The sequence below is a fragment of the Mycobacterium toneyamaense genome (assembly GCF_055384815.1).
Window position 1 is genome coordinate 3,616,242 of sequence record NZ_AP040333.1, and the last position, 230,686, is coordinate 3,846,927.

Annotated in this window: 196 protein-coding genes, 2 tRNA genes and 1 pseudogene (2 of these 199 only partly in view); 59 read left to right on the plus strand and 140 right to left on the minus strand. The window is 66.7% G+C overall.

Going from position 1 to position 230,686, the window contains the following annotated elements:
* The 4 genes from ACZ5IQ_RS17460 to infC all read right to left on the minus strand — a co-directional run.
* Window positions 1-723 carry the 5' portion of a TrmH family RNA methyltransferase gene (locus ACZ5IQ_RS17460; RefSeq protein WP_212814108.1) on the minus strand. 18 nt of this gene lie to the left of the window's left edge, so 723 of the gene's 741 nt are visible here — the first part of the coding sequence; the start codon lies at window positions 721-723; its stop codon lies beyond the left edge, outside the window.
* Between the two features lie 41 nt (window positions 724-764).
* Window positions 765-1,154: a 50S ribosomal protein L20 gene (rplT, locus tag ACZ5IQ_RS17465; protein ID WP_029121325.1), complete on the minus strand. Its 390-nt coding sequence runs from the start codon at window positions 1,152-1,154 to the stop codon at window positions 765-767.
* Window positions 1,155-1,196: 42 nt separating this feature from the next.
* Entirely contained in the window at window positions 1,197-1,391 is a 195-nt protein-coding gene (gene rpmI, locus ACZ5IQ_RS17470; RefSeq protein ID WP_020103309.1) for a 50S ribosomal protein L35, read from the minus strand.
* A gap of 69 nt (window positions 1,392-1,460) precedes the next feature.
* Complete coding sequence (gene infC, locus ACZ5IQ_RS17475; protein WP_082981636.1) at window positions 1,461-2,060, minus strand: translation initiation factor IF-3; 600 nt, start codon at window positions 2,058-2,060, stop codon at window positions 1,461-1,463.
* Between the two features lie 260 nt (window positions 2,061-2,320).
* Between infC and ACZ5IQ_RS17480 the strand changes: the two genes are divergently transcribed.
* Genes ACZ5IQ_RS17480 through ACZ5IQ_RS17490 form a run of 3 tightly spaced genes read left to right on the plus strand, consistent with a single transcriptional unit; the run spans window position 2,321 to window position 7,480 of the window.
* Entirely contained in the window at window positions 2,321-2,680 is a 360-nt protein-coding gene (locus ACZ5IQ_RS17480; RefSeq protein WP_212814105.1) for a DUF1844 domain-containing protein, read from the plus strand.
* Window positions 2,681-2,731: 51 nt separating this feature from the next.
* A complete protein-coding gene (gene lysX / locus ACZ5IQ_RS17485; protein WP_212814103.1) occupies window positions 2,732-6,064 on the plus strand; it encodes a bifunctional lysylphosphatidylglycerol synthetase/lysine--tRNA ligase LysX in 3,333 nt (1,110 codons plus the stop codon).
* Between the two features lie 39 nt (window positions 6,065-6,103).
* Window positions 6,104-7,480: an alpha/beta hydrolase-fold protein gene (locus ACZ5IQ_RS17490; protein WP_212814100.1), complete on the plus strand. Its 1,377-nt coding sequence runs from the start codon at window positions 6,104-6,106 to the stop codon at window positions 7,478-7,480.
* A gap of 1 nt (window position 7,481) precedes the next feature.
* Here the strand turns inward: ACZ5IQ_RS17490 and ACZ5IQ_RS17495 are convergent, their stop codons facing one another.
* The 5 genes from ACZ5IQ_RS17495 to ACZ5IQ_RS17515 form a co-directional block, all read right to left on the minus strand.
* The gene (locus ACZ5IQ_RS17495; RefSeq protein WP_212814098.1) at window positions 7,482-8,522 is read right to left on the minus strand and encodes a hypothetical protein; all 1,041 of its coding nucleotides are present in this window, start codon (window positions 8,520-8,522) and stop codon (window positions 7,482-7,484) included.
* The gene (locus ACZ5IQ_RS17500; protein WP_212814095.1) at window positions 8,519-9,811 is read right to left on the minus strand and encodes a hypothetical protein; all 1,293 of its coding nucleotides are present in this window, start codon (window positions 9,809-9,811) and stop codon (window positions 8,519-8,521) included. Before ACZ5IQ_RS17500 ends, ACZ5IQ_RS17495 begins: the two co-directional genes overlap by 4 nt.
* Window positions 9,811-11,013, minus strand: coding sequence for a CHAT domain-containing protein (locus tag ACZ5IQ_RS17505; RefSeq protein WP_371824552.1), 1,203 nt, complete (start codon window positions 11,011-11,013; stop codon window positions 9,811-9,813). The genes ACZ5IQ_RS17500 and ACZ5IQ_RS17505 overlap by 1 nt, the downstream gene beginning before the upstream one ends.
* The gene (locus ACZ5IQ_RS17510) at window positions 10,995-12,719 is read right to left on the minus strand and encodes a hypothetical protein (RefSeq protein WP_212814089.1); all 1,725 of its coding nucleotides are present in this window, start codon (window positions 12,717-12,719) and stop codon (window positions 10,995-10,997) included. Before ACZ5IQ_RS17510 ends, ACZ5IQ_RS17505 begins: the two co-directional genes overlap by 19 nt.
* Window positions 12,720-12,785: 66 nt before the next feature.
* Window positions 12,786-13,274 (minus strand): lipoprotein LpqH, encoded by a 489-nt coding sequence (locus ACZ5IQ_RS17515; protein ID WP_371824553.1) that lies wholly within the window; start codon window positions 13,272-13,274, stop codon window positions 12,786-12,788.
* Between the two features lie 112 nt (window positions 13,275-13,386).
* Here ACZ5IQ_RS17515 and ACZ5IQ_RS17520 point away from each other — a divergent pair, with 112 nt between their 5' ends.
* Both ACZ5IQ_RS17520 and ACZ5IQ_RS17525 read left to right on the plus strand, forming a co-directional pair.
* Entirely contained in the window at window positions 13,387-13,674 is a 288-nt protein-coding gene (locus tag ACZ5IQ_RS17520) for a hypothetical protein (RefSeq protein ID WP_212814087.1), read from the plus strand.
* 1 nt (window position 13,675) lies between these two features.
* Entirely contained in the window at window positions 13,676-14,854 is a 1,179-nt protein-coding gene (locus ACZ5IQ_RS17525) for a winged helix DNA-binding domain-containing protein (RefSeq protein ID WP_212814085.1), read from the plus strand.
* On the opposite strand, the gene ACZ5IQ_RS17530 is transcribed toward ACZ5IQ_RS17525, so the two are convergent.
* Together ACZ5IQ_RS17530 and uvrA are read right to left on the minus strand one after the other, a co-directional pair.
* Window positions 14,851-15,345, minus strand: coding sequence for a hypothetical protein (locus ACZ5IQ_RS17530; RefSeq protein ID WP_212814083.1), 495 nt, complete (start codon window positions 15,343-15,345; stop codon window positions 14,851-14,853). The genes ACZ5IQ_RS17525 and ACZ5IQ_RS17530 overlap by 4 nt on opposite strands.
* A 74-nt stretch (window positions 15,346-15,419) precedes the next feature.
* Window positions 15,420-18,320, minus strand: a complete 2,901-nt coding sequence (uvrA, locus tag ACZ5IQ_RS17535) for an excinuclease ABC subunit UvrA (protein WP_212814080.1) — start codon at window positions 18,318-18,320, stop codon at window positions 15,420-15,422.
* Between the two features lie 86 nt (window positions 18,321-18,406).
* Between uvrA and ACZ5IQ_RS17540 the strand changes: the two genes are divergently transcribed.
* Window positions 18,407-19,081 (plus strand): MBL fold metallo-hydrolase, encoded by a 675-nt coding sequence (locus ACZ5IQ_RS17540; RefSeq protein ID WP_212814078.1) that lies wholly within the window; start codon window positions 18,407-18,409, stop codon window positions 19,079-19,081.
* A 12-nt stretch (window positions 19,082-19,093) separates the two neighbouring features.
* On the opposite strand, the gene ACZ5IQ_RS17545 is transcribed toward ACZ5IQ_RS17540, so the two are convergent.
* The 3 genes from ACZ5IQ_RS17545 to ACZ5IQ_RS17555 form a co-directional block, all read right to left on the minus strand.
* The gene (locus ACZ5IQ_RS17545; RefSeq protein WP_256445387.1) at window positions 19,094-19,882 is read right to left on the minus strand and encodes a MarP family serine protease; all 789 of its coding nucleotides are present in this window, start codon (window positions 19,880-19,882) and stop codon (window positions 19,094-19,096) included.
* A gap of 72 nt (window positions 19,883-19,954) precedes the next feature.
* Complete coding sequence (locus ACZ5IQ_RS17550) at window positions 19,955-20,398, minus strand: universal stress protein (protein ID WP_020103294.1); 444 nt, start codon at window positions 20,396-20,398, stop codon at window positions 19,955-19,957.
* Between the two features lie 240 nt (window positions 20,399-20,638).
* Window positions 20,639-21,499 (minus strand): acyl-CoA thioesterase, encoded by an 861-nt coding sequence (locus ACZ5IQ_RS17555; RefSeq protein WP_212814076.1) that lies wholly within the window; start codon window positions 21,497-21,499, stop codon window positions 20,639-20,641.
* A gap of 103 nt (window positions 21,500-21,602) precedes the next feature.
* Here ACZ5IQ_RS17555 and ACZ5IQ_RS17560 point away from each other — a divergent pair, with 103 nt between their 5' ends.
* Window positions 21,603-23,459, plus strand: a complete 1,857-nt coding sequence (locus ACZ5IQ_RS17560) for a DUF222 domain-containing protein (RefSeq protein ID WP_212814074.1) — start codon at window positions 21,603-21,605, stop codon at window positions 23,457-23,459.
* Window positions 23,460-23,804: 345 nt separating this feature from the next.
* A complete protein-coding gene (locus tag ACZ5IQ_RS17565) occupies window positions 23,805-24,443 on the plus strand; it encodes a GAF and ANTAR domain-containing protein (RefSeq protein ID WP_138249702.1) in 639 nt (212 codons plus the stop codon).
* A gap of 39 nt (window positions 24,444-24,482) precedes the next feature.
* On the opposite strand, the gene ACZ5IQ_RS17570 is transcribed toward ACZ5IQ_RS17565, so the two are convergent.
* Both ACZ5IQ_RS17570 and ACZ5IQ_RS17575 read right to left on the minus strand, forming a co-directional pair.
* Window positions 24,483-24,556: transfer RNA gene (locus ACZ5IQ_RS17570), tRNA-Cys, on the minus strand.
* 60 nt (window positions 24,557-24,616) lie between these two features.
* Complete coding sequence (locus ACZ5IQ_RS17575; RefSeq protein ID WP_464480045.1) at window positions 24,617-25,387, minus strand: DUF899 domain-containing protein; 771 nt, start codon at window positions 25,385-25,387, stop codon at window positions 24,617-24,619.
* 82 nt (window positions 25,388-25,469) lie between these two features.
* On the opposite strand from ACZ5IQ_RS17575, the gene ACZ5IQ_RS17580 reads away from it, so the two are divergent.
* Window positions 25,470-26,201, plus strand: coding sequence for an MgtC/SapB family protein (locus ACZ5IQ_RS17580; protein ID WP_061006759.1), 732 nt, complete (start codon window positions 25,470-25,472; stop codon window positions 26,199-26,201).
* Here ACZ5IQ_RS17580 and ACZ5IQ_RS17585 read toward each other — a convergent pair.
* The 3 genes from ACZ5IQ_RS17585 to uvrB are packed head-to-tail and all read right to left on the minus strand — an operon-like array spanning window position 26,198 to window position 30,762.
* Entirely contained in the window at window positions 26,198-27,100 is a 903-nt protein-coding gene (locus ACZ5IQ_RS17585; protein WP_464480046.1) for an alpha/beta hydrolase, read from the minus strand. The two genes, ACZ5IQ_RS17580 and ACZ5IQ_RS17585, sit on opposite strands and share 4 nt — an antisense overlap.
* A gap of 44 nt (window positions 27,101-27,144) precedes the next feature.
* Window positions 27,145-28,545, minus strand: a complete 1,401-nt coding sequence (locus tag ACZ5IQ_RS17590; RefSeq protein WP_409431540.1) for an MFS transporter — start codon at window positions 28,543-28,545, stop codon at window positions 27,145-27,147.
* Window positions 28,546-28,590: 45 nt separating this feature from the next.
* Window positions 28,591-30,762 carry an excinuclease ABC subunit UvrB gene (gene uvrB, locus ACZ5IQ_RS17595; RefSeq protein WP_138249705.1) on the minus strand — a complete coding sequence of 724 codons (2,172 nt, stop codon included), beginning with the start codon at window positions 30,760-30,762 and terminating at the stop codon, window positions 28,591-28,593.
* Between the two features lie 259 nt (window positions 30,763-31,021).
* Here uvrB and ACZ5IQ_RS17600 point away from each other — a divergent pair, with 259 nt between their 5' ends.
* From ACZ5IQ_RS17600 to ACZ5IQ_RS17610, 3 genes are read left to right on the plus strand one after another with little or no spacing between them, the layout of a single operon-like run.
* Window positions 31,022-32,221 (plus strand): IS110 family RNA-guided transposase, encoded by a 1,200-nt coding sequence (locus ACZ5IQ_RS17600; RefSeq protein WP_133426027.1) that lies wholly within the window; start codon window positions 31,022-31,024, stop codon window positions 32,219-32,221.
* A 56-nt stretch (window positions 32,222-32,277) separates the two neighbouring features.
* Entirely contained in the window at window positions 32,278-32,784 is a 507-nt protein-coding gene (locus ACZ5IQ_RS17605) for a ribonuclease FAU-1 family protein (protein ID WP_082762149.1), read from the plus strand.
* 11 nt (window positions 32,785-32,795) lie between these two features.
* Window positions 32,796-33,377, plus strand: a complete 582-nt coding sequence (locus ACZ5IQ_RS17610) for a hypothetical protein (RefSeq protein WP_406784322.1) — start codon at window positions 32,796-32,798, stop codon at window positions 33,375-33,377.
* Here ACZ5IQ_RS17610 and coaE read toward each other — a convergent pair.
* Together coaE and rpsA are read right to left on the minus strand one after the other, a co-directional pair.
* Window positions 33,374-34,552, minus strand: a complete 1,179-nt coding sequence (gene coaE / locus ACZ5IQ_RS17615; protein ID WP_464480047.1) for a dephospho-CoA kinase — start codon at window positions 34,550-34,552, stop codon at window positions 33,374-33,376. The two genes, ACZ5IQ_RS17610 and coaE, sit on opposite strands and share 4 nt — an antisense overlap.
* Before the next feature lie 76 nt (window positions 34,553-34,628).
* Window positions 34,629-36,068, minus strand: coding sequence for a 30S ribosomal protein S1 (gene rpsA / locus ACZ5IQ_RS17620; protein ID WP_061006315.1), 1,440 nt, complete (start codon window positions 36,066-36,068; stop codon window positions 34,629-34,631).
* A gap of 259 nt (window positions 36,069-36,327) precedes the next feature.
* Between rpsA and ACZ5IQ_RS17625 the strand changes: the two genes are divergently transcribed.
* Window positions 36,328-37,425, plus strand: a complete 1,098-nt coding sequence (locus ACZ5IQ_RS17625) for a PrsW family intramembrane metalloprotease (RefSeq protein WP_135357902.1) — start codon at window positions 36,328-36,330, stop codon at window positions 37,423-37,425.
* A 35-nt stretch (window positions 37,426-37,460) separates the two neighbouring features.
* Window positions 37,461-38,093 (plus strand): LysE family translocator, encoded by a 633-nt coding sequence (locus ACZ5IQ_RS17630; protein WP_135357891.1) that lies wholly within the window; start codon window positions 37,461-37,463, stop codon window positions 38,091-38,093.
* A gap of 2 nt (window positions 38,094-38,095) precedes the next feature.
* Here ACZ5IQ_RS17630 and polA read toward each other — a convergent pair whose 3' ends face one another.
* Entirely contained in the window at window positions 38,096-40,756 is a 2,661-nt protein-coding gene (polA, locus tag ACZ5IQ_RS17635) for a DNA polymerase I (protein WP_464481481.1), read from the minus strand.
* 58 nt (window positions 40,757-40,814) lie between these two features.
* Window positions 40,815-41,702: a LysR family transcriptional regulator gene (locus tag ACZ5IQ_RS17640; protein WP_133427714.1), complete on the minus strand. Its 888-nt coding sequence runs from the start codon at window positions 41,700-41,702 to the stop codon at window positions 40,815-40,817.
* A gap of 70 nt (window positions 41,703-41,772) precedes the next feature.
* On the opposite strand from ACZ5IQ_RS17640, the gene ACZ5IQ_RS17645 reads away from it, so the two are divergent.
* Complete coding sequence (locus ACZ5IQ_RS17645; protein WP_133427715.1) at window positions 41,773-42,912, plus strand: FAD-dependent monooxygenase; 1,140 nt, start codon at window positions 41,773-41,775, stop codon at window positions 42,910-42,912.
* Here ACZ5IQ_RS17645 and ACZ5IQ_RS17650 read toward each other — a convergent pair.
* Window positions 42,907-44,346, minus strand: coding sequence for an FAD-dependent monooxygenase (locus ACZ5IQ_RS17650; protein ID WP_133427716.1), 1,440 nt, complete (start codon window positions 44,344-44,346; stop codon window positions 42,907-42,909). The two genes, ACZ5IQ_RS17645 and ACZ5IQ_RS17650, sit on opposite strands and share 6 nt — an antisense overlap.
* The gene (locus ACZ5IQ_RS17655) at window positions 44,343-44,909 is read right to left on the minus strand and encodes a TetR/AcrR family transcriptional regulator (protein ID WP_133427717.1); all 567 of its coding nucleotides are present in this window, start codon (window positions 44,907-44,909) and stop codon (window positions 44,343-44,345) included. The genes ACZ5IQ_RS17650 and ACZ5IQ_RS17655 overlap by 4 nt, the downstream gene beginning before the upstream one ends.
* Window positions 44,910-45,027: 118 nt before the next feature.
* Between ACZ5IQ_RS17655 and ACZ5IQ_RS17660 the strand changes: the two genes are divergently transcribed.
* Genes ACZ5IQ_RS17660 through ACZ5IQ_RS17675 form a run of 4 tightly spaced genes read left to right on the plus strand, consistent with a single transcriptional unit; the run spans window position 45,028 to window position 47,439 of the window.
* Entirely contained in the window at window positions 45,028-45,468 is a 441-nt protein-coding gene (locus ACZ5IQ_RS17660) for a Zn-ribbon domain-containing OB-fold protein (RefSeq protein WP_406784329.1), read from the plus strand.
* Entirely contained in the window at window positions 45,465-46,667 is a 1,203-nt protein-coding gene (locus ACZ5IQ_RS17665) for a lipid-transfer protein (RefSeq protein ID WP_020103273.1), read from the plus strand. The genes ACZ5IQ_RS17660 and ACZ5IQ_RS17665 overlap by 4 nt, the downstream gene beginning before the upstream one ends.
* A gap of 36 nt (window positions 46,668-46,703) precedes the next feature.
* The gene (locus tag ACZ5IQ_RS17670) at window positions 46,704-46,925 is read left to right on the plus strand and encodes a DUF167 domain-containing protein (protein ID WP_133427747.1); all 222 of its coding nucleotides are present in this window, start codon (window positions 46,704-46,706) and stop codon (window positions 46,923-46,925) included.
* Window positions 46,926-46,941: 16 nt separating this feature from the next.
* The gene (locus tag ACZ5IQ_RS17675; protein ID WP_464480048.1) at window positions 46,942-47,439 is read left to right on the plus strand and encodes an O-acetyl-ADP-ribose deacetylase; all 498 of its coding nucleotides are present in this window, start codon (window positions 46,942-46,944) and stop codon (window positions 47,437-47,439) included.
* 9 nt (window positions 47,440-47,448) lie between these two features.
* Here the strand turns inward: ACZ5IQ_RS17675 and ACZ5IQ_RS17680 are convergent, their stop codons facing one another.
* The 6 genes from ACZ5IQ_RS17680 to ACZ5IQ_RS17705 all read right to left on the minus strand — a co-directional run bounded on the left by ACZ5IQ_RS17680 (window position 47,449) and on the right by ACZ5IQ_RS17705 (window position 53,405).
* Complete coding sequence (locus tag ACZ5IQ_RS17680) at window positions 47,449-48,204, minus strand: ABC transporter ATP-binding protein (protein ID WP_464480049.1); 756 nt, start codon at window positions 48,202-48,204, stop codon at window positions 47,449-47,451.
* Window positions 48,191-49,036, minus strand: a complete 846-nt coding sequence (locus ACZ5IQ_RS17685; protein WP_061006305.1) for an ABC transporter ATP-binding protein — start codon at window positions 49,034-49,036, stop codon at window positions 48,191-48,193. The genes ACZ5IQ_RS17680 and ACZ5IQ_RS17685 overlap by 14 nt, the downstream gene beginning before the upstream one ends.
* On the minus strand, window positions 49,033-50,226 hold the full coding sequence (locus tag ACZ5IQ_RS17690; RefSeq protein ID WP_064860625.1) for a branched-chain amino acid ABC transporter permease: 1,194 nt from the start codon (window positions 50,224-50,226) through the stop codon (window positions 49,033-49,035). Before ACZ5IQ_RS17690 ends, ACZ5IQ_RS17685 begins: the two co-directional genes overlap by 4 nt.
* Entirely contained in the window at window positions 50,223-51,260 is a 1,038-nt protein-coding gene (locus ACZ5IQ_RS17695) for a branched-chain amino acid ABC transporter permease (protein WP_464480050.1), read from the minus strand. The genes ACZ5IQ_RS17690 and ACZ5IQ_RS17695 overlap by 4 nt, the downstream gene beginning before the upstream one ends.
* Before the next feature lie 93 nt (window positions 51,261-51,353).
* A complete protein-coding gene (locus ACZ5IQ_RS17700) occupies window positions 51,354-52,568 on the minus strand; it encodes a branched-chain amino acid ABC transporter substrate-binding protein (protein ID WP_212814028.1) in 1,215 nt (404 codons plus the stop codon).
* A 207-nt stretch (window positions 52,569-52,775) separates the two neighbouring features.
* On the minus strand, window positions 52,776-53,405 hold the full coding sequence (locus ACZ5IQ_RS17705; RefSeq protein WP_212814026.1) for an ANTAR domain-containing response regulator: 630 nt from the start codon (window positions 53,403-53,405) through the stop codon (window positions 52,776-52,778).
* Window positions 53,406-53,512: 107 nt separating this feature from the next.
* On the opposite strand from ACZ5IQ_RS17705, the gene ACZ5IQ_RS17710 reads away from it, so the two are divergent.
* The 3 genes from ACZ5IQ_RS17710 to ACZ5IQ_RS17720 all read left to right on the plus strand — a co-directional run bounded on the left by ACZ5IQ_RS17710 (window position 53,513) and on the right by ACZ5IQ_RS17720 (window position 54,427).
* Window positions 53,513-53,589: transfer RNA gene (locus ACZ5IQ_RS17710), tRNA-Leu, on the plus strand.
* A gap of 23 nt (window positions 53,590-53,612) precedes the next feature.
* Window positions 53,613-53,885: a hypothetical protein gene (locus tag ACZ5IQ_RS17715; protein ID WP_212814024.1), complete on the plus strand. Its 273-nt coding sequence runs from the start codon at window positions 53,613-53,615 to the stop codon at window positions 53,883-53,885.
* A 2-nt stretch (window positions 53,886-53,887) separates the two neighbouring features.
* Window positions 53,888-54,427, plus strand: coding sequence for a hypothetical protein (locus ACZ5IQ_RS17720; protein ID WP_212814022.1), 540 nt, complete (start codon window positions 53,888-53,890; stop codon window positions 54,425-54,427).
* A gap of 63 nt (window positions 54,428-54,490) precedes the next feature.
* On the opposite strand, the gene ACZ5IQ_RS17725 is transcribed toward ACZ5IQ_RS17720, so the two are convergent.
* Window positions 54,491-56,455 carry a cellulase family glycosylhydrolase gene (locus tag ACZ5IQ_RS17725; RefSeq protein WP_212814020.1) on the minus strand — a complete coding sequence of 655 codons (1,965 nt, stop codon included), beginning with the start codon at window positions 56,453-56,455 and terminating at the stop codon, window positions 54,491-54,493.
* Window positions 56,456-57,035: 580 nt separating this feature from the next.
* Between ACZ5IQ_RS17725 and ACZ5IQ_RS17730 the strand changes: the two genes are divergently transcribed.
* Entirely contained in the window at window positions 57,036-58,400 is a 1,365-nt protein-coding gene (locus ACZ5IQ_RS17730; protein ID WP_212814018.1) for an adenylate/guanylate cyclase domain-containing protein, read from the plus strand.
* Here ACZ5IQ_RS17730 and ACZ5IQ_RS17735 read toward each other — a convergent pair.
* Genes ACZ5IQ_RS17735 through ACZ5IQ_RS17755 form a run of 5 tightly spaced genes read right to left on the minus strand, consistent with a single transcriptional unit; the run spans window position 58,373 to window position 62,776 of the window.
* Entirely contained in the window at window positions 58,373-59,020 is a 648-nt protein-coding gene (locus tag ACZ5IQ_RS17735; RefSeq protein ID WP_212814015.1) for a response regulator, read from the minus strand. The two genes, ACZ5IQ_RS17730 and ACZ5IQ_RS17735, sit on opposite strands and share 28 nt — an antisense overlap.
* Entirely contained in the window at window positions 59,013-60,170 is a 1,158-nt protein-coding gene (macS, locus tag ACZ5IQ_RS17740; protein ID WP_212814013.1) for a MacS family sensor histidine kinase, read from the minus strand. Before macS ends, ACZ5IQ_RS17735 begins: the two co-directional genes overlap by 8 nt.
* Window positions 60,170-60,922, minus strand: a complete 753-nt coding sequence (locus ACZ5IQ_RS17745) for an amino acid ABC transporter ATP-binding protein (RefSeq protein ID WP_212814758.1) — start codon at window positions 60,920-60,922, stop codon at window positions 60,170-60,172. Before ACZ5IQ_RS17745 ends, macS begins: the two co-directional genes overlap by 1 nt.
* Before the next feature lie 5 nt (window positions 60,923-60,927).
* Window positions 60,928-61,881, minus strand: coding sequence for an amino acid ABC transporter permease (locus ACZ5IQ_RS17750; protein ID WP_212814012.1), 954 nt, complete (start codon window positions 61,879-61,881; stop codon window positions 60,928-60,930).
* Window positions 61,865-62,776 (minus strand): ABC transporter substrate-binding protein, encoded by a 912-nt coding sequence (locus ACZ5IQ_RS17755; protein ID WP_212814010.1) that lies wholly within the window; start codon window positions 62,774-62,776, stop codon window positions 61,865-61,867. The genes ACZ5IQ_RS17750 and ACZ5IQ_RS17755 overlap by 17 nt, the downstream gene beginning before the upstream one ends.
* A 203-nt stretch (window positions 62,777-62,979) precedes the next feature.
* Between ACZ5IQ_RS17755 and ACZ5IQ_RS17760 the strand changes: the two genes are divergently transcribed.
* The 6 genes from ACZ5IQ_RS17760 (at window position 62,980) to ACZ5IQ_RS17785 (ending at window position 69,837) form a co-directional block, all read left to right on the plus strand.
* A complete protein-coding gene (locus tag ACZ5IQ_RS17760; protein ID WP_406776217.1) occupies window positions 62,980-63,585 on the plus strand; it encodes an HdeD family acid-resistance protein in 606 nt (201 codons plus the stop codon).
* Window positions 63,586-63,716: 131 nt separating this feature from the next.
* Complete coding sequence (locus ACZ5IQ_RS17765; protein WP_406804781.1) at window positions 63,717-65,165, plus strand: cytochrome ubiquinol oxidase subunit I; 1,449 nt, start codon at window positions 63,717-63,719, stop codon at window positions 65,163-65,165.
* Between the two features lie 11 nt (window positions 65,166-65,176).
* Window positions 65,177-66,232, plus strand: coding sequence for a cytochrome d ubiquinol oxidase subunit II (gene cydB, locus ACZ5IQ_RS17770; RefSeq protein WP_406804780.1), 1,056 nt, complete (start codon window positions 65,177-65,179; stop codon window positions 66,230-66,232).
* 35 nt (window positions 66,233-66,267) lie between these two features.
* Window positions 66,268-67,875: a thiol reductant ABC exporter subunit CydD gene (gene cydD, locus ACZ5IQ_RS17775; protein ID WP_464481482.1), complete on the plus strand. Its 1,608-nt coding sequence runs from the start codon at window positions 66,268-66,270 to the stop codon at window positions 67,873-67,875.
* Window positions 67,832-69,388, plus strand: coding sequence for an ATP-binding cassette domain-containing protein (locus tag ACZ5IQ_RS17780; protein WP_138249719.1), 1,557 nt, complete (start codon window positions 67,832-67,834; stop codon window positions 69,386-69,388). The genes cydD and ACZ5IQ_RS17780 overlap by 44 nt, the downstream gene beginning before the upstream one ends.
* On the plus strand, window positions 69,385-69,837 hold the full coding sequence (locus ACZ5IQ_RS17785; protein ID WP_133427728.1) for a DUF4190 domain-containing protein: 453 nt from the start codon (window positions 69,385-69,387) through the stop codon (window positions 69,835-69,837). Before ACZ5IQ_RS17780 ends, ACZ5IQ_RS17785 begins: the two co-directional genes overlap by 4 nt.
* 16 nt (window positions 69,838-69,853) lie before the next feature.
* Here the strand turns inward: ACZ5IQ_RS17785 and ACZ5IQ_RS17790 are convergent, their stop codons facing one another.
* The 4 genes from ACZ5IQ_RS17790 to ACZ5IQ_RS17805 all read right to left on the minus strand — a co-directional run bounded on the left by ACZ5IQ_RS17790 (window position 69,854) and on the right by ACZ5IQ_RS17805 (window position 73,821).
* Window positions 69,854-70,714 (minus strand): acyl-CoA thioesterase II, encoded by an 861-nt coding sequence (locus ACZ5IQ_RS17790; RefSeq protein WP_020103249.1) that lies wholly within the window; start codon window positions 70,712-70,714, stop codon window positions 69,854-69,856.
* Between the two features lie 14 nt (window positions 70,715-70,728).
* Entirely contained in the window at window positions 70,729-72,147 is a 1,419-nt protein-coding gene (gene pyk, locus ACZ5IQ_RS17795) for a pyruvate kinase (protein ID WP_061007346.1), read from the minus strand.
* A gap of 124 nt (window positions 72,148-72,271) precedes the next feature.
* Complete coding sequence (locus tag ACZ5IQ_RS17800; protein ID WP_163693180.1) at window positions 72,272-73,336, minus strand: IS630 family transposase; 1,065 nt, start codon at window positions 73,334-73,336, stop codon at window positions 72,272-72,274.
* A gap of 77 nt (window positions 73,337-73,413) precedes the next feature.
* Window positions 73,414-73,821: a DUF2752 domain-containing protein gene (locus tag ACZ5IQ_RS17805; RefSeq protein ID WP_464480051.1), complete on the minus strand. Its 408-nt coding sequence runs from the start codon at window positions 73,819-73,821 to the stop codon at window positions 73,414-73,416.
* Between the two features lie 115 nt (window positions 73,822-73,936).
* On the opposite strand from ACZ5IQ_RS17805, the gene ACZ5IQ_RS17810 reads away from it, so the two are divergent.
* Window positions 73,937-75,091, plus strand: a complete 1,155-nt coding sequence (locus ACZ5IQ_RS17810; protein WP_464480052.1) for an LLM class flavin-dependent oxidoreductase — start codon at window positions 73,937-73,939, stop codon at window positions 75,089-75,091.
* A 97-nt stretch (window positions 75,092-75,188) separates the two neighbouring features.
* Here the strand turns inward: ACZ5IQ_RS17810 and ACZ5IQ_RS17815 are convergent, their stop codons facing one another.
* From ACZ5IQ_RS17815 to ACZ5IQ_RS17845, 7 genes are all read right to left on the minus strand, one after another.
* A complete protein-coding gene (locus ACZ5IQ_RS17815) occupies window positions 75,189-75,809 on the minus strand; it encodes a TetR/AcrR family transcriptional regulator (protein WP_267323411.1) in 621 nt (206 codons plus the stop codon).
* 567 nt (window positions 75,810-76,376) lie between these two features.
* Window positions 76,377-78,332: a prolipoprotein diacylglyceryl transferase gene (lgt, locus tag ACZ5IQ_RS17820; RefSeq protein ID WP_464480053.1), complete on the minus strand. Its 1,956-nt coding sequence runs from the start codon at window positions 78,330-78,332 to the stop codon at window positions 76,377-76,379.
* Window positions 78,329-79,120, minus strand: coding sequence for a tryptophan synthase subunit alpha (trpA, locus tag ACZ5IQ_RS17825; RefSeq protein ID WP_267323413.1), 792 nt, complete (start codon window positions 79,118-79,120; stop codon window positions 78,329-78,331). Before trpA ends, lgt begins: the two co-directional genes overlap by 4 nt.
* Window positions 79,117-80,388, minus strand: a complete 1,272-nt coding sequence (trpB, locus tag ACZ5IQ_RS17830; protein WP_138249723.1) for a tryptophan synthase subunit beta — start codon at window positions 80,386-80,388, stop codon at window positions 79,117-79,119. Before trpB ends, trpA begins: the two co-directional genes overlap by 4 nt.
* A 38-nt stretch (window positions 80,389-80,426) precedes the next feature.
* Window positions 80,427-81,245: an indole-3-glycerol phosphate synthase TrpC gene (gene trpC, locus ACZ5IQ_RS17835; protein ID WP_267323414.1), complete on the minus strand. Its 819-nt coding sequence runs from the start codon at window positions 81,243-81,245 to the stop codon at window positions 80,427-80,429.
* A gap of 94 nt (window positions 81,246-81,339) precedes the next feature.
* Window positions 81,340-81,894: a TIGR02234 family membrane protein gene (locus ACZ5IQ_RS17840; RefSeq protein WP_464481483.1), complete on the minus strand. Its 555-nt coding sequence runs from the start codon at window positions 81,892-81,894 to the stop codon at window positions 81,340-81,342.
* 44 nt (window positions 81,895-81,938) lie between these two features.
* Window positions 81,939-83,474, minus strand: coding sequence for an anthranilate synthase component I (locus tag ACZ5IQ_RS17845; protein ID WP_205848897.1), 1,536 nt, complete (start codon window positions 83,472-83,474; stop codon window positions 81,939-81,941).
* Between the two features lie 2 nt (window positions 83,475-83,476).
* Between ACZ5IQ_RS17845 and ACZ5IQ_RS17850 the strand changes: the two genes are divergently transcribed.
* Window positions 83,477-83,932: a peroxiredoxin gene (locus ACZ5IQ_RS17850; RefSeq protein WP_064859553.1), complete on the plus strand. Its 456-nt coding sequence runs from the start codon at window positions 83,477-83,479 to the stop codon at window positions 83,930-83,932.
* Here the strand turns inward: ACZ5IQ_RS17850 and ACZ5IQ_RS17855 are convergent.
* A complete protein-coding gene (locus ACZ5IQ_RS17855) occupies window positions 83,919-85,592 on the minus strand; it encodes a 2-isopropylmalate synthase (protein ID WP_371824556.1) in 1,674 nt (557 codons plus the stop codon). The genes ACZ5IQ_RS17850 and ACZ5IQ_RS17855 overlap by 14 nt on opposite strands.
* Before the next feature lie 159 nt (window positions 85,593-85,751).
* On the opposite strand from ACZ5IQ_RS17855, the gene ACZ5IQ_RS17860 reads away from it, so the two are divergent.
* Both ACZ5IQ_RS17860 and ACZ5IQ_RS17865 read left to right on the plus strand, forming a co-directional pair.
* Complete coding sequence (locus ACZ5IQ_RS17860; protein WP_212813982.1) at window positions 85,752-86,423, plus strand: FadR/GntR family transcriptional regulator; 672 nt, start codon at window positions 85,752-85,754, stop codon at window positions 86,421-86,423.
* A complete protein-coding gene (locus tag ACZ5IQ_RS17865; protein ID WP_406776214.1) occupies window positions 86,420-87,217 on the plus strand; it encodes an ABC transporter ATP-binding protein in 798 nt (265 codons plus the stop codon). The genes ACZ5IQ_RS17860 and ACZ5IQ_RS17865 overlap by 4 nt, the downstream gene beginning before the upstream one ends.
* A gap of 204 nt (window positions 87,218-87,421) precedes the next feature.
* Here ACZ5IQ_RS17865 and ACZ5IQ_RS17870 read toward each other — a convergent pair whose 3' ends face one another.
* Entirely contained in the window at window positions 87,422-88,081 is a 660-nt protein-coding gene (locus tag ACZ5IQ_RS17870; protein WP_406776215.1) for a TetR/AcrR family transcriptional regulator, read from the minus strand.
* Window positions 88,082-88,142: 61 nt separating this feature from the next.
* Here ACZ5IQ_RS17870 and ACZ5IQ_RS17875 point away from each other — a divergent pair, with 61 nt between their 5' ends.
* Together ACZ5IQ_RS17875 and ACZ5IQ_RS17880 are read left to right on the plus strand one after the other, a co-directional pair.
* Window positions 88,143-89,312, plus strand: a complete 1,170-nt coding sequence (locus tag ACZ5IQ_RS17875) for an acyl-CoA dehydrogenase family protein (RefSeq protein ID WP_406804778.1) — start codon at window positions 88,143-88,145, stop codon at window positions 89,310-89,312.
* A 599-nt stretch (window positions 89,313-89,911) separates the two neighbouring features.
* Window positions 89,912-91,507, plus strand: coding sequence for a PucR family transcriptional regulator (locus ACZ5IQ_RS17880; protein WP_406776236.1), 1,596 nt, complete (start codon window positions 89,912-89,914; stop codon window positions 91,505-91,507).
* A gap of 603 nt (window positions 91,508-92,110) precedes the next feature.
* Here the strand turns inward: ACZ5IQ_RS17880 and acs are convergent.
* From acs to ACZ5IQ_RS18030, 30 genes and pseudogenes are all read right to left on the minus strand, one after another.
* Entirely contained in the window at window positions 92,111-94,060 is a 1,950-nt protein-coding gene (gene acs / locus ACZ5IQ_RS17885; protein WP_406776237.1) for an acetate--CoA ligase, read from the minus strand.
* A 547-nt stretch (window positions 94,061-94,607) separates the two neighbouring features.
* A pseudogene (locus ACZ5IQ_RS17890) lies at window positions 94,608-94,718 on the minus strand (CAP domain-containing protein); the annotation flags it as partial.
* Window positions 94,719-94,951: 233 nt separating this feature from the next.
* Window positions 94,952-95,215 (minus strand): hypothetical protein, encoded by a 264-nt coding sequence (locus ACZ5IQ_RS17895; protein ID WP_406776238.1) that lies wholly within the window; start codon window positions 95,213-95,215, stop codon window positions 94,952-94,954.
* 38 nt (window positions 95,216-95,253) lie between these two features.
* The gene (locus tag ACZ5IQ_RS17900) at window positions 95,254-95,766 is read right to left on the minus strand and encodes a flavin reductase family protein (RefSeq protein ID WP_406776239.1); all 513 of its coding nucleotides are present in this window, start codon (window positions 95,764-95,766) and stop codon (window positions 95,254-95,256) included.
* Between the two features lie 1,076 nt (window positions 95,767-96,842).
* Complete coding sequence (locus ACZ5IQ_RS17905; protein ID WP_406776240.1) at window positions 96,843-97,913, minus strand: LLM class flavin-dependent oxidoreductase; 1,071 nt, start codon at window positions 97,911-97,913, stop codon at window positions 96,843-96,845.
* Complete coding sequence (locus ACZ5IQ_RS17910) at window positions 97,910-98,920, minus strand: alpha/beta hydrolase (protein ID WP_406776241.1); 1,011 nt, start codon at window positions 98,918-98,920, stop codon at window positions 97,910-97,912. The genes ACZ5IQ_RS17905 and ACZ5IQ_RS17910 overlap by 4 nt, the downstream gene beginning before the upstream one ends.
* Entirely contained in the window at window positions 98,917-100,200 is a 1,284-nt protein-coding gene (locus ACZ5IQ_RS17915; RefSeq protein ID WP_406776242.1) for a YlbE family protein, read from the minus strand. The genes ACZ5IQ_RS17910 and ACZ5IQ_RS17915 overlap by 4 nt, the downstream gene beginning before the upstream one ends.
* Before the next feature lie 13 nt (window positions 100,201-100,213).
* The gene (locus tag ACZ5IQ_RS17920; protein WP_406776243.1) at window positions 100,214-101,629 is read right to left on the minus strand and encodes a glutamine synthetase family protein; all 1,416 of its coding nucleotides are present in this window, start codon (window positions 101,627-101,629) and stop codon (window positions 100,214-100,216) included.
* 29 nt (window positions 101,630-101,658) lie between these two features.
* Window positions 101,659-102,390 (minus strand): SDR family NAD(P)-dependent oxidoreductase, encoded by a 732-nt coding sequence (locus ACZ5IQ_RS17925; protein ID WP_406776244.1) that lies wholly within the window; start codon window positions 102,388-102,390, stop codon window positions 101,659-101,661.
* Window positions 102,391-102,686: 296 nt separating this feature from the next.
* The gene (locus ACZ5IQ_RS17930) at window positions 102,687-103,994 is read right to left on the minus strand and encodes an ArgE/DapE family deacylase (protein ID WP_406776245.1); all 1,308 of its coding nucleotides are present in this window, start codon (window positions 103,992-103,994) and stop codon (window positions 102,687-102,689) included.
* Window positions 103,984-105,450 (minus strand): amidase, encoded by a 1,467-nt coding sequence (locus ACZ5IQ_RS17935; protein WP_406776246.1) that lies wholly within the window; start codon window positions 105,448-105,450, stop codon window positions 103,984-103,986. The genes ACZ5IQ_RS17930 and ACZ5IQ_RS17935 overlap by 11 nt, the downstream gene beginning before the upstream one ends.
* Window positions 105,407-105,820 carry a YybH family protein gene (locus ACZ5IQ_RS17940; protein ID WP_406776247.1) on the minus strand — a complete coding sequence of 138 codons (414 nt, stop codon included), beginning with the start codon at window positions 105,818-105,820 and terminating at the stop codon, window positions 105,407-105,409. Before ACZ5IQ_RS17940 ends, ACZ5IQ_RS17935 begins: the two co-directional genes overlap by 44 nt.
* Before the next feature lie 2 nt (window positions 105,821-105,822).
* Window positions 105,823-106,965 (minus strand): LLM class flavin-dependent oxidoreductase, encoded by a 1,143-nt coding sequence (locus tag ACZ5IQ_RS17945; RefSeq protein WP_464481484.1) that lies wholly within the window; start codon window positions 106,963-106,965, stop codon window positions 105,823-105,825.
* A gap of 201 nt (window positions 106,966-107,166) precedes the next feature.
* Window positions 107,167-107,922: an IS21-like element helper ATPase IstB gene (gene istB / locus ACZ5IQ_RS17950; RefSeq protein WP_074360265.1), complete on the minus strand. Its 756-nt coding sequence runs from the start codon at window positions 107,920-107,922 to the stop codon at window positions 107,167-107,169.
* Between the two features lie 54 nt (window positions 107,923-107,976).
* Window positions 107,977-109,521, minus strand: coding sequence for an IS21 family transposase (istA, locus tag ACZ5IQ_RS17955; protein WP_109558051.1), 1,545 nt, complete (start codon window positions 109,519-109,521; stop codon window positions 107,977-107,979).
* A 197-nt stretch (window positions 109,522-109,718) separates the two neighbouring features.
* On the minus strand, window positions 109,719-110,186 hold the full coding sequence (locus ACZ5IQ_RS17960) for a hypothetical protein (protein ID WP_406776249.1): 468 nt from the start codon (window positions 110,184-110,186) through the stop codon (window positions 109,719-109,721).
* A gap of 41 nt (window positions 110,187-110,227) precedes the next feature.
* Window positions 110,228-112,609, minus strand: coding sequence for a LuxR C-terminal-related transcriptional regulator (locus ACZ5IQ_RS17965; RefSeq protein ID WP_406776250.1), 2,382 nt, complete (start codon window positions 112,607-112,609; stop codon window positions 110,228-110,230).
* 148 nt (window positions 112,610-112,757) lie between these two features.
* Entirely contained in the window at window positions 112,758-113,231 is a 474-nt protein-coding gene (locus ACZ5IQ_RS17970; protein WP_406776258.1) for a CAP domain-containing protein, read from the minus strand.
* The gene (locus ACZ5IQ_RS17975; protein WP_406776251.1) at window positions 113,231-113,569 is read right to left on the minus strand and encodes a DUF732 domain-containing protein; all 339 of its coding nucleotides are present in this window, start codon (window positions 113,567-113,569) and stop codon (window positions 113,231-113,233) included. Before ACZ5IQ_RS17975 ends, ACZ5IQ_RS17970 begins: the two co-directional genes overlap by 1 nt.
* Window positions 113,570-113,595: 26 nt before the next feature.
* The gene (locus ACZ5IQ_RS17980) at window positions 113,596-114,174 is read right to left on the minus strand and encodes a hypothetical protein (protein WP_406776252.1); all 579 of its coding nucleotides are present in this window, start codon (window positions 114,172-114,174) and stop codon (window positions 113,596-113,598) included.
* 31 nt (window positions 114,175-114,205) lie between these two features.
* A complete protein-coding gene (locus ACZ5IQ_RS17985; protein WP_406776253.1) occupies window positions 114,206-114,679 on the minus strand; it encodes a mammalian cell entry protein in 474 nt (157 codons plus the stop codon).
* A 77-nt stretch (window positions 114,680-114,756) separates the two neighbouring features.
* Window positions 114,757-116,199 (minus strand): MCE family protein, encoded by a 1,443-nt coding sequence (locus ACZ5IQ_RS17990; protein WP_406776254.1) that lies wholly within the window; start codon window positions 116,197-116,199, stop codon window positions 114,757-114,759.
* 1 nt (window position 116,200) lies between these two features.
* Complete coding sequence (locus ACZ5IQ_RS17995; protein WP_406776255.1) at window positions 116,201-117,322, minus strand: MCE family protein; 1,122 nt, start codon at window positions 117,320-117,322, stop codon at window positions 116,201-116,203.
* Entirely contained in the window at window positions 117,319-118,632 is a 1,314-nt protein-coding gene (locus ACZ5IQ_RS18000) for an MCE family protein (RefSeq protein WP_406776256.1), read from the minus strand. Before ACZ5IQ_RS18000 ends, ACZ5IQ_RS17995 begins: the two co-directional genes overlap by 4 nt.
* Window positions 118,632-119,942: an MCE family protein gene (locus ACZ5IQ_RS18005; protein ID WP_406804862.1), complete on the minus strand. Its 1,311-nt coding sequence runs from the start codon at window positions 119,940-119,942 to the stop codon at window positions 118,632-118,634. Before ACZ5IQ_RS18005 ends, ACZ5IQ_RS18000 begins: the two co-directional genes overlap by 1 nt.
* A complete protein-coding gene (locus tag ACZ5IQ_RS18010) occupies window positions 119,939-120,967 on the minus strand; it encodes an MCE family protein (RefSeq protein WP_406775218.1) in 1,029 nt (342 codons plus the stop codon). The genes ACZ5IQ_RS18005 and ACZ5IQ_RS18010 overlap by 4 nt, the downstream gene beginning before the upstream one ends.
* A 44-nt stretch (window positions 120,968-121,011) precedes the next feature.
* Window positions 121,012-122,478: an MCE family protein gene (locus tag ACZ5IQ_RS18015; protein ID WP_406775224.1), complete on the minus strand. Its 1,467-nt coding sequence runs from the start codon at window positions 122,476-122,478 to the stop codon at window positions 121,012-121,014.
* A 4-nt stretch (window positions 122,479-122,482) separates the two neighbouring features.
* A complete protein-coding gene (locus tag ACZ5IQ_RS18020) occupies window positions 122,483-123,301 on the minus strand; it encodes an ABC transporter permease (protein WP_406775223.1) in 819 nt (272 codons plus the stop codon).
* 32 nt (window positions 123,302-123,333) lie between these two features.
* Complete coding sequence (locus tag ACZ5IQ_RS18025) at window positions 123,334-124,101, minus strand: MlaE family ABC transporter permease (RefSeq protein ID WP_406775217.1); 768 nt, start codon at window positions 124,099-124,101, stop codon at window positions 123,334-123,336.
* Window positions 124,102-124,798: 697 nt separating this feature from the next.
* On the minus strand, window positions 124,799-125,797 hold the full coding sequence (locus ACZ5IQ_RS18030) for an IS481 family transposase (RefSeq protein WP_212814951.1): 999 nt from the start codon (window positions 125,795-125,797) through the stop codon (window positions 124,799-124,801).
* Window positions 125,798-126,487: 690 nt separating this feature from the next.
* Here ACZ5IQ_RS18030 and ACZ5IQ_RS18035 point away from each other — a divergent pair.
* Window positions 126,488-127,801, plus strand: a complete 1,314-nt coding sequence (locus ACZ5IQ_RS18035; RefSeq protein WP_052536990.1) for an IS256 family transposase — start codon at window positions 126,488-126,490, stop codon at window positions 127,799-127,801.
* 312 nt (window positions 127,802-128,113) lie between these two features.
* On the opposite strand, the gene atzF is transcribed toward ACZ5IQ_RS18035, so the two are convergent.
* Genes atzF through ACZ5IQ_RS18060 form a run of 5 tightly spaced genes read right to left on the minus strand, consistent with a single transcriptional unit; the run spans window position 128,114 to window position 134,913 of the window.
* Window positions 128,114-129,793 (minus strand): allophanate hydrolase, encoded by a 1,680-nt coding sequence (atzF, locus tag ACZ5IQ_RS18040; protein ID WP_464480054.1) that lies wholly within the window; start codon window positions 129,791-129,793, stop codon window positions 128,114-128,116.
* Window positions 129,790-131,811, minus strand: a complete 2,022-nt coding sequence (locus ACZ5IQ_RS18045; protein WP_464480055.1) for a 5-oxoprolinase/urea amidolyase family protein — start codon at window positions 131,809-131,811, stop codon at window positions 129,790-129,792. The genes atzF and ACZ5IQ_RS18045 overlap by 4 nt, the downstream gene beginning before the upstream one ends.
* A 45-nt stretch (window positions 131,812-131,856) precedes the next feature.
* Window positions 131,857-132,504, minus strand: a complete 648-nt coding sequence (locus ACZ5IQ_RS18050; RefSeq protein ID WP_135357820.1) for an urea amidolyase associated protein UAAP2 — start codon at window positions 132,502-132,504, stop codon at window positions 131,857-131,859.
* Entirely contained in the window at window positions 132,501-133,370 is an 870-nt protein-coding gene (locus ACZ5IQ_RS18055) for an urea amidolyase associated protein UAAP1 (protein ID WP_135357819.1), read from the minus strand. Before ACZ5IQ_RS18055 ends, ACZ5IQ_RS18050 begins: the two co-directional genes overlap by 4 nt.
* 34 nt (window positions 133,371-133,404) lie before the next feature.
* A complete protein-coding gene (locus tag ACZ5IQ_RS18060; RefSeq protein WP_061003039.1) occupies window positions 133,405-134,913 on the minus strand; it encodes an amino acid permease in 1,509 nt (502 codons plus the stop codon).
* A 162-nt stretch (window positions 134,914-135,075) separates the two neighbouring features.
* Between ACZ5IQ_RS18060 and ACZ5IQ_RS18065 the strand changes: the two genes are divergently transcribed.
* Window positions 135,076-135,726, plus strand: coding sequence for a TetR/AcrR family transcriptional regulator (locus tag ACZ5IQ_RS18065; RefSeq protein WP_064859542.1), 651 nt, complete (start codon window positions 135,076-135,078; stop codon window positions 135,724-135,726).
* Here the strand turns inward: ACZ5IQ_RS18065 and hisI are convergent.
* From hisI to hisD, 8 genes are read right to left on the minus strand one after another with little or no spacing between them, the layout of a single operon-like run.
* Window positions 135,723-136,070, minus strand: coding sequence for a phosphoribosyl-AMP cyclohydrolase (gene hisI / locus ACZ5IQ_RS18070; protein WP_064981726.1), 348 nt, complete (start codon window positions 136,068-136,070; stop codon window positions 135,723-135,725). The two genes, ACZ5IQ_RS18065 and hisI, sit on opposite strands and share 4 nt — an antisense overlap.
* Window positions 136,067-136,867: an imidazole glycerol phosphate synthase subunit HisF gene (gene hisF, locus ACZ5IQ_RS18075; protein WP_406775222.1), complete on the minus strand. Its 801-nt coding sequence runs from the start codon at window positions 136,865-136,867 to the stop codon at window positions 136,067-136,069. Before hisF ends, hisI begins: the two co-directional genes overlap by 4 nt.
* On the minus strand, window positions 136,837-137,649 hold the full coding sequence (locus ACZ5IQ_RS18080; protein ID WP_212814754.1) for an inositol monophosphatase family protein: 813 nt from the start codon (window positions 137,647-137,649) through the stop codon (window positions 136,837-136,839). Before ACZ5IQ_RS18080 ends, hisF begins: the two co-directional genes overlap by 31 nt.
* The gene (gene priA, locus ACZ5IQ_RS18085; protein WP_212813960.1) at window positions 137,649-138,380 is read right to left on the minus strand and encodes a bifunctional 1-(5-phosphoribosyl)-5-((5-phosphoribosylamino)methylideneamino)imidazole-4-carboxamide isomerase/phosphoribosylanthranilate isomerase PriA; all 732 of its coding nucleotides are present in this window, start codon (window positions 138,378-138,380) and stop codon (window positions 137,649-137,651) included. Before priA ends, ACZ5IQ_RS18080 begins: the two co-directional genes overlap by 1 nt.
* Entirely contained in the window at window positions 138,377-138,994 is a 618-nt protein-coding gene (gene hisH, locus ACZ5IQ_RS18090) for an imidazole glycerol phosphate synthase subunit HisH (RefSeq protein ID WP_212813958.1), read from the minus strand. Before hisH ends, priA begins: the two co-directional genes overlap by 4 nt.
* Window positions 138,991-139,599 carry an imidazoleglycerol-phosphate dehydratase HisB gene (hisB, locus tag ACZ5IQ_RS18095; RefSeq protein WP_020103224.1) on the minus strand — a complete coding sequence of 203 codons (609 nt, stop codon included), beginning with the start codon at window positions 139,597-139,599 and terminating at the stop codon, window positions 138,991-138,993. The genes hisH and hisB overlap by 4 nt, the downstream gene beginning before the upstream one ends.
* Entirely contained in the window at window positions 139,596-140,717 is a 1,122-nt protein-coding gene (locus ACZ5IQ_RS18100) for a histidinol-phosphate transaminase (protein ID WP_212813956.1), read from the minus strand. The genes hisB and ACZ5IQ_RS18100 overlap by 4 nt, the downstream gene beginning before the upstream one ends.
* Window positions 140,717-142,036, minus strand: a complete 1,320-nt coding sequence (hisD, locus tag ACZ5IQ_RS18105) for a histidinol dehydrogenase (RefSeq protein WP_406775221.1) — start codon at window positions 142,034-142,036, stop codon at window positions 140,717-140,719. Before hisD ends, ACZ5IQ_RS18100 begins: the two co-directional genes overlap by 1 nt.
* Window positions 142,037-142,092: 56 nt before the next feature.
* On the opposite strand from hisD, the gene ACZ5IQ_RS18110 reads away from it, so the two are divergent.
* Window positions 142,093-142,509 (plus strand): nitroreductase family deazaflavin-dependent oxidoreductase, encoded by a 417-nt coding sequence (locus tag ACZ5IQ_RS18110; protein ID WP_212813952.1) that lies wholly within the window; start codon window positions 142,093-142,095, stop codon window positions 142,507-142,509.
* 50 nt (window positions 142,510-142,559) lie between these two features.
* Here ACZ5IQ_RS18110 and ACZ5IQ_RS18115 read toward each other — a convergent pair whose 3' ends face one another.
* From ACZ5IQ_RS18115 to ACZ5IQ_RS18135, 5 genes are all read right to left on the minus strand, one after another.
* A complete protein-coding gene (locus ACZ5IQ_RS18115) occupies window positions 142,560-143,108 on the minus strand; it encodes a hypothetical protein (RefSeq protein ID WP_212813950.1) in 549 nt (182 codons plus the stop codon).
* Window positions 143,109-143,130: 22 nt separating this feature from the next.
* Complete coding sequence (gene nadC, locus ACZ5IQ_RS18120) at window positions 143,131-143,988, minus strand: carboxylating nicotinate-nucleotide diphosphorylase (RefSeq protein WP_212813948.1); 858 nt, start codon at window positions 143,986-143,988, stop codon at window positions 143,131-143,133.
* The gene (locus ACZ5IQ_RS18125; protein WP_212813946.1) at window positions 143,988-145,583 is read right to left on the minus strand and encodes an L-aspartate oxidase; all 1,596 of its coding nucleotides are present in this window, start codon (window positions 145,581-145,583) and stop codon (window positions 143,988-143,990) included. Before ACZ5IQ_RS18125 ends, nadC begins: the two co-directional genes overlap by 1 nt.
* 1 nt (window position 145,584) lies before the next feature.
* Window positions 145,585-146,598: a quinolinate synthase NadA gene (gene nadA, locus ACZ5IQ_RS18130; protein ID WP_212813944.1), complete on the minus strand. Its 1,014-nt coding sequence runs from the start codon at window positions 146,596-146,598 to the stop codon at window positions 145,585-145,587.
* A gap of 167 nt (window positions 146,599-146,765) precedes the next feature.
* Window positions 146,766-147,449 carry a hypothetical protein gene (locus ACZ5IQ_RS18135; protein WP_244872864.1) on the minus strand — a complete coding sequence of 228 codons (684 nt, stop codon included), beginning with the start codon at window positions 147,447-147,449 and terminating at the stop codon, window positions 146,766-146,768.
* A gap of 364 nt (window positions 147,450-147,813) precedes the next feature.
* Between ACZ5IQ_RS18135 and ACZ5IQ_RS18140 the strand changes: the two genes are divergently transcribed.
* Both ACZ5IQ_RS18140 and ACZ5IQ_RS18145 read left to right on the plus strand, forming a co-directional pair.
* Window positions 147,814-148,506, plus strand: a complete 693-nt coding sequence (locus ACZ5IQ_RS18140) for an NUDIX hydrolase (protein ID WP_305798837.1) — start codon at window positions 147,814-147,816, stop codon at window positions 148,504-148,506.
* 91 nt (window positions 148,507-148,597) lie between these two features.
* Window positions 148,598-149,926 (plus strand): lipase family protein, encoded by a 1,329-nt coding sequence (locus ACZ5IQ_RS18145; RefSeq protein ID WP_212813940.1) that lies wholly within the window; start codon window positions 148,598-148,600, stop codon window positions 149,924-149,926.
* On the opposite strand, the gene ACZ5IQ_RS18150 is transcribed toward ACZ5IQ_RS18145, so the two are convergent.
* The 3 genes from ACZ5IQ_RS18150 to bioB are packed head-to-tail and all read right to left on the minus strand — an operon-like array spanning window position 149,883 to window position 151,809.
* On the minus strand, window positions 149,883-150,554 hold the full coding sequence (locus ACZ5IQ_RS18150) for a DUF2567 domain-containing protein (protein ID WP_212813938.1): 672 nt from the start codon (window positions 150,552-150,554) through the stop codon (window positions 149,883-149,885). The genes ACZ5IQ_RS18145 and ACZ5IQ_RS18150 overlap by 44 nt on opposite strands.
* Window positions 150,551-150,790, minus strand: a complete 240-nt coding sequence (gene bsaP / locus ACZ5IQ_RS18155) for a biotin synthase auxiliary protein BsaP (protein WP_212813937.1) — start codon at window positions 150,788-150,790, stop codon at window positions 150,551-150,553. The genes ACZ5IQ_RS18150 and bsaP overlap by 4 nt, the downstream gene beginning before the upstream one ends.
* Window positions 150,791-150,801: 11 nt before the next feature.
* Window positions 150,802-151,809, minus strand: coding sequence for a biotin synthase BioB (bioB, locus tag ACZ5IQ_RS18160; protein ID WP_020103207.1), 1,008 nt, complete (start codon window positions 151,807-151,809; stop codon window positions 150,802-150,804).
* 61 nt (window positions 151,810-151,870) lie between these two features.
* On the opposite strand from bioB, the gene ACZ5IQ_RS18165 reads away from it, so the two are divergent.
* A complete protein-coding gene (locus tag ACZ5IQ_RS18165; protein WP_212813934.1) occupies window positions 151,871-152,458 on the plus strand; it encodes a TetR family transcriptional regulator in 588 nt (195 codons plus the stop codon).
* Window positions 152,459-152,659: 201 nt separating this feature from the next.
* Here ACZ5IQ_RS18165 and ACZ5IQ_RS18170 read toward each other — a convergent pair whose 3' ends face one another.
* Genes ACZ5IQ_RS18170 through ACZ5IQ_RS18185 form a run of 4 tightly spaced genes read right to left on the minus strand, consistent with a single transcriptional unit; the run spans window position 152,660 to window position 156,333 of the window.
* On the minus strand, window positions 152,660-153,169 hold the full coding sequence (locus tag ACZ5IQ_RS18170; protein WP_212813932.1) for a 2'-5' RNA ligase family protein: 510 nt from the start codon (window positions 153,167-153,169) through the stop codon (window positions 152,660-152,662).
* Between the two features lies 1 nt (window position 153,170).
* A complete protein-coding gene (bioD, locus tag ACZ5IQ_RS18175) occupies window positions 153,171-153,863 on the minus strand; it encodes a dethiobiotin synthase (RefSeq protein ID WP_212813930.1) in 693 nt (230 codons plus the stop codon).
* Entirely contained in the window at window positions 153,860-155,002 is a 1,143-nt protein-coding gene (locus ACZ5IQ_RS18180; protein ID WP_212813928.1) for an 8-amino-7-oxononanoate synthase, read from the minus strand. The genes bioD and ACZ5IQ_RS18180 overlap by 4 nt, the downstream gene beginning before the upstream one ends.
* Window positions 155,003-155,040: 38 nt before the next feature.
* A complete protein-coding gene (locus ACZ5IQ_RS18185) occupies window positions 155,041-156,333 on the minus strand; it encodes an adenosylmethionine--8-amino-7-oxononanoate transaminase (RefSeq protein ID WP_212813926.1) in 1,293 nt (430 codons plus the stop codon).
* A 112-nt stretch (window positions 156,334-156,445) separates the two neighbouring features.
* Here ACZ5IQ_RS18185 and ACZ5IQ_RS18190 point away from each other — a divergent pair, with 112 nt between their 5' ends.
* From ACZ5IQ_RS18190 to treZ, 4 genes are read left to right on the plus strand one after another with little or no spacing between them, the layout of a single operon-like run.
* Entirely contained in the window at window positions 156,446-158,599 is a 2,154-nt protein-coding gene (locus ACZ5IQ_RS18190; RefSeq protein ID WP_212813924.1) for an acyltransferase family protein, read from the plus strand.
* Between the two features lie 9 nt (window positions 158,600-158,608).
* On the plus strand, window positions 158,609-160,732 hold the full coding sequence (gene glgX, locus ACZ5IQ_RS18195; protein ID WP_212813922.1) for a glycogen debranching protein GlgX: 2,124 nt from the start codon (window positions 158,609-158,611) through the stop codon (window positions 160,730-160,732).
* Window positions 160,732-163,005: a malto-oligosyltrehalose synthase gene (gene treY, locus ACZ5IQ_RS18200; RefSeq protein ID WP_212813920.1), complete on the plus strand. Its 2,274-nt coding sequence runs from the start codon at window positions 160,732-160,734 to the stop codon at window positions 163,003-163,005. The genes glgX and treY overlap by 1 nt, the downstream gene beginning before the upstream one ends.
* The gene (treZ, locus tag ACZ5IQ_RS18205; protein ID WP_212813918.1) at window positions 162,998-164,716 is read left to right on the plus strand and encodes a malto-oligosyltrehalose trehalohydrolase; all 1,719 of its coding nucleotides are present in this window, start codon (window positions 162,998-163,000) and stop codon (window positions 164,714-164,716) included. Before treY ends, treZ begins: the two co-directional genes overlap by 8 nt.
* Here the strand turns inward: treZ and ilvA are convergent.
* Window positions 164,713-165,996, minus strand: coding sequence for a threonine ammonia-lyase IlvA (gene ilvA / locus ACZ5IQ_RS18210; RefSeq protein ID WP_212813916.1), 1,284 nt, complete (start codon window positions 165,994-165,996; stop codon window positions 164,713-164,715). The genes treZ and ilvA overlap by 4 nt on opposite strands.
* 36 nt (window positions 165,997-166,032) lie before the next feature.
* On the opposite strand from ilvA, the gene ACZ5IQ_RS18215 reads away from it, so the two are divergent.
* A complete protein-coding gene (locus ACZ5IQ_RS18215; protein WP_244872863.1) occupies window positions 166,033-166,776 on the plus strand; it encodes a hypothetical protein in 744 nt (247 codons plus the stop codon).
* 18 nt (window positions 166,777-166,794) lie between these two features.
* Here the strand turns inward: ACZ5IQ_RS18215 and ACZ5IQ_RS18220 are convergent, their stop codons facing one another.
* From ACZ5IQ_RS18220 to ACZ5IQ_RS18235, 4 genes are all read right to left on the minus strand, one after another.
* Window positions 166,795-167,646 carry a patatin-like phospholipase family protein gene (locus ACZ5IQ_RS18220; protein ID WP_318986296.1) on the minus strand — a complete coding sequence of 284 codons (852 nt, stop codon included), beginning with the start codon at window positions 167,644-167,646 and terminating at the stop codon, window positions 166,795-166,797.
* Window positions 167,643-169,103 (minus strand): ATP-binding protein, encoded by a 1,461-nt coding sequence (locus ACZ5IQ_RS18225; RefSeq protein ID WP_464480056.1) that lies wholly within the window; start codon window positions 169,101-169,103, stop codon window positions 167,643-167,645. Before ACZ5IQ_RS18225 ends, ACZ5IQ_RS18220 begins: the two co-directional genes overlap by 4 nt.
* Window positions 169,104-169,378: 275 nt before the next feature.
* Window positions 169,379-170,017, minus strand: coding sequence for a DNA-directed RNA polymerase subunit beta (locus tag ACZ5IQ_RS18230; protein WP_318986294.1), 639 nt, complete (start codon window positions 170,015-170,017; stop codon window positions 169,379-169,381).
* A 32-nt stretch (window positions 170,018-170,049) separates the two neighbouring features.
* Window positions 170,050-170,376 carry a hypothetical protein gene (locus ACZ5IQ_RS18235; RefSeq protein ID WP_029119937.1) on the minus strand — a complete coding sequence of 109 codons (327 nt, stop codon included), beginning with the start codon at window positions 170,374-170,376 and terminating at the stop codon, window positions 170,050-170,052.
* Window positions 170,377-170,504: 128 nt separating this feature from the next.
* Between ACZ5IQ_RS18235 and rbpA the strand changes: the two genes are divergently transcribed.
* Window positions 170,505-170,840, plus strand: a complete 336-nt coding sequence (rbpA, locus tag ACZ5IQ_RS18240; protein WP_155898818.1) for an RNA polymerase-binding protein RbpA — start codon at window positions 170,505-170,507, stop codon at window positions 170,838-170,840.
* 53 nt (window positions 170,841-170,893) lie between these two features.
* Here the strand turns inward: rbpA and ACZ5IQ_RS18245 are convergent, their stop codons facing one another.
* From ACZ5IQ_RS18245 to ACZ5IQ_RS18280, 8 genes are all read right to left on the minus strand, one after another.
* Window positions 170,894-171,655 carry a polyprenol monophosphomannose synthase gene (locus ACZ5IQ_RS18245; protein ID WP_020103190.1) on the minus strand — a complete coding sequence of 254 codons (762 nt, stop codon included), beginning with the start codon at window positions 171,653-171,655 and terminating at the stop codon, window positions 170,894-170,896.
* The gene (lnt, locus tag ACZ5IQ_RS18250) at window positions 171,655-173,463 is read right to left on the minus strand and encodes an apolipoprotein N-acyltransferase (protein ID WP_464480057.1); all 1,809 of its coding nucleotides are present in this window, start codon (window positions 173,461-173,463) and stop codon (window positions 171,655-171,657) included. The genes ACZ5IQ_RS18245 and lnt overlap by 1 nt, the downstream gene beginning before the upstream one ends.
* The gene (locus ACZ5IQ_RS18255; protein WP_464480058.1) at window positions 173,456-175,072 is read right to left on the minus strand and encodes an amidohydrolase; all 1,617 of its coding nucleotides are present in this window, start codon (window positions 175,070-175,072) and stop codon (window positions 173,456-173,458) included. The genes lnt and ACZ5IQ_RS18255 overlap by 8 nt, the downstream gene beginning before the upstream one ends.
* A 21-nt stretch (window positions 175,073-175,093) precedes the next feature.
* Entirely contained in the window at window positions 175,094-175,582 is a 489-nt protein-coding gene (locus tag ACZ5IQ_RS18260; protein ID WP_133427186.1) for an FxsA family protein, read from the minus strand.
* Between the two features lie 34 nt (window positions 175,583-175,616).
* Complete coding sequence (locus ACZ5IQ_RS18265) at window positions 175,617-176,009, minus strand: PPOX class F420-dependent oxidoreductase (RefSeq protein ID WP_061002374.1); 393 nt, start codon at window positions 176,007-176,009, stop codon at window positions 175,617-175,619.
* Window positions 176,010-176,013: 4 nt separating this feature from the next.
* A complete protein-coding gene (gene purU / locus ACZ5IQ_RS18270; protein ID WP_205848870.1) occupies window positions 176,014-176,904 on the minus strand; it encodes a formyltetrahydrofolate deformylase in 891 nt (296 codons plus the stop codon).
* On the minus strand, window positions 176,901-177,281 hold the full coding sequence (locus ACZ5IQ_RS18275; protein ID WP_133427185.1) for a PPOX class F420-dependent oxidoreductase: 381 nt from the start codon (window positions 177,279-177,281) through the stop codon (window positions 176,901-176,903). Before ACZ5IQ_RS18275 ends, purU begins: the two co-directional genes overlap by 4 nt.
* 251 nt (window positions 177,282-177,532) lie before the next feature.
* Complete coding sequence (locus ACZ5IQ_RS18280; RefSeq protein WP_135357805.1) at window positions 177,533-179,080, minus strand: IS1182 family transposase; 1,548 nt, start codon at window positions 179,078-179,080, stop codon at window positions 177,533-177,535.
* Between the two features lie 112 nt (window positions 179,081-179,192).
* Here ACZ5IQ_RS18280 and ACZ5IQ_RS18285 point away from each other — a divergent pair, with 112 nt between their 5' ends.
* Window positions 179,193-180,284 (plus strand): IS630 family transposase, encoded by a 1,092-nt coding sequence (locus ACZ5IQ_RS18285; RefSeq protein ID WP_036429724.1) that lies wholly within the window; start codon window positions 179,193-179,195, stop codon window positions 180,282-180,284.
* 21 nt (window positions 180,285-180,305) lie between these two features.
* Here the strand turns inward: ACZ5IQ_RS18285 and ACZ5IQ_RS18290 are convergent, their stop codons facing one another.
* Both ACZ5IQ_RS18290 and ACZ5IQ_RS18295 read right to left on the minus strand, forming a co-directional pair.
* On the minus strand, window positions 180,306-181,502 hold the full coding sequence (locus ACZ5IQ_RS18290; RefSeq protein WP_135357029.1) for an IS30 family transposase: 1,197 nt from the start codon (window positions 181,500-181,502) through the stop codon (window positions 180,306-180,308).
* Between the two features lie 557 nt (window positions 181,503-182,059).
* Entirely contained in the window at window positions 182,060-182,701 is a 642-nt protein-coding gene (locus tag ACZ5IQ_RS18295; protein WP_244602324.1) for an HNH endonuclease, read from the minus strand.
* Between the two features lie 583 nt (window positions 182,702-183,284).
* On the opposite strand from ACZ5IQ_RS18295, the gene ACZ5IQ_RS18300 reads away from it, so the two are divergent.
* Window positions 183,285-185,381, plus strand: coding sequence for a 3'-5' exonuclease (locus ACZ5IQ_RS18300; RefSeq protein ID WP_464480059.1), 2,097 nt, complete (start codon window positions 183,285-183,287; stop codon window positions 185,379-185,381).
* Between the two features lie 80 nt (window positions 185,382-185,461).
* On the opposite strand, the gene ACZ5IQ_RS18305 is transcribed toward ACZ5IQ_RS18300, so the two are convergent.
* The 7 genes from ACZ5IQ_RS18305 to ACZ5IQ_RS18335 all read right to left on the minus strand — a co-directional run bounded on the left by ACZ5IQ_RS18305 (window position 185,462) and on the right by ACZ5IQ_RS18335 (window position 206,299).
* Entirely contained in the window at window positions 185,462-187,648 is a 2,187-nt protein-coding gene (locus ACZ5IQ_RS18305; protein WP_135356561.1) for a hypothetical protein, read from the minus strand.
* A gap of 164 nt (window positions 187,649-187,812) precedes the next feature.
* Window positions 187,813-188,538, minus strand: coding sequence for a hypothetical protein (locus ACZ5IQ_RS18310; RefSeq protein WP_135356562.1), 726 nt, complete (start codon window positions 188,536-188,538; stop codon window positions 187,813-187,815).
* Window positions 188,535-192,383: an Eco57I restriction-modification methylase domain-containing protein gene (locus ACZ5IQ_RS18315; RefSeq protein ID WP_464480060.1), complete on the minus strand. Its 3,849-nt coding sequence runs from the start codon at window positions 192,381-192,383 to the stop codon at window positions 188,535-188,537. Before ACZ5IQ_RS18315 ends, ACZ5IQ_RS18310 begins: the two co-directional genes overlap by 4 nt.
* Window positions 192,380-195,184, minus strand: coding sequence for a helicase-related protein (locus tag ACZ5IQ_RS18320; protein WP_135356563.1), 2,805 nt, complete (start codon window positions 195,182-195,184; stop codon window positions 192,380-192,382). Before ACZ5IQ_RS18320 ends, ACZ5IQ_RS18315 begins: the two co-directional genes overlap by 4 nt.
* Window positions 195,181-200,271: a DEAD/DEAH box helicase gene (locus tag ACZ5IQ_RS18325; protein ID WP_135356564.1), complete on the minus strand. Its 5,091-nt coding sequence runs from the start codon at window positions 200,269-200,271 to the stop codon at window positions 195,181-195,183. The genes ACZ5IQ_RS18320 and ACZ5IQ_RS18325 overlap by 4 nt, the downstream gene beginning before the upstream one ends.
* A 97-nt stretch (window positions 200,272-200,368) precedes the next feature.
* Window positions 200,369-203,932: a cobaltochelatase subunit CobN gene (cobN, locus tag ACZ5IQ_RS18330; protein WP_464480061.1), complete on the minus strand. Its 3,564-nt coding sequence runs from the start codon at window positions 203,930-203,932 to the stop codon at window positions 200,369-200,371.
* 3 nt (window positions 203,933-203,935) lie between these two features.
* Window positions 203,936-206,299, minus strand: a complete 2,364-nt coding sequence (locus ACZ5IQ_RS18335) for a GGDEF domain-containing protein (RefSeq protein ID WP_135356566.1) — start codon at window positions 206,297-206,299, stop codon at window positions 203,936-203,938.
* A gap of 392 nt (window positions 206,300-206,691) precedes the next feature.
* Here ACZ5IQ_RS18335 and cobG point away from each other — a divergent pair, with 392 nt between their 5' ends.
* From cobG to ACZ5IQ_RS18355, 4 genes are read left to right on the plus strand one after another with little or no spacing between them, the layout of a single operon-like run.
* Window positions 206,692-207,813 (plus strand): precorrin-3B synthase, encoded by a 1,122-nt coding sequence (gene cobG / locus ACZ5IQ_RS18340; RefSeq protein ID WP_167837997.1) that lies wholly within the window; start codon window positions 206,692-206,694, stop codon window positions 207,811-207,813.
* 9 nt (window positions 207,814-207,822) lie between these two features.
* Complete coding sequence (locus ACZ5IQ_RS18345) at window positions 207,823-208,449, plus strand: precorrin-8X methylmutase (protein WP_064859099.1); 627 nt, start codon at window positions 207,823-207,825, stop codon at window positions 208,447-208,449.
* A 28-nt stretch (window positions 208,450-208,477) separates the two neighbouring features.
* Window positions 208,478-209,947: a precorrin-2 C(20)-methyltransferase gene (locus ACZ5IQ_RS18350; protein ID WP_064859098.1), complete on the plus strand. Its 1,470-nt coding sequence runs from the start codon at window positions 208,478-208,480 to the stop codon at window positions 209,945-209,947.
* A gap of 28 nt (window positions 209,948-209,975) precedes the next feature.
* Complete coding sequence (locus tag ACZ5IQ_RS18355; protein ID WP_464480062.1) at window positions 209,976-211,853, plus strand: hypothetical protein; 1,878 nt, start codon at window positions 209,976-209,978, stop codon at window positions 211,851-211,853.
* On the opposite strand, the gene ACZ5IQ_RS18360 is transcribed toward ACZ5IQ_RS18355, so the two are convergent.
* The 4 genes from ACZ5IQ_RS18360 to ACZ5IQ_RS18375 all read right to left on the minus strand — a co-directional run bounded on the left by ACZ5IQ_RS18360 (window position 211,837) and on the right by ACZ5IQ_RS18375 (window position 215,395).
* Window positions 211,837-212,562 carry a cobalt-precorrin-6A reductase gene (locus ACZ5IQ_RS18360; protein ID WP_464480063.1) on the minus strand — a complete coding sequence of 242 codons (726 nt, stop codon included), beginning with the start codon at window positions 212,560-212,562 and terminating at the stop codon, window positions 211,837-211,839. The two genes, ACZ5IQ_RS18355 and ACZ5IQ_RS18360, sit on opposite strands and share 17 nt — an antisense overlap.
* A 106-nt stretch (window positions 212,563-212,668) precedes the next feature.
* Window positions 212,669-213,424: a precorrin-4 C(11)-methyltransferase gene (cobM, locus tag ACZ5IQ_RS18365; protein WP_346416743.1), complete on the minus strand. Its 756-nt coding sequence runs from the start codon at window positions 213,422-213,424 to the stop codon at window positions 212,669-212,671.
* A complete protein-coding gene (gene cbiE, locus ACZ5IQ_RS18370) occupies window positions 213,421-214,608 on the minus strand; it encodes a precorrin-6y C5,15-methyltransferase (decarboxylating) subunit CbiE (RefSeq protein WP_464480064.1) in 1,188 nt (395 codons plus the stop codon). The genes cobM and cbiE overlap by 4 nt, the downstream gene beginning before the upstream one ends.
* A gap of 28 nt (window positions 214,609-214,636) precedes the next feature.
* Complete coding sequence (locus ACZ5IQ_RS18375) at window positions 214,637-215,395, minus strand: SDR family NAD(P)-dependent oxidoreductase (RefSeq protein WP_464480065.1); 759 nt, start codon at window positions 215,393-215,395, stop codon at window positions 214,637-214,639.
* Between the two features lie 32 nt (window positions 215,396-215,427).
* Between ACZ5IQ_RS18375 and ACZ5IQ_RS18380 the strand changes: the two genes are divergently transcribed.
* Complete coding sequence (locus ACZ5IQ_RS18380) at window positions 215,428-215,844, plus strand: F420-dependent biliverdin reductase (protein ID WP_020103170.1); 417 nt, start codon at window positions 215,428-215,430, stop codon at window positions 215,842-215,844.
* 171 nt (window positions 215,845-216,015) lie between these two features.
* Here ACZ5IQ_RS18380 and ACZ5IQ_RS18385 read toward each other — a convergent pair whose 3' ends face one another.
* The gene (locus tag ACZ5IQ_RS18385; protein WP_464480066.1) at window positions 216,016-217,419 is read right to left on the minus strand and encodes an HNH endonuclease signature motif containing protein; all 1,404 of its coding nucleotides are present in this window, start codon (window positions 217,417-217,419) and stop codon (window positions 216,016-216,018) included.
* 282 nt (window positions 217,420-217,701) lie between these two features.
* Here ACZ5IQ_RS18385 and ACZ5IQ_RS18390 point away from each other — a divergent pair, with 282 nt between their 5' ends.
* From ACZ5IQ_RS18390 to ACZ5IQ_RS18410, 5 genes are all read left to right on the plus strand, one after another.
* Window positions 217,702-218,598: an IclR family transcriptional regulator gene (locus tag ACZ5IQ_RS18390; protein ID WP_464480067.1), complete on the plus strand. Its 897-nt coding sequence runs from the start codon at window positions 217,702-217,704 to the stop codon at window positions 218,596-218,598.
* Window positions 218,599-218,761: 163 nt separating this feature from the next.
* On the plus strand, window positions 218,762-221,245 hold the full coding sequence (locus ACZ5IQ_RS18395; RefSeq protein ID WP_464480068.1) for an Ig-like domain-containing protein: 2,484 nt from the start codon (window positions 218,762-218,764) through the stop codon (window positions 221,243-221,245).
* The gene (locus ACZ5IQ_RS18400) at window positions 221,242-222,453 is read left to right on the plus strand and encodes a cytochrome P450 (protein ID WP_464480069.1); all 1,212 of its coding nucleotides are present in this window, start codon (window positions 221,242-221,244) and stop codon (window positions 222,451-222,453) included. The genes ACZ5IQ_RS18395 and ACZ5IQ_RS18400 overlap by 4 nt, the downstream gene beginning before the upstream one ends.
* The gene (locus ACZ5IQ_RS18405) at window positions 222,450-222,641 is read left to right on the plus strand and encodes a ferredoxin (protein ID WP_464480070.1); all 192 of its coding nucleotides are present in this window, start codon (window positions 222,450-222,452) and stop codon (window positions 222,639-222,641) included. The genes ACZ5IQ_RS18400 and ACZ5IQ_RS18405 overlap by 4 nt, the downstream gene beginning before the upstream one ends.
* 80 nt (window positions 222,642-222,721) lie before the next feature.
* Entirely contained in the window at window positions 222,722-224,341 is a 1,620-nt protein-coding gene (locus ACZ5IQ_RS18410) for an AMP-binding protein (RefSeq protein ID WP_212813873.1), read from the plus strand.
* Here ACZ5IQ_RS18410 and ACZ5IQ_RS18415 read toward each other — a convergent pair.
* The 8 genes from ACZ5IQ_RS18415 to ACZ5IQ_RS18450 form a co-directional block, all read right to left on the minus strand.
* The gene (locus tag ACZ5IQ_RS18415; RefSeq protein WP_318986168.1) at window positions 224,338-225,015 is read right to left on the minus strand and encodes a hypothetical protein; all 678 of its coding nucleotides are present in this window, start codon (window positions 225,013-225,015) and stop codon (window positions 224,338-224,340) included. The genes ACZ5IQ_RS18410 and ACZ5IQ_RS18415 overlap by 4 nt on opposite strands.
* Window positions 225,016-225,128: 113 nt before the next feature.
* Window positions 225,129-226,139, minus strand: a complete 1,011-nt coding sequence (locus tag ACZ5IQ_RS18420; RefSeq protein ID WP_464480071.1) for a methionine synthase — start codon at window positions 226,137-226,139, stop codon at window positions 225,129-225,131.
* A 10-nt stretch (window positions 226,140-226,149) separates the two neighbouring features.
* Window positions 226,150-226,494, minus strand: a complete 345-nt coding sequence (locus ACZ5IQ_RS18425) for an ArsR/SmtB family transcription factor (protein WP_020103162.1) — start codon at window positions 226,492-226,494, stop codon at window positions 226,150-226,152.
* Window positions 226,491-226,979 (minus strand): SRPBCC family protein, encoded by a 489-nt coding sequence (locus ACZ5IQ_RS18430; RefSeq protein ID WP_464480072.1) that lies wholly within the window; start codon window positions 226,977-226,979, stop codon window positions 226,491-226,493. The genes ACZ5IQ_RS18425 and ACZ5IQ_RS18430 overlap by 4 nt, the downstream gene beginning before the upstream one ends.
* 76 nt (window positions 226,980-227,055) lie before the next feature.
* Window positions 227,056-228,123, minus strand: coding sequence for a tRNA 2-thiouridine(34) synthase MnmA (gene mnmA, locus ACZ5IQ_RS18435; protein WP_029105619.1), 1,068 nt, complete (start codon window positions 228,121-228,123; stop codon window positions 227,056-227,058).
* Window positions 228,124-228,125: 2 nt separating this feature from the next.
* Entirely contained in the window at window positions 228,126-229,313 is a 1,188-nt protein-coding gene (locus ACZ5IQ_RS18440) for a cysteine desulfurase family protein (protein WP_464480073.1), read from the minus strand.
* 33 nt (window positions 229,314-229,346) lie between these two features.
* Window positions 229,347-230,213: a lysophospholipid acyltransferase family protein gene (locus tag ACZ5IQ_RS18445; protein ID WP_464480074.1), complete on the minus strand. Its 867-nt coding sequence runs from the start codon at window positions 230,211-230,213 to the stop codon at window positions 229,347-229,349.
* Window positions 230,210-230,686: the 3' portion of a GNAT family N-acetyltransferase gene (locus ACZ5IQ_RS18450; protein ID WP_464480075.1), read on the minus strand. It continues 357 nt past the right edge of the window; the window shows 477 of its 834 coding nt (coding positions 358-834); the start codon falls outside the window, past its right edge; it ends in the stop codon at window positions 230,210-230,212. Before ACZ5IQ_RS18450 ends, ACZ5IQ_RS18445 begins: the two co-directional genes overlap by 4 nt.

A 230,686-nucleotide genomic window follows, 5' to 3' on the forward strand; every position in this document is an offset into this window, starting at 1 on the left:
GCTCTCGTACAGGCAGATCGACGCTGCGGCTGCCACGTTGAGGCTCTCGGCGCTCCCCCGCATCGGGATGTGCACCCGCTGCGATGCCAGCGCCATGACCTCGTCGGGCAGGCCGTGCGCCTCGGGTCCGAACAGCCACGCGGTACGTGCCGACAGGTCGGCGGAGCGGATGTCGACGGAGGCGTCCAGCGCCGTCGCGAGCACCTCGATGCCGCCGGCCCGAATCGCTGAAACCACCGCGGCCGCATCGGGATCCACCACGACCGGCAGCGAGAAGATACTGCCCGCCGAGGACCGCAGGCATTTCCCGTTGTAGGGGTCGACGCTGTGTCCGGCGAACACCACGGCGTCGGCACCCATGGCGTCGGCGATGCGGATCAGGGTGCCGGCGTTGCCGGGCTCCGACATGCCGACCGGCACCGCCAACAAGCGCGGCCCGGACGCCAGCACATCGTCGAGCGTCACCGAAGGCAGCGCGCACACCGCGATGAGCCCGACGGGAGTGACGGTCTCCGACAACGCCTTTGCAGCCTTGTCGGTGATCACCGAGACCGGGGCGCCGTCGAGCAGCGCGCCGAAGCGTTCCAGCGCGGCCGCGGTCGCGAAGACCTCGGAAACAAGACCGCGCCGAAGCGCCGCCTCGACGAGGTTGGGTCCCTCGGCAAGGAAGCGCCCGGCGCGTTTGCGCCCGACGTGGCGCTGCAGCTTGGCCGCAGCGACCACCCGGGCAGATCGCTCGGTGAGCGCTGAGTCTGTAGTCAGACTCAGGCAGCCTCTCCGGACGGGGCGTTGACGTCGGCGGGCAGAGCGGCCTTGGCCACCTCAACCAGCGCGGTGAACGCGGCGGGGTCGCTGATCGCGATCTCCGACAGGTTCTTACGGTCGACCTCGACGCCGGCCAGCTTCAAGCCCTGGATCAGGCGGTTGTAGGTGACGCCGTTCTCGCGAGCGGCGGCGTTGATACGCGTGATCCACAGCTTCCGGAAGTCACCCTTGCGGGCACGACGGTCGCGGTAGGCGTAGGTCAACGAGTGGAGCTGCTGCTCCTTGGCCTTGCGGTAGAGCCGCGAGCGCTGCCCGCGGTAACCCTTCGAGGCCTTCAGTACTGTGCGCCGCTTCTTCTGAGCGTTCAGTGCGCGCTTCACGCGTGCCATGAGATTTCCTATCCTTCGGTGTTCAGAGGGGAGCGGGCGGTACTAGCCGGCCAGCATCTTGGCGACACGCGCGGTGTCGTTGGCAGCAACCACGGCGCGACCGTCGAGACGACGGGTGCGCTTGGTGGCCTTGTGCTCCATCAGGTGGCGGCGGTTGGCCTTCTGGCGCACGATCTTGCCGGTTCCGGTCTTGCGGAACCGCTTCGATGCGCCACTGTGGGTCTTGGCCTTGGGCATGTGTCCTCAGTTTCTTTCCATGCGGTTGCTCGCGGCGGCTGGAACCGCTGCGGGCAATCGCGACTGCTGTTACGCGGTTGCGTCAGATTCAGGTGCCGCGGGGGCCGGCCGTCCGGCCGGCGCGTCGGCGTCGTGCGCCGCCTTGGCGCGAGTCTTCGCGCCGCGGTGCGGAGCCAGCACCATCGTCATGTTGCGGCCGTCCTGCTTGGCGGACGTCTCGATGAAGCCGTATTCGGCGACGTCGGCGCCCAGCCGCTGCAGGAGTCGGTAGCCCAGTTCGGGCCGCGACTGCTCACGTCCGCGGAACATGATGGTCACCTTGACCTTCGACCCTGCTTCGAGGAAGCGGACGACGTGACCCTTCTTGGTCTCGTAGTCGTGGTCGTCGATCTTGGGACGCAGCTTCTGTTCCTTGACGACGGTCTGCTGCTGGTTCTTGCGAGACTCACGTGCCTTCTGAGCCGTCTCGTACTTGTACTTGCCGTAGTCCATGATCTTGCAGACCGGCGGCTTTGCGCCTGGCGCAACTTCGACAAGGTCGAGATCGGCGTCCTGGGCGACGCGGAGGGCATCTTCGATGCGCACGATCCCTACCTGCTCGCCGTTCGGTCCGATCAACCGAACTTCAGGTACTCGAATGCGCTCGTTGACGCGTGTCTCAGTGCTGATGGGGCCTCCCGGGTTGTTCCATTACTTGTTCAGTAGAGGTCACACCCGGCTCAGCCATCTGTTCGCATGAACAGAAAAGCCCTGCACATAGCAGGGCCCATTGCCGACCGATCACGGCTCACGCCGCCTGCGCACAACGCAGAACAGGCACAATGTGCCTGTGACCGGACCGCCAAGCCGTGAGGCCGACGGTGGGAGGTGGGACTCCACTTGCTGTCCTGACGTAAGCCAGGACGGTCGCGCATGACACTCTAGCAGTCATGACCGACCCGAACATAATGCGTGACGCCGACGAAGCCCAGGTACGGGAGCTGGCCGAGATCCCCGCCGTCGAGGTGATCACCCGCGCCGCCGTCATGCTCATGAGCGCGGCCGCCGAGAAGCTCGGGCTGGCCGACGCCGACCCCGACGAGAGCCCGCACCGCGACCTCGACGAGGCCCGGCGCCTGATCACCGCGCTGGCCGGCCTGGTGCAGGCCTCGGCCGAGTATCTGGGACTGCACGCCGGCCCGGTCCGGGACGGCCTCAAGAGCCTGCAGCTGGCGTTCCGGGAGGCGAGCGCGGCGCCCGACGAGCCCGGCCACGGTCCGGGCGAGAAGTACACCGGCCCGGTCTGGTAGCTCAGGGGCCCTGCAGACACTTCCCGGTTTCACCGCATATTGTCCGAACTTATGACGTTGACGCCGAGCAGACAGCAGCAGCGCCCGACGACATTGGGGTGGGTTCCGGCCGCGGCCGGCTGGGCCGTCGGTGTCGTCGCGACGCTGTCGCTGTTCGCCAGTCTGTCGCCGCTGATCCGGTGGATGATCCACATCCCCCGCGAGTTCGTCAACGACTACCTGTTCAACTTCCCGGACACCAGCTTCGCCTGGTCGTTCGTGCTGATCCTGCTGGCCGCGGCACTCGCCGCACGTAAGCGGATCGCCTGGTGGGTCCTGCTGATCTACATGGTCGGCCACATCGGCTGGAACGTCTACGGACTGCTGTCCGACAACTTCCCCGACGGCGACCTGACCTTCGTGGAGGACTTCGGCGAGGCGCTGGGTCTCGTGTTCCACATCGGCGTCATCGTCGTCCTGCTGCTGTCGCGGAATCAGTTCTGGGCCAAGGTCCGCCGCGGGGCGCTGCTCAAGGCGGCCCTGACCCTGGTCGCCGGCATGGCTGTCGGCATCCTGGCGGCCTGGGGACTGCTGGAGATGTTCCCCGGCCGGCCGCCGCTGGACCCCGACTACCGACTGGCGTACGCGGTGAACCGGGTCAGCGGTTTCGCCGCGGTCGGCAAGGAGGCGTTCGAGGGCGGCCATCCGCACGCGTTCCTCAACGCGCTGTTCGGCCTGTTCGGCGCCGTGGCGCTGATCGTGGCGGCGATCGTGCTGTTCCAGTCCCAGCGCGCCGAGAACGCCCTCACCGGCGAGGACGAGTCCGCGATCCGCGGCCTGCTCGAGCTGTGGGGCAAGAACGACTCGCTGGGTTACTTCGCCACCCGCCGCGACAAGGCCGTGGTCTTCGCACCCAATGGCCGTGCGGCCATCACCTATCGGGTCGAGGTGGGCGTGTGCCTCGCCAGCGGTGATCCCGTCGGCGACCCGCGGGCCTGGCCGGCGGCCATCGACGCGTGGCTGGCGCTGTGCCAGACCTACGGTTGGGCACCGGGCGTCATGGGCGCCAGCTCGACCGGCGCGGAGGCTTACCGTCAGGGTGGTTTGAACGCCCTGCAACTCGGCGACGAGGCCATCCTGCATCCGCAGAACTTCCGGCTGTCGGGCCCCGACATGCGGGCCGTCCGCCAGGCCGTCACCCGCGCCCGCCGCGCCGGGCTGACGGTACGGATGCGTCGGCACCGCGACATCAGCGCCGACGAGATGGCTCAGGTGATCGCGCATGCCGACGCCTGGCGCGACACCGAGACCGAACGCGGCTTCTCGATGGCGCTGGGCCGGCTCGGCGACGCCGCCGACGGGGACTGCCTGCTGGTGGAGGCCGTGCAGGGTGACGGCCAGGTGGTGGCGATGCTGTCGCTGGTGCCGTGGGGCAACAACGGGGTGTCGCTGGACCTGATGCGCCGCTCCCCCGCCTCCCCCAACGGCACCATCGAGTTGATGGTCAGCGAGTTGTGCCAGCGCTCGGAAGAGATTGGCGTGACCCGGATTTCGCTGAACTTCGCGATGTTCCGCTCGGCGTTCGAGCAGGGTTCGCAGCTGGGCGCGGGCCCGATCCTGCGGCTGTGGCGCGCGCTGCTGATCTTCTTCTCGCGGTGGTGGCAGCTGGAGACGCTGTACCGCTCCAACATGAAGTACCTGCCCGAGTGGGTACCGCGCTATGCCTGCTACGAAGACGCGCGCCTGATCCCGCGTGTGGGCGTCGCGTCGGTGATCGCCGAGGGCTTCCTCGTGCTGCCGTTCTCCCGCCGCGACGAACAGCCCCACACCGGCCACCACACCGCGGCCCCCAAGAACCTGATCGATTCGGGACGGCTGCATCCCGACGGCAGCGCACCCGATGTCGCTGATCTGGCGGCCGGCGCATCCGACACCGCCGAGGCCCGGCGCCTGCCCGACCAGGTCCGGGTCCGGATGGCCAAGCTGCAGGCGTTGCAGGCGGAAGGCATCGACGCCTACCCGGTGGGACAGGCGCCCAGCCACACGGTCGCCGAGGCGCTGGGGTCGGCCGCCGACACCGCGGTCTGCGTCGCGGGCCGCGTGCTGCGGTTGCGCGACTACGGCGGCGTGCTGTTCGCCCAACTGCGCGACTGGTCCGGCGAAGTCCAACTGCTACTGGACAATTCGCTGCTGACCGGCAGTACCGTGGCCGAATTCACCGGCGCCATCGACCTGGGTGACCTGATCGAGGTCTCCGGCGTCATGGGCACCAGCCGCAACGGCACGGTGTCGGTGCTGGTGCACAACTGGCGCCTGATCGGCAAGTGCCTGCGCCCGCTACCCGACAAGTGGAAGGGCCTGACCGACCCCGAGGCCCGCGTCCGCACCAGGTACCTGGACCTGGCGATCAACACCGAGTCGCGGGAGTTGATCACCGCGCGCAGCCGGGTGCTGCACGCCATCCGGGAAACGTTGGTGGGCAAGGGTTTCCTGGAAGTCGAGACCCCCATCCTGCAGCAGATTCACGGCGGCGCGAACGCGCGGCCGTTCGAGACCCACATCAACGCCTACGACCTTGACCTGTACCTGCGCATCGCGCCCGAGCTGTACCTGAAGCGGCTGTGCGTGGGCGGTGTCGAGCGCGTCTTCGAGCTGGGCCGCGCGTTCCGCAACGAGGGTGTGGACTTCAGCCACAACCCCGAGTTCACCCTGCTGGAGGCGTACCAGGCGCACGCCGACTACAACGTCTGGATCGACGGCTGCCGCGAGATCATCCAGAACGCCGCGGCGGCCGCCAACGGCGCGCAGGTGGTCATGCGCCCCGGACCCGACGGCAGCCTTACGCCCGTTGACATCTCGGGCCACTGGCCCGTCAAGACGGTGCACGACGCGGTGTCCGAGGCGCTGGGCGAGCACGTCACCCCGGAGACCGATGTGGCGACGCTGCGCAAGCTGTGCGACGGCGCGACGATCCCGTACCGGACCCACTGGGACGCCGGCGCGATCGTGCTGGAGCTGTACGAGCACCTCGTCGAAGACCGCACCGAGGCACCGACGTTCTACAAGGACTTCCCGACCTCCGTGTCGCCGCTGACCCGGCCGCACCGCAGCATCCCCGGCGTTGCCGAACGGTGGGACCTGGTGGCCTGGGGTGTCGAGCTCGGCACCGCCTACAGCGAGCTGACCGATCCGGTGGAACAGCGCCGGCGGCTCGAGGAACAGTCGCTACTGGCCTCCGGCGGCGATCCCGAGGCCATGGAGCTGGACGAGGACTTCCTGCAGGCGATGGAATACGCCATGCCGCCGACCGGCGGTCTCGGCATGGGCGTCGACCGCGTGGTCATGCTGATCACCGGGCGCAGCATCCGCGAGACGCTGCCATTCCCGCTCGCGAAGCCGCGGTAAGCACAGGAGCCTCCCAGCTTCGCGCGGCACCCTGACGTCGTGACGATCGGGGCGACGAACGCCGGGCTCTATGGCGAGCAACATGTTTCGTTGACGCACGGCTGGCTGCCCGGCACCGTCCAGGCCCTCGCGGTGACAGTGCTGATCTTCGCGGTCGGCTGGCGTAACAGCCGGTGGCGCGCCGTCTGGCTGCCCGTCGCCGCCGCGTCCGGCTTGCTGGTGACGGCCACCGCCCGCTGGATCGTGGCATCGCAGGGCTGGTCCGACGAACCCGCGCCGACCCGGCTGTGGGTCTGGACCGCGGTGACCGGCGCCGCGGTGGTTCTGCTGATCGTCGGCTGGCAGGCCACCCGCTGGTGGCGCCGCGGGCTGGCGATGCTGGCGGTACCGCTGTGCGTGCTGTCCACGGGGCTGACGCTCAACGCCTGGGTCGGATACTTCCCGAATCTCGACACCGCGTGGGAACAGGTCAACTCGGCGCCGCTGCCCAACCAGACGCGACCCGAGACCGTGGTCGCGATGCAGAAGGCACGGCAGATACCGAGCAAGGGCAGTGTCGTGGAGATCCAAACCGGCTCGGCCGCATCGGGATTCAAGCACCGCGACGAATACGTGTACCTGCCGCCGGCCTGGTTCGCCAGCAACCCGCCGCCGCGACTGCCGATGGTGATGATGATCGGCGGCGAATTCAACACGCCCGCCGACTGGCTGCGGGCGGGTAACGCGATCACGACGGTCGACGCCTTCGCCGCCGCTCATCAGGGCAACGCCCCGGTGCTGGTGTTCGTCGACCCCGGCGGTTCTTTCAACAACGACACCGAGTGCGTCAACGGGCCGCGCGGCAACTCCGCCGACCATCTGATCAAGGACGTGCTGCCATTCATGACCGCCAACTACGGCGTGAGCACCGACCGCCGGCACCGCGGCATCGTCGGCTGGTCCATGGGCGGCACCTGCGCGGTGGACCTGACGGTGATGCATCCGGATCTGTTCAGCGCGTTCCAGGACATCGCCGGGGACATCGCGCCGAACGCCGGTGACCGGCCGCAGACCGTGCAACGACTGTTCGGTGGCAGCACCGCCAAATACGCCGACTGGGACCCCATGACGGTGATGTCCCGTCACACCTACGACGACATCGCGGCCTGGTACGACATCAACGGACCGGAGCTCTCGCGCGGCCCGCTGCCCGCGCAAACCGTTGCGGCGCACTCGCTCTGCGGCGTCGGCAGCACCCGTGGCATCCGGTGCGCGGTCGTCGAACGGCCGGGCAAGCACGACTGGCCGTTCGCGGCGCAGGCGTTCAGCGCGGCGCTGCCGTGGCTGGCCGGCCAGCTCGGGACACCGGGCGTGCCGCGGCTGCCCTTGCCCGCCGCGACGGCACCCGCCATGCCGGTCGAAGCCGCTCGCCGGTGACCTAGTAGTCGGCTTCGGCGGCCAGGATCTCGGCGAGGAACGCGTCGGCACCGGGCGCCGCCAGCCGGGCCCGCACGTAGCGCCGGACCCGGTCCCGAACCGCTGCCGTCTCGCCGGTCCCGGCACCCACCGTCACGGCGGTGTCCGTCCAATCGTGGCCCCACGCTTGGTTTTCGGTGGCCGACAGCGGCACGGTCGCGTTTCCGTCGATGTCGAGCGTGCCGCCGCCGCCGATCGAACCCGAGTCCAGCCGCACCGGGATGCCGTCCGCGGGACCGATGGTGGCCACGCGGATGTCGGCGACCACCGCACCGTCACGGGCCCACACGGACCAGTCGATGGTGTGCTCGGCAGCGTCGAACGTCCGCGGTGGCACTGCGGTCCACGAGACCGACGCGATGCCGTCGGCGATGGCCCCGTCGCCGACGGCACCGGGTTGCCCGGCGGCGAGCGCATAGTCGTCCTGCCGCGGTGGCCCCTGGGCCGCAAGGACTTCCGACCAGTCCCCCAGTCCGGCATCGTCGGCGAGGTCGACACAGCTGCGGACGAGGCCGAGAATCCGGGGGTCCCCGGATGCCGCCGTACTCGCCAACGCCTGTCGGTGCGGCGCCAGCAGCCCGGCGATGTCCGAATCCAGGGTGTCCTCGGTGAAGTAGTCCTGCAGCGCCGCCGTCGACAGCGCCACCTCGGCGTCCAGCACCGCGGGGTCCAGTGGGTTGATGCCGTCGCGGGCGCTGGCCGGCCACCACCGCCGTAGCCAGTGCCCGACGGCCAGACGGCGAAGTGCGGCAAGGGGTTCGGGTAGCAGCAGCACGTCGGCAGTCTCGGCGGCGGCGACCACCGCGACGTGTCCGGCCTCGCCGACCAGCCGCCACAACCAGTCGGCCGCGGACAGATCGGTGAACGTGATCCGGACCGCCTGCGCCGGATCGTGGATCGTCCAGGCGAGGACCGCACCGCTCACCTCGAGCACCGCCACCTCCGGCGGTGCCGCAACCTCGGATCCCAAAGCCCACAATCCGGAATCGACAGTGAGTTTCATCCTGCCGCCTCCAATTCCAGCATCGCCTTGATGCGCTGGCGATGATCGAGACTGACCGACCGGGCGACCCCGTCCAGCAGTCCGCGCACCTCGCCGGCGTCGTCACAGGGTTCCTGCCAGACGTCACGTCCGTGCAGGCGGGCCCACAGCCGCGAGACATAGGGACGGACGAACGCGCCGAGGTCGTCCACCACCTGCTGCTGCCGCGGGTGCACCGGTCCGCCGTCGGTCAAATAGCGACGGGCGTGCAGCACGTACGCCTCTTTGCGGAGCCGCGCCTGAATCTGGCCCGAAAGGTGGTAGCGCGTCCGGTGATTCACCTCGAGCGGCGCCAGGTCCACCCCGATCTCGATGCCGGCGACGAGCGTGGCCTGGTTGTCCTCGGCCAGTAGCCCCCACGGCGAGGCCGCACGGTCGGCCTCTTCGGCGCACAGGGTCGGCAGGTCGGGCAACTCGTCGCGGTCGAGGGCACGGCGCAGCGTCGCCCGGACCCGGTCGACGATGCTGCGGTCGAGGGGACGTTCGGCGGCGCGGGAGCCGGCGACCGTCGGCTTGGCTTGCGGTGCGGCACCGCACAAACCGATCTGGTCGACCGACCACGGCGCGGCCGGCGCGGCGTCCCGCATCCGGGCGCCGAAGTTGTACGGGGTGCTGTCGGCGATCAGCGTGGTCCAGACCCGTTGCCGCGCAGCATCGGCGTTGTGACCACCGTCCGGGCCGAGCACCGTCGTCAGGCCGGCGAGAAACGGTTCGTACGGCGCGTCACCCGCCCTGACATCGTCCCAGCCGGCATCGAGCTGACGTGACAACGTCTCCAGCACCGCAGGATCGGCGAGGTACTCGTGCAGCCGCTCGACCGCGGTGCGGTCCCGATCGCCGTGCACGTCGCGCAGCGCCTCCACGACGATGCGCGAATCATCCTGTCCTGGAGCGCCTCTGGTCGCGGCCAGTTCGAAACACACCGGGAAGTAGAGCTCTTGGGCATTGCCGGTGGTGATCCGGTCGCGCCGGCGCTGCGCCTTCAACAACGCGAACCACTGTGCCGCGGCCCGCAACTGAACCGCGTGGTCGACGATCACCCGGCGCATCTCGTCGGCGACGTCGGCGGCGACGACGGGCGCGGAGTATTCGGGGTGCGCCCGCAGCCGGAGCACCAACGGATCGATGATGCGCTTCACCGCGCGGCTCAGCGGACCGCCGTCGGGACTGCTCAGCAGTTCGAGACCGGGCCCGATCTCGCGCCACGCGGCGTCAATGACGGCACGACGTGGTTGTGGCCCAACGGTCATCAGCGTGCCCCGTCGACGGAGAAGGTCATCAGCGCGGCCCAGTACACGGGGCTGAGTGTGGCGTCTCCGGTTCGCCAGCGCTGCAGGCAGTCTCGTTGCCAGCGGTTCACGGCACGAGCCGGTGTCGTCGCCTGGTGCGCGGCGTCGACGGCGATGATCGCCTCCGCCATCGGGTCGGCGGCGCCGGCCGTGGCCGTCCGGTATCCGGCGGTGGTGGGCAGCGACCAGAGAGTCGCGGTGACCACCTGTGCGCCACCGAGGATCATCGCCGCGACCAGTCCGGTGGCCTCGTCGAACCGGTAGTCGGCGCCGGATGCGCAGGCCAGCAGCGCGACCCGGGGCGGGATCGGCAATCCCATCACCATGATGTCGGCGGCCGTCAGTGGCTCGGGCTCCGCCAGATGCAGCGCCGCCTGGTCGGCCGAGCCGTCGCGGTCGGGAGCGGCACTGGCATGCCCGACGTACACGAGCCGTGCCGGGCGCAGCGCCAGCTGCTCCGCCAGCCAGTGCCGGTCGGCGTCGCCGCGGCGGAAGAGCTCCACGGGGGTGCTGACCGCCGGGAGGGCCGGCCGCTCGCCGAAGTGCCGGGCCAGCACGGTGTCCGGCGCGGGCCGGCCGAGCACCGAGCCGAGCGCTGAATCCGGCCGCTGGCCGGGCACTTTCGGGTCCAGCACCAGCAGCGGCGGCCCGTCCGCTGGTTGGAGCTGCCTGCGTGGCGCGTTCGCGATGTTGGGCGGCACCGCCAGCAGGAGGTCGGCGACTTCGATCAGGCGCTCGTCGCCAGTTCCGCCGGACTGCGCGAGCAGGCCCCACGGCACCCGGCTCAGGCGGGCGCTCGGCGAGACAAAGAGCACCGGCAGCTCCGGGTCAGCGGTGCACTGCCGCAGCAGATCCCACGCTTCGTCAGGGAGCAGGGCCCCGAGCAGCCGGGCGAGCTCCCGCTCGCGTGCCACAGCAGCGAACGGACCGGTCACCAATGACCGGGTCAATGCCTCGGAAAGTTGTTCCCCGTCAAGCGGATCCGGCAAGGCCTCGGCCAGTGCGGAGGTCACCGCCAGCAGAACATCCTCGGCCACCACCCAGGTGACCAGCCGCTCCGGTGCGCCGACGACCCGGAGGCTGACGTACGTCGCGATACCGATGTCGGCGAAGCGGAGCACCAACGTCGTTGCGGTGTCCTGGGTTACGGGCATGTCGACCACGCCTCCTGGTCCGCGGTGACGGCGCGGCCATAGCGCGTCTGGGCCAGCTCGCGGTAGCGCGCCAGCACCGGCGCACCGTCGGGCTCCATCTGCAGCGGCGGCAGCGGCCCGAGCCGAATGAGACCGGCGGCGCCGACGGCGACCGGGCCCGACGCGACCGACGCCAGTTCGTCGACGTCGAGAACCGGTGCGGCTGTCGTGGTGGCGCGGGCCCACTCCATCGTGGCGCCCGTCGCGGCGTCGACGCTGAATGCCCCTCGGGCGCTGTGGTATTCGATCAGTTCGCCGACCAGCGCCGGATCCTGCGATTCCCAGGCGACCGCGAACGCACCGGCAAGGAGGGGTGCCGCCACCCCGGCAGCCCATCGCGACCGGGCATCGGCGTCGGTGATCGAATAGCGCACCGAGTCGACAGCCAGCGCCGCGGGCAACTTCAGGTCGGCAGCAGCGGCCAGTTTGTCCATGCCGGAACGGTATTGGTCGGTGCCGGGTTCGGTGGACCACGTCCCGAGCCCACCGCGGTAGCGGGCTTCGGCCTGTGCCCAGGTGTCGGCGGGATCACCCGCGGCATCGAAGCCGAGATCCGCCAGTCCCTCGGCACGCCAGACGGTGCCGAGTTGGTCATCCAGCCGGGCGTACTGCAACCAGCTGCTGCGCGGTGAGGAATCCAGGCAGGTCCGGGCCTGATCGATCAGAGCCCGGGCGTCGTCGTAGCGGCCCCGGAAGATGGCGATCCAGCTGCGTTGCAACAAGATGCGGTGCACGTGCAGCGGCTTGCCCAGCTCGCGCCAGTGCCGTTCGGCGTGTCCCCAGCATTCGTCGGCGGCCTGCAGGGCACCGGCGGCCAGTCGGGTGAGTCCGAAGTACAGCCAGCAGCGCGACACCTCGTGGGCCCGCGCCTGGCGAGCGATCTCCGGATACGCGGCGGTGAGCAGCGCCTCCGTACCCTCCTGGTCGCCGGCCAGCCAGCTCACCGCCGCCCGCTCCAATTTCGCTCGGGCCGCGGCCAATTCCCAGCCCCGAGCCTGCGCCCGGGCCTCGGCGCGGCGCAGCCACGGCAACGCCTCGTCCACCTTGCCGGTGTCGATGCAGAACCGTGCGTAGCCGAGCGCCCCGGCGAGCCAGAGGTATTCCCGCTCCGGGGTGGTGGCCGGCGGAGCGATCGCGGCGAGCACGTCCTCCCACAGCGGCACCGAACGGACGTGCAGATCGTCGTCGCAGAGCGCGAGCGCGCACAGGATGCGGGCGTGGGTCAGCAGATAGGTGTGTTCGTCGTCCAGATCGGAGTATGGGGACGGGCCGTCCAGCGCGGTCAGGGACGCGGCCGCCCCTTCGTGGTCGCCGATCGCGGCGGACAGGCCGGTCCGCAGGAAGGTGGCCCGGCGGCGGTAGCGGCTGAGCATGTGATCCGCGTCCTCCGGGGTCATGGTCATCTGCGCCACGATCTCGGCCGGCGCGCGGCCGGCCAGGATCGATGCGTAGATGTCGAGGCAGTCGTCGATACGACGGATGCATTCGCGCACCCCGTCCAGGGCGCTGCGGATCAGATAGATCTCGCCGAGTTGGGCGAAGACCTCGAGCATCTGGTCATCGCGGTCGGCGGCTTCGATGGCGGGCATCAGCGACAGCAGCAGTTCTTTGGCTGTCTGCTCGTCGGCGGCGAACATCAGCGCGCGGGCGCGGGCGAGTTCGCCGGTGATCGACACGGCCGAATCATAGGTCGAGCGGCGGATGCATGGTCTGCACCCGCCGCTCGGGCAGCCCCGGGCATGTCAGCCGCAGGACACCTTGATCTCGAAGTTCTTCGAGATCATCCCCGCCATGGGGTTCTTCATGTCGGCACCGGCGGCCTGCCCGGTGATGGTGTACGTGCTGCCGTCGACCTTGACGTCAGCCGAGCCGGTCTTCATGCCGCCCATCTCCGACACCGCGAGCGCGTTGCCGTCGACCACCAGGCCCAGGGACTGCACCTTCGGCGGCGAAGCGTCCGTCATGACGACGCCGAGGCCCTGCGCGCCACCACCGATGGGTGCGCTGGCAATGTTGATGCTGCCGCCCTGCTTCACGCAGGTCACCGACTTCAGGTCCAGGCCGGCCAGGTCCTGGCCCTCGACCTTGACGACCGTGTTGCCGCCGCCGTTGCTCACCGAACCCGGACCGGACGCCTTCGGGCCGTCCGCCTTGTCGGTGGAGCAGCCGATGAGGGTGGCGCCCACGGCCAGCATGCCGATACCAGCGGCCAGAGTGCGATTGATGTTCATGTCAGAGGGTTTCCCTTCTTCGTTACGCCGCCCCAGTGGCGTCGTCGTGCGGTAAGTACACGCGGGCGCCGCGGCTACCGATCCCAACTTTGTGGCGCGGTACGGTGAAGCCATGGCCGACGAAACCGAGCCCATCGACGCCGAGATCGTGCCATTGGATGCGGCGCCCGCCCCGGTGCCGGTGTCCCCGCCTGTCGATCCGGGCTACACCCCCGACGGTGTCCCGACCTTCGAGTCGGTGCGCGAGAAGATCGAGAACCGGTACGGCACCGCGATCGGCTCGGCCGAGCTGGCCGCGGACACCCCCGAGGGCCGTTCGGTCGAGGAACAGTACGAAGCGCGCCAGAAAGCTGCCGCGGAACGCCTCGAGCAGATCCGTCGCTCGATGCACGACGGCTGACTTGCGTACCTTCACCATCGCCGAGCGCCGCAAACGCTTGGCGCAACGCCATTTCCTGAGCGATTCGGCCTCGAGCCCCGCCGAGGTGACCCGGGCGCTGGTCGGCCTGCACGGCACCGATCCGGCAACTCCGTACCTCTCCCTGTGGGCCCGACTGCCCGGTTTCGTCGTGGACGATCTCGATGCGGCGTTGTACCGGGACCGGCAGTTGGTCAAGCACATGGCCATGCGCCGGACGCTGTGGGTCGTGCACACCGCGGACCTGCCTGCGGTCCAGGCGGCGGCCAGCGACCGCGTGGCCACCACCGAGCGCAAGCGGCTGATCGGTGACATCGAGAAGTCCGGTATCGCGGCCGACGGCGCGGCGTGGCTCGAGCTGGCATCGGCTGCGGTGCGTCAGCACCTGGAAGCGGGTTTGACGGCCGGCACTGCCGCGCTGCGGGCCGCGCTGCCCGAGTTGGCGGGCAGCTGGGATCCGGCGCCCGGAAAGACCTGGGGCGGAAGCACTCCCGTCGCCCCGCGGGTGATGACGGTGCTGTCCGCGCAGGGGCACATCCTGCGCGGCCCCAACGACGGCATGTGGACGACATCGCGGCCGCTGTGGGCCGCGGCGTCGCACTGGCTGGCTGAACCCGTCGTGGCGATGGAGCCTGATGCGGCACGCGACACCTTGCTGCGGACCTGGCTCCGCACGTTCGGGCCGGCCACGGCCACTGACATCAAGTGGTGGTTCGGTCACACACTGACGTGGGCGCGTGACGGACTGCGCTCGATCGACGCGGTGCAGGTCGCCCTCGAGGGTTGCGATGACGCCGGATTCGTCCTACCCGACGATCTCGACGACACTCCCCCGGTTGCACCCAGGGGCGCACTGCTGCCCGGGTTGGACCCGACCGTCATGGGCTGGCAGGTGCGTTCCTGGTATCTCGGCCCGCACGCGGGCCAGTTGTTCGACCGCTCGGGCAACGCCGGTCCCACAGTGTGGTGGGACGGCCGTGTCGTCGGCGCCTGGGGTCAGGACGTCGACGGCCGGGTGCAGCTGCAATACGTCGAAGACGTCGGAGCCGCAGCACGGAAAACGCTGCAGCGCAAGGCATCCGAACTGACAGACTGGCTCGACGGCGTGCGTGTCAAGCCGCGCTTCCCGTCACCGCTGAGCCAGACCTGCGGGACCGGCTAGCGACGAACACATCCGAAGCCCGCTGGGTCGGATATGGTCCATCGGTTGGAGACGCCGCTGTCGTTGACCGTGATTCCGCTCGCGCTCGAGTTCGAATCGATAGTGCCCGTGTAGTGATTCGTCGGTGAATGAGGATTGGGGCGGTCGTAGCGTCCGGCGGTCTGTTCGAAGGCCACCGTGAAGTCCAGCTTGTTGGTTCCGTTGACAATTCCGCCTCGGATGGGCCCTGCCCAATCGAACCCCTGAGAGCTATAGCTGGCGGTGCCGCCGCCATCTTTACCCGCCCAGACGACGTGGATCTGGATGCCGTTGTCCTGCTCGATCACGGAGTCGTGGCCGAAGATCGAATATTGACAGTCGGCGGGGGCGAGCGGCGGCGACGGCGCTGTCGGCGCGAAAGGGGTTGCGGCGGCTGGGCCGGCACCGGCGAGCCAGCCCGCCGCAGCACCGATCATCGTGGCCGTTAGTGCAGCGTGCGTTGACATGGACATCGCGTCTCCTGTCCGATTCGACGCTAGACCGGTCGCAGTCCCGCGGATATAAGGGAAACCCCTATTCCTCCGGGTCAGACACTCACCTTGCGCCGCTTGGCCTTCGGCGGATCCGGCACCACGGCGGGCAACAACTCGGCGAGGAACTGACCGGTGTAGCTGTCCGGAGTCGCCGCGACGTCCTCCGGCGTGCCGGACACCACGACGGTGCCGCCGCCGGCGCCGCCTTCGGGACCCATGTCCACGATCCAGTCCGAGGTCTTGATCACGTCGAGGTTGTGCTCGATGACGATGACCGTGTTGCCCTTGTCGACCAGGCCGTTGATGACCTTGAGCAGCTTGCGGATGTCCTCGAAATGCAGGCCGGTGGTGGGCTCGTCGAGGATGTAGACGGTGCGCCCGGTGGACCGCTTCTGCAGCTCGGCGGCCAGCTTCACGCGCTGCGCCTCACCACCGGACAGCGTCGGGGCCGGCTGGCCCAACCGCACGTAGCCCAGGCCGACGTCGACGAGCGTCTTGAGGTACCGGTGGATCGAGCTGATGGGCTCGAAGAACTCGGTGGCCTCCTCGATGGGCATGTCGAGGACCTCGGAGATGGTCTTGCCCTTGTAGTGCACCTCCAGGGTCTCCCGGTTGTAGCGAGCGCCCTGGCACACCTCGCACGGCACGTACACGTCCGGCAGGAAGTTCATCTCGATCTTGATGGTGCCGTCACCTGAACATGCTTCGCAGCGGCCACCTTTCACGTTGAACGAGAACCGGCCGGGCTGGTAGCCGCGGACCTTCGCCTCGGTGGTCGCCGCGAACAAGGTGCGGATCTTGTCGAACACACCGGTGTAGGTGGCCGGGTTGGACCGCGGCGTGCGGCCGATCGGCGACTGGTCGACCCGCACCAGCTTGTCCAGCTGGTCGAGGCCGTTGATCCGGGTGTGCCGGCCCGGCACCTGGCGGGCGCCGTTGAGCTTGTTGGCCATGACGGTCGCGAGAATGTCGTTGACCAACGTCGACTTGCCGGAGCCCGAGACGCCGGTGACCGACGTGAGCACGCCCAGCGGGAAGGCCACGTCGACCTCTTTGAGGTTGTGCTCGCGTGCGCCGACGACGGTGATCTGCCGCTTGCGGTCGACGGGCCGGCGGATGGCCGGCACCTCGATCTGCTCCCGGCCCGAAAGATACGCGCCGGTAAGCGATTTGGTGTTCTTCAACAGCTCCTTGTAGGTGCCGCTGTGCACGATCTGTCCACCGTGCTCACCGGCCGCGGGACCGATGTCGACGACCCAGTCGGCGTGCGCGATGGTGTCGAGGTCGTGCTCGACGACGATCAGCGTGTTGCCGAGGTCGCGCAGCCGGACCAGGGTGTCGATGAGCCGGCGGTTGTCGCGCTGGTGCAGGCCGATGGACGGCTCGTCGAGCACGTAGAGGACACCGACCAGACCGGAGCCGATCTGCGTGGCCAGCCGGATGCGCTGTGCCTCACCACCGGACAGCGTGCCTGCCGCGCGGGACAGGGTCAGGTAGTCGAGGCCGACGTCGAGCAGGAAGCCCAGCCGCGATTGCACTTCTTTGAGCACCTGGCCGGCGATGGCCTGCTCGCGGGGACCGAGGGTGAGCGCGTTGAGGAACGCCGAGCAGTCCGAGATGGACAGATCACACACCTGCGCAATGGATTTCGCGTCATCGTCCGCGGACAGCGTGACGGCCAGAATCTCGGGCTTGAGGCGGGTGCCGGCGCACTCGGGGCACGGGATGTCCCGCATGAAGCCCTCGTAGCGTTCCTTCATCTGCTCGGATTCGGTCTGCTCCATGCGGCGCTGCAGGAACGCCAGCACGCCTTCGAAGTCGGCATAGTAGGAGCGCGTGCGGCCGTACCGGTTCTTGTACCGGACGTGCACCTGGTGGTCGGAGCCTTCCAGAATGGCCTTGCGCGCCTTGGCCGGAAGCTTCTTCCACGGGGTGTCGATGTCGAAGCCCAGCTCCTCGCCGAGGCCGGCCATCATGCGCGTGAAGTAGTCGGAGTTGTGGCCCATGGACCACGGCGCCACCGCGCCCTCGGCGAGCGTCAGCTCCGGGTCCGGCACGACGAGCTCGGGGTCGACTTCCTTCTTGATGCCCAGACCGGTGCACTCCGGGCAGGCACCGTACGGCGAGTTGAACGAGAACGACCGTGGCTCGAGGTCGTCGACGGCCAGCGGATGCGCGTTGGGGCAGGCCAGCTTCTCCGAGAAGCGCTGCTCACGCTGCGGGTGGTTGTCGTCACGGTCGACGAACTCGAGGACGACGATGCCGTCCGCGAGACCCAGCGCGGTCTCGACCGAATCGGTCAGACGTTGTTTGGCGCTGGCCTTGACGGTGAGCCGGTCGACGACCACCTCGATGTCGTGCTTCTCCTGCTTCTTGAGCTTCGGCGGGTCGGTCAGCGAGTGCACGACGCCGTCGACCCGGACCCGGCTGTAGCCCTGGCCGTTGAGCTTGTCGAAGAGGTCGACGAACTCGCCCTTGCGGGTGCGGACCACGGGCGCGAGCACCTGGAACCGGATGCCCTCGTCCATGGCGAGCACCTGGTCGACGATCTGCTGCGGCGTCTGCCGCGCGATGCGCTCACCACACACCGGGCAGTGCGGGGTACCGGCGCGCGCGTACAGCAGACGCAGGTAGTCGTAGACCTCGGTGATGGTGCCGACGGTTGAACGCGGGTTCCGGTTGGTCGACTTCTGGTCGATGGACACCGCGGGCGACAGGCCCTCGATGAAGTCCACGTCCGGCTTGTCCATCTGGCCCAGGAACTGGCGGGCGTATGCCGACAGCGACTCGACGTAGCGACGCTGCCCCTCGGCGAAGATGGTGTCGAACGCCAGCGAGCTCTTGCCCGAACCCGACAGGCCCGTGAATACGATCAGCGAGTCTCTGGGCAGGTCAAGGTCGATTCCCCGCAGGTTGTGCTCGCGCGCACCTTTGACGATCAGACGGTCCGACACACGTATCCCTTCACCGGTCTGGGCAATCCAGACACCACATCGCCATGCTAGGTGTCCCCACCGACAAGTCCGGATACGGTGGCGTCATGACAGTCGTCAATGACACGTACACCGGCCATGTCGATGCGGGCACCGCGGCCCGTCGCACCCTTCCCGCCGCGACGATCGTCAAGGCGTCGGTCGGACCGATGGACAACAACGCGTACCTCATCACGTGTTCCGCAACCGGAAAAACGCTGCTCATCGACGCCGCGAACGACGGACCGGCGCTCGTCGAGCTGATCAGGTCGCAGGCGCCGGACATCGAACTCATCGTCACCAGCCACCAGCACTTCGACCACTGGCAGGCCCTGGCGGAAGTGGCCGAGGCCACAGGTGCGCCCACCGCCGCGCACGCGCTGGACGCCGAGCCGCTGCCGGTGAAGCCCGACCGCATCCTCACCGACGGCGACACCATCACCATCGGTGACCTGACCTTCGACGTCATCCACCTACAGGGTCACACCGAGGGTTCGGTGGCGCTGGCGCTGCGCGGCGCCGACGGTGAGGTCACCCACCTGTTCACCGGCGACTGCCTGTTTCCCGGCGGCGTCGGCAAGACCTGGCAGGACGGCGACTTCGAGCGGCTGCTCGGCGACGTCACCCGCAAGGTGTTCGACGTCTACCCCGATTCGACGGTCATCTACCCCGGCCACGGCGACGACACCACGCTCGGCACCGAGCGGCCGCATCTCGAGGAGTGGCGGGCGCGCGGCTGGTAGACGCTGGGCTGGTCAGCCCAGGCACTGGCCCGTGGGGACGGGTTGGGTGTTGCCGACCAGTGCCAGCTGGGGGCCGACTTCCTTCGCGGTCAATGCGAAGCTGGTGTCGGGGTCGTCCTGCGCGGCCCCGAAGACGACACCGCGCACCCGGCCGTCCAGGTCGATGAGCGGACCACCCGAATTCCCTTGCTGCACAGCGCCTCTGAGGGCGTACACCTCGCGCGTCACCGTGCCGGTGCGGAAGATGTCCGGTCCCTGGAGCTTGATGACCTCACGGACCCGCACCGGTTTGGCCTCGTACGGGCCGCCGTGCGGGAAGCCGAGCGCGGCGGCGTCGGCACCGCTGACGGCAGGCGCCTCGGAGAACATCAACGGCGCGGTCGGCAGGTCCGGCACTGCGAGGATCGAGATGTCCATGTTCGGGTCGAACGACACCACCTGGCCGTTGTACTTGGTGCCGCCGACCTCGACCGACACTTCGTCGGTCCCCGCGACGCCGTGCGCCGTCGTCATCACGCGCTTGGGTCCCACCACAAACCCGGTGCCCTCCAACCGCTTTCGGCAGCTGTGGGCGATGCCGTGCACTCGCACCACACTCGCCTGCGCGGCAGTCACCGCGGGGTTGTTGGCCACGTTGGGGTCGGGAGGCGCGACGGTCGGGATCGTCGATTCGGTCTCCGACGCGATCGCGGATGTCGTCGCAGGTGTGACGGCGGGGTTCTTGCCCGCGCAGCCGGCGATGAGTGTGGCGGCCAATGACAACGTCACCCATGACGCACGGACGAGACTTCTTCGAGCCATGACCCGAACTTTACGGGCACGAAAAAAACTGAGGCCCCCGGCAGTACGCCGAGGGCCCCAGACAATCGAACTTTACGAGGTGTGGACGATCAGCACGTCGACCTTGGCGCGCCGGGCCACGTTGGCGGGCACCGAGCCCAGCAGGCGGCCGGCGATGGTGCTCAGACCGACGTTGCCGACAACCAGCAGGTCAGCGTTGGAATTCTCGGCCAGGTCGACGAGCGCGTCGACGGGAGCGCCGACGATGGCCTTTTCTTCCACCTGAGTCGCGCCTGCCGCCTCGGCACGGTCGCGCGCCTCACGCAGGATCGCGTAGATCGGCGCGTCGCCGTGGACCTTGTAACCCTCGTCCTTCAGGACATCGGCCGCACGCTGATCATCGGCGTGCGGGAAATAGGCGGTTGCCACGACCAACTTCGCATTGGCCCCCGCGGCGATCTGGGCAGCGCGCTCCACAGCGCGCAGTGACGAATCCGATCCGTCCGTACCGACGACCACGGTCTGGTAGCCGCTCATCAATGGCCTCCCGTTATCCAGGTTTGTGTATCCGGCGTTCTGTCCGGCATCCCCGCAGACAGTAGCCGCTGAATCGCGGCCATTGGTGCGGTTTCACCACACAAGTTCGCCGGGGACACCGTGAAAAATGTGCTTTACCGGCACCGATGTTAGCGGCAGCGACCCGAGAGGGCTTGCCAATGGTGACGAAACGACCGCGCGTTTCGCCCGGTGAGCGGGACCGCTCCGGGCCCCGGATTGTTAGCCACGACCGAAATACAGCTCCTGCGTGGCAACGCACACCAATTGCCCCGCGCGGTTGTACATCGTGCCGCTCGCCAGTCCGCGGCCCCCGATGCCGCTCGGCGAGGTCTGGTCGGACAACACCCAGTCATTCAGATCCACCGGCCGGTGGAACCACAGCGCATGGTCGATCAGCGCGGAGAAGGTGTGCGCCGGCAGCGCGCCCCGCGGGATCATCGCCGCCTCCAGCATCGTGGTGCCGGTCAGGTACGTCAGTAGCCCGGCGTGCAGGGCCGGGTCCTCGGGGATGGTGTCGGTCGGGCGCCACCACATCCGCAGATGCGGCGCCGAATCCGGCGAATCCTTGGCCAGCCGCGGGTGTGGATCGATGTACCGCAGCTCGAACGGTTGGTCGCGAACCCAGAAGCCGCCTGATTCATCGGCGTAGTCGGCAAGCTGTTCGGCCATGGTCGGTACCGAAAGCGGTTCTGGCACATCAGGAATGGTCGCCTGGTAGTCGAGCGCGTCGACCGGGGTGCTGAACGACGCCAGCGCCTCGAGCAGGATCTCGCCGTCCTGAAGGGCCGTGATGCGGCGCGTCGCGAGCGTGCCGCCGTCACGTGCGGCGTCGACCTGGACCTCGACCGGCTTACGGGCATCGCCGGCACGCAGGTAATAGACGTGCAGACTGTGCGCGCTGCGTCCCGGCGCGGTCCGGCTCGCGGCCACCAGCACCTGGCCGGCGAGATGACCGCCGGCGATGTGGTGGCTGGGATTGTCGAGCTGCGTGGCCACGAAGTGGTGGTCATCGGTCTGATCCACCAGCAGCGTGCTCACGAGATCAGACAAAGTCGGCGAACTGTACGTCACCTGAGGCATCTTGCCTGAGGGGTTCGGACGCCCATTGGCGCCCTCGACGAGTTATCCACAGGCTGAGCGAATTGTGTTGCGGTGCCGCAGATGCGTAGGTAGACTCGAACACGTGTTCGAACACTCTGGTATCGGGGCCGGCGGTGTGCTGCTCCACGATGCCGGCGTGGTCGACTTGATGATCCATTTTGCGCGGGTGGAGAACCAGAGCGCTGCGGGCCGGCTGACGGCCATCGCTGATCTGGCGATGTTGCGTGTCGATGACCAGGATGGCCGGCAGTGGTGGGCGTGCGATGGCTGGGACGCCGCGGTCGCTGAAGTCGGGGCCGCACTCGGTCTCGGGAAGCGCGAGGCGTCGGGGCAGTTGTCGATCGCCGTCGCGTTGCGGTTCCGGTTGCCGAAGGTGGCGGCGGTGTTCGCCGATGGTGGGGTCTCGGCGCGCACGGTCGGCACGATCTGCTGGCGCACCCGCCTGGTGGAGGACCCCAACACCCTCGCCGTCATCGACGCCGCGCTGGCGGGAGCACTGTGCGAGTGGGCGGGGTTGTCCCGCAAGAAGATCGAGAAGAAGATCGATGGCTGGGTGCAGAAGTTCGACCCGGCCGCGGTCCTGAAGGTCCGCTCGGCGGCGCGCCGGCGCGGGGTCGGGATCGGCAAGCCCGATGACGAGACCGGGGTGGCCTCCATCTGGGGTGCCCTGCTCGCCACCGATGCCGAACTGCTGGATCGGGTGCTGACCGAGATGGCCAGGCAAGTCTGCGACCAGGATCCCCGAACCTTTGGGCAGCGGCGTGCCGACGCGCTGGGGGTATTAGCGGCCCGCGGGGATCGGTTGGCCTGCCAATGCGGTGACCCGGACTGCCCGGCCGCCGGCCCGGATGCCCGGGCGACGGCGGTGATGATTCATGTACTCACCGATGGCCTGCCCGTGCCGGTGGCCGATCCGCTGCTGAATGGGGATCCGGCTGCGCCTGCGACTCCGGCATCGACCCGGTCAGCGTCTGAGCCGGTGTTCACGCCCGAGCCTGCGCCCGAGCATTTCTTCACCGCCGAACCCGAGCCCGTGCGCGAGCCCGCGCCTGCACTGGCGGCCGACTCGCGGCCCGCCGACACCCCGACCCCTGCTGCGGCCGCTCCGGCCAGCGACCCTGCGCCCACGCCGGCAGCTCCCGCGGCGCCCGTTCCCGCTTCCGTCCCCGCCGCTGCGAAGCCTCCGGCGCCGGTGCGCACGCCGGTCGGTTATGTCCTCGGCGGCGGTGTCGTCCCTCCGGCGGTGCTGGCGGATCTGGTGGCGCGCGGCGCGAAGGTCCGCACCGTCGCCTCCGCCGCCGATTTGGATGAAGTGCCGCGGTACCGGCCCTCGGCCGCGATGGATGAATTCGTGCGGATGCGGGCGATGACGTGCATGTTCCCCGGCTGCGACCACCCGGCCACGGCCTCCGATATCGACCACACCGTGCCGTGGCCGGCCGGGCCGACTCATCCAGGGAACCTGAGCCCGAAATGCCGCAAACACCACCTGTTGAAAACGTTCTACGGTGGGCCTGATGGCTGGCGGGACCGTCAACAACCCGACGGCAGCATTGTGTGGACCGCCCCGACCGGCCACACCTACATCAGCGTGCCCGAGAGCCGAATCTTGTTCCCCCGCACGGTCACCGACACACCGCTGCCGAATCCGCCACCAGATGCCATCGACCTGGACACCACCGCACCGGCCCCCGGCCGGGACATCATGATGCCCCTCCGCCGCCGCACCCGCGCGCAAGATCAAGCCCAGCAGATCGCCTACGAACGCGCCCTCAACCAAGCCGACATCGACGCTCAAGAGGCCGCCCAAGAAGCCTTCGACCGCCAACGCAAAGAACGCCAAGAACGAGAAGCCGCCCGGCAGGCCGAAGAACAACAGCAATCGCACGAGACGACCGAGCGCCCGCCTGCAGACACTGACATCCCACCGCCACTCTGAGCAACACGTGAATGCCCCTGGGAAAGCGAGACTTTCGGGGGTGGCCACGCGTGAGCCAGAACGGGGATCAGCGGCTCCATGCTGGCTTCTCAACACCGAAGTTGCCACCGCTGACCACCTCGCGCGGAAGAATGCAGACAACCTTGCCTCCTCCATCGCTAGCGGGAGCGTACCCCTGTTACTGGTAGCTACACTGCACGTCAGGACCTTGTTGAGCGCAGTTGATTTTGACGCTGAACCGGCACAGGACTTGGAGGCGGTGTCATGGAAGCCGAAGCTGAAGTCGCAGGCGGAATTTCGTCCGAATTAGCGCGGTTGGCGCGCACCTTGCAGAGTCAGCAGGTCATGGACCTTGATACCGAGCGGCTGTTGCTCGAAGTCACCGAGACAGCCACCCAGCTGCTACCCAAGGTCACCCATGGTGGCGTGACGCTGGTTGTCAATCGTCGCCGGCGAACAGTGGAGTCGGTCGCGGCCACCGGCGAGATTCCCAGAGCCCTCGACAGGTTGCAGGACGAACTTGGCGAAGGACCCTGCCTGGAGTCGATCTGGAACCTGTACACCGTGCGGGTCTCGGACTACGCGGCCGAAACACGCTGGCCGGCCTTCGTGGCCGCGTTGCTCACGCAGACGCCGGTGCGCTCGAGTTTGTCCATTCAGCTGTACACCAACGAAAACGAGCTCGGGACGCTCAACCTGTACTCCGAAGAGGCCAACGTCTTCACCCATGACGTCGAGGAGACCGCCCTGACGCTGGCCGCTCACGCCGCTATCGGGCTCGCCAACGCACGCCGCGGCGACGAACTCCAAAGTGCGTTGGCGTCGCGGGACATCATCGGCCAGGCCAAGGGCATCCTCATGGAACGGTTCAGCGTCCCCGCGGGTGCGGCCTTCACGATGCTGACGAAGCTGTCGCAGGAATTGAACATTCCCTTGTATGAGGTCGCACGCAAACTCATCTCCGAGGAACACCCGCCAAAATAGAAGCTCGGCAGGCGATGACACCTACCGAGCTTCTATCAGTGGAGCGAGTGACGGGATTCGAACCCGTGTGAACGGCTTTGCAGGCCGGTGCCTAGCCACTCAGCCACACCCGCACTGATGACCACAGTGCCAGCCGAGCCGCCGCGCGCCCAGGGTTGAGATCGCGGTGATTGCTACCCCTCGCAGCAATCCCCCACCGGCCGACCGACAGCCGGGCCACCCTGCGGCCAGCCGGCCGGTGAGTCCTCCCACGGTTCCTGACGGCCGTACGGGGTCAGGTCCAGGAACGGATATCCGACTGCCGAATGGTCGAGGCCGCGCGCGTATGCCGAATACGTGTGGAACACCTCGTCGCCGCGGCGCAGAAAAACGCTTGCGCCGGGCCAGTCTCCGCGCAGGTCGTCATCGGTCCAGCCGTCGGCGTGCAGTTCGTCGAGGGACTTGTAGTTGTATTCGACCGGCGCTCGCGCCGGGTCGAGTGTCACGTGGAAGTCGTAGGTGAAGTCGCCGTCGCGCGACGAGTACCACGGGAAAGTCCAGCCGTGCTGGTCGCGGTACCGGGCGATGCTCTCGTACGGCGCCCGGGACACGCATGCGAACGTGACATCCTTGCCGTGCAAGAGCTTTCGGTCGCCTTCTGTGAAGGTCAGGTCGGCAGCGGCGGTACAACTCGGGCAGCCGGCATCGATCGCGTCGATCCACATGAAGTGGTGGATGTAGAGCTGACTGCGACCTTCGAACATGTCCGGCAGGCGGACGGCGCCATCGGGTCCGTCGAAGACGTAGTCCTTCTCGATCTTCACCATCGGGAGCCGGCGGCGTTCGGCGTTGACGGCGTCGCGCAGGTGTGTCGCTTCCCGTTCCCGGGCCAGCAGCTTCGTGCGAGCCCCGGCCCATTCCTCCCGCGTGACGACATCGGGATAGGCGGTTGGTTGCGCGGACATGGCATCACTCCTCAAATCGGCCTATACGAATACAGACTTCGACTGCCGCCAAAAGTCATCGGCGCGCGTTAGTTTGTCCCTCATGGAGTGGCTGGCAGATCCTGCCTTTTTCGGCGGGCCCGGGCAGGGCTCGCGACAGATCATCGAACTCGTGGTCGCGTTCGGCCTGACCGCGTTGATCGGACTGGAACGAGAAATTCAGGGCAAGAGTGCCGGCCTGCGCACGCAGACGATCGTCGGCACCGCGGCCGCACTGATCATGCTGGTGAGCAAGTACGGGTTCGGCGACGTGCTGACCCCCGGGCTCGTCGTCGTCGACCCATCACGTGTGGCGGCCCAGATCGTCTCGGGCATCGGCTTCCTCGGTGCGGGCATCATCATCGTGCGCCGGGGCTCGGTGCACGGCCTGACCACCGCCGCGTCGGTGTGGGAGTCGGCGGCGATCGGCATGGCGGCCGGCGCCGGACTGTTGCTGCTCGCGTCGGTGATGACCGCCATGCACCTGCTGATCATCGTGGGCTTCATGCCGCTGGCACGACGGCTGGCTTCGCGACTGGGCGGGTCGGTCCGCCTGCACATCACCTACGCCGACGACCGCGGCGTCCTACGGGATGTGTTGCAGGCGTGTGGCCGACGCGATTGGCAGATCACCGACCTCGAAACCGATCCGCCCGGGGAACCGCTCGGCGCACCGCCCGGCCATGTCGGGGTGCAGCTGACGCTCGGCGGCGCCGGCGTCCTACGGGCCGCGTCTGTGCTGGCTCTGATCGATGGCGTGGCGGGTATCCGCCAACTGCAGGAAGACCCCGATTAACCGATCGCCCGGCTGACGTGTCCGGCGATCAGCTCGTACACGCCGCGCGTGACGTCCGTCGCGCCACTCATGATGTTGTAGCCGTGGTCGACGCCGGGCACCTCGTGGTACTCCGCCAGGGCACCGACGGCGTCCAGCTTCTGGGCATACCGCCATGCCTCATCGCGCAGCCGGTCGTACTCAGCGGTGACGATCAACGCGGGGGCGATACCGTCGATGCCGTCGGCGTTGTTGCCCAATGCCGGCGAGGCCAGCCGATCGCAGCGCTGCGCGGAGTCCGGGATGTACGCGGTGTCGAACACTTCGCTCATCCACGGCCGCATGATTGCCTTGGCGCCCAACGGAGAATGTTTGTCCTTGCTCGCCGTCACCAGATCCAGTGGCGCATAGTGCAACATCTGCAGCTTGAGCTCGGGTCCGCCCTGCTCAGATGCGAGTCGAGCCGCAGCCGCCGACAGACTGCCGCCGGCGCTCTGACCTCCTACACAGAGCTTGCTGCCGTCCCATTCGCGTTCGGCAGCCGATGCCCAGACCAGTACGTCGTACACCTGCTCGACGGGCGCCGGAAACCGGTGTCCCGGCGCCAGCACGTAATCCGTATTCACCACAACCACATTCGCGTGCGCGGCAAGGAAACGGCACCAGGGATCGTCCTGTTCACGGTGGCCGACTACGAAGCCACCACCATGGACGTTCACGTAGACGCCTGCCGCCTGGCCACTCGGCTCTGGCCAGTACACCGTTGCCGCCGTGTCGCCGTGCCGGGTCGGAATCACCACCGGCGTTGTGTTGCCGGGGATTTCAGGAAATCGAACGCCCGGCTTCGGCGCGGGATTGATGGTCGACGAGAACAGCCGTGCGACAGCATCGGCAACGACGGGCCTGGCGAGGATTGACACGCAGCCGACTGTACCGACGCCGGAAGCGGAGCCGTCGAACGCGACTAACCCACGCCCTTACCGGCCCGGAACGACGCCACGCCACCGAGTGCCGCGAGCCCGGCGAAGACGGCGAACAACCAACTGGCCCCGACGGCATCGGGCCGATCGACCGTGTTGACGACGATGCCGGCCAGGCCGGCGCCGAACGCCCCACAGATCAGCTGCACCGTGTTGATCGCCGCCGCGGCCACCGTGCCCTGCGCGGGATCGTCGACCCGGCCCATCGCCCACACCGACAGGTGGGGCCACGCCATGCCGACGCCGATGCCGGTGACCAGAAGCGAGAACGCCCAGACCGCGACCACCGCCGGCGACGCCCCGTCGACCTGGCTCAGCGCCGCGGCGGCCAGTCCGATCGCCATCACCAGCGGTGCCGCCGCCACGATGCGCACGGTCCGGCCGGGTGTGGTGACCGAGGCACTGACGATCTCACTCACCGTCCAGCCCACGCTCAGCGCCACCGCGAGAAAGCCCGCCGCCAACGGCACCAGACCGGCCAGCCGCTGCCCGTACAGCGGCACGTACATGTCTGCCATGGTGGCCGCCATCAATACGCCCAGGGTCACGTAGATCCACTTGAACGGGCCGGGCCCGTAGGCGGTCTGCGGCAGCACGCTCACCGGCATCCGGCGATCCACGACGATGAAGACTCCGACCAGCGCCACGCCGGCAGCCAGCAGCACGACCATCACCGGCACGCTGCGCTGGATGCCCGCGACGCTGATCGCCATGGCCGCGAAGCCGAGAATCATCAACGACCACACCGGAATCCGGAACGGCTCGCGTTCGCGATCAGCGGACCTGCCCGGCAGGCTCAACGGCACCAGGACCATCACCGCGACGGTGAGGATCGCCAGCGCGCCGAACGCCCAGCGCCACACGCCCAATTGCGCGAACAAGCCACCGGACGAGGGCCCGAGCAGCGTCCCGACGCCCCACATCGCCGACACCAGGGCCGACGCCTTGGGCCAAAGCGATTGCGGCAGAGCCGTATTGATCACGGCATACCCCAGCCCGGCCAGCATGCCACCGGCGGCGCCCTGCACCACTCGGCCGGCGAGCATCACCTCCATGGTCGGCGCCAGCGCGCACATGAAGCTGCCGAGCGCGAAAACGCTGAACCCCAACAGATATGAACGCCGCGGGCCGAACCGGGCCACCATGCCGCTGACGGTCGTTGCCGCCATCACCGATGCCACCAGGTACACCGTCGTGACCCACGCGTACAGCCGCCCGCCGCCGATGTCGTTGACGGCACTGGGCAGCAGGCTGATGGTCAAGAACTCGTTGGTCGCGTACAGCGCGACGCCGCCGGCCAGCACCGTCGACGCACCCAGATACCTGGGACCCAGCAGTTCCCGCCAGCTGCCGATCGTCACGGTCTCGGCGCGCATGTCGGTCACGTCCGCGACGCTAGGGGCTCAACCGCGGTTGAGGTCAAGGACCGCTCATTTCAACCCGGCCGCATCCATCCCGCGCAGCTCCTTCTTCAAGTCGGCCACCTCGTCACGAATGCGGGCGGCGAGCTCGAACTGCAGGTCCCGGGCCGCGTTCATCATCTGCGCGGTGAGGTCCTTGATCAGGTCCGCCAACTCGGCACGCGGCATGTTCGCCGTGTCGCGGCCCTCGACGATGCCGGCGCTGACCGCGCGCCCCGGCTCGCCCTGTGCCCGGCGACCGCGGGAGGCATTGCGGCCCGAACCGCCAACCGGAACGGACTCGGTGGCATCCTCCGTATCAGCGGCCTCGCGGTACACCTGGTCGAGGATGTCGGCGATCTTCTTCCGCAGCGGCTGCGGGTCGATCCCATTCTCCTCGTTGTAGGCGATCTGCTTGGCGCGGCGACGCTCGGTCTCCTCGATGGCCGCCTGCATGGAGTCGGTGATCTTGTCGGCGTACATGTGCACCTCGCCGGACACGTTGCGCGCCGCGCGACCGATGGTCTGGATCAGGCTTCGCGTCGAGCGCAGGAAGCCCTCTTTGTCGGCGTCGAGGATCGCCACCAGCGACACCTCGGGCAGGTCCAGGCCCTCACGCAGCAGGTTGATGCCGACCAGGACGTCGTAGTCACCGAGCCGCAACTGGCGTAGCAGCTCCACGCGGCGCAGCGTGTCGACCTCGGAGTGCAGGTAGCGCACCCTGATGCCGGTTTCCAGCAGATAGTCGGTGAGGTCCTCGGCCATCTTCTTGGTCAGCGTGGTGACCAGCACGCGCTCGTCGCGCTCGGTGCGTTTGCGGATTTCCCCGATGAGGTCGTCGATCTGGCCCTTGGTCGGTTTGACGACGATCTGGGGGTCGACCAGGCCCGTGGGCCGGATGACCTGCTCGACGAACTCGCCGCCGGACTGCGCCATCTCGTAGGAACCGGGCGTCGCCGACAGGTAGACCGTCTGACCGATGCGGTCGGCGAACTCCTCCCAGGTCAGCGGCCGGTTGTCGACTGCCGACGGCAACCGGAACCCGAAGTCGACGAGGTTGCGCTTGCGGGACATGTCGCCCTCGTACATGGCGCCGATCTGCGGCACCGTCACGTGGGATTCGTCGATGACCAGCAGGAAGTCCTCGGGGAAGTAGTCCAGCAGCGTCGCCGGTGCCGAACCGGCGGCACGGCCGTCGATGTGCCGCGAGTAGTTCTCGATGCCCGAGCAGAACCCGACCTGCTTCATCATCTCGACGTCGTAGTTGGTGCGCATCCGCAGCCGCTGCGCCTCCAGCAGCTTGCCCTGGCCTTCCAGCTGGGCGAGCCGCTCCTCCAGCTCCTGCTCGATGGTCGAGATGGCCATGGCCATGCGCTCGGGACCCGCCACATAGTGGGTGGCCGGGAAGATGCGCAACGAGTCGACCTTGCGCACCACGTCGCCGGTCAGCGGGTGCAGGTAGTAGAGCGCCTCGACCTCGTCACCGAAGAACTCGATGCGCACCGCCAGTTCCTCGTAGGACGGGATGATCTCGACGGTGTCGCCGCGCACCCGGAACGAGCCGCGGGTGAACGCCACGTCGTTGCGGTTGTACTGGATGTCGACCAGCAGGCGCAGCAGCCCGTCGCGCGGCACGTCGTCGCCGACCTTGAGCTCGACGGAGCGGTCCATGTACGACTGCGGGGTACCCAGGCCGTAGATGCAGGACACCGAGGCCACCACCACGACGTCGCGGCGTGACAGCAGGCTCGACGTCGCCGAGTGCCGCAGCCGCTCGACGTCGTCGTTGATCGAGCTGTCCTTCTCGATGTAGGTGTCGGTCTGGGCGATGTACGCCTCGGGCTGGTAGTAGTCGTAGTACGAGACGAAGTACTCGACGGCGTTGTGCGGCAACATCTCCCGCAGCTCGTTGGCGAGCTGGGCGGCCAGCGTCTTGTTGGGCGCCATCACCAGGGTGGGGCGCTGCAGCCGCTCGATGAGCCAGGCGGTGGTCGCGGACTTGCCGGTGCCGGTGGCACCGAGCAGCACCACGTCGCGCTCGCCGGCGGAGATCCGGCGCTCGAGTTCGTCGATGGCTGCCGGCTGGTCACCCGCCGGTTCGTACTGACTGACCACTTCGAAGCGCCCGCCGGCCCGCACCATGGCGTCGACCGGCCGGTATTCCGAGTGCGCGAGGACGGGGTATTCGGTCGCGAAGGCCATGAGTACCAGGGTAGAGGCGGGCACCGACATTGATGATGGAAGAGCGTTACCGCGCGGGTCGTGGCTCTGGCACTGACTGACGCCCTACTGGGTTGTCTTTAACCTGATTTGCCCGGCCCGTGTGGTGCGCGTCTTGTTCACACCGGACAGGACGGACATGACTTAATCAGGAGCCTGGCCGTTCCTCATCAATGTCTTGTCTGCCCGCCCTGGCCGGTGTGTGCCCCGCCCAACGCTGGTCAGAAGGGACACCATCATCTTGACAGAATCTGCGCTCATCGTCGCCGGTGCGGACACCCACCTCGACACCATCCACGTCGCCGCGATCACCACGACCGGCGCCACCCTCGGCGACAAGGAGTTCCCCACCACCGGCGCCGGGTACGCCGCGGCGATCGCATTCCTCATGACACTGGGCCACATTGTGCGCATCGGTGTGGAAGGCACCGCCAGCTACGGCGCCGGGTTCACCCGGGCCTTAACCGCCGCGGGGATCGAGGTGGTGGAGGTGACGAGAGCGGTCAAGTCCACCCGCCGACTCAAAGGAAAATCCGACCCGCTCGACGCGTACAGCGCCGCCCGCACCGTGTTGGCCGGCGAGGGCCTGGCCACCCCCAAAGACGATGCCACCACCGGATTGCGTGCCCTGCACATCGCTCGTCGTTCGGCGGTCAAGCACCGCACCGCGGTGATCAACCAGATCAAAGCCATGCTGATATCGGCGCCGGATGCGGTGCGTGAAAAGTACCGTGGCTTAACAACATTGAAGTTGATCGAGGCCATCGCCCGCTGCCGCCCCGACACTGTGGCCGACACGTGGGCACAGTCGCTGCTCACCGCGGCCAAGATGCTCGCCCAACGCGTGCAATTCCTCGAAACCCAAGCCGAAACCCTGCAAACGCAGATCGATGCCCTTGTCGCCAAGGCCAACCCCGGCCTGCGCGCTGCCTACGGTGTCGGCCCGGACACCGCCGCCCAGCTATTGATCACCGCCGGAGCCAACCCGCACCGGCTGCACAGTGAAGCCGCGTTCGCCGCTCTGTGCGGCACCGCGCCAGTGCCGGCGTCCTCGGGTAAGACCAACCGGCACCGCCTATCGCGCGGCGGTGACCGCGCCGCCAACAACGCGCTGCACCGCATCGCCCTGGTGCGCATGTCCAGTCACCAGTCGACCAAGGACTACGTGCAACGACAGCTCGCCAAGGGCCACAACAAAATGGAGATCCTGCGCAAACTCAAACGGGCCATCGCCCGCGAAGTCTTCAAACTCCTGACCCGCCAGATCGCAGTACCTGAATACAACGACCTACGGCCAGCCCGGCAATCCAAAAACATCACCGTCACCGCCGCTGCGAACCACTTCGGCGTCTGGCCCACCGTCATCTCCCGCATCGAACGCGGACTACAACGCGACGACGCCCTGGCTGATCAATACAGATCATGGCTCCAAGCTGCTTGACACCAATAGGAGCATCAGGCGCTGCCGGTCGCCGGACGAGCGCGTACGCTGGCGCCATCCACGCACCCAAGCACGAGACGTTCGACCTGGCCGCCCGCACGAACACCGATCCCAAAGGCATCGTGCGGGCTGTCGACGTGTACCGGGTCGAGCCGTGGGGCCTGTACATGGCGCGCCCCACCCCCGGCCGCCCACAGTTCCACTACCTGGAGTCGTGGCTGCTGCCGTCGATCGGCCTGCGGGCCAGCGTCTTCCATTTCAATCCGGGACATGAACGCGACCAGGACTTCTATCTCGATGTCGGCCGGTTCACCGCCGGCGAGCAGGCCTGGACATCCGAGGACCACTACCTCGACCTGGTCGTCCGGTCGGGCAAGAGTGTCGAACTGGAGGACGTCGACGAACTTCTCGACGCGGTGCGTCACCACCTGTTGAGCACCGACGACGGTGAACGCGCCATCACGACGGCGACGGCCGCCATCGAAGGGCTGGCTCAGCACAATTACCAGCTGAACAATTGGCTAGCCAGTCTCGGTATGTCACTGACCTGGCGCGACGGGTAATGTCAACAACCATGACATCGATCGGGCGCGGACGACTGGCCGCGGCATCGCTGGCGTGCGCCACCGCAGTGGCCACGAGCGCCTCCCTGTTTCTCGCCACGACGGCAGCTGCCGACCCGGCTCCCCCGGCCCCGCCCGCACCGCCGGCGGTTCCGGCCGGCGACAGCGCACCGCCCAGCGCGGGACCGCACAACGTCACCTACCGGGCCCGGATCGACGGGGTGTCCCGCGGGACGCTGATCACCTATCGGCTCACCGATACGCAGCTCAATTCGGCGACGCCCTCGTTGCTCCCCGGCGAATCGTTCGAAGCCTCGGCCGTGCTGAACAACGCGGCGAACGCCGGCATGCAGGTGTCGATCCAATGGCCGTACTCGGCCAGCCTGCACTGCGAGATCCTGGTCGACGACGAGATCGTCGCCCAGGCCGACCAGTTCGTCGCCCCGCGCCTGACGCCGCAGCGCCAGGACCCCGGCTACGGCGTGCTCAGCTGCGGTTCGGTGACCGACTTCGATCCCAGCCAGCAGTACAGCGCTGAGCTACCGGGCACCCCGGCCACCCCGGCCGCGCCCGCGACGCCGGTCGCACACTAAGGGCGCCAACCGGTTTGGTCGGCCCAGGCCCAGGCCCGTCGGTACGCACCGGCGAGCCAGGGCTCCTTGGCGTCGGCGTACTCGCCGCTGGTAGCTGGCGCGGCAGCCATCGCATCGTGCTTGAGCGCCAGGTACTCGACCCGCTCGTCGGGGTTGGCGGCGAGCCACACCGGGAACAGCAGGGCGAACTGCTGGCCCGGCCAGCCGTCGACCCGGATGTGCACGTTGGTCGGCCGGCCGGGATCGGCGGACGCGTGAAAGCGCTTCTGCCACAACGTCTTGTCGTCGGTGTGGGCCACGTCTGCGGTGATGTCCGCGACCCGGGGGTAGCCGGCGGCCAGCAGCAGATCGGTGAGCTCGTCGGCCACGTCGAGCGACTTCACCGTCACCTGGATGTCGATGACGTCCTTGGCGTCCAGGCCCGGCACCGCCGTCGACCCGATGTGGTCGACCCGCACCGCCCGGTGGCCGCATGCGGTGTTCAGCCGGGCCACGATGCGGCGGGCCTGTTCGGGCCACGTCTCGTCGTACGACACCACGGCCGGTACGACACTGGCCGGCACGCCGGCCTGCACGTTGCGCGCGAACGGGACGATGCGCTGCTCCCACAGCTCGCGGGCCGCGGCCGCCAGTTCGTCGGCGCTGCCGTGGTTGTCCAGCCAGACGTCCGCGACGGCCTGTCGCTGTTCGACGGTCGCCTGCGCCGCGATGCGGGCGCGGGCGTCCGCCTCCGAGAAGCCGCGGTGTTCGACCAGCCGCGCGACCCGCACGTCCTCGTCGGCGTGCACCATGACGACCAACGGGAACAGCGGCGCCATCTGCGACTCGACGAGCAGCGGAATATCTTCCACCACAACCGAACCCACCGGCGCGGCGTCGATGAGCTCGGCACGGCGCTTGCCGACCAGCGGGTGCACGATGCCGTTGAGGGTCTTGCGCTTCTCCTCGTCGCTGAACGCCACCGCGGCCAGCGCCGGCCGGTTGAGCGAACCGTCGGGCAGCAGGATGTCCGCGCCGAAGGCCGCCACCAGGGCGGCCAGCCCTTCGGTGCCGGGTTCCACCACCTCGCGGGCGATCACATCACCGTCGACGATGATGCCGCCTTCCGCCGCGAAGGTCGATGACACAGTGGATTTTCCGGCGCCGATGCCGCCGCTCAGTCCGATACGAAGCACGCTCGACACCATATCGGGGGCCCACCAACGACAAATGCCCCGACCCAATGGGCCGGGGCATTTGTCGTTGAACTACTTAGGCGTTGCCGGCGAGCTTCTCGCGCAGCGCCGCCAGCTGGGCGTCGCTGGCGAGGGTGCCACCGGTCGACTCCTCGGAACGCGAGGAACCGCTGGTCGCCGGGCGGGCAGCTGCCTCGGCGTCGGCCGCGGCGAACTTCTCCATCTGGGCGGTGTGCATCTTGTGGCGGCGCTCGGCCTCGGCGTACCGGGCCTCCCACTCGTCACGCTGCTTCTCGAAGCCTTCCAGCCATTCGTTGCTGTCGGCGTCGAAGCCCTCGGGGAAGATGTAGTTGCCCTGCTCGTCGTAGCTGTCGGCCATGCCGTACTTCGACGGGTCGAACTCCTCGGTGTAGTCCTCGTTGGCCTGCTTGAGGCTCAGCGAGATGCGGCGACGCTCCAGGTCGATGTCGATGACCTTGACCATCGCGTCGTCGCCGACCTGGACCACCTGGTCCGGGACCTCGACGTGGCGCTCGGACAGCTCCGAGATGTGCACCAGGCCCTCGATGCCCTCTTCGACGCGGACGAACGCACCGAACGGAACCAGCTTGGTGACCTTGCCCGGGACGATCTGACCGATCGCGTGGGTACGGGCGAAGTGGCGCCACGGGTCTTCCTGAGTCGCCTTGAGCGACAGCGAAACCCGCTCGCGGTCCATGTCGACGTCCAGCACCTCGACGGTGACCTCGTCGCCCACCTGAACCACCTCGGACGGGTGATCGATGTGCTTCCAGGACAGCTCCGAGACGTGCACCAGGCCGTCCACGCCACCCAGGTCGACGAACGCGCCGAAGTTGACGATCGAGGACACGACACCCTTGCGGATGGCGCCCTTGGTGAGCTGGTTGAGGAACTCGCTGCGGACCTCGGACTGGGTCTGCTCGAGCCATGCGCGACGCGACAGGACCACGTTGTTGCGGTTCTTGTCGAGCTCGATGATCTTGGCCTCGATCTCCTTGCCGATGTACGGCTGCAGATCGCGGACCCGGCGCATCTCGACGAGCGACGCGGGCAGGAAGCCGCGCAGGCCGATGTCGAGGATCAAGCCGCCCTTGACGACCTCGATGACGGTGCCCTTGACGGCCTCGTCCTTCTCCTTGAGCTCCTCGATGGTGCCCCAGGCGCGCTCGTACTGAGCCCGCTTCTTGGAGAGGATCAGGCGGCCTTCCTTGTCCTCCTTGGTGAGAACGAGGGCTTCGACCTCATCGCCCACGGAAACGACCTCGTTGGGGTCGACGTCGTGCTTGATGGAAAGTTCGCGAGAAGGAATGACACCTTCGGTCTTGTAGCCGATGTCGAGCAGGACCTCGTCACGGTCCACCTTGACGATGGTCCCTTCGACGATGTCGCCATCGTTGAAGTACTTGATGGTCTTGTCGATAGCGGCGAGAAAGTCCTCGGCCGAGCCAATGTCGTTGATGGCTACTTGCGGCGAGGTGATGGAGGGACTTGGCATGTGGTGGGATGCTCCGGACAGGTTGAATCGTAGGGACAAATGGTTTGTGTTTCTCGTGATGCGTCGCGGCGTTGCCGCCTGAAGCTCCACGCGCACCCATAGCCCATGTGGACACAGGTACTTGTCGAGGGTACTAGACCCGTAGACGCAGGCCAAACGCGGTCTGCTCCACTGCACGGGAATGCCGTTCCGCCGATAGTCTCGTGTCGTGTATCCCGCTCCGTCGCCCGTGCCTCCGCCATATCCGTATCTGGCGCCGATGCCGCGGCGAATCCGCAAGGTTGGTGCGCCCCTCGGCGTGATCATCGGCCTGGGCGTGCTGATCGGCTGCGTCCTGATCCTGACCACGCTGACCAACCCGATCGGGATGACCATCGGTTTCGTGCTGGCCAGCATCGCGACAGCGGTGGTGCTGCTGACCTACCTGTGGTTCGACCGCTGGGAGCCCGAGCCACCGCGGCTGCTGATCTTCGCGTTCATCTGGGGTTCCTCCATCAGCGTCGTCATCTCGGTGGTCCTGGAAACCATGTCGACGCCACTGCTCGGCAAGGACGGCTTCGCCGCGATGGCCATCGGCGCCCCGGTGATCGAAGAGGCCGCCAAGGGCGCGTTCCTGCTGCTGATGATGACCGGCCGGCGCCGCAACGAACTCAATTCGCTGACGGACTGCCTGGTCTACGCCGGTTTCGTCGCCGCGGGCTTCGCGTGGCTGGAGAACATCTTCTATATCGCCATGGGCGAGACCATCGCGCACTCCCTGCTCACCGCCGCGCTGCGGCTGATCATGGGCCCCTTCGCACATCCGCTGTTCACCAGCATGACCGGCATCGGCGTGTACCTCGCGCTGCAGCATCGCAGCGCCGGCGCCAAGGTGCTCTACATCGGACTCGGCTACATCGCCGCGGTGGTCATGCACATGTTGTGGAACGGCTCGACCGTCGTCGGCGCCGGCGCCTACTTCGCCGTCTACCTGTTCTGGATGGTGCCGATCTTCACCCTCGCCATCGTCACCGGTGTGCTGGGCCGCCGCCGCGAGCAGCGGGTGGTCGCCGAGAAGCTGCCCGGGCTCATCGCCTCCGGCCTGATCTCCCCGAACGAGGCGACGTGGCTCGGATCGATGCGGACCCGTAAGGCGGCGATCGCGACGGCGACGCGGATCGGCGGCGCACCGGCCGGGAAATCGGTGAAGGAATTCGCCGTGCAGGTCGTCGAGTTGGCATTCGTCCGGGACCGCATCGACCGGGGCCTGGCCGACCAGCGGACCTATCAGCTGCACGCCGAGGAGGCGTACTGGCTGACCGCCACACGGGCGCAGGCGCCGGTGCTTCAGTGGCTGACCAACTACCGCGCGGTCTGACTTAACGATTTGCCCGGGTCAGCGATACTTCTTGCATGCTCGCGCACCTTCTCGACGTCCTGCCGGCGTTCCTGGTCGCGTCGGTGATCCTGGCCGCACTGCCCGGACCGGCGACGGCACTGTTCCTGCACCGCTCGGTGCGCGACGGCCGCAAGGCCGGCCTGGCAGCTGTCGTCGGCAATGAGATCGGCGTCTGCGGGTGGACGCTGGCCGGCGGCGGCGGGCTGTCGATCCTGCTGACGGCCAATCACTGGCTGTCGCTGGCGCTGCACGTCGTCGGCGCCGCGATCCTGATCTGGCTGGGCATCAGCGCCTGGCGCAGTGCGAAACACCCCACCGACATGGCCGTGACCATGCCGCTGCGCGGCCGCACCCCGGGCGCGGCGTTCCGCGCCGCACTCGTGTCGATCGCCGCCAACCCCAAGGCCGCGGCCTTCGGGATCGTGGTGCTCCCCCAGTTCCTGCCGGCCGGCGGCCCCGTGCTGCCGACGCTGCTGGTGCTCGCCGCCATCCAACTCGTCATCGACACCTCGTGGTGCGTCGGTGTCGTCCTGGCCGCCGACAAGGCGCGAAACATTTTGAGCCGCACCCACATTCGTCAGCGCATCGAACGCGCCATGGGCGCGATCCTCGTTGCGCTCGGGATCGGGTTGGCGGCCGACGCCTAGCCCTAGTGGGCGGCGGCGTCCCAACTCGGGCCGTATCCGACCGACACCTCGAGCGGCACGTCCAGCGGGTAGGCGCTGCCCATCTGCTCACGCACCAAGGTCTCGAGCGCGGCCCGCTCGCCCTCGGCCACCTCGAACAGCAATTCGTCATGCACCTGAAGCAGGATGCGTGACTTCAGCCCGGCGTCCTTCATGGCGCGGTCGACGTTGATCATCGCGACCTTGATGATGTCGGCGGCGCTGCCCTGGATGGGCGCGTTGAGCGCGGCCCGCTCGGCCGCCTCGCGGACGTTGCGGTTGCTGCTGTCGAGTTCCGGCAGGTAACGCCGGCGCCCGAGCACCGTCGAGGTGTACCCGTCCTTGCGGGCCTGTTCGACGACGGAGTGCAGGTAGTCACGCACCCCGCCGAAGCGGTCGAAGTACTGGTCCATCTGCTGCTTGGCTTCTTCGGTCGAGATCTTCAGCTGCGACGCCAGGCCGTACGCCGACAACCCGTAGGCCAAGCCGTAGGACATGGCCTTGACCCGGCGGCGCAGCTCAGCGGTCACTTCCTCGCTCGGCACGCCGAACGCCCGCGACGCCACGAAGGTGTGCAGGTCTTCGCCGGTGTTGAACGCCTCGATGAGACCGGCGTCGCCCGACAGGTGCGCCATGATGCGCATCTCGATCTGGCTGTAGTCGGCCGTCATCAGCTCGGTCCAGTTCTTGCCCACGACGAAGGCTTCACGAATCTGGCGGCCGGCTTCGGTGCGGATCGGGATGTTCTGCAGGTTCGGCTCGGTCGACGACAAGCGACCGGTGGCGGCGATGGTCTGGTTGAAGGTGGTGTGGATGCGGCCGTCGGACGCGACCGCGTTCAGCAGTCCGTCGACGGTGACCTTGAGCCGGGTCGCGTCACGATGCGCCAGCAGATGCTGCAGGAACGGGTGGCCCGTCTTGTCCAGAAGTGATTGCAGCGCATCGGCATCCGTGGTGTAGCCGGTCTTGGTGCGCTTGGTCTTCGGCATCTCGAGCTTGTCGAACAGCACCACCTGCAGCTGCTTGGGCGAGCCCAGGTTGATCTGCTCACCGATCGCCGCGTAGGCCGCCTCGGCGGCGTCGCGAATCTGGTCGGAGAACTGGCTCTGCAGCCGGCCGAGCAGTTCGATGTCGACGGCGATGCCGGCGTTCTCCATCTCGGCGAGGGCGCGCTGTACCGGAAGCTCCATCTGCCCGAGCAGCGCCAGCGAGTCGATCTTGGCGAGTTCCACGTCGAGCGCGTCGGCCAGATCGCCGACCGCCGCGGCACGCACGATCAGCGCCTGGACCGCGGCGTCGTCGACCTCATCGGGGTCGTCGAGCAGCGAAAGCTGTTGCTCCTCTTTGGTTTCCGCCCGTAGCTCGCGGCCCAGGTACCGCACCGACAGGTCGTCGAGGGCGAAGCTGCGCTGCCCCGGACGGACCAGATACGCCGCCAGTGCCGTGTCGGAAGTGACACCGGCGAGCGGCCAGCCGCGGCCGAGCAGGTCGTGCCACGCCAGCTTCGCCTCGTGCAGCGCCTTCGGCGGACCCGGATCGGCCAACCACGACGCCAGCGCCGCTTCATCCTCGGCGTCCAGCCGCGCGGTGTCGATGTAGACGCCTTCGCCGCTGGCCGACACGATCGCCACCGCGGTCGCGTCGGCGTCGAAGGCCTTGTGCGTGCCCGCGACGGCCATGCCGAAGCGGCTGCCGTTGCTGTGCTCGGCGAGCCAGGCCGCCAGGGTGCCCGGCTCGAGCAGTCCGCCACGGACGTCGAAGCCGAGCTCGACCTCGGGCTCCACGGGCGACAGGGTGTCGAACAGCCGGTCCCGCAGAACCCGGAACTCCAGGTCGTCGAACAGCTGGTGGATGCGGTCGCGGTCCCACGGCTGCACCCGCAAGGCCTCCGGGGTGTGTGCCAACGGCACGTTCCTGACCAGGTCCGTCAGCTCACGGTTGAGGATGACGCTGGAGAGGTTGGCCCTCAGCGAGTCGCCGACCTTGCCTTTGACCTCATCGACATGGTCGACCAGCGCCTGTAGCGAGCCGTACTGGTTGATCCATTTGGACGCGGTCTTCTCCCCCACACCGGGGATACCGGGCAGGTTGTCGCTCGGGTCGCCGCGCAGGGCCGCGAAGTCCGGGTACTGCGTCGGGGTGAGGCCGTACTTCTCCACCACGGCGTCGGGGGTGAAGCGGTGCAGGTCGCTGACGCCCTTCTTCGGGTAGAGCACCGTCACGTCGTCGGTGACGAGCTGCAGCGAGTCGCGGTCGCCGGTGACGACCAGCACCCGGAAATCCTCCGCCTCAGCCTGCGTGGCCAGCGTGGCGATCAGGTCGTCGGCCTCGAAGCCGTCTTCGGCCAGCACCGTGATGCCGAGCGCCCCCAGCACCTCTTTGGTGATGTCGATCTGGCCCCGGAACTCGTCGGGCGTGGCGGCCCGCCCCTCCTTGTACTCCGGGTACTTCTCTTTGCGGAACGTCTGGCGGGACACGTCGAAGGCCGCCGCGACGTGCGTCGGCTTCTCATCGCGCAGCAGATTGATGAGCATGGCGGTGAAGCCGTACACCGCGTTGGTGGTCAGCCCGCCCTGCGTCTTGAAGTTCTCGGCGGGCAGCGCGTAGAACGCTCGGAACGCCAGTGAATTGCCGTCCAGCAGCATCAATGTGGGCTTGGTGGTGGGCGGGGCGTCCGTTGCGGTGGGGCTCACGGCTCTAACTCTATTCAGCCCCACCGACAGCCAGTAACCGCCGCGCCATGTTCACCAACTCCCGGGCCGCCGGGCTCATCGGCCCACCGGCCCGCCACGCGAACACCAGCCGCCCCCGCAGTGCCGGCGTCAGCTTGATCAAGTGCAGATCACTACGCGACCGCACCATCGCTTGCGGCAACACGGCGACCCCCAGCCCCCGCGCGGCGAGGTCGGCCAGCGCCTGCGGTGTGCTCGCCTCGAAGGCGACGTGCACGTCGACGCCGACGGCGGCGCACGCGCCGTCGAACTGGTGCCGGATGCCGGTGCCGACGGGCAGCGCGATGACGGCACGCCCGGCCAGCTCCGCCAACCGGAGGGCCCGCCGCGTATGCCACGGGTCGTCGAGGGCGACGGCGGCCACGATCGGCTGATCGGTCACGACGACGGCAGCGAGCCCCGACGGCAGCGCGGCGCCGACCGACACGATGGCGGCGTCCAGCTGCCCGGTGCGTATCCCCTCGATCAACGCGTCCGAATTGGCGGTGCCGAGGGTGATGTCGACGTGTGGATGGGCCTCATGGAACCGGGCCAGCAGGCTCGGCATGTCGACGTCATGCGCGGTGACCGTGCCGATGGTCACGGAGCCGCGCACGAGGTCGCTCAATTCGGCCACCGCGGTGCGCGCATCGGCCACCGCCGCGAGGGCCGCCCGCGCGTGCGGCAGCACCGCCTGTCCCGCGGCCGTCAACCGAACCTCGCGCCGGGCGCGGTCGAACAGCGGCTCGCCCAGTTCGCCCTCCAGCCGGGCGATCTGGGCGCTGACCGCGGGTTGCGCGACGTGGATGCGCTCAGCGGCGCGGGTGAAGTTGGCTTCCTCGGCGACGGCGACGAAGTACTCGAACTGCCGTAGTTCCATAAGCTTTGATTATAGTTTGTGGAGTACATCGATATTGGACTTATGGTTGTGCCGCACCGAGGCTGGAGTCATGACACCAGTACTCATCGCCGGCGGCGGTATCGGCGGACTCACCACAGCCTTGACCCTGCATACGCGCGGTTTCGACGCACTCGTGCTGGAACGCGCAAATGACCTGCAGCCGTTGGGCGTTGGAATCAATCTGCTGCCGCACGCCGTCCGCGAACTCACCGAGCTCGGCCTCGGTGACGCGTTGACCGCCATGGCCGTGGCCCCGTCAGCGATCCGCTTCTACACCCATCGCGACGAGCTGTTGTTCACCGAACCCCGTGGACTGGCTGCAGGCGACGCCCACCCGCAGCTGTCGGTGCACCGCGGGCGGCTGCAGATGATGCTGCTCGACGCGGTGCGGGCACGTCTCGGCGCCGACGCGGTCCGCACCGGCTGCGGCGTCACCGGATTCCGGCAGCGCGCCGACGGTGTCGTCGTGGACACCGCGGCCGGCCCGGTCGCGGGCTCGGCCCTCGTCGGCGCCGACGGCATCAACTCCGTCGTGCGCGCGGCGCTGCATCCCGGCCCCGATCCCTTGCTCTCGTCCGGTATCACCATGTACCGCGGGGCCAGTGACATCACGCCGTTCCTCGACGGGCACACGATGGCAATCATCAAGGCCGACAACGGGGTTGACCTCATCGCGTATCCCATCGGCGGCGGTCAGGTGAACTGGGTGCTGCAGGTGCCCACCGGGCCGCCCGGCCCGGTGGACGGCGACGCCAGGTGGAACGCACCCGCGACCGCCGACGATGTCCTGCCGCACGTCGCCGACTGGGATCTCGACTGGCTCGACATGAACGCGCTGATCGGCCACAGCCCGGCGCTGTTCAGTTACCCCATGGTCGACAAGGACCCGCTGCCACACTGGGGCGCAGGTCTGGTGACGCTGCTCGGCGACGCCGCGCACCCGATGTACCCCGTCGGGGCCAACGGTGCGTCACAGTCGATCGTGGACGCGCGGGTGCTCGCCGACGAACTGGCGGCCCACGGCTTCGCCGGGCTCCCGAGCTACGAACAGGCCCGGCGCGCCGAGACCGCCGATGTCATCGCCGCCAACCGCGAGATGCACGTCGCGGGGGCATCGCGGGCGCCGGCGGATCTGGCGCGGGTCACCACCCGGTACCGGACCGAGACCGCGACGAGCACCCGGTCATGACGGGCTGCCCGCCCGCACCGGATCGAAGCGACGCAGCTGTTCGCGGATCGCTTCCGGCTGATCCGTGATCGCCGCGATGTGGCCGTCGGGCCGGACCAAGACGTAGGAGCCGGCCGGCACGTCGTAATCCGGTCCGGGGCTCAGGCGCACTCGTGGAACGCCGAAATCTACTGCAGCTCTGCCGAATTCGAGCAACGTCCAGTGCGGTCCGCGGAAGACGTCGAACAGCCGGCGACCGTCGGGCAACAGGCCGTCAGGTGCGCGGTCGCCGGACTGGAGCACGCCCGGCCCGCGTACCTCACCCGCAAGGGGCCCGCCCCGGTAACTGATGTCCAGCTGATGAATGGCGGACGGCGCCGGTCCGGTCGCGGCGAAGCCCTGACGGTGCAGCGCACCACTGAGCTGAAGCACGTTGGCCGCGACCGGCATCCGTTCGGCGGCGTAGCTGTCCAGCAGTTCATCGGGTGCGCCCGCGAGCACGGCAGCCAGTTTCCAGCCGAGGTTGTAGGCGTCCTGCACGCCCGTGTTGACGCCCTGTCCCCCGGCCGGCGAATGGACGTGGGCGGCGTCGCCGGCCAGCAGCACCCGGCCCATCCGGAACCGTTGCGCCATCAGCAGATTCACGCGGTACTCCGAAATCCACCGCAGGTCCGACAGCTCCACGTCGCGGCGCCCGGAGCGCTGTTCAAGCAGTTCCTGCATCCCGCCCAGGGTCAGTGCGGGCGGGTCCGCGCCCGGCGCCATCGTCACCACCAGCTGGAAGTGCTCGGTACCCGCCAGATTCCACAGCGAGAACCGCGTGGCCTGGTCACCGTCACGGGTCAGCAGGTGACAGCACCGGCCGTCGAGCCCGCTGGCCCGGACGTCACCCACGATGATGCGTTCCTCGGTCAGCGCCCCGCCGAGGAATTCGACGCCGGACACCTTGCGCACCGTGCTGCGACCGCCGTCGGCCCCGACGAGGTAATCGGCGCGGACGGGACCGTGGTCGGTCTGCACGGTCACGCCGTCGTCGTCCTGCGCGAAACCTGTTACCTCGGTGCCGAATTCGATGACGCCCCCGAGTTCGACGAAACGTGCCGCCAGAATCTGGTCGGTCCGCCACTGCGGGATCAGCCACGTGAACGGATACGGCACGGCCGGCGTGGCCGCGAGTTCGGGCAGGCCCAAGAGCTCGTAGATCGGCTTGGTCCAGACCACCTCGGCGCCGCGGTACAGCCGCATGGGTGGAAACGGCTCGCCCGCCGCCAGCACCGCACCGATGACGCCCAGATCGTCGAACACCTCGAGGGTGCGCGGTTGCAGTCCCTTGCCACGCGAGCCGGGAAACAACGTCTGAGCCCGGTCCAGCACGCGCACCGGCACACCGCGGCGAGCCAGCTCGATGGCGAGGGTCAGTCCGGTCGGTCCCGCGCCCGCGACCACCACGCTCATCGGGCACCGCCCAGCAGGGGCAGCAGCACGTTGTCGATGAGTCGCGTACTGAAGTCCGTGTCGACGGGGCGGTCGAGATGCATCTGCCGCAGGATCATTGCCTCGGCCACGTCGTGGATCAGCTCGACGTCGGCGTCGGCGTCGATGTCACCCCGCGCGATGGCGCGCTGGAGCGCGTCGTGGAACGGCGACAGCTCCTCTTTGTCGAGGTGTTGACGGAGGGCCTCGGCGAGTTGGTCGTCGTGCCGCATGAGCGTCGCGAGTTCGGCCGTGACCCGCGTCAACGGGTCGGCGACATCCGTTGCGACGGCGTCCATCACGGCGAACAGGTCGCTGCGCAGCGCCCCGGTATCCGGCATCGATGCGTTCCGGGCGGCGTCCGCGGCGTCGAGCGTGGCCCGGACGAGCTGAGCCTTGTTGGGCCAGCGGCGATAGATGGTCGCCTTGCTGGCACCCGCCCGCACGGCCACCGCATCGGTGGTCAATGCCGCGTAGCCCCGTTCGACGAGCAACTCGGCCGTCGCTGCGAGCACCGCCTGTTCCCGCGCCATCCCTCGAACCATGGCAGAAGTGTACGAAACCGTTCCGTACACTTCAATGGGTTTTCCCGGCTGCCGGGATAAAACTGCAACACGTTTCAGTTTCAGGGCTATTGGCAGCTACGCTGAGCTCGTGCCAGGAGTGACGGAAGCCGGTAGTCAGCCGGCAATTGAAGGTTGGTGGGACACCGACGAAAACGGTGCGCCACACCTGATCGGGGCCAAGTGCCCGCAGTGCGGGACCTACGTTTTCCCGCCTCGCGCCAACAACTGCCCCAGCCCGGCGTGTGACAGCGACGTGCTCGAGCCCGTCGCGTTGTCGCGCCGCGGCACGGTGTGGAGCTACACCGAGAACCGCTATCCCCCGCCGGCGCCGTACCCGGCGGCCGACCCGTTCGAGCCGTTCGCCATCGCCGCTGTCCAGCTGGAGGCCGAGGGCCTCATCGTGCTGGGCAAGGTCGTCGAGGGCACACTCGCCGCGGACCTCAAGGTCGGCATGGAGATGGAACTGACCACCATGCCGCTGTACACCGATGCCGACGGTGTCGAGCGCACCACCTATGCCTGGGAGATTGCGAAGTGAGCACGCCTGAGCCGCTGTACATCCTCGGTGCGGGCATGCACCCGTGGGGCAAGTGGGGCCGCGACTTCACCGAGTACGGCGTCGTCGCCGCCCGGGCCGCGCTGGCCGAGGCCGGCCTCGACTGGCGTCAGATCCAGTTGGTCGCCGGTGCCGACACCATCCGCAACGGCTACCCCGGCTTCATCGCCGGGTCGACGTTCGCCCAGAAGCTGGGCTGGAACGGCGTGCCGGTGTCCTCGTCCTACGCCGCGTGCGCCAGCGGTTCGCAGGCCCTGCAGAGCGCCCGCGCCCACATCCTGGCCGGCTTCTGCGACGTCGCGCTGGTCATCGGCGCCGACACCACGCCCAAGGGTGCCTTCGCCCCGGTCGGCGGCGAGCGCAAGAACGACCCCGACTGGCAGCGCTTCCACCTGCTTGGCGCCATGAATCCGGTGTACTTCGCCCTGCTGGCCCGCCGCCGCATGGACCTGTACGGCGCCACCTCCGAAGACTTCGCCCAGATCAAGGTGAAGAACTCCAAGCACGGCCTGAACAACCCGAATGCCCGCTACCACAAGGAGGCTTCGGTCGAGGACGTGCTGGCCAGCCCGGTCGTCTCCGACCCGCTGCGGCAGCTGGACATCTGCGCCACCTCGGACGGCGCCGCCGCGCTGATCGTGGCCAGCGCCGACTTCGCACGCAAGCATCTCGGCTCGCTCGACGGTGTGCCGTCGGTGCGGGCCATCAGCACCGTCACGCCGCAGTACCCGCAGCACCTGCCCGAATTGCCGGACATCGCAACGGATTCCACCGCGGCCATCGCCGGACCGGAACGGGTGTTCAAGGATCAGATCCTCGATGCCGCGTACGCCGAGGCCGGCATCGGTCCCGACGACGTCAACCTCGCGGAGGTCTACGACCTGTCGACCGCGCTGGAGCTCGACTGGTACGAGCACCTGGGCCTGTGCGCCAAGGGTGAAGGCGAGCAGCTCCTGCGCTCTGGTGCCACCACCATCGGTGGTCGCGTGCCGGTCAACCCCTCGGGTGGTCTGGCGTGCTTCGGTGAGGCCATCCCGGCCCAGGCCATCGCGCAGGTGTGTGAGCTGACCTGGCAGCTGAAGGGTCAGGCCACCGGCCGCCAGGTCGAAGGTGCCCGCGTGGGCGTGACCGCGAACCAGGGCCTGTTCGGGCACGGTTCGTCGGTGATCGTCGCGCGCTGACGCTGCCCGCCGAACGTGCGGGACACTCGACCGGTGATGATTTCGGTCCGGGTCAAGCCGGGCAGCCGCAAGGGGCCGTTGGTCGAGACGGACGACGACGGCACGTTGGTCGTGTACGTGCGCGAACCGGCGGTCGACGGCAAGGCCAACACCGCGGTGATCCGGGTGCTGGCCGAGCATTTCGAGGTGCCGAAGTCGCGCGTCGAGTTGGTGTCCGGCGCAGCGGCGCGCATCAAGCGGTTTCGGATCGACGAGTAACGCGCATACTGCAGCCATGCCCCGCATCACCGCCGTCCTCGGCGACATCACACAGCAGGACGTCGACGCGATCGTCAACGCCGCCAACAACGCGATGCGCGGTGGCGGCGGCGTCGACGGCGCCATTCACCGGGCCGGCGGGCCCGCGGTTCTCCAGGACTGCATCGAGCGCTTCCCGCACGGCCTGGGGACCGGCGATGCCGGCTGGACCACCGCGGGCAATCTCCCGGCCCGGTGGGTGATCCACACCGTCGGGCCGAATTACCGCGCGGGCCAACGCGATCCAGAGTTGCTGCGGTCCTGCTACCGGCGTTCCCTCGAAGTCGCCGACGAGCTGGGCGCGCGGAGCGTGGCCTTCCCGTTGATCAGTGCGGGAATCTACGGCTGGCCGCTGGACGACGCGATCGCGATTGCGGTCGAGACGGCCTCCGCCACCGATACCGCCGTCACTGACGTCAGATTCGTGGCGTTCAGCGACGATATCCACGCACGGATCAGGCGGCAGCTGCCGTAGCGCCCCAGATCAGGCGACGCCGAGGTAGGCCGCTCGAATGCTGTCGTCCTTCAGCAGGTCGCGGGCATTGCCGCTACGGGTGACGGCGCCGGTCTCCAGGATGTAGGCCCGATCGGACCGGCTCAGCGCCTGTTGCGCGTTCTGCTCGACCAACAGCACCGTGGTGCCCTGACTGTTGATCTCGGAGATGATCCGGAAGATCTGCGAGATGACCATGGGCGCCAGACCCATCGACGGCTCGTCGAGCAACAGCACCTTGGGCCGGGCCATCAACGCGCGGCCGATCGCCAGCATCTGCTGCTCGCCACCGGACAGCGTGCCGCCGGCCTGCGTCCGCCGTTCTGCCAGCCGCGGGAACGTCGTCAGCACCCAGTCGAGCCGCTCGTCGTGGTCGTGCTTGGACTCGAATTTGCGTCCGTAACAGCCCATTTCCAGGTTCTCGACCACGGTCATACCGGGGAAGACCCCGCGGCCCTCGGGGGCCTGGATGAGACCCTTCGTGACCCGTTGGTGCGCCTTGACCTTGGAGACGTCCTGACCGTCGAACCACACCGAACCCGACGTCAGTGGCCGCAGGCCGGAGATGGCCCGCATCATGGTGGTCTTGCCCGCACCGTTGGAGCCGAGCAGGGTGACGAGTTCGCCCTCCCGCACGACCAGCGAAACACCATTCAGCGCTTGAATTCTGCCGTAGTGGACGACGGCGTCGCGGACCTCCAGCAACACCGGCCGCGGGTCGAGGTCGACGGATTCAGAGCTCGTCATCGGGCACCCCCAGGTAAGCGGCGATGACCTTGGGGTCCTCGCGAATCTCGGCAGGCAGGCCTTCGGCGATCTTGCGCCCGAACTCGAGCACCACGATGCGGTCGGTGACGCCCATGACCAGTCGCATGTCGTGTTCGATCAGCAGCACGGTGTAGCCGTCCTCCCGGATCGCGTGGATCAGTTCGATGAGTGCGGACTTCTCGCTCGGGTTGAAGCCGGCGGCGGGCTCGTCCAGGCACAGCAGTTTCGGCTCGGTGGCCAGCGCCCGGGCGATCTCCAGCCGGCGCTGGTCGCCGTACGACAGGTTCCGCGCTTTTTCCTCGCCGCGGTGCGCGATCCCGACGAATTGCAGTAGCGCCGCGGCACGCTCGATGGCGTCGCGTTCCTCGCGGCGGTGCCGGGCGGTGCGCAGCAGTGCGCCCGGGACCGACGTCTTGTGCCGGGCGTCGGTGCCGACGACGACGTTCTCCAGCGCCGTCATCTCGCCCCACAGCCGGATGTTCTGGAAGGTGCGCGCGATGCCGCGCCGGGTGATCTCGTGGCGCTTGATCTTGCCGAGCGGCGCGCCGTCGAACATCACCGACCCGGACGACGGCCGGTACACGCCGGTGATCGCGTTGAAGCAGGTGGTCTTGCCGGCGCCGTTGGGGCCGATGAGACCGAGAATCTCGCCGCGCCGGATATCGAACGTCACCGCATCGAGCGCGGTGAGCCCGCCGAACTTGACCGTGAGATCGGTTGTGGCCAAGAGCTTCTCGCCCTCGGCGACCTGTACGTCACGGTGCAGGGCGGCCAGTTCCTCGTCTGGCGCGGGCTCGAAGATGTCGCTCATGCCGCCGCCTTCGATTCGTCGGCATTGCGCAACAACGCCCGCGCCGACTTGCCGTACGACAGGAGCTGCTGGCGTACCGGGAACAGGCCCTGCGGCCGGAAGATCATCAGCACCACCAGAGCCAGGCCGAAGAACAGGTACTTGAGGTCACCGAGGTTGATGCCGAGCACATGCACGCCGAGCAGCCGGTTGGGCAGGTACACGATGATGAACGCACCGACGATCACGCCGAGCTTGTTGCCCTGGCCGCCGAGGACCACCGCGCACAGGAACAGCATCGAGTTGATGATGTTGAAGGTGGGCGGTGCGACGTACTGCACCTGGCCGGCATAGAGCGCGCCCGACAGACCGCCGATGCCCGCACCGATGACGAACGCCCACAGTTTGAACTTGAAAGTGTTGACGCCCATGACTTCTGCGGCGTCCTCGTCCTCGCGGATGGCGACCCACGCCCGTCCGACGCGGCTGCGTTCCAGGTTGCCGACGAGCAGCAGGATGGCGACCATGAGCACCAGGCCCAGCCAGAACCACCAGGTGCCGTAATTGGCGTAGCCGGCGGAGTTACCGCTGGAGAACACGCCCGTGGGCAGTTTGTCGGTCTCCCCCAGCCGCGGATAGGCGATCTGGTTGAGGCCGCGAGCGCCGTTGGTCAGGTCGGAGAGATTGTCGGCGAGGAGCCGGATGATCTCGCCGAATCCCAGCGTGACGATGGCGAGGTAGTCACCGCGTAGCCGCAGCGTCGGAATACCCAGCACCAGGCCGGCCATGGCGGTGACCGCCATCGCCAGGGGTACGCAGGCCAGCCAGGCCCAGTCCTTGTCGAGGAACCCGTCGACGCCCACCTGGTTCCACGGGCTGTCCGGGCTGGTCAGCAGCGCGACGGTGTAGGCGCCGACGGCGTAGAACCCGACATAGCCGAGGTCGAGCAATCCGGCCTGCCCCACAACGACATTGAGGCCGATCGCGATGATCGCCACCATCACGAACTGCGCCATGGTGCCACCGAAGCTGATGCCGGGCGTGTTGAGGAACGACGGGGTGTACCGCGGCAGGTACGCCACCAGAAGGAACACGAAGACACCGAAGACCCACTTCGCGGGCCTCGACTGCTGGTCCCACCACTGGCGGATCTGGTCACCGGGTGCCAGCAGGTACCGGGCGCGGCCCTCGTTTTGATGCTGCCCGCTCATGCGCGTGCCTTCCCGAGACTTTCACCGAGTATCCCGGTGGGACGGATCAACAGCACCAGCACGAGGAGGACGAAAGCCACCACGTCGCGCCATTGGGTGCCGAAGAACGCCTGGCCGTAGTTCTCCATGATGCCGAGGATCAAGCCACCGAGGAGCGCGCCCCGCAGGTTGCCGATGCCGCCGAGCACCGCGGCCGAGAATGCCTTGATTCCCAACAGGAATCCGCCCGAGTAGATGATGCCCTGCGGCACCTTCAGGGTGTAGAGCAGCGCGGCGGCGCCCGCCAGCAGGCCGCCGATGAGGAACGTCGTCATGATGATGCGCTCCCGGGACACGCCCATGAGGGTGGCGGTCGTCGGGTCCTGCGCGACGGCGCGGATGCCGCGGCCGAACTTGGTGCGGTTGAGCGCGATATCGGTGAGCAGTGCCAGCACGATGGCCGCCACCACGATGACGATGGTGACGTTCGAGATGTTCGCGCTGAACAGCGTGAACTGAGTCTTGGGTTGCACCAGGATGATCGGCTGCTGCGCGTTGCTGCCGCCGAAACCCTTGAGGATTTTCGGGAGCACGAAGTGCACGAATTCCTGCAGGACGAACGACATGCCGATGGCGGTGATCAGGAATGTCAGCCCGCGTGCATTGCGGCGGCGCAGCGGCCGGTAGGCCACCACCTCCAGGCCGACGGCCGCGGCGCCGGAGACCAGCATCGCGACCACCATGGCGACGCCCAGGTAGAAGATCGTCAACCCGACGCCCAGGTTGTAGGCATTTCCGCTGGGCTTGAAGCCGAGGATGACCTCCAGCGCGAAGTAGGCGCCGAACATGCTGAGCATGAAGATTTCCGAGTGCGCGAAGTTGATCAGTCGCAGGACGCCGAACACCAGGGTGTAGCCGACGGCGACGAGGGCATAGATGGCGCCCCACGACAAGCCGTCAATCGTCAACTGCCAGAACCCGTTCACCAGGTTGTCGACGTTGAAATTGATGTTGGCCGCGGTGCACACGTAGTGGCCGACGCAGTCGGGTGTCATCGGGTGGCGGCTCCTCGGTTATCGCGGTGGTGAGAGTCCAGGAACGACGACGCGCCCGGCACGGGGTCCGGACGCGTCGTCGTCTGCAGGTTCCTACTGGACCTTGTAGATCCAGATCAGGTTGGTGGTCAGCTCACCCTTGTTGTTCCACTGGTACTTGCGGGCCACGCCCTGACCTTCGTACTTGGTCACGAAGTCCAGCAGCGCGGGCCGGGTGACGGCACCCGAGTCGATGCCCTTGACCAGGATGGTGCCCAGGTCGTAGCCCTCGGTGCTGTACGTGCCGGGCTCCTGGCCGAACTTCTTGGTGTATTCCTCGGCGAACTGCTTGCTCGCCGGGCCGCACGGGCAGGACAGGATGGCGCCCTTCGTCGCCTCGCCGCCCTGCTTGACGAACTCGGGGTCCTTCGTGCCGTCGGCGCTGGCGAACGTCGCGGTGACGCCGCCGTCCTTGAGCTGCTGAGCGAACGTCGCGGCCTCGGCGTAGTAGCCGCTGTAGAAGATCGCGTCGGGCGCGGCACCCTTGATCTGGGTGACGGCCGCCGAGAAGTCCTTGTCGCCCTTCTTGACCGAGATGTTGCACGCCGAGTCGGCGACCGGCCCCAGCGTGGTGCGCACGGCCGTGGCCAGGCCCAGGCCGTAGTCGGTGCTGTCGTCGACGACGCAGACCTTCTTGTAGTTGAGCGTGTTCTTCAGGTAGTTCGCGACCGACGGGCCCTGCACGCCGTCGTTGGCCAGGCCGCGGAAGAAGGTCTTCCAGCCGTTCTCGCTCAGCGTCACGTTGGTGGCCGAGGCGGTGGCGGCGACGAGGCCGGCCTGGTCGAAGACGGTGCCGGTGGCCTTGGTCTCGCCGGAGAAGGCGGGGCCGACCAGACCGATGGTGAACTTGTCGTCGACGATCTGCGGCGCGATGCCCGTCGCCTTCTGTGGGTCACCCTCGGTGTCGAAGGTCTTGAGCGTCACCTGGCAGCCGGGGTTGGCCGCGTTGTGCTTGTCGATGGCGAGCTGCACGCCGTCCTTGATGTTGATGCCCAGTGCGGCGTCGGGGCCGTTCAGCGCGCCCGCCATGGCGATGTTCACCGGCGGGCAGGTGGCCTTGCCGTCACCGGCGGGATCGGCAGGAGTCGCGCCGGCGGCGCCCTTGACCTCGGCGCCGTTCTCGTCGATCTGCACCTGTTCGACGATCTTGAGATTCGAGCCGGCCGCGCCGCTCTGCTTCGGATCAGACTGGCTGCATCCCGCCAGACCGAACACGATCAAACCGGCACTGCCGACTGCAAGAGCATTCCGAGCTACGCGACTGCGCACGCTTCACCTCCGGGTCATGGTTACGTGGCACCGGATGCGGCCTGCACTCTTCGCAAGTGGGGCCGACATCCGCTGCTTCGCGTAGACAGTAACCAACACGGCGCGGCTATACGCGCTGTTGAGCGATGCTGGCCGACGTTGTCTTCATCGGACCTGTGTAAATGCTGCGGCCGGAAACACAGAGTTAACGGGACGCGCCCGCGGGACTCAGCCGGCTGACGGTTCTGTCGCTTCCGCGGCCGGCGGATCCAGCGTCTCGACGACGACCTCGGCGACCCGTTTCATCGTGGTGCGACGGTCCATGGCCGCCCGCTGAATCCACTTGAACGCCTCGGGTTCGGTCATGCCCTGCTTGGTCTGCAGGATGCCCTTGGCGCGCTCGACGAGCTTGCGTGTCTCGAGCCGGTCGGACAGCGACAGGACTTCCTTCTCCAGCGCTGTCAGCTCACCGAAGCGGCTCACCGCGACCTCGATGGCCGGCACCAGATCCGTGATGGAGAACGGCTTGACCAGATAGGCCATGGCACCCGCATCGCGGGCCCGTTCGACCAGCTCACGCTGGGAAAACGCGGTCAGGATCACGATAGGCGCGATGCGCTTGGCGGCGATCTCGGACGCGGCGTCGATGCCGTCACGGCGCGGCATCTTCACATCCATGATCACCAGGTCAGGCTTGAGCTGCTCGGCGAGCTCGACGGCCTCCTGGCCGTCGCCGGCCTCGCCGACGATCTCGTAGCCCTCCTCGCGGAGCATCTCCGCCAGGTCCAGCCGGATGAGCGCCTCATCCTCGGCCACGAGGACACGGCGCGGTGCGACATCAGATGTTGACCCGGTCATCCCCATATTGTCGCGTGAGCGGTCCGATGAAGCGACCTCGGGGCGCGGCGGGCCCGGAGAATCACATCAACTATGGTGGTACACCGCACCCGATCAACGGGTGCGACGCCCTCGTATCCCAACTGGCAGAGGAAACGGATTCAAAACCCGTGCAGTGTGAGTTCGAATCTCACCGAGGGCACCAAAGCTCGCCGCTAAACTGCAGGCATGGGGGCACTGCGAGTCACTGCTGATGGGCTGTTCGCCGTTGCCGGTCAACTCGAGCAGCAGGCCCAAGCTCTGTCCGCACACGTCACCAGTGGCGCGTTGCTTCCCGAAGGTCAGTCCACCGCGGATGTCGTCGCCGAGATCCAATCGCGCATCGATGCCGCGTCCGCCGCACATGCCGAACGGATCTGGTCTGTTGTCTCCGCGCTGACCGCCGCCGGACGCGCCTATACCGACTCCGACAGCTCGGCCACGGCAGCATTGGCGGAGTAGCCATGATGGCCGAACTCGAGTTGCCGACGCTGGCGCAGATCACCGATTGGGATGTGCAACACCTGGTCGACGCCGCCGCGCAGTGGAACAGGACCGCCGATCTGTGGGAGAACTCATTCCACGACGTCTGGCAGGGCACCCTGCGTCCCGGCGGCACCACGTGGGAAGGCAGTGCGGCGGAGAACGCGCAGGACATCGCGTGGCGCGACCTGGTCAAGGTTCGTGGCTCGGCCGACGCACTACGGACCGCCGCGAGTATCGCCCACGCCGGCGCGGCGTCGCTGTCCGATGTGAAACGGTTGGCGCTCAACGCAATTGACGAAGCGCGTACCAACGAGTTCACCGTCTCCGAAGACCTGTCGGTGACCGAGGTCAGATACCGGTTCGTGGCGAGGGAACGCGAGTCGCGCGAGTCGATGGCCGATGACCACTCCGCCGACATCCGGCACTTCGCCGCGAATCTCGTTGCCCTGGACCGGGATATCGCGCACCGCCTCCGGGCAACCATGTCCGGGATCGGCGCCCCGATCTATTCGGTCTGAGCCGCCAAACCCGAGGGCCTCCCCGGCGCATGACACGCCAGGGAGGCCTCGTCCGCACCCGGGTTATGCGCCCTGATGCTGATGTGACTTGCTGTCCGCCGGCGAAGTCTTGCCACCGGTGTCGCCGTTCGACCGTCCCGTCGGCTTCGACGGCTCACTGGCAGCGGGGGCCGGCTTCTTCGTCTTGCCCGGCTTCTTGCCCTTGCCCTTGGCGGCCGGCCTGTCGCCGTCCTTGCCGTCGGTCGACTTGCCCTCGGCCGCAGCGTCTTTGGCCGGCTTCTTGGATTCGTTCGCGGCCTTAGGCTCTGCCGACGCAGGCGAATCGGACTGCGGGGTTTCTGCTTTGGGCGTTTCCGCCTTGGGCGTCTCGGCCTTGGGAGCCTCTTCCTTCGGGGTTTCTTCCTTCGGGGTCTCCGTCTTGGGCGTTTCGACCTTCGGGGTTTCTTCCTTCGGGCTCTCGGCCTTCGGGCTCTCCGCCTTCGGGGCGTCTTCCTTCGGGGTTTCGGCCTTGGGATCCTCAGTCTTGGAATCCTCGACCTTGGTCTCCGCGGCCTTCGGGTCGACAGCTCCCGCGGTTTCGTGCTCGACGGCGTCGACCACCTTGACGTCACCCGCCTCGGACTTGTCGCCGGCCTTGACGTGGTCGGCGGTGTCCTTCGAACCACCCACCTGGGACTTCAGCTCCGTCGCGGCCCGGTTGGCCTCCGAGAGGGTGTCCGCACTGATCGAGGCGGCGGCGGATGCCAGGCTCGCGGTGGTACTCGGTTGCGCCGCAGCGGGTTTGAAGATGCCCGCCAGCAGGCTCTGGAACGCCTTGACGGCGTTGTTGACCGCGGTCTGCAGCGATGCGGTGAACGACGCGAAGGCTTTCTGGGCCTGAGCCAGCGCCTTCTGGATCAATTGGGCCAGCGCCACGATGGGCGAGACGATGACCGGCGGAAGACCGATGGCATCCGAGATCACCTTCACCGCCAGCTTCGCCGTCCAGTCCGCCTGGAAGATGCCGTAACCGGTGTCCGTGCCCGGCGTGCCGTCACGGGTGGTGTAGATGAATATCGGGCCGGTGTAGGTCAGCGCCCGCCAGGCAGTGATGAAGTCCGAGATGAAATCGGCCTGCTTCTGGTTGCTCGTGGGGTCGACGACGCCGAGTTGGTCCAGCACGGTCTGGAAGCCGTACTCGGTGGCCCAGATCAGCTTGTCGCCGTCACCGTTCTGCACCATGATCGCCCGCATCTGTTGCAGCTGGTACAGCGGCGCGAGTGGGTTCAGGGCACCCTGCGAGAACTTCAGCACCTGGTTGAACTCGTACGGGTGGAACGAGATCGCGTCGAAAAAGCCTTTGGCGCCGGCGGCATACATTGCGGCCAGGAAGGTCTGCGGAGACGACGTGAGTCCGAAGAAGTCCTGAATCGGCGCCAGGGCGCCCGCGATGACCGAGGCCGTCGGGTCCACACCGGTGGTCCCGTCGCCGCCCTTCAGGGTGGTGTAGACGGCCTTCAGGATGGCGGTGTACTTGGCGGCATCCATCGGCTGGAAGAACGTGAAGCTGTTGGGCTCGTTCCAGACTTCGTACGCGGAGATGACGTCGCCGTAGCGGGTGGCCACCTGCTTCACGAAGTCCGCGTAGACGGCTGGATCGGGTGCGCCCGCACCCGGGGTGGTCCCACTCGGAGCTGCCCACAGCGGGGTGTGGCTGATGACCGCCAGCACACCCATGTTGTGGGCGCGCGCGGCGTCCATCACGTTGTTCATCAGCGTCCAGTTCGCGTCATTCGCAAGATCATTCGGACCCGTCATCTTGATCAACGCCCATGGGACGAAGACCCGGATGTTCTGCACCCCGATGGACTGCAGCTGGGTCAGGGTCTTGTCGATCTCCGCCGGCGACAGTCCGTAGAGGCTGGAGTCGGCGATGCCGATGGTCGAATGCGTGTCATCGATCTCGGCGGTGGGGATGACGTCGATCGCGACCGTTCGAGTCGGTGCGGGCGTCACGTGGCTGTAGGTGCAGATGACAGCCAATGGCATCAATACGACAACGACTCTCAGCATGAGAGCACGGACCAGACGGTTCACCGCAGTCCCCTTTCCGCCCTGGTTGTCGCCCCTCGACAACGACGCGTGGCAGTTAATTTACTGCTCCGACAACAATTTAATGAGCTCAAATCCGAAATCTGATCGAAATAATCCGAGCGTGCGATACAGGCAAATATAGAGGCGTCCTAAATACCTCTGGTATGTTCACATACAGCTAATCAATATCGGTTTGCAAAGTTGTCATGAGCAAGCATTTTTCTGGTATATATGCAGTTCAACGGCTTCAGCCGGTGCAGCAGAAACGCCATTCGACGCAGCTGTCGAATATTTGGCAATTTTGATATTGATCGCTGCCGTACATACTTTTCGGTGGCGGCGAAGGGACACCCAGTACCCACGAATGTCCCACTCAGCGAGCCCTTCTAAATGGCCACAGCGACTGGCCATTATGGGTCCCGCAACCAATCCGGGACAGCCCGCGGGCGGTACCGCGGCGGCCCGCTGTTTCGCCGTCAGCGGAGTATCCTCAGCCGAGCACCAAATCCGGTCCCGCGCGTCTACCCTTTAGTCCATGGCGATCATGGACGACGCTCGCCTCACCGGCGGCGCCGCGACCCCGGCCAGCGCCGATTTGGTCGCTGCCGTGCGCCGTTCGGTCTGCGTGCCGACCGCGACCGTCCGCGAGTGCCTTCGCCCCGACGCCGACATCCTCAGCCCGACCGTCGCCCGCAGCCGCCGGATCCTGACCCGCACCAGCCGCCTCGGCGCGGTGCTCAGCGTCTTCTTCGCCTTGCAGGCGTTGACCACGGGGCCTTACACGATGTGGATCGGCGCCGTGAACCTGGCCGGCGCGGTGCTCTTCCTGCTCGTCCCGACGCTGTACCGGTTCGGCGAACTCGTGGCGCCCGCGGCGTTCATACTCATCGCCTACATCACGGTCACCGTCGTGACCATCAATGTGGGCACCGGCTCGGGAATTCTGCTGTACTTCGCCGTCGCGGGTGCCATCGCACTGCTGATCGTGGGCCTCGAACACGTGGGATTCGCGGCCGCCGTCGCCGCGGTCGGCATCGTCACCGCGAGCATCCTGGAATTCACCGTCCCGGCGCACACCGGAGCGCAGAGCGAGATGGAAAGCCGGGTGTCGTTCGTCATCACCGCGGTGTCGGCCTGCCTCATCGTGATGGCGACGGTCTGGTCGGTGCTGCGGGAGAACGCCATCGCCCAGCGCGCCATCCAGGCCGAATACCTCAGGTCCGAGACGCTGCTGGCGAACATCCTGCCCGAGTCCATCGCGCAGCGACTCAAGGATCCGGCGCATTCGGTGATCGCCGACAAATTCGACGACGCCTCAATACTTTTCGCCGATATCGCCGGTTACACCCAGCGCGCCAGCGACACCACCCCCGCCGATCTGGTCCAGTTCCTGGACACGCTCTACACCGGGCTCGACGCACTCGTCGACCGGCACGGTTTGGAGAAGGTCAAGACGAGCGGTGACTCCTACATGGTGGTCAGCGGCATACCGCACGGCCGCGCCGATCACCTCGAGGCGCTGGCCTGCCTGGCGCTGGACTTCGCCGATTCGGTCCGCGGGCTGACCGACCCCAAGGGGCGCCCCGTCCCGGTCCGCATCGGCATCGCCGCCGGCCCCGTGGTGGCCGGTGTGGTGGGGTCACGCAAGTTCTTCTACGACGTCTGGGGCGACGCGGTGAACGTCGCGTCCCGCATGGAGAGCACCGACGTCGCCGGCCGAATCCAGGTGCCACACAACGTGTATGAACGTCTGCGCCACGCATACGAATTCGAGGAGCGCGGCGAGATCGACGTCAAGGGCAAAGGGCTGATGCACACCTGGTATCTGGTCGGACGGCTGTCCGCGGCCGGCTCGTCCCGAGCCGACGGCGCTCAGTCCAGGCCGTGCTCGATGGCATAGCGCGCCGCTTCGACCCGGTTGGCCACCTGCAGCTTGCGGAACGTCGCCTGCACGTGATTCTCGACGGTGCGGTGGCTGAGCGTCAGGCGTTCGGCAATCTGCTTGGCGGTCAGGCCTTTCGCCACGTACCGCAGGATCTCGGTTTCCCGCTCCGTCAGGCCGGCAGCCGGGTCCGCACCCGGCGTCTTGGCCATGCGCCGGTGCTCCCCCAGCACCAGACCGGCCAGCCCCGGGGTGAACACCGCACGCCCCTCACCCGTCGCGCGCACCGCGTCGGCCAGCTCGGCCTTGGAGGCGCTCTTCACCAGATACCCGGTGGCACCGGCCTTCACGGCCTCCAGGACGTCGTCGCGCTCGTCGGAGGCCGACAGCACCAGCACCCGGCTCGCCGGTGAGACCGCCAGCACCTGCGTGGTCGCCTCGACGCCGCTGCCGTCGGACAGCCGCATGTCCATCAGCACCACCTTGGGCTTGACCACCGCGGCCCGCCGGCCCGCGGCGGCCACACCGTCGGCGGTGGCCACCACGGTGAAGCCCGAGTCCTCGAGGTCACGGGCGACGGCGTCCCGCCAGATCGGGTGGTCGTCGACCACCATCACCGTCAACTGTGGCTCAGACATCGCCGGCCGCCCTCGGTACCGTCAGCTCCCACTCGGTGCCGGCTCCCGGCGACGTCGTCAGCTCGGCTTTACCTCCGAGCGATTCCAGCCGTCCCACAATCGATTTCGTCACACCCATATGCCCCTCCGCAGCTGCCTGCGCCAACCGTCCGTCGGCGATCCCCACCCCATCGTCGCGGACGCTCACCACGACCTGCCCGTCCATGTCCTCGACGAGGACGTAAGCCCGGGCCTCGGGGCCCGCGTGTGCGACCGTGTTGCCCAGCACGTTGGCGACCGCGGCATCGAGTTCGCCCGCCACGGCGGCGTCGAGCAGCACCGGGTCCGGCGGCACGCTCACCGCGACGCGATCACCCGCGCGGGCCCGGAGCATCTCCCCGACGTCGACCAGACCGCCCGGGGCCTCGTCAAGACCGGAACTGACCAGTCGGCGCAGCGCCCGTTCCTGCTCGCCGGCCAGCTGCGCGAGTTCGGTTGTCTCGCCACCGATTTCCCGCCCCTTGCGGGCGACCAGCGCCAGCACCTGGATGGCGCCGTCGTGCACCTGCCGGGACAGCCGCTCGCGCTCCGCGGTCGCCGCCGCCAATCGGATGGCGCGCTGCAGCTCCGCGTGCGCACGGCGCGCGGTCTGCGCGGCCATCCCGACGGCGAGCCCCACCGCCAACTCGATGACGAGCGTCGCCTGCCGGCCGAGATTGGGGTCGAAGTAGCCCTTCAGCACCGCGCCGGCCGCCGTCACGAGCAGCCCGACGCCCATTCCAGCCAGTGGCCCCAGCTGGATGGCCGCGGACAGCGTCGCGTTGGTGGCCCACAACGTCGTCGGCCACGACTGGTTGCCGGCGATCCACGCCGGGGACGCCACCAGCTCGGTGGACAACACCAGCAGGATGACGACCAGCACCTCGGTCAGCACCCAGGCCCTCCGTCGGCCGAAACCCTTCAGATAGGCCACCGCACACGCCAGGCTCCACGCGATGAGGACCCCGAAAAGCGCCCACGTGACGGCCGGGTGTCGCAGATCGTCATTGACCGCGAGCTGAAAACCCAAGGCGTACAGGCAGCTGAGCAGCCGGAAGCCCTGTGCCGCCCGCCACAGCGGGGCGGCCGGGTCCGGTTCTGGTTCCGCCTTCGACGCGGGGTGCACAGCCACTACATCACTTTGGACAGAAAGGCCTTCGTGCGTTCATGTTTCGGGTCGGCCATCACCTCACGCGGGGCGCCACGCTCGACCACCACGCCGCCGTCCATGAACACCAGCTGGTCGGCCACCTCGCGGGCGAAGCCCATCTCGTGCGTGACGACGATCATCGTCATGCCCTGTTGGGCAAGCTTTTTCATGACCGCCAGGACGTCTCCGACCAGTTCCGGGTCCAGCGCCGAGGTCGGTTCGTCGAACAGCATCAGCTTAGGCTCCATCGCCAGCGCGCGGGCGATGGCCACGCGCTGCTGCTGGCCGCCGGACAACTGGGCCGGATAGGCATCGGCCTTGCTGGACAACCCAACCTGGTCGAGCAGGTCCCGCGCACGACTCACCGCCGCGTCCCGCTTGACGCCCTTGACGTGCACCGGCGCCTCGATGATGTTCTCCAGCGCGGTCCGGTGCGGGAACAGATTGAAGTGCTGGAAGACCATGCCGACATCGCGGCGCTGGCGGGCGGCCTCCTTCGGCGGGAGTTCGTGCAGCTTGCCCCCGCGTTCGCGGTACCCGACCAGCTCCTCATCGACGTACAACCGCCCGGCGCTGACCTGTTCCAGGTGATTGATACACCGCAGGAACGTCGACTTGCCGGAACCGGAGGGACCGACAAGCACGAGGACCTGTCCGCGCTCGACCTCGAGCGAGACACCCTTGAGCACGTCGAGGGCACCGAAGCTCTTGCATACCTGTTCGGCTCGCACCATGGGCGTCATGCGGGCATACCCCCGTGGTCACCCATCTGCGCCAGGGCAAGGGCCTCGAGCTGTTTGCTCGTCAGCTTGCGCGACGCACCCCGCGAGAAGTAGCGCTCCAGGTAGAACTGGCCGACCATCAGCACGCTGGTGATGACCAGGTACCAGGTGGCGGCAACCAGCAACAGCGGGATGGGCTGGAAGATCACGGCGGAGATGTCCCGCGTGCGGGTGTACAGCTCGAGCGTGTACGGCACGGCCGTGACCAGTGATGTGGTTTTCAGCATGCTGATCAGCTCGTTGCCGGTGGGCGGCACGATGACCCGCATCGCCTGCGGAAGAACGGTGCGGCGCATGGTCATCCACCACGACATACCGAGGGCGACCGACGCCTCGGTCTGTCCCTCCGGGACGGAAATGATTCCGGCACGGATGATTTCGGCCATGTAGGCGGCTTCGTTGAGGCCCAGGCCGATGAAGGCCATCTCGAACGCCAGCGACAGTCCCTGCAGCTGGATGTGGAACAGCGACGGCCCGAACGGCACCCCGATCTGAATGTTCTGGTAGATCGACGGGAACAGGCCCCAGAACACCAGCTGCACGTACACCGGAGTACCGCGGAAAATCCACAGATAGCCCCACGCGACCGCACGGAACACCGGATTCGGTGACAGCCGCATCACGGCCAGGACGACGCCGAGCACCAAGCCGATCGCCATCGCATAGATGGTGAGCTGCACGGTGTTCCACGCCGCCTCGGCCACTCGCACGTCGAGCAGGTACTTGAGGTAGGTGTCCCAGCCATACGCGGGGTTCGTCGCGGCGCCGTAGAGGAACAGCCCGGCGACGACGATGATCGCGACGGCCCCGACCCACCGCCAGGGATGTCGTAGCGGTACCGCGTGGATGGCGGCGGGACCGCTCGGGTCCGCCGCTGACTCAACAGCCGTCACGTCAGCTGGTGGCCCCATTGATGACCGGCTTGTCGATCATTCCGGCCTGCACGCCCCAGTTCGTCGCGATCTGCTTGTACGTGCCGTTGTCGATGAGGTGCTGCAATGCCTGCAGCAGCGATTGCGCCAGTGGCGAACCCTTCTTCACCGGCCATCCGTACGGAGCCGAGTCGAACACCTCGCCGGCCTGCACGAGCTTGCCGCCCGCCTGCTTGATCGCCCACAACGTCACGGGCGAGTCCGCGGACATGGCGTCGGCCTGGCCGACGACGACGGCGTTGGCGGCCTGGTCCTGGTTGTCGAACTTCACCACGTCGATGGGCGGCTTGCCGGCGTCGGTGCACGCCTTCGACTTGGCGGGCAGTTCCTCGGTGTCCTGCACCGTGGTCGACTCGACGGCGACCTTCTTGCCACAGGAGTTGTTGGGGTCGACATGGTCACCGGCGCGCTGCGCCCACAAGCTGCCGGCCGAGAAGTAGGTGACGAAATCGACCTGCTGCTCACGCTGCTTGCTGTCGGTGAAGGATGACATGCCGACGTTGTAGGTACCGGCCTGGATTGCCGGGATGATCTTCGAGAAGTCGGACTCTTCCCGGTAGTCGACCGTCAGACCGAGTGTCTGGGCGATGGCGTTCATCAGGTCGACGTCGAAGCCGACAACCTTGCCGCTCGGGTCCTTGTACTCGTTGGGTGCATACGGGATGTTGACGCCGACGATCAGCTTGCCGCTGGACTTGATGGCCTCCGGCACCGTGTTGGCGATCGACTCGACCTTGGCCGCGGGAGCCGCCGACGAACTCGACGCGGGCGAGCTGGATTCGGTGTTCTTCGTGCAGCCCGACAGCGCCAACGCGCCACTCGCAGCCACCACCACCGCAATGCGCCACGCTGTGCCCCGACGGGACTGACTCACACCTGACACGTTGCCTCTTCCTTCGTGCTTCACTCTGGCCTGACCACACCTGTCACGACACACCGCCGGCACGCATCGGTCGGCGTGCCGCGTTGGAGAGCACCTTATCGGCACGGTGGTCACCAAGCAGCCCAATCGCCAGTTGTCCACATCTAGAACCACCGAAAAACAGGGTTGTCCGAACTCGGTGCACCCAGCGTCAAATATGTGAGACTGCGTCAATGACCACGCATACTCCGCCAAGTCTGTTGCAGCATCTGTGGAAAACCGAGCTCATCGCGGGCCTGATCTCCGTGGTACTGGGCGCCGCCGTGTTGGCCCAGCCCGGCATCTCCGTCGCGGTGGCGGCGATCTTCTTCGGCGCCTATCTGCTCGTCACCGGTATCGGCCAGGTGGTGTTCGCCTTCAGCCTGCACATCACGGCAGGCGGACGCGTGCTGGCATTCATCAGCGGCGCGGCGTCCCTGGTGCTCGCGGTGCTGGCCTTCCGCCATATCGGCGATGCCGTACTGCTGCTGGCGATCTGGATCGGTATCGGCTTCATCTTCCGCGGTGTGGCCACCACGGTGTCGGCGATCAGCGATCCGGGGCTGCCCGCCCGCGGGTGGAACATCTTCCTCGGCGTCATCAGCCTGATCGCCGGATTCGTGGTGCTGGGCTCACCGATCGAGTCCATCGGCACGCTGGCGCTGGTGACGGGCATCTGGCTGGTGGTCACCGGTGTCGCCGAAGTGATCACCGCCTTCGGAATCCGCAAGGGCGCCAAGGCCGTTGACAAGGCCATCAACGAGGCGGCGACCAACGCCTGAGTATGCCGGCATGCGGATTTGTGTGGCCGGGCGCACGTGTGCGCCTGGCCACACAATTCGGTGTGGACCGCCGCCCACATGAACTACTACAGTAAGTCGTAGACCAATCCCTCCGGCTCGGGGAAGGCTCAATGAACGCACTGGACGTATCGAGGTGGCAGTTCGGGATCACCACCGTCTACCACTTCATCCTGGTCCCGCTGACCATCGGCCTCGCGCCGCTGCTCGCCGTCATGCAGACCATCTGGGTGGTGACGGGCAATCCGGCCTGGTACCGGCTGACCAAGTTCTTCGGCAAGCTGTTCCTGATCAACTTCGCTCTCGGCGTGGCCACGGGCATCGTGCAGGAATTCCAGTTCGGGATGAACTGGAGTGAGTACTCACGATTCGTCGGCGACGTCTTCGGCGCACCGCTGGCCCTGGAGGGCCTCGCGGCGTTCTTCTTCGAATCCACCTTCATCGGCCTGTGGATCTTCGGCTGGACCAAGCTGCCCCGCCTGGTGCACCTGGCGTGTATCTGGATCGTCGCATTCGGCGTGAACGCGTCGGCGTTCTTCATCATCTCGGCCAACTCGTTCATGCAGCATCCCGTTGGCGCGCACTACAACCCGGAGACCGGCCGGGCGGAGCTGACGAGCATCTGGGAGCTGCTGACCAACAACACCGGCATCGCGGCGTTCACGCACACGGTCGGCGGCGCCATCCTGACGGCCTCCACCTTCGTCGCCGCCATCAGCGCATGGTGGATGGTGCGTAGTGGCAACACGGAGGAATCGCGCACCATGTTCCGGCCCGCCGCCGTGCTGGGCTGTTGGGTGGCGCTCGTCGCGGCCGCCTCGCTCACGCTCACCGGGGACGCCCAGGGCAAGCTGATGTTCGTCCAACAGCCCATGAAGATGGCGTCGGCAGAATCGTTGTGTCACACCGAAACCGACCCGGATTTCTCGGTGCTGACGATCGGTACGCACAACAACTGTGACAGCGTCATGCACGTCATCGAGGTGCCGTACGTGCTGCCGTTCCTCGCCGAGAGCAAGTTCGAGGGCGTCCGACTCGAGGGCGTGCAGGACCTGCAGAAGGCCTACGAAGCCAAGTACGGTCCCGGTGACTACCGGCCCAACCTGTTCGTGACCTACTGGTCGTTCCGCATGATGATCGGATTGCTCGCGTTCCCAGGGCTTTTCGCGCTCACCACACTGTGGTTGACCCGCAAGGGCCGCATCCCCACGCAACGCTGGCTGAGCCTGTTCGCACTGGTGACGCTGCCCATGCCGTTCCTCGCCAACAGCGCGGGCTGGGTCTTCACCGAGATGGGCCGCCAGCCCTGGGTGGTCGCCACCAACCCGACCGGCGACCCGAACCTGCACCTGACCATCCGGCAGGGCGTGTCGGCACACAGCGCGGGCACGGTCTGGATCTCACTGATCACCTTCACCGCGCTCTATGCGCTGCTCGCCGTCATCTGGTTCTGGCTGATCCGCCGCTACACGCTGGAAGGGCCACTCGAACACGATGCCGAACCGGCGCCGCCCACCCCACCCGGTAGCGACGACGTCGCCCCACTGTCGTTCGCGTACTAGGAGGAGCAGCCATGGCACTTCAGCACCTCTGGTTCATCATCCTGGCCGCGCTGTTCCTGGGCTTCTTCGTCCTGGAGGGGTTCGATTTCGGTGTCGGCATGCTCATGGAGTTCTTCGGCCGCGCCGCCGACGGTGACGAGGGCGACGCCGAGCAGTACCGCCGCGCCGCGCTCAACACCATCGGACCGGTGTGGGACGGCAACGAGGTCTGGATCATCACCGCGGGTGCGGCGATGTTCGCGGCGTTCCCCGGCATGTACGCCACGCTGTTCTCGGGCCTCTATCTGCCGCTACTGGCGATCCTGGTCGGCATGATCGTGCGGGTCTGCGCCATCGAATGGCGCGGCAAGATCGACGACCCGCAGTGGCGCCGGTGGGCCGACATCGGCATCGCCATGGGTTCCTGGCTGCCGGCCGTGTTGTGGGGCGTGGCCTTCGCCTCCATCCTGCGCGGCCTCCCCGTCGACGCCCACCACCAGATACAGCTGTCCTTCGGTGACGTGCTGAACCCGTACTCCCTGCTCGGCGGTATCGCCACGGCCGGCCTCTTCGCCTTCCACGGCGCGGTGTTCGTGACACTCAAAACTGAAGGGGCCGTGCACGATACCGCACGCCGGTTCGCCACCCGCCTGACCGTTCCGGTGACCGTGATCGTCGCCGCGTTCGGCATCTGGACCCAGGTGGCCTACGGCAACGACGTGACCTGGATAGCACTGGGCGTCGCCGTGGTGGCCCAGCTCTCGGCGGTCCTGCTGGTGTGGACGCGCCGCGCCGACGGGTGGGCGTTCACCGCAACGGCCATCGTCGTCGCCGCCGTGGTCGCACTACTGTTCAGCTGCCTGTACCCGAATCTCGTTCCCTCGACGCTTGATCCGGCGTGGAGCCTGACCATCCACAACGCGTCGTCGACGCCGTACACGCTCAAGGTGATGACCTGGGCCGCGCTGCTGCTCACCCCGTTGGTGATCTGCTACCAGGGTTGGACGTACTGGGTTTTCCGGCAACGGATTTCGGCCGCGCACATCCCGGCATCCATCGGGTTGTCCCGAAACGGCGGATCGCACTGACCCGATCGTCGGCCAACCCCCGCATGACCGCCGGTCTGCGCCGGCACCTGGCGGCCACGGTCGGCAGTGGCGTGGTCATCACCGCGGCGGCGCTCGCCGCAGCGGTGCTCACCGCACAGGTCGTGGCCGGGGTCATCACCACCCGGGCCCCGCTGTCGCACTGGATACCCCAGCTGTTCATGCTCGCCGGCCTCTGGTCCCTGCGTGCCGGCGCCCAGTGGTGGCAGGCCAGGCTCAGCCAGCACGGCGCCACAGCCATGATCGCCGACCTCGACGCACAGGTTCTCACCGCCGTCGCCGCGCTGCCGCCGCATCGTCGGCAGGCGGTGCACGACGAGGCCGCGATCCTGCTGACCCGCGGACTCGACGGGCTGCGACCGTACTTCACCCGATATCTGCCGGCCGTCGTGATGTCCGTGCTGCTGACCCCGGCCGCCGTCATCGTGATCGCTTGGTACGACGTGAAATCCGCGCTCGTCGTGCTGATCGCGCTGCCGCTCATCCCACTGTTCATGGTGCTGATCGGTGTCATGACGACCGAGCGGTCGGCGGCCGCGCTGGCCGCCATGGCCACGCTGCAGTCGCGTCTGCTCGACCTGATCGCGGGTATCCCGACGCTGCGGGCCCTGGGCCGCGCCGAGGGCGCCGCGCCGCGCATCACCGAACTGTCCGACGCCCACCGGCATTCGGCCCTGGCCACGTTGCGCATCGCGTTCCTGTCGGCGCTCGTCCTCGAACTGCTGGCGACGCTCGGGGTGGCGCTGGTCGCCGTCGGCGTCGGGCTGCGACTGGTCAGCGGCGGGGTCACCCTGCCGGTCGCGCTGACGGTGCTGCTCCTGGCGCCCGAGGTGTTCTGGCCACTGCGCCGCGTCGGCGTCGAATTCCATGCCGCACAGGACGGCAAGGTCGCGTTCGGGCACGCCTACCGGCTGCTCGAGGACGCCGGGCAACCGGAACCGGGCGGCGCACAGATCGGGGTACGGCCGACCATCGAACTGGAGCACGTGAGCATCGACGGCCGGGACGGGCCGGCGCCGCACGATCTGACGCTGCGGGCCACGCCCGGCTCGGTGACGGTTCTGACCGGCCCCAACGGCAGCGGGAAAAGCACCGCGCTGCAAGCAATTCTGGGGCTGACGACGCCCGATGCCGGCCGCGTGCGGGTCGGCGACGACGAACAGCGCTGCGACGTCGACGCGCTGGACCGGCAGCACTGGTGGCACCAGATCGGCTGGCTGCCGCAACGGCCCGTCCTCGTCCCGGGGACGGTGCGGGAAAACCTGGAATTGCTCGGCGCCCTCCCCGACCTCGACAGCGCCTGCCGCGCATCGGGATTCGACGAGGTGCTGGCCACCCTGCCCGCCGGACTCGACACCGTGCTGGGGCGCGGCGGCTCCGGGCTGTCGCTGGGCCAGCGGCAGCGCCTGGCACTGGCGCGGGTACTCGGCCGGCCCAGCCCGGTGCTGCTGCTCGACGAACCGACCTCACATCTGAATGCCGAGCTGGAGATCCGGGTTCTCCAGGCGATCCGGGCCCGCGCCGCGGCCGGCGCGACCGTCATCGTCGTCGGACACCGTGACGCCGTGCTGGCCATCGGTGATGAGATCGTCCGGGCGGGAGGTGCTTCCCGTGTCCACAGTTAGATTCGCGATCGACCTGCTCCGGCCCCGGCTCCCCCGCCTGGCGCTGGCCGTCTTCCTCGGCTCCGCGGCACTCGGCAGCGCCCTCGCCCTGGCCGGGGTGTCGGCGTGGCTGATCACCCGGGCCTGGCAGCAACCGCCGATCCTGGAGCTGTCGGTCGCGGTGGTGGCGGTGCGGCTGTTCGGCATCTCCCGTGGGGTGCTGGGCTATTGCGAGCGCCTGGCATCGCACGACGTCGCGCTGCGCGCCGCCGGCCGGGCCCGCACCGAGCTGTACCGGCGGCTGTCCGCGGCGCCACCGGCGACGGTGCTGCGGCTGAGCAGCGGTGAATTGGTCTCGCGCGCAGGCGCTTCCGTCGACGACCTGGCCGACACCCTGGTGCGGTCGGTGCTGCCCGTCGCCGTCGCGACGGTGCTGTCGACCGCCACGGTGATCGTCATCGCCGTCATCTCGCCCGCCGCCGCACTCGCCCTTGCCGCCGGACTGGTGGTCGCCGGAGTCTGGGCGCCGTGGCAGGCCGCGCGCGCCGCGGAAGCCACCGAAAACCTGGCGGCAGTACACCATTCGGACCGGGACGCCGCCGTCATGCTGGCGCTCGACCATGCTGCCGAACTGGCCGTGGCCGGCCGCCTCGGCGGTGTCATCGCTCAGGCCACCGCGGACCACCGCCGCTGGGGCGACGCCGCCGACCGTGCCGCGCGGCCCGCTGCCCTGGCCGGTGCGGTGCCGATCCTGGCCACCGGCGCGAGCGCCATCGCCGCGATCGTCGCCGCCATCTCGCTCACGTCGACCGTCGCTCCCACGACATTGGCGATCCTCATGCTGCTGCCGCTGTCGGCGTTCGAGGCCACCGGCGCGCTGCCGGGCGCGGCGGTGCAGTTGACCCGGGCCCGCATCGCCATCGCGCGGCTCACCGCAATGCTGGCCGAGCACCCCGACGACCGGGCGCTGATGGCCGTCCCGCCGCTACAGGTCGCACCCGGAGACCGGGTCGCCGTGCTGGGCGCCAGTGGCCGGGGCAAGACGACCCTGCTGCTGTCCACCGCCGACCGCTTCAACGAAACCGATTCACCGGCAGGGTTTTTCGCCGAGGATGCGCATCTGTTCGACACCACTCTGCGCGACAACCTGCTGGTGGCCCGCGGCGACGCCACCGACGGCGAACTCACCGCCGCCCTGACACGGGTCGGCCTGGCCCCCTGGCTGGGGACGCTGCCGGACGGGTTGTCCACCCTGCTCTCCGGTGGGGCCGCCGCCGTCTCCGCCGGCCAGCGGCGCCGACTGCTGCTTGCTCGCGCGCTGCTGACCGACTTCCCCGTCGTGCTCCTCGACGAACCCACCGAGCACCTCGACGCGGCGGACAGTCACCGCTTGCTCGCCGAACTCCTCACTCCGGGCGCGATGTTCGGCGCCGACCGCGCGGTGGTCGTGGCCACGCACCAGCTGCCACCGGACGTGCCCTGCACGGTGCTGAACCTCGATTCCAGCAACGACGGGTACCCTGCGCAGTCATGAGCATGTATCCCGGTGGCGGGTATCCGCCGCCGCCACCACCGCCGTACGCCGACCAGGGGTACGGGGCGTACACGTCGACTCCGCGCAACGGTATGGGGACCGCCGCGCTGGTTCTGGGCATCGTGGGACTGCTGACCTCGTGGTCGGTGATCGGGGGGCTGCTGTTCGGGCTGGGTGCCGTCGCGTGCGGCATCCTCGGCCGCGGCCGGGTCAAGCAGGGACTCGCCGACAACGGCGTGGTGGCCGGCGCGGGCATCGTGCTCGGCGCGCTGGCGACCGTGCTCGCGGTGGTGTTCGTGTTCGTCGTGATCGGCTTCTACCGCCAGGTCGGTTTCAGCGACTACACCGACTGCATGACGCGCGCCGGGCAGGACCAGAACGCACAGAGCACCTGTGTCCAGGACTTCCGCGGCCGTATCGAGAAGGAATTCGGCGTAAAGGTCGACTGAGCCGACCCGAAAATCGTTAGCCCGGAAAGTGTTTGACGATGCCTTCCTGGGTAACCGTCGCCAGCACCTGACCGGCGCGATCGAAGAAATGGCCGGATGCCAGGCCCCGGGAGTCCGCGGCCACCGGCGACGTCGTCGAATACAGCACCCACTCGTCGAACTTGATGGGCCGGTGGAACCACACGGTGTGGTTCATGGTCACCGCGAAAATCCGGTCATGCCCCCACGACAGGCCGTGGGTGGTGATGATCGAGTCGAGCAGCGTCGTGTCCGACGAATAGACCAGTGCCGCGGCGTGCAGCACCGGGTCGTCGGGCATGGCGCCCATGGTCTTGAGCCACACGCGGTTGTGGTCGAGCTTGCCGCCCTTGTCCCGCATCACCCAGGCCGGGTCGTTCGTGTAACGCCATTCGATGGGCTTGAGCGCCTCGACGAACAGCGGAACGGTCTCCTCGTAGCCCTTCAGCAGGTCGTCGATCGTCGGCAGCGACAACGGATCCGGCACCACCGGCGCCTTGACCGAGTGCTCGAGGCTGCGCCCACCCGCCAGATGGGACACCAGCGCCGTCGCCAACAGCGTGTCGCCCTGCATGACGTCGACGCGGCGGTTCGCGAAACGACGTTCGTCGCGCAGCCGGACCACCTTGAACTCGAGGTCGCGCTCCGGATCGCCACCGGCGATGAAGTGCGTCGACAGCGTCGTCGGCGGCAGCTTGGGCGGCACGGTACGGCTGGCGGCGACGAACGCCTGCGCCATCATCTGACCACCGAAGGTACGAACCGGGTTCCGGCTCGGATGACCACCGGTGAAGGTGTCGTCGTCGACCTGGGTGACGTCGAGAACCTTGAGCAGTTCCTCGAAATCCGCAGTCGTCACGCGTTACCCCCGGCTCAGTGGTCTTCCTCCCCGATCCGGTGCACGTGGATCAGGTTGGTCGAGCCTACTGTGCCCGGCGGCGCGCCCGCGACGATGACCACCAGGTCACCGCGCTTGTAGCGGTCGAGCTCCAGCAGCGCCTTGTCGACCTCCTGGATCATGCCGTCGGTGCTGTCCATCTGCGGGACGATGAACGTCTCGGTCCCCCAGGTCAGCGCCAGCTGGCTGCGCACCTCCGGCAGGTCGGTGAACGCCAGCAGCGGCAGCGGTGTGTGCAGGCGGGACAGCCGGCGCACGGTGTCGCCCGACTGGGTGAAGGCGACCAGCGCCTTGGCATCCAGGCGCTCACCGATGTCACGGGCCGCGTAGGAGATGACGCCACGCTTGGTGCGCGGCACATGGGTCAGCGGAGGTGCGTCGGTGGAATTCGCCTCGACAGCTTTCACGATCCGAGCCATGGTCCGCACGGCCTCGAGCGCGTACTTGCCGACCGAGGTCTCACCGGAGAGCATCACGGCGTCGGCGCCGTCGAGAATCGCGTTGGCGACATCCGAGGCCTCGGCCCGGGTGGGCCGGGAGTTCTCGATCATCGACTCCAGCATCTGGGTGGCGACGATGACCGGCTTGGCGTTCTCCCTGGCCATCTGGATGGCGCGCTTCTGCACCAGCGGCACTTCCTCGAGCGGCAGCTCGACGCCCAGGTCACCACGGGCGACCATGATCGCGTCGAAGGCCAGCACGATGGCCTCGAGGTTGTCGACGGCTTCGGGCTTCTCCAGCTTGGCGATCACCGGCACCCGGCGGCCCACCTCGTCCATCACCTCATGCACGAGTTCGATGTCGGCCGGCGACCGGACGAACGACAGCGCGATCAGGTCGACGCCGAGCTTCAGCGCGAACTTCAGATCGTCGATGTCCTTCTCGGACAACGCCGGGACAGACACGTTCATCCCCGGCAGGGACAGGCCCTTGTTGTTGCTGACCGGGCCGCCCTCGGTGACGGTGCAGACGACGTCGTTGCCGTCGATCTTGTCGACCACCAGGCCGACCTTGCCGTCGTCGACGAGCAGCCGGTCACCGGCGCGGGCGTCTTCGGCCAGCTGCTTGTAGGTGGTCGACACGCGGTCGTGGCTGCCGTCGCAGTCGTCGACGGTGATCCGCACCGTTTCGCCGGTGCGCCACTCGGTGGGGCCGTCGGCGAAGCGACCGAGCCGGATCTTGGGGCCCTGCAGGTCGGCGAGAATGCCGACCGCGCGGCCGGCGGCATCGGACGCCGCTCGCACGCGCTTGTACGCCGTCTCATGATCGGCGTGCGCACCATGGCTGAAGTTCAGCCGCGCCACATCCATTCCAGCTTCGACCAGCGCCAGCACGGTTGCGTCGGTAGACGTAGCCGGGCCGAGCGTACAGACGATTTTTCCGCGCCTATTCACGGTGCATGAGCATAGTGGATCGATTCAGATAACGGCTTGCCGGGAGCGCTGTCGGCATCTCAACATCAGCCGAACAGCGAGTTGCCTCGTGGTGTCCCCAGCTCAGCGGCGCTAGTGGTGTGTCTCAGTTTTGGTTGACTACTTGTTGGAGTTTGGTGCGTGCGCGGCGAACTTTGGCGAGGATGGATTCGGCGGTGGCCGTCCACACGTAGGGCTTGGGATCGGCGTTGTGGGCGTTGAGGTATGACTCGATGCTGGCGATCAACTCGGGCACACTGCCGAAGATACCGCGGCGTAGGTTCTTGTCGGTCAGGTCGCGGAACCACCGTTCGACCTGGTTGAGCCATGACGATGAGGTCGGGGTGAAATGGAAATGAAACCGCTTGTGCCGCTTCATCCAGTTCGTGACCTCGACGTGCTTGTGGGTTGCGTAATTGTCCAAGATCAGGTGGACCTGTAACCCCTGGGGAACTTCGCGGTCGATTGTGTTGAGGAATTTGATGAACTCGGTGTGGCGGTGCCGGGGCAGGCATTGGCCGATCACCGTGCCGGTCAGCACGTCCAGTGCGGCGAACAGCGTAGTGGTGCCGTTTCGTTTGTAGTCATGGGTCATGGTGGCGGCCCGCCCCTTGACCATCGGCAGTGACGCCTGGGTGCGGTCCAACGCCTGGATCTGGGACTTCTCATCCATGCACAACACGATGGCCTGCTCGGGCGGATTCAGATACAACCCGACCACATCGATGAGTTTGTCCTCAAACTTGGGATCCCCTGACACCTTGAACGTGTCCACCCGATGGGGCTTGAGACCTAAGTCGGACCAAATCCGTTGCACCGTAGCCGAACTGACCCCGACTCGCTTGGCCATCGTGCGACATGACCAATGCGTGGCACCATCGGGAGTTGTCGTCGTGGTCAACCGCACAATCTCGGCGATCGTCTCCTCCGAAATCGACGGCTTGCGGCCGCGCCCGACCCGGATCTTGCCCAGCCCGGCAAGCCCGTCCTGACTGAACCGCTCACGCCAGCTGCGCACCGTCACCGGTGTCACCCCAACTTCCTCGGCGATCCGGGTATTGGCCTCACCGTCGGCGGCCATCAGCAGCACCTTCGCCCGCAGCACCTGCTGATGCGGCGCAGTGTGCGACCGTTCCAGCTTCTCCAACGTTTCACGCTCGGCCGGCGTCATTGGCAAGGCCGCTGCTGGTGATGCACTCACCCGGACAGAATAACAAACATACGACTACTTATTTACGAGACACACCACTAGGACTGCGTGAACGTCGGCACCAACGGAAATCCCGGCAGATTGCGGACCACCGTCCACAGCACCATCGCCACCAGTGCGGTCACCAACGGCGGCGCCACCGACAGCCGCCGTCGCCAGCACACGACGAGCCAGACGGTCAGCAGCGGCAACCCCACGAGCGCGAAGAGGTTGTCGACGACGGCGGCCGAGAAGTCGCCGTGCAATACGTCGTGGGTCATCCGCAGCCCGCCGCACAGCGGACAGTTCCAGCCCGTGAGGGCCTTGAACGGACACGGCGGAAACCCGAATCCGGGGTGATGCGGGTCAGCGATGCCGATATACGTCAGAGTTGCCACCGCCACTGCCCCGGTACCGGCCACTCCCGCCACACGCGCGACCCGGCTGGCTGACGTCATGGGGTCCATGATGCCTTGGGGACGACGCTGATCGCCGATTTACGCCGTTCGGCTGATGCTCAGGGAGACGTCGCACCGGACAGTGGAAAGGACCGACTCCGAACGAGGCCACTCGAGGAGCAGCATGGGGAGCAAGACCGGATTTCGCGTCGGCGTCGCCGATCCCATCATCGCGGCTCGCCCAGCAGCCGATACGTTCACCCGAGCCAGCTACCTGGGTGCGGTGGCGAATCGCGCTGACTCCTTCTGGGTGCCGGACCACCTCAACCAACTGTTCCCGCGCTCGTTGTGGAAACCGGAGTATTGCGGCTCCACCAGAGTTGTCCCGACGCTGGACGCCACCATGGAACCGTGGACCATGTTGGGGCACATCGCAGCTCGCAATCGAGTCGGTCGGATGCGACTGGGCGTAGGGGTGACCGATACCGGCCGGCGTAACCCGGCGGTCACCGCACAAGCCGCGGCGACACTGCACTTACTGACGCGGGGACGGGCGATCCTCGGCATCGGCCCCGGCGAGCGAGAAGGCAACGAACCCTACGGAGTCGACTGGTCCAAACCCGTCGCACGGTTCGAGGAAGCGATGGCCACCATCCGCGCGCTCTGGGATTCGGGCGGCGAACTGGTCAACCGCGACTCGCCCTTCTTCCCGTTGCGCAACGCGGTCTTCGAACTGCCGCCCTACCGAGGCAAATGGCCCGAGATCTGGATCGCGGCCCACGGTCCACGCATGCTGCGTGCCGCAGGGCGCTACGGCGACGCCTACTTTCCGGCATTCCCGCACCAGCCGAAAGACTATGCCCAGCGGCTGGAAGTCGTTCGCACCGCCGCGTCCGACGCCGGACGCGACCCCAAGGCCGTCCTCCCTGCGGTAATGCTGTTCGTGGTGACCGGCCGCAGCAGAGACGACGTCGACGCGGCACTGGATACAGAGGTGCTCAAATCGTTCGCCCTCAACGCCAGCGACGAGATGTTCGGCCGCCACGGTGCCGAACATCCCCTGGGGTCGGGTTTCTCCGGTGCGCAGGACTTCCTGCCGCACAGCATCGACGAAGAAAGGGCGCTTTCTCTCATCGACGCGGTCCCGCCGTCGCTGATGCGGGACATCTGCCTGAACGGCACACCGGACGAAATCGTCGAACAGGTGGCTGAATGGCGGGACTGCGGCGTCCGATACGTGGTGCTGGCCAACCTCAGCTTCTTGCGGCGCAACCTACGGAAAGGCCTCGCCTCGGTCCAGCCGTTCAACCAGATCGTCCGACGGCTCAGGAAGCTCTGATGGCGCACGAACGTCGGTGACCCCTCGACACCGACGTTCGCCGCGAATCAGCGACAATATTGCCGTATTGTAACGGTTCGGGCAAACGCAGCGGGAGTTATTGGCGCAACTGACCGTGCCGGATCAGCTCGTTGACGGACTCTTCCCACCTGGCCAACTCCGGGTCAGAGGTGAATGACGCCGGCAGGTGCCGGTCGAGGTGCCGGCGCAAGATGATCGAGCCCAGAGTCAGCACCAAGGGATTCAGCCCGGCCCAGACCGCGTCGAGCCCCTCGGCGGCGTCCCCGGTGTCGATCATGCGTTGCCACCGGTCGATGCCGATCCGCGCCATCGCGTCGAATATCGCCATGCCGCTTGGGGTTTCAGAAGCCACCGCCCGGCCCAAATAGTCCATCACCACCAGGTGGTCGGTGAGCAGGCCGTGCACCGCCCTGCCGATCGCGGTAACCGAATCACGACCCGGACTTTCCAGCGCGGCGAACATGGTCGAGCTGATGAGTTTCATCGCCACATCGTCGACGGCCTTGATCAAACCGTCCTTGGTGCCGAAATGGTGCTGCACCAACCCGACTGAAACACCCGCGGTATCGGCCACCATCTGCAACGTCGCATCGGACGTGCCCCGCTGCGCAAACACGTTCAGCGCCGCATTGAGGATGCGGTCCTGCCGAGACTGCTGCAACTGCACTCCGTCGGCTATGTCATCCACAGGAGACATCCAACCACCGCACAACCGATCAGGACCGGCGAGTGAGGAACATACCGTTCGCATGAAAGTGCAGCTTGTGCGCACTTTTGCCGCGGCGGAATGTGAGGCCGTGATGGCCCTACGCCTACGGGCCCGGTGTCACGCCCTCAGTGCAGGGTCAGCGAGGAGGGCTTCCCGCTATGCATTGACGCTGCAACCACGGCCTGCGCCACTCACACTTCTGCGCCCAGGATTCAGGCTCAACGCCAAAGACCCCCAACGCCGCGTTCACCCTGCAACCACGGCCTACGCCACTCACACTTCTACGCCCAGGATTCAGGCTCAACGACAAAGACCCCCAACGCCGCGTTCACCCTGCAACCACAGCCTGCGCCACTCACACTTCTGCGCCCAGGATTCAGGCTCAACGACAAAGACCCCCAACGCCGCGTTCACCCTGCAACCACGGCCTGCGCCACTCACACTTCTGCGCCCAGGATTCAGGCTCAACGACAAGGGCCGCCGAGCGTGCGCGCAGTGCGTGCTCCTTGCGAGATCCGTGGTCTGCCCGCACATTCGCGGCCTCGCAGGCCAGACTCAGCCCTGTCGGCGCCACCAACGACGACGCGGGGCGGGCGGCTCCCAAACGGGAACCCCAACGGGCTCAACCTTTTCAGTGGCTTCGACCTTCGGCGCGGGTTCTTCGGCTGGTCCAGCGTCGGCATCGCCTTCAGTGGCTTCGGCGTCAGCGTCTTCGGCCTCGGCGTCTTCGACGTCAGCGTCTTCGGCCTCGGCGTCTTCGACGTCAGCGTCTTCGGCCTCGGCGTCGTCGGACTCAGTCTCTGCAGACTCGGAATCCGTTGCCTCTTCGGACTCGTCGACAGCCTCGTCCTCCACGGCATCCTCAACATCAGCGCTGTCGTCGGCGTCCGCGACGTCCGTCTCGACGGCGGCCTCGTCAGCGTCGGATTCCGTTGTCCCTTCGGCCTCTTCGGCCTCGTCAGCGGCTTCCGCAGAATCCGCGGTCTCGGCGGACTCCTCGTCCTCAGCGGCGTCCTCGACATCAGCGCTGTCGTCGGCGTCCGCGACGTCCGTCTCGGCGGCAGCTTCTTCAGCAGCCTCCGCAGAATCCGCGGTCTCGGCGGACTCCTCGTCCTCAGCGGCGTCCTCGACATCAGCGCTATCGTCGGCGTCCGCGACGTCCGTCTCGGCGGCAGCTTCTTCAGCAGCTTCCGCAGAATCCACGGCCTCGGCGGACTCCTCGTCCTCCGCGGCGTCCTCAACGTCAGCGCTGTCGTCGGCGTCGGCAACCTCTGTCTCGGCGGCGGCCTCGTCAGCGGCTTCGTCGGACTCAGTTGTGCCCTCGGACTCCTCGGCCACCTCGACGGCTTCGGCCTCATCGGCATCCAGGTCTTCGGCTTCGGCGTCGGACTCGTCTGCTTCCTCGACCTCGTCGGAATCGACTGACTCGCCGCCGGATTCGTCGGCAGCCGTCTCGGCATCGGCGGCCTGTTCGGCCAGCGCCACGGGTTCGTCGGATTGGGTCTCGACGGCGTCGGCCTCGTCGGCGACGTCGGCATCCCCGCCCGATGCGGCAGTGGCAGCAGCACCGGCGGCGACGACCGCGGGCACCTTCACGGCAACGCCGGTGTCGAAATCGAAGACGTCGCCGGCGTCGTCGACCTGCCGGCCACCGAGCGTCGCCGGATCCTCACGGCCCCGCGGCGCGACCATCATGTAGACCACGGCGCCGATGAACACGAACGTCGATGTGAACGAGTTGACGCGGATACCGGCGATCAGCGTCGCGGTGTCGCTGCGCATCAACTCGACGCCGAAGCGGCCGACGCAGTAGGCGGCGACGTACAGCGCGAACAGCCGGCCGTGGCCCAGCCGGAAGCGGCGGTCCGCCCACAGCAGGAAGAAGAAAACCACGAGGTTCCACAGCAATTCGTAGAGGAACGTCGGATGCACGACCTCGTAGACCTGCCCGGTCGAGACGCCGTTGAGCAGGTGCGGGTTCACCACACCGGAGCCGTCACTGCGCTGGAAGATCTGCAGGCCCCACGGCAGATCCGTGGGCCGGCCGTACAGCTCCTGGTTGAAGTAGTTGCCCAGCCGGCCGATGGCCTGGGCCAGGATGATGCCGGGTGCGATGGCGTCGCCGAACGCGGGCAACGGGATTCCGTGCCGGCGGCAGCCGATCCAGGCGCCGACGCCACCGAGCGCGACCGCGCCCCAGATGCCCAGGCCGCCGTCCCAGATCCGCACGGCCGCACCGATCCCGGCGCCGCCCTCGGCGAAGTACGTCCGCCAGTCGGTCATCAGGTGATACAGCCGGCCACCGATGAGGCCGAACGGCACCGTCCACAGTGCGATGTCGTAGATGACGCCCGCCTCGCCACCACGCGCGACCCAGCGGCGATCGCCGATGATCAGCGCGGCGATGATGCCGGTGATGATGCAGAGCGCGTAGGCCCGGATCGGTACTGGCCCCAAGTGCCAGACGCCCTGGGCCGGACTCGGGATGTATGCCAGCAACGATGTGGTCACGCGGAAACTTTCTGTCGTACTCCGTGGGCCAGTTCTTCGGACAATGCTCGTACCGCGGGGATACCGCCGTCGCCGAGCGCAGATACCAATGCCGAGCCGACGATGACGCCGTCGGCGTAGGCCGCTATCTCCGCGGCCTGTTCCCGCGACCGGACGCCGAGGCCGACACCCACCGGGATGTCCGACACGGCACGCACCCGGGACACCAACTCGGGCGCCATGTTCGACACCGCGTCGCGCGCACCGGTGACGCCCATGGTCGAGGCGGCGTAGACGAAGCCGCGCGAGGCCTGCACCGTGGCGGCCAGCCGCTCCGGGGTGGACGACGGTGCCACCAGGAAGATGCGGTCGAGGTTGTGGGCGTCGGAGACGCCGAACCATTCGTCGGCCTCGTCGAGGATGAGGTCGGGCGTGATCAGTCCGAGCCCGCCCGCTGACGCCAGGTCACGCGCGAAAGCGTCGACGCCCCAGCGCAACACCGGATTCCAGTAGGTCATGACGACGGCGTGCCCGCCGGCGTTGCTGATGGCCTCGACGGCCTTCAACGCGTCGCGGACCCGAACCCCACCCTGCAGGGCGGTGTTGGTCGCGGCGGCGATGACCGGTCCGTCCATGCCCGGATCGGAGTAGGCGACGCCGACTTCGATGATGTCGCAACCGGATTCGGTCATCGCGACCATCGCGTCGATCGAGGTCTGCACGTCCGGGTAGCCGGTCGGCAGGTACCCGATCAGCGCCGAACGCCCTTCGGCCCGGCACGATTCGAACAATCCAGCCAGTCGGCTCATGACGCTTCCCCAGTCTCACCGTCCAGTAGACCGAACCATTTCGCGGCGGTCTCGACGTCCTTGTCGCCGCGGCCGGACAGGTTCACCACGATCACCGAACCCGGCCCCAGTTCGCTGCCGAGTTTCAGCGCGCCCGCGACGGCGTGCGCCGATTCGATCGCCGGGATGATGCCCTCGGTGCGGCACAGCAGGCCGAACGCTTCCATGGCCTCGGTATCGGTCACCGGCCGGTACTCGGCGCGGCCGACGTCCTTGAGGTAGGCATGTTCCGGACCGACGCCCGGGTAGTCCAAACCGGCTGAGATGGAATGCGATTCGATGGTCTGGCCGTCCTCGTCCTGCAGCAGGTACGAGAACGAGCCCTGGAACGCACCCGGTGATCCTCCGGTGAAAGTCGCTGCGTGCCTTCCGGTTTCGACACCGTCGCCGGCCGCTTCGAAACCGACCAGGCGCACACCCGGATCGTCGATGAAGGCGTGGAAGACGCCGATGGCGTTCGATCCGCCGCCGACGCATGCCGTGACCGCGTCGGGCAGCCGGCCGGCCTGCTGCTGTATCTGGACCCGCGCTTCCAAACCGATGACGCGCTGGAAGTCGCGCACCATGACGGGGAACGGGTGCGGTCCGGCCGCGGTGCCGAAGCAGTAGTAGGTGTCGTCCGCGTTGGTGACCCAGTCGCGGAAGGCTTCGTTGATGGCGTCCTTGAGGGTCGCCGAACCGGCCTCGACCGACACCACGGTGCCACCGAGCAGCCGCATCCGGGCCACGTTCAGCGCCTGCCGGGCGGTGTCGACCGCACCCATGTAGACGACGCACTCCAGGCCGAGCAGCGCGCAGGCCGTCGCGGTCGCGACGCCGTGCTGGCCGGCGCCGGTCTCGGCGATGACGCGGGTCTTGCCCATGCGCTTGGCCAGCAGCGCCTGCCCGAGCACGTTGTTGATCTTGTGAGAACCGGTGTGGTTCAGGTCTTCTCGTTTGAGGAACAGCCGCGCGCCGCCGGCATGTTCGGACAGTCGCGTCGCTTCGTACAGCGGCGACGGCCGGCCGGTGTAGTGCTGCTGCAGCCGGTCGAGCTCGTCGAGGAACGTCTGGTCGGTGCGGACCTTGTCGTAGGCCGCGGTGACTTCCTCGATGACGGCCATCAGAGCCTCGGGCACCAGCCGGCCGCCGTAGGCACCGAAGTGCCCCTTGGCGTCGGGGTCGTGGCTTGTGGCTTCGGCGACCGCCGCGCTCATCCGCGGCAATTCGGTACCAGTGCGATCAGACATAAGAACTCGGGCTGCTTCTTCGCGCAGGAGCCCGCAATTCAGCGGGCTGGTTTCGGGCAGGACGGGTGCGTGCCGGCAGTTACCAGGTCGGCGACGGCGCTCCGCGGATCGCCACTTGTCACCAGGCCCTCGCCGACCAGGACGGCGTCGGCGCCGGCACCGGCGTAGGCCAGCAGGTCGGCGGTGCCACGCACCCCCGACTCGGCGATCCGGATGATGTTGCTCGGCAGGCCGGGCGCGATGCGGCCGAAGCAGTCGCGGTCGACCTCGAGGGTCTTGAGGTCGCGGGCGTTGACGCCGATGACCTTGGCACCGGCCTGGATGGCCCGGTCCGCTTCCTCTTCGGTGTGCACCTCGACCAGCGGGGTCATCCCGAGCGACTCGGTCCGGTCGATCATCGAGGTCAGCACCGACTGCTCCAACGCGGCCACGATCAGCAACAGCATGTCGGCGCCGTGGGCCCGGGCCTCGTGAATCTGGTACGGCGTGACGATGAAGTCCTTGCGCAGCACGGGAATCGACACCGCGGCACGCACGGCATCCAGGTCCGCCAGCGAACCGTTGAAGCGACGCTCCTCGGTCAGCACACTGATCAGCCGCGCGCCGCCGGACTCGTAGGCCTTGGCCAGCTTGGCGGGATCGTCGATCTGCGCCAACGCCCCCTTGCTGGGGCTCGCCCGCTTCACCTCGGCGATGACGCCGATGCCCGGCTCCCGCAGCGCGGCGAGAGCATCCTTGGCCGTCGGCGCCTTCTTGGCCCGCTCCTTGACCTCGGTCAGACTCAGCGCGGCTTCGCGGGCGGCAACATCAGCGCGAACTCCCTCGATGATGGAGTCGAGCACGGTCCCCGAAGTCATAACGCGTCGTCGTCCTTCCGTGCCGGTTCGGCAAGCCAGATGATCATCTCGAAGGGTAGTCGCCAGGGCGGCGCAGACTGCCACCGGGCCACACTCATTTGCTCCCGCCATCGTTGTGGGTGGGATCGTGCCCTTCGTCGAGGGCGTCCCAGATCATCCGTTCGGACATGCCGTCGGCACCTTCTTCCTGTGCCGCCTCGCGCCGCGCGCCCGGCGCGGCGTATTTCGACGTGGTCGCCGCAGCAGCTCCACGACTGGCCGAACGCATCAGCAATACGGCTCCGACCAGCGTCAACACTGCAGCGGCCAGCGTGACCCCGGCGCCCCAGTAGTGCCGCTGCGTCCCCACCAGAAACATGACCGCGATCTGCGCCATGTCGGCCGCGCGGACCGAGACGTCGGTGACCGCCCACAGGCTGAGGGCCAGATATCCCATCCCGGCGCTCGCGACGGCGACCAGCAGCGCCAGCAGCCGCAGCGCCCAACCACGCACAGCGAGCGCCGCGACCGCGGCGGCGCCGGCCAACAGGGCCAGCGGGATGAGGGCCGTCGACCAGGCCGCGCCGGACAGCGTCGTCGTCTTCGGCTGGCCCAGCCCGTCGAACGACGACACGTCGACCCAGGCCAGCCGGGACGCGCTCCACAACATCAGGGCGGCCACGAGCAGCAGCACCTGTGCGGTGCGGGTGGTCCTCACGGCTCGCTCAACGTCTCGGCGGCTGCGATCGCCGCCAGGACGGCCTTGGCCTTGTTGGACGACTCGTTGTACTCGTACGGCCCGTTGGAGTCCGCCACGACGCCGCCACCGGCCTGCACGTAGGCGGTGCCTGCGCGCATCAGCGCGGTGCGGATCGCGATGGCGAAGTCCGCGTTGCCGGCGAAGTCGAGGTACCCGAGCACGCCGCCGTACAGCCCGCGACGGGTCAGCTCGACCTCTTCGATGAGCTCCATGGCCCGGACCTTCGGCGCCCCCGACAGCGTCCCGGCCGGGAAGCAGGCAGTGACGGCGTCCAGCGCGGTCTTGTCGTCGGCGAGGTGGCCGGTGACGGTCGAGACCAGGTGCATGACGTGGCTGTAGCGCTCGATGTGGCTGTAGTCCTCGACGCGCACGGTGCCGGGCTTGCAGACCCGGCCGAGATCGTTGCGCCCCAGGTCGACCAGCATCAGGTGCTCGGAGCGCTCCTTGTCGTCGGCGAGGAGTTCCTTTTCGAGGAGGATGTCGTCCTCCTCGGTGGCGCCGCGCCACCGGGTGCCGGCGATCGGGTGCGTCGTCGCCACCCCGTCCTTCACCGTGACGAGCGCCTCCGGGCTGGAGCCGACGACCGAGAAGTCAAGGCCGCCTTCGGCATTCGGCACGTTGAGCAGGTACATGTAGGGGCTGGGGTTGGTCACCCGAAGCACCCGGTAGACGTCGATGGGATCCGCGGCGGTGTCCATCTCGAAGCGCTGCGACGGCACCACCTGGAACGCCTCGCCGGCCTCGATGTCACCGACGAGCTTCTCGACGATGGCCGTGTACTCCTCGACCGTGCGCTGCTGACGCGGCTGCGGCTGCGGACGGCTGAAGGTCGCGATGCTCGACGGCAGCGGCTCCCCCAACGCCTTGGTCATGACGTCGAGGCGGGCGACGGCATCGTCGTAGGCCCAGTCGACGCGCTCGTCGGTGCCGTTCCAGTTGACCGCGTTGGCGATGAGGGTGATGGTGCCCTCATGGTGGTCGACGGCAGCCATGTCGGTGGCCAGCAGCAGCACCATGTCGGGCAGTTTGAGGTCGTCGACCGCCAGCTCCGGCAGCCGCTCAAGGCGCCGCACCATGTCGTACGCGAAGTACCCCACCAGCCCGCTCGACAGCGGCGGCAGGCCCGGCACCGGCGCGGTCTGCAACAGGGCCAGGGTGTCGCGCACCGCCTGCAGCGGATCGCCGCCACTGGGTGCGTCCTGCGGCGTGTTGCCGAGCCAGACGGCTTCACCGTCCCGGACCGTCAGCGCCGACGGGGCGCCCGCACCGATGAACGACCATCGCGACCAGGACCGCCCGTTCTCGGCCGACTCCAGCAGAAACGTGCCGGGACGGTTGGCGGCCAGCTTGCGGTAGGCCGACAACGGCGTCTCGCTGTCGGCGAGCACCTTGCGCGTCACCGGCACGACACGGTGCTCGGCGGCCAGCGCCTGGAATTCCTCACGTGAGGTCGTCTTCACGCGGTCATCCTCCCAGAAGTAGCGTGGCAACCATGAAACGTGGTGACCTCGTCGCAGAGTTCAATCTCCCCGACCAGACCGGGACGAACCGCAGCCTTTCCGAACTGCTGGCCGACGGGCCGATCGTGCTGTTCTTCTACCCCGCGGCCATGACGCCGGGCTGCACCATGGAGGCCTGCCACTTCCGCGACCTGGCGGCCGAGTTCGCCGCCGTCGGTGCCTCCCGGGTCGGGATCAGCATGGACGCGGTCGAGAAGCAGGACAAATTCGCCGAGAAGCACAGCTTCGACTACCCGCTGCTGTCGGACACCTCCGGCGCGGTGGCCGAGGCGTTCGGTGTGAAACGTGGCCTGCTCGGCAAGCTGATGCCCGTCAAGCGGACCACGTTCGTCATCGACACCGACCGCAGAGTGCTCGAGGTCATCGCGAGCGAGATCTCCATGGACTCCCACGCCGACAAGGCGCTCGAGGTGCTCAGAGCGCGTTAGCCGCCCGGATCACCGCCGCCAGTGACGCGGTGAGCACCGAGTCACTGCGGCCGCACGACCAGCCGCCGCGGTGTTCGAGGTAGGTGACCGCGGTGGCGCCGATCGACTGCTGGGTGAGGCTCAGAACCTCGACGGGCCGGTCCACGTCGGCCAGCGCCTGCGTCAGCGCCTCGACGGGCCCGACACCGCGATGGGTACTGGTGCGCGCAATCCCATTGACGGTCACCGTGATCTCGGTGGTGTCGTCGCTGCTGACGTGCCAGTCCTTCAGCTCGACCGGGCCGCCGCAACCCAGGTAGGTCGCCTCGAACAGGTCGTACAGCTCGGTGGCGGTCACCTCGGCGCCGCTGCCGTCGGCGTGGGCCTGCACGTGCCGGGCGAAGTCGATCTGCAGCCGGCGCGGCAGGTCCAGTCCGTAACCGGTGTGCAGCAGATAGGCGATACCGCCCTTACCGGACTGTGAATTCACCCGGATGACCGCGTCGTAGCTGCGGCCGATGTCGGCCGGATCGATCGGCAGATACGGTACCCGCCAATCGATTTCGTGTTGGTCGCGGTTCTCGGCCGCCGCCCGGGCCCGGTGTTCGGCCAGCCCTTTCTTGATGGCGTCCTGGTGGGTGCCCGAGAACGCTGTGTGCACCAGGTCGCCCACGTACGGATGGCGTTCGTGGATCGGCATCCGCGTGCAGTGCGACACCGTGCGGGCGATCGCATCGATGTCGGAGAAGTCGATCATCGGGTCGACGCCCTGCGCATACAGATTCAGGGCCAGGGTGGCGATGTCGACGTTGCCGGTGCGCTCACCGTTGCCGAACACACAGCCCTCGACGCGTTGCGCCCCGGCCAGGACTGCCAATTCGGCGCAGGCCACGCCGGTCCCCCGGTCATTGTGCGGGTGCACCGACAGGATCACCGCATCGCGCCGGGCCAGATTCCGGTGCATGTACTCGATCTGGTCGGCGTATACGTTCGGCGTCGCAACCTCAACGGTGGCAGGAAGATTCAGGATCACCGGCCGGCTCTCGGTGGCGTCCCACAGCTGCGTCACGGCGTCGCAGATCTCCAGCACGTAATCGGGTTCGGTCAGGTTGAACACCTCGGGCGAGAACTGGAACCGGATGTTCGGCATACCCTCGGTCAAGGTGAGCACGTCGAGCGCGCCGTGCAGGATCAGACTGCGCAGCTCGTCGCGGTCCTTGCCCAGCACGGTGTTTCGCCACGTGGGCGCGGTCGCGGTGTACATGTGGATGACGACGTCGTTGCGCATGCCCCGCACCGATTCGACGGTGCGCTCGATCAGGTCGCGGCGGGCCGGGGTGAACACCGCGATGGTGACATCCGGTGGCGCGATGTCGGTTTCGGCCAACAGCCGCACGAAGTCGAAATCGGTCTGGGACGCCGAGGGGTAGCCGACCTCGATCTCCTTGTAGCCGATGGCGACAAGCTGTTCGAAGAATCGGCGTTTGCGATCGGGGTCCATCGGCTCGGCCAGGGCCTGGTTGCCGTCGCGCAGGTCGACGGGCACCCACAGCGGCGCGGCAGCGATTCGGTTACTGGGCCAATCCCGTTGGACCACAGGGATGTCCACCCGATCGAAGACATCGGTGTAACGGTGCCACGGCATGGTTGACGGTTGTTGACGGTTCCAGGAGGTGCTCATGAGTGGTCTGCTCTCGGTCAGGTTTGGAGGTGACCGGTCGCGACAGAGCCCCACGGCAGGGGGCCGGTCGTTTCAGACCCCGCCGCGGCAGCCAAGGAGAAGCACGCGCGTCATGATGGTTAGACTATACACAACTCCTCAGACAAGTAGAGAGGTTCTATGGTTTCGCAGGTATCGCGTCAGCCCCTGGCGGCGCAAGCCGCCCAGCTCCTACTGACGCGCATCAAAGACGGTGAATGGCCACTGGGACAACGCCTTCCCGGCGAAACCACGCTGGCCGCCCAGCTCGGCGTCGGCCGTTCCACCCTGCGTGAGGCCATCCGCGAACTGGCCGGGAAGGGCGTCCTCGACAGCCGTCAGGGCGCCGGCGTCTTCGTCACCGCCCTCGATGCCACCGACGACTGGGACACCGTGCTGCGCAGCGCGAACGTCGCCTCGGTGATCGAGGCCCGCATCGCCATCGAGGCCGAGGGCGCCGCCCTCGCCGCAACCCGGCGCACACCGGCCGATCTGCGCGCCATCCGTCGCACCCTCGCCGCCCGCGGCGTCACCGGCCAGTCGGTCCCCGAACATGTGGATGCGGACATGGCCTTTCACCGGGCCGTGATCGCCGCCGCCCACAATGACGTGCTGACCCAACTGTTCGACGCATTCCTGCCCCGGCTGCGGCTGGCCATGATCGACATGCTGAGAATCCGCCCGATCGCGTCAGAACCGTGCGACCACGCGCTGCATCAGCAACTCGCAGACGCCATCGTCGCGCGCGATCCCGACGCCGCGGCCGCCGCGAGCCGCACCCACCTGAGCGCTTTGAAGGAGTCCTTCACATGACCCCGGTCCTCGAAATCGACAACGTGACCTTCCGCCGCGAAGGCAAGCAGATCATCGACGGCATCTCGCTGACGGTGCGCGAGGGCGAGCACTGGGCGCTGCTCGGCCCCAACGGCGCGGGCAAGAGCACGCTGCTCGGCTTCTGCGGCGCGGTCACGTTCCCGACGTCGGGCACCGTGCGGGTGCTGGGCGCACAGATGGGCCGCACCGACCTGGCGCCACTGCGCCGGTCGATCGGCCACGTCAATCCGCGGCACCGGTTGCAGTATCCGTTGACCGTGCGGGAGGTGGTGCTGACCGGTGTCACCGGAACCATCGACATCGCGGCCCGGTGGACACCCACCGGCGAGGACATCGCGCGCGCGGACGAATTGATCGGCACCGTGGGACTGACCCACCGGGCCGACGCCGTGTGGCCGACGCTGTCGCAGGGCGAGCGCGGGCGAACCCTCATCGCCCGCGCCCTGATCGCCGAGCCACGACTGCTACTGCTCGACGAACCCACCACGGGCCTGGACGTGGCCGCCCGCGAGCTGCTGCTGGAAACCCTTGACGCGCTGGAGCATTCACACCCCGAGATGGCGTCGATTCTCGTGACACACCACCTCGAGGAGCTGCCGACGTCCACGTCCCACGCGCTGCTGATCGGCGACGGCCGGACGGTCGCCGTGGGGCCGGCTACCGAGACCGTAACGACCGATCATGTGACAGAGGCCTTCTCGCACCCCATCGAGGTCGGCTATAGCCAAGGACGGTGGTCCGCCCGGGCGAAGGCCGGCCGAATCGACCTGTGACGCAACGGGTTGAGTCAGCATGACTGCCGGCGCTGGACCTCAGATACGCGTGCATCAGAGCAGTGATACCGACTACCGCCGCATCGTCATGCACACTCAGCCCGGCACCGAGCCAATCGCCGACGGACGTCAACCGAACAATCCTTGACCGGCCGCCCTTTCGCATGGCCGGTTAGACGAACAGTGCTAACGACACGGTTCCCGCTACGCCTTCCCATCGAGGGTGGTCTTGATTCGCGGCACCACCGATTCGAGGGGTTCGTTTGTTTCGAACACTACGACCGCCGTTCGGCTCTCGGATGTACGGCTCACCAGTGCCAGCGTTGTAGTCATCGCCTCGGAAAAATCGCGCTGCGGTGTCGTAGATTCTGCGCGCAGCCACCGCCGCAACACGTGGTTGTGGGCGGTGACGACCGCGGTCGCCAGGAGCTCGGCACGCAATGCCGCGTTTGGCTCACCGTCGAGATGTGCTGTCAGGTGGCGGGTGAATAGGCGGGTATACCGTCCTATGCTTGCCATTTCGCGATCGCGTAGCGCAGAAACGGTACTGGTCAGGCGAAACCTAGCTTGCGCCAGCTCGCCCTCCTTCACGTAGTAGTCGAAGACCACCCCTGCGGCGTCCACTACGGCGGCCAGCGCGGAGCTTCTCGCGGCCGTTTTCAGCCGAAGCTCGACCTGAGCCAGAAGCGCGTCATGGTCGGGGAATATCAGACCTTCCTTCGAACCGAACAACCGGAAGAGCGTCGTGCGCCCCACGTCTGCCCTTTGTGCGATTTGGTCGACGGTAACCGCGTCATACCCCCTCTCCTCAAACAATGCGATTGCCGCATCCACCAGTCGTTCTCGAGCGGTTTCTCCCCGCATTCAGCTTCCCCTTTACGCCAAGACTGTACTTAGTACCATTTTTACGGTACTAAGTACCACCATGGACAACGACGCCCTCCAATGTGACCAGATGTACGCCCTTACCGACGAACAACGCGAGATTCGTCGCGCCGCGCGAGCAGTGTGCGAGGCGAAGATTGCGCCATTTGCCGCAGATGTCGACGAGCAGGCCAGATACCCTCGCGAAGCTGCCGAAGCGCTACTGGCCACCGACTTCTTCGCCCCTCACGTTCCAGAACAGTTCGGCGGCGCGGGTGCGGACGCGTTAGCTACCTGCATCGTCATCGAAGAGGTGGCACGGGTATGCGCGTCCTCCTCGTTGATCCCGGTGGTGAACAAGTTGGGTTCGATGCCGTTGATCCTGGCGGGTTCGGATGAGCTGCAGAGCCGCTATCTTCCACAACTAGCCGCCGGCAAGGGCTTTTCCTACTGCCTCTCGGAGCCAGACGCGGGTTCCGACGCGCTTGGCATGACCACCCGAGCGGTCCAGGAGGGGCAATTCTGGATCCTCAACGGCGTCAAACGCTGGATCAGCAATGCCGGAGTCTCCGACTTCTACACCGTGCTCGCTGTTACCGATCCCGCCAAGCGCGGCAGCGGCATCAGCGCGTTCGTGGTCGAGAAGGATGATCCCGGTGTGTCTTTCGGCACGCCAGAACGCAAGTTGGGCGTCAAAGGCTCACCGACATCAGAGGTCTATCTCGACAACGTGAGGATCCCTGCCGATCGAATGATCGGCGATATCGGGACCGGCTTCAGAACCGCCATGAGAACGCTTGACCACACCCGGATCACAATCGCAGCTCAAGCGGTCGGGATCGCCCAAGGCGCGCTGGATCACGCACTGGCCTACGCGAAGCAACGTACCCAGTTCGGCAAATCCATCGCAGAGTTCCAGGGAATGCAATTCAAACTCGCCGAGATGGGCATGAAGGTCGAGGCCGCTCGGCAACTGACCTACGCCGCCGCTGGGCGGTCGGAACGCTCCGATGACGACCTCTCCTTCTTCGGAGCGGCCGCAAAATGCTTCGCCTCGGACGTCGCAATGGAGGTGACCGTGGAAGCGGTGCAGGTGCTGGGAGGCTATGGCTACACCAAAGACTTCCCGCTCGAAAGAATGATGCGCGACGCCAAGATCACGCAGATCTATGAGGGTACAAACGAAGTTCAACGCATCGTCATGGCCCGCCAATTGCTCGCACTCGCCTGAGGACCAGCGGGCTGAGTGGGCCCTACCAGACCCACTCAGCAACTGCCGCAACACACTCGGCAGCGACACTCAGGGGCCGTCGATTCTCGCGGCGAAAGAATCAAATTTAGTGCCGCAAAATTGAATTCGGGACCGGCCCAGGCTGCGAACTTCGACTGACGCACTATGGCATCACGCACGCAACAGAGAAGGTTGTCGTGGGGCGAAAAGCACTTCAACGAAGCGATTTTCACCAATGAAGGCGAGCGCCGCCTGCCGGACAAGTGCTGTCTTCTCGACACCCGGCGCTACGATGACGGCGCCCGTGGTCTGATCGACACCGGCATTATCACAAAGTCAGACACCGCGTCGATGGTCACGCTCTCCGGGGTCGTAGCGCTTGACCGCAGCCACGTATGCCTCGGAGGTGGTGCGCCAGCCCGTAGAGGGACAATTCGGAGAATCCGCAGTCGCCGAGGGCCCAACCCATCCGAGCATTGGATGCGCCAGGCGACTGCTCGAAGTGCTCAAGAAGTCGCCTCCACCGAACCGCCGCCTACGTATAGCCTCAGTACTTTCCGCAATTGCCGGTACGCATGTAGCAAGCGAATACTCGCGGCATGGACGTGACCAGCACCGGCACTAAGTGCCGCAGCCCCGGCATCGCGATCGGCACAATGCTCGGTGAGTTGCCCACTGGTTTGCTCAATCTCGCCGTCGCGCCGCGCGATCCAAACCAGCGCATCACCTCGGCCGCGCTGTGGGAATCCCCGAATCCATCACCGGCAGCACCCGACACCATAGTGTTTGCTGTCGGCGTCGAGCCGCATCGGATGACGACCCTGATGACGACGTGCGGTGGAGCGCTAGTCGTGTCGGCGGCGGACCCATGGCTGCGCCGGCAGGCCGAGGCCGCCGGACTCGCACTGTTTGTACTCGGCCCGGGCGTCACCGCCGATCGGGCCGTGGCGGTGCTGCGCGGCGCGCTGGCGGCGGCCGGCGATCAACCGGCGCCCCATCCGTGGGACGGCAGCAGTGACCTGCTCGCGTTGGCCGACAGCGCGGCGCTGACGCTGGGCGTCCAGGCAGATGTGACCGATCACCGCTTGCGGCTGCTGGCATTCTCTTCGCTGGACGACGAGACCGAGGTACGCGATCCGCTGCGGGTCGACACCATCCTGGGCCGCCGGATTCCCGATAGGGTAAGCAGCTGGTTGCGAGATAGCGGTCAGTTCACTGGGTTGGCCCAGGCCGCGCACCCGGTTCGGATCGCGCCACCCGGGCACCTGCCGAGGTGGGTGCTGCCGCTGCGCACCGGCCCAGAAATCATCGGGTACCTCTGGCTCTTGCCACCATCGGGAGCGCTGGACCCGGCGGTCGCGCACGACGCGGTCGATATCGCCCAGGTGCTGACAGCACGCCTGACTCGCGCGGCCCTTACTGACAACCAGCGGCAGGCTTCTGATCTGCTGCGCGGGGTGCTGGACGGCAGGGTTACACCCGAGACACTGACGTCCGCTTGGGCACCCAGAACTTCGCTGCGGCTGATCGGATTTCGGTCGCGCGATAATGCTCCGATGCGGCACGTCGACAGCTGTCATCTGGAATCACTCGTCGCGATGCGATTCCAAGCGAACGACTGCGCTCCGATCGTCGCCACCGTCGGCGCCACCGTGTACGCACTGCTCGACACTGCGCCGATCGATACCGCACATCTGCGGTCACTGACCGACGACATCGTCGCTCGTGCAGCCCGCCAGCTCGGCTCCAAACTGGTCGCGGTCATTGGTGGGGTACGACCCAGCCTTACGGAATTATCCAGCGCGGGTGCCGAAGTCGACCGGGCGCTACGAGTCCAAAGCTGCGGCACCGGTGCCGATGTCGTCGCGCTCGAAGACATCAGCACCCAGTGCGTATTGCACGAGCTGGCCGAACTGACCGAGCAGCGCCCCCATCTGCTGGCTGGGTGCCTCGATGTGCTTTCCGAATCGGACCGCACCAAGAACACGGCATATTTGGAGACGCTGCAGGCCTACTTCGACGCCAATTGCGACCTGGCCGACGCAGCGAGCGCGATGTACCTACACCGCAACACCATTCGCTATCGCCTGCAACGTATCCATGACATCTGCAACCTGGATCTGGAGGACCCAGTGGACCGCCTGGTGACCGAGATACAATTGCGGCTCTTGAGGATTCGCAGGGTTGTTGCTTAGCCGGGCCAAAGAGCACAACTCGCTAGCTCACACTCGTACCGTTGAAACCCGCCGGCGTGCTCCCGCTTCCAACTGCGCCTCGACTGGAGCGATTCTTGTCAATCACCAGCGGTCAAGTCGTGGGTCTCGACAGCTGGGTGGGCGCAATTACACCGTATCCACAGACCTTTAGCCTGAGCCTCGTCCAAAACTCCGTCACGGACGACGCCGACCAGGACGGTCAATGCATCCACGTCGGCGCTCGTGAATTCCGCAGCGCCGTCTAAACATTCGCCAAACTTTGAGCGCGCCAGTATTGACGCGCTCGATACATCGGAATACCGACAGCATCGATGACCTGTCGACTGGTAGCTATGGCGACTACCCAGTACCACGTCTAGATCATTCAAGGGTTCAGGCACGGAGGTGCCCTGACCATCGACCACAACTGCTCAGCACCGTATCCGCGCTCTTCGTTGTGGCCCAGACATAGAAACGGCGAATACGCATCACACAACACCTAGCGCCTATTTGATAGCGATCTCGGTGAATAACATGACCGGATAAGCGTCGATCTTTCACCGTGCCGTGATTCCCGGTGTGCCACTAATACTCCCATGGTCGCTATTTGCTGGCGCGGATGGCTTCGAAGACGCTGGGGTCGACGAGGGTGGAGGTGTCCCCGAGATCGCGGCCCTCGGCGACATCGCGCAGCAGCCGGCGCATGATCTTGCCGCTACGCGTCTTGGGCAGCTCGGGCACGACGTGGATTTCCCGCGGCTTGGCGATGGGGGAGATCTCGGTCGCGACCTGGGCCCGCAGTTCTTCGACGATGTTCTCCGAGCCGCCGTGCGCGGAGGCCTTGAGGATGACGAAAGCGCAGATGGCCTGCCCGGTGGTGGCGTCGGTGGCGCCGACGACGGCGGCCTCGGCCACCCCGGAGTGCCCGACGAGCGCGGACTCGACCTCGGCGGTGGAGATGCGATGCCCGGAGATGTTCATGACGTCGTCGATACGGCCCAGGACCCAGATGTTGCCGTCGGCGTCGTAGCGGGCGCCGTCACCGGCGAAGTACCAGCCCTGCTCGGCGAAGCGGGACCAGTAGGTGTCCTTGAAGCGTTCGTCGTCGCCCCAGATGCCGCGCAGCATCGACGGCCACGGCTTGTCGAGCACGAGGTAGCCGGTGACGTGTTCTTCCTCGTCTGCGCCGGGGACCAGTTCGTTGCCGTCGTCGTCGACGATCTTGGCGCTGATGCCGGGCAGTGGGGTCATGGCCGAGCCGGGCTTGGCGGCGGTGACGCCGGGCAGCGGGGAGATCATGATGGCGCCGGTCTCGGTCTGCCACCAGGTGTCCACGATGGGCGTGGTGCCCGCGCCGATGTGTTCGCGGTACCAGCGCCAGGCCTCGGGGTTGATGGGCTCGCCGACCGAGCCGAGCACCCGCAGGCTCGACAGGTCGTGTGCCGCGGGGATCTGGTGGCCCAGCTTCATGAACGTGCGGATCAGCGTCGGCGCCGTGTAATAGATGGTGACACCGTACTTTTCGATGATGTCGAAGTGCCGGTGCTCATTCGGTGAGGTCGGGGTGCCTTCGTAGACGACCTGCGTGACGCCGTTGGACAGCGGCCCGTAGACGATGTAGGTGTGCCCGGTGACCCAGCCGATGTCGGCGGTGCACCAGTAGACGTCGTCGGCCTTGATGTCGAAGACGTTGTGGTGGCTGTAGGACGCCTGCGTCAGGTAACCGCCACTCGTGTGCACGATGCCCTTGGGCTTGCCGGTGGTGCCGGAGGTGTACAGCAGGAAGAGCGGCTGCTCGGCGTCGAACGCCTCGGGGGTGTGCTCGGTGGACTGTGAGTCGACGATCTCGTGCCACCAGACGTCGCGGCCCTGCGTCCAGTCGACGTCGATGCCGGTGCGCTTGACCACCAGCACGTGCTGCACCGACGGCTGGCCTGCGACGGCCTCGTCGACCGCAGACTTGAGCGAGGCCGCCGCACCGCGGCGGTACTGCCCGTCGGTGGTGATGACGAGCTTGGCCTGGGCGTCCTCGACGCGGGCGGCCAGCGCGGTGGCCGAGAAGCCGGCGAACACGACCGAGTGCATGACACCCAGACGCGCGCAGGCCAGCATCGCCACGATGGCCTCGGGCACCATCGGCATGTAGATGGCGACGCGGTCGCCCGCGGTCAGGCCCATCGCGGTCAGCGCATTGGCCGCGCGGGAGACGTCGTCCTTGAGCTGGGCGTAGGTGATGTCGCGGGCGTCACCGACCGGCTCGCCTTCCCAGTGGATCGCGACGCGGTCCCCGCCCCCGGCCTCCACATGGCGGTCGACGCAGTTGTAGGCGACGTTGAGCTTGCCGTCGCCGAACCACTTGGCGAACGGCGCGTTCGACCAGTCCAGGACCTCGGTGAACGGGGTCGCCCACGACAACCGCTCGCCCTGGCGGCGCCAGAAATCCAGGCGGTCGGCGTCGGCCTCTTGATACAGCGCGGCAGTGGCGTTGGCCTGCGCGGCGAACACCGGATCCGGCTGAAAACTTTCGCTCTTTGCCGTAACCGCTTCAGCCACTTACGCTCCTTCTCTGCATCGAAATGTGGCACTCCCGTTGCATGGAACCGTGCCAGTCAATCTGGACATTGTTCTGGGGCTTCGAATCTGCTGCGAGTGCTGCACCCCGCGACGAAGAGATCTCGAGTACGGTCCGATATCGGAGTCCACCATCAAAGCGGCGATTCGCGCATGAGAGATCAACAGTTCGTACAAGTTCCGACACCGACGCTGGACAGCGTCCTCCCAGCACTCCGATTCAGCCTCATCGACGGTAAGTGCCCCGATGTGGTGCTCAACAACAGCACGGAAAAGCTTGTCTCGGCTGCCAACCTGCCTACGTAAGGTACGGGTCGACATCTTGAGGTCACTCGCCAATTTGCGGTCGGTCAGCGCTGAAACACCGCGTGCATCGCTGATCACGAGCGCACAGGCGCATATGGATTCAGTGCTCTTCCTGGCGCGCTCAGCCGGGTTTTCCTGGCATCCGTCGCACACTCGGTTCGGAAGGATGTCGCCGCGGGTCCTGGTCCGTTGTGAGCGTCCCTCACACTTGGACATGTTCGCGCTATACCGGTGGATAGGCCGGCGGCGGGTAGGCACCGCGTAGAGCCCAAGGCAACCAGCTGATGAAGTACTCGATCTCATCGCTGGCGTCGTAATCCGGAGCCACATCCATGACGCGCCACCTCACTTTGATTGCCATAACCTGGACGATTTCTTTGCGATCCACCTGCCTCGGCGGCACTGCCATGCCCAGCTCTCATAAAGGCAGGTGCCCGGCAGCAAGAGACCGGTCGGCAAGGGTGAATCCGTCAGAACCACTGTCGTTTGTCCAGTTTCCGACCGCCATGAGGTCGCCACTATGGTGTGGGCAAGACATGCGCGTTGGGACGGAAATCATTGCCTTATCTAATGATTCGACACAATGTCGATGTGCGCACGAACCCGACCTGTGTCGTCTATCCAGCCCCGGCTACTGGCGAAGTCCACCATTGCGGCGAGCTGATGCTTCCACTCATCGTCCTGCTCGCGCCCTGCTAGTGCGGCCAGTGTGCCAGGTGCTACCCACGCATGTTCGGGAACGTCGACCGTGACCTTGAATCCACTGAAATCATCCGGCTCAAGTAACTGAACTGCCGGCGGTACCTGTGCCAGGTCGATACGTAAGTACATAGCGCGCTCCTCAGCTGAAGGTGGTAGTCGAATAGTTGTCACGCATCACGCAGACCCGCGAACTTACTGCGGAAGAACAACAACGGCGGGCGGGCGGTGTCGACCGAGATACTCTGCAGGGTCAGCAAAATCAGCTGGTGATCGCCTGCGCTGATCGGCTCGCCCGCTGTGGAGTGAAACCATCCGGCGGCGTTGTCGATGACGATCGCGCCGGAATCGGTAACCGTGTAGTCGACGGTCGCGAACCGACTGCTGGCGTCATCCGCGGCCAACCGCCTGCCGCAGTCGCCCTGATGTTCGGCGAGGATGCTGGCACCGATCACGGCGGCCCTGCTCAGTACAGGCCAGGTGACGGATTCGTTTCGAATGGACACGACAACCAGCGGCGGGTCCAACGAAACATTCGTGAATGAGCTGACTGCCATGCCCACAGGTGCTCCATCCACCATCGCTGCGAGGGCGAGCACGCCGCTGGGCATCCCGCCATAGAACGCCCGTAGCGCTCGGGCGTCTGGAGTCGCCGTGCTGATGAGGTCGGCATTGTTGGTCATCAATCCGTGCTTTCATCGGTCCGCGTGGCACTTTGCCAGACTCCGATTCTGCGACCAGCCGATGCGGATGTAATCAGTAGAAGTACGGACCGGTCTACGGATTGTCACTCGATTGGCAGGAGCTGGATATCTCAAATACGGATGCAATCCGCAATTGGTCGGATTCGCCCCGACCTCGTTCGTGACTTCTCCGCGAGAAAGTCGCGCACACGCCGACAGCTGGGGATGCCACCACCCTCTGGGTCGACCGCGCGACCCTCACACCGCTGGGCGTCCCGGCCCACTGCTCTGTTCGGCACCGCATGGGCAGCGTGTCGGGGCACAAACCTGACCCAAGATCTGGCGATCTCTGAAACGCTGGACCGTTCCGGGGACTTTACCGTGTGGGCGTCACATCGCATGGCGGAAACGTCGTCCACTATGTTTGGCACCGAGGAATGGAACTGAGTGCGGCTTGCCCGGTGTGGCCCACCAGTGAATTTCGAGCGGCATCGGTGACCGAGCTGGGAGTTGGGCTCAGATCTCAAGACAGTCGCGACCAGCGCACTGCGAGACTGCGATCTCTAGTCCTGGCTGCCCCGGATTCGCGGCCGGCGCCGTCTAGGCCGGCCTCACACAGTCAAGATGCCGGCAGCGCTGGCCACCGCGCAGATGAGCTCGACTCCGAAGCGATCGCTATGGGGAATAGTGTTCGCGATCATTACGTCGCGAGGCAGTCGAGCTCATCTGCGAAAATGCGTAGTCGGACGTGAAAATCTCACCGGCCCTAAGCAATTCGACATTCTAACGCTTGCGCTGCCGGATTTCGACATACGCAGAGGAAGTCGTTCCGGCATGATCGCCCATGTCAACCTAGGCGTTGCAACGCCAATATTCCCGGGCCACAGGCTTGTTCGTCTCAAACTCTGATGCGGGCAGCGCCATCATAGATGTCTGACAACGGCACAGCACGCTGGGGAGTAGCCGACGAATACCCACGGGGTATGCCTCTGATGCGCCCATCGCGAGAAACACCCAACGTAGTTCACTAAACACAATAGCGGATGACAGCATATGCCATTGTGTGCCAACGCAATTCAGTTAGTGACGCTGAGTTCCGGGATTACCTCGGTCGCGAACCGCCGAAGCCATCGCCGGCGGTCGGCGACCGGTACGCCCGGGGTTGCGGTGTGCAACAGAAAGTGGTTGAAACCCGCATCGATGAATTTCTGCGCCTTCTGCCGCACGGTCTCTGGGCTGCCGATTAGCTGCCACTCTGTCCACGCCGGGATATTGGCCGGGTCCGTCATCCGTTTCATGCCTGCGAACATCCCGCGCCATCCCGCGTAACTAGGAATGTCTTCCCAGTTGGTCTCGTGCGGCGTGTAGTGGTCGATCTGGGCCCGCATGAACGCCGGGATCTGCTGCTGTGCCTCAGCGATCGCCTGCTCGTCGGTGTCGGCGATGATGCAGTTGATCATGATCGGGAAGGCGTTGTCAGGATCCACACCTCGGGTGGAAGCGACTTCTTTCCACGACCGCAGAGTGGCGACCTGCGCATCGAGGTTCCCCACCGACGTACAGATCGGTGGTAGGCCAAGATTTGCCATCATTCCCGCGCTCTCAGGGCTTCCGATGGCCCCGTAGAACTGGACGTTCTCGGCCCTGGCCTCTGGCCGCAGCCGTACGCGCTTGGGCATCGTGACATGGTTGCCCTGGTACTGGAACGGCTGGCCTCGAAGCGCGCTGTCGATCACCTCGTAGTGTTCCCGGAACAGACTGCGGCTGGCATCCATGTCCAAGCCGAACGCGTCGTATTCGTACTTTGCGGTGCCGCGGCCGATCCCCAGATGCAGTTTTTGCTTGGTAAGCAGACTCAGCATCGCCACCTCCTCCGCTGTCCGCAGCGGGTCCTGCCAAGGCAGCACGAGAACGCAGGTGCCTAGCTCGGCCAACGGGAATCTCGCCGCGAGGTGGCTCAACATGAGCAACGGGCTCGGAGTGGGAAAGTAGTCGCTGAAGTGATGCTCGATCAGCCAGACCGATTCGTAGCCCAGCCCGAGGTTGTGTTCGCAATCGTCAACCAGATCGCGGTACAGCCGCGCATCGGTGGTCCCGGGCACGCCGGCGGCGCAGGCTACGAATCCGAATTTCAGGTCGTTTTTCATTGCAAGTTGTCCAATTCTGAGATGCGGGCCTGCTCCCAGGCCGCAGCAATCTGCATGTCGTCGGCGAGGAGGGCACGCAGCGTGCTTCCGATTCGATCTATGGCATTCCGGCCGGCGCTAAGCCGACCGGCCAGGACGGGGAACGCGTGCATCATCGCGGGTTCGCGATGCAGCAGGACCTGGGTTCCGGCCGCGCTTGCCTGATCGGCGAACGTCTCGGCCTCGTCCCTGAGAATATCGAGTTCTGCGGTAATGACTAAGGTGTCGGGTAGTCCGCCGAGGTTATCCGCGATACCGGGGGCCGCGTACGCCAACCGTCTGTCCGCCGGCTCCTGAACGTAATGCTCCCAGTACCAACGCATTTCCGCTGCGGAAAGGAATGGGTCGGCTGCGAACTCGGCTGCACTGGCCGATGCCAAGTCCGGATCCAGGACCGGGCAGATCAGCACCTGTGCCCGGATCACGGGTCCGCCTTCGTCCCGCGCCTGAAGGGCCGCCGACGCAGCCAAGTTGCCGCCGGCGCTGTCCCCGGCAACGACTAATCGACTGGGGTCGAGCCCGAGCCCGGCACCGTGCTCATGAATCCATCGCACGCTGGCAAACGCGTCATCAGCCGCAGCCGGAAAAGGATGCTCCGGTGGTTGCCGGTAGCCCACACTGAACACCGCCGCTCCCGACGCATCGGCCAGCGCCCGGCACAACCCATCGTGGCTTTCGATATCACCGAAAACCCAACCGCCACCATGGAAGTAGAGAATCACCGGCAGCATCGGAGCCGAGGTTGACCGATATAGCCGGCCAGGCAGAGAGCCGGAAGTGGTTGCCATCTCCACGTCACAAGACTCAACTCCTGTCGCTGTCGCCGACAAAGGACCAAAGAGCGTCCGGAAGTTGCGCCGGCCTTCGTCCAGCGGCAGATCGCGACTCGACGGAAGCGGATTCTCAGCCAGCTCGGACAGCAACGCCATGGCCTCGGGATGCAGCCGTTGCAGGTGAGGCACGGTCATGCCGTCACCGGCCGATCGAGGTCCGCATATCGGGCTGTAAACGCCTCGGCTGCCGCCGCGAAGCACTCCACCGGAGCGACCAGAAGCCCGGCGCCGATCTGACCACCATCCCGGCCCGCCAGCCCGCCATCGATGATGGGTAGTACACCTGTGTCGAGCACGGAGAACAGATCGATACCGGTCGGCGTGCCACGGTATCCGAGGTACGGGATCCGGTAGTCGGGACTCTCCGCAGCCGTAATGCGGTACATCGCAAGGTTTTCTCTGACCATCGCGTCAGCCGATCCACCCTGGTAATCCTGCAGCGCGAACGCAGCCGCCTGCGCGAAACCACCCAGTCCGACGGTCTCGGTGATCATGCTCTCGCCGCCGATCCACTCGATGTCGTCTTCGGTGTAGCCGTCGAAGAGTTGTGCCTTCACCGTCGGCATCGGACCTGTAAACCACTGTTCACCAAGGCCGCTCACTCTAATGGCGAAATTGCGGGAACCGAGCGTCATCGCGGTGATGATGCTGGAGCCCTCGATCCCCGCAGCGGCATCGGCGGTAGCCTTCGCCGCCGCCATGGACAAGCGCAAGAAAAAATAGTCGTTTTCCGACAAGAACTCCCATGCCTTGATGATCTGTTCACGACTGACATCGGCGTCCGCGCCGAGGTCGAACAGCCGTGCAACCAACTCTCGGGAGAACAACAGCGACGCCGCGGTGTTTCGACTGTGCAGCTCGTCGCCCATGTTTAAGGCGCGACGGATGATCGGCTTGAGGGCGATACCGTCTGAGGCCCGCACGGCTGCTCCGATAACCGGCCCCACGACATCCTGGAGAAACCGTAGACCGTCGCGCACCCCCTCGTCGTACGAGCCGTAATTCAAGCGGAATCGTGACTTTCCTTCGTATAGATTGCAGTATGCGGTGTTGCTCCCGGCCGCGTTGCGCACAACGAACACCGGCATCGACGCCGTATAGATGCCTGCCACCGAGCCGACACAGTCGTGGTCGTGACAAGCACCAACGGTGATGTCGCCCCGGTCAAGCAGCTGTGCCGCCCGCTCTGGGTCTGCCGCCAAGCCTTCGTAGACGGCACCATAAAGGATCGCTCGCCGCTGGCCGGGACCGTATTCTCGCCAAGGCAGCGGCGGCCCCGAGGTCAGGATAGTTTGCGAGTCCATGCCGGGCACTACGTCCCCGGCCGGACGTACGCCCACCAGAACCGGGTCAGCTGCGAACATCGCCTGAACCGCAAGCGAATTCGCATTCTGCCTGCTGCTGTTCATCATCATTCGTCGATCACCCTCAGCACCAGTTGAAGTACTGCTGGAATTCCCAGGCGGTGATCTCAGAACCAGCGGGATCGGTTCCGGATTCCTTGCACCAGTCGACATACGCGTTCCATTCGTCGTTCTTCAGCTGTGCGTACAGCTCGACAAACTGATCGCCGAAACATTCGCGGGCCAACGGTGATTCCGTAAAGGCTGCGATGCTGGCCGGCAGGGTAGATGGCAGCGCCGCGTACCCGCCCTGCTCGACCGGATCACCGACACACAGTGGCGGTGGCTCAATCTTGTTACGAATGCCGTACAGGCCGCCCCACAAGATCGCCGCCAATGATAAGTACGGATTAACATCCGGCGACGGTGCGCGATGCTCGAACCGGGTGTGCTTGGCCGGTACCGAACCGTGTACCAGACGCAACGCCACCGCGTGATTGTCCAGGCCCCAGGATGCGTCGACCGGGTTCCAAGCCTGGTGGTCGAACCGCCGGTAGGAATTAACCCACGGACGCATGACCAGATGAAAGTCAGACATAGTCGCCAAAACCCCTCCGGCAAACCATCTTCCGATCTCAGTGAGCTGTTCGGTTTGAGGGTCCCAGAAAGCATTCCGGCCGTCGCGCCACAAGCTGACGTTGTGGTGGCAGCCATTGGCGGAATCGTTGGTGCCCCGATGTAGAGCCGGCATGAAGGTCGGCACCACCGACAGTTCATCGCATAGCTGCCGCAGATATGCCTTGGACCGCACCGCGTCGTCTGCGGCTTTCAGTGCAGTTTCATGACCGCAGGTGTACTCGTACATCCCGTGGCCGTACTCGGTGTGGAACACCTCGACGTCGATGTCGACACTCTTTGTACGCGAGAGGAATTCGATGGCCAGCGGAGCGAACGACGGCGTTCTGGTCACGCTGTAGAAGTCAAGGCCCCGGCCGAACGTCTTCAGTTCACGGTAGCGCTTCTCCCGCATCAACGCGTCGTCGACCTCGTACAGGTAGAATTCCCATTCCAGCGCGGCCCGCGCCTCAATGCCCAGATCCGCGTATTCCGAGGCGATTCGGCGCAGCATCTGCCGGCCGTCCAACGGACAGGGGCTGCCATCCTCCATGAAGAGGTCGCAGAGCACCCCCGCGATCTCCGGATTCCACGGCCACTCGGTCGCCGTGCCAGGGTCTGCCACCGCGACCATCTTGGGAAACCCATTGGAGAAGTCGCTCCACTCGGTCAACACAATCTCGTCACCGCTGCGTGCCGACATCATCAGGGTCGACACCCCGGTGCCCGATGTCGACAAGCCCTTCTCCAGGGTGGTCAGCTTGCCGCGGAACACCCCGTTGATATCGGAAAACTCCATCTGCGCAAACCTGGCACCGGATTCCGATAGCCGGGCGAGAGACGCCTCGCACTCCATTTTACGTTGCGATGCAACCTGATCGAACATGTCCGCTTCCTTTCGGGAGGTGGTGTTAACTACGAGGCAGCGGTGACGCCGCCGTCGACAGGAATGACAGCGCCGTGGATATACGACGCACGGGGCGAGAGCAGAAACTCGACGAGCTCAGCAACTTCAGCGGGCTCCCCCATCCGTTTCATCGGCACCTGCGCCGCAGCGCTCTCTTCGCCTCCGGACGCGGCACGCATGTGCTCGCTCATCGGTACCGCGATGAATCCCGGCAGCACCGAATTGACCCGAATCCCACTGTCGCCTAGCTCGCACGCCAAATATCTGGTGAATTGATTCAGAGCCGCCTTGGTGGCGCCATAGAGCGAAGCACCGGGAAACCGGCCGATACAACTGGCGATACTGCTGATATTCACGATCGAGGCCTGTGGCCGTAGATGCGGCAGCGCGGCACGGCAGACCCGCGTCGCACCTGCGACGTTGACTTGCCACAGCAAGTCCAGATCAGAGTCTGCGAACGCAGCAACCGGATTCGCCCGGAGAATACCAGCGCAGTTGACAACAGCGCCCAAGTTGCCCAGATCGGTGGCTGCGGCCACACACGCCTTTACGCTGGCGCTATCCCCTACGTCGAGCGGAAACGGATGAATGCTGCCCCTGGCGGTTGCGCCGGCAACCGCCGCCGGAAGATCCGCCGCCACAACGGTGTAGCCCGCCTCTGCGAGCCGTTCAGCGATGGCCCACCCGATACCACCCAACCCGCCGCTCACCAACGCCACATCGGACTCAGGGATCGTCATGGCAGCATCTCCTTTTCTGCCAGACCGGCATACCGGTCTGGCAAGTTCCTGTTGAGCACCCTGCCGCTCGGGCTATTCGGCATTGCGTCGGTGAACACCATGTATTTCGGCCGCTTGAAGCAGGTAAGGCGTTGTGGTGCAAATATATTCACTGATTCATCGGTAACGGCAACTCCGACTTTGAGATCCGGAAGGGCCGTGGTCATCGTGAGCCGACGAGCTCTGCCGATCGACGACGTTGCTGGACTAAGCATGCGGAACGGATATCTCCTCTTGATTTGGATGCCCGGTACGGGCTATGAAAGGCCGCACCAGTCCATGGCGGTCAGCGCGATACTGCGGGCGGCTGTCACAATTTCCGCGACCTCGACCGATTCGTCGGCTTTGTGTGCATTTACGAGATGCCCTGGCCCGTAATTGACCACCGGGATGCCCAGTTCGGACATACAACTCGCGTCACATGCAGCCGGGAACGCCTCGACGGGCGACCGTCCGCCGCTCGCCACCAGATGCGCCGAACCCAGTGCCGCAACAATGGGATGGTCCACCGCGGTGTGATAGCCGGTGTAACTCAGTGGCCAGGTGAACACCGGCCGATGGGCCGACAGCCAAGGGTCGATCGACACTGCGCGGGCGATGAATTCAGTGATCTCGGCCTGGATCGCGGCGGGCTCTTCGTCCTGCGGGTACCACACCAGAAAGTCGATCTCGCAGTATTCAGCGAACATCAGCGGCGCATCGATTCCGTTGGGACCGCCGTTGATGATCCCCGGCATGATTGTGAAGTGTCCGGGCAGATAGTGCGGGCGTTGCTTACTGATCCCCCAGTGCTCCTCGAGCCGGTAGAGCGCCTGCAGCACGAGATAGCCCTTATCGATGGCATTGACGCCGGCCCGGTGACCAATTCCGCCGGCGCGCACCAACTCCCGCCGCATTCCTGGGTGGCCGGCCTTGCCCTCCACCCGCACTTTGCCCCACAGGAGGGAGGCCGCGGTGGGATTGATCGACAGCGGTCCACCGAAACTCGCGGACGGTTCCATGACGATCGCTGCATCAGCGGTGTAGCCGCGGTCGAGCAGCAAGCCCGTGCCGATCTCCCGTTCTCCGACCTCCTCACCGGCCACCGAGTGCACTATCAAGTCGCCTGCAAGGCGGATGCCGCACTCCTGCAGTGCTTTCGCAGCCCAAAAGCCAGCAACTACACCGGCTTTCATATCGCAGGCACCTCGACCGTAGATCCGGCCGTCGTCGAGCTGGGCACCGAACGGGGCGAACGTCCAATTGTCCTCGCCGCCAGTGGGTACGACGTCGATATGCCCATTGAGCAGCAACGAACGCCCGCCACCCGAACCCCGCACCACCCCAACGAAATTCTCGCGTTTTGGTGCGCTCCAGAGGGTCTCAGTGGTGTCGAAGATTCCTGCAAACGAGTCGCGCAGGACGAGGTTGGCTTCTGACTCGTAACCGATGTGGTCATCGAACCGGGTACCCGGGTAGTTCGGGTTCACACTGGGCACTCGAATGAGCTCGCGCACGCTTTCGACGAGATCGGCGCTTGTTTCGTCGATCCAGCGTAATACCCGATCAGCGGCTTCAGTTCCCATTGCCGACCCACCCTGCTGGCCGTAGGTCGGCCCACCCGGCCACCTGCTCAAGCTGAGCAGCGACGCGGATCAACGTCGCCTCGCCAGCCATCGGAGCGGCTAGCTGAATGCCGATCGGCAAGCCGTCTACCAGACCTGCTGGCAGGCTAATTGCCGGTGTACCAGTCACGTTGAGCACCGCCAAGTAAGGGAAGAGCTCCACACAGCGCCGGACCCACTCGGCGGGAGTCACGTCCACGTCGGCGTTGAAGTGCCCAATCGGCGGCGCCGGCACGCTGGTGGTTGCTGTTAGCCACAAGTCCCACTGGTCGAAGAATGTGCCCATAGCCCGCGACACCGCGTTGAACGCCGCGACCATTCCGGCCAGCTCGATTGCGGTCACGCCGCGGCCCATTTCGGCCAGCCGGAGCGTAGACAATTCCAGGAGGTTCTCATCCACCTCCACGCCGAGCGCGTCCGCAGCAGGATATACCGCGGTTGCCGCGCCTGCCGCCCAGGTCGTCGTCAACGCCTCGCTGAACTGATCCCATTCGACTGTGGGGCAGGCGAATTCGACGTGATGACCGAGATCTGACAGTGTCTCGGCGGTGCGCCGGACAGCCGCGACAACGCCGGGGTCGGTGGCGTGGCCGGTCCAGGAGTCGGGCTGCACCGCAATCCGCAACCGCCCCGGCTCCGCGCCAACCTGCGACGCAAACGACTGGCCAGGCGCCAACATGGTGAACTTCTCCCCTGATGCGAATCCACTGACTGCGTCGAGCATCGCCGCGGTGTCACGCACCGTGCGAGTGATCGCCAGCTCAGTGGCCAAGCCGTACATCGCTTCCTGAAGATCAGGGCCGATCGGGATTCGGCCACGACTAGGCTTGAGCCCCACTAGCCCAGTGAATGATGCCGGGATGCGGATCGATCCCCCGCCATCGTTGGCGTGCCCCAACGGAACCGCACCCGCTGCGACCAATGCCGCGGTGCCGCCGCTGGACCCGCCCGGGGTGCGTGAAATGTCCCACGGATTGCGGGTAGCCCCGCCCAGCACAGGCTCGGTACCCGCGCTGAGCCCGAATTCTGGGGTGCGAGTGGTGGCCATCGCGGCTAGGCCAGCCTCGCGGAACCTACGCATCAGCTCGGTGTCGTGGTCGTGGACCATGCCGGTGCCGAACAATCTGCTGCCGCAGTGGGTGGGCACACCCGCCGCGTGCAACAGAATGTCCTTGAGCACGAACGGAACTCCCGCGAACGGTCCATTCGCGTTGTACTTCAGCGGCTGCTGCCAGGGTCCGTCCACCACCGCGTTCAGCTGCGGCTGTAGCGATTCGATCGCGGTCCGGGACACCGCCTGGACCTCGGCCGCGCTGATCTGATTGCTGCGGATCAGACCTGCCAGACCTACCCCGTCAAATTCGGCGTACTCGTCAATCCGCATGTGCACCATCCGGAACGGAGGTCCAGATGTCATGCGACATGGACCAGGAACCGTCCGCCTGTCGACGGTGGACGATTAGGTAGTTGCCCGCCAATGTTGTCATCGAACCCGTTGCCGGGTCGCGGACGTCAGCGACGGATCGGCCTATCTCCACCGCGAGGTCTCCGGAGGTGAAGAACTCGTCGACTTCGACACGTTGACCGCATAGCCCCTGCGTGAACATTGCCCGCAACGTGTCCTCGATGGCCGAACGGCCGCGGATCACCATGCCGCTCGGTGGCATCAGTGTCCCGTCGGATTCATAGAGCGCGGCCAGTGCGGCAGCGTCGTGCTCATCGATCGCGTTCGACACGGCGCGATGCACGGCGGCGAGGCCAGTGCGGTCGAGGGTTGGCGACGACATGGTCAGCGCGCCTCGGCGAGTTTCCAGCTGGTCTTCTGGTTCGGATCACCCGGCAGCACCCCGATCGTGCCGGCGTTGACCACCGCTGACGAGTTCTTGAAGACCGGAATGACATACCGGCCGAAGTACTCGATGGTGCTCATGATGTTCGCGTGGGTGTCGCCGTCGATCTTCAACACGATCTCGTCGGCGCCCAGCGCCTGGTACCGAGCGATCTGCTCGATGCAATGGTCGGGGTCGCCGACCATGATCGTCGGAGACAGGTCGCGAAGGTAGCGCGCGTCGTCGACATGATCCCGAAGTTCCTTGACCCGCTCGAAGCCGTGGTATCCGCTGTCGGAGCGTTCGGCCAGCTGCGCGTAGATGTCGTTGATGATTGCGCGCGCCGCCCGCAGAAGTCCGGGTTCTGCTCGCCGCATGGCCTCGTCGTTGGTCTCGGCGCAGACTGCCGTCATCGCGAAGGCGCCGGCCGACCGCACTGCATAGGCACCCACCGGCTTGATCTCGGATTCGGGAACACCCCAGTACGCCTTCATCTGCGGTTCGAGGTTCTCCCAGCCGAGGTACAAGTCACACGTCACCATGCCGAGACCTTTCCGGGCAGCGTCCTCGGCCGACTCCACGCTCTGAACGATCTTGTAGAGCGGCGGGTGTGGTTCCTGAACTCCTTTGGGAGTCAGACAGCGTTCGGGAATGTTGCCCCAGTACTTGCCGTCATGACTGAAGGTTTCGTTGGTCAGTGCCCTCACGATCAGGTCCAAGGCTTCTTCGGAACGGCCCTTTGTTTCGTCAAGCGACACCCCAAACGCGTCCAGCTGAAGCAGGGTATTGCCGCGTGCCGTGGCCATCTCGACGCGACCATTGGAGAAGATGTCCGTCGTCGCCAGCTGCTCGGCAACCAGAACCGGATGCACGGTCGAGATCAGCCGGCTCATGTGTCGCAGCCGAATCCGGTTGGTGCGCATGGCCACTGCCGTAAACAGACATTCCGGCGACGGGGTCACTGCCAGGTCGGCAAAAAAGTGGTGCTCTGAGGTCCCCCAGGCATCAAAGCCCATCTCCTCGGCGAAGACCGCCTCCTGCACCATGTCCCAATACCGACGGTGGTGGGTGGTGCCCGTCTGGGTCTCGCACTCCGTCAACATCACGAATCGCATGATTAACTCCAATGGCCGCAGTAGGTTTTCGATGGCGGTGGCTGTCCAGCCCCACTAGATCGAGTTTTCATTCCGGGGGCGGTGCATACATCCGGGTGTCGTCGGTCACGTAATTCCCCAGGGGTTGCTGTCACGTAATTCCCCAGGTGTGGGCCTCGTGTTGGTCTTACCGGTCGGGGCGGGCGTTGTCTAGGTGGTGGTGCGGCCGGGTCGTTTCCGGGGTCGGTAGCTGGGTCCGTCCATGAGGACTTGGTGGCTGGTGTTGATCAGTCGGTCGAGTAGGGATTCGGCCACGACGGGGTTGGGGAACAGCGGGTACCAGTCTTTGGGGGCGCGGTTGCTGGTCAGGATGAGGGGTTTGCCAGCGATGGCCCGGTCGGAGACCAGATCGTAGAGATCGTCGGATTGGGTGGTGGTGTGCTCACGCATCGCGAAGTCATCGACGATCAGTACCAGGGGCCGGGTGTACTCGCGCATGCGCTGGCCGATGGTGCGGTCGGCGTGTCCGCCGGCAAGGTCGGCGAGCATGCGGGCGCATTTGACGAAGCGGATGTCCCCGCCGCGGCGGGCTACGTGATGTCCGAGTGCTTGTGCCACATGGGTTTTGCCGACGCCGACGGGGCCGTAGAGGATGACTGATTCGCCGGCGTCGAGCCAGCGCAGGGCGGCCAGGTCGCGCAGCATCGCGGCGGGCAGTTTCGGGTTGGCGGTGAAGTCGAAGTCTTCGAAGGTGGCCTGTTCTTCGAACTTGGCGCGGCGCAATCGCCGTGTGAGAGCGGCGGATTCGCGGCGGGCGATCTCGTCTTGACAGAGGGCTTGCAGGAATTCGAGGTGGCCGAGGCCGCCGTCGCGGGTTTGGGCGAGCCGGGCATCGAGGGTGTCGAGCATGCCGGACAGTTTCAGGGTGCGCAGCGCGGTGCGTAGCGCCGGATCACAGATAGACATGGTGGGCTTCCTTTGAAGGTTGATTATGTTGCAGCAGTGTGGAATTGGTGACGATCAGGCGATGATGCCGGTATCGGTGCCGAACTGGTCGGGGCCACGCAGAAACGCCCCCGCCGCGCCGGTGCTGGCGGGCGGTTCGTCGCCGGCGTGTTCGGTGCCGGCGGCCAGGATGCCTTTGATGGTGCGGTAGGACGGGTCACCGACGGCGATGGCGCGGGCGCACGCGGCCTCCAACCGGTCGCAGCCGTGTTTGTCGCGCAGCCCGAGCACTCCTTGCGCGGCGCGCAGATGGTGGATGGCGTTGTCGGCCATGAACGCGGCGATCACCGCGACGCAGGCCGGGCCGACCAGTTCGGCGGTGCGCCGGCACCAGGTCGGGGTTTTCATCGCGAACGCGACCTTCTCCGGCGGGTAATGGGCGAAGTCGGTCGAGCGCCCCGATGGGCGGCGCACGTGGATGGCCACCACCGCATCGGCGTGAAAGACCTGTACCACGTCGCCGGCGGTGCGGGCATGCAGGCGTTGCCCGATCAGCCGCCACGGCACCGAGTACAACGCCTTGCCGACCTTGAGGTGCGCGTCGGTGCCGACGGTGCCGATCGACCAGGTGGACAGTTCAAATACTCTGGGCGGCAACCCGATCAACGCGCTGGCTTCGATCGCTTCAAACACCCGCAACGGCGGCGCGCCCTCCAGTGCCCGACACGACCTCGCCCCGGCCACCTCGATGCTCCAGCGCTGGGCGTCGGTTTGCATCGCGGGCAGCCCGTCGAACTGGCGGCCGCGCCAGAACGAATCCCGGATGTATTGCATGGGCCGTTCGACGCGGGGTTTGTCTTTGGGTTTGAACGCCCGCGCCGGGTCGATCAGGGTGCCGTAGTGGGTGGCCAGCTCGGCATAGGCGCGGTTGATCTTCGGGTCATACAGGTCGGGTTTGTCCACCCCGGTCTTGAGGTTGTCACACACCAACCGGGCCGGGACCCCGCCGAAGAACTCGAACGCCGCGACATGGCAAGCGCACCAGGTGGTTTGGTCCATCCGGATCACCGGGCGCACGAACAGGTGCCGCGAACACGCCAACACCATCACGAACGCCCACACCGCCACCCGGCGGCCCACCGCGGGATCGAACCACATGCCCAGGCGACCGTAGTCGATCTGCGCTTCACTGCCCGGCTCGACCGGCCCGCGCGGCACGGTCACCTTCGCTCGTGCCACCTCTTCCGCGAAATGTGTTGCGATCCAACGCCGAACCGAGGACTCCGACACCGCTACCGCATGCTCGTCCCGCAACCGCTGAGCGATCGTGGCGATCGTGACATCGGCATCGAGCCAGGTCTTGATCTGGTCCCGGTGCGGTTCGATCAGCGGCCAGGTCAGCGCCCGCGCCGCAGGATCGGACAGTTCCGGGAACCACCCGCCGATCAGCTCCGACCACTGTGGCGCGGTCAGCGGCTCCGTACCCGGGCCGATACCCGCCGCGACCGCCGGAGCCAAATATTTGCGGACGGTCTTGCGGTCAATGCCCAGCGACTCCGATAACTGGACCTGCGAACGGCCCGCGTGCCAGTGGGTGAACAACTCGACCAAATCGAGCATCACGATACTTCTCCTCGCCATCAGCGCCCTTCCATCCACCATCAGATGGATGCAGAGCGAACCGGTAAACGAGGCCCACACCAGGCAGACACACCGCCCAGGGTGGGGAATTACGTGACAGCCAGGGTGGGGAATTACGTGACGGACAACCCCTCAAACCTGGGGAAATACGTGACCGCTGACATCCGGGCAACTACCTACGCAGTACGGATCTCACGGAGCGTAGGCGCAACAGACAAGGTCCAGCCCGGAATCTCAAGGGCTACGCCGAATCCCGCTGCTTCCAAGTACGCGGCGATCTCATCGCGCAGCTCAGCTCGCGCCGACTCATCACCACGGGTGCTCACCACAGCACCAGACGCAACGCCGGCCAGTACCGCATCGCCGATCAAGCCCGCCAGGAGCCGCGCCTTCCGCACAAACGGGATTGACCGAGCACTGGAATCAACGGTGAACTCCTCCGTGGGCGCGTGCACGCGCAGTAGTGACAGCGGTGCGCATCCCATGGAATCTGGCTCCAAACGACTGGCCACGAGCGCGGCCGTATGGAGGTCTGTTGCGTCAATCGGACATGGATACAGCCCTGAAAGACATTCGGTCCGGGTGAAACCGACAACTGCTCCCTCCCCGATGACCAGGAGCGTCGCGTTGTGTGTCTGTGTCATTCACCGATCGTCCGCCCGCTGGGCGGACCCAGCATCGGTGCTTATACCGATTCGCTACGGACGCCTTGGTCGGCAAGCCACTTTGCTACCTGTCCGCGACGGTCCAGTCCCGCCTTGGTCAGGATGTTGGTCACGTGTGTCTCCACCGTCCGCTGGCCAATCACCAACCGCCTCGCGAGTTCGCGATTGCTGAGTCCTTCAGCGATCAGCCGGGCGACCTCGATTTCGCGTTTGGTGAGCGGCGAGACCGGGGTGTTCGGCGAGGGCACATCCTCGGTGCCGGCCGCGGGACTGCCCGCGCCCCTGATGGCGGTTTTGATCATGTCGTCTTCAGCCATGCCTGTTCCGCGCTGCCAGGCCGTGTCGAGCACCGGCGCATCCAAAGCACCACGCAACGTCGCCATCGCCTGATCCCTGAGTGTGATCAGCGAGCCGAGTCCCATCAACTGGCTGCTCACGGATACCCAGATTTCCGATGTCGCCCCTAAAAGCACGGCACCGCGGTCAAATTCGCCGTTATCCACAGCGATCCAAGCGAGCAGCTCGGCGAGCAGCATCATGCCCAGACGATCGTGAAGCCGGTACTTCGTCAGCATCGCCGTGCTGGCCATTGCCTCCGCGGCCGAGTTGTCCCCGCTGATGTGCATAGCGAGTGCCTGTACCCACATGGCATAGGAGGAGCAGGCCTGCTCACCCAAAGGTTCGCTAAGCTCGCGGCTCTTCTGTGCGCAGACTAGTGCGTCGTCGGGTCTTCCGGCGGCGCAGTAAATCTCGCCCAGCTGCAGATATATGAAGGCCCTTCCGGCAGGGTCGTCGGTTGTGGCGTTGATCTCGAGTGACCGCTCGTACAGCGATGCGCCGGTTTCCAGGTCGCCCTTAACGAGCGCCACGGCGCCCTGCAGCGCTGTCGCATTCGCCAGCGAGCGAATGTCCCCGAGTTTCTGCGATAGGGCGACGCTGATCTTCAGCCGTCGGGTCGATGTCTCGACATCGCCCTCAAGCAGGTCAATCCAGGCCGACACCCACATCGTCTTGGGACTTGGATAGTCGTCGACGCGGGATCGCTGGAACCACATCCGACCCTCGTGCAAATGTCCATGAGCCAGCCAGAACGGCCACAGATCGGCCACCATCTCAGCGGCGGCCTCCCACTCACCATCGCTCAGAAATGAGTCCAGTGCAGCCCGCAGATTGGGCAGCTCTAAACGGAGCTCCTCGCTCCAATCAGCTTGCCGCGGTCCAAACCAATGACGTTCGGCGCGCCGCGCGACTTCAGAGAAGTAACCACGATGCCGGTGGCGCAACTGCACCGTATCGAGTTCGTCATGCAGACGGTCGATTCCGTATTCGCGGATACTTTCCAGCATCCGGTAACGGGCGCCGTTGACGGACTCCGACCGAATCAGGATCGACCGCTGGACTAATCCGTCAACCAGATCTAGTGCCGTCACCGGACCGTCTGGAACACAGACCGCCTCCAGAGCCTCCAGGCTGATGCTACCGACGAATACCGATGCCTGTGCCCACAGCCGACTTTCGTCAGGCGAACACTGTTCATAGCTGTAGTCGAATACCGCCCGCAGGCTGCGATGTCGTTCGGGCACGTCGTTGGGAGCCTCCGTCAGAATCCGGAAGCGGTCCTCCAGACGGTCGATAAGTTGGTCGAGCGACAGTACACGCATCCGACGCGCGGCGAGTTCGATGGCTAGCGGAAGGCCATCCAACCGCGCGCATAGCGCCTCGATCCGTCCGATATTGGCGGCGTCGACGACGAAGGCTGATTGCACCGACTGGACCCGGTCAACGAACAGCGCGACACCGTCGGCGTCTTGGCCGCTAACGGCCAACGGCTGCACTGGGATTAACCATTCGCCGGTTGTGCCGAGTGGCATTCGACTCGTAGACAGAACCGCCACCCCTGCCGTTCGACGCAACAGCAGGGCTACGAGTTCCGCGCACGCGGCAAGCAGGTGCTCGCAGTTGTCGAGCACGATAAGTACAGCTTTCCCAGCCAGGCTACGGATCAAGTATTCCGCTGCCTCTTCGCTGGCAGCCGGCGGTATGCCCGCGGCATCCAAGACCGCTTGGGCCAAGAGCTCACGGTGTCTTAATTGGGTCAGATCCACGTAGATGACCCCGTCGGGAAACACCGGCGTCAACTGTCGTGCCGCCTGGACAACGACCCGGCTCTTGCCAATGCCACCGATACCGACGAGCGTAACGAGCCGCGCTCCGCTCCCGATCCGGGACCGGATCGCTGTTAGCACGTCACGGCGCCCGATGAAGCTAGTTGCTTCCCCGGGCAACGTGGTTATCCCGCTACGCCGCACCGCTCGTCGGCCGCCTGCTGGCCACGTGGGTCCGGGAACATCTGTGCGCACCGAGGGACACGCCTCCTCCACTGCTACTGGCCTTGCGCCCATAAATACTCTAGCCCGATCAGACGGTCACGGACGGGTACCGCGTCATCGTTCCGACGTCGCAGCTCGTCACGATCCAGGGCATACCGATGCGCAACGTAGCAGGCGTCGCCGGTGGCCAACTTCGTTCGACACAAGGGGCCTCAATCAGTCAGGCAGGTTGTCCGTAGACCGCAACCACTACTGTCCGGTCCAGGGCATTCTCTGACCAGACCCCGATGGCAGTGTTGGCACAGTTCGACATGATCGCGAGATCCGCTGGGTCGTTGAACCATTGGCGCATGATCTCGACTCCGGTAATCGCCATCGCCGGATTGATCGCCACAGTCTGAGCGACCCGGCCGTGGAATCCGGCGGCACGTGCCCGATCTTGGGTGGTTGATCCGTCAGATCCCAGATCAGCGTCAAGCGCGCGATTGTTCAGCATGTCGACGGCCTGCCACTGGGCGGCCAGTTGTAGCGCCGGATCGACCCGTAGCTCGCTGGTGCACCCGGCGTGGTGTTGCACGGTATAGACATTTACCGCGACGCTGTCGTTGAGTCGGTGGTTGTCGGCAGCGGCAGTAGCGGCCCCAGTCAGTGCGGTGACAGCGAGCACCATTGTTGCCACCGCTTTTTTCACCATCATGACGTTCCTCCAGCTCGGTGGTGAGCTGCTGAATTGCGTAGCTGCCAGATTGCTGCCGGGCAAAGTTCGTTCACAGCCTGGTTGAGCAAGAAGGCGGTCTGATATTCGCCGGGGTCGCCGACGTCGTCCTTCACTGCCGCTAGGATGAGGGCGTACGGTTCGCCGCGGCGCACCTTGTCGCACAATCGGTAGCCGTACTGCAGGGCCGCATCGGCGCTCGCGAAGTAATAGCCCGGACCAAGGGTGACGTTGGTTAGGTATGCCACCGCATCGGCGTGTCCAGGCGATGCCGGGGACAGCACGAACGCCCCTGCTGCTGCAACAGCACTCGACATCAACTTCCGACCGCATACCGACCCGCTCATACGGGTGTGAAGTCCGAGACCAGCCAACTCGATCCCACCTTGTCCAGTGTCACCCGCACGCTCGAGGCGGTATTGGTCGGTGCCCCGTTGCCCACGATGGTCGTCTGGTTAACGAAGACCACCACTACCGCGTGACGCGGGGTGGTCGAGACCACGGCCGCTGCCGGCACGGTCGCGACCGCGGAAATCGACTGCTGTTTGGCCCCGGGGATGACGACGTCGTGCACCAATTTGGCGTAGGAGTCGCGGAAAGTCCCGGTCAACCGGCCTTCGGCCGCGCCGAGGTCCTTTTCGACGGTGTCCGGTCGGTACGACAACATCGCGACGGTGCTATCGGTGGCCGCTTGCACGGATTCCGCACGGGCATGGGCGGATTCGCTTGCCGATCCGCTCAGCCATTTAAGGTACCCGGCGGCGACACCGAGCGCCAGGACGACGACTGGCAGCACCACGAGACCCAGGACGCGATACCAGTTCCGTTTCTTCGCCGCGACTTCTGGCCGATCTGTGGGGATGGCGTCCACCGGCTCGTCGTCGGTCGTGAGGTCATGTTCGGCTATCGCGGTCTCGGTCATCGTTGCCCCTTTCGTGAGATGTACTGCTGCGTCATGGCACGAACGAGACGTTGGATACCTTGACCACATCGTTCACCCGTTGCATGTCTATCCGCATCCGCCACAGTCGCGGCTTCTGCTCTGCCGCACCGGCATTGGTGGTGTTCACCGAGACGGTGACCAGCGCCTGTGCCTCATCGCCCTGCACGGAGGCCAGGCCCGCAGCCGTCACCGTTCCGATCGATTTTGATTTGGCCTGTTTCACGACGCCGACGAACGGTTGCGCTCGTTTCTGGAAATCGTCGTAGAACGGACCGGTCGCCCCGTCGACGATGCGTTGCACATCGGCGTCGGCCTCGGCGAAGTCGATGGTGGTCAGGTTGATCGCACCCTGCCGCGCGGCCTGCAGGAATTGCTCCTGCCGCTGCTGATCCTGTGCCTGGTGGCGATACTGGACGCCGAGCCAGCCGACGACACCGGCCGCAGCGGCGGCGGTCACTATGCCCCCGATGATCAGGGCGCGCATACCCGGGCGCCGCTGGGACGCCCCGACGTCTCCCTCATTCGTCAATTGCTCTGCCTCGTCGGCTACTTCGGTGTCGGCTACTTCGCCGACGGCGTCAACATCGACTGCCATGTCTGCTCCTTAGGTGCGGTTTGGGCGAGATCGGCCTGGGTGTACACGTTGCCGTCGGGACCGACGTAGTTCCCGGTGGCCGGGTCGTAGGTAGCTGCCGCGATCGGTGGCGGTGGTTTGGCCGCGGGCGCGGAATCCGGCGGCAGTTGCGGGATGTCCTGCCCTGACAGCGTGGCGTTCGGGTCGCCTTTCCAGTTGAAGCCGTCGTTGAGCGGCACATAGTTCTGGTCGCTCTCGCACATTTTGACGGTCGGCGCCCGCTTGCCGGGGCGGGTGATGCATGGCAGGTTGCGTGCTCCCCGGGCGTTGAACATCGAGTCTTGCGGCACGCGGCAGTACACGTCGCCCGCCGGCCGGTTCGGGGCGTCCTGCAACACCGCCTGTCGCTGCTGCTGAATGGGCAGAAACCCGGTCGTGCATGGCGGCGGCAGATTGACGTTGAGGTTGAAGCTCAGATAGGCGCCCCGGTACTTCTGCGGCATATCCCTGTTGGCGAGCGTCACGCCCTGCACAGCCTCGGTACCAACCGGCAGCAGCACGAGAATCTGTTCCAGGCTGGCGTTGTAGGTGGCCAGGACCGGCGCGATATTGGCAAGGTTGGCCAGCATGATCGGCAACGTGGGCTGCAATCGGTCGAACAGTTGGCGTACCTGGTCCGCGGCCTCGGGGCCGTGCTGCAATATCCCGCGCACCGCGGGATCGCTGTCCTTGATCTGTTTGGTCACGTGGGCCAGGTGAGCGGCCCACGCCTGCACCGCATCTGCGGTGTCGGTCTGGGTATCGAGCAGCGGTCCACCGTTGTCGATGACATTGGTCAGGTCATCGAGGTGCGCACGGGCGCCCGCGCCGAGAGTGGTTGATCCCTTGACGATGCGGGACAGCTCCGGCCCCAACCCGCCAACCGCAGTGGCGGATTCGTCGATCACGGTCTTCAGGTTGTCCCCGGGTATCGCCCGCAGCCCTCTGTTCGTGGCGTCCAACAGCTCGTTGACATCCGGCGGAACCGTGGTCCGGTCGGCTGGGATGACGTCGCCGTTGCGCAGGGGTGCCGACTGTCCGGCCCGCGGCAGCAGCGCCACGTATTGCTCCCCGACCGCCGACGTGCTGTGCACCTGCGCGTCCAGATCGGAGGGGATCTTGACGTCCGAGCGCAGCGACAGCACAGCATCGACCCCGCGCGCGGTCAGCGCCAACGACTTGACCTGCCCCACCTCCGTTCCCAGGTAGCTGACGTTCGCCCGTTCGTAAAGACCGGCGGTCTCCGGCAATTGCACAGTGACCTGGTAGTGCCCGATACCGAACAACAGGTTGGGCAGTCGCACATACCCGATCGCCATGACGACGAACGCTGTTGTGGTGACGACGAACAACACCGCCAGTTGCATCCAGATCTTCCGGTTCATTCGCATGTCAGTGCCCCTGATCCCAGTGATACGGCGCGACAAGTGGATTGCCCGCGGTGTACGGGCTCGGCATCTGCCCGATGGTTCGGCCCCACTGCATCTCGAGCTCGGTGAGTTTGCCCTCCCACCGCGTCCCGGTGAACAGGCCCGCGTCGATCCGACTCAAGGTGAGATCGATGACTGCGGTGAGGTTGGCGTAGTCGCCGCGGAACCAATTCTCAAGCGTTTCGTTGGGCCACGGGAAGGTGCCGAAGAAGCTCAGTGATCTGGTGAGATCCGGTCCGGCGTTGGCCAGCGAGGCCAGTACCGGGCCAACGGCCTGCAGTTCACGGACCAGGTCTTCCTTGGTCTTGTTCACCGAATCGGCCGCCACCGCACTGAATTTGCCGATCGCATCCAGCGCGTCGGCCAGCTTGCCGCGTTCGTCCTTGAGCACCCAAAGTGCGTCCGGCACGGTCCGAATCGCCTTGTCCAGCACCGGCTGTTGGCTCGCCACCTGGCCGGCCAGATTGTTCAGCGCCGCGGTCGCGTCGATGATGTCACTGGTTTGGTCATCGAGGTGTGCGATGAACTCGTCGAGCTGAGTCAGCAGGCTGCGTAGCTGCTGCTCTCGGCCGGCGAATGCTGTGCTCAGCGCTCGGGTGATGTCCTGGAGTTGGCCGATGCCTCCACCGTTGAGCACCAATGACATTGCCGCCAGGGTCTTTTCCGTCGTTGGATAGGAGCTCCCCGAGGTGAGCGCGATCCGCGAACCGTCGTGGAGACGGCCCTCCGGAGCTGTGGCCGTCGGCCGAGCCAATTCAATATGCTTGGAGCCCAGCAAGCTCGTCTGCCCGATCTTGGCCGTCGCATTGGCGGGCAGGTTCACACTGCCGTCGAGCGTGAGCGTGAGCAACGCGTGCCAACCCTGACGATCGATTCTGGTAACGGTGCCCACGGTGACATCGCCGACCCGGACCCGCGAGTTGCGTTGGATGTTGTCGACGTCGGGCAGTTCGACCTGGATTGTGAACGAGCCGGCGCCATGTCCGGCGGTACCGGGCAGCGGCAGCGAGTTCACGCCCCGCCATTGACATCCTGACAGCACGACCACCAGGAGCGAGATCACCGCAGCAGCGCGACATCTCATGAGCCACCTCCGGGTGGTGCCATCAACCCCTGTAGACCGGTGGCAGGATCGGCCGACTCCGCTGGCAGCGGCGGACCTGCCGGTGCCTGACTAGGCGCGGCCGGCGGCAGAGCCGCGGGGGTACCTGGACGTGCCGGCGGCACGTAATCGGGGCGCATCCAGTCCTCGCTGTATGTGATTTCGTTGGGCCGGGCGGATTGTCCGACAAACAGGTTCTCGCCGATCGGCAGGAAGTTGTACTGCCGGTTCTTCACGATCGGCGCCAGATACTGCACACATAGCTTGGCCGACTGATCGGCACCGAGGCGCGAGGCGGCCTGAATTGCGCCGCACAGGAACGAGATCGGGTCTGCGAAGTTGTTCAATGCCAGCACACCGGTGAGGGCGCCTTGCGACGGTTGATAGATGTTGACGAAGTTTTGCAGCACGGTCGGCAGCGTGTGCAACGTCTGTTTGACGTCATCGAGGCTGCCATTGAGCGTCGACGTGACTGCGGCGAGTTTGTCCGACGTGGTGCCCAGCGTCTCGCGGTTCGCCGCGACAAACGTCTGTAGGTCACCCACCACGGAGTTCACGCCGGACAGCGCGTGAGCGACCTGATCGGGATCGCGTGCCAGCAGGCCCGTGATGTCCGCCAGATTGATGTTGAGGCGCCGCAACACATCGTGGCTGTCTTTCAATGCGGTCACCAGCGTGGAGATGTTTTTTACGGTGGAGAAGATGTCGTCGCTGTGATCGCCTAGCGCCGAAAACACCTGGGAAGTCTTGATCAGAGTGTCCCGAATGCTCGGACCCTCACCGCGTAGGTTCTCGGCCGCGGTGTTCACGTACGCGCCGAGCGGGCTGACCCCACCCGGTTGCGTCGGTTGCAGCGACTCGGTCAGCTTCTGCAATTGGACCCGCAGATCATCCCACTCGACCGGAACCGCAGTGCGGTTCAGGGGAATTGTGGCACCGTCGGTCATCACGCGTCCCGCGGTGTACGCCGGGGTGAGCTGAATCGCCCGGACCGACACCAGGGAGGGCGACAGCACAACGGCTTTCGCATCGGCTGGCACCTGATACTTGGCGTCATAAGAGAAAGAGATTTTCACCCGCTGTTGTTGGGGTTCGATGCGGTCGATCGTTCCGACGGGGATGCCCAAGATGCGGACTTCATCGCCGGTGTAAACACCGTTGCTGTTGGCGAAGTAGCCAACGACATGGATGCGGTGTGCGTTCGCTGTAGTTCTCACAACCATGAACAGCCCGACCACGAGGGCGACCGCGAGCCCTGCGGCAATGGTGATGCGCTTGGTGCTGCGGGTCATCATTGCCCACCGCCATTGACATGTGGCGCCTCGACCGGATCCTGAGCCAGCAGCGGAGCGCTGGTGGGCGCCGGAACCGGTTCAAGTCCGGGCGGCGCCGTTGCCGGCGGTCCCGGCGGCGGTCCACCCGGTGGCGGTGGCGTCAGCGGCTCCCGGTACGGATACCGTGGATCTCCGGGCTTACCGGTGATGGCGTCAGGCAGATTGAGGTGCGGTTCACCGCCCTGACCGGTACGCGGGTAGGGCACGGGTAGCGCCGGGGTGGCGCGCTGTCCCACTTGAGGGTCTGTGCGCTCCGACGGTGCCAAAACGTGCGGGTCCAACCCCAAATCGGAGAACGCGGCATCGACGAACGGTTGGACGAATTGCCCCGGTAGCAGGTTCGACAGGTAGGCCTTGAAGAACGGTCCGGACGCGACTGACTCCCCGAGGGACATCGCATAGGAGTTGAGCTTCTTTATCGCCGACTGGATTTGGTCCTTGTGCTGATCCAGGATGGCCAACGTGCCGTTGAGTTTCTCCAGCGCCGGCTTGAGCGTGTTCCGGTGTTCGCCGATCAGCCCGCGCACCTGTTCGGTTACCGCCGCAATGTTTTTCGAGATCTGTTCCACTGCAGCACTTTCAGTACGCAACTGAACCAGCAGAGCGTTACTGGACTGCACCAGAGCGACGATCTTGTCGCTGTCCTCCGCCAATACTCCGGTCACCTTTCTGGCATTGGCCAGCAGGTTGCGAAGTTGCGCGTCGCGCTGGTTGAGGGTGTCCGAGAACCGGCCCACCCCGGCCACGGCCACCTTCAGCGGAGCAGGCGTGTCCTTGAAGGTATCGGTCAGCACTGTCAATGCCTGAGACAGCTGGTCGGTGTTTAGCCCACTGATCGTCGACGTCAGATCCCCCAACGCGTCAGGAAGCTGGTAGGGGGATCGGGTGCGTTCCAACGGAATTGGAGCGTTTTGCTGGCCGCCGCCACGCGGCGTGATCTCGAGAATCTTTGATCCGAGCACGGTCCTGGTTTGGATTGAAGCCTCCGTACGGTCGCCTAGGTGGATGCCCTTGTCCAAGTTGAACGTCACGAGGACCCGGGGACCGTCTAGGCCAAGGCTGTCCACCTTGCCCACCCGGTATCCCGAAACCTGCACGGCAGCACCGGGGATCAGGCCCGCCGCATCAGCGAAGTAGGCCGAATAGTTCTTGTCCTGATTGATCAGAGGCACCTTGTCGTAGTTGAGCGCAAAAAGTGCCATCCCGACGGTCCCGGCCACACCGACGGCACACAGCACCAACGGATTCCGTTCGGAGAAGGACTTCATTTCGGCGCACACCTTCCACTGTCTTGACCCGCCACCTTGATGTAGACCGGTTGTCCCCCTTTGCCGTTGACCTTCAGCACGGCGTCGCACAGGTAGAAGCTGAAGAAGTCGCCGTAGACGCCCTGGCGCGCCAGCAGTTGGTACTTATCGGGCAAGGTTCGGAGCAGGTTGTCCATGTAATCCTTGTCCGCGACGACAAGCCCTGCGGTGCGGTCGGTTTCATGGACGACTTGCTGCAGCGGTGGACGCGACCGGGCCAGCAGGTCGGCGATAGTCCCGGCGGCGGCATTGGTGTACGCGACCGCATTGCTGATGTCCTGCTTGCGGTCGGCCAGCGTTGTGACCAATTGAGACAGCGAGTCGACAGCTTTGGCGAACTGGCTCCGCTGATCCCCCAGGGAGCCGAGCACGGTGTTCAGATTGCCGATCACCTGGCCGATCAGTTGATCACGATCGGCCAGCGTGTTGGTCAACGTCGCGGCGTGCTCGAAAAATCCGGAGATAGTGTCACCCTGCCCCTCGAAAGCACTGATCAGCTGACTGGTCAAGGCGTTGACCTGATCAGGGTCCAGCGCGCGGAACAGCGGCCGAAAGCCGCCGATCAGCGCGTCGAGATCGAGCGCGGGCGAGGTATTCGCCAAGGCGATGGTGTCGCCCGGATTGAGCCGCTGTGGACTGCCCGCGCCCTCCTCCAATGCGAGGTAGCGGCCTCCGATCAAGTCGTCGTACCGGATGACGGCGTGGGTGCCGCGGGTCAGCACGACGGAGTCGTCGGTGCCGAATGTGACCAGTACGGTCGCGTCGGGTTGCACGACGATGTCCTTGACCTTACCGACCTCGACACCGCCGATCCGGACGAACCGCCCACGTTCGAGACCCGATACGTTTGCGAACGCTGCGTGGTACACCCGCTGGTCCTCAAAGCGCAACTGGCTGAACACCGCGAACATCGCGAACATGAAGAACAGGCAGACCGCCAGGAACACGGTGAGACGCCAGATAGTGCCTGGCAGTTTATCTCTCACGATCGTGGGGCCTTTCGATGCGGTAGTTCAACAGAGTGCCGTCGTCACGGTGATGGCACAGCGGGTGTCGGTGGCGGCGCCTGGGGTGTCGGTTGTAGCGCTGCGGGATTCAGCACCGTGAAAGGTTCGGTGCCGGGCGGTGGCGGCCCCGGCTCGCGTGGTGTGCCGGGCTGCGGTGCCGGCGGCAAGCCCGGGTACAGCGGGTTTCCGTCGGGCGCATATAGCGGGGCGCCGTAGGCCGGGGCGCCCGCATACGGGATAGGTCCGGGGGCTGGACCGCCGTCAGAATTTCGCACACTCGGCGGCTCGGGGACTGCCCGGGTTACCGGGAAGTAGTTGGCCCAGCCGGGGAATCCGATACCCGGGTTAGGGCGCCAGTCCACGCCGCTTCCCCATCCGGTGTTGGTGACCAGCTGACGCACCGGCCAGTTCTTGGCAACGTCAGGTAGCGAGCCGCAGCCGGGTTTGCCATCGGGACCGCCCTTGGCTCCGACGACCGGTAGGTTGTCCGGATACTTGTACGGGTCGTCGCCGAGCAGAAGGGCGGCGTCGATGATGGTTGACCTACCGTTGCCCCCGACGGCCTGATACCCACCGTGGTCCAGATAGTATTTTCCACCAACGATCAAACAGGTGAGCTCGGGGTTGTACTTGAGCAGCAGACTGGTGGTCGGTTGCAGCGCGTTGATGGCGGTGACGAAATTCTCCTTGTTCGGAGCGAACAGGCTGGTTCCGCTATGTGCCAATCCAGTCACGTTGAGCAACAAGGCATCGAGCGCTCGGGCGTTGTCGGTGATGGCCGCACTGGTCGTGGTCACCGAATCGAGGATCGACACAATGTCGGGGACCGTGGCGCCATACGTCTGGCTGTACCCGCGCAGCGATTGCCAGCCGGCGCGGATCGTGTCGGCACGAGGATTGAGCGCCTTGAGGACCTCGTCGTAATCGGTGATGCTCTGACCGATCGCCTGGCCTTCCCCCCGCAGGCCGTCAGCCAGCGCGGTGAGTGTGCTGTTGAGCTTGGCCGGATCGATTTCTCCGAGCAGGTTGTATAGATTCTGGAAGACCGTGTTGACCTCGGTGCTGACGTTGTCCGACGGGATCACCGCACCTGATGAAATATGTTGGACACTAGGACTTTTCGGCATCACGAGATCGACGTACTTGGCACCGAACAGCGTGGTGGCCCGGATCTCGGCGCGGACATTGGCGGGAATGTGACCGACCTGGCCCGGGTCAAGCTCGAGCCTCAGCCGCACTGCGGTGCCTTCCGCACCCGTATCGGCCTGAATCGCCGAAACCCGGCCGACCTGAACCCCGCGCAACTTGACCCTAGCTCCGGCATCCATCACCAGCCCTGCGCGATCCGACGTCACGGTCACCGGAACGTATCGGGTGAAGCTGCCGGCAAATTGCGCCATCGTCACGTACACGAACAACCCGATCACGCCAACCAGGATGAGGGTCCACAAAGCGGGGTGAATACGCTGGTCTCGAGCTCTAGTCGGCATGCTGCTAACCCGCCAAGTGGAAGTTGCCGGACTGGCCATAAATGGCTAGCGATACCAATAGAGTGACAGCGACCGCCGCGACCATCGATGTACGCACGGCCCGACCCACGGCGTCTCCTACCCCGGCCGGACCGCCGGATGCTGTGAAGCCGTAATAGGTGTGCACCAGCATCACCACCACCGCCATCGAAACTGCCTGCAAGAACGACCACAGCAAGTCGGTGGGGTTGAGGAACGTGTTGAAGTAATGATCGTAAACTCCGGTCGACTGACCGTAGATGTAGGTCGTGCCGAAACGTGTTGCCAAAAAGGCCATCAGGACTGAGACGCAATACAGCGGCACCACGACTATGATCCCCGCGACCACCCGGGTCGACGTCAGATATGCCACTGACCTGATACCCATCACCTCGAGTGCATCGATCTCCTCGCTGATCCGCATGGCGCCGAGCTGTGCGGTGGCGCCAGCCCCGATCGTGGCGGCCAGACCGACGCCAGCAACCAGTGGCGCGATCAGCCTCACATTGAGGTACGCCGAGGAGAACCCGGCGAGCGCGCCAACGCCGATCTGCTGCAAATAGCTGTACACCTGCACTGCCACCAGCGAACCACCGGACAGAGTCAGAAATCCGACGATCGCTATCGATCCGCCGATAATTGCCAAAGCACCTGTACCCAAGCTCATTTGGGCGATCAGCCGGACAAGTTCGACTTTGTAGTGAACGAACGCGTCGCCGATACCGCGGACTGTCTGGCTGTAGAACTGGGCCTGAGAACCGATACGGTTCCACTCGTCAGCGATCTTCGCGACGATGGTGTGCAATCGCGACTGGCGGCCGCTCGGAGTCGACGGGCTCACAATGCCACCTTGACGCCGACCGCTGTCGCGATCACGTTGACCAGGAACAGCACCATGAATGTGAAGACAACAGTCTCATTCACGGCATTGCCGACCCCTTGGGGCCCTCCCCCGACATGAATTCCCTTGTAACAAGCGATGAGTCCAGCCGCGACCCCGAAGACGACAGCCTTGCCCAGGCAGACCAGCACGTCGGGAGTTCCTACCAATAGGGTCAGTCCCGCCGCGAAGGCGCCTGGCGTGACGTGCTGGAAGTACACGGCGAAGAAGAACCCGCCGACCAGGCCAGTGACGGTGACTACCGACGCCAGCAGCAACGCCACCACAGTCGCTGCCAGGACTCGCGGAACCACCAGCGCCTGGATCGGATCGATGCCGAGCACCCGCAGCGCGTCTAGCTCCTCGCGGATGGTCCGGGCACCGAGGTCGGCGCACATGGCAGTCGCGCCGGCACCAGTGATGACCAAAACCGTAACGATGGGTCCAGTTTGAGTCAGAGTGCTCAGTGCTGCACCGGCACCGGAGAAATCCGCTGCACCGATTTCGACAAGCAGCGTACTTACGGTGAATGTGGTCAGCACAACGAACGGAATCGCCAACAGCACCGTGGGCAGCAGCGAAACGCGTGCCACAAACCAGGTCTGGTTAAGAAACTCCCGCCAAGCCCACGGCGGCCGAAACATCTGCACAAACGTGTCCAATGACATTGCGAAGAATCCGCCAAGCGCCGAGGCAGGCTTGACTACATCGGCCACCGCGATCATTGGTCTCACCCTCTCGTAGTTGAAGCATCCGCCCCACGACGCGTGACGCACAGACAGATGCAGCAAACCTAAGGCACCCCGATCGACCGGAACATTGGCTGAACCGTCAAATCGCGACCGCTTGGTTTGACCGGGTTGGCAAATGCCTCGCATTGCGGCGTCGCACAGCTCATTTGAAGATCGAGTCGCCGGCGCTGTTCATGTCGACCAACGCCAAAGTCCGCACCGATCACCGGGCGGTTCGATGCGACAATCGCATCCGGCTGACACTGCGGGACGACCGAAGCCGTTGACGGGCAAATCGAGTGCTTGTCGACGAACTCGGCGATGTGGACTTAGTGCACCTGCACATCGTGGAGACCACCGACAGGAAATACGCCGTCGACCTGCGGTGTCCCGCGCTCCAAGCCCCAAGTGAATCCGCGACGTCGAATACCACCGCGATCAGCCGGGTCCGGGCCTGGCCGGTACAGCCTTGACCATGAGCTATATCGAACACTATGGCAGGTGCGCATCGCCTCCGCAGCTAACTGGATCGGAAGGCATTGGCACGTTAACCCTGATGCGCTTCAATAAGATAGGACTAGACGCTGCGTGGATCGGATTGCCGCCGTACGCGCATGAACGTCGTTAAGGCTCCCTTGAGTGGGCCGGTCGGGGTTAGCGTCCGTGAGCGGTACTGCACTGCCAGCGCTACCTAGGTGTGATGTCCAGGGACGTTGGTCAGCCGAGTGACCGGTGGGCGGCCTCCGATGGCGGAGTGGGCTCGGTGGTGATTGTAGAAATGCAGCCAGCTCGGTAGGGCTGTGTTGCGTTGTTCGGTGGATTCGTAGAACCGGGCGTAGGCCCAGCCGTCCCCGAGCGTGCGATGGAATCGCTCGATCTTGCCGTTGGTCTGGGGCCGGTATGGCCGGGTTCGCTTGTGGCTGATGTTCAGTTCGGCGCAGGCACCGCGCCAGGCCAAGGATTTGTAAGCCGACCCGTTGTCTGAGAGGACTCGTTCCACCGTGACGCCGCGTTCGGCGAACCAGGCCACCGCGCGCTGCAACACACCGATCGCGGTGGCCGCTTTCTCGTCGGACTGGATCTCGACGTACGCAACCCGAGAGTGATCATCAATAACTGTGTGCAGGAACGCAATTCCAATTCGCGGTCGATAATCGTCGGCACGTTCACCGGTGCGATGCGCGGTCAGCTGCCGGTTGCGCTTGCCTTGTTGTCGGCTAAGGAACTTGTGCCCACCGCCGTCGGGGATGTTGCCGAATTTGGTGACGTCGACGTGGATCAGCGAACCGGGATGATCGTGCTCATAGCGGCGCAGCGGTTCGCCAGTTACGCGGTCGATGTAGGACAACCGATTGATCCGGCACCGGGTCAGCACAGCGTGCACCGTGGACGCCGGCATGCCCAGTCGTCCGGCGATCTGCACGGGCCCGAGCCGCTTGCGCCACCGCAGGTCCACGATCCGACGCATGACCTGGTCGCTGGTCTTGGTGGGGCTCCGGTGCGGTCGCGAGCTACGGTCGACCATGCCGGCAGAGCCTTCGGTACGAAAGCGATCGGCCCATTTCTTGGCGGTTCGAGGCGCGACCATGAACATCTTGGCCGCAGCGGTATAGGTCCAGCCCTTCTCGATGATGAGCTCGGCGAGCTTCAATCGTGCGCGCGGGGTTAATGCAGCGTTAGCGTGGGACACGAAGGCCTCCTGGTTGGTGAAGCGGTTCCTAGACAGCTCCACTTCACAACCGGAGGCCTTCCCTGTCACACAGGCTCACCGATACATAACGGGACAACGTCCCCGGACATCACACCTAGGCCGCGATAAGATCGCGCAGCAGAAGCCAGCTCGTTCGGACAAGCCGTCGGAGAACATTCGCCGTCATGTTGCGCAGTCGATTTTGATTAGCTTTTCCTGCAACATGTTTGGTAGTTGTCGCACATTGGTGCGGCATGCCTGGCCGTGCTCATCGCGGAAGGCGATCACGCCACTGAACGACGAGGCCATCGGTGGCGCCGAGCTTCAATTGCGCTGCACAACGGGGGAAGAGACGTCTACAAAGTCCAGTGGAGAACTTGAACGACCTGCCGCCGGCGAGCAGCTCCATACCAGTCGATCGGCTGTGTTGAACAAACCTGCAGTCTCACTCATAGACCCAAATATCGATATCACTCTCTTGACGAAAACTCTTGCCAGACAGTTGCATTACTACCGTCAACTAGGTGGCAGCTATTGACCCGACCGAGTCGACATGGAGCAATGATCAGAACCTGTGGATGAGCCTCGGCGAGGCGGCGTAGGAAAGGGCGCACCTTCCCGAGGATGATCTGAATGTCGAAGGTCTGATCAAGAGCCGGCGTTGGCGCGCTGGTTCGGGAAGGTACGCCCATGCTCACGGTAGTTCACGATGCGGATTCATCCAACGAGGATGCTGGCTCGTCGCGGTCGTTGCTCGATGAGATTGTCCGCGACGGTGCCCGCCAGATGCTGGCCGCAGCGTTGCGGGCTGAGGTCGCCGCCTACATCGAGGCTCATGCCGGTGAGCTTGATGAGAACGGGCACCGGCTGGTGGTGCGCAATGGCTATCACCGCGAGCGCGAGGTGCTCACCGCGGCGGGCGCGGTGAGTGTGACCGCGCCGCGGGTCAATGACAAACGTGTTGACCCGGACACTGGTGAGCGGCAACGGTTTTCCTCGGCGATCCTGCCGGCGTGGGTGCGCAAGTCGCCGCAGATGACCGAGGTGTTGCCGTTGCTGTATCTGCATGGCTTGTCGACCAGTGATTTCGGTCCGGCGTTGGAGCAGTTCCTGGGCTCGGGTGCCGGCTTGTCGGCCACGACGATCACCCGACTCACCACGCAGTGGCAGGACGAGGCCAAGGCCTTCGAGGCCCGTGATCTGTCGGGCACCGACTACGTCTACCTGTGGGTCGACGGCATCCATCTCAAGGTGCGCCTGGAGCAGGAGAAGCTCTGTTTGCTGGTGATGATCGGTGTGCGCGCTGACGGCCGCAAGGAGCTGGTCGCGCTCACCGACGGGTACCGGGAGTCGGCCGAGTCGTGGGCTGATCTGTTGCGGTCGTGCCGACGTCGCGGGATGACCGCACCGGTGCTGGCCGTCGGCGATGGGGCCCTGGGGTTCTGGAAGGCCGTGCGTGAGGTGTTCCCGGCCACCGGCGAGCAGCGGTGCTGGTTTCACAAGCAGGCCAATGTTCTTGCCTGCCTGCCAAAGTCGGCTCATCCGGGGGCGATCGCGGCGATGCGGGAGATCTACAACGCCGAGGATATCGACCACGCGCAGGTGGCGATCAAGGCGTTCGAGGTGGACTACGGCGCCAAGTACCCCAAGGCGGTCGCCAAGATCGTCGATGACGCCGATGTGCTGCTGGAGTTCTATAAGTACCCGGCCGAGCACTGGGTCCATCTGCGCACTACCAACCCGATCGAATCAACGTTTGCCACGGTACGTTTGAGGACCAAGGTGACCAAGGGGCCGGGTTCACGCGTCGCCGGAATGGCCATGGCTTACAAGCTGATCGACGCCGCGCAAGCCCGCTGGCGAGCCGTCAACGCACCGCACCTGGTCGCTCTGGTCCGGGCCGGCGCGATCTTCCACAAAGGCAAACTGCTCGAGCGACCCACCGACATCACCCCGTCGGCGGACTCGGCACCGACCGAATCAACTGGAACGGAGGTCGCCTGAAACAAGCCGATCCACAGGTATTGACAATTCCTCGTCGACATGACGCAGCAAAACAGTTCTCCGACAGTGACAAGCACGACGGCAATAGTTCTAGCGGTTGGCTCGTTTGTGCCGGGTGTCCTCGCAGGTGCCCCGCTCGTCGACCGCGTGAAACACGTGTGAGAACACAAACCTGACAATCTCCTGTGCAAGCGATCTAGCGGACGTATATTTCGGTTTCGAATGCCACCATCGACCCGCCTAGTGCCACCGTCATCGGTGTGTGGCTATACCAATTGGTACGCACGGCTGGATCTCATCGCGACGCTAATGTCACTGCACCGCGAACTCCCGGGCCCGCAGGTAGGCGCGCCAGCCACCGAACTCCGAGATGTCGGGCGCGGCGATGGCCTCTTCGTCGGCGCACACGAACCCGGTCTCCCAGGACCCGTCGTCGAGTTCCACCGCCGCCAGTCCCATCGGCGTCGGGAGGGCGGCCAGGAACGTCCCGAGTGCCGCCGGCGAGAGCGACCAGCGCTCCACTTCGAAGGCCCGCCCGCCATGCGGCAGCCGCACCAGCGCGGGCTTGCCCGACGGCAGCGCCGTCATGCGATAGCGCTCGGCCGTGCGGGCCGGGCCGTCCCACCGCGCCCCGAGATCGTGGAGCTGACCGGCCAGCGGCTGATCACGCAGATGCGCACCGGCCACCACCAGCGTCATCACCCCGGCGCCCGCCCGCTCCGGCCACGACGCCACGGTGCCCCGGTCACCACCGCCCAGCCGGGCCGCGATGTCCGCCACCACGGCGTCATCGAAGGCCCGCCCCAATACTGTGACACCGAATTGCGCTGTGGTGCCGTCGGATTCAACAACCTCGCCCGCCGGAACCGCGACGCCGCACATGTCGAAGAGATTGCAGAAATTGGTGTACGTGCCGATCCGGGCGTTGACCGCGACGGGGTCGGCCGCCACCTCCGCGAGCGTCGGCTGCAGCGGAGCGGTCGGGACGAGCAGCGCGTCGCACTCCCCCAGGGCCCGGAATGCCCGCTCCCGCAGGCGGTCCAGCTCACGACGGTCGCGCAGCAGTCCGGTCGCGGTGTGCGCGCCGCCGGCGGCGATGATGGCCGCGACGGTCGGATCGAGACCGGCATCGGCACCGGCGGCGGCGATGAAGTCCCCCACCGCTTCGGTACGTTCGGCGACCAGCGCGCCTTCGTACAGCAGCCGTGCGGCCGCCAGGAAGTCCGTGAGATCGATGGGAACGATTCGCATCCCGGCGTCCCGCGCGGCATCGACCGCGCGCTGGAACGCGACATCCCACCCGGGCGCCATCGCCGGGAGCTCGGCCGGGACGGCCAGGATCGGGTCGGCCGGGGCGGCGAAGCGGGTCGACGTGGGCCAGGGCCGCTGAGTCGTGGCTGCCATCACGGCCATGGCGTTCTCCGCCGTGGCCAGATCCCGCGCCAGGATCGTCACGCAGTCATAGCTCGGGCAGGCCGGGACGACACCCGCGGTCGACACCAGGCCAATGGTGCCCTTGATGCCGACCAGGCCCTGGTACGCCGCCGGCACCCGGCCGGATCCCGCCGTGTCCGTGCCGATTCCGAGGTCGGCCGCACCGATGGCCACCGCGACCGCCGAACCCGATGACGAGCCGCCCGAGATCCGGTCCGGCCGCTGCGCGTCACGCACGGCGCCGTAGGGGCTTCGGGTGCCGACGAGCCCGGTGGCGAACTGGTCCAGATTGGTCTTGCCGATCACCACCGCCCCGGCCGCCCGCAGCGCCGCCACCGCGGGCGCGTCGGCGTCCGGGGTGTAGGCGTAGCCCGGGCACGCGGCGGTGGTCGGGAGGCCGGCGACGTCGACGTTGTCTTTGACTGCCAGCAGCTGTCCGGCCAGTGGGCCCTGCGCCTGCGCGAACTCGCGGCGCACGGTGTCCTCGTCGCGCACGGTGATGAAGGCTTCCGGCCGCTGCGCGATGGCCGCGTAGGCGGCGCTGATCCGGTCCGTCATGCGACTTCCTGTCCTGTTGTGGCGCAGCGCTTCTTGCGTGCGCCGATCTCGCCGCTGGCCTCCCAGCGGGCGCGTTCCTCGTTGCGGGCGGCGGTCATCCGCTGTCGCACCGCGGCGATGTCGTCGGCCTCCCGCGCGAGGAAGGCCAGATGGTCGGCGATCCGGAACTCACCGTCGGTGATGTCGACGGTGCCGCGGCCGGCGGCGACGTCGGCCCGCAGGTCGGTGAGCTCATCGGAGGACACCGGATACCACGACACCTGGTCGAAGAACCGCAGCAGCCACGGCTGCTCGGGCTCGAAACCGGGTGCGGACAGCGGGAATCGGTGGTTCCACACCTGGGTGGTACGGCCCATCAGCTGGTAGCCGCCCGGGCCTTCCATGCCGTAGATGCAGAGGTAAGCGCCGCCGATGCCGACCGCGTTCTCCGGCGTCCAGGTCCGTGCCGGGTTGTACTTGGTGGTGACCACGCGATGGCGTGGATCGACCGGCGTGGCGACGGGCGCGCCGAGGTACACATCACCCAGGCCGAGCACGAGATAGCTTGCCGCATGGACGATGTCGAACACCTCCTGCTGCGACTCCAGGCCGTTCATCCGGCGGATGAACTCGATGTTGCTCGGGCACCACGGCGCGTCGTCGCGCACACCGTTGCGGTACCGGTCGATGGCCAGCCGGATGGTCGGATCGTCCCAACTCAGCGGCAGCCGAACCGAACGGCTCGGCAACACCAGCTGGTCGACGGGCCCGAGCGCGGACTCGAGATCGAGTACGAAGGCCGTCATCGCCTGGTGATCGGTGAGCGCGGCGTCGAACTTGACCTGCAGCGAACGGATTCCAGGCGTCAGGTCGATGATCCCGCGCGGCCGGTGTGCCTCGATCGCGGTGTGCAGGGCGTGCACCCGCGCCCGCAACACCAGATCCAGTGTCATCGTGCCGTATTCGACCAGCAGGTTGTCGTCGCCGCTGCGGCGCAACGTCATCGACGTCGTACCGTCGCCGGTGACCCCGCGGTGCAACACGCCGTCATCGCCGTCACCGCGCGGGCTGCGCACCACCGGCGACGCCGCGCGCCGGGATGTCCCCAGCGCCGCCAGCGGTGCCGCGGCACTGGCCCGCACCGGAACGAAGCGCACCCGGTCGCCGGGCGTGAGCTGTCCGAGCTTCCAGCGGTCCGCCGACGTCACCGTCACCGGGCAGACGAAACCGCCGAGGCTGGGTCCGTCCGGGCCGAGCAGGATTGGGGTGTCGCCGGTGAAGTCCAGTGCGCCAACCGAATACGGGGTGTCGTGGATGTTCGACGGGTGCAGTCCGGCCTCACCGCCGTCGGGCCGCGCCCACTGCGGTTTCGGCCCGACCAGGCGCACGCCGGTGCGGTCGAGGTTGTGGTCCACCAGATACGTGGCCTCATAGAGGCTCTCGATGTCAGCGCGGGTGAAGAACTCCGGCGCGCCGTGGGGTCCCTCGGTCACCGCCAGCCGCCATTCGTGACCGATCGATGGGATCTCCTCATCGGTGAGGCGGCGCGGTCGTCCGCCTGGAACACCCAGATCGAGACGGTCACCGGCCGCGAGCGCCCGCCCGCCGGCGCCGAACTTCCCGAGCGTGAACGTCGAGCGCGAGCCGAGGTACGCCTCGGCCTCGATGCCGCCGGCCACCGCGATGTAGATCCGCATGCCGACGCCCTGCACCGCACCGATCTCGAGCACGCCGCCCTCCGGGACGGCGATGGGCGCCCACTGCCGCGCCGGCACCCCGTCGAGCGTGACCGATACCGGCGCGCCGGTGACGCAGACGACCGTCGCCTCGTCGAATCCCAGTGTGGGACCGGCCATCGTGGCCTCGAGGCCCGGTGCCCCCTCGGCATTGCCGACCGCGAGGTTGGCCAGCCGCAGGGACAGGTCGTCCATCGGCCCCGACGGCGGTACGCCCACCTGCCAGTAGCCGATGCGGCCCGGCCAGTCCTGGACGGTGGTGCTCGGCCCGGGCCGCAGCACGGTGAGGGCGGATGGCGCCATTCGGGTACTCCTTCGAATGCAGAACGCGGTGCGAGAGAACGTGGATCAGGACGGGCGGGTGACGATCATCCGCACCGGTGTCGGATCGAAGCCGTTGCACGGGTTGTTGATCTGCGGGCAGTTGGACACCAGTACGAGGACGTCGGTGTCGGCGCGCAGCGCCACCCGCAGTCCCGGCGCCGACAGCCCGTCGACGATGCCGAGCGTGCCGTCGGCCTCCACCGGCACGTTCATGAAGAAGTTGAGATTCGGCGCCAGATCACGCTTTCCGAGACCGTACCGGGCGCCTTCGATCAGGAAGTTCTCGACGCAGGCGTGCTGGTGCCGGGTGTGGTGGCCGTAGCGCAGCGTGTTCGACTCCTGTGAGCAGGCGCCACCGACGGTGTCGTGGTTACCCACCTCGTCGGCCACGACGGTCATCAGTGCCTCACCGTCGCTGTCCCGCAGCACTGTTCCGGTGCTGACGAACAACGACCGTTGCGCCGTGATGGTGGTCTGGGCGCTGTACCGCCGGGACGTGTCGTGGGCGCCGTAGATCAGCGTGTCCACGGCCTGGTTGCCGCGCAGGTCGACGATGGTCAGCACATCGCCGGCCGCGACGATCGCCGACCAGGGGCCGCGGGCCTCGACGATCTCGTCGCGGATGGTCGTGCCGGACACCAGCGCGGGAACCGAGTCGATGGCGGTGCTCATGCGGGAACTCCTTCGGTGAGATGCAGTGCGGTCCAGACGTCTTCGGTGTTGCGGTGCGCGCGTTCGTATTCGGGCCCGATCGTTTCGGCGCGGGCGGCCAGGTCGGCCAGGTCGGCGGGGGCAGACCAGGCCAGCACCTCCAGGTCGGAGGTCTCGAAGGCCGGCGCCTCGTCGAGCGGGTGTGCGGTGTTGGCGATGGCGACGATCACCGGCAGGTGCAGGATCAGCTCGATGGCCGTGCCGGGTCCGGCCGAGCCCGTCGAGACCAGATGGCCCGCATCGTCGGCGCGGACGCCGTGGAAGAACGACACGCCGGGGCCGACGTCGCGCGGGCCGAGGCCGTGTTTGAGCGCGGCGAGCACCAGCAGCTCGCGCCCGGCCGGGCTGTCCGAGTGCGCGGTGCCGGCGCCGTAGCGCGCTTCGTTCTGGGCTCGGGTCGTGGTGCCGCACAGGGCATCGTGGTGGCCCGAGGTATCGGCGACGATGGTCGCCAGGACCCGTCCCTGGTCATCGAGCAGCGGATGCCCGGTGCCGAGGTACGCCTGCCACGGCACCTTGACGGTGTCGGCGGTGTTGAGCCGTTCCCAGGGGGCGTCGGCGCGCCACAGCAACAGATGCGCGCAGGCGCGGCCCTCGATGTCGGTGAGCCGCAACCGGGTTCCCCGGTCCAGCACCTTGCTGGTGTAGCGGCCGCCGGGCACCGTCTCGGCCCAGGTCAGGCGGTCGGCGTCGACGCCGGCGGGCGGTGTCGGCCACAGCGATGCCGGGACGACGGGCATGGCCGCGGTGTGCGTGCCGGCCTGTGCCCGGGCGTGCGCACGGGCCGCCGCGGTGGTCGAAGTGGTGGAAGTGGACGAAGAACTCATGAGAATCCTTTCGGCAGTAGCTGATTGGCAGAGGTCAGAGCGACCCGACGGGGCGCGGATGGGTCCGGCGGTACGGGAAGCACAGGGCGCCGAGCGCCACGATGGCGACGATGGTGAACGGCCCCGCCCACACCAGCAGCGGCATGGTGCCGGTCGGGTCGTAGATTTCCGGACGTGGCCAGGCCAGGTTGATCACCATCGCCACGCCGTACATCACGGCGAACAAGTTGACCGGCAGACCCCAGCGGCCCAGCGAGAACAGCGGCCGGCCGCCGGCGTCGGTAGCCGTGGTGTCCCAACGCATTCCGCGCAGTCGGTGTGCCAGGAGCGGCGCGGTCACCAGCAGGTAGGCGATATAGATCGCGATGATGCAGACGCTCGCCAGGGTCGCGAAGATCGCGGAGTTACCGACGTTCACCAGCAGCACACCGACACACGCGACACCGACCACGATCGCCGGCGGGATGGGCGTCCCGGTAGCCGGGTTGACGCGGGACAGCAGCGACGAGAACGGCAGCCGGTGATCGCGTGCCATGGAGAACATCAGGCGCGTGGCAGCGGTCTGAATTGCCAAGGTGCAGATGAAGATCGCGATCGCCACGTCGACGAGGAGCAACGTGCCCCACGGCGAGGACAGCACCGCACCCAGCACGTAGGGCAGGCCTTCGGTCGCGAGACGGCCGTCGGTCAGGCTGGGCGCGGCCATCAACGCGCCGATGATCATGAGACCGCCGCCGAGTGCCGAGACGGTGAGCGCCGACCGGATGGTGCGCGGGGCGACCCGACGCGCGTCGCGGGTCTCCTCGGCGAGTTCACCGGCCGAACCGAAGCCGACCATGACGTAGGCGGCCATCAGCCCCGAGGCGATCCAGGCCCAGCCGTAACCGGAACCCGTTGCACCGGTGTCGAAGACGACCTGCGGGCCACGCTGTGCGTGCGTGAAGAACACCCCGACGACCGCGATCACACCGATGATCTCGCAGCACACACCGATGGTCGCCACGCGCGACATCCAGCGGACGCCGATGCAGTTGATCGTGGTGGTGATGACCAACAGCGCCGTACCCAGCAGGACGGCGTTGGCGGCGCCGTCGGCCGACGTGAGGGCGGTGTCGGTGCCGATGATCTGGAAGCCCGACCACACCGCCGGCAGCACCACCTGCAGCGCGATGGCCGCGGCAGACGCCGTGATGATCTGGGCGAGGATCATGAACCACCCGCCGAACCAGCCGACGACCTCACCGCCGAGTCGACGGGCCCACTGGTAGATGGCCCCCGAGATCGGGTAGCGCGCCGCGAGTTCGGCGAAGCACAGGGCCACCGCGAACTGTCCGATGAACACCACCGGCCACGTCCAGAAGAACGCCGGACCGCCGAAACTGTATCCGAGGCCGAACAATTGGAAGATCGTGGTCAGGATCGAGACGAACGAGAAGCCTGCCGCGAACGACGCGAACTTGCCCAGCGAGCGGTGCAGCTGTTGGTCGTAGCCGAACTCGGCGAGATCGTCGTGGTCTGCCGGCGACGTGTTGGTCAATGTCATCCGATCCCGATTCTGCGAAGCCTAATACCTGTCAACTGACAGAATTAATGCGAAGCGTGACGCAGAGGGGTCACCGACGTTTCCGCCGTGGGTCGCGATGTAACAGTTGGGTTTCGTGCGAGCCGACGCTGCACGGAAGAGCGCAGGTGGCACAGTAGTGGCATGAGCCGCCCCGGCCGCCCCCGCCATCGCGACGCCCTACGCCCCGGCAGCACCGCCGTCGAGCAGATCCTCGATGCCGCCGGAGAACTGTTCGTGACGCAGGGCTTCACGGTGACCTCGACCCGGTCCATCGCCGAGGCCGTCGGCATCCGTCAGGCCTCGCTGTACCACCACTTCCCCAACAAGGAAGCCATCCTCGAAGCGCTGCTCGATGCGACGGTGGTGCCGTCGCTGGAGTTCGCGCGGCGCGTGACGCGGTCGGTGGACGATCCCAAGGCCGCCCTGTGGGCAGTGACGGCCGGCGACGCGGCCAACCTGCTGTCTGTGCCGTGGAACCTGGGCCGGCTCTATCTGCTGCCGGAGGTCGACGGCATCGAGGGCTTCCACCGCCGGCGCCGTGAGTTGCACGCCGTTTACCGCGAGTTGGCAGTCGATGCCGTGGGCGGCCGTGACGAGTTCCGCTGCGGCCTGCCGGTGCGGCTGACCGAGACGGTCATCGCACAGCGCGTCGACGACCCGGACATCACCGGTGACGACGTGGCCGAGGCCATCGCCGATGCGGCGCTGCGGGTACTTGGCGTCGACGTCGACGACGCCCTACGAGCCGAGGGACGGGCGCTGGTCGAGCAGCACCTGGCCGAGCCGGATTAGGCCTCGGGGGCGAGCAACTGGTCGGCGTCGAAGCAGCTGTGGTCGCCGGTGTGGCAGGCCCCACCGACCTGGTCGACTTCGAGCAGCACGGCGTCGCCGTCACAGTCCAGCCGCACCGAGTGCACGTACTGCGTGTGGCCCGATGTCAGACCCTTGACCCACTGCTCACCGCGCGAGCGGGAAAAGTACGTCGCCTCACGGGTTTCCAGAGTGCGGGCCAGCGCGTCGTCGTCCATCCAGGCGACCATCAGCACATCGCCGGTACCCCGCTGCTGCACCACGGCGGTGAACAGCCCGGCCTCGTTGCGCTTGATGCGGGCGGCGATCCCGGGATCCAGGCTCATCGCACCGTGATCCCTTCGGCCGCCATCGCTTCCTTCACCTGACCGATCGTCAGCTCCCGGAAGTGGAAGACGGTGGCCGCCAGGACCGCATCCGCACCGGCCTGCACCGCGGGCGCGAAGTCGCCGACGGCGCCGGCTCCCCCGCTGGCGATCACCGGCACGCTCACCGCGGCGCGCACCGCCCGCAGCATCGCGAGGTCGAAACCGGCCTTGGTGCCGTCGGCGTCCATGGAATTCAGCAGGATCTCCCCGACCCCGAGTTCGGCTCCGCGCGTGGCCCATTCGACGGCGTCGATGCCGGTGCCGCGGCGGCCGCCGTGGGTCGTCACCTCCCAGCCGGACGGCGTCGGCTCGGATCCTTCGGGCACGGTGCGGGCATCCACCGACAGCACGATGCACTGCGAACCGAACTGCCGCGACAGCTCCGACAGCAGCTCGGGCCGGGCGATCGCGGCGGTGTTGACCGAAACCTTGTCGGCGCCGGCGCGCAGCAGCGTGTCGACGTCCTCGACCGAGCGCACGCCGCCACCCACGGTCAGCGGGATGAACACCTGCTCGGCGGTGCGGCGCACCACCTCGAGCATGGTCGAGCGGCCCGACGACGACGCGGTGACGTCCAGGAACGTCAGCTCGTCGGCGCCTTCCGCGTCATACGCGGCGGCCAGCTCGACGGGATCACCGGCGTCCCGCAGGTTCTCGAAGTTGACGCCCTTGACCACCCGGCCGCCGTCGACGTCCAGGCACGGGATGACGCGCGTTGCGAGACTCACAGGTAATCCTCCGGAATACCAACGGATTTCACGATCTCCAGCATCCTCTCGTGCACACCGGGTGCGGCGGCCAACGCAGATTTCGAATCGGCCGTCCACGGCTCGCCGGCGAGGTCGGTGACGATACCGCCGGCGGCCCGGACCAAGGCGACACCCGCGGCGTGGTCCCAGATGTGGTGACCGAAGCTGATCGCGCCGCCGAGAATGCCGGCGCCGACGTACGCCAGGTCGAGGCCCGTCGCGCCGTGCATCCGCACCCGCGAGCATTCCCGCGTCAGGCTCGACAGGACCGCATTGCGCCACCGCCCCGGGAAACGGCCCTTCGAATCGATGTTGAAGGTCTGGATACCGACGATGGATTCGGCCAGCGTGGTCGGGGCCAGCGGCGGCAAGGCCGTCTCCCCGTCGCGGACGGGACCGTCCACGGTTGCGACGTAGCGCTGGCCCATGAACGGCAGCCACGTCAGCCCGGCGACCGGGGTGCCCCGCCACAGCAGGCCGAGCAGGATCGCCGCCATGGGCGAACCGGCCGCGTAGTTGAATGTGCCGTCGATCGGATCGAGCACCCACACCAGCTCGGAGTCGATGGGCTCGCCACCGAATTCCTCACCGTGCACACCGATTCCGGTGGCCGACGTCAGGGCCGCGACGACCTGGCGCTCGATGGCGAGGTCGATCTCGGTGGCGAAGTCGTTGCCCTTCTTGCGAACTGCCGCGTCGGCCTGGTGGCCGGCGATGAACGGGGCGACGGCATCGTCGAGGATGCTGGTCGCGGCCGCGACCAGCTCTGCCAACCTCGCCGGTTCGATCACTTAACCGCAGCCAGCGCCTCAGGCAGCGTGAACCGCTCTGCGTACAAGGCCTTTCCGACGATGGCGCCCTCGACGCCCTGCCCGGTCAGCGTGGCGATGGCGCGCAGGTCGTCCAGGCTCGACACGCCACCCGACGCGATGATCGGCGCGTTGGTGCGGCCGGCGACGGTGCTCAGCAGGTCCAGGTTCGGACCGGTCAGCGTGCCGTCCTTGGTGACGTCGGTGACGACGTAACGCGAACAGCCTTCGCTGTCGAGGCGTTCCAGCACGTCCCACAGGTCGCCGCCGTCGGTCTCCCAGCCGCGGCCGCGCAGGCGCCAACTGCCGTTCTCGAACTGCACGTCCAGGCCGACCGCCACGCGGTCGCCGTACTCGCCGATGGCCCGCTTGCACCATTCCGGGCTCTCCAGCGCCGCGGTGCCGATGTTCACGCGGGCGCAGCCGGTGTCCATGGCCGCTTTGAGCGACTCATCGTCACGGATGCCACCGGAAAGTTCCACGGCCACATCGAGTTTGCCGACGACCTCGGCCAGCAGTTCCCGGTTGCTGCCCCGGCCGAACGCGGCGTCCAGGTCCACCAGGTGCACCCACTCGGCACCGTCGCGCTGCCAGGTCTGCGCCGCCTCCAGCGCCGAACCGTAATCGGTCTCGCTGCCGGCCTTGCCCTGCACCAGCCGCACCGCCTTGCCGTCGACCACGTCAACGGCCGGCAACAGAATCAAACTCATAGCCCCTCAACCCAATTCGCCAACAGCGTCGCACCTGCGTCGCCGCTCTTCTCCGGATGAAACTGTGTCGCCGACAACGCGCCGTCTTCGACGGCCGCGATGAACGGCACGTGATGCGTGGCCCAGGTGACCTTCGCGTCGGCATGGCCGCCCCACTGCTGGGCGGCGTAGGAATGCACGAAGTAGAACCGGGTGTCGGCGTCGAGCCCCTTGAACAGGGTGCTGTCGGCGGCGGCATCGACGGTGTTCCAGCCCATGTGCGGAATCACCGGCGCATCCAGCCGGGTGACCTCACCGGGCCACTGCCCGCAGCCTTCGGTCTGCACCCCGAACTCGACGCCCTTCGAGAACAGAATCTGCATGCCGACGCACACACCCAGCACCGGGTGGCCCGCGGCCAGCCGGTCGGCGATGATCTTCTCGCCGCCGATCGACCGCAGACCGGTCATGCAGGCCTCGTAGGCGCCGACACCGGGCACAACCAGACCGTCGGCGGCAGCCGCGGCAGCGGCGTCGGCGGTGACCTCGACGTCAGCGCCGACCCGCTCGAGGGCGCGCTGCGCGGACCGGAGATTGCCCGAGCCGTAGTCCAGAACGACGAGTTTCTTTGTCACAGAGTGCCCTTGGTCGACGGCACGCCGGCCACCCGAGGGTCGGGTTCGACGGCCTGACGCAGCGCGCGCGCCACGGCCTTGTACTGCGCCTCGGTGATGTGGTGCGGGTCGCGGCCGTACAGCGTGCGCACGTGCAGCGCGATCTTGGCGTTGAAGGCCAGCGATTCGAACACGTGCCGGTTGATCACGGTGTGGTACGGCACCGAGGACCCGGCGATGGTGAAGGACACCATCGACTCCGGTTCACCGGTGTGCACGAAGTACGGACGGCCCGAAACGTCAACGGCCGCATGGGCCAGGGTCTCGTCCATCGGGATGAACGCGTCGCCGAACCGGCGGATGCCCTTCTTGTCGCCCAGGGCCTGGCCGAGTGCCTGGCCCAGGACGATCGCGGTGTCCTCGACGGTGTGGTGGCCCTCGATCTCGACATCACCCTTGGCGTGCACCGTCAGATCGAAGCTGGCGTGCGTGCCCAGGGAGGTCAGCATGTGGTCGAAGAACGGCACCCCGGTGCTGATGTCGACCTGGCCGGTGCCGTCGAGATCGATCTCGACGACGATGCTCGACTCTTTGGTGGTGCGTTCCACGCGGGCGCGGCGGGTCATGAAACTCCTTGTGGGGCTAGTTCCGTTGCGGCGAGCTTGGCGCTGACTTCCAGCAGGGCGTCGTTCTCCGCGGCCAAACCGACGGTGGTGCGCAGGAATCCGGGGATTCCGACGTCGCGGATCAGCACGCCGGCGTCGAGGTAGCGCTGCCAGGTCGCCGCGGCATCGGCGAACTCGCCGAACAGGATGAAGTTGGCGTCACTGGGGATCACCCGGAAACCCATGCCGGACAACGCCGCTGCCACCCGGTCCCGCTCCGAAGCCAAAGTGGCGACGCTGCTCAGCGTCTCATCAGCATGCCGCAGCGCGGCACGCGCGGCCGCCTGCGTCAGCACCGACAGGTGATACGGCAACCGCACCAGCAGCATCGCATCGATCACGGCAGGGTCGGCCACGAGGTAGCCCAGCCGCCCGCCGGCGAAGGCGAACGCCTTGCTCATGGTGCGGCTGATGATCAGCTTGGCCGGGTACTCGGCGAGCAGCGCGACACCGCTGGGCTGCGACGAGAATTCGCCGTACGCCTCGTCGAGGATCAGCACACCGGGCGTGACGTCCAGCAGGCGGCGCAGGTCGTCGAGCGGAACGCTCTGCCCGGTCGGGTTGTTGGGGCTGGTCACGAAGACGACGTCGGGTCGCTGCGCCTCGATGGCGGCCACCGCCACGTCGACGTCGAGGCCGAAATCGGTCGCCCGGGTTGCCGACAGCCATTCGGTCTGGGTGCCGTCCGAAATGATGGGGTGCATCGAGTACGACGGCACGAAACCGATGGCGCTGCGGCCCGGCCCGCCGAACGCCTGCAGCAGCTGCTGCAGGATTTCATTGGAACCGTTTGCCGCCCACAGGTTTTCCGCCGTCAGCGCGACACCCGTCTGCGCCTGCATGTACGCGGCCAGATCGGTACGCAGCGCCATGGCGTCGCGGTCCGGGTAGCGGTGCAACTCGGCGGCGGCCGCGGCGACCGATGCGGCGACGTCGTCGACCAGCGCCGGTGTCGGCGGGTGCGGGTTCTCGTTGGTGTTGAGCCGCACCGGCACCACGAGTTGCGGTGCGCCGTACGGCGATTTGCCGCGCAGGTTCTCCCGCAGCGGCAGGTCGGCCAGGGAGATCTTCTTACCCATCAGCGTTCGAACCTCCGGCGCACAGCCTCACCGTGCGCCGGCAGGTTCTCTGCCGTGGCCAGCGTGATCACGTGACCCGCAACGTCTTTCAGGGCCGCCTCGGTGTAGTCGACGACGTGGATGCCACGCAGGAACGTCTGCACCGACAGGCCACTGGAGTGCCGCGCGCAACCGGCGGTCGGCAGCACGTGGTTGGACCCGGCGCAGTAGTCGCCGAGGCTCACCGGCGACCAGGCGCCGACGAAAATGGCGCCCGCCGAACGGATTCGGCCGGCGACCTCAGCGGCGTCGACGGTCTGGATCTCCAGGTGCTCGGCGGCGTAGGCGTTCACGACACGGACCCCGGTGTCGAGGTCGTCCACCAGCACGATGGCCGACTGTTTGCCGTTCAGCGCGACCGTCACCCGCTCACGGTGCAGCGTCGTGGCGACCTGCGCGGCCACCTCCACATCGGTGGCGTCGGCCAGCTTCTCACTGGTGGTGACCAGCACGCTGGCCGCCATCTCGTCGTGCTCGGCCTGGCTGATCAGATCGGCGGCGATGTGCACCGCGTCGGCCGAGTGATCGGCCAGGATCGCGATCTCCGTCGGGCCGGCCTCGGCGTCGATGCCCACCTGGGAACGGCAGATGCGCTTGGCGGCCGTGACGAAGATGTTGCCCGGGCCGGTGATCATGTCGACCGGCGCGAGCTCTTCGCCGGTCGTGTCCACGCCGCCGTAAGCCAGCAGCGCGATGCCCTGGGCACCGCCGACAGCCCACACCTCGTCGACCCCGAGCAGAGCTGCCGCGGCGAGGATGGTCGGGTGCGGTAGTCCGCCGTGGTCCTTCTGTGGCGGGCTGGCGATCACCAGGGAGTCGACGCCGGCGGTCTGGGCCGGGACGACGTTCATCACGACGCTCGACGGGTAGACGGCGTTGCCGCCGGGGACGTACAGCCCGACGCGTTCGACCGGGACCCACCGTTCGGTGACGGTCGCGCCCGGGGCCAGCGTCGTGGTGGTGTCGGTGCGCCGCTGGTCGGCGTGCACGGCACGGGTCCGCTCGATCGCGACCTCGAGCGCCACCCGCACGTCGGCGGGCAGGCGGGTCAGCGCGGCGTCCAGCTCCGCCTTGGGGACGCGTACGGCGGCCGGCCGCACGCCGTCGAAGGACTCGCCGTATTCGAGGGCCGCCACCGCACCGCGTTCGACCACCGCGTCGACGATCGGGCGTACCTTGGGCAGCACCGAATCCACGTCGACACCGCCTCGGGGCAGCACCGCTCGCAACTGCGCCGCGGACAGCTGCTGACCTCGCAAATCGATACGCGAGAGCTTCACTGCAGTGTTCACCCCACTATTCTCCCAGAGCAGGCCAAATCGAATACGGAGGCGTCATGTCAAGCCGTCAGGACCACCCCAACAACGCCGCCGGCGTGCCGATGATCTTCCCGGTGTGGTTGGAGAACTTCCAGATCAAGTACATCAACCCGGCGTTGCGCCCGCTTTCGAAGAAGCTGCCCGGGTTCTCAGTCATCAAGCATCGCGGCCGCAAGTCGGGTAAGGAATTCGAGACCATCGTCACCTCGTACCGCAAGGGCGATGTGCTGGCGATCGGGCTGGCCCACGGCAAGACCAACTGGGTCAAGAACGTGCTCGCCGCCGGCGAGGCCGACATCCACGTCGCGCGCAAGGATCTGCACCTGGTGAATCCGCGCATCCTGCCCGCGGGCACCGATGACCCGTCGTTGCCGCGGATCGCGCGGATCGTGGCCAAGCGCAGCGGCGTGTTCGTCGCCGACATCGCCCACTGACAAACCGGGGGCCACGCTGATCGTCAGCGTGGCCCCCGGTCCGTCGACGGCTACTTGCAGATGTCGTTGATCTGCTTGCTGTCGGCGCCGGCGTCATCCAGGCGCACCTTCTGCTGCGGATCGTCGGTCTGAGCGCCGGCCGTCGCCGCGGCCCCGATGTCCAAGAGGGTGTTGGCGTACTTGCGCGCCGCCGTCGCGAGGTCGGCCGGGGCGGCCGGGTCGATCCGGTTCAGCAGGTACTGGCCACCGGTGATCAGCGCCAGACGCGCGTTGGCGGCCACGGCCAGGGCACCCGTGGTGTCGTCCGGCCCGCCGGGGACCGCCAGGTTGGTGTTGATCGCGATGCCCTTGCTGACGGTCTTCATGGCGTCACAGAGCGCGATCTTGGCCGTGTCCTGCTCGGCCTCGGTGTACTTCTTGTCCTGGTTCTTCACCGCGTACAGCGCGTAGCCGCCGATGCCGGCGGCGATCAGGCCGATGACCACGGCCGCAATCGCGATGATCTGCGTGACGGACATCGAACCCGACGTCTCGTCGGTGTCCTTTGCGGCTTTGCTCAGTGTGGTGGTCTTGTCTTCGGTCTTCTCGTCTTCCGCCATGCTCGTGATAGTAGCGGCCGAGTTACGTATCGAGGCCGACGTCGAGCACCCGCACCGAATGCGTCAGCGCACCGATGGCGAGGAAGTCGACACCGGTCGAGGCGTAGGCCGCGGCCGACTCCAGGCTGAGCCCGCCCGACGATTCCAGCTTGGTGCCGGGTGCGCGGGCGTCACGGCGCTGCACCGCGATCTGCGTCTGCCAGACCGGGAAGTTGTCCAGCAACACCAATTCGACGTTCTCACCGAGGATTTCGTCGAGTTGCTCGAGCGAATCCACCTCGACCTCGCACGGCAGATCCGGCGCCACCGCACGGACCGCCTGCAGGGCCGCGAGCACCGATCCGGCAGCCGCGACGTGGTTGTCCTTGATCAGGGCGGCATCGCCCAGACCCAGCCGATGGTTGACACCGCCGCCGACGCGCACCGCGTACTTCTGCAACAACCGCAATCCGGGCAACGTCTTTCGGGTGTCACGGATGGCGGCCTCGGTCCCGGCCACCTCCTGCACCCAGCGCGCCGTCTCGGTGGCGATGCCCGAAAGGTGGCAGACGATGTTCAGCATCGTGCGTTCGGCCGTCAGCAGGGCCCGTGTCGGCGCTTCGACGGTCAGCACCGCATCGCCGGGCTTGACCTCGGTGCCGTCCTCGGCTCGGTCGCGGATCTTGTAGGCGCCCTCCCCGATCACCTTGTCCAGCACCAGAACCGCGATGTCCAGACCCGCGATGACGCCCTGCTGTCGCGACACCATCGACGCGACCGTGGTGGCGTCGGCCGGCACGGTCGCCACCGAGGTGACGTCCGGCCCGTAGCGCAGATCCTCGTCGAGCGCGCGATCGATGATCGCGTGCGCGTCGGCCAATTCGGCTGCGGTCAATGCCATCAGTTACACGCTCCTATCGGCAGGGCGGCCACGGCGCGCCCGGCGGCGTCCAGCCGCACATCGATCGATACCCCGAACGCCGGATCGCGGTCCGGTCGGTCACTGCGGTGGTGGCAGCCACGGGATTCCGCACGGACGGCTGCCGCGGCAGCAACCGCCGACGCCGTCACGGTCAGGGCCGCATCCTCGACGGCCGCCCGGTCCGACATGGCCATACCGCGGGCGCCGGCGAGCAACTCGCTCAGCCGGTCCAGTCCAGCGGCGTCGCGCACCACCGAGGCGTACCTGGTCATGTCGCGTTGCAGGGCATGCCGATCCAACGCGGGCCGCTTGCCCAGATCCGGCTCCGGCACGCGGTTTCCACCGGCATCGCGGGCCTGCTCGGCCGCCGCACGACCGGCGCGGCCGCCAACCACCAGTCCTTCCAGCAGGCTGTTGGAGGCCAGGCGATTACCGCCGTGCATACCGGTGCGTCCGACCTCACCGGCGGCGTACAGGCCGGCCATCTCGGTGCGGCCGTACACGTCGGTGACCACACCCCCGCAGCTGTAATGGGCGCCCGGCACCACCGGAATCGGTTGGCGCGCAGGGTCGATGCCGGCCGCCAGGCATGCGGCCGTGACCGTCGGGAATCGGGCGGCGACGTCGGGGACGCCACGGGCATCGAGGAAGACGTAGTCGTCGCCGGTGGCCGCGAGGCGGGCATCGATGGCGGCGGCCACGACGTCGCGCGGGGCCAGGTCGCCCATCGGGTGCACGCCGTCGGTCACCGAGTCGCCGCGAAGGTCACGCAGGATGGCCCCTTCGCCGCGCAAGGCCTCGGTGATCAGCGGGCACCGGCCGCCGGCCGCGCCGGTGTACAGCATGGTCGGGTGAAACTGGACGAATTCGATGTCGCGGACCGGCAATCCGGCGCGCAGCGCCAGGGCGATGCCGTCGCCCGTCGAACCGTCCGGGTTGGTCGTCGCGGTGTACAGCTGCCCCAGGCCACCGGTCGCCAGGATCACCGACGGCGCCGTCAGCACGCCAGGTCCGTCCGGGCTCAGCACCAGCAGGCCGCTGACCGCTCCGTCGTGGTGCAACACCTGCAGCGCAACATGATTGGGCCGGATGTCGAGCGTCTGGGTGGCGGCGGCCAGGGCACGCTGCACCTCGGCGCCGGTGGCATCGCCACCGGCGTGGATGATGCGGCGGCGGCTGTGTCCACCCTCGCGGGTCAGGGACCAGGCCCCCGGCCCGACTTCGTCGAAAGCCGCACCGGCACCGACCAATTCACGCACGGCGGCATAGCCGTCGGCGACGATCGAGGTGACCGCGTCGACATCGCACAAGCCGGCTCCGGCCGCGACGGTGTCCGCGACGTGCGCCTGCACCGAGTCATCGGTGTCGGGGATGACGACCGCGATGCCCCCCTGGGCGTAAGCGGTGGCCGTCTCGCCGGACTTGCCGACGACCACGACGCGGCTGCCGGCCAGTTGGGCGGCACGCGCCGCCGCCAGGCCCGCGACCCCCGTACCGACGACGATGACGTCGGCGCGCTGGCGCCAGTAGCCACGGCCGCCGCAGGCGACCGAACGGCCCGCGTGGGCGCTCACGCTATTCCCCGCCGCCGGGCTGCCCGATCCCGATCATGCGCTGCACGCTCAACCGAGCTGCGGCCGCGACATCTTCGTCGACGTGAACTTCGTCAGCACCGTCCCGCAGGCAGCGCAGCAGCGCGGCCGGCGTGATCATCTTCATGTACGGGCAGGAGGCCCGATCGTTGACGGCGAGGAACTCGGTTTCCGGTGCGGCACGGCGCAACTGGTGCAGCATGCCGATCTCGGTGGCGACCAGGACCTGCTTGGCGTGGGTCTCGCGGGCGGCGTCGAGCATGCCGCCGGTCGACAGGATCTTCACGCGGTCGTCGGGTACGGCACCCTCGCCGGCCAGATAGAGAGCCGAAGTGGCGCAACCGCATTCGGGGTGCACGAAGAGTTCGGCGTCGGGATGCGAGCGGGCCTGGTCGGCGAGTTCGTCACCGTTGATGCCGGCGTGTACGTGGCATTCGCCGGCCCAGATGTGCAGGTTGTCCCGGCCCGTCATGCGGCGCACGTGCGCGCCGAGGAACTGGTCCGGGCAGAACAGCACGGTCTTGTCCGCGGGGATCGAGGCGACGACCTCGACCGCGTTGGACGAGGTGCAGCAAATGTCGGTGAGGGCTTTGACGGCCGCGGTGGTGTTCACGTAGGACACCACGACGGCGTCCGGGTAGTCGGCCTTCCAGGCCCGCAGGTCGTCGGCGGTGATCGAGTCGGCCAGCGAGCAGCCCGCCCGCTGGTCCGGGATCAGCACGGTCTTGGAGGGCGAGAGGATTTTCGCGGTCTCGGCCATGAAGTGCACACCGCAGAACACGATGGTGTCCTCGGCGGCGTCCGCGGCGATGCGCGACAGTGCCAGCGAGTCGCCCACGTGGTCGGCGATGTCCTGAATCTCGGGCAGCTGGTAGTTGTGCGCGAGGATTGTGGCGTTGCGCTCCTTGGCAAGGCGACGCACTTCGTCTGCCCACTGCCCGTCGGCGACCACGTCGCCGAAACCTTCGAACTCCGCCGCACGGTCCAGAACCGTCATGGCCGTCTCCTTTGAACCTGGCCAGGTTTTCGACTTATGATCGAAAACATGCCACATACTAGCACTGCACATGGAATGTTCACCTTCGTGTACCGCGTGCGACAGCAGCCGGCCTGACGGTCACCCGCCCTACCAGCAAAGACGGCGCCGGATGACCGGGCCGATCCTCACTCGGCGTCGATCTCGGGACGATTCCGATAGTCCTGCCAGGTCTGCCGAGTCTGGGCCGCGATGGCGTCGTTCGCAGCTCCGCTGCCGTCCCACAGTCCCCGGGCGGAAACCAGCACGATGGGCCAGAAGTACGCCGCGACATCGCGCACCTGGCGGATCGGGATGCCCGTGGCCACGGCGGCGTAGTGCAGCCAGTAGTCGTCCGCCCGGGGGCACACGTGAGCGAACGCTTCACCCCGATCCCGCAGCGCCCCAAGCAGTTCCGGCGGATAGGCCACACCGGACACACCTGTCGCGAACACCGTCTCGGAGGCTTCGGTCGTGGTGCACATCGGCCAGGTTCGGTACGGACCGTCGCTGCGCATGCGCGCACGGAACGCGGTGACCTCGCCGGGCCGGTGCGCTGCGAGCAGCTCCGCGAGCCAGGTGGGCGGGTAGTAAACGTCGTCGTCCGCCGCGACAAGGGTGCGGCCGGGTTCGTCCGGCAGTACCTCGTTGGTATACGGGAAGTACTTCTTGTGCGGCCCATAGTCGCGGCAATGACGAATTTCCAGCCCACGTGCCTGCAACCGCTTCAATGTCGCCGGCGGATCGACGCACGCGTCGCGGTCATCGAGCCACAGAATCAGCCGACGCGGCTTGACGGCGCCGGCGCCGATGGTCTCGATCGTTTGCCACACCGTGGCAATCCGCTTGCCATAACTCGTCAATGACACATTGGCGGCACCGGTGCCGACGACCGGCTCAACGGACCTGTGGTTTCTGGCGAGCAGGCGCGGACCGAGTGTGCCCAGCTCGGCGAGGGTGCAAATCCACCCCAGCGGGTCTCTTGGCCGAATGCCGACATTGCGCATGGCCCACCGGCCTTCCCCCGCACGACGAACACGAAGCTTTGCTGCAATCGAGCGTGAGTCTACTGGCTGGGTGGAGATTCTTCTTTTCGAAGATCACGCGCCTTGGCTCGCCGGGATTGCCGTTTCGCCCGGCCGCCTCTCCCCGTGCGCCACTTTTGATCTCCCACGTTTTCGACTTAAAATCGAAAACGTGACGGATGTGGGTACTGCGCATGAAGTGCTCGCCGTCGTCTTCCAGGTGCGCGACCTGGACAGCAAGAGGCCGCAGCTCAGCGTGCTGCTCTGGGAGCGCGCCATGGAGCCGCAACGCGGCGCGTGGTCCCTGCCCGGCGGTCAGCTGCGGCACGACGAAGACATGGTCAGTTCCGTCCGGCGTCAGCTCGCCGAGAAGGTCGACCTGCGCGAACTGACGCACCTCGAGCAGCTCGCGGTCTTCTCCGAGCCCAAGCGCGTGCCCGGGCCGCGCACCATCGCGTCGACCTTCCTGGGCCTGGTGCCCTCCCCCGCCACACCGGAACTGCCGGGCGACACGCGCTGGCATCCAGTGTCAGCGCTGCCACCCATGGCCTTCGACCACGGCCCGATGATCACGCACGCGCACGCCCGGCTGGTCGCCAAGATGTCGTACACCAACATCGGATTCGCCTTGGCGCCAAAGGAATTCACCCTCACCACCCTGCGGGACATCTACGCCGCCACGCTGGGCCACCAAGTCGATCCGACCAATCTGCAGCGCGTGCTGGCCCGGCGCGGCGTCATCACCCCGACCGGCACGACGGCACGTTCCGGCCGCAGCGGCGGCCGACCGGCCGCGCTGTACCGGTTCACCGACTCGACATACCGCGTCACCGACGAGTTCGCCGCGCTACGCCCACCTAGTTAGTCACTCTACGCACCGTGACGTAGGTCACTTTCCGGCCACATTTCGCGAGCCGGAATTGGTTTTTAAGGGTTCCTTAAGACATGATTTCCCGATGACCATGGGCAATGCAGCCAGGGCGTTCGACGCCGAGTGGATCGGCCAGCCGTACCACGAGGAACTCCAGTCCGGCATCCGCCCGCTGCGGCCCAGCGACGACGCGTTCTACGTGCCGCCCGTCGGCTTCGAACTCACCGCACCCGGCACCGTCCTGCGGTCCCGCGACGTCGAGCTCGGATTCATGGGCGTCATCCCCCAGGGCGTCACCGCCACACAGCTGCTGTACCGCAGCACCGACCTGAGCGGCAGCGCGCAGGCCGCCGTGACCACCGTCCTGCTGCCCGTCGGCCACAACGCCGACATGCGCTGCCCCATCGTGTCGTACCAGTGCGCCATCGACGCCGTCTCCGACGCCTGCTTCCCGTCCTACGCCCTCCGCCGCCGCGCCCGCGCCCTCGGCTCGGTCGCGCAGCTCGAGTACATGCTCGTCGCCGCGGTCCTGGCGCAGGGCTGGGCGGTGTCCATCCCGGACCACGAAGGCACCGACGGCATCTGGGGCGCGCCGCACGAGCCCGGGTACCACATCCTCGACGGCCTGCGCGCCGCCATCAACACCGAATCACTCGGCCTGCACGCCGACGCGCCGATCGGCCTGTGGGGCTACTCGGGCGGTGGCCTCGCCAGCGCCTGGGCCGCGGAGGAATACGCCAACTACGCGCCCGAGCTCAACGTCGTCGGCGCTGCCCTCGGCTCGCCGGTCGGTGACCTGGCCGAGGTGTTCCGCCAGCTCAACGGCACTTCCAAAGCCGGCCTGCCCGCCACGGTGATCGCCGCCCTCATGCACATCTACCCCGGCCTCCAGCGCGTCATCCATGAGCACGCGACCGAGGCCGGCAAGGCCATGCTGCGCAACATCGAGGGCATGACCACCGGCGAGGCGGTGCTGCGGCACGCCGGACTCGACTTCGACACCTTGCTGAAGTCGCCGCTGCAGGAGGTGCTCGACACTCCGGAGGTGCAGCACGTCTTCGAGAGCATCAAGCTCGGCAAGACCGCGCCCACCCCGCCGCTGCTGATCATGCAGGCCGTGTACGACCAGATCATCTCCGTCGGCAACATCGACGAGCTGACCGACACCTACGTCATGGGCGGCTCGCACGTGACCTACCACCGCGACATCCTCAGCGAGCACATCGCGCTGCACCCGCTGGCCGCGCCGATGACGCTGAACTGGCTCGCCGAACGGTTCGACGGCAAGCCGCTGGGCCCGACGGTGCGTACCTCGTGGCCGGCCCTGCTGAACCCGGCGACCTACCTCGGCCTGCTCAAGCTGGGCGTCGTCAGCACGAAGGTTCTGCTGGGACTTCCGATTGGGCGTCGGTAGCCACCGGAGCGGCGGCGGCCGGTAGCCGGACCGGCGCCGGCTCCACCGGCGGCCAGGCGCCCAGATCGTCGCGCTTGGTCGCCAGCGTGCAGAACAGGTAGACCAGCGCGGCGATGCCGGCCGGGAAGATCAGCGTCGTGGCGATGACCCACGGCGAGTGGCCGAAGAACACCGGCGGCGCCTCGACGAGGTAACCCACCCGATGCTCGGGAGACAACGGCGCGCCCGCGAGATCCGGTGTCCCGTAACGCCAATGCGCGACGACAGCGCCCACGCCCGTGAGCGCGCCCGCGGCAGCCACATTGCCGAGCGCCAGCGCGCCGGCCAGCAGCGGCCCGCGATGCGCGCGCCACTGCCACACCAATGTCGCGGCCACGACGGCGATCACCGTCAGCAGACCGACCGCCAACGCACCGCCCAGGAACACCCGGTCCGATTCGTCACCGAAGTAGCCGTGAATGCGCTGACCTTTCTTGGTCAGCGCAACGACGGCGTCGACCGGCGGCGCGAGAAAGGCCCACACCACGCCGCCGAGCGCACCGGTCAGCGCCAGGCCGATGACGACCCGCAGCGCCGCGGCGCGATGCGAAAGCGTTGGCGCCGAGGCTGTTTCAGCGGGCTGAGTCACCGTTGAGTTTCCAGGTCCTTCGAGTCCACCACCCCGTGCCGCGAGCACTTGGCCCACCAACCGTCGGGGCGTACCTGCACCACCATGCGTCGGCCGCATTCGGCGCACCAGCGGGGCGCCTCCAGACCGAGCTGAGCCGTGGTCGGCATGACGTCGCCGTCGACGGCATCCGCCGCGACACCGGTGTACACGTTGAACTTGCCGGCACTGACGGGTGCGGGCAATTCTCTGGTCATCACGTCCAGCTCTACAGGGTGGCGTTCAGTGCCTTGATCGGCATCTGCAGATCGTCCAGCAGTTCCAGGTCCGACTCGGCCGGGCGACCCAGCGTCGTCAGGTAGTTGCCGACGATGACGGCGTTGATGCCGCCCAGGATGCCCTGCTTGGCGCCCAGGTCGCCGAGCGTGATCTCGCGGCCGCCGGCGAAGCGCAGCATGGTGCGCGGCATGGCCAGACGGAACGCGGCGACGGCGCGCAGCGCGTCGGCCGCCGGCAGCACCTCGAGGTCACCGAACGGGGTGCCCGGGCGCGGGTTCAGGAAGTTCAGCGGGACCTCGTGCGGGTTCAGCTCCGCGAGGTTCGCGGCGAACTCGGCACGCTGCTCCAGCGTCTCGCCCATGCCGAGGATGCCGCCGCAGCAGACCTCCATGCCGGCTTCGCGGACCATCTCCAGCGTCTTCCAGCGCTCTTCCCAGGTGTGGGTCGTGACGACGTTGGGGAAGTACGACTTCGAGGTCTCCAGGTTGTGGTTGTAGCGGTGCACACCCATGGCCTTGAGGCGGTCGACCTGCTCCTGATCGAGCATGCCCAGCGAGCACGCGATCTGGATGTCGACCTCGTTGCGGATCGCCTCGATGCCGGCGGCCACCTGGGCCAGCAGCCGCTCGTCGGGCCCGCGCACCGCGGCGACGATGCAGAACTCGGTGGCACCGGTCTTGGCGGTCTGCTTCGCGGCTTCGACGAGGCTCGGGACATCCAGCCAGGCGCTGCGCACCGGGGAGGCGAACAGACCCGACTGCGAGCAGAAGTGGCAGTCCTCAGGGCAACCGCCGGTCTTGAGGCTGATGATGCCCTCGACCTCGACCTCGGGGCCACACCACTTCATGCGCACCTCGTGCGCGAGGGCCAGCAGGTCCTCCAGTCGGTCGTCGGGCAGCTGCAGAACCTCGAGCACCTGCTCCTGGCTCAGGCCTTCGCCACGCTCGAGCACCTGCTCGCGGGCTACACCCAAAACATCGGTCGCGGCCTGAGTCATCGGCACTCCTTACTTCAGGCCGACTGCGGCCTACAACTTGAACGGTGTTTAGGATACAGACGTGCAACTGCACCGAAGCGACGTGGTGGCCAAGGCCGCCGAAATCCTGGACAACTACGGGATCGCCGACCTGACCATGCGCAGGCTGGCACGTGAACTGAGCGTCAGCCCTGGCGCTCTGTACTGGCATTTCGCCGACAAGCAGGAGCTGCTGGGCGCCGTCGCCGACCGCCTGCTGGCCACCGCGGCGACCGTTCCGGCCGGCGGCGAATGGCCGGACCGCATCGTCGGCCTGTGTTCGGCGCTGCGCGACGCGCTCCTGTCGGCGACCGACGGCGCCGAGCTGGTCTCGGCCAGTTTCTCCGCCGGGCGATCGGCCGAACTGAGCCGCATCGTGGCGGCCCTCACCGACGCCTGTATCGAATCGGGGCTCACGGCGCACGACGCCGACCTCGCCGCGCGCACCATCGTCTACTACGTGCTGGGCTTCACCGCCGACGAGCAGTCCCGCATCCAGTGGGACGCGGCGGGCGCGACGGTGGCCGACAGCGACACGGTGTGGTCCGAAAATGCCGGTGGCCGTTTCACTTTCGGCCTCGGCCTGCTCGTCGACGGGCTCGCGGCCCACGCCATCAGCCGCCGCGGCTGAGGCGGGCTGTCGGGGTCACTCCCACTCCCGACCGCAAACGAATCCCGTTGGAAAGTACGTGATTTCAATCGGCGGGCCATCCACCGGGAGTCACTGCACCCAGGGACGCCTGGCCGCCTGAAAGAGTCCCTGGCTTCAGCCGAAGTGGCGGCAACCGCCTCGTGCTAGACGTCACGCACATTTCCGGCCGGCACGGGCACGTCAGCCGAGCAGAATCTCCGTGCGGGTGTCACCGTTCCACAGCCGCAGTCGGGTCGCGGTGGCGCTGATCTCCGCCGGCCGGCCGGCGACACCGAGCGCCCGGGCAAGCCGGTCCGGCGGGATGCGACGCGCGAGGGTGACGTGCGGCGTCCAGTCACCCGGCTCGGCGTGCGGCATGGGACCCGGCCGTAGATACGGCGCGGCGAGCGCGCAGACTTCGGCGTGCAGGTCGAGCAGGTCAGCGCTGGGCACCACGAGACGGGCCAGAACTCCGGCGGAGCGGCCGAACACCAGCGTGGCGCCGAGACGGGCCCGGAACGGGAACCTCCCGGCGACACCGGCCAACGCCGGCACCACCGCCTCGTCGATCCGCTGGGCGACACACAAGGTGGCGTGCGGGCGAGCGGCGGGCGGCTGAGCGGCGATCCCCGCCGCGTGCAGATCGTCCCAGGCGCGCCTGATCACGGCCTCGGTGTCGAGGTCGAACAGCAGCTCGACCGAGTGCACCACGTCAGCCGACCAGACTCGAAACCCATTGCGGATCAAACGCTTTCGCGCTCACGGCAGCGAAGTCCCGGGTCGACAACCGGCCTGCGCCGGCGGGCAGCACGGCGCGCACCGGCGCGATGTCCTCGAGCGCACCCCGGTTGGACGACTCCGCGAGCCCCGGCTCCTGCGGCCAACTGCCGATCACCAGTCCGGCGCACGCGATGCCGTGTGCGGCAAGCGACTCGACGGTCAGACCGGTGTGGTTGAGGGTGCCCAGGCCCGGTGCGACGACGACCAGGACCGCGGCCCCGAGTTCGACGGCCAGGTCGCGCAACGTCGTGCCGTCGGCACCGAGTTGGACGAGCAGTCCCCCGGCGCCCTCGACGAGGGTCAGCTGACGGGGCCGGTCGACGTTGCGGACCAGAGCGACCAGCTCGTCGCGCGTCGGCAGCTCCATGCCGGCCAATTCGGCGGCCGCGACGGGCGCGAGCGGTTCGGGATAGCGCCAGCCCGGCACGAGCGACGTGACGTCCGCCAGACGACCCACCTCGGCCAGATCGTCATCGCCGTGGCCGGCGGCCGGCGAGATGCCGGTCTGTACCGCCTTGCACACCGCGACGTCCAGACCGGCCTGGCGGGCGGCACTGGCCAGCGCCGCGGTGGCGATGGTCTTGCCGACGCCGGTGTCGGTCCCGGCGACCAGCAGCAGCGTCACGACTGCACCAGCGCGAGCACCTCGCCGAGCACCCGCCCGGCCAAATCCAGTTCGGTGTCGTCGAGCGACGCGCGCGCCGTCAGACGCAGGCGCGAGGTGCCGACCGGCACCGACGGGGGCCGGAAGCAGCCGACCCGGACCCCGCGGTCCAGGCATGCCGACGCCGCGGCCAGCGCGACCTCGGGGTCGCCCAGGATCACCGAGACGACGGCCGAATCGGGCGTGTGGACGGCGCCGCCGAACCGGGCCAGCGTCGCGGCGTGCGTCAGCACGGCCTGCGCCCGCCAGGGCTCGGCGATGAGGACGTGCAGCGCAGCCTGGGCGGCGCCGACGGCGGCCGGAGCCAGACCGGTGTCGAAGATGAACGTGCGCGCGGCATCGATGAGGTGCGCCCGCACCGCGGCGGGCCCGAGCACCGCGCCACCCTGGCTGCCCAGCGACTTGGACAGCGTCGTCGTCACCACGATGTCGGGCTCGCCGGCCAGGCCGACCTCGTGCACCAGGCCGCGGCCGCCCGTGCCGCGCACGCCGAGACCGTGGGCCTCGTCGACGATCAGCAGCGCGCCGTGCCGCCGGCAGACCTCATGCAGGGCACGCAAGGGCGCGAGGGCACCGTCGGTGGAGAACACCGAATCGGTGATCACGACGGCCCGCTCCTCGGACCGGCTCACCAGCGCGGTCTCGACGGCGCCGACGTCGTTGTGCGGGGACACCACCACACGGGCTCGGGACAGCCGACAGGCGTCCACGAGTGAGGCGTGGCTGTAGGCGTCGGACACCACCAGTGAGCCCGGCCCCGACAGCGCCGCCACCGCCGCGATGTTGGCGGTGTAGCCGGACGAGAACACCAGCGCCGACTCGGCGCCCATGAAGCCGGCCAGCTCGGCCTCGAACTCCTCGTGCAGTTCGGTGTTGCCGGTGACCAGGCGCGATCCGCCGGAACCCGCGCCCCAGGTGTGCAGCGCCGTCACGCCGCCCGCGATGACGTCGGGATGCTGCGTCAGACCGAGATAGTCGTTGGACGCCAGGTCCAGTTCGGTGGCCACCGCGGGCCGGACCCGCAGCGACCGGCGCAGCCCCGCGGCCCGGCGCTGGCGTTCGACATCGGCGAGCCAGGCCAGCGGCGAGTGATCGGTCATCGGCGCGCTCTCCTGACTCCAGTGCAATTGAACGGTGTTCAGGTTAACGCACGGGCAACGGCGACCACAGCAGAGGTGACCTGGTCGATCTCGTCGGGCGTGCAGATGAACGGCGGCATCACGTACAGCAGCTTCCCGAAGGGCCGCAGCCACACCCCGTGCTCGATCGCGGTGACGGTGGCCAGCGGCATGTCCACGGGCTCGCGCATCTCGACGACGCCGATGGCGCCCAACACGCGCACGTCGGCGACAGACGGCAGGTCGGCGGCCGGTGCCAGGCCGCGCCGCAGCCCGTCCGCGATGGTCGCCACGCGCGTCTTCCAGTCCTCGCTCAACAGCAGCTCGACGGCCGCCACCGACACCGCGCACGCCAACGCGTTGGCCATGAACGTCGGCCCGTGCATGAGGGCTCCCGGCTCCCCCGAGCTGATCACCCGCGCGATCTCGGCGGTGCACAGCGTCGCCGCCAGCGTCACATAGCCACCGGTCAGCGCCTTGCCGACGCACATGATGTCGGGGCTGACGCCGGCGTGGTCCGCGGCGAACAGCTCACCCGTCCGCCCGAAACCGGTCGCGATCTCATCGAAGATCAACAGCACGTCGTGCCGGGTGCAGATGTCGCGCAACGCCGTCAGGTACCGCGGGTCGTGGAACCGCATGCCGCCGGCGCCCTGGACAACGGGCTCGACGATGACGGCTGCGAGCTCATCCACATGGGCGGCCAGCTGGGTCTCGAAGGCCGCGACGTAGGCCGGGTCGAACTCCGTGGGCACCCGCGGCGCGAAGATCTGGGGCATCAGGACATCGGTCCAGATCGAATGCATGCCGCCATCGGGGTCGCACACGCTCATCGGGGTGAAGGTGTCGCCGTGGTAGCCGCCGCGCCACGTCATCAGCTTGTGCCGGCCGGGAAGGCCGCGGCTGCGCTGGTACTGCAGCGCCATCTTGGCGGCGACCTCGACGGAGACCGAACCGGAGTCCGAGAAGAACACCGTGTCGAGACCGGCCGGGGTGATCTCGACGAGCAGCTGCGCCAGGCGCGCCGCGGGCTCATGGGTGAGGCCGCCGAACATGACGTGGTTCATGCGGCTCAGCTGCCGGGTGATCGCGGCGTCGAGCACCGGATGCCCGTGCCCGTGCACCGCCGTCCACCACGAGCTCATCGCGTCGATGACCTGCACCGGCCGGCCCTCGTGGATGAGGGTCAGCATGATGCCGTGCGCCTCGGTGGCAACCACCGCCGGCAAAGCCTCGGCGCCGATGGTGCTGTACGGATGCCAGATGTGGGCGGTGTCGATCGCCGAGATTTCGGCAGGGTTCAGCGCTGGCACGAGGACCGAGCCTAATCGCCCGCCGAGCACGTCGAAACGGGCGTGCTCAGCACGCGGGCGACTCGCCGTTACATGAACGTGGCCTGGATCTTGGGTAGATTGACATCCGACCATGACGACTCTTGCAGCACCGCGGCCGGCGTCGCAGCCCGGGTCGGGCAACGCCGCGCGCGTCACCGACAGCGGTGCGGACGCCACGGCGGGCAATGCGCCGAGCGCGTTCTACCGCCACGACCTGGACGGCCTGCGCGGCATCGCCATCGCCATGGTCGCGGCCTTTCACGTGTGGTTCGGCCGCGTCTCCGGCGGTGTCGACGTCTTCCTTGCGCTGTCCGGCTTCTTCTTCGGCGGCAAACTCCTGCGGATCGCGCTGACGCCGGATGCGCCCTTGTCCCCCGGTCCGCAGCTGCGCCGCCTGGTCCGTCGCCTGCTGCCGGCGCTCATCGTCGTGCTCGCCGCCGGCGCCGTGCTGACCATCGTGATCCAGCCCCAGACCCGCTGGGAGACGTTCGCCGACCAGAGCCTGGCCAGCCTGGGCTACTACCAGAACTGGGAACTCGCCGAGACCGCGTCGAACTACCTGCGCGCCGGCGAATCCGTCAGCCCGCTGCAGCACCTCTGGTCGATGTCGGTGCAGGGCCAGTTCTACGTCGCGTTCCTGGCGCTGATCTTCGGCTTCGCCTACCTGTTCCGGCGCAGGCTCGGCGACCGGCTCCGGCCGGCCTTCATCGCGCTGCTCAGCGTGCTGACCGTCGCGTCGTTCGTCTACGCGATCTTCGCGCACCAGGCCGACCAGGTCAGCGCCTACTACGACAGCTTCGCCCGGGCCTGGGAGCTGCTGCTCGGCGCTCTCGTCGGCGCGCTGGTGCCGTCCGTCCGGTGGCCGATGTGGCTGCGCAACGTGGTGTCGGCCGTCGCGCTGGCGGCGATCCTGTCGTGCGGCGCCCTGATCGACGGCGTGCGGGAATTCCCCGGCCCGTGGGCGCTGGTTCCGGTCGGCGCGACCATGCTTTTCATCCTCAGTGCCGCAAATCACACCGAGCGGCTGCCGGCGCCGAACCGGCTCCTGGCCACCGGCCCGTTCCTGTCGCTGGGCACCATGGCGTACTCGCTGTATCTCTGGCACTGGCCGCTGCTGATCTTCTGGCTGGCCTACAGCGGCCACAGCCGGGCCCACTTCGTCGACGGCACCGCCGTGCTACTCGTCTCCGGGGTGCTGGCGTGGCTCACCACCCGCTACGTGGAGAACCCGCTGCGCCGGCCGTCGACGGCGGGTTCACCCGGATTCGCCGGGCTGCGGCGGCCCACCGCGGTGCTGGGGACGCTTGTCGCGGTGATGGGCGTGACGCTCACCGCGACGGCCTTCACCTGGCGCGAGCACATGAACATCGAGCGGGCCAACGGCAAGGAACTCGCCACGCTCAACCCCGTCGACTACCCGGGAGCGCGCTCACTGCTGCGCCATCTGAAGGTGCCCAAACTGCCCTTCCGCCCGACGGTGCTCGAGGCCAAGGACGACGTGCCGGCCACGACGGCCGACAGCTGTATCGCCGACTTCGACGACCTGTCGATCCGCAACTGCTCGTACGGCGACACCGCGGCCACGCGCACCGTGGCGCTGGCCGGCGGCTCGCACGCCGAACACTGGATCACGGCGCTGGACCTGCTCGGCAAGCGGTATCACTTCAAGGTCGTCACCTATCTGAAGATGGGCTGCCCACTGTCGACCGAGCAGAACCCACTGGTGATGGGCGACAACCGGCCATACCCGAAGTGCTACGAGTGGAACGAACTCGTCATGCCGAAGCTGGTGGCCGACCACCCGAGCTTCGTCTTCACCACCTCGACACGCCCCTGGAACATCAAGTCCGGTGACGTGATGCCCGGCACGTACATCGGTATCTGGCAGCGCCTGTCCGATGCGAACATCCCGATTCTGGCCATGCGTGACACTCCGTGGCTGGTCCGGGACGGTAAGCCGTTCTTCCCGGCCGACTGCCTTGCCAGCGGCGGCAATTCGACGTCCTGCGGCATCGCCCGCTCCGAGGTACTGTCCGACCACAACCCGACCCTCGATTTCGTCGCGCAGTTCCCACTGTTGAAACCGCTCGACATGAGTGACGCGGTGTGCCGCCCTGACATCTGCCGCGCTGTGGAGGGAAATGTGTTGCTGTACCACGACTCTCATCACCTGTCCGCCACCTACATGCGCACCATGACCGCCGAACTCGGCCGCCAGGTCGGGGCTGCCACCGGCTGGTGGTGAGCTGCCTTCATGGTTGTTGGCGTCTGGCCGGGTAGCGCCTATCCCCTCGGTGCGACCTACGACGGTTCCGGCACCAATTTCTCGGTGTTCTCGGAAGTCGCCGAGCGCGTCGAGCTGTGCCTGATCGCGAAGGACGGCACCGAGGAACGCGTCAACCTCGACGAGGTCGACAGCTACGTGTGGCACTGCTACCTGCCGGCCGTGACGCCCGGGCAGCGCTACGGATTCCGGGTGTACGGGCCGTGGGACCCCGCGAACGGACACCGCTGCGATCCGAGCAAGCTGCTGCTCGACCCCTACGGCAAGTCCTTCCACGGCGACTTCGACTTCGGCCAGGCGCTGTACTCGTACGATCTGGCCGAGCCGTCGGCCACCGGCGAACCCGCAGGCGTTGATTCGCTGGGGCACACCATGACCAGCGTGGTGATCAACCCGTTCTTCAACTGGGACAACGACCGGCTGCCCCGAACGCCGTACCACGAGACGGTGATCTACGAGGCCCACGTCAAGGGCATGACGCAGACGCACCCGGCGATCCCCGAGGAACTGCGCGGCACCTACGCCGGACTCGCCCACCCGGCGATCATCGAGCATCTGCGGTCGCTCGGCGTCACCGCCATCGAGCTGATGCCGGTGCACCAGTTCCTGCACGACCACCGGCTACTGGACCTGGGGCTGCGAAACTACTGGGGCTACAACACGTTCGGCTTCTTCGCGCCGCACTACCAGTACTCGTGGAACCAGCACGCCGGCAGCGCCGTCGCCGAGTTCAAGACCATGGTGAAGTCGTTCCACGAAGCCGGCATCGAAGTCATTCTCGACGTGGTCTACAACCACACCGCCGAAGGCAACCACCTCGGCCCGACGCTGAACTTCCGCGGCATCGACAACGCCGCCTACTACCGGCTCGATGACGACGACCTCTCGCTCTACAAGGACTTCACCGGCACCGGCAACAGCCTCAACGCCCGCCACCCCCACACCCTGCAGCTGATCATGGATTCGCTGCGGTACTGGGTACTGGAGATGCACGTCGACGGCTTCCGGTTCGACCTCGCCTCCACGCTGGCCCGGGAGTTCTACGACGTGGACCGCCTCTCGGCGTTTTTCGATCTGGTGCAACAGGATCCGGTGATCAGCCAGGTGAAACTGATCGCCGAGCCGTGGGATGTCGGCGAGGGCGGCTACCAGGTCGGCAACTTCCCAGGTTTGTGGACCGAGTGGAACGGGAAATACCGCGACACTGTGCGCGACTATTGGCGGGGCGAGCCCGCGACCCTGGGCGAGTTCGCCTCGCGGCTGACCGGTTCCTCGGACCTGTACGAGGCGACCGGCCGGCGGCCGAGTGCGAGCATCAACTTCGTCACCTGCCACGACGGCTTCACGCTGACCGACCTGGTGTCCTACAACGAGAAGCACAACGAGGCCAACGGCGAGGACAACCGGGACGGCGAGAGCCACAACCGCTCCTGGAACTGCGGTGTCGAGGGCCCGACCGACGACCCCGAGATCCTCGAGCTGCGGGAGCGGCAGCGCCGCAACATCTTCGCGACGCTGATGCTGTCGCAGGGCACCCCGATGATCAGTCACGGTGACGAGATCGGGCGCACCCAGCAGGGCAACAACAACGTCTACTGCCAGGACAACCCACTGTCGTGGATGGACTGGACCATGTGCGAGACCAACGCGGCGCTGCTGGAATTCACCCGCACCGTGGTGGCGTTCCGGCGCAAGCACCCGGTGTTCCGGCGCCGCCGGTTCCTGGCCGGGCAGCCGGTGCGCAGCACCGGGCAGGTGCGCGACATCGCCTGGCTGACCCCCGCCGGCGACGAGATGACGCTCGAGGACTGGGATTCCGGCTTCGGCAAGAGCATCACGGTGTTCCTCAACGGCGACGCGATACCCGAACCCAACGCCCGCGGTGAACGGGTCACCGACGACTCGTTCCTGCTGTGCTTCAACGCCCACGACGAGGCACTCGATTTCGTGATTCCCGGCGCGGACTACGGAGCGAGCTGGGCGGCGGCGCTGGACACCGCGGACCCACACGGCCACACCGAACTGGTGGCCGCCGCCGGTGAGACGATCTCCCTGCAGGCCCGTTCACTACTGGTGTTGCGTAAGACGGCGTGATGACAGTGCCGGTCTCGCCCGTAGTCGCCACGTACCGGCTGCAGATGCGCAGCGACGGAATGACTTTCGACGAGGCGGTGGCGCTACTGCCCTACCTCGACGATCTCGGCGTCTCGCACCTGTATCTCTCGCCGGTCCTGACCGCCGTGACCGGCTCGACGCACGGCTACGACGTCACCGACCCCACCGCGGTGTCGGCGGAACTCGGCGGGCCAGAGGGCTTTTCCCGGCTGTCCGCCGCGGCGCGGGCGCGCGGCATGGGGCTCGTCATCGACATCGTGCCGAACCACGTCGGCGTCGAACAGCCCGAGCAGAATCCATGGTGGTGGGACGTCTTGACCCACGGCCAGGCATCGCGCTTCGCCCGGTACTTCGACATCGACTGGGACCTGGACCCCGACGGCCGAATCGTGTTGCCGGTGCTGGGTTCCGACTCTGACGTCGACGATCTCGCCGTCGACGGTGACGTGCTGCGACTGGGTGACCGGACCTGGCCGATCCGTCCCGGCACCGGCACGGGCACAGCCGCCGAGGTCTACGCCAGGCAGGCGTACCGGCTGACGGGCTGGCAGTCCGGCTCCTGTGGCTACCGACGGTTCTTCTCCATCACCTCGCTGGCGGCGGTGCGCCAAGAGGACCTCGACGTGTTCGACGCCAGCCACGCCGAGATCGGGCGCTGGTTCCGCGAGCACCTGGTGGACGGGCTGCGGGTCGACCACATCGACGGGTTGACCGATCCCGCAGGCTATCTCGCCCGGCTGCGCGAACTGGCCGGAGACGACGCCTGGATCGTCGCCGAGAAGATCCTGGCCGCCGACGAGCCGCTGGACCCCGGCCTGCCCATCGCGGGCACCACCGGCTATGACGCGCTACGGGAAATCGGCGGACTCTTCGTCGACCCGGACGGGGCCGCCACGCTCACCGAGCTGGCCCGCGAAACCCGTTCCGATGCCGCGGAACTCAAGATCAGGGTCGCCACCGAGACGCTGGCGAGCGAACTGGCCCGGCTGCATCGCGCGATCGTGCGGGCAGCCGGGGCCGACGATCCGGCCCTACCGACTGCCATCGCCCAACTGGTCAGCCGCGTCGGCGTGTATCGCACCGACTATCGGGTGCTGTCCGCGGTGCTGCCCGAGGCCATCAACGAAACCATCGAAGCGGCACCAGAACTGGCATCGGCTCTGCAACTGGTCGTCACCGCACTCGAGCAGCCCGAACCGGCGGCCCGGTTGCAGCAGTTGTGCGGTGCGACGACGGCCAAGGCGATCGAGGACACCCTGTTCTACCGTGACGCTCGGCTGGTGTCGCTGAACGAGGTCGGTGGCACACCGGAACGATTCGGGATGAGCACGGCCGAGTTTCACCAGCGCGCCGCCGCGCGCGCCCGCGACTGGCCGACGACCATGGTGACGCTGTCCACCCACGACACCAAACGCGGCGAGGATGTGCGGGCCCGCATCACGGTGCTGTCCCAGTGCGCGGAGCCATGGGCCCAGCGCGTGAACCGCTGGAACACGGTGTGCGTGCCGCCCGACGAGGGCACCGGATTGTTCCTGTGGCAGAACATCATCGGCGTGTGGCCGGCCGCCGGCGAAGTCGGAGACACCGTCCGCGCGCGGCTGCACTCCTATGCGGAGAAGGCGATCCGCGAAGCCGAGCTGCACACCAATTGGGAACAGCCGGACCGCGAGTTCGAAGATGCTGTCCACGACTGGATCGATGCGCTGATCGACGGGCCGATAGCGGGCGAGGTCACCACGTTCGTCGGTCAGCTCGACGAGGCCGCACGTTGCGACGCCGTCGCGCAAAAGCTGCTCGCGCTGACGGTGCCGGGCATCCCCGACATCTACCAGGGCACCGAACTCTTCGACGACAGCCTGGTGGACCCCGACAATCGCCGTCCGGTGGATTTCGCTCTCCGACAGAGTGAGCTCGACACCTTGCACCACCCCAAGATTCGGGTCGTCGCGGCAGCGTTGCGGTCACGCCGGGAGCGGCCGGCGACGTACCTGTCGGGCGAGTACACGCCCGTCACCGCCGACGGTCCCGCCGCCGACCACGTGATCGCGTTCCAGCGGGGTACCGATGTCCTGGTTGTCGTCCCCCGCTGGACACTCAAGCTCGACGAATCCGACTGCGCCGAAACCACTCTCGCACTGCCCGCCGGCGACTGGACCGACCGGCTGACCGGCCGCACCTGGTCGGGCACCGTCACCGCCGACGCACTGTTCGCCGAACTGCCGGGCGTACTTCTGGAGAAAGCCCGTGGCTGACCACGAATTCTCGGTCTGGGCGCCCACACCCGACAACGTGACTCTCGACGCCGACGGGGCCCGCTACCCCATGACCCGCTCCGACGACGGGTGGTGGCGCGTCACCGTCGACGTGCCGGCCGACGCCCGCTACGGCTTCGTCGTCGACGACTCCGAACCGCTGCCCGACCCCCGCTCGCCGCGGCAACCTGATGGCGTACACGGACTTTCACAGCTGTGGACGCCCGCGCCGCCGGCCCCCTGGCCCGGCCGCACCATCGACGGCACGGTGATCTACGAACTGCACGTCGGCACGTTCACCCCGGCCGGCACGTTCGACGCCGCCATTGAACGGCTGGACCACCTCGTCGGCCTCGGCGTGGACTTCGTCGAACTCATGCCGGTCAACGCCTTCAGCGGCAGTCACGGCTGGGGCTACGACGGCGTGCTGTGGTACGCCGTGCACGAACCCTATGGCGGCCCTTCGGGTCTCGTGCGCTTCGTCGACGCCTGCCACCAGCGGGGCCTGGGCGTGCTGCTCGACGCGGTGTTCAATCACCTCGGCCCATCGGGGAATTACCTACCCAAGTTCGGGCCGTACCTGACCGTGGGCCGGACGCCGTGGGGCGAGGCGATCAACATCGCCGCCGCCGACTCCGATCCGGTGCGCCGGTACATCATCGACTGCGCCCTGCGCTGGATGCGGGACTTCGGCATCGACGGCCTGCGGCTGGATGCGGTACACGCGCTGGTCGACACCACAGCCGTTCACCTGCTGGAAGAGCTGGCCGCCGAAACCGATGCGCTGGCAACCGAACTCGGCCGCCCACTGGCACTGATCGCCGAAAGCGACCTCAACGACCCGCGGCTGATCACCCCGCGGGACCAGGGCGGCTACGGACTCGCCGCCCAGTGGGACGACGACATCCACCACGCCATCCACACCGCGGTGTCCGGAGAACGACAGGGCTACTACGCCGATTTCGGGTCGATGCAGACGCTCGCCACCACCCTGGCCCGCGGCTTCTTCCACGCCGGCACCTACTCGTCGTTCCGCCGCCGGCGCCACGGCCGGGCGCTGGACACCACGAGCATTCCGGCCACCCGGCTGCTGGCCTACACCTGCACGCACGACCAGGTGGGCAACCGGGCGATCGGTGACCGCCCGTCGCAGAACCTCGACTTCGGGCAGCTGGCGATCAAGGCCGCGCTGGTCCTCGGATCGCCCTATACGGCAATGCTTTTCATGGGCGAGGAGTGGGGCGCGTCGACACCGTTCCAGTTCTTCAGTTCACATCCCGAACCCGAACTCGCGCGCGCGACGGCCGAGGGCCGCAAGGCCGAGTTCGCCGATCACGGCTGGGCCGCCGACGACATCCCCGATCCGCAGGATCCGGCGACGTTTCAGCGTTCCAAACTCGACTGGGACGAGGTCGGCACCGGCGAGCACGCCCGCCTGCTGCAGCTCTACCGCGACCTGATCACGTTGCGGCGCACCGAACCCGACTTCGCCGACCCGTGGCTGGACCACCTGCGCGTCGAGTTCGACGAGGCCGACCGCTGGATCGTGATGCATCGTGGTGCGTTCGCCGTGGCGTGCAACCTCGGCGAACAGCCCGTTGCCGTACCCGTCACCGGTGAGTCGGTCCTGTCCTCGGCCGAGCCTCAGATCGGGACAACCGCCACGACACTGCCCGGCCACAGCTTCGCGGTCCTCCGTCGACGCCCCTAGGTCAGGTAACGGTACGCCGGTGACCCCGGCTCCAACGGCTCCACGTGGATGCCCGAATTGTGCATCCGCTCGAGCAGTCCGTCGAAGTTGGCGGCCGACCCGAGTTCGATGCCGACGAGCGCCGCGCCGGTCTCCCGGTTGTTGCGCTTGACGTATTCGAACAGGGTGATGTCGTCGTTGGGCCCGAGCACCTCGTCCAGGAACCGCCGCAGCGCGCCGGGCTCCTGCGGGAAGTCCACCAGGAAGTAATGCTTGAGACCCAGGTGCACCAGTGACCGCTCGAGCACCTCGCCGTAGCGCGAGACGTCGTTGTTGCCACCGGAGATCAGGCACACGACCGTCGAGCCGGCCTCGACACCGTTCTCCATCAACGCCGCCACGGACAGCGCGCCCGCGGGCTCGGCGATGATGCCCTCGTTCTGGTACAGGTCGAGCATCGCGGTGCACACCGCGCCTTCGTCGACGGTCGTCACCGACACCATGTCGCCGGCCGCGGCGAGCGCCGCGTAGGTCAGCTCCCCGGCCCGCGCCACCGCCGCGCCGTCGACGAACTGGTCGACGTGCTCCAGCGTGACCGGCTCGCCCTTGGCCAGCGCCGCGATCATCGACGCCGCACCGGCGGGCTCGGCGCCGAGCACGGCGGTCGCCTTGGTGTGCGCGGTCAGGTAGGTGGTGATGCCGCTGATGCAGCCGCCGCCGCCGACCGGCACGATCACCAGGTCGGGCTCGCCGTCCAGCTGCTCGAGGATCTCGACGGCGATGGTGCCCTGCCCGGCCATGGTGCGCAGGTCGTCGTACGGCGGGACCAGCGTGGCCCCCGTCCGGGCGACGTCCTCGAGCGCGGCCTCGGCGGCCAGGTCGTAGGTGGCGCCGCCGACGATCAGCTCGATGAAGTCACCGCCGTGGTAGCGGATGCGGTCCCGCTTCTGTTTGGGGGTCTTGGCCGGGACGTAGACGCGGCCGTGCACACCCATCGAGCGGCAGGCCAGCGCGAAACCCTGGGCGTGGTTGCCCGCCGACGAGCACACCACGCCGGCGGCCTTCTCCTCGTCGGAGAGCTGCATCAGCAGGTTGTAGGCACCCCGCAGTTTGTACGAGCGCACCGCCTGCAGGTCCTCACGCTTGAGGTACACCTGGGCGCCGGTCAGCGCCGACAGCCGATCGCTGTACTGCAGCGGGGTGCGGGTGACCACCGAGGAAATTCGCCGGGCAGCCGCATCGATGTCGGCCGCGGCAAGCGGCGACGTCCTGTGGGTTCCCTGGCTCAGCTCGGCAGACACCGTCTAATGGTGTCATCTCGGTGCAAAACTGAGCGCATGGACCCCACTCCAGAACCCTTGCCGCCGGCGGTCAGGACATTCGTCGAGCGCACCCACCGCCTGACGAGCAGCGCGGAACACCACGTGCCGTCCTGGCTGCGGCCCGGCGCGCCCGAGAACCGGCTACCGGTGATCGCCGCCATCCTCGGCGCGGTCCTGCTGCAATGGTCCGTCCCCGAGCAGTACACCGTGGTGCCCCGCTGGCCGCTGATCGGCCTGGAACTCCTGCTCGTGGTCGTGCTGCTGATCATCAACCCGGTGCGGATGTCCCGGGAGACCACCGTCGGCAAGTGGGCGATGTGGCTGCTGACGGCGGCCATCACCGCCGACAACACGACGTCGGCGATCGTCCTCGACGTCCACATCCTGTCCGGTCAGGTCTCCAACAATGCCGGGCTGTTGCTGGGCAGCGGCGCGGCGATCTTCATCACCAACGTCATCGTGTTCGGCATCTGGTTCTGGGAGCTGGACCGCGGTGGGCCGTTCGCCCGGCGGTCCGGCGACGACCCGTACCCGGACTTCCAGTTCCCCCAGATGAGCGATCCGCAGAACGCCGAACCCGGTTGGCGCCCAACATTTGTCGACTACCTGTACGTCAGCTACACCAACGTCGTGGCGTTCTCGCCCACAGACACCATGCCGCTGTCCCGGTGGGCCAAGATGATGATGACGCTGCAGTCGCTGGTCTCGATCTCGACGACCGCGCTCGTCATCGCGCGTGCGGTCAACGTGCTGAAGTAGGGCCCCGGTACGCCGGATTCAGCCGCAGTCGCGGTGCGGTTCCAGCAGCTCGGCCTGCCCCACCTCGGGGCGGGTGGTCGGCAACCAGCGTCGCGTCGACTCGAGCGACCGTTCGATGAGTTCACCCGAGCGGGAGAAGTCGATCGGCGACACCCGCACCGGACACAACGGCGGCACCACATGCAGTTCGACCAATGCCTCGAACCGCTCGACGTCCGTCGCCAGCCGCCGGTTGATCGCCAGCGTGAACGCGTGCATCGCCATCGCCAGCGCCGCCCGGGGCGGTTGTGGCATGGCGCACGAGTAACCCGTCGGCAGCACCCACACCTCGGTCGCGCCCAGTTCCACCGCATAGGACAGCGGTGTGTTGTTCACCACGCCACCGTCGACCAGATCGCGTCCGCCGATCCGCACCGGCGGCAGGACCGCCGGGATGGCGGCGCTGGCGACGATCGCGTCTACGGCGTCGCCCGACGACAGGAGGACGTCCTGCCCGGAGAGCACGTCGGTGGCCACCACGTGCAGCGGCGTCGGCGCGTCCTGCAGCCGGCGGAACCGCAGATTCTGCCGCAGCAGGGTGCGGATCCCGATGTCGGAGACCAGATGCGGCCGGCGCCCGAGGAACCCCAGCAGTCCCATACTCGGGCTGGTCGGGAACACTTTGCGGCGCGACAGCGTCCGCCAGAGGTCGGCCAGCGCCAGGGCACCGTCGTGGTCGGACCGCCCGGCGATCCAGCCGCCGTTGAGGGCACCGACGGAGGTGCCGACGATCAGATCCGGCTTGATGCCGGCCTCGGCGAGCCCCAGCAGCATGCCGACCTGGATGGACCCCAGGCTGCCACCGCCGGACAGCACGAACGCCGTCGTCATGGTCCCTCTCCGTCCTCCGGCGCGGGTCGTAACGGAAGCCGCACGACGAACGTGGTGTCGCCCGGTTGTGAGGCCACGAACAGCTCCCCGCGGTGCCGGTCGACGACGATCTGCCGGGCCAGGTGCAGGCCCAGGCCGGTCCCTTCGCCGAGCGGTTTCGTGGTGAAGAACGGGTCGAAAATGCGCCCGCGGATGTCGGCCGGAATCCCGCTGCCGGTGTCACTGATCTCAATCCGGACCGCATCGTCCTCGAATCGGCTGCGCACCGTGAGTCTGCCCGAGCCGGCCGGCCGCATGGCGGCGATGGCGTTCTCGATGAGGTGCGTCCACACCTGATTGAGTTCGGCTGGATAGCAGAGCAATTCGGGTATCGACGGGCCGAAGTCCGTGATCACCTCGACCGCTGTGCCCGCGCCGATCCGCCCGGCGAACATCCGCAGGGTACTGGTCAGAAGCGCGTCGACGTCGGCGAACTGGAACGGCGCGCTGTTCAGCTGGGTGTACTGCTTGACGTCGGCGACCAGGCCGGAAATCCGTTGGGCCGCCTCATGAATCTGATGCGTCAACAGTTCGGTTTCGACCCGGTGCCGCAGCCACGCCACCGCACGCGGCAACCAGTCCGGTCGTTGGCCGGCCGGCACCAGCTGTTCGAGCCAGTCGCAATCCAGTCCGGCCTCGACGAACGTCGGCGCCATGTCCCAGGCGTCCGTTATGCCCTGGCTGGACAACCAGTCCCCGACCTCGTCCTCGAGGTCGCTGGCCTGCATCGCCGACAGCGGCCGGGCCGACACAGCAGCGACCTTCGCGATCACGTCGGTCTGCGCACCGACCAGGAAAGCCGTTGCCGCGCTGCCGAATTCGCCGTTCATCAGGGGCACCAGGAGAGCATCCAGCCGGCTGCGCAGGTCGGTTGCGGCGCGGACGACGGCCGCCACCGGGTTGTTGAGTTCGTGCGTCAGTCCGGCCGACAGCTGTCCGAGCGCCAGCATCCGGTCCCGTTCGTCGGCGACGCGGTGCTGCTTCTCCGCGGTCTCCGCCAGTCCATCGATGAGATGAACAGCCATCGGAAACTGGGTCTTGACGAAATCGCCGAATTCGTCGGCGGGCATGACGAAGAAGCGCGTCCGCCGGGTGGCCCGCACCGAGAACCGGTTCCGGCCGTGCCCGACGGGGCTGAACGCCGACCGGGCACCGAAGTAGACGCCGGGCTGCGACGTTCGGTCGATCTCCAGTTCCCGGCCGCCGGCGCGCTTCGAGAGCACCAACTCGCCGTCGATCAGGACCCGCAGCGGCGTGACGGGGTCACCTTCGGTGATGACCGGGCCCGGGCCGAAGACCTCGACATGACCGGCGCGACAGAGCTGCGCCAACTGCTCGTCCGACAACGACTCGAAAAGGAACAGTGCCTTCAGCTCCTCGGGTAGGCACTGCTGCAGGTCATCACCGACGTCTGTCACGCCGACACACTAAGCCCGCCGGGCCGATGTGCCGCGGTCATTCGGGTCAATCCCATCTGCGTCATTCGCGGTCCCGCACCGGAGGCGTCGACGCCCCGTGGCGCCCGTCACGGAATTGCTCACCCCACCGGAACATCCGCTAGAGTGAACAGCGCCAGGCCGCAGTAACCCCGGGCCCCAAATTTCGCCGCCACGAGCGGCCTACCGCCGAGAGGCGTTCTGCGGTCTGGCTTTAACTTCTCCAGCGCCTTCGGCCGACAGTGTCGGCGACAGCGTCAATCCAGCGAATCGGTGCGCCACAAACCGGCTGCGGCATGCAGCTCGTTGGCGATCCGGGTGAACGTCACCGCGCGGTCGGTCAGCTCTGCGGCGCGCTCCGGCGCCGTCGTCGTCGCGTCCTCGGCCAGGCTCGTGCAGCCGGCCGCACTGACGCGGCAATAGGCTGCCGCGCGCTCCAGCGCCACGGCGAAATCACCCTCGAAGACGCCGCGCAGGATCCGGTCGGCGAGCTCACGGATCTCGGTCGGCCCGACGGGCGTCTCCGCACCCGCGACCACGGGGTCGATCGAATGCAGCACCTCCGTGCCGCGGCCGAACATCAGGCTGGCCGAGTAGGGGTCGGTGCGGATCGACAGCCGCAGCAGATAGACGCGCCACAGCGCACCGGGCAGGCTGCGTGCCCCGGCACCCGCCCACAACTCGGCGATGGTCTCGATGCCGTGCTCATCGGTGTACGCCACGAGCCGGGAGACCACGTCAGGGTCCGGATAGCTGCGCACACGTTCCAGCAGCGCCGCCGCGGTCTCGTGGGCGACGCGACTGTCCTGGACGGGATCCTCGACGTCGTGGAACGCCTCGAAGCCGCGGCCCAGGAACTTGGTCGGCTTGTGTACCCGCCGACGGTCGTCAGTCATGCACTATTTCTTTCCCGCCGCGGTGCGCGCCGTCAGCGCCATCCGTCGGCGTCTTTGGCGGCCTGCAGCAGCACCTCACACAGCTCTTTCAATTCCGTGGGTCCGGCGCCTTCGGCAACTGCGGTCGCAACGTCCTCGGCCGCACACCGTACCTGATAAACGCGGTCGGAGAGCGCCGCCGCTTCCTCTGCACTGAGCACCACCGAGTCCTCGGCCAGGTTGGTGCCCTTGACCATCGCCCGCTGCTCGTAGGCCCGCTGCCGGCACGACTGACGGCAGTACTGGCGACGACGGCCCATGCCCGCGTCGGCCACCTCCCGGCCACACCACCGGCACGGCTGGGCCTTCGAGCGCTTCATGTCCGCCTCACGATCGTGACTGTATCCGGCGGGCGGCCGAACCCCGGTATCATGGACAATCGAGTCGGGAACTTCACGGCGCTGGCCTGCGTTGATTCCCTGTCGCTATACCAAGGGAGTGATTTTCGATGGCTGATCGTGTCCTGCGAGGCAGTCGCCTCGGAGCTGTGAGCTACGAGACCGACCGCAACCATGACCTGGCACCGCGGCAGGTGGCCCGCTACCGCACCGACAACGGCGAGGAATTCGAAGTTCCGTTCGCCGACGACGCGGAGATCCCCGGCACCTGGGCGTGCAAGAACGGCATGGAAGGCACCCTGATCGAGGGTGACGTTCCTGAGCCCAAGAAGGTCAAGCCGCCGCGTACCCACTGGGACATGCTGCTCGAGCGTCGTTCCATCGAGGAGCTCGAAGAGCTGCTCAAGGAGCGCCTGGAGCTGATCAAGACCCGCCGCCGCGGCTGATCGCGCCAACAGAAAAGCCCCGCCGTGAGGCGGGGCTTTCTTTGTCTGCGTGACTAGCGGACGACGCCGCGGGCCCGGTCCAGCCGGCCGCGGATACCCCACTTCGCCACCTGCGACATGGCCTCGCGGATGTTCGACCCGCTCATCTTCGACACACCCAGTTCGCGCTCGGTGAACGTGATGGGCACCTCGACGACGGTGAAGCCCGCGTTGATGGCGCGCCACGTCAGGTCGATCTGGAAGCAGTAGCCCTTCGAATCGACGTCGTCGAGGCCGATCTTCTCCAGCACGTCGTGCCGGTAGGCACGGTAACCGGCCGTGATGTCGTGGATCTTGACGCCCAGCAGCACCCGGGCGTAGGTGTTCGCGGTGCGCGACAGGACGAGCCGGCGATGCGGCCAGTTGCGGATGGCGCCGCCCGGGACGTAGCGCGAGCCGATAGCCAGATCGGCGCCGGCATCGACGGCGTCCAGCAGGCGGTACAGCTCCTCCGGCGCATGGCTGCCGTCGGCGTCCATCTCGACCAACACGCTGTAGCCGCGGCCCAGGCCCCATGCGAATCCGGCGAGGTACGCGGCGCCCAGACCGCCCTTGCCCGCGCGGTGCATGACATGCACGCGGTCGGGATCGGCCAGCGCGAGCTCGTCGGCCAGCTGACCGGTGCCGTCGGGGCTGTCGTCGTCGACGACGAGAACGTGGACGTCCGGGCGGGCGGCATGCACCCGGCCGACGATCAACGGCAGGTTCTCGCGCTCGTTGTAGGTCGGAATGATGACCAGCGTGCGCTGACTCGGACGGTCGTCGCCCATGGTCATTACCCCTGTTCGCTCTCGGTGTCGGTGTCGGTGTCAGGCGCAGCCGGGCTGCCGTCCTGATCTGCCGCGGCCGCCTGGCGGCGGCGCACGAGGTTCCTATTGTGCAGCATGGCTGCCAGAAGAGCCGAAACGCCGACCCCGATGAGGACGCCGTTGATGACCGGTCCCCATCTCGTGGCGAGCGTGAGATCGGTCTTCAACCGCACCTGCCGGTCCAGGTAACCGGGCTGGAAGAACTCGGTGCGCTCGAGGACCTGGCCGTTGGGCGCGACGACCGCACTGATGCCGGTGGTGCCCGCGACGACGACGTACCGGTCGTGTTCGACGGCGCGCAGCCGGGCGAACGCCAGCTGCTGCACGCTCATCGGTTCGTCGAACGTCGCGTTGTTGGCGGGCACTGCCAGCAACTGCGCGCCGCCCAGGACCGACTGCCGGGCGGCACGGTCGAAGATGACCTCCCAGCACGTCGTCACCCCGATCGGCACGCCCGCGGCGGTGACGACGCCGGTGCCGTGGCCAGGTACGAAGTAGCCGGCCCGGTCGGCGTACGGCGACAGCAGCCGGAAGAAGCTGCGCCACGGCAGATACTCGCCGAACGGCTGGACGATGGCCTTGTCGTGGCGCTCCCCCGGCCCGTCGGTCCCGTTCCACACGATCACCGAGTTGGTGGTCACCGGGTGCTCCGGGGTGTACTCCGGCGCCGCCAGCACGGTGCCCACCAGAATCGGGGCGTGGATGGCCGCGGACGCGGCCGAGATCAGTTCCGCGGCGTCGGCGTTGACCAGCGGGTCGATGTCCGACGAGTTCTCCGGCCAGATCACCACCGTCGGTTGCGGCGCGCGGCCGGCGCGGACGTCCTCGGCCAGCTGTTTGGTTTCGCGCACGTGGTTGTCGAGCACCGCGCGGCGCTGGGCGTTGAAGTCCAGGCCGAGACGCGGCACGTTGCCCTGGACGGCGGCGACGTTGATCGCCGGATCATCACCCGCGCCGGCGCCGGCCTTGCGGACGTGCGGCCAGGCCAGCACGGTGAGCAGCAGGACCACGGCGATGCAAATGCCCGGGATGAAGACCTCCGGCGGCGCCGCGGCACCCGTGCGGTGATCGTGACGCCAGTGCCTGACCGCCTCGAGCACGATGGCCGTCGCACTGAAACCGATGAGCGCCACCGCGAACGACACGAGCGGCGCACCGCCCAGCTGCGCGAGCGGCAGCAGCGGGCTGTCGGTCTGGCCGAAGGCCACGACGCCCCACGGGAAGCCGCCGAACGGCACCGTCGACTTGAGCCATTCGGCCGCCACCCACAGCGCGGCGAACCACAGCGGCCAGGCCGGCAGGCGCCGCACGATGACCGCGGTCAGGCCGAACACCCCGATGAAGAACGCCTCCAGCGCCGACAGCATCAGCCATGGCACGGGGCCGACGAAGTTGCTGATCCACGGCAGCAGCAGTACGTAGAACACCAGGCCGGCGAGCATGGCGTAACCGAAACCGCCTGCGGGCGTGGTGCGTTCGTCGATCAGAACCCAGGCCAGCAATGCCAGTGCGACGAACGACAGGTACCAGAGGTCGAACGGCGGGAAGCTCGCGCACAGCAACAGACCGGCCACGACGGCCGCGGCGAGCCGGATCAATCGAGGTTCGAAGAACCGCCTCAGGCCGGTGACGATGCGCGCGCCACGACCCGGGCCGTGCGCCGGCTCCGGTTCTGCGGGGGCCTCCGGCTCCACCTCGGTTTCCCGGGGCGCCTCGGTGTCTCCGGTGTCTTCGGTGCCTTCGCTCTCTGCTGTGCCTTCCATGCTCTCAGCCATGGATCAGCTCACCGCGGTGGACGGTCTGCAGGCAGGTCGGCAGCTCGTCGTCGGGTCCGAGCGGCGGTAGCGCCGGTACCCGCGACCGTGGATCGGTGGACCAGCGCTGCACGGCGTCGGCCGGCGCGGTGACGTCGAGGGCGTCGGCGCCGCCGGGCACCTGCCACACGGCGTACGACGCGACGGCACCGGGCACCAGCGTCCCGGTCAGCCCGTCGCGGATGCCGGCGGCCCGCCAGGCGCCGCGGCTGGCCGCCAGGAACGCCGACCGTGCCGAGATGGCACTGCCCGCCGTGCGGTGGCTGATGGCCGCACGCACCGATTCCCACGGATTGATGCTGGTGACAGGACTGTCCGAACCGAAGGCGAGGGGCACGCCTTGCGATGCTAACAGCGCAAACGGGTTCAAACCCTGCGCTCGATCGACACCGAGACGCTGGGCGTACATGCCGTCGGCGCCGCCCCACAGCGCATCGAAATTGGGCTGCATGCTGGCGACGACGCCCCAGGAACCGAGCTTGCGCGCTTGTTCGGCGTCCACCATCTCGAGGTGCTCCAGCCGGTGTCCGCAGCGCGCGACCGCAGGCGCCCCGAACGCCGCCACGGTCCGGTCGAGGGCCTCGACGACGGTCGCGACCGCCGCGTCGCCGATGACGTGGAAGCCCGCGGTGATGCCGGCCTCGGTGCAGGCCAGCAGATGTGCGGTGACGGCGTCGGTGTCCAGGTAGGTGTTGCCGCAGCAGCCGGGTGCATCGGTGTAGGGCTGCTGCAGCCAGGCGGTGCGCGAGCCCAGCGCACCGTCGATGAAGAGGTCACCGGCCAGACCGTGGGCACCGGTGGCGGCCATCAGGTCGCGGGCGGCGGCCGCGTCGGCGACGGCCTCGCCCCAGTAGCCGACGATGTCGACGCCGTGTTCGGTGGCGCGCAGGTCGGCCCAGTCGTCGAGACCACCGATCTCGGGGCCCGCGCACTCGTGCACCGCGACGATGCCGTTGCGGGCGGCCAGGTCGAGCGCGGCGCGCTGGGCGTCACGGCGTTGCGTCGCACTGAGCAGCTCGCGGGCCGCGGCACGTACGCGGTGGTGGGCGTCGGCGGTCAGTGGTCCCTGCGCGGAGAAGCCCGCGGCGTCGGCGAGCCCGGGCACCAGCTGCCGCAGGCCGGTCGTCGCGACGGCCGAGTGCACGTCGACCCGGGCCAGGTAGGCAGGCCGCCCGCCGACGACACCGTCGAGGTCGGCGGTGGTCGGGACGACGCGCTCGGGCCAGCCGGATTCGTCCCAGCCGTGGCCCCAGATGACGCCGTCCGGGTGCCGCGCGGCGTGCTCGGTCAGCAAGGTCAGCAGATGCGGCAGCGACGTCGCGGTACGCAGGTCGAGCCCGACCACGGTGAGCCCGGTGGCGGTCAGGTGCACGTGGCTGTCGACGAACGCCGGCGCCACGAACGCGCCCTCGAGGTCGACGACGGTGGCGTCGGGGTGCAGTGCCCGGCCGACGTCATCGGAACCGAGCCAGGCCACCACGCCGTCGCGGATCGCGATCGCGGTGGCGTCGGGCGCCGCAGGGCTGTGAATACGACCGCCCAGCAGCAGCGTCGTCGCAAAGGTGGTCACGAAGGTGACAGGTTAGTCCGTTCAGCCGGCGTGCCGCTGCGCGGCGACCGGTGAGCTGTCGATGACCTCGATCACTTCGCCGTCGATGTACTCACCGCGACCGCGGTAACGCTCGTCGTGGTTGATGTAGATGACCTGGGTCGGGAAATCCATCGGGGTGAGCCGACGGCCGAACAGGGCGTTGGCCGCCGGGCGCACCGCGCGCCGGGTGAACGGCACCAGCATGAGCGCGCCGAGTACGGAGCTGGCCAGCCCCGGCACCACGACCAGGACCGTGCCGAGCGCCACCAACAGGCTGTCGGTGGCCAGTGTCGGGTCGGCGGATCGAGCGCTCAGCGCGTCGGACAACCTGCTGAAATGCCGGGTGATCTGCGTGCCCGCGATGGCCAGGCCGACGGCAAAAGTGGCCAGCAGCGCCAGCAACGTCCAAGCCACACCGATGGTCGAGGCCAGGGCTGCCAGCACCGCGACCTCGACCAGGGCATAAACCAGAAATAGTCGCATCGCCATGCACTGGACAACGCGGAAACGCCGGAATTGGTTCCTAGCCGCCGGGAAGCGGCTCGACCTCGATGGCGGCGTGCACCTTGTCGACACCGCCGCGGATGATGGCCTGCGGAATCCACCACCAGGCGTGCCACCAGTAGCGCCTGGTCACCATGTCGAAAACGCGCTTGGTCTCGGACTTCGGCAAGTTGCGTGCGATGGCCTCGACCGGTTCGCCCTTGACCTTTCCGAGCGCGCCGCATTTCTGGATGGTGACCCGCGGCGTGTTCTTGATCCGCTTGGTCTTCCACGAGCCGTCGTCGGTGCTGATCAGCAGCTTGCCCTCGTGCGGCACGCCCCAGACCGGCGTCGGCTTGGGCCGGCCGTCCTTCGTGAAGGTGGTCAGCAACAGGTACTTCTCGCGGTACACGTCTTCGAACTTCGGAGCCATGGCTCTAGAAGACCACGGTTTCGTTGCCGTGGCGCAGGATCCGGTCCTGACAGTGCCACAGGACGGCCCGGGACAGCACCGCGCGTTCCACGTCGGCGCCCAGGCGAACGAGTTCTTCGACGCTGTGGGTGTGGTCGACGCGCACCACGTCCTGCTCGATGATCGGGCCCTCGTCAAGGTCCTCGGTCACATAGTGCGCGGTGGCGCCGACGAGCTTCACGCCGCGCTCCTTGGCCCGCCGGTACGGCGTGGCGCCGACGAACGCCGGCAGGAACGAATGGTGGATGTTGATCAGCGGACAGCCGATGGCCCCGAGGAACTCGGGCGTGATGATCTGCATGTAGCGGGCCAGCACCACCAGATCGACGTTGCCCTTGAGCAGCTCGAGCTGGCGCTGTTCGGCCTGCTCCCGGATGTCGCGGCTGGCCGGGATGTGCACGAACGGCACCCCGAACGCCCGGACCTGCTCGGCGAGGTCAGCGTGGTTGGAGATCACCATCACCACGGTCATGTCGAGTTCGCCGCGACGGTTGCGCCACAGCAGGTCGAGCAGGCAGTGGTCGGCGGTCGACGCCATGATCGCCACCCGCTTCGGCTTGGACGCGTCGGCGAACCGGTAGTCCATGTGAAATTCGTCTGCCACGGCCTGGAATTCGCGCTCCAGGTCGGGCTGCGCCGCGGCCAGCCCCGGCAGATGGAAGACGGTGCGCTGCAGGAAGACACCGTCTTCCGGAGCCGTCGAGTGCTGGTCCAGCGAGATGATGTTGGCGCCGGAGCGGGTCAGGAACGTCGACACCGCGGCGATGACACCACGACGATCCGGGCAGTTCAGCAGTAGCCGCCCGATGTCCTTGTGGCGCGGCAGCTTTGGCGCGCCGGCAGGGAATTGACTCACGCCGCCCGCAGCTCCAGCGCGACGTTGTTCTCCATGCCGCCGCGCAGCTTGGAGAAGAAGTTGAAGGCCTTGCCGAGCAATCCGTAGCGCTTGCCGATGCCGTCGTAGACCGTGCCCAGCTGCGACTTGTCCAGGATCGCCGCCGTCGCCTCGACGGCCTCGCTCTTCGGGTTGCCGCGCATGTCGCACTTGGCGACCGTCACGCGCGGGGTGTTCCGGATCCGCTTGACCTTCCAAGCCTTGGCCTCGGAGATGACCAGCAGCCGGTCACCGTCCGGGACCGCCCAGACGGCGGTCGGCTTGGGCCGGCCGTCCTTGGTGAACGTGGTCAGCAGGACGTAGTTCGCGGTGGCGACATCGGCGAAGGTGAGGGCCATGGCGCAACCATAATCCAAGGTCATCCATCCAGCCCGTCCCCGGTCACCTGCCGAGATTGACGAAATGGTCGCTTTCTGTGCGGCGGTTTCTAGGAGTCTGCTGAATTAGTTGGGTTTGGGGCGGAGCGTCTCAAGCGCTCGTTGGCGCGTGGGTGAAGTCAGACCCCGAGGTCGATAGATGCGAGATCGCCCCGCCACCATCGACTGTGGCATCGGTTGCCTGGGGTGGCAGGAGGTTGGTCGCCCTGCCGTTAGGCGATGGCCCAGGTGGTGCCCGTGTGCGTCAGGCCCAAGGTGATCAGCCGGCGCAGGTTGAGAGCGGCGGCGCGGTGGTGCAGCCAGTGGTCGTTTTTGATGGTGCCGCGGTAGCGGACTTTGCGGTTGCCGCGGGTCAGCCAGGCGATGGAGCGTTCCACCATGGGCCGGTGTTGGCGGTACTCGTCCCGCCACTGGGGAGTGCGCGCTGCTGCGCGGGCGGCACGCATCAGCGGTTCATGTTCGCTGATGGTGAGTTTGCGTCCCCGTACTGCTGTAGTGCATTGAACCGCCAACGGGCATGAGCGACAGTATTTTTCGAATTTTGCGCCACCGCTGGGCGTGATGGTGACGGTGTGTGCGGCCGGGCAGGTCACGGTGCGGGCATCGAAATCGATAGCGAAGTCATCGCTGGTGAACCCGCCGGGCACCGGGGCCCGCAGCGGCAGCGGTTTGATCACCGCCACATGGTTCATTTCTGCCAATGCGGCGCGGGTGGCGCCGGTGCCGTAGGCCGAATCACCGAGCACCCGCACCGGGGCATTCTCATCCTGGAGCAGCCCCAGCCCGACGACCGCTTCGTGGTTATCCGGGCCACTGGCTTTGGTCAGGGCACAGTCGGTGATGATCCCGGTATCGGGTTCGATCGCGATGTGGGCCTTGAAGCCGTCTTGGCGGCGGTGCACCGTTTTGTGGGCGTGGCGGGCATCAGGATCCACGGTTGAGACGACCCGGTCCGGGGCGACTTTCTGGGCGATGCGCCATTGCCCGTCGGTGCCATCAGAACCCTCGATCGGTTCGACGTCCTGGCCGGCGATCAACGCCAGCAGGGCCACCGCTTCGGCGGCCCGCGGTCCCAGCTCCTGCTCGGGCAGATGCCCCAGCAGCCGGTGCGCGTCGGTGACCAGTGCGTCGATGAGCTGATCGCGGGCGGCTTTGTCGTTCCAGGCGATCGCTGGTTTACCCGGGTCGTCGTAGTTGTGCGCGGTGCAATGGTTTTCGATCACCTCGGCGGCACCAGGAACCTCACGGCGCACCCGGCGGATCGCGGCGATCAACTGAGTCACGGTGTCCTGGGTGGCCACCGCGTCATCGAGGACCGTGGAATCCAACGCCCGCCGGGTCTTGCCCGCCAACACCGCGGTCTGCGCGACCACGGTTCGCACTGCCTCGAAAATCCGGTTGGGGCGATCTGAGGCCGCGAGCCGGCGTCGCCAATAGGTCAGCGTGGTGGAGTGGAATGCCGGCGCGGTGACCGGCAACCCGCACGCAGCTTTCCACCGCAGATCGAAGGTCACCGCATCCACCGTGTCGTTGTCCGAGAACCCGTGCAAAGCCTGCAGTGTGATCACCGAGGCCATCACCTCGGCCGGCACGCTGGGTCGGCCCCGCCGCGACGGGAACAGATCAGCGAACATCTCCTCGGGAAACAGCTCGTGGCGATGGGCCGCCAGGAACGCAAACACGCTGTCGGGCTTCAGAAGATGCCCGGCCACCGATTCGGCATCCAATAACTCACGCTGATCATCAGAGCGACCCTGCACCCCTCAATCATCGGTGAAACCCCAGGACAACCCCTGGCGCCACACCCGATTAATTCAGCAGACTCCTAGTGTCCTGCGCCGTAAATTAGTTGATTAATTGTAGAATTGGCGGGTGGGAACCAGGGGTAGGCCGGTAGTCGAGTTGGTGTTGACCGACGACGAACGTGAGACGTTGCAGCGGTGGGCCCGTCGATCGAAGTCCTCGCAGGCGTTGGCCCAACGTTGTCGGATCGTGTTGGGTTGCGCGGCAGGGAAATCCAACAAGGAAGTCGCCGCTGATGAAGGTGTGTGGCCGCAAACGGTCGGCAAATGGCGTGGACGGTTCCTGGAGGCGCGACTGGAGGGTCTGGCCGATGAGCCGCGTCCTGGTGCGCCGCGCAAGATCACCGACGAGGCGGTCGAGCAGCTGATCGTGGCCACGTTGGAGCGTCAACCCAAAGGCGCCACGCACTGGTCGCGGTCTTCGATGGCGGCTGAGACCGGGTTGTCGAAGTCAACGGTCGGACGGATCTGGAAGTCGTTCGGCCTCAAGCCGCATCAGGTGGACACCTTCAAGATCAGCAACGACCCGCAGTTCGTCGACAAGGTCCGTGACGTCGTGGGGTTGTATCTGGACCCGCCGGAGAAGGCACTGGTGCTCTGCGTCGATGAAAAATCGCAGATCCAGGCCTTGGATCGCAGCGCGCCGGTGCTGCCGATGATGCCCGGCATGCCCGAGCGCCGCACCCATGACTACGTGCGGCACGGAATCACCACCTTGTTCGCCGCCCTGGATGTGGCCACCGGCGAGGTCTACGGCTCGATTCACCGCCGGCACCGCGCGATCGAGTTCAAGAAGTTCTTGACCAAGTTGGACAACACCGTGCCCGCTGACCTGGACGTCCATCTGATCTGCGACAACTACTCGACGCACAAATCGCCGACAGTAACCAAATGGCTTGCCGCCCATCCCCGATTCCACATGCACTTCACCCCGACCTACTCGTCGTGGCTCAACCAGGTCGAGCGGTGGTTCGGGTTACTCACCGACCAGAAACTGCGCCGCGGCGTTCACCGCTCAATTCAGGCCCTCGAGAAGGACATTCGCGAGTGGATCGCAGACTGGAACGACAACCCCCGCCCGTTCAACTGGACCAAGACCGCCGACGAGATCTTCGAACGACTCGGTTCATATCTTCAACGAATTCCCGGCGCAGGACACTAGGGGTCGTCGCAACACTGCTGGTTATCGAGTCAGTAGTAGATCACGCAAGCGCTCGGCTGGGGTGTCCCAGTCGAGCGTTTTACGTGGGCGTCCGTTGAGTTGCTGGGCGACGTGTTCGAGGTCTTCGGGTCCGAACACACTCAGGTCGGTGCCTTTGGGGAAGTACTGGCGCAGCAGGCCGTTGGTGTTCTCGTTGGTGCCGCGCTGCCACGGGCTGGCCGGATCGCAGAAGTAGACCTGCATGTCGGTGGCTGTGGTGAATCCCTTGTGTCCGGCCATCTCGGCGCCTTGGTCCCAGGTCAGCGATCCCCGCAGATGCTCGGGCAGGGTCATCATGGTGGCGATCAGCCCGTCGCGAACCGTTTCAGCGTCATGGCTGCCGGGCAGGTGCACCAGCATCGTGTAGCGGGTGGTGCGTTCGACCAGGGTGCCGATCGCGGTCTTGTTGAGTTCACCCATGATCAGGTCGCCCTCCCAGTGCCCGGGTACCGCCCGATCCTCGATGTCGGGCCGGTCGGCGATCATGAGCATCGGGTCGACGAACCGCTGGTAGCGTTCGCCGGGTTTGCGTTGCGGTTTGCGTGTGGTGCGGCCGGACCGAAGTGCTTGAGCCACTTCCTTTTTCAGCCCACCACGGGCCTGAAAATACAGGGCTTGATAGATCGTTTCGTGGCTCACCCGCATGCTCTCGTCGTCTGGAAAGTCCTTGACCAGGCGATGCGAAATCTCTTCCGGGGACCACCGCTGATCCAGCCCCTGTTCGACCTGTTCCCGCAGCCTCTGGTTGGTGACCAGTTTGGACTCTTTCGGCCGTGACCGGGCCACTGCGGCCGCCGCATCGGCCTGATACGGCAGATACAGGCCCTCGATACTGCGCTCGGTGATTTCGCGGGACACCGTGGACTTATGCCGGCCGATCATGTCGGCGATCGCGGTGCGGGCCAGCCCGGCGGCCAGTCCATCAGCGATCGCCAGCCGATCAGCAAGCTGCAAATACCTGCTAGCCGACTCGTCATCAGATGTGGTTTCAATATGGGCTGCACGGGTTTTCACCGGTCGTGTGTACCGCCTGCCGGTGGCGGCATCGCTGACCGTGCCATCGGGATGCACCCGCGTGTTGCCGACTCGCCGGTCCCCGTACCGCCAACGCTGGCCTGTCTTGACATGGACCTCAACCTCACGGGCCGCCCGCGTGACAGACCAACCTTCATTGAGCAGTGCAAAGAACCGAGCCCGCGCAGCGGACTTACCCCGCCGCTGCCGCTCGGGCTCGATCAAGCCCTGATCAACGAGCACCTTCCGAACTGTGGAATGCGCCCGACCGACCGCCTTGGCGGCCGCGTTCACCGAGCCGGTCTTGATGAACACATCGGCCACCTGAACCGGATCAACGCCACACATGCCCGGTCTCAGTGGACCCAGCGGCTGCCCCATCGCCCGCAAGATCGCATACACCCGTGGCTCCGACAACCTCAATGCCTGCGCCGCTTCCCGCACCGACACGCCCTCGTCGATCAGCTTTGCTAGCTGATCATCACGCCGAGAACGTTCCCCCGAAAACGACACGATCGCCGCAACCCCTCACATTCATGAGTGTTGCGACGACCGTGTGAACCCGCCTGCCCGCGAGCGACCATTTCGTCCATCTCGTGGCCACTACGGGACATTCGGCCCACGATCGCAACTGCACGGCGAGATTCAGGCGGGATTTGCGCCACCCAGTTGCGTTCGCGAACGCATCCGGGGTCCCGCACGCGCGATAGGGCGAATGCGTGTCAGGGCTGTTGGTTGACGACGGGGTTGGCCAAGTTGGGCGCGAACGCCGAATCGCAGCGACTTACCTTGAACCACGACCGCACGTACTGGGAGTTCGTGTCTGCGCCCGGAAGCGGGTTGTCGGTGAGGTACTTCACGAACCAGCCGGTGAGCCCGTCCCACACGGAGATATCGCCCTTGGGGTGAAGGTCCCGCCCCAACTCGGCGACTGTCCACATGTCCTTCGCTCTGTTGGTGCGCATTGACGTTGTCACCCAATTTGATTCGTCATCCGCACCACCACGGGCAACGGGAATGACGTGGTCGATGGTCGGCAGCAGTTCCCAAAATGCGATGTGCGTTTCAGTCATCTTCCAATTCGGGTGAAAGAGGAACACATCTGGCAAAAGAACGTGGATGAGGCGCAACACCCCCGGATTGACGAGCCGCTGCCCGGTGTACCGATCGATGAATCCGTCCCGGCGAAACACGGCGAGCTTCTGGGCATCGGAATACCTGCGGGCCGCCACCTCGACGGGCGCGTGGGGGTAGCGACTGCTGATGATGTGCCGGGCGGCGAAGGCGCCGTTTGCAGCCAACTCAGCGCATACAGCTTCAAGCGCGCCACACCCGTCCGCCGATGGCCGCATGTGTTCGCCCATGACCTCCGCCCTGGTCCAAATTACTCCAAGGAAGATTAACCGACCTGGCAACGGCGCACCCCGTCATCCGGATACTGTCGGAACAACCGAGGGGCTTCGGTCGGTTGCCGACAGAAGCGACAGGAATGTGGGGCCACCGGTACCGATGACATCTGCCGATCCAGCCGATTCACTCGTGGCAGCTCTGGCCGCGGTGCGGATTCCCGCCGAAAACCATCCATTCATCCGCCGGTTCACAGGTCGAGTCGGCATCGTCGACTACCGGGCCGTTCCCTCGCCGGACAAGCCGTACATTCGGGCCGTCCGAGGGGACGGCCTCCCCGACTTGCATATCTATTACGGATACACGACTGGATTCACCTCCGAAGCGGAAGTAATCGACGCTGCGGGCAACGGCGCAGGCCGTGGACGCAGCGCCCGGAAAGGCACGTGGTACGTCGAGCACCCGACGAATCGAATCTGGCACGGCCAGGAAGACCGATCGCGCGACAAACGGAGGCAGGCCGGCTTCTGTCAGTGCGGTATGCAACTGTCGGTTACCGGCATATGCGGTTCATGTGACTGAAGGAGTTGAATTACTGCAATGGCCCGACTCGGCATCGACAGAGACTTCCTGCTCGAATTCGCGAAACTGGACCGACCTGTGGCCGCAAAGGTCCGTGAGGTCTTCGGGAAGTTCGCCGAGGCGACACACACCGGCATTCACCTGGAGCCGATCAAGTCGGCAAGAGACAAGCGCTTGCACTCGATCCGGATCGACGGCTACTGGCGCGGGGTCGTGCTCAAGCAGGATGACGGCGACATCTACACGCTGCTGACGGTCCGTGGGCACGACGAGGCCTACGAATGGGCGTCCCGCCGCTCGGTATCTATCAACTCGGCGACGGGCGCCATCGAACTCCGAGATGTCACAGCGCTGGACGAGCTGAGTTCCATGCAATCCGAGCAGAGGGCATCCGAACCAATCTTTGCGCATGTTAAGGACAGCGTGCTCACCCAGTTGGGCATCGATGATTCAGTCATCAAGTTTGCACGCACGCTTACAGAGGTCGCCCAACTGGATGCAGCGAAAACACTTCTGCCACAATCTCAGTGGGACGTACTATGCGGCCTCGCCGCAGGCCTGTCCCCCGATGAAGTCTGGGCTGAGGTCGCTGCCAACACTCCGACGGAAATCGACATCAATGATGTCGACGCCGCAGTGGAACGCACCAACAGTCGCATAGTCGTCGTTGATGGGCCTGACGAGTTGATGGCGGTGTTCGAACGCCCTCTGGATCTCTGGCGAGTGTTCCTACACCCCACCCAGCAGTTGTTGGTGGACAAGCAATTTTCCGGCCCTGCCCGAGTGACCGGCGGCCCCGGAACAGGCAAGACCGTCGTCGCGCTGCACCGGGCCTATCGACTCGCAGAACGCAATGACGGACGTGTACTCCTCACAACGTTCACGTCCACACTGTCGGCCGCGTTGGACGCAAGCCTCCTCCTTCTCGCAGATTCACCCGGCCGAGACACCAATGCTCGCCACAGAATTGACATCTTGCACATCGACAAACTCGCCAATCAGCTGGTTCGCGAGCAACACGGACACCTGACCATCATCAATGACGCTCAACAGGCGGGGCTGTGGCAAGAAGTCATTGAGCAGCGCGGCGCAGGGTTCACACCGGCCTTCGTCAGCCAAGAATGGCGTGACGTCGTGCTCGCGCAGAATCTAGAAACGCCGGACGACTACCTCGACACGCGACGCTCGGGTCGAGGTGTCGCGCTGTCCGGCCGACAGCGCCAGGCGGTATGGAAAATTATGGATGCCTTCGACGTCACGCTACGCGAACGCAAGCTCTGGACGCACGAGTCCGTGCTACGCGAGGCGGTCCGGATAGCGAAGGCAAAAGGCACCAAGCCATTCCGACACGTAGTGGTCGACGAGGGGCAAGACCTCAGCCCGATGCAGTGGCGCCTGCTGCGTGCCGTTGCCCCAGTCGGCACCGACGACATGTTCGTTGCCGCCGATTCACACCAGCGGATCTACAACAACTACGCAAGCCTGCGGTCACTCGGCATCCACATCGCCGGCAGATCCAGTCGATTGAAGGTCAACTACCGCACGACTGCCGAGATTCTGGCATGGAGCCTGGGCATAATGCGAGGGGAGCCGATCGACGATCTCGATGAAGGACTCGACACGCTCGCTGGCTGCCGGTCAGAGGTCCACGGCGAGGCGCCGACATTACGCGGGTTCACCACTCGCCAGCAGGAATTGACCTGCATCGCCGACACGGTGGAAAGCTGGCTGCAGGGCGATGTGGCCGCGAGTGAAATCGGCATTGCAGCACGGACCAATTTCTACGCCGAGCGCATCTCCGAAGAGTTGCGGTCACGGGGCATCCCCGTCCGCGCCCTTTCAAACTCTGGTGGCGACTCGGTGTCAGTGGGAACCATGCACCGGATGAAGGGACTGGAATTCCGGTGTGCCGTAGTCGCCGGTGTCAGCGATGGTGCCGTGCCATTGCCGAACGCGGTGCGGGCAGCCGACGTTGACAAACAAGCCCACGCGCTGGACTTATTGCGCGAACGCAGCCTGCTGTTCGTGGCTTGCACACGTGCGCGGGAGGATTTGGTGGTCACGTGGAACGGCACGCCGAGTGCATTCCTTGATGCCACAATCCGACGCGAGTGAAGCGATCACGACGCCGACCCCCACCACGCCGTCCGGTCGTAGGCGTCGAAGATAAGGCGTTTGGTCCGGCCCGCACTCGGTCATCCGAGAAGCCCCACTGCCCTCAACGCAGGTGCCAGATCGTCATTGCTTTCAACCTTGTGCCCATTTTCGAGGCTCTTCAGCAGTGCTCCGCGTGTTCCAATCCCATCGACATGAAATACCGACAACGCACGGCAGATCGGACAGGTCATACCAATCATGAACGGGCGCATGAGATGTAGCGCTCCCGAAAGGTCTCGAATATAGAGACTTCCGCGTTCGACATTCGACTCTGCAACCGAAATATGCTCTGCCGGAACGACTGGATGATCGCCCGCAAGCCTTCTGTAAGTCGCCTCCCCAGTACCGCGCAAGGCGTCCCACCGGGTGTCCTCGACGAGGATAAGTGAAACGTCGGCAAGAAAATCCGCTCCCTGGAAAAGCGATTCAACCTCGCGGGCCAACGTCTTGCAGACTTCCGGAAGATCAACCTCGTCGACCCGCCGTTGGTGTGCTTCGTCGTTACGTACCCTTACGACATACCGAATTGCAGACTCGCATCGTTGCGCGAAGCTACGAAGCTCAGCCAAACCAAGAGCATTGTCTAGCACAGCAAACTTTCGACCCTGGAATTCAAGCAGTGCATTGTGCCAGTCCCCGACCGTCGGACCTTCTCCACGACCTAGCTTCGCCCGAATAGTGCCAGCGGCAGCGGTCTCAATGCCGGATTCCCGGGCAAGCGCAAGCCCAGCCAGGGCAAGGTACCCAAGTAGCTGCTCAGCCACGTCCAGCTGGGAGTTTAGCGCCTCTCGCGTCGGCCCCGCCGACAGGTGAGATTCGGCGACCCGCCAGCGGTAGGCAAGCGGGTACGGAAATTGCGTCCGAACGAGGCCAGGCAGAGTCTTGACGCCAGTCGCAGCTCGCACCGCCCAGCGCAGTTCGCGAGTTCCCTGCAGAAAGTTCGTTCGAAGTACCCTAGGTTCGGCCCCGATGAATATCGAGTCCAGTGCCGTAGCCGCGTCGCGCGAGAGTTCGTCGCCGAAGTCACGCGCCGAACGGACCTCCTCATATGCCTCGGTGATGTCCGCGTCAGGAAGGGGGACCCGCTCGTCCGCCAATCCCACAGGGGTCACCTTGATCAGGTGCCCTTTTGAAAGACGTGCGGCCAGTTCTGAACCGATATACCGAAGGACGAACTCCTCCGCTGTGATTGAGACAATTCCGGTGGAGCGAAGAATGAGCGTCGACTGCTCGGGGACGGCCGGTAGGTCTTCGTCGTGAACTCGAGCCCACACGAACCCGCCGCGGCGACCTAGTGGTTGCAGCGCCCGAACCAGCACATCGTCGGCCTTCAGGAGTTGGGGCGGATTCTCGATGAACTTTGTAGCCGCATTGGCGAGCCCAATCCGGTTGTCTCGCTGAATGTCCCTGCCAGTGATAACTCGAACGGACGAGTGGGTACTCCGAAGCAAGAGCTCTCGCGGATCGATTCGTGGTCCGGCCTCCACCGTGAATACGTCGCCTAATCCAACAACAGACCCAAATGAACCAAGATCGCCACGCATCGCGCGGAGCCTCGGGTCATGGAGTCGATGGTCGAACCTTGTACCTGAAATCCCTTCGCGTAAAACAAAGCCGAAGCGGGACGATCCACCCTCACGCCGCATCAGCCTGCGAAAGTCTTCAAGTATCACAGCCGGTTCAGCCTGCTCACTCGCCTGGAACATCCTGGTCGGTTGCGCGTTGTCAGACCGTGCAACCAGGCAGAGGATCGTCGATGAAAAGGAAGAATGGACACCAACGAGGTTTCCGGAGATGGAAGCAATCAGCGAAAGGTGCCAGCGCCCAATAAGTTGGTTTCGAAATTGCTCGTATTGACGGCTGATTAGTACTGACGTAGGTAGCAGCACCACCAGCTGCGAGCCTGCAACTACTTCGCATTGCAGGAGCATTGATTCGAACGTGGCACGTTGTGGGTGATGCTCTCGGACCCACGGCGGCAAGACAATTGTAGTGCGGCCCGGCTCGCACGCGTTGACGAGTTCCGCGGTCCGCGACGGCTCGGCTTCGACAACCTCCCACTCCGAAGCCAAGTTCGGAATCATTGCAGCTGTCTGGCGATCGGCAACGACAAACGGCCGAGCATCCTCACCAGCCGTGAGTCGAAGCATCTCCAACAGCAGGTTAGGAGAACTCGCCGCGATGTCGCGTCCGGGCTCGGACCCCGTCGCCTCACCGTCGGACACCAACCCATCGCCGCTCATTGTCGACGCCCAGCGTGGCCGAACTGCGGCGATCCCGAGGACCGAAGCCACCCGACAGCGAATTGCCGCGACAACATCCTGCCATGCCCGGATCCATGCCTCCGAGTCGTTCCGGCAAGTTTGTCAGCAGGCATGGCCGTGGCCAGCTAATGCTCAGCTAATGCATCGTAGGCAGCAAGAATCAGACGCTTCGTTCGGTAGTCGCCATGTGCAGCTTCGTCCTTCCGTTTGACAATCGGGAACGTGTCCATGATGTAGTCAACATCGTCCCGAGAAATGTCGTAAAGGTGAAAGAACCCGGCGTCAAGATCTGCCCGTGCAGCCTCACGCGCGGATTCATAGCCCCAAGCGGCAGTCAGAAAGTCAACCCTTTCATCGACCCACTCGCCTATCGTCCCAGCGGACCATGGCGAACGCTCCTCGTAAGCTGTAGGCGGCAACACAGGAAGCTGGTTGGCGATGAAGAAGTTCACGTGAGTGCCTCCGACCTTTGGCCGCCCAAGGAAGTCCATGGCAAACGAACTGAGGTTCGCTGCCAACCGTCGCTCGTCCGCCGCACCCACTATGACTGGCAAGTTGTTCCCGACCGCTGCACGTGGAAACCGGGCTGAAATTACGGTCCGTTCATCTGTGTTGCGTGCGACGTCCCGGATGCCCAGCAACCATTCACCCGCGTCCGAAACCCCTGCCAAGGCCTGGGCAACAACCTCTTCACGCACCCAATAGCGTGGCTGGACAACGAAGTTGGGATCGCGCTTTTCTTCAATCGTCACGTCGCGAGTGGAGCCATCGGGTTCGTATGTCGCCCAACGGTGGTCGTAGTGGTGGATCATCTTCGCTTCGTAGAGCGGAAGCATGCGGTGTCTCGTCACGAAGCCTCCATGATCGTGGTTAAGTTGTCGTACGCCACCAGAATCAACTGCTTGGTGCGGTATTCACCGTGTGCCGCTTCGTCTTTGCGTTTCACGATCGGGAAGGTCTCCATCACGTAGTCGACGTCGTCACGGGTGAGGCCGTACAGGTGGAAGTAGTACGCGTCAAGTTCAGCTCGGACGTTCGCCCGCTCGATTGGGTCCGCGATCCAGCCGTTGAGGCGGTCAACTCGGACACCGACGTACTCGGAGTCGACTCCACCTAACCGTGTTCCGGGCACAGGGACGGCGACCTGCTCGACCGTTCCGAAGGTCATGTTGGCGCCGCCGAGCTTTTGCCTTGCAATGAAGTCGAGCGCAAACGATGCCCACGCTCCTGCGAGCAAGGTGCGATCTTCCATGAAGATCGCAAGTGGGAGGCTGTTTCCCGCACCTACGCGGCCAACCAGACTTGCGATGAACGTCCGCTCATCTGTCGATCGGGCAATCCACCGCCACACCAGAAACCACGGCTTGCCCTGGTGCCCAGCAAGTTTTGCATCAACGTCCCGCTCCGCGACCCAGTACCGCGGCATGGGCGTAACCCGCTCGGCCTTCTCGGCTTCGGTCATGTAGCGAGTCGAACCGTCGGGTTCATATGTGGCCCAACGTGTGTCGTAGAGGTGAATCATCTTCGCCTCAAACAGCGGAACCATGAGAAGGGTCCCCCCCCCCCCGTCAGTTTTCTCGAAGACGTTGCCGTTGAGGACCCAGCCGTCTGCCTCAAGTTCTTCGCGGGTGTGGAAGAGGTGTGAGTCATTCGACATGTCGAACATTCGCATGAATTTGATGCCCCACGGGTTTCCGTCCGGGTCACCTTCCTTGATCAGCACCGGCACGCGCCGGTAGATGCCGAGGGTGATCTCGGCGTCGCGGCGGGTACGAAAGACCGGGCAGGTGCCCGTGTTGGGGTTGAGGAGTTGAATCTCCTCGGGTGTCAATGTGAATCGCGCATTCTCCCGCAGAAGATCACTGGGGTGATGCGCGAAGAACGAGAAGTCGGCGCTGGCCACATGATCGTTGCGGCCCGCCACGGTCAGAAGGCAAAACTTGTACGAACGGTGGACTCCTACGAATAGCGGTCTCGCGTTCTCGAAATCGTACAGACTCGCCAGCGCTGACCTTTGCACGAGATCCTTGAAGAAGAACTGCGTGGTGGCATCGGTTGCGATCCCAGAAGGTAGGATCAGACCGCACCGGCCATCTGCACCAGTGACATGCCGTCCGGCCTCCGCAAACACCGCGTAAGTGTTGATGTCCCCACGCCCGTTGAGCGGGTAACGGCCCGAATTCCGTAGAAAGTGTGAGGCTCCTTCTGCTTCGCGCTTGGCGGCTTCGAACTCATCCAGCAGTACCGGATTGGAGTCGGCGAGCTTCTTGATCAGATTCTTGCGCGCGTTCGCATTTCGAGCACCAGCGATCTCCGCATCGCGCGCGGCAAAGAATTCCTGCTCCTGCAGCTTGACCCGCTCCCACGGCGGGTTGCCGCAGATCACCGACAAGCCACCAGCCCAGCCCGTTACCTCGTTGAACGAACCACCTTGCGACGCAGGCGGAAACAGATGCGGGAACTCCAAATGCCAATGAAAAAACCGATATTCGGCGGCCAGCCGTTCAACTTCCGCACGCTGTGCAGCGTCCAGCGCATCCGAATCTTTGAGCAGCTGCTCGAATTTGGCTTGAGTGATCGCCGGCACCGCGCCTTCGGCCTTTCGCCAGACGTATGCCGCGCTCCATGCATCAGCGACGAGCTTCGCGTGACGGTAGTCATCGGATGCCACGTAGTCGCTGAGCCGTTTGCGCTGTACGTGCACGTCGGCCAGCGACAGTGCCCGCTCGGCAACAACATTCCGCATCGCTACGGCCAGCTTCGCGTTGTGCACCGTTTCGAGCTCATCGGCGGCGAAAAACTCGTACTGGTCAGGATGCTTGCGCTCACTGGCGTTTCGCTTCCGGAGTGCCGCGACGACCTTCCTGTCGTCGCCTTCGATCGGCTTAAACGCGTCATCGGGGATGCCTTCTTCCAGCAGCCTCGGTGTCGCTCCGATCAGCGCGTTGCCGACCTTGATCTGCGCGTCCAGAAACGCCAACGGTCTGCCGGGTTCCATCGCCTCCAGCCAGAGCGACACCTTCGCCAGTTCGGCAGCGAGTGGGTTCACGTCCACGCCGTAGACACACTTGCCAACCACCTCACGCAGAGCGGTGCGGACCTGCTCGGGCGGCGGTTCTGGATCACCGGTGCGGTGTGCGGCAAGCCGTTTCGCAATACGGCGGGCCGCGGCAACAAGGAAGTGGCCTGATCCACAGGCCGGGTCGCACACCGTCACCGCGAGCAGCGCCGCATCAGGATCGTCAGCCGCCATCGCACGGTCGAGCACCGGGTCGAGCGTAGAATCCAGCAGGCATTCCACCAATGATGTTGGCGTGTAAAACGATCCGGTGCCCTTGCGCTCGTTCCCCGCGGCCTCCAGCAGCGAATACGACTGCACCGGGTCCGACGGCGGGTGGAATTCCAGTAGCGACTCGTAGATGCTGCCGAGTTCTTCAGCATCGAGGTTGCGGTAGTCCACCGGCCACAGCCGATCCGACTTGCCTTTCACCACCGACAGCGCGCGCACCGCACTGAGGAAATCGGCGTTACGGATGCCGTAGTCCGAAAGGAAGTCCAGCGGCCCGTTCTCGAACAATCCACCGAGCGCCGGCAACCCAAGTTCGGGCATGCCCTGTGCCAGCCCCCGCCACACTAGAACCTGTGCTGACCAGCGGTCGGCGTGCCGGTCTCCCAGCCGACGGCGCGCCACACTACGCAGTCGGCCAGTCGAGAAGTACCGCGAATACCGTTCCCTGACAGCGGTATCCGCATCGCTGGAATGCAATACACCCCGGTCCTCGACTACAAAGGTGAACAGCAGCCGGTACACCACCCGCAGCAACGCGTGGTGCATATCGCTGACCGCCAATTCCCCCGAGCAGAGGCGCTCCCGCAGACCTTGATTGCCGGGATAGGTGAGGAAGCCGTTCCCGAGGGTCTCAAGTGCCTCGACCACACCGTCGCGCAGCTGGTCCAACGCACGGGCACCGGTCTGGGCAGCCGCCTCACGCCAACGTTCCATCCAGCACGACGCCTGCCCAACCTCCGCGTCCAGTGCGGCGAGCCGCGACTGGTGGCACATCCGGTACAGCAGCAGGAAGTCCGAGAACAACTCACCAGCGAAGATCGCGTCGAGGTCGAATTCGATGTAGGCCGAACCGGCCAGCGATGTCGAATCACGCAGTAGCCGTAGGGTTCTGCCGTTGGACAGGATCGCCCACAGATGCCTGCCGGAGCGGTTCAGGTATTCCTGGACCATCGACTGCGGCGCCTGTTTCGCCGCGCCCGACACACCCGGTGTGCGCTTATCGAGATTCACCCCGGCACCGAGCAGGTGGATTGGGATGTCGTCGGCCCACAGATGCGAGATAGCGAACCGCTTCTCTGAATCGTCGTCGCCACCCAGCCCGCCGGCCGGTGCAGGCGGAATCCGGCCATAATCGAGCTGATTCAGCAGCGGCAGCAGGAACCGTTCGCGCGTCAGGCCGATGGCGGCGTCGCTATTGTTCAGACTGGTGAGTTCGTCTTCGAAGCGCTTCCACACTCCGCGCATGTACGCCCACACCCGGTTCGCGGCGTCACGCACCGACTCACCACCGGCGAGGTGGTAGTCAGCAGCCGACGAGCCGTCCATATCGCCGACCGAGATACGGGTGAGAACGCCCGCGGGGATCAGCCCGCCTTGCACCCGCACACCGACAAATGTGTCACTCACGCGGTCACCTCCGGCAGGTAGAGGTACGCGCCGACGATGTCGGCGTTCGGTTCGACCGTCACCTTCAGGCCACGGACGAGCTCGTGGCTGGCCTGACGGACTCGCCGGTGTGATTCGAAAACTCTGGCGGCCAACACTTCTCCGACCTCGCGTAGGTGCCCGTCCAGTTTGTCGAGCTCGGCGAGGGCCCGTCCAGCAGCCGAATGTGCCTGCTGCTCAGGGATATTCTGCGATGGCACGGCGGCGAAGAGCGGTGCCATGTCTTCGAGCCACTCAGGGCTGACCGGTGAACCCGCAAAAGCCAGCGATACGAGCTCCTCGGCCACTAGCTTGCGCTGCCCCGTCCGTGACGGCAGTTCCAGATGGAATCGGTAGCGCACCAGCAGCAGTGTCGTCCGCTTGGCGACATCGCGGGTGCGGATGACGGCACACCGCCGCGCGGGGCGCGCCCCGGCCGGGAGCTCAGAGTCGAGCGCTGACTGCAACACGTAGTCAGCGATAGCGGACACTGACTCGTCGGTACGCAGCAACACCGCATCGCCACGGCCCACTGGCAGGTCGTCAGCGAACAGCAGAGGATCGGACTTGCCGAGCGGTAACGCATTTCGAAGCCCCAACGGCAGATTGGCTGTGGACGCCTGCACGCCGTCTTTGCGGTCCACCACGGTCGAGCCGAGTTCGCTCAGCGCCCGCCGCACCAGGTCTTTGATATCGGCGTGTGTTCCCATACCGGCACGGACGTCATCGATTTCCCGTTGTACCTCGGCAGGTTTGATGGCCGCTTGCGCATACTTGGTCATCGACAGCTTCTCGCGTTCAGCGGCACTATCCCATTCCGCGTGCAGTGAATCGCGCTGTTTGGACATATCCAGGTCGAGCGACAACTGCTCGGCTTCCACGCCGCGGAACAGCAGGCCCTCCATAAGTGCCTCGACGACCGCGTCGCTGCTGTCGGGCACTGGCACCGAAACACCCGTCGCTTTACGGATGCGTTCGTGCTTGCGCAGCAGTACCTCGAGGACGATGCCGTCGATGTGATTGTCCTTGCCGTACAACGTGACTGCACGCACTACGTCGCGCCGCTGACCGAACCGGTCGACACGGCCTTCGCGTTGTTCGTGGCGAGTCGGGTTCCACGCCAGGTCGTAGTGGATGACTGCCTGGAAGTCATCCTGCAAGTTGACGCCCTCGGCCAGGCAGTCGGTGGCGACCAGCACATGCTGCCCACCCGCGACAGCCAACTCCTCGATGCGGGCAACGCGTTCTTCTGGCGGGAGCGCGCCGGTGACCGCTTGCACAGTCACCTTGCGCCCGAGCTTGGCCGTCAGCACCTCCGCCACATACTCGGCAGTGTGGATGAAACGGCAGAACACGATCGGGTTGTAATCCTCGGTGAGGAGCTTTTTGACCACCTTCACCAACTCGGTGGCTTTTGTGTCCTTGCCCTCCAGCGCCTCGGCTGCCTTGCGGAATGCCGTGAGCTTGCGGGCCTGCGGACTACCGGAATCAGCACCTGGCGTCGAGTCGACTGACTCGAGGGTGTCCAGGTCGGGCAGATCCAGCACCGCGGCGCGACCGATCTGATCAGCTTCGTTCGGGTTGTCTGCTTCCAGTGACGCCGCTCGGGTCCGCAGTGTCTGAGCAGCTGCGCGAGGAGACGAGGCCAATGCCCGCAGCAGAGCCAGCGCGGACCACCAATTGACTCGTTTGGCGACTCCCCCGTCGTCCGTCCGGACAGTTTCGCGAGCGTAGTCGAGCACCTGGTCGAACAGCGCGCGGTACTCAGGGCTCAGCGAATACGCGACTTCCTGCGATTCACGATCTTTCGGAAACGGCGTCTCTTGGTCGAGGAAGACCCGGATATCGCTGCGGCGACGCTGTACGAAATGCCGGGCCAACTTCTCACGGCCCTGTGCCAAATCGAGCGCGTGCAGGCGAAAATCCTTGTCCAGTAATCGGATCAAATTCTCGAACGCCTCGTCCTGACCGCTGTGGGGTGTGGCGCTCACCAGGATCAGGTGCCGATTCGCGTCGTTGGCTAATTCACGGATCAAGTCGTATCGCTGTGTACGACCGGAACCTGAGAGCCCGGCCGCAGCGACACAGGTGTGCACCTCGTCGACGATCACCAAATCCGGACACGTGCGCAGGAATTCATGCCGCCTACGGTGCGACTTGATGAAGTCGGTCGACACCACCACGTGGCGGTAGCGGTCGAACAGTGACTCAGTGCCTATCAGGCCGCGCTCCAACCGTGTCACCGTCGACGGCAACACCAACTCGGCCTCGATGCCGAACTTCTGCCGCAGTTCGGCCTGCCACTGCTCGGCCAGAGCCGGGCTGCACAAGACCACCAACCCGTTGGCTGCGCCGGTCTCTAGCAGCTCGGTCGCGATCAACGATGCCTCGACGGTCTTACCGATACCGACATCATCGGAAATGAGCAGTCGTACGACGTCCTGCCGGAGTGCCATCATCAATGGCACCAGTTGATACGACCGCGGCTCCACGTTGATCGACGCCAGGCAACGGAAAGGTCCTGTGGTCGAACGGAATCCGACTTTGATTGCGTCACGCAAGAGGGTGGCGCTGTAATTGTCGCCGAGATCATCCGGAGAGGGCGGTGCAAAGGTGGCAGCCTGGACGCCTTCGCTGAGGAAGACGCCGGCGATATCGTCGTCGGCACCGCCAAGCGGACGAAGAATTAGAAAATCGCCGATGCTGTCGGGTTGAACGACCCATTCCCGACCTCGCGCGGAGACGAGACTGCCCGGAGCGAAACTCGTTGCCGCTAAGGTCACTGCGCGGTCTCCTTAATCTTGCCAAACACCCATTCGTGGCCCCCAGCGACTGCGTCCCAGTCGTCGTCGTACCGGAACCGCACGACCTCCCAACCGGCGTCATACAAGCGCTCTTCGGCAGCAGCATCACGTTCGGCAACGGACTCCGCATCGTGCACCGGGCCGTCGATGAACACAGCCACCGCTATCCCGCTGTCCAGCCGGTAGGCGAAGTCTGGCCGAACCTTGAGCGCATCGATCCGCCGCTGCGCCTCCGTCGGCACCCGCAGGCCGCGGGCCTTGAGGTACCCCAGGAAGTCGTGTTCCAGCGTCGAGGTCGATTGCCGGTCCAAGTCCTCAAATTGCGCCTTGGCCTTCTGCGAGGTGATCGCTCTCGCCAGCCGCAGCAAGTAGTCGCAGACGATATGACGGTCAATCTTGGTGTGGTACAGCTGATTTCCGTATGACAACAAGCAGTCATAGCAGCCCTGCACGCAATCGGGTTTGACATCAGCGCCAGCGGCATCGAAATGGCAGATTTCGAGTGCCTTCCTGGCTGCACGTGCCAAGGCTTCAGGCTCCGCGGCGATCCGACGCAGAACCCCGGCACCGCCCTCGGCGGACTCGGTGAACAGCATTCGGCCGCGCTCATCAGGGTCGGGCAGCAGTTCGGTGGATAGCTCGGAGTCCTCCAACTGGAACTCGGCCTCGATCCCACGCTCCAGGGCGTATTGCAGCGTCACCGCCTCGTTCGAGCCGATTGCTTCCGCAACGCGGAACAGCAGAATGTTGCGGGTGTCCTCCACATACGGGATGACCTTGTCCTTCAACTTGACCTTGCCGACATCGTCGATGTCGCTGTCGTCGTCATCCATATCACCGGCGATCTTCTCCGATAACCAGTTGCCTTTCGCCAGATCCAGCCAGAACCCATGTTCGTTGGGGTCTTTGCGGCGTCGGCGGCCGAGATTGGTCCGACGGATCAACGCCGTGTCACCGTAGGCGAGTTCTGCGAGTGTGCCGTCACCGTCCGAAACCGTCGAGTCGTCGCGGTTGTGGTTCGGGGTGAACTTGAATGACGTCGCAATCTCGAATCCCGCGCGACGACGCTCCTCCTCGTCCGACGAAATGCGTTCCCTGCGCCTGGTAAATACCGTTTCCATCCGCATCAAGCCGCGGCGCGGCTTCGGCAGCAGGGTGTTGCAGTATTCGCAGCGTTCGAGCCCCGGCCCTCGGTCATGGTGGTAGCCACAGGCTTCACACGTGCGCGCCGAGCTGGTGACCAAGCTGCCGTCGGCGGCAGCGTCCATCGGCAACTGGATGCGCACCACCTCGTAACGCGAACCCTCATGGTAGATAAGCGCATTGGGACCGAACTCGCTGATCGCCAGGAAGCGCGGCCGTTGGATGTAGTCGCCGTCCTTGGCGCTGCCGCGCCCAGGAATGAATGCGGCAAGCGGTAAGCGTGGGAAGTTGTAGCCGGGCAGGAAGCCTTCGGCTGCGAAGTAGCGGTAGGTGTAGAAGTCGGAGAACTGCTGGCCGGTGTCGTCGTTGACCAACAGACGCAACTGGTTTTCCGCTTGTGCGCGTCGGACTTTCGCGGCTTCGATCTCTTTGGTGCTGGCACTGTGATCACCAACGACCTTGTGGAATTTCTCGCGGTCGGCCTGCGCAGCGAGATACAGCGAACGCCACCGGTTGCACGCCTCGTCGAACTGCCGATAGGCCGAACGCATCGTCTGCTCGACCCAGTCATCGGTCCACCACATAGTTTCACGCAACGCAGGTTCCAGCGCAGCGACGAGTTCCTTGGCTCGGGCCGTAGCCTTCTGCACCGCAGCACTTTTCGACAGGAAGCCGTCGATATCGTGTTTGATGGGGAAGCCCGGCTTGTCCAGGTCAAGGAGACCCCGCATGCTCGAACTCAGGTGTTCATCGGTTTCGGCCAGCCAGATGGCGTGCAAATGCGAACGCAGTAGCGCCTCATTGGCCAAATCCAGCCGCGGTGGGGCGACCGACCCGGCCACCATGTCTTCGGACCGCCGGAAGTAATAGTGGTCGTGCGCGTTACCGCTCGCACAGTAAGTGACGACGAGCGCTGGCTGACCACTTCGGCCGGCCCGGCCGCTGCGCTGCGCATAGTTCGCCGGCGTCGGCGGCACATTGCGCAGGCCCACCGCGTTGAGGCCCTTAATGTCGACACCCAATTCCATTGTGGGCGAACAGAACAGCAAAGGTAGGTCCGCTTCGCGGAATTCGGCTTCCCGATCCTGCCGTTCAGCGGACGAGACCTGGGCAGTGTGTTCCTTGGCATACAGCCCACGCAACGTCTCCGCAGTGTCGCGATACAAGTCGCGGAAGAACGGATTGACCCGCGCTCCCTCGCCATCGACGCGCTTACGGGTGGCGTCAACAACGCCGCTGGTGCCGTCCCCGGCCCGCCAGATCAACGCAGCCGCCCGCAGTCGGTAGCCCATTCCCTTGCGCACCTCGGTCATGGAGTCCGTGAGCAAGCCGGCGCGTTCCAGGCATGAAAGCATCTGGCCCAGAACCAGTTCAGCGTCCGACTCGGTGAGTCTGGTCCCGTCGTGATCGCGCAACTTCTCCCGGACGTACCGCCCGATCGACGATCGAGGTGTCAGACGAGGCGACAACGTGCGGGTACGTGGGTCAGACGTATCCGTGATGCCGATCTTGCTGTTATGGCCGAGTTTGTCGCCCAGGGTGAGCTGCCATCGTTCCACAAGATGTTGTGCCGACTGGCTCAACACACGTTCAAACCCATACTCGCTGAGACACTCGGCGTCGATCGCAAGCTCGCGGCGCAACTGCTCAAGAAGGTTGAAGCACACGTCGTAGCGGGCCTGTTGCGTTGCATCGCGCAGCGCAGGGTGCGTTCCTTCCCAAAGCTTTTCGCTGGCAATGATCTCATCGAGCGAGTCATAGTCGATATGCAGTAGGCCTGTCTGCTCCAGGTTTGGCATAGTGACACGCCAACCGCGCTGCAGGTCGGCATACAGGCGAAACTCGATCACCGCCCGCAGGGCGGCCTCGGCCTTGCGACGCATACCAAATTCAGCCTCAGCACTCGCGGCGTAATCGGCGAAATCGAGCCCGATGGTCTGCGCCACTTTGCGTGCGATGTCTTCGTGCGTGAGGCCGTCCTCAGCGTCGAGCAGCGCCCGATACAGCGCACCGCGCAGTTGTGTCACCTGTACGAAATCGTTGAAGTGTCCGGCTTGCAGGCTGGCATCCTGACGGTTGTCGACGAACGTGAGCAACTTGCGTGCGTTCTTGGGTAGCGCGTCGGCAGGCAAACCCTTGAGGCTACGGACAACCGATGCGGCGATCACCGTCATCGCCGACGATCGGCCTTCGGCGTCTAGTGGTGCCAAGCGCGCGAAATCCGTTGTACCGGCGCGCTGGTAGGTCACCGCGCAGCGCAGGCAAAACCTGAACGCACCGGTAATGAAGGCGGCGTCGACGCCGCCTGTGTTCGTCTCGGTACCATCTGGCAGCACCCGGACCCGCTGTGGCCGGTACTTCACCACGTTCGGTTTGAGTTGACCGTGCTCCATCCAGGATTCGGGGTATCGGTGATCGACCTCCGGGTCCTGCGGCCACGCAAAATCGGTTGAGATGTAGAGATAGCCGTCTGCGTTGTTGTCCGAGCTTTCCCGATCATTGCGGGACCGGTACGTGGTTCCGTCACCATTGGTCGTGCGTGTGACCACGACGTACTCCTGGCCACATTCACGGCAGAAACTCACCGGCAGCAGCAGGTGGTCCGGCTGACCCGGTACCTTCAGTTGATACGACGTCGCGATGTGCCGCGTCTCTGGGGTTTCCAGCGATACCAGAACGCCCTCGCCCTTCGACAGGAACTGGTGAAGCCGGAACCCGAAGAGTGGCCGGTTGGTTTTCGGGTTGATCGCGTTGGCCCCGACGAGCAGGGTCTTCTCGATAGCGTCAGTAGCTGCCTTCTTAGAGGTACCCGCTTGTTGGGCGAGCTGTTCGGCCGCATCCGACACCCGCTGCGGGCGCTGACGGACAAGCTGCCCCTCATTCTGTGTCAGCCCAAACGCTTCCTCGACCCAACCCGCCAGCGGTGCTTTCACCAACTCGTCGTAAGACGCAGCAGTGAGGTCCAGGCTCATCACCGGACCCGCCGACGTTGCCCGCGTGAGGGTTTCTCCAATCACCCGCTCAGGCGTGACGTCGTCGCCGAAGATTTGCGTAGCAACAGCTGCGACCGTGGCCTTCTGATCACCGATCGACCCGCCCGACGCCATCGTGGCCGAGGTACCGATGCACTGCAGTTCGCCGGATCCGCAGGCATCACGCACGCGCCGCACCAACATCGCCACATCCGACCCCTGCCGGCCGCGATAGGTGTGCAGTTCGTCGAGGACCAGGAATTTGAGTGTGTGGGCCGCACCAATCAACGCCTTGCGCTCATTCGGCCGGGTCAGCAGCAGTTCGAGCATCACGTAGTTGGTCAGCAGAATGTCGGGCGGGTTCGCCAGAATCTGCTCACGTTTTTCCTCCGACTCCTGGCCGGTGTACCGCTCGAACGTAACCGGCTCGTTCCCGTCGCCATAGCCGTAGACGAGGAACTTCCGCAGCTCTTCGAGCTGGCTATTGGCCAGCGCATTCATCGGATAAACGATGATCGCCTTCACGCCCTTCGGCCGGTCGGCGCCCATCCGCAGTACGTGGTCGACGATCGGGACGATGTACGACAACGACTTGCCCGACCCAGTACCAGTGGTGAGGACATACGACTTGCCGGTGCGCGCAATCTCCACCGCATCACGCTGGTGCTTATGCAAGGTGATCGGGGCGGATCCGCGGTCGTCAATGGTCGTCTTGTCGCGGAAGATGAATGAACACTCTCCGTCGACCAAACCCTCGGCAACCAGCTCGTCGATGCTGCCGCCCGAAGCGAACATCGGGTTGAGCGAGACCCAGGGCTCAGGCCACTGTCTGCCTTCGTCGAGCGACTTTTCGATTTCCACGCGAATCCGGTCGTCACGGATGTCGACGCCGGCCGTGGTGAACCCGCGATAGTCGTCGATCAGTTGCTTGTGGATCTGGAATACGTCCACTCAGCACCCCCCAAATGAAGCCTGTTCTAGCCGACCGGCGGCCAGCCAGTCAGGATACGACCTGCCGCCGACAAGTTTGGCGAAATGTGCGCCCGGATTAGCCCTCCAACTCCCCTTCGGTCTCCAGCAGCACCTGCTTGAGTCCGTCGAGCGTGGCGGATTCCGGTTCGGCCCACATACCCCGGCCGGCGGCCTCGAGCAGCCGCTCGGCCATGCCGTGCAGCGCCCACGGGTTGGACTCGGACATGAACTTGCGGTTCTCCGGGTCGAGCACGTAGCTCTGCGTCAGCTGCTCGTACATCCAGTCGGCCATGACGCCCGCGGTGGCGTCGTACCCGAACAGGTAGTCGACGGTGGCCGCCATCTCGAAGGCGCCCTTGTAGCCGTGCCGGCGCATGGCGGTCATCCAGCGCGGGTTGACGACACGCGCCCGGAACACCCGCGTGGTCTCTTCGGACAGCGTGCGGGTGCGGACGGCGTCGGGCCGGGTGTTGTCGCCGATGTACGCGGCGGGGTCCTTGCCGGTCAGCGCCCGGACCGTCGCGACCATGCCGCCGTGGTACTGGAAGTAGTCGTCGGAGTCGGCGATGTCGTGCTCGCGGGTGTCGGTGTTCTTGGCCGCCACCGAGATTCGCCGGTACGCCCGGTTCATGTCGTCGGTCGCCGGTGCGCCGTCGAGGCCGCGGCCATACGCGAAACCGCCCCACGCGGTGTACACCTCGGCCAGGTCAGCGTCGTCACGCCAGTTGCGGCTGTCGATGAGCTGCAGCAGGCCGGCGCCGTAGGTACCCGGCTTCGAACCGAAAATCCTTGTGGTGGCGCGCCTCTGGTCACCGTGATCGGCGATGTCGACCTGCGCGTGGGCGCGGACGTAGTTGTCCTCGGCCGACTCGTCGAGTCCGGCCACCAGCTGGACGGCGTCGTCGAGCATGGTCACCACGTGCGGGAAGGCGTCGCGGAAGAAGCCGGAGATGCGGACGGTGACGTCGATGCGCGGGCGGCCCAGCTCGGCCAGCGCGATCGGCTCCAGCCCGACGACGCGGCGGGAGGCGTCGTCCCAGAGGGGCCGAACCCCGAGCAGCGCAAGCACTTCGGCGATATCGTCGCCCGCGGTGCGCATAGCCGACGTGCCCCACACCGAGAGGCCGACGGATTCGGGCCAGCGGCCGTAGTCGGTGCGGTAGCGCTCCAGCAGCGAATCCGCCATCGCCACACCGGTTTCCCACGCCAGCTTCGACGGGACGGCCTTGGGGTCGACGGAGTAGAAGTTGCGTCCCGTCGGCAGCACGTTCACGAGTCCACGCAACGGCGAGCCCGACGGCCCGGCCGCGATGAACCCGCCGCCGAGAGCATGCAGAATCTGGTCGACCTCGCGGCTGGTGGCCCGCAGCCGCGGCACCACCTCGGTGGCGGCGAACCGCAGCACCTTGGCGACCTCGGCGTTGTCGGTCAGTCCGGACACCGCAGCCGCGTCCCAACCCGACGCCTGCAGCTTGGCCACCAGTTCACGGGCCTCGCCTTCAGCGGCGTCGACGGCCTCCCGCTCGGCAAATCCGTCCTCGGCCAGCCCCAGGGCCTCGCGCAGGCCCGGCACCGACTGCTCGCCACCGAACAGCTGCCGCGCCCGCAGGATGGCCAGCACCAGGTCCAGTTCGGCCTCACCGTCCGGCGCCTGGCCCAGGATGTGCAGGCCGTCGCGGATCTGGACGTCCTTGATCTCGCACAGCCAGCCGTCGACGTGCAGCAGCATGTCGTCGAACACGTCCTCGTCGGGCCGGTCCTCCAACCCCAGATCGTGGTCCATCTTGGCGGCGCGCATCAGCGTCCAGATCTGCTGCCGGATCGCCGGGAGCTTGCCGGGGTCCAGCGCCGAGATGGTCGAGTGCTCGTCGAGCAGCTGCTCCAGCCGGGCGATGTCGCCGTAGGTCTCGGCGCGGGCCATCGGCGGGATCAGGTGGTCGACCAGCACCGCGTGGGCCCGGCGCTTGGCCTGCGTGCCCTCGCCGGGATCGTTGACCAGGAACGGGTAGACGAGCGGCAGGTCGCCGAGCGCGGCGTCGGTGCCGCACGCCGCGGACATGCCGAGCGTCTTGCCGGGCAGCCATTCCAGATTGCCGTGCTTGCCCAGGTGGATCATCACGTCGGCGCCGAAGTGCTTGTTGATCCAGTGATAGGCCGCCAGGTAGTGGTGGCTCGGCGGCAGATCCGGGTCGTGGTAGATCGCGACGGGGTTCTCGCCGAAACCGCGGGGCGGCTGGACGATCAGCACGATGTTGTCGGAAACCATTGCCGCGATGACGATTTCGCCGTCGGGGTCCTGCGAGCGGTCGACGAACAGCTCACCCGGCGCCGCACCCCAGTGTTCGGTGACGGCGTCGGTGAGTTCGGCGGGCAGCGTCGCGAACCAGGCGCGGTAGTCCTTGGCGGACACCCGGACCGGGTTGGCCTCGAGCGCCTCGGTACTGAGCCAGTCGGGGTCCTGGCCGCCCTTTTCGATCATGGCGTGGATCAGGGCATCGCCGTCCTCGGCGTCGACTCCGGGGATGTCGCCGATGCGGTAGCCGGAGTCGCGCATGGCGCGCAGCAGCGCGACGGCGCTGGCCGGGGTATCGAGGCCGACGGCGTTGCCGATGCGGGCATGCTTGGTCGGGTAGGCCGAGAACACCAGGGCCACACGCTTTTCCGCCGGCGAGATGTGCTTCAACCGGGCGTGCCGGACCGCCAGCCGCGCGACACGCTCGCAGCGCTCCGGGTCAGCGACGTACGAGATCAGACCCTCGCTGTCGATCTCCTTGAACGAGAACGGGACGGTGATGATGCGGCCGTCGAACTCCGGCACCGCCACCTGCGATGCGACATCCAGCGGCGTCAGACCGTCGTCGTTCTCGTCCCATTGGGCACGCGAGCTGGTGAGGCACAGGCCCTGCAGGATGGGGATGTCGAGGGCCGCAAGGTGCGCGACGTTCCAGTTGTCGTCGTCGCCGCCGGCGCTCGCGAGGGCAGGCGTCGCACCGCCGGCCGCCAACACCGTGGTGATGAGGGCGTCGGCGGTCCCCAGCAGCTCGATGAGCTCGGGTTCGGCGGTGCGCAGCGAGGCGCAGAAAATCGGGAGCGGACGGCCACCGGCCTCCTCGATGGCCCGGCACAGCGCGTCGATGTAGGCGGTGTTGCCGGCCAGCTGCTGGGCGCGGTAGTAGAGCACCGCGACGGTCGGGCCATGCGCGTCCGACGCGCGCTCGAGCAGCCCCCAGCTCGGGGTGGACTCGGGCTCACCGAAGCCGAAGCCGGTCATCAGGACGGTGTCGGAAAGGAAGGCGTGCAGATGGCGCAGGTTGGTCACGCCGCCCTGCGCCAGGTAGATGTGCGCTTGCAGCGCGACGCCGGCCGGGACAGTCGAGTGGCTCATGAGGTCGGCGTCGGGCGTCTGCTCCCCCGACAGCACCACCGTCGGGACACCGGTGGCGACGACGGCGTCGATGTCGTCCTGCCAGGTGCGATAGCCGCCCAACACCCGAACCACGGCCAGGTCCGCACCGGCCAACAGGTCCGCCAGTTCGCCGTCGATCAACCGCGACGGATTGGCCCACCGGTACTCGGCGCCGCTGGCGCGGGCGGTGATCAGATCGGTGTCGGACGTCGAGAGCAGCAGTACGGTCGGCACCGACTATTCGTACCGCACCGGCGATGCGGGCTGCTCTGCGGTGCCTGACGGCGCCTCGACCAGCTGGTTTCGGCCCCGGTTTTTGGCCTCGTAGACGGCCCGGTCGGCGCGGGCCAGAAGTTCACGGGCAAAACCGCCGGCCGGGGTGCAGTCCGACCGGGACATCTCGGCGAATCCCGCCGAGGCGGTCAGCGTGGTGGGCGTATCCGCGAGGGGGCCCAGCCCGGCGATGCCGCTGCGGAGTTCTTCAGCTCGCCGCTTCCCGGTGCCGTCGCTGTTGTCGGGACCGCGCCACAGCGCCGCGAATTCCTCACCGCCGACCCGCGCCACGACGACGTCCTCGTCCACCGTCGCCAGCCGTAGCCAGGTGCCGATCGCGCGTAGCGCGTCGTCGCCCGCCGGGTGGCCGTACCGATCGTTGAAGCCCTTGAAGTCGTCGACGTCGAGAACCATCAGCGCCGCATACCGGGTCCCCACCGACTCGTCGAGCGCGTCGAGCGCCTCGTCGAACGACCGCCGGTTGGCCAACCCCGTCAGTGGGTCGGTTCGGGTGAGTTCGTCCAGTTTGCGCTCGTCGAGCCACGCCAGCCGCACCGATCGCTCGAGCCGGTAGGAGAACCGCAAGGTCACGATCACCATGAAGATCGACGTGCCCACGGTGAGCAACCTGTTGCTGGTCCACGGGAACACCCACAACTCCAGCGCCGACACCCACAGCAGAATGGCCAATACCGATGGCGCCAGCAGCCGGAACCGGATCTTCACCACGCACAGGCTCAGCAGCACCGCGGTGGGCATGAGGTACGGGACGACGTCGTAGCCCTGCGGCAGCTGGATCACCCGCTCGTACATCTGCGCGCTGGTGATGACGCCGACGGCCGCGACGTACGTGGGAGCGGAGAACCGGTAGAGCCGGGGCACCAGCGCGGTCAGCGCGGCCAGCGTCGCCATCGGCATGATCCCGTAGACCAGGGTGTACACGCCGAGCGCCTGCGATTCGGGCGGCATCTTCAGCACGGTCTTGTACGACGACAGCATCGCGAGGCAGACGGCGTCCAGACCCAGCATGATCGCGGCCCGCGCGATGCGGCCCTGCCGGTCGTACACCTTCGCGAACTCTGCTTCCTGCTCGCGCGCCGGAGCGGGCTGCGGCGCACCGGCCGGCGCGGCCGTCGCTGGGTGGGCGTTCCTGTCGCGGCTCGCCATGGCGGGCAGCTGCGGATCTGCCACGACGAGTCGGTCGCGGCCGTCGCGCTTGGCCCGGTAGAGCGCCGAATCCGCGCGACGGAGCAACTCGACGGCACTGGTCGCGGCCGGGTCGGGCGCGGGATCGTGTGCCAGGCCGGCCGAAGCGGTGACGACGCGACCGTCTTCGCCGCGGTCGATGGCGAGTGCGGCGATTCCGGACCGGATCTCCTCGGCGCGAGTTGTCATCGTGGTCGGGTCGGTCGCACACCACACCGCGACGAACTCCTCACCGCCGAGGCGAGCGCAGAGCTCATTCACGCCGGTCAGGGATCGACCCAGATAGGCACCGACCCGGCGCAGGCAGTCATCACCGGCCAGGTGACCGTTGTGGTCATTGAAGGCCTTGAAGTCGTCGACGTCGAGCACCAGCACCGCCAGGCTCTGGTGCGTGCGCTGCGCAGCCTGCGCCAGCCTCGTGAGCTGTTCGTCGAAGTAGCGCCTGTTCGGCACTCCGGTCAGCGCGTCGGTGCGGGTCAGGCGGTCCAGCGTGCGGGCGCGCAGCCACCCGGTCCGGGTCGACCGCTCGAGCTCGTAGGCGGCGCTGAGCGCGACTGTCACCATCGCGATCGACGCGGTGATGTCGAACATTTCGTTGCTCGTGGGCTCGAACGCAGTCAGCTCGGTCGCCACGATGCCGGCGAGACCGGCCAGAATCGCCGGGGCCAGGAGCACGAAGCGGATCTGTACGACGATGAGACTCATCAGGATCCCGGCGGGCATGACCAGCGGCACGACGTCCAGACCATGCCGGATGCACGCGATGCGCAGCACCATCAGGCACGCGACGTCGATGTACACCGACGCGATGTAGAGCAGCGACGACCAGCGCTGCACTGGGCTGCGGTCTCCGCTGAGCCAGCGCAGCACCATGGGCACGGCGACCGCCAGGACCAGGGAACGCCCCAGCGGCATGACCTCGGGCGGCACCCGCAGCAGGGTGTGGTGAAAAGCGATGCCCGCGGTGATCACGATCAGCAGGACGGCCCACATCTCGTGGCGGGACTTGCGGCCCGACTGGTTGAAGCTCGATCGGAATTCGGACTCGAGGGGCTCGCTGAAGCGAATCCCGTTGACCATCGCCGACCACACGGACTGCGCCTCCCCTGTCGCGACGGCCATCTGAACAGCAGCCTACGTCGCGACCTGCGCAGATCGCGCCCAACCGGGGCCGGAAAAAGCAACAGCGGGCGGGTTGCTGTGCAACCCGCCCGCCGGCGGTCTTATCTACCGCGCTGAGATCAGCGCTGGTTGGTCTCCCAGCGCTGGTACCACGTCTTGCCCTGGTAGGGCAGGCCCGCGGCGACGATGAGAGCGAAGACGCCACCAACGTACAGAGCGAAATCGGACATTGCGTCCCTCCTTATGTCATCCGAATGCGGTGTAGCAAGCGGAAGTTCGGATTCCACGGTACGGGCCGGGAGGTCGAAAACAAGGGTCTTGTAAGGCACGGAACAGGCCGGAAACGGCAGTGACCTGTTTCACTATCTGCGGCACAACGTAACGTGGACAAGGTGATTCGCAGCCGTGACGACGACGCCTGCCCCGGCGCCCTGCAGGTGCACCAGGCGGCCGACGGGGGCCTGGCCCGCATCCGCCTGGCCGGCGGCGTGATCACCGCTGCGCAGCTCGAGGCGCTGGCCCACGCGGCCCCCGAATTCGGTTCGCCGGCAATGGAACTGACCTCGCGCGGCAACATCCAGGTGCGTGGGATTCACGACGCCGCCGGCCTGGCCGCGGCGGTCGAAGCCGCGAGCCTGCTGCCCTCGGCAACCCACGAGCGCATCCGCAACATCGTGGCGTCCCCGCTGTCGGGCCGCAGCGGCGGACTGGGCGACATCCGGGCCGCCGTGCGCGACCTCGACACCGGCCTGCAAAACCGCCCTGACCTGGCCGAACTGCCCGGTAGGTTCTGGTTCGGGATCGACGATGGCCGCGGGGACATCTCAGGGTTGGCCCCCGATGCCAGCACCCATCTGACCTCTGCCGACACCGCCGCCGTGCTGGTGGCAGGCCGCGATACCGGGGTTCGGATACCCGCCGTGCAGGCCGCGGACACGCTGCTGAACCTGGCCGGCGCCTTCCAGCCCATTCGCGGAAACCGCTGGCGGACAAGTGAACTGGACGACACTGACGAGCTCCTGGCCGGCGCCGGGCTGAATCCCACCGAACCTGCCGGCGCGACCTGGTCACCGGTCGACGTTCCGCCGGTCGGCTGGATACCCCAGGACGACGGCCGGATCACGTTGGGCGCCGCCGTCCCGCTGGGTGTGCTGCAGGCCCGTACCGCCGAGTTTGTGGCGGCGATCACCGCTCCGGTGGTGGTCACACCATGGCGCTCGTTACTGATCTGTGACCTCGAAGAGGGCATCGCCGACACCTCCCTGCGGGTGCTGGCACCCATGGGCCTGATCTTCGACGAGCACTCCCCCTGGCTGTCCATCAGCTCCTGCACCGGCAGCCCGGGGTGCGCCAAGTCACTGACCGACGTGCGTAGTGACGCCGCCGCAGCCGCGGAGTCGGGTGAGCCTGGCGGCCGCCGGCATTTCGTCGGCTGCGAGCGCGCCTGCGGCAGTCCGGCCGTCGGCGAGGTGCTGGTGGCGACCAACTCGGGGTACGAACCGCGCCACCCGTAGGGTTATCGCGTGCTCGACTACGTCCGCGACGCTGCGGAGATCTACCGGCAGTCGTTCGCGACCATCCGCGACGAAGCGGATCTGGCGCGATTTCCCGACGACGTGTCACGTGTCGTCGTCCGTCTGATCCACACCTGCGGCCAGGTCGATGTCACCGAGCACGTCGCGTACACCGACGACGTGGTGACCCGCACGCACGCCGCGCTGGCCGCCGGGGCTCCCATCTTGTGCGACTCGTCGATGGTGGCGGCGGGCATCACGCGCTCACGCCTGCCCGCGGACAACGAAGTCGTGTCGCTGGTTGCCGACCCGGGTGCGCCCGCCATGGCCGAAAAGCTGGGCAGCACGCGGTCGGCGGCCGCGGTCGATCTGTGGGCCGACCGGCTGGGCGGTGCCGTGCTGGCCATCGGCAATGCGCCGACCGCGCTGTTCCGGCTGCTGGAGCTCCTCGACGAGGGCGCGCCGGTGCCTGCCGCGGTGCTGGGCGGCCCCGTGGGTTTCGTGGGTTCGGCGCAGTCGAAGGACGAACTGATCGCGCGACCGCGCGGCATGGACTATCTGGTGGTGACGGGGCGGCGTGGCGGTAGCGCCATGGCCGCCGCCGCGGTGAACGCGATTGCGAGTGAACGCGAGTGAGGCTCGCCGAACGAGCAGAAGGTGGACGATGACAACGGGAACTCTCTTCGGTGTCGGCCTGGGTCCGGGTGACCCGGAGCTGGTGACGGTCAAGGCCGCGCGGGTGATCGGCGAGGCCGACGTGGTGGCGTACCACAGTGCGCGGCACGGCCACAGCATCGCGCGCCGCATCGCCGAACCGTATCTGCGCCCGGGCCAGATCGAGGAGCACCTCGTCTACCCCGTGACGACCGAGACCACGTCGCACCCCGGCGGGTACGACGGCGCGATCGAGGACTTCTACACCGAGGCCGCCGAACGCATCGCCACCCACCTGGCCGCGGGCCGCAACGTCGCGCTGCTGGCCGAGGGCGACCCGCTGTTCTACAGCTCGTACATGCACATGCACACGCGGCTCACCGAACGGTTCCACGCCGTCATCGTGCCGGGCGTGACGTCGGTCAGCGCCGCGTCGGCGGCGATCTCGACGCCGTTGGTGCAGGGCGAACAGGTGCTCACCATCCTGCCCGGCACGCTGCCGGCCGGCGAGCTGCAGCGCCGCCTGGCCGACACCGACGCCGCCGTCGTGATGAAGCTGGGGCGCTCGTACCCGGCGGTGCGGCAGGCACTTTCGTCGGCCGGACGGCTGGACGAGGCGTTCTACGTCGAGCGCGCGAGCACCGAGGCGCAGCGGGTGCTGCCGGCTGCCGACGTCGACGAGACGACGGTGCCGTACTTCTCCATCGCGATCCTGCCGGGCGGCCGGCAGGACCAGGCCACGGCCGGCAGCGTGGTCGTGGTCGGGCTGGGGCCGGGCGACCCGGAGTGGACGACGACCCAGACCCGTCGGGAACTGGCCGCCGCCACCGACCTGATCGGCTACGGGCCGTACCTGGACCGGGTGCCCGAGCGTCCCGGCCAGCAGCGGCACCCGAGCGACAACACCGACGAACGTGCCCGTGCCGAGCTGGCCTGCAAGCTGGCCCAGGAGGGCCGGACCGTCGCCGTGGTGTCCTCCGGTGACCCCGGCGTGTTCGCGATGGCGACCGCGGTGCTCGAAGAGGCCCGGCAGTGGCCGGGCGTCGACGTCCGGGTGATCCCGGCGATGACCGCCGCACAGGCCGTGGCCAGCCGCGTCGGCGCACCCCTCGGTCACGACTACGCGGTGATCTCGCTGTCCGACCGGCTCAAGCCGTGGGACATCATCGCCACCCGCGTCACTGCCGCCGCGCGCGCCGATCTGGTGCTCGCGATCTACAACCCGGCGTCGAAGACGCGCACCTGGCAGGTCGCGGCCATGCAGGATCTGCTGCTGGAATACCGGGACCCGAACACCCCCGTCATCATCGGTCGCGACGTCGCCGGACCGAACGAATCCGTACGGGTGGTGCGCCTGGCCGACCTCAAGCCGACCGAGATCGACATGCGCTGCCTGCTGATCATCGGATCGTCGCAGACGGTGTGGCACTCCACCCCCGAAGGCGACCGGGTGTTCACCCCGCGGTATTACCCCCACTGATTCGGTTGGGCCACTAGGGTTTCCGGACATGAGCGAAAGCCCTCGAGTCACGCGCCTGGTCATGTACAAGCACGGCATGGCGCTGGTCGAACGCAGTGGCCCGGTCGACGGTGATTTCGCCCTGACATTCCGCCACGCCCAGATGAAGGACGTGCTGAAGTCGCTGTCGGTGACCGGCACGGGCGGCGAGCTGGCCGTCGGGGCAGTCTCGTTCGACACCCCGACCGATCCGCACACCCAACTGGGTGGCCGCGGGGTGCAGATCGAGTCGGGCAACGCGCTGCGCGGACTGTTCGACGGATTGCGGGGCCGCACCGTCGAAGTCGACTGCGGCGGCACCCGGCATCGGGGCGAGGTGATCGGTGTCGACGAATCCGCGAAGTATCGACAGGTGCTGGTCCTGCGCACCGACGCCGGATCGGTCAGCCTGATCGAACTGGCCGACGTCGGCGCCGTGACGCTGGCGGAGGGACCGTCACGCGAGAACCTCGAGTACCTGCTGGACCGGTCCCGCGCGCTGACCGCGGGCCAGCATTGCCAGGTGGGCGTACAGGTTCGGAGCAGCGGGACCGTCCAGGTGTCCTACGTGGTGCCGGCGCCGCTGTGGCGGCTGTCGTACCGTCTGGTGCGCGATGGTGACGGCCTGGTGTTGACCGCGATGGGCATCGTGCACAACCCGGTCGACGAGGACCTCACCGACATCGCGTTGACGCTGACCACCGGCGAACCGGTCTCCTTCGACATCGACCTGTACGAGAGCAAGCACGCGTATCGGGAGGTTGTCGAGGAAAGCCGCCGCGGTGCGGTGCCCGTGGCCGCCGCCGCGAAAACCCGGTCGCCGGCCGAGGTATCGGCGGCGATGGCGATGCCCGCACCTGCCGGCGCCGGGTTTTTCGATGCGTATGCCGACGCCGTCGACGATGTCGAAACCGCCGACCGCGGTGAGTATTTCGAGTACCGGCTGAGTACCCCGGTGTCACTCAAACGCGGCGGCGCGTCGATGATTCCCCTGGCGGTACAGGCCGTGGACGGCGTCCGGCGCGAACTGGTCTGGACCGGCCATGACCGCTCCCCCGAGATCGTCCTCGTCTTCACCAACACCGCGGGCATCGTGCTCGAGGAAGGCCCCGCCGTCATCTACGAGCAGGACGCCTACGCCGGCGAAGCGATGGTGCCCTTCACCGCCCGCGACGCGAAGGTGCGGCTGCCGTTCGCGAAAGACCTTGCGGTGCGGTGCCGGCACACCTCGACCGTCAGCGACGTCACCGCCCGCGTGCGCCTGGCCCGCGCCGCGCTGGTCCACGAGCAGCGGCGCGAGCGACTCCATACCCTGCGGGTCGAGAACGACCATGCCGAACCGGTCGAGGTGATCTTCGAGATCGTCCGTTTTCAGGGACACCGCGTGGAAGCGCGGGACAACGTCACCGCGATCGCCGACGACGGGACCAACCACCGGATCACGGTCACCGCGGCCGGCCACGGCGCCGTCGAAGCCACGGTGCTGGAAAGCCGGCCGCTGTCCAGCGAGATCGACTACGAGCACCTCGCGCCGGGCCAGCTCGAAGAATGGCTGGCCGACCGGTCCCTCGACGCCGCCACCATCACCGTGCTCGGCGATGTCCTGGACAAGTGGGCGACCGCCGAGCGGCTGGAATCGGGCGCCGAGCAGGTCGAGGCCGCGCGCTCGGGTGACTACGAAGCGCAGAGCCGAATCTCCGAGCAGCTCAACGTCCTCGGCACCGACGGCCCCGAAGGCGAGCTACGGCGCCGGCTCATCGTGGACCTCGAGGCGCTGCGGGACCGCAGCACCGCGCAGGGCGAGAAGGTCCGTCAGCTCCGCGACGACGCGGAAGCGCACCGGCGGGCCGCCTGGGACGAACTCCAGCGGCTCATCGACGCGCCCTGACCCACGCTTCGGCTTCGTCGACGCTGGCGGCTGTCGCCACGCCGCCGGGCAGCGCCGGCCGGTCCACCATGATCACCGGAACATTCAGCGCCGCAGCGGCATCCAGCTTCGCGCGCGTCATGCCGCCACCGCTGTTCTTCGTGACCAGGGCATCGATGCGGTGGTCACGCAGCAGCGCCAGCTCGTTGTCGTAGTCGTACGGGCCGCGGGACAACAGGATGTGGTGCTGCGGCGGCAGCGTATCGGCGTCCGGCGGCGTGACGGCACGGATCAGGAACCAGGCGTCCGACGCGCGGAAAGCCGTCGTGCCCGAACGTCCCGTGGTCAGGAAGACCCGTTGGTAGCCGCGGTCTTCGACGGTCTGCGCCGCCTGCCGGTCATCAGCGACGACGATGGCGTCACCGTGCGGCCACGCCGGCCGCGCCAGGACCAGGTGCGGCAGCTGCAGTCCGGCGCAGGCCCGGGCGGCATTGGCGGTGATGGTGGCGGCGAACGGGTGCGTGGCGTCGACGACGGCGGTGATCTCGTTGTCCTGCAGGTAGGTTCGCAGGCCGTCGACGCCGCCGAAGCCGCCGATCCGTACCGGGCCCACGGGTAGCGCCGGGTCGGGGACGCGACCGGCCAGGGAACTGATCAGCTCGATGCCGGGGTGCAGCCGCTTGGCCAATGCCCGCGCCTCGGACGTCCCGCCCAGGAGCAGAAGCTTCACCGGTCACCTTCCCAGTGCCCGCGACACGGACTTTCCGCCCGCGACACGCCGTCGGCGGCGTGCCGAACGTCTACCTCGCGGGTTGTTGCCCGTGGCGGCTCCGCCATCAATGTGTCGCCCCGCGGCGCCGGCCGCTCGAATACAGGTAACTGTCGGTGAACCCCTGGGCACCCAGCGCGTCGCCGACGAAGATCACCGCGGTCTTGGTGATGCCCGCCGCTTTGGTCCGCTCGGCCAGCTCGGACAGCGCGCAGGTGATGACCTGCTCGCTCGGCCAGCTGACGAAAGCCACCACCGCGCAGGGAGTTTCGGGGCAGTACCCACCCTCGAGCAGTTGGGGGACGATGTTGTCGATCTGCGCAGCCGCCAGGTGCAGTACCAACGTGGCGCCGGGCCTGGACAGGGTCACCAAATCCTCGCCGTGCGGCATCGCGGTCGACAGTGTCGCGACCCGGGACAGGGTGACGGTCTGGGCCACGCCGGGCACCGTCAGCTCTCGCCCGAGTGCCGCGGCGGCAGCGGCGAAAGCCGGTACGCCGGGCACGATTTCGTAGTCGATACCGAGCTCGTCCAGCCGCCGGCACTGTTCGGCCACCGCGCTGTAGATCGACGGATCCCCCGAGTGCAGGCGCGCCACGTCGAGTCCGGCTTCATGTGCGGCGACCAACTCGCCGATGATCTGCTCCAGGTTGAGCGGACCGGTGTCGACGATGCGCGCGTCGGGCGGGCATTCCGCCAGCAGGTCGTCGGGCATGATCGAGCCGGCGTACAGACAGACGCGACACGACCGCAGCAGCCGCTGCCCGCGCACGGTGATGAGATCGGCGGCGCCGGGTCCCGCGCCGATGAAGTACACCGTCATTTCTTGACCACCGTCCACTGGGTTATCGGCAATGCCGGGCGCCAACCGGTGAAGCCACCGAGCGGTTCGCCGTGGTAGTGCTGGAAGCGGCGCAGTTCGCCGCCCAGTTTCGAATAGAGCTGCACCACAAAGGCTTCCGACTCTGCCGTCACCGCGTTGGCGACCAGCCGGCCGCCGGATTCGAGCGCGTCGAAGCAGGCGTCGAACAGTCCCGGTTGGGTGAGGCCACCACCGATGAAGATGGTGTCCGGGCCGGCCACATCCTGGAATCCTTCCGGCGCCGCGCCGCGCACGTCCACGGTGACGCCGAACTTGGTGACATTGTTGACGATCCGCTCGCGGCGCACCTCGTCGCGCTCGAACGCGACGGCCCGGCCGCCCGATGCGCGACACCATTCGATCGCGATGCTGCCCGACCCCGAGCCGATGTCCCACAGCACGCGGCCGGGGCGCGGCTGCAACGCGGTCAGCGCCAGCGCCCGAATGGTCTGTTTGGTGATCTGCCCGTCGTGATCGAAGGCCGTGTCCGCCACGACCGTCCCGATGCGCAGGTCGGGTGCGTACCGCACGGCAATGACATTGAGTGCGTCGACGTGCGGGTCACTGGCGTCCCACTCCCCGGCCGTCATCGTGGTGATGCGTTCGGCCGGGCCGCCGAGCTGTTCCAGAACCGTGAACTCCGATTGGCCACGACGGGTTTCGGTGAGCAGCCGGGCCAACGCCCGCGGGGTGTCGGCTCCCTTGGACAACACCACCGCCCGGCCACCGGGGCGGATGGCGGTGTGCGGTGCGGCGTTGACGAGGCTGATCACCTCGGTGTCCTGCACGCTCCAGCCCAGTCGCGCGCACGCCAGCGTCACCGAGGACACGTGCGGCAGCACCGTCACACGGTCCCGGCCGAACAGCCGGATGAGGGTTGCGCCGATGCCGTGCAGCATCGGGTCGCCGGACGCCACGACGTGCACGTCCCCCCGCCCGTCGAACAACGTGGGCAGGGCCGCCAGCATCGGCGACGGCCAGGCCCGCCGCTCGGCGGTGACCTCGGCGTCCAGCAGGTCCAGCTGTCGCGGACCACCGAAAATCACTGTCGCGCTGTGTAGTTCGCCCCGGGCGGCCTGGCCCAGTCCGGCCATCCCGTCGGCGCCGATGCCGACGACGGTGATCTTGCCTTCGTTTCTGGTCATCGGTGCCCTCTGCTCTTCGCGCAAGCGCTCATCGCGGCATCTTCCGCCAGATGGCTTTCGGCACAAAACGAGTCGCGAAGATCAGCGGGCGGATACCCCACGGCACCCAGACCGCGGACTTGCCCTTGCGCAGCGCCGTCGCGGCAGCTTCGGCGACCTGCGCGGGCGTGCTCGACATCGGCGCCGGCTCCATGCCCGCGGTCATCCGGCCGATCACGAAGCCGGGGCGCACGATCAGCAATTGGATGTCGGTCCCGTGCAGCGCGTCGGCCAACCCGCACGCGAAGCCGTCCAGGCCCGCCTTGGCCGAACCGTAGACGTAGTTGGCCCGGCGGACCCGCGCCCCGGCGATCGACGAGAACACCACCAGCCGTCCCCGACCCGCGGCGCGCATGCGCTGCGTCAATAGGGTCAGCAAGTTCACCTGGGCCACGTAGTCGGTGTGGACGACGGCCACCGCGTGCGCGGCATCGTCCTCGGCCCGGGCCTGGTCACCGAGGACGCCGAAGGCCAGGACCGCGGTACCGATGGGCCCGCGCTCGGCTTCGATCGCGCTGACCAGCGCGGCATGCGAGGCCAGTTCGTCGGCGTCGAACTCGCAGGTGTGGACCTCCGCAGCGCCGGCCGTGCGCACCGCCCGTACCTCGTCCGTCAGTTGATCGGCCCGGCGCGCGGCCAGCACCACCGTGTTGCCCGGCGCCAGCCGGATGGCCAGTTCCAGGCCGATCTCACTGCGGCCGCCGAAGACGACGACCACCTCGCCGCCGGTATCCGCCGTGTCGTTCACGGCTGCGATTATCACCTGCGCTACTTTTGGTGATGATGGCGAAGGCAACGACACGGCTCACCAGTGACGCGCTGGCATTCCTCACCGAGCGTCATCTGGCGATGCTGACCACCCTGCGATCGGACAATTCCCCGCACGTCGTGGCCGTCGGATTCACCTTCGACCCGAAGACCCACATCGCGCGCGTCATCACCACCGGCGGCTCGCAGAAGGCTCTCAACGCCGCCCAGCGCGGTGTCGCCGTGCTGAGTCAGGTCGACGGTGCCCGGTGGCTGTCCCTCGAAGGCAAGTCGACCGTCAGCAACGACGCCGACGACGTCCGCGACGCCGAACTGCGCTACGCCCAGCGCTACCGCACCCCGCGGGTGAACCCGCGGCGCGTGGTGATCGAGGTCCGCATCGAACGCGTCCTCGGCTCCAGCGAGCTGCTGGACCGCGGCGAGGCGTAGTCCGCTTTTCAGTCTCGGCTCCGGAGACCTGCCGATTGTGGTGACGGTCCGACGCCCAGCGCAATCGCTCTGATTTCAACGGTTCCGGGTGACACGTGTGCAGGTGCCGCAGCGGATGCGGCACCGCCGGCGCGACGTGGTGTCGTGCCGTTGAGCGTCAGTGACGCTGTATCACCTTGCGGGACTGTCACTTTCGCCACCCTCGTCTCCGCTCTCCGCCGGGTAGAGCGTCGGATGACAGTAGTGGTTGGTTCTTGGCTGGCCCACATCTAAGAGTGGTGGTGGGGTCCAGTGGATGCGGCCGTCGGGGCCCATGGTGGTGGTCCAGCCGCCGGTGTCGGCCAGGCGATTGTGGGGCCCGCAGGCCAGGGTGAGGTTGGTGATGTCGGTGGGTCCGTCATCGCGCCAGTTGGTGTTGACGTGATGGGCCTGAGAGCGCGATGCGGGGGCGGTGCAGTTGGGTTTGGTGCAGCCCAGGTCGCGGGCGAACAAAGCGAAACGTTGGGCGACAGTGGCGGTACGACGTGCTCGGCCCATGTACAGCGGTTGTTCGGTGTGGTCGTCAAAGACGACGAGGTAGTGGTCGGCTCCGGCGGCGGCCATCTGAACCAGGTCTTTGACCGGGAGTTTCGTGCCGGTGTGCGTGAGCGCCATGCCGGTGCGCTTCTCGAGGTCGGTGACGGTACAGGTGCCGATCACCGCGACAGGAAATCCGTTGTGTTCGCCGAGCATGCCGGTCTTCAGGATCATGCGGCCGACCATCTTGTACGCGTCATGGCGGCGCTGGGCGGCGGTACGGGTGTCGTTGTCGATCTGTTCCTGGGTCGGTGTACCCGAGATGCAGGGCACGGCGTCGGCGGGGTTGCACATGCCGGGGGCGGCCCATTTGTCGTAGATCGCATCCCAATAAGCACGGGTCTCGGCGTCGATGGTGCCGCTGACCTCGGAGGTGCCATCGGAGCGCTGCTTGCCATGGTTGATGGCGCGTTTCGGGTCGGGTTCAGAGTCGTCAGGCTCGGGCCCGTCCTGATCCAGCCGATACAACAGATCAGCAGCGACTTTGCGGAGGTCCTCGGGGGTTTTGATTCGGGCATCGGCCACCAGATCCGCCTCACACTGGGCGAGAGTGACCGGGTCGGCCGCCCACAACGGCAACTTCCCGAAAAACCAGGTGATCACCTGCACATGCTCACCGTTGATCGCCCCCTCACCGAGCGCGGCGGCGACCAGCTCCCACACCGGACCCAACGGCTCCCCGGTGATCGCTGACCGCGGGCCCAGATTATCCGTATCGCGGACCCGGCGGCGGGCCTCCTCCCGACTGATCCGCAACCGCACATGCAGCACCTCAGGCCAATCTTTGGCCCCGATGTCTTTGGCCGCGGCCTGGGTCTGTGCCGCCGCCAGAATCTGGTGATCGACCGCCTCGGCCGCGCACTTAAGGGTTTCGCGGCGCGACTGCACCTCCAACAGCGTCCGCACGTCCAGGCCGGTGTAGTCGAGATTGTTGACCGCCACGACCGCGTCCTCGAGCGCCGCGTAGGCGGTCAGGACAGCGGCACGGTCGGAAGGCATATTCGAACAATAGTTCGAACCGCCGACAATTCGGTGTGACGAAAGAGACCCTAGTTGCCCAGCGTGACCAGCGCAAACAAAGTGACCAAAGTTTTTTGGCGCACGACGACTCAGGACAAGAGCAACCTGATTGTCGGCCAGCACTCGGTCGGCGAGATGTCCGCAGACGCGACACCGAGACTGCAGCCATCAGCAAAACCGACCACCAGACGGCCACGGTCCACAACTGCGACAACTATTCGTCATAAGATGCTCAGCGTCCCCAGACCGGCAGGAGCATCGATGGCACGCGGCACTCCGCTGGAAGACAGCGCACGCGCAGGCTCACCGCCCACCGACCGCGTCGTCAGCATCATCGAACTCCTGGCGCAGCAGTCCGAACCGAGTTCGGTGGCCTCCATCGCGTCCCGACTCGACCTCAACCGCGCGACCGTCACCTCGATCCTGCTGGCCCTGGAGCGCGCGGGTTGGGTTGTGCGCCTTGCCGATCGGAGCTACACGCTCGGACCGGGCATGCTCGGCGTCGCCGAGGCCGTGCGCAATGCCCTGCCCCTGCCGGACAACCACACCGAGGTCCTGCAGGACCTGGCACATGCCACCAAGTGTGGCGTGTCGCTGGCCATGGTCGGCACCACCGAGATGACGTTCGTCAGCGTGGTGCGCGGCGTCGGCCACATCCCGGGCGGTGTGAGTGTCGGCGTCCGCCTACCGTTGACGCCGCCGGCCGGCGCGACGGTGATCGCGCGCCGCGACGCGGCAAGCCAGCAACAGTGGCTGGCCGGAGCGCCACAGGAGCAGCGCGCCGACTTCAGCAACCTGCTCGACCAACTCCGCAGGGACGGCGTCGCGATATTCGATTTCGGCGATTCCAACCCCGAGGTGCTGGGCGTACTGGGCGATGTCGCCGAACTGCTCTCCGAGCACCCCCGGCGCAGTGCGCTCCGGCAGCGGGTTTTCGAGACACTGGTCAGCCTCGGCGGTAAGCCTTACAGCACAGCGCAGCTCGAATCACCCGAGCCACTGGCCGTGAGCTATCTGAGCACCGCCGTGGACAACGCAGCCGGCCATCCCGCCTACGAGGTACAGCTCGGACCGCTGGATCCGTCGGTGAGCGCCGCCGATCGCGCGCGGTACATCCACGAATTGCGCTCGGCCGCAGCAAAGCTCAGCCAGCACTAGTCATCACCACTGCGCCACCCGCCGGTCAACCGGCGGGCACTTTCGCGACCCACTCACCGGAAATCAATGCTTGCGCGGCTGTCGCCGGGATGCTTACCATCTGCCCGTCGCCAATTATTTGGCACTTAACTGCCAACTATTCGTCACTATATCGGGAGCATGGATGGACACAGCGACGACGCTGCATCGCATTGGTAGCTCGGCCGGATCGGGTCACGCCCGGTTCATCGGCCGCGTAGGCGCACTGGCCGTTGCCCTCGGCATCGGCATCGCCGTCGCGAACAGTCCTGCCATCTGCCTCGCCGACACCAGCACCGGCACCTCCGCGTCGTCGACCGACAAACCGTCGCCGGCCACCAAGCCAAAGGCGGAAAAGCCCACCAAGAAGGCGAAAAAGCCCAAGCGCCAGAAGGATTCGGCGGCCAAGAGCGATCAGGACGCAGCCTCCGCGACGACGCCGGACAAGCCCGGGGACACCGAGACCCCGAAGCCCGGCGACAGCGACACCCCCGAACAGAAGCCGGCCACGACGAAGCCCGGGTCCGGCAATCCGGCCGAAACCGCGAAGCCGACGATCAAGAAGTCCCGGCAGAACCAACTTCGCAACGCGGTACCCAAACCTGCCGTGTCGGTCCCCCAGCCGACCGCCGCGACGAGCCAGACCAACCCCAAGACGAACCCGGCACCCACCTCGACCGCGGCGGTGACCGCCGCGAAACCTGCTGCCGCGCAGGCACCTTCAGTGGAGTCCGCCGCCAACACCGTCTCGACGGCCCTGTCCGCTGCCGCGACCAAGATCAACACCCTCACGGCGACAACGCATCCCGTCTCCACGGCTGCCACCGGCGGCAACTTCGTCACGCACGTGGTGTCGAGCCTGCTGGGCGCAATCGGGTTGGTCCCGCACGCCGGAACCAGCCCCGCCGCTCCGCCGCAGGCGCCGGTGTTGTGGACCCTGTTCAGCTGGATTCGCCGCGAGATCGGCAACACCTTCTTCAACTCCTCGCCGCTCATCAACTACAAGCAGACCGAGACCAGCCAGACCTTCGGTGGTGTCATCAAGGGTGACTTGAAAGCCACCGACGCCAACGGCGACAAGCTCACCTACACCGTCGACAAGGGCCCGACGAAGGGCAGCGTGATGGTCCGTCCGGACGGCACCTTCACGTACACCCCCAGCGACGCACTGGCATTCAGCGGCGGCACCGACTCGTTCACGGTCACCGTCGACGACCGGCCCGGCAATCCGTTCCACATCAACCTGCTGAAGCTGTTCCAGCCGAACGCCGGCGCCACCACCACCGAGACCGTCACCGTCACGGTGAAGCCGACCAGTCCGCTCGGCACCGCCGACCAGATCGCGCTGGAACAGAAGGCCCAGGAGATCGTCAACACCCCGCAGGTGCAGGCCGCCATCGAGGCACTCAAGCAGGCGTGGCTGGCGCATGCGCAGCAGCGGTTCGGCCTCGTCGGCGGCGTCGATGCCGAGAACCTCGCATTGCTGGACGCAGCCGCCCGGGAACATGCACTCAATGCCGCGATGACGGTCGTCAACAACGACCCCGACAACCCACTGGTGATGGCCGTCGATATGCGGGCACACAGCTGGTACGGCACCGACACCCCCGGCGGCCGGTTCATCTACGACAACCCCGACACCATCTACCGCACCATCCCGGTGCGCAGCGGTTCGACGTACGTCATCAGCGGCAAGTACCTCGGCGGTGTCCCTGTCGACGGCAACTTCGGCGTCTACGCCGACATCAGCGACGCTCTGCCGATCGGCAACCTGGCGGCGAAGGACCTCGTGGTCAACGCCGACGGCACGTTCACCATCACAGCGGACGGCAATCCCACCCAGCCGGGACAGACCAACCACATCTATCTACCGCCGGAGGCCCAGCAGATCTTCGTCCGGTACACGATGGCGGACTGGACCACCGAATCAGCACCGAGCCTCACGGTCATCCGCACGGGCGGTCCGGCGGGCGCCCCCGCGGAGAGCTTCGACGAGATGGTCGCCCACACGGTCAGCATCGTCCAGAATTTCCAGACGAGCGCGCACAATACGGCGCTCGACATCGTCACCCTCAACCTGCAGACCGGCCAGCTCAAGCCGCCCAACACCCTGACGCAGCCGTTCAACTTCCCCGGCACGCTGGTGTCACAGAAGCAGAGCCTCGGCTACTTCCAACTGGCCGACAACCAGGCTCTCGTCATCACGATCAACCCCGGCAACGCCGGATACTTCGTGGTGCCGGTGACCAACGACTGGGAACTGTCACCCGGTGACGGCACCGCGCAGACGAGCCTCAACAACGCGCAGTCCATCGCCAACCCGGACGGCACCTACACCCTCGTCATCTCCCCCGACGACCCCGGTGTGGCCAACTGGGTCTCCACCGGCGGCCTCAACCAGGGCACCCTCTACATCCGGTTCCAGGCACTCGACGCCACCTCGTCGGCCGTGCCGATGATCGTCTCGCAGCAGGTCGTCACCCTCGATCAGCTCGGCACCGTGCTGCCGGCCGGCACCAAGTACGTGACCGACGCCGAACGACAGGCCCAGCTCGCCGCCCGCCAGGACGGCTACAACGACCGCTTCGGCCCCTTCCCGCAGATCACCACAGGAGCACAGTCCGCATGACCGCCACCGCCGTCACCTTCACCCCCGGTTCCGCTGCCACCTGGCGCAGCCCCTGGGCCATGTATGCCGCACTGCGCGAACATGATCCGGTTCACCACGTGGTCCCCGCGCACGCCCCCGACAAGGACTACTGGGTGCTGTCGCGTTACGCCGACATCTCCGCGGCGGCCAAGGACCACGAGACCTTCTCGTCGGCCGAGGGTCTCACCTTCAATTACGACGACATGGAAGCCGTTGGCATCAAAGACAATCCGCCGATGGTGATGCAGGATCCGCCGGTCCACACCACCTTCCGGCGGCTGGTGGCCAAGGGATTCACCCCGCGGCAGGTCACCGCGATCGAACCCAAGGTGCGCGAATTCGTGGTGGACCGCATCGAGAAGTTGCGCACCAAGGGCGGCGGCGACATCATCACCGAGTTTCTCAAACCCATGCCCACCATGGTGGTCGCGCATTATCTCGGTGTCCCGGAAAAGGATTGGGACCGGTTCGACGCGTGGACCGATGCCATCGTCGCCGCCAACTCCACCGGGCACCAGCCCGCGGCCGCCCCCGCCATCGCCGAATTGTTCACCTACTTCAACGAATTGATCGCCTACCGCCAGGAGCATCCCGAGGACGACACCGTCTCGCACCTGGTGGCAGCCGGCTTCGGCGCCGACGGCGACATGTCCGGAATCCTGTCCATCCTGGGCTTCGCGTTCACGATGATCACCGGCGGCAACGACACCACAACCGGAATGCTCGGTGGCGCAGTGCAACTGCTCACCGCCCGCCGCGATCAGCGACAGCTCCTGATCGACGACCCGGCACTCATCCCGGATGCCGTGGAGGAACTGCTGCGGCTCACCTCGCCGGTGCAGGGCCTGGCACGGATGACGACCCGTGACGTCGAGATCGAGGGCACCACGATTCCGGCCGGCCGCAAGACCTTCCTGCTGTACGGCTCGGGCAACCGCGACCACCGGCAATGGGGACCCGATGCCGAGGAGCTGAACGTGCTGCGCCGCCCCGCTCAAATCCTCACGTTCAGCCACGGCAACCACCACTGTCTCGGCGCAGCGGCGGCCCGCATGCAGGCTCGCGTCGCGCTCGAGGAGCTCCTGACCCGGTGCCCGGATTTCGACGTGGACGCCGACGCGGTCGAGTACGCCGAAGGCAGCTATGTGCGCCGCCCCACGCACCTTCCGTTCACGGCGGGGTCATGAGCCGGGTGGAGGTCGACCCCGAGATCTGCATCGGCATGGGCGTGTGCGAGGGCATCAGCGCAGCGTTCCGGGTCGGCGACGGCGGCACGGTCGACATCGGTGACACCGCCGATGTCGACCCGGTGGTGTTGCGCCGGGCCGTGGCGGCGTGTCCGACGGGTGCGTTGCGCATGGCCGACGACGTGTAACGCGGCACCACAGCCGGCCCGCCGACGGCAACCAACCGGCATGACGCACGTCACCCGGGCATGGTTCGATCTAAGACGCCATGACTATCGCGAGCCCTTTCCCCGAGGTCCAGATCCCGACCACGGCTGTCTCCGAGTACATCTTCGGTGATCTGGCCGAGTCGGACGCCGATCGCATCGCCATCACCGAGGTCGCAACCGGTGCCGAGTACACCTACCGCGAACTGGCGGGCCGGATCGAGGCGTTCGCCGGCGCGCTGGCCGCCCGTGGCCTGGGCGTCGGCGACGTGGTCGGCCTGCTGGCGCCGAACAGTGCCGCGTTCGCCGTCGCCTTCCACGGCATCCTCCGGTCCGGTGCCACGGCCACGACCATCAACGCGCTGTTCACGGCGAAGGACGTCGCGAAGCAACTGACCGACTCCGGGGCCGCCATGCTGATCACCGTCACGGCGCTGGCGCCGCAGGCGCTGCAGGCCGCCGCCGAGGTCGGGCTGGCCGCCGATCGTGTCGTCGTGCTCGACGGCCCGGGCACGGCGGCCGACGGTCATCCCAATGCCGCCGAGCTGCTCGACGCCGCGCTGCCCGCGCCCGAGGTCAGCTTCGACCCGGCGACGCATCTGGCGGCCCTGCCCTACAGCTCGGGCACCACGGGAAACCCCAAGGGCGTCATGCTCACCCACACGAATCTCGCGGCGAATGTGGCGCAGATTCGTCCGATCCAGGGCCTGGTTCCCGAGGACCGGGTACTCGCGGTGCTGCCGTTCTTCCACATCTACGGCATGACGGTGCTGCTCAACTCCGTCCTGCATGCCCGGGCCCGGCTGGTGATCATGCCCAGCTTCGATCTCGCGCTCTTCCTCAAGACCATCCAGGACCACAAGTGCACGTTCGCGTTCATCGCGCCGCCCGTCGCGGTGGCGCTGGCGAAGCACCCGATGGTCGACTCGTACCGGCTCGATTCCCTGAAGGGGCTGATGTCGGGCGCCGCGCCGCTCGATGACGATCTCGGCATGGCGGTCTCCGACCGGCTCGGCTGCCCCATCGTGCAGGGCTACGGCATGAGTGAGCTGAGCCCGGTGAGCCACTGCATGCCGTTCGACGGCGGCCGCGAACTCGTCGGCGCCGTGGCACCGTTGAGCTCGTGCGGCTGGACGGTGCCGAACGCCGTCAGCAAGATCGTCGACCCCGATACGGGCGCCGAGATCGGCCGGCCCGAGCACGGTCTCAGCGAGGTCGGCGAACTGTGCTTCCGCGGACCCAACGTCATGGCCGGTTACCTCAACAACGACGCCGCCACCCGCGAGACCATCGACGACGACGGCTTCCTGCACACCGGTGACCTGGCCCGCGTCGACGCCAGCGGCTGCATCTACATCGTCGACCGGCTCAAGGAGCTCATCAAGTACAAGGGCTACCAGGTGCCGCCGGCCGAACTCGAGGCCGTGCTGCTGACGCACCCGGGTATCGCCGATACGGCAGTGGTCGGGGTCCGTGATCCGGAGTCGGGCGAGGAAGTGCCCAAGGCATTCGTGGTGCTGCAACCGGAGTCGGCGTTGACGGGCGACGAGATCATGGATTTCGTCGCCGGCCAGGTCGCGCCGTACAAGAAGGTGCGGCAGGTCGCGTTCATCGATGCGATCCCGAAGTCCGCAGCCGGCAAGATTCTGCGCCGCGAACTGCGCGACATCCGCGAGGTCTAGCGCGGGATCGGCTGGCCGATGTCGCGTGCGGCCCGGGCCTGGCGATATCCGACCACGAGCCCGATGAGCGGCATCAACACCAGGCCGGCCAGTCCGAACAGATCGCCGCGCACCCCGATCGGCTCGGCGGCGGCCCACACCGGGACACCGGTGTGATCGGCCGACAGCAGATCCGCTTCGCCCTCCACAGGTGGCGCGGCCGGCGCCTGTACTTCGACGGCCGGTGGGGCCGCCGGGGCCGGCCACCACGAACTCCCGGCCGTCGTGCCGGTGTGCTGTTCGGCGGCGACGACGGGCACCGCCGGGTTCGGGGGTGTGAACACCGGCACCGCAGCGGGGTTGTCGGAACCGCTGCCCGACTGGGCGCCGGGCGCGTTGTTGTTGCCCTTGCCGTTCGCCCTCGAGGATTTGCCGGTGTTGGTCTGACCGGCCACCGACGAATTGGCGCCGGAATTGCCGCGTGAACCCGAGCCACCGTTGCCGGAGTTGCCGCCGCCGTTGGCGCGCGGCGAGCCGCTCTTGCCGGAACCAGCCTTGCCGGAGCTGCTGTTGCCACCGTTGCCGTTGGACCCGCCGGGATCGGCGGCGGCCACGGCCATCGAGGGTCCCGCCATCACCAGAAACGCCGACACCGAAATACCGGCAACCGTCAGCAGCGCATCGTCACGGCGCATGTCTGCCCCCGATCAGTTCCGCTGAGTGGCAACCCCCTGCGCACTCCGGTTCCTCATCATGGCATGCCACCGGGCCGGGGTTGACGATTTCCGCAGTCGTCGCGAGTCAGGCTTCAGGCGGCGTCCGGGTCCTGCGCGATGCCGTCCGCGGCCTTGCGCAGCAACGTCAACGCGGTGCGCGCCCACGTCTGCGTCGCGCCGGCGAGCCCGCAGGCGGGCGTCAGGCCGACGCGCTCGCGCAACACCGTCCGCGGGAATCCGAGCCGGTCGGTGACGCTCGCCGCGGCGGCGGCCACCGTCTCGACCGGCACCGGCCGCTCCGGGGCGACACCCGGCAGGACGCCGAGCATGATGGTCCGGCCTGCCTCGACCCACTCCCCGATACCGTCGAGATCGGCCGCGGTCAGCTTGGTCACGTCGATGGAGAGGGCACTGAATGCGGTGCGCGCCAGGGTTTTCCACGGCACGTCCGCAGCGCACACGTGAATGCTCGCCTGTCCCCCGACGGTCGCGATGCACTCATCGAGCAGACTCGCGGCCAACAGGGCGTCGACCGGCGCCACCGGCGACATCCGGGTCACCCCGGCCAGCCGCCCGGCGAGTGCGGCGGGCAGTGACGGTTCGTCGAACTGCACGACGACGTCGGCCTCGCAGCGACGCGCGACCTCGGCGCGATGATGTGCGACGCCCTCGGCGAGTGAGCCGGCCAGGTCCCGCAGTGCGCCGGCATCGGTGATGGCCCGGTGGCCGCCCGGCAGTTCGAGTTCGGCGGCCAGCGTCAGCGGACCCGGGACCTGCACCTTGATGGTCCGTCCGGTCCCCCGCAGTCCGGCCTTCTCCCACGCCTCTTCGAGCGCGTCGACGTCTTCGTCGAGCAGGCCCGTGGCGCGGCGCACGACGGCGCTGCGGCCGGGTGCGATGCGGTAACCACGGGGCACGGTGTCGATGCCGATGTCGACGAGCAGCGCACCCGCCCGTCCGATGATGTCGGCGCCGACGCCACGTGCGGGCAGTTCCACCAGATGCGGCAGCGCGGGCAGTTCACCGACCACGACTGCCGCCGCTTCCCGTGCGACTGTCCCCGGCCACGAGCCGATACCGGTTGCCTGGGCGAAAACAGTCACGCCGCCAACACTATTCGATGGGGTCTGCGGCCGGATCTTCCACGTAGCTCCGCAGCCGGTCCAGGGCCCGGTCCCAGCGCTTCGACAGCGCGGTCAGGTACTCACTGGCCTCGGCGAGCGGGTCCGGCTGTATCCGCCAGATGCGCTCACGCCCGTGCCGGCTGCTGGTCACCAGCCCCACCGCCTCCAACAGCAGCAGATGTTTGGTGGCCGCCTGCCGGGTCACCGGAATCACCTGTGTCACTTGTAAAGTCGAGCACGGTCCGGCCTCGCATAGCCGCACGACGATACGCAGCCGATTGGGGTCGCCGAGCGCGTCGAACAACGGCGCCCGGTCTTCGACAGCCGTACTCACACGAGTTCGTCCAGGTACTTGCGTACCAGTTTCGTCTGGGCATCCCAGCCGCCACTGTTGGCTTCGAACGCCGCGGCCCGGCGCTCGGCCGGGATGATGTCGAACCCGGATTCGACGATCTGCAACAACACACCGTCGGCAGTCTCGGTGAGTGTGAACTCGACCAGCGTGGTCGGCTCGTCGTCGTAGTCGGCGTCCGGTTCGACGGCGTACGGATGCCAGCGGAACGCCAGACGACGCGGCGGTTCGACCGCGACGATCTGCCACACCGAGGATTTACCGGCGTGCGGCTCCTGCGCGGCAGCGACCTCGTCGTCGACCTCGGTCGGGGTGATCACCCCGGTCACCGATTCACCCGCGACGAACGGGCCGTCGAATCGGACGCCGAACCAGCGCCCGAACTCGTCGGCGTTGGAAATGGCGCGCCACACGCGGTCGAGCGGGGCACGCAGGGTGACTTCTTTTTCGATGCGATCGGAATTCATAAGCAACCTCCTGGTTGCCTATCACGTTACGGCCACACCTTCGGAAACGCAACCATTTGGTTGCTTTCGGATGGGATCAGCGCGCGATCGTGGCGCTGGCGATGACCTCGTCGCCGTCCGGGTCGCGGCGGTACAGCACCATGGTCTGACCTGGGGCGACGCCGCGCAGCGGAGTGCGCAGCTGCACGTCGAGCACGCCGTCGGCGAACTCGGCGACCGCGTCGGCCAGTCCGCCGTGCGCCCGCACCTGGATCAGGCATTCCACCGGACCATCAAACGGCACACCCGAGGTGAACACCGGACGCTCGCCCGTCAGTTCGTGGATCTCGAGGTCCGCCACACCACCGACGTGGACGGTCCCGGTCTCGGCATCGATGCCCGTGACGTAGCGCGGCAGGCCGTCCGGCCCCGGACCCGCGATGCCGAGGCCCTTGCGCTGACCGATGGTGAACCCGTGCACGCCGTCATGCTCGGCGAGCTTCGTGCCCCCGGCGTCGACGACCGCGCCCGGCCGGATGCCGATCCGCGCGCCGAGGAAGGCCCGGGTGTCACCGGACGGGATGAAGCAGATGTCGTGACTGTCCGGCTTGTCGGCGACCGCCAGCCCGCGCTCGGCCGCCTCCTGCCGGATCTGCGGCTTGGGGGTGTCACCGATCGGGAACAGGGCATGGCTGAGCTGTTCGGCAGTCAGCACGCCGAGCACGTAGGACTGGTCCTTGTCCGCGTCGACGGCACGGCGCAGCCGGCCGTCCTCCAGCCGCGCGTAGTGCCCGGTTGCCACAGCGTCGAATCCCAGCGCCAGCGCACGGGCCGACAGCGCTGAGAACTTGATCTTCTCGTTGCAGCGCACGCACGGGTTCGGCGTCTCGCCACGGGCATACGACTCGACGAAGTCGTCGATGACGTCTTCCTTGAAGCGGTCCGCGAAATCCCAGACATAGAAGGGGATTTCCAGGATGTCCGCGACGCGGCGAGCGTCCCCGGCGTCCTCCTTCGAGCAGCAGCCACGCGACCCGGTCCGCAGGGTGCCGGGCGCGGTGGACAGCGCCAGGTGCACGCCCACCACGTCGTGGCCGGCGTCGACCATGCGCGCCGCGGCCACCGAGGAGTCCACTCCCCCGCTCATCGCTACCAGAACCCGCATGACTACCTTCCCAACCCGGCACTGGCCAGTGCGGCCTGACGCGCCCGCTCAACCGCGGCCGGCAACACGGCCAGCACGGCATCGATGTCGGCGTCAGAACTGGTGTGCCCCAATGAAAATCGGAGTGATCCGCGGGCGCTTGCCGGATCGGCGCCCATCGCGATCAAGACATGTGACGGCTGTGCGACGCCCGCCGTGCAGGCCGAGCCGGTCGAGCATTCGATGCCCTTGGCATCCAGCAGCATCAGCAGGGCGTCGCCCTCGCAGCCGCGAAAAGTGAAGTGCGCGTTGCCCGGAAGTCGGTCCTCGCCCGTGCCGCCGTTGAGCACCACGTCCTCGATGCCGGACAGCACGCCGTCGACCAGGCGGTCACGCAGGGCGCCGATCCGGGTGCGGTACACGTCCAGGCCCTCCACCGCCACGCGCGCGGCGGCGGCCATGGCCACGACGCCCGCGACATCCGGTGTGCCCGAACGGACGTCACGCTCCTGCCCGCCGCCGTGCAGCAGCGGCACGCATGCGACGTCGCGGCGCAGTAGCAGCGCACCGACGCCGGTGGGACCACCGAACTTGTGCGCCGCCACGCTCATGGCCGACAGCCCGCTCGCGGCGAAGTCGACCGGCACGGCACCGATCGCCTGGATTGCGTCGCTGTGCATCGGGACACCGAACTCGGCTGCGACAGCAGCCAATTCGGCGATCGGCTGGATGGTGCCGACCTCGTTGTTGGCCCACATCACGCTGACCAGCGCGACATCATCATGGGTTTCGAGAATCTCACGCAGGGCCTGAGCAGAGGTGGCGCCGGTGGCGTCCACGGGCAGCCAGGCCACCTCAGCGTCCTCGTGTTCGACGAGCCACTCGACGGCATCGAGCACCGCATGGTGCTCGATGGGCAACGTCACGATCCGGCGGCGCCCCGGGCAGCTGTCCCGGCGGGCCCAGAAGATGCCCTTGACTGCCAGATTGTCACTCTCGGTACCGCCCGCGGTGAAGATCACTTCCGAGGGCCGGGCGCCCAGCTGCTGGGCCAGGGACTCGCGCGCCTCCTCCATCCGGCGCCGCGCGGCCCGCCCCGAGGTGTGCAGCGACGACGCGTTGCCGCCGGCCGCCAGGACCGCCGTCATCGCCTCGATGGCAGCCGGCTGCATCGGGGTCGTGGCGGCGTGGTCCAGATATACGGGGCTCATGGCCTGTCCAGGATACCGGCCAGGCCAAACCGGTCAGGCTGCCTGCCAAACCGCCTTGGTGTGCCCGTGAACGGCGGCGACGGGCAGCGGACCCACCTGGTGCACCGCAGCCTGGCACCGGGCGGCCAGATCCCGGCGGTCGGTGCCGGGCAGCTGCAGCGACTGCACCTGCATGTGGCACACCGTCAGCTTGGCGGTGATGACGCGCTTGATGGACGTCAGCAGCGAATCGTCGCCGATGAACGCCGGGATGGTCGACTGCGCGCCGCCCGGGTGCCGGTAGGTCAGCTGCAGCGGCTGCACGGGGCGACCGGTGTCGATGGCGGCCTGGAACATGGCCGGGGCGAACGTGCCGTGCCCCAGCCCGCACCACGTGGTGCCCTCGGGGAACGCGACGACCGTCTGACCTGCGGTGAGCCGGTCCCCGACGGTGCGGACGACGTCGGGCAGGCGACGCAGGCTGTGCCGGTCGATCGGGATGACCTTCAGCAGCCGGGCCACGAAGCCCAGGGCCGGCCACTCGATGAGGTCGGCGCGGGCCACGAACGAGCCGGGCATGACCGCGCCGATGGCGAAGATGTCCACCCACGACACGTGCCCGGCGACCACCAGGACGCCGCTCAGGTTGCGGATGGGGCCACCGGAGACGGTGATCCGCACGCCCAGGCACCGCAGCATCAGCCGGCAGTACATCCGCTGGATGCGGGACTTGCCGGGCAGCGGCACCGCCAGCAGCGGCAGGGCGGGCAGCAGCAGCATCGTCATGATCAGCCGGACGGTGGTGCGCAGCACGACGACGATCGGGCGGCTGACGTGCACGGCATCGACCCGGATGCAGCTGGTGTCGCACGACGCCTTCGGCAGCCAGGCGTGCTCCTGCGGTGTCACGGGCGTTGTCACTGGGCGGCCTTGTCGGTCGCCGCGGCCGCCGACCGCAGCCGGGTCAGGTAGCGGACGTCGGCTTCGCGCTTGTCCAGCAGGGCCGGGAAGTCACCAACGCCGAAGTCCGGGTCGTAGGCCGGGTCACCGCACACCTTGGCGCCGAGGCGCAGGTAGCCGCGCATCAACGGCGGCACCGTCACCCGGGCCGGCGGCTCGATGTCGTCGAGCAGCTTGCCGTCGATGATCACCGGGCGGTACGGGCGCACCTTGTACTCCGAGGCGTGCCGCTTGTTGACGAAGTCACGCACGCCGCGAATCTGGGTGGCCGGTGGCTCGTCGGGGCTGCCCTGGATGGGCACCGACACGCAGCCGGTGACGTAGTCGTAGCCGCTGTGGTCCAGGTAGGCCAGGATGCCGCCCCACATCAGGAGCACCACGGCGCCGTTGCGGTGGTCGGCGCGGACCACGGCGCGGCCCATCTCCACCAGCGA

Coding starts and splice junctions, on each gene's coding strand:
- rplT (WP_029121325.1), bottom strand. CDS start 1,154: ATGGCACGCGTGAAGCGCGCACTGAACGCTCAGAAGAAGCGGCGCACA.
- rpmI (WP_020103309.1), bottom strand. CDS start 1,391: ATGCCCAAGGCCAAGACCCACAGTGGCGCATCGAAGCGGTTCCGCAAG.
- ACZ5IQ_RS17480 (WP_212814105.1), top strand. CDS start 2,321: ATGACCGACCCGAACATAATGCGTGACGCCGACGAAGCCCAGGTACGG.
- lysX (WP_212814103.1), top strand. CDS start 2,732: ATGACGTTGACGCCGAGCAGACAGCAGCAGCGCCCGACGACATTGGGG.
- ACZ5IQ_RS17495 (WP_212814098.1), bottom strand. CDS start 8,522: ATGAAACTCACTGTCGATTCCGGATTGTGGGCTTTGGGATCCGAGGTT.
- ACZ5IQ_RS17500 (WP_212814095.1), bottom strand. CDS start 9,811: ATGACCGTTGGGCCACAACCACGTCGTGCCGTCATTGACGCCGCGTGG.
- ACZ5IQ_RS17515 (WP_371824553.1), bottom strand. CDS start 13,274: ATGAACATCAATCGCACTCTGGCCGCTGGTATCGGCATGCTGGCCGTG.
- ACZ5IQ_RS17520 (WP_212814087.1), top strand. CDS start 13,387: ATGGCCGACGAAACCGAGCCCATCGACGCCGAGATCGTGCCATTGGAT.
- ACZ5IQ_RS17530 (WP_212814083.1), bottom strand. CDS start 15,345: ATGTCCATGTCAACGCACGCTGCACTAACGGCCACGATGATCGGTGCT.
- ACZ5IQ_RS17540 (WP_212814078.1), top strand. CDS start 18,407: ATGACAGTCGTCAATGACACGTACACCGGCCATGTCGATGCGGGCACC.
- ACZ5IQ_RS17545 (WP_256445387.1), bottom strand. CDS start 19,882: ATGGCTCGAAGAAGTCTCGTCCGTGCGTCATGGGTGACGTTGTCATTG.
- ACZ5IQ_RS17550 (WP_020103294.1), bottom strand. CDS start 20,398: ATGAGCGGCTACCAGACCGTGGTCGTCGGTACGGACGGATCGGATTCG.
- ACZ5IQ_RS17555 (WP_212814076.1), bottom strand. CDS start 21,499: ATGCCTCAGGTGACGTACAGTTCGCCGACTTTGTCTGATCTCGTGAGC.
- ACZ5IQ_RS17565 (WP_138249702.1), top strand. CDS start 23,805: ATGGACCTTGATACCGAGCGGCTGTTGCTCGAAGTCACCGAGACAGCC.
- ACZ5IQ_RS17575 (WP_464480045.1), bottom strand. CDS start 25,387: ATGTCCGCGCAACCAACCGCCTATCCCGATGTCGTCACGCGGGAGGAA.
- ACZ5IQ_RS17580 (WP_061006759.1), top strand. CDS start 25,470: ATGGAGTGGCTGGCAGATCCTGCCTTTTTCGGCGGGCCCGGGCAGGGC.
- uvrB (WP_138249705.1), bottom strand. CDS start 30,762: ATGGCCTTCGCGACCGAATACCCCGTCCTCGCGCACTCGGAATACCGG.
- ACZ5IQ_RS17610 (WP_406784322.1), top strand. CDS start 32,796: ATGACATCGATCGGGCGCGGACGACTGGCCGCGGCATCGCTGGCGTGC.
- rpsA (WP_061006315.1), bottom strand. CDS start 36,068: ATGCCAAGTCCCTCCATCACCTCGCCGCAAGTAGCCATCAACGACATT.
- ACZ5IQ_RS17625 (WP_135357902.1), top strand. CDS start 36,328: ATGCCGCGGCGAATCCGCAAGGTTGGTGCGCCCCTCGGCGTGATCATC.
- ACZ5IQ_RS17630 (WP_135357891.1), top strand. CDS start 37,461: ATGCTCGCGCACCTTCTCGACGTCCTGCCGGCGTTCCTGGTCGCGTCG.
- polA (WP_464481481.1), bottom strand. CDS start 40,756: ATGCTGCTGGACGGCAATTCACTGGCGTTCCGAGCGTTCTACGCGCTG.
- ACZ5IQ_RS17640 (WP_133427714.1), bottom strand. CDS start 41,702: ATGGAACTACGGCAGTTCGAGTACTTCGTCGCCGTCGCCGAGGAAGCC.
- ACZ5IQ_RS17645 (WP_133427715.1), top strand. CDS start 41,773: ATGACACCAGTACTCATCGCCGGCGGCGGTATCGGCGGACTCACCACA.
- ACZ5IQ_RS17650 (WP_133427716.1), bottom strand. CDS start 44,346: ATGAGCGTGGTGGTCGCGGGCGCGGGACCGACCGGACTGACCCTCGCC.
- ACZ5IQ_RS17655 (WP_133427717.1), bottom strand. CDS start 44,909: ATGGTTCGAGGGATGGCGCGGGAACAGGCGGTGCTCGCAGCGACGGCC.
- ACZ5IQ_RS17670 (WP_133427747.1), top strand. CDS start 46,704: ATGATTTCGGTCCGGGTCAAGCCGGGCAGCCGCAAGGGGCCGTTGGTC.
- ACZ5IQ_RS17675 (WP_464480048.1), top strand. CDS start 46,942: ATGCCCCGCATCACCGCCGTCCTCGGCGACATCACACAGCAGGACGTC.
- ACZ5IQ_RS17680 (WP_464480049.1), bottom strand. CDS start 48,204: ATGACGAGCTCTGAATCCGTCGACCTCGACCCGCGGCCGGTGTTGCTG.
- ACZ5IQ_RS17685 (WP_061006305.1), bottom strand. CDS start 49,036: ATGAGCGACATCTTCGAGCCCGCGCCAGACGAGGAACTGGCCGCCCTG.
- ACZ5IQ_RS17690 (WP_064860625.1), bottom strand. CDS start 50,226: ATGAGCGGGCAGCATCAAAACGAGGGCCGCGCCCGGTACCTGCTGGCA.
- ACZ5IQ_RS17695 (WP_464480050.1), bottom strand. CDS start 51,260: ATGACACCCGACTGCGTCGGCCACTACGTGTGCACCGCGGCCAACATC.
- ACZ5IQ_RS17705 (WP_212814026.1), bottom strand. CDS start 53,405: ATGACCGGGTCAACATCTGATGTCGCACCGCGCCGTGTCCTCGTGGCC.
- ACZ5IQ_RS17715 (WP_212814024.1), top strand. CDS start 53,613: ATGGGGGCACTGCGAGTCACTGCTGATGGGCTGTTCGCCGTTGCCGGT.
- ACZ5IQ_RS17720 (WP_212814022.1), top strand. CDS start 53,888: ATGATGGCCGAACTCGAGTTGCCGACGCTGGCGCAGATCACCGATTGG.
- ACZ5IQ_RS17725 (WP_212814020.1), bottom strand. CDS start 56,455: ATGCCATTGGCTGTCATCTGCACCTACAGCCACGTGACGCCCGCACCG.
- ACZ5IQ_RS17730 (WP_212814018.1), top strand. CDS start 57,036: ATGGCGATCATGGACGACGCTCGCCTCACCGGCGGCGCCGCGACCCCG.
- ACZ5IQ_RS17735 (WP_212814015.1), bottom strand. CDS start 59,020: ATGTCTGAGCCACAGTTGACGGTGATGGTGGTCGACGACCACCCGATC.
- ACZ5IQ_RS17745 (WP_212814758.1), bottom strand. CDS start 60,922: ATGGTGCGAGCCGAACAGGTATGCAAGAGCTTCGGTGCCCTCGACGTG.
- ACZ5IQ_RS17750 (WP_212814012.1), bottom strand. CDS start 61,881: ATGGGGCCACCAGCTGACGTGACGGCTGTTGAGTCAGCGGCGGACCCG.
- ACZ5IQ_RS17765 (WP_406804781.1), top strand. CDS start 63,717: ATGAACGCACTGGACGTATCGAGGTGGCAGTTCGGGATCACCACCGTC.
- cydB (WP_406804780.1), top strand. CDS start 65,177: ATGGCACTTCAGCACCTCTGGTTCATCATCCTGGCCGCGCTGTTCCTG.
- ACZ5IQ_RS17780 (WP_138249719.1), top strand. CDS start 67,832: ATGAGATCGTCCGGGCGGGAGGTGCTTCCCGTGTCCACAGTTAGATTC.
- ACZ5IQ_RS17785 (WP_133427728.1), top strand. CDS start 69,385: ATGAGCATGTATCCCGGTGGCGGGTATCCGCCGCCGCCACCACCGCCG.
- ACZ5IQ_RS17800 (WP_163693180.1), bottom strand. CDS start 73,336: ATGACGCCGGCCGAGCGTGAAACGTTGGAGAAGCTGGAACGGTCGCAC.
- ACZ5IQ_RS17805 (WP_464480051.1), bottom strand. CDS start 73,821: ATGGACCCCATGACGTCAGCCAGCCGGGTCGCGCGTGTGGCGGGAGTG.
- ACZ5IQ_RS17810 (WP_464480052.1), top strand. CDS start 73,937: ATGGGGAGCAAGACCGGATTTCGCGTCGGCGTCGCCGATCCCATCATC.
- ACZ5IQ_RS17815 (WP_267323411.1), bottom strand. CDS start 75,809: ATGTCTCCTGTGGATGACATAGCCGACGGAGTGCAGTTGCAGCAGTCT.
- trpA (WP_267323413.1), bottom strand. CDS start 79,120: ATGAGCCGACTGGCTGGATTGTTCGAATCGTGCCGGGCCGAAGGGCGT.
- trpB (WP_138249723.1), bottom strand. CDS start 80,388: ATGTCTGATCGCACTGGTACCGAATTGCCGCGGATGAGCGCGGCGGTC.
- trpC (WP_267323414.1), bottom strand. CDS start 81,245: ATGACTTCGGGGACCGTGCTCGACTCCATCATCGAGGGAGTTCGCGCT.
- ACZ5IQ_RS17840 (WP_464481483.1), bottom strand. CDS start 81,894: ATGTTGTGGAGCGCGTCCCGGCTGGCCTGGGTCGACGTGTCGTCGTTC.
- ACZ5IQ_RS17850 (WP_064859553.1), top strand. CDS start 83,477: ATGAAACGTGGTGACCTCGTCGCAGAGTTCAATCTCCCCGACCAGACC.
- ACZ5IQ_RS17855 (WP_371824556.1), bottom strand. CDS start 85,592: ATGAGCACCTCCTGGAACCGTCAACAACCGTCAACCATGCCGTGGCAC.
- ACZ5IQ_RS17860 (WP_212813982.1), top strand. CDS start 85,752: ATGGTTTCGCAGGTATCGCGTCAGCCCCTGGCGGCGCAAGCCGCCCAG.
- ACZ5IQ_RS17865 (WP_406776214.1), top strand. CDS start 86,420: ATGACCCCGGTCCTCGAAATCGACAACGTGACCTTCCGCCGCGAAGGC.
- ACZ5IQ_RS17870 (WP_406776215.1), bottom strand. CDS start 88,081: ATGCGGGGAGAAACCGCTCGAGAACGACTGGTGGATGCGGCAATCGCA.
- ACZ5IQ_RS17875 (WP_406804778.1), top strand. CDS start 88,143: ATGGACAACGACGCCCTCCAATGTGACCAGATGTACGCCCTTACCGAC.
- ACZ5IQ_RS17880 (WP_406776236.1), top strand. CDS start 89,912: ATGGACGTGACCAGCACCGGCACTAAGTGCCGCAGCCCCGGCATCGCG.
- ACZ5IQ_RS17895 (WP_406776238.1), bottom strand. CDS start 95,215: ATGTACTTACGTATCGACCTGGCACAGGTACCGCCGGCAGTTCAGTTA.
- ACZ5IQ_RS17900 (WP_406776239.1), bottom strand. CDS start 95,766: ATGACCAACAATGCCGACCTCATCAGCACGGCGACTCCAGACGCCCGA.
- ACZ5IQ_RS17905 (WP_406776240.1), bottom strand. CDS start 97,913: ATGAAAAACGACCTGAAATTCGGATTCGTAGCCTGCGCCGCCGGCGTG.
- ACZ5IQ_RS17910 (WP_406776241.1), bottom strand. CDS start 98,920: ATGACCGTGCCTCACCTGCAACGGCTGCATCCCGAGGCCATGGCGTTG.
- ACZ5IQ_RS17915 (WP_406776242.1), bottom strand. CDS start 100,200: ATGATGATGAACAGCAGCAGGCAGAATGCGAATTCGCTTGCGGTTCAG.
- ACZ5IQ_RS17920 (WP_406776243.1), bottom strand. CDS start 101,629: ATGTTCGATCAGGTTGCATCGCAACGTAAAATGGAGTGCGAGGCGTCT.
- ACZ5IQ_RS17925 (WP_406776244.1), bottom strand. CDS start 102,390: ATGACGATCCCTGAGTCCGATGTGGCGTTGGTGAGCGGCGGGTTGGGT.
- ACZ5IQ_RS17930 (WP_406776245.1), bottom strand. CDS start 103,994: ATGGGAACTGAAGCCGCTGATCGGGTATTACGCTGGATCGACGAAACA.
- ACZ5IQ_RS17935 (WP_406776246.1), bottom strand. CDS start 105,450: ATGACATCTGGACCTCCGTTCCGGATGGTGCACATGCGGATTGACGAG.
- ACZ5IQ_RS17940 (WP_406776247.1), bottom strand. CDS start 105,820: ATGTCGTCGCCAACCCTCGACCGCACTGGCCTCGCCGCCGTGCATCGC.
- ACZ5IQ_RS17945 (WP_464481484.1), bottom strand. CDS start 106,965: ATGTTGACGGAGTGCGAGACCCAGACGGGCACCACCCACCACCGTCGG.
- istB (WP_074360265.1), bottom strand. CDS start 107,922: ATGTCTATCTGTGATCCGGCGCTACGCACCGCGCTGCGCACCCTGAAA.
- istA (WP_109558051.1), bottom strand. CDS start 109,521: ATGCTCGATTTGGTCGAGTTGTTCACCCACTGGCACGCGGGCCGTTCG.
- ACZ5IQ_RS17960 (WP_406776249.1), bottom strand. CDS start 110,186: ATGACACAGACACACAACGCGACGCTCCTGGTCATCGGGGAGGGAGCA.
- ACZ5IQ_RS17965 (WP_406776250.1), bottom strand. CDS start 112,609: ATGGGCGCAAGGCCAGTAGCAGTGGAGGAGGCGTGTCCCTCGGTGCGC.
- ACZ5IQ_RS17970 (WP_406776258.1), bottom strand. CDS start 113,231: ATGGTGAAAAAAGCGGTGGCAACAATGGTGCTCGCTGTCACCGCACTG.
- ACZ5IQ_RS17975 (WP_406776251.1), bottom strand. CDS start 113,569: ATGTCGAGTGCTGTTGCAGCAGCAGGGGCGTTCGTGCTGTCCCCGGCA.
- ACZ5IQ_RS17980 (WP_406776252.1), bottom strand. CDS start 114,174: ATGACCGAGACCGCGATAGCCGAACATGACCTCACGACCGACGACGAG.
- ACZ5IQ_RS17985 (WP_406776253.1), bottom strand. CDS start 114,679: ATGCGCGCCCTGATCATCGGGGGCATAGTGACCGCCGCCGCTGCGGCC.
- ACZ5IQ_RS17990 (WP_406776254.1), bottom strand. CDS start 116,199: ATGCGAATGAACCGGAAGATCTGGATGCAACTGGCGGTGTTGTTCGTC.
- ACZ5IQ_RS17995 (WP_406776255.1), bottom strand. CDS start 117,322: ATGAGATGTCGCGCTGCTGCGGTGATCTCGCTCCTGGTGGTCGTGCTG.
- ACZ5IQ_RS18000 (WP_406776256.1), bottom strand. CDS start 118,632: ATGACCCGCAGCACCAAGCGCATCACCATTGCCGCAGGGCTCGCGGTC.
- ACZ5IQ_RS18005 (WP_406804862.1), bottom strand. CDS start 119,942: ATGAAGTCCTTCTCCGAACGGAATCCGTTGGTGCTGTGTGCCGTCGGT.
- ACZ5IQ_RS18015 (WP_406775224.1), bottom strand. CDS start 122,478: ATGCCGACTAGAGCTCGAGACCAGCGTATTCACCCCGCTTTGTGGACC.
- ACZ5IQ_RS18025 (WP_406775217.1), bottom strand. CDS start 124,101: ATGATCGCGGTGGCCGATGTAGTCAAGCCTGCCTCGGCGCTTGGCGGA.
- ACZ5IQ_RS18035 (WP_052536990.1), top strand. CDS start 126,488: ATGCTCACGGTAGTTCACGATGCGGATTCATCCAACGAGGATGCTGGC.
- atzF (WP_464480054.1), bottom strand. CDS start 129,793: ATGACGGACCGGATCAGCGCCGCCTACGCGGCCATCGCGCAGCGGCCG.
- ACZ5IQ_RS18045 (WP_464480055.1), bottom strand. CDS start 131,811: ATGGCGCCATCCGCCCTCACCGTGCTGCGGCCCGGGCCGAGCACCACC.
- ACZ5IQ_RS18050 (WP_135357820.1), bottom strand. CDS start 132,504: ATGAGCACCGCCATCGACTCGGTTCCCGCGCTGGTGTCCGGCACGACC.
- ACZ5IQ_RS18055 (WP_135357819.1), bottom strand. CDS start 133,370: ATGAGTTCTTCGTCCACTTCCACCACTTCGACCACCGCGGCGGCCCGT.
- ACZ5IQ_RS18060 (WP_061003039.1), bottom strand. CDS start 134,913: ATGACATTGACCAACACGTCGCCGGCAGACCACGACGATCTCGCCGAG.
- ACZ5IQ_RS18065 (WP_064859542.1), top strand. CDS start 135,076: ATGAGCCGCCCCGGCCGCCCCCGCCATCGCGACGCCCTACGCCCCGGC.
- hisI (WP_064981726.1), bottom strand. CDS start 136,070: ATGAGCCTGGATCCCGGGATCGCCGCCCGCATCAAGCGCAACGAGGCC.
- priA (WP_212813960.1), bottom strand. CDS start 138,380: ATGAGTTTGATTCTGTTGCCGGCCGTTGACGTGGTCGACGGCAAGGCG.
- hisB (WP_020103224.1), bottom strand. CDS start 139,599: ATGACCCGCCGCGCCCGCGTGGAACGCACCACCAAAGAGTCGAGCATC.
- ACZ5IQ_RS18100 (WP_212813956.1), bottom strand. CDS start 140,717: ATGGGTAAGAAGATCTCCCTGGCCGACCTGCCGCTGCGGGAGAACCTG.
- ACZ5IQ_RS18110 (WP_212813952.1), top strand. CDS start 142,093: ATGTCAAGCCGTCAGGACCACCCCAACAACGCCGCCGGCGTGCCGATG.
- ACZ5IQ_RS18115 (WP_212813950.1), bottom strand. CDS start 143,108: ATGGCGGAAGACGAGAAGACCGAAGACAAGACCACCACACTGAGCAAA.
- nadC (WP_212813948.1), bottom strand. CDS start 143,988: ATGGCATTGACCGCAGCCGAATTGGCCGACGCGCACGCGATCATCGAT.
- nadA (WP_212813944.1), bottom strand. CDS start 146,598: ATGACGGTTCTGGACCGTGCGGCGGAGTTCGAAGGTTTCGGCGACGTG.
- ACZ5IQ_RS18145 (WP_212813940.1), top strand. CDS start 148,598: ATGACCATGGGCAATGCAGCCAGGGCGTTCGACGCCGAGTGGATCGGC.
- bsaP (WP_212813937.1), bottom strand. CDS start 150,790: ATGACCAGAGAATTGCCCGCACCCGTCAGTGCCGGCAAGTTCAACGTG.
- bioB (WP_020103207.1), bottom strand. CDS start 151,809: ATGACTCAGGCCGCGACCGATGTTTTGGGTGTAGCCCGCGAGCAGGTG.
- ACZ5IQ_RS18180 (WP_212813928.1), bottom strand. CDS start 155,002: ATGACCGATCACTCGCCGCTGGCCTGGCTCGCCGATGTCGAACGCCAG.
- ACZ5IQ_RS18190 (WP_212813924.1), top strand. CDS start 156,446: ATGACGACTCTTGCAGCACCGCGGCCGGCGTCGCAGCCCGGGTCGGGC.
- glgX (WP_212813922.1), top strand. CDS start 158,609: ATGGTTGTTGGCGTCTGGCCGGGTAGCGCCTATCCCCTCGGTGCGACC.
- treY (WP_212813920.1), top strand. CDS start 160,732: ATGACAGTGCCGGTCTCGCCCGTAGTCGCCACGTACCGGCTGCAGATG.
- ACZ5IQ_RS18215 (WP_244872863.1), top strand. CDS start 166,033: ATGGACCCCACTCCAGAACCCTTGCCGCCGGCGGTCAGGACATTCGTC.
- ACZ5IQ_RS18220 (WP_318986296.1), bottom strand. CDS start 167,646: ATGACGACGGCGTTCGTGCTGTCCGGCGGTGGCAGCCTGGGGTCCATC.
- ACZ5IQ_RS18230 (WP_318986294.1), bottom strand. CDS start 170,017: ATGACTGACGACCGTCGGCGGGTACACAAGCCGACCAAGTTCCTGGGC.
- ACZ5IQ_RS18235 (WP_029119937.1), bottom strand. CDS start 170,376: ATGAAGCGCTCGAAGGCCCAGCCGTGCCGGTGGTGTGGCCGGGAGGTG.
- rbpA (WP_155898818.1), top strand. CDS start 170,505: ATGGCTGATCGTGTCCTGCGAGGCAGTCGCCTCGGAGCTGTGAGCTAC.
- ACZ5IQ_RS18245 (WP_020103190.1), bottom strand. CDS start 171,655: ATGACCATGGGCGACGACCGTCCGAGTCAGCGCACGCTGGTCATCATT.
- lnt (WP_464480057.1), bottom strand. CDS start 173,463: ATGGCTGAGAGCATGGAAGGCACAGCAGAGAGCGAAGGCACCGAAGAC.
- ACZ5IQ_RS18260 (WP_133427186.1), bottom strand. CDS start 175,582: ATGGCGATGCGACTATTTCTGGTTTATGCCCTGGTCGAGGTCGCGGTG.
- ACZ5IQ_RS18265 (WP_061002374.1), bottom strand. CDS start 176,009: ATGGCTCCGAAGTTCGAAGACGTGTACCGCGAGAAGTACCTGTTGCTG.
- ACZ5IQ_RS18275 (WP_133427185.1), bottom strand. CDS start 177,281: ATGGCCCTCACCTTCGCCGATGTCGCCACCGCGAACTACGTCCTGCTG.
- ACZ5IQ_RS18295 (WP_244602324.1), bottom strand. CDS start 182,701: ATGGGCGAACACATGCGGCCATCGGCGGACGGGTGTGGCGCGCTTGAA.
- ACZ5IQ_RS18300 (WP_464480059.1), top strand. CDS start 183,285: ATGGCCCGACTCGGCATCGACAGAGACTTCCTGCTCGAATTCGCGAAA.
- ACZ5IQ_RS18335 (WP_135356566.1), bottom strand. CDS start 206,299: ATGGCCGTCGCGACAGGGGAGGCGCAGTCCGTGTGGTCGGCGATGGTC.
- ACZ5IQ_RS18350 (WP_064859098.1), top strand. CDS start 208,478: ATGACAACGGGAACTCTCTTCGGTGTCGGCCTGGGTCCGGGTGACCCG.
- ACZ5IQ_RS18355 (WP_464480062.1), top strand. CDS start 209,976: ATGAGCGAAAGCCCTCGAGTCACGCGCCTGGTCATGTACAAGCACGGC.
- cobM (WP_346416743.1), bottom strand. CDS start 213,424: ATGACGGTGTACTTCATCGGCGCGGGACCCGGCGCCGCCGATCTCATC.
- cbiE (WP_464480064.1), bottom strand. CDS start 214,608: ATGACCAGAAACGAAGGCAAGATCACCGTCGTCGGCATCGGCGCCGAC.
- ACZ5IQ_RS18380 (WP_020103170.1), top strand. CDS start 215,428: ATGATGGCGAAGGCAACGACACGGCTCACCAGTGACGCGCTGGCATTC.
- ACZ5IQ_RS18385 (WP_464480066.1), bottom strand. CDS start 217,419: ATGCCTTCCGACCGTGCCGCTGTCCTGACCGCCTACGCGGCGCTCGAG.
- ACZ5IQ_RS18390 (WP_464480067.1), top strand. CDS start 217,702: ATGGCACGCGGCACTCCGCTGGAAGACAGCGCACGCGCAGGCTCACCG.
- ACZ5IQ_RS18395 (WP_464480068.1), top strand. CDS start 218,762: ATGGACACAGCGACGACGCTGCATCGCATTGGTAGCTCGGCCGGATCG.
- ACZ5IQ_RS18400 (WP_464480069.1), top strand. CDS start 221,242: ATGACCGCCACCGCCGTCACCTTCACCCCCGGTTCCGCTGCCACCTGG.
- ACZ5IQ_RS18405 (WP_464480070.1), top strand. CDS start 222,450: ATGAGCCGGGTGGAGGTCGACCCCGAGATCTGCATCGGCATGGGCGTG.
- ACZ5IQ_RS18410 (WP_212813873.1), top strand. CDS start 222,722: ATGACTATCGCGAGCCCTTTCCCCGAGGTCCAGATCCCGACCACGGCT.
- ACZ5IQ_RS18415 (WP_318986168.1), bottom strand. CDS start 225,015: ATGCGCCGTGACGATGCGCTGCTGACGGTTGCCGGTATTTCGGTGTCG.
- ACZ5IQ_RS18430 (WP_464480072.1), bottom strand. CDS start 226,979: ATGAATTCCGATCGCATCGAAAAAGAAGTCACCCTGCGTGCCCCGCTC.
- mnmA (WP_029105619.1), bottom strand. CDS start 228,123: ATGCGGGTTCTGGTAGCGATGAGCGGGGGAGTGGACTCCTCGGTGGCC.
- ACZ5IQ_RS18440 (WP_464480073.1), bottom strand. CDS start 229,313: ATGAGCCCCGTATATCTGGACCACGCCGCCACGACCCCGATGCAGCCG.